The sequence below is a fragment of the Paenibacillus sp. EB106-04-04-XG159 genome, from assembly GCF_058791835.1.
On sequence record NZ_JBYTDY010000008.1, the window covers coordinates 57,672 to 255,446 of the forward strand.

156 protein-coding genes and 4 pseudogenes (1 of these 160 cut by a window edge) are annotated in these 197,775 nt (G+C 45.4%); 111 read left to right on the forward strand and 49 right to left on the reverse strand.

Annotated elements, in window-relative coordinates; genetic code table 11:
• The 3 genes from lplA to AC3WTP_RS11620 all read left to right on the forward strand — a co-directional run.
• Positions 1-259: the final stretch of a lipoate--protein ligase gene (lplA, locus tag AC3WTP_RS11610; RefSeq protein ID WP_492394769.1), read on the forward strand. Its footprint begins 659 nt before the window's first position; only the last 259 of its 918 coding nucleotides appear in the window; its start codon lies beyond the left edge, outside the window; its stop codon occupies positions 257-259.
• 301 nt (positions 260-560) lie between these two features.
• Complete coding sequence (locus AC3WTP_RS11615; RefSeq protein ID WP_492394770.1) at positions 561-1,415, forward strand: restriction endonuclease; 855 nt, start codon at positions 561-563, stop codon at positions 1,413-1,415.
• A 232-nt stretch (positions 1,416-1,647) separates the two neighbouring features.
• Positions 1,648-2,541, forward strand: a complete 894-nt coding sequence (locus tag AC3WTP_RS11620) for an AraC family transcriptional regulator (protein WP_492394771.1) — start codon at positions 1,648-1,650, stop codon at positions 2,539-2,541.
• Between the two features lie 317 nt (positions 2,542-2,858).
• Here AC3WTP_RS11620 and AC3WTP_RS11625 read toward each other — a convergent pair whose 3' ends face one another.
• Positions 2,859-6,206 carry an nSTAND3 domain-containing NTPase gene (locus AC3WTP_RS11625; RefSeq protein ID WP_492394772.1) on the reverse strand — a complete coding sequence of 1,116 codons (3,348 nt, stop codon included), beginning with the start codon at positions 6,204-6,206 and terminating at the stop codon, positions 2,859-2,861.
• 317 nt (positions 6,207-6,523) lie between these two features.
• Here AC3WTP_RS11625 and AC3WTP_RS11630 point away from each other — a divergent pair.
• From AC3WTP_RS11630 to AC3WTP_RS11650, 5 genes and pseudogenes are all read left to right on the forward strand, one after another.
• Positions 6,524-6,994, forward strand: a pseudogene (locus tag AC3WTP_RS11630) (transposase); the annotation flags it as partial.
• Between the two features lie 333 nt (positions 6,995-7,327).
• Positions 7,328-10,498, forward strand: coding sequence for an AAA domain-containing protein (locus AC3WTP_RS11635; RefSeq protein ID WP_492394773.1), 3,171 nt, complete (start codon positions 7,328-7,330; stop codon positions 10,496-10,498).
• Positions 10,499-10,525: 27 nt separating this feature from the next.
• Positions 10,526-10,684 (forward strand): hypothetical protein, encoded by a 159-nt coding sequence (locus tag AC3WTP_RS11640; protein WP_492394774.1) that lies wholly within the window; start codon positions 10,526-10,528, stop codon positions 10,682-10,684.
• 45 nt (positions 10,685-10,729) lie between these two features.
• Complete coding sequence (locus AC3WTP_RS11645) at positions 10,730-10,921, forward strand: hypothetical protein (protein ID WP_492394775.1); 192 nt, start codon at positions 10,730-10,732, stop codon at positions 10,919-10,921.
• Positions 10,922-11,185: 264 nt separating this feature from the next.
• Positions 11,186-11,821, forward strand: a complete 636-nt coding sequence (locus AC3WTP_RS11650) for a hypothetical protein (RefSeq protein WP_492394776.1) — start codon at positions 11,186-11,188, stop codon at positions 11,819-11,821.
• A gap of 181 nt (positions 11,822-12,002) precedes the next feature.
• On the opposite strand, the gene AC3WTP_RS11655 is transcribed toward AC3WTP_RS11650, so the two are convergent.
• From AC3WTP_RS11655 to AC3WTP_RS11665, 3 genes are all read right to left on the reverse strand, one after another.
• Entirely contained in the window at positions 12,003-12,455 is a 453-nt protein-coding gene (locus tag AC3WTP_RS11655) for an NTF2 fold immunity protein (RefSeq protein WP_492394777.1), read from the reverse strand.
• 130 nt (positions 12,456-12,585) lie between these two features.
• Positions 12,586-13,215, reverse strand: coding sequence for a cupin domain-containing protein (locus tag AC3WTP_RS11660; RefSeq protein WP_492394778.1), 630 nt, complete (start codon positions 13,213-13,215; stop codon positions 12,586-12,588).
• A 108-nt stretch (positions 13,216-13,323) separates the two neighbouring features.
• Positions 13,324-13,533 (reverse strand): DUF6199 family natural product biosynthesis protein, encoded by a 210-nt coding sequence (locus tag AC3WTP_RS11665; protein WP_492394779.1) that lies wholly within the window; start codon positions 13,531-13,533, stop codon positions 13,324-13,326.
• A 134-nt stretch (positions 13,534-13,667) separates the two neighbouring features.
• Here AC3WTP_RS11665 and AC3WTP_RS11670 point away from each other — a divergent pair, with 134 nt between their 5' ends.
• Entirely contained in the window at positions 13,668-14,099 is a 432-nt protein-coding gene (locus AC3WTP_RS11670; protein ID WP_492394780.1) for an NUDIX hydrolase, read from the forward strand.
• A gap of 108 nt (positions 14,100-14,207) precedes the next feature.
• On the opposite strand, the gene AC3WTP_RS11675 is transcribed toward AC3WTP_RS11670, so the two are convergent.
• Positions 14,208-15,560, reverse strand: coding sequence for a uracil-xanthine permease family protein (locus tag AC3WTP_RS11675; protein WP_492394781.1), 1,353 nt, complete (start codon positions 15,558-15,560; stop codon positions 14,208-14,210).
• Between the two features lie 42 nt (positions 15,561-15,602).
• On the reverse strand, positions 15,603-16,967 hold the full coding sequence (gene guaD / locus AC3WTP_RS11680) for a guanine deaminase (RefSeq protein ID WP_492394782.1): 1,365 nt from the start codon (positions 16,965-16,967) through the stop codon (positions 15,603-15,605).
• 348 nt (positions 16,968-17,315) lie between these two features.
• Here guaD and AC3WTP_RS11685 point away from each other — a divergent pair, with 348 nt between their 5' ends.
• The 6 genes from AC3WTP_RS11685 to AC3WTP_RS11710 all read left to right on the forward strand — a co-directional run bounded on the left by AC3WTP_RS11685 (position 17,316) and on the right by AC3WTP_RS11710 (position 29,917).
• On the forward strand, positions 17,316-19,112 hold the full coding sequence (locus AC3WTP_RS11685; RefSeq protein WP_492394783.1) for a cache domain-containing sensor histidine kinase: 1,797 nt from the start codon (positions 17,316-17,318) through the stop codon (positions 19,110-19,112).
• Positions 19,109-20,725, forward strand: a complete 1,617-nt coding sequence (locus AC3WTP_RS11690) for a response regulator (protein WP_492394784.1) — start codon at positions 19,109-19,111, stop codon at positions 20,723-20,725. Before AC3WTP_RS11685 ends, AC3WTP_RS11690 begins: the two co-directional genes overlap by 4 nt.
• Positions 20,726-20,842: 117 nt before the next feature.
• Entirely contained in the window at positions 20,843-22,204 is a 1,362-nt protein-coding gene (locus AC3WTP_RS11695) for an ABC transporter substrate-binding protein (RefSeq protein ID WP_492394785.1), read from the forward strand.
• A gap of 94 nt (positions 22,205-22,298) precedes the next feature.
• On the forward strand, positions 22,299-23,189 hold the full coding sequence (locus AC3WTP_RS11700) for a carbohydrate ABC transporter permease (RefSeq protein WP_492394786.1): 891 nt from the start codon (positions 22,299-22,301) through the stop codon (positions 23,187-23,189).
• Positions 23,186-24,022, forward strand: coding sequence for a carbohydrate ABC transporter permease (locus tag AC3WTP_RS11705; RefSeq protein ID WP_492394787.1), 837 nt, complete (start codon positions 23,186-23,188; stop codon positions 24,020-24,022). The genes AC3WTP_RS11700 and AC3WTP_RS11705 overlap by 4 nt, the downstream gene beginning before the upstream one ends.
• A gap of 423 nt (positions 24,023-24,445) precedes the next feature.
• Positions 24,446-29,917, forward strand: a complete 5,472-nt coding sequence (locus AC3WTP_RS11710) for an endo-alpha-N-acetylgalactosaminidase family protein (RefSeq protein WP_492394788.1) — start codon at positions 24,446-24,448, stop codon at positions 29,915-29,917.
• A gap of 73 nt (positions 29,918-29,990) precedes the next feature.
• Here the strand turns inward: AC3WTP_RS11710 and AC3WTP_RS11715 are convergent, their stop codons facing one another.
• The 6 genes from AC3WTP_RS11715 to AC3WTP_RS11740 all read right to left on the reverse strand — a co-directional run bounded on the left by AC3WTP_RS11715 (position 29,991) and on the right by AC3WTP_RS11740 (position 40,135).
• Entirely contained in the window at positions 29,991-32,966 is a 2,976-nt protein-coding gene (locus tag AC3WTP_RS11715; RefSeq protein ID WP_492394789.1) for a glycoside hydrolase family 2 TIM barrel-domain containing protein, read from the reverse strand.
• 24 nt (positions 32,967-32,990) lie between these two features.
• Complete coding sequence (locus AC3WTP_RS11720; RefSeq protein ID WP_492394790.1) at positions 32,991-34,205, reverse strand: Gfo/Idh/MocA family protein; 1,215 nt, start codon at positions 34,203-34,205, stop codon at positions 32,991-32,993.
• Positions 34,206-34,220: 15 nt separating this feature from the next.
• Positions 34,221-36,443, reverse strand: a complete 2,223-nt coding sequence (locus AC3WTP_RS11725; protein ID WP_492394791.1) for a hypothetical protein — start codon at positions 36,441-36,443, stop codon at positions 34,221-34,223.
• Positions 36,444-36,531: 88 nt separating this feature from the next.
• Positions 36,532-38,130 carry an ABC transporter substrate-binding protein gene (locus AC3WTP_RS11730; RefSeq protein ID WP_492394792.1) on the reverse strand — a complete coding sequence of 533 codons (1,599 nt, stop codon included), beginning with the start codon at positions 38,128-38,130 and terminating at the stop codon, positions 36,532-36,534.
• Between the two features lie 49 nt (positions 38,131-38,179).
• Positions 38,180-39,067, reverse strand: a complete 888-nt coding sequence (locus tag AC3WTP_RS11735) for a carbohydrate ABC transporter permease (protein ID WP_492394793.1) — start codon at positions 39,065-39,067, stop codon at positions 38,180-38,182.
• Between the two features lie 102 nt (positions 39,068-39,169).
• Positions 39,170-40,135 carry an ABC transporter permease gene (locus AC3WTP_RS11740; RefSeq protein WP_492394794.1) on the reverse strand — a complete coding sequence of 322 codons (966 nt, stop codon included), beginning with the start codon at positions 40,133-40,135 and terminating at the stop codon, positions 39,170-39,172.
• Positions 40,136-40,376: 241 nt separating this feature from the next.
• Between AC3WTP_RS11740 and AC3WTP_RS11745 the strand changes: the two genes are divergently transcribed.
• Positions 40,377-42,743: an AraC family transcriptional regulator gene (locus AC3WTP_RS11745; protein WP_492394795.1), complete on the forward strand. Its 2,367-nt coding sequence runs from the start codon at positions 40,377-40,379 to the stop codon at positions 42,741-42,743.
• Positions 42,744-42,854: 111 nt separating this feature from the next.
• Here the strand turns inward: AC3WTP_RS11745 and AC3WTP_RS11750 are convergent, their stop codons facing one another.
• The gene (locus tag AC3WTP_RS11750; RefSeq protein WP_492394796.1) at positions 42,855-44,654 is read right to left on the reverse strand and encodes an ABC transporter ATP-binding protein; all 1,800 of its coding nucleotides are present in this window, start codon (positions 44,652-44,654) and stop codon (positions 42,855-42,857) included.
• Positions 44,651-46,381, reverse strand: a complete 1,731-nt coding sequence (locus AC3WTP_RS11755; RefSeq protein ID WP_492394797.1) for an ABC transporter ATP-binding protein — start codon at positions 46,379-46,381, stop codon at positions 44,651-44,653. Before AC3WTP_RS11755 ends, AC3WTP_RS11750 begins: the two co-directional genes overlap by 4 nt.
• 96 nt (positions 46,382-46,477) lie before the next feature.
• Between AC3WTP_RS11755 and AC3WTP_RS11760 the strand changes: the two genes are divergently transcribed.
• The 7 genes from AC3WTP_RS11760 (at position 46,478) to AC3WTP_RS11790 (ending at position 53,180) form a co-directional block, all read left to right on the forward strand.
• Entirely contained in the window at positions 46,478-47,302 is an 825-nt protein-coding gene (locus AC3WTP_RS11760; RefSeq protein WP_492394798.1) for a MerR family transcriptional regulator, read from the forward strand.
• A gap of 18 nt (positions 47,303-47,320) precedes the next feature.
• Positions 47,321-47,779, forward strand: coding sequence for a GNAT family N-acetyltransferase (locus AC3WTP_RS11765; protein ID WP_492394799.1), 459 nt, complete (start codon positions 47,321-47,323; stop codon positions 47,777-47,779).
• Positions 47,780-47,784: 5 nt separating this feature from the next.
• Complete coding sequence (locus AC3WTP_RS11770) at positions 47,785-48,666, forward strand: aminoglycoside 6-adenylyltransferase (protein WP_492394800.1); 882 nt, start codon at positions 47,785-47,787, stop codon at positions 48,664-48,666.
• 67 nt (positions 48,667-48,733) lie between these two features.
• Positions 48,734-49,564 carry a GNAT family N-acetyltransferase gene (locus tag AC3WTP_RS11775; RefSeq protein WP_492394801.1) on the forward strand — a complete coding sequence of 277 codons (831 nt, stop codon included), beginning with the start codon at positions 48,734-48,736 and terminating at the stop codon, positions 49,562-49,564.
• A 73-nt stretch (positions 49,565-49,637) separates the two neighbouring features.
• On the forward strand, positions 49,638-50,486 hold the full coding sequence (locus AC3WTP_RS11780; protein ID WP_492394802.1) for a helix-turn-helix domain-containing protein: 849 nt from the start codon (positions 49,638-49,640) through the stop codon (positions 50,484-50,486).
• Positions 50,487-50,605: 119 nt separating this feature from the next.
• Positions 50,606-51,349, forward strand: a complete 744-nt coding sequence (locus tag AC3WTP_RS11785) for a phytanoyl-CoA dioxygenase family protein (RefSeq protein WP_492394803.1) — start codon at positions 50,606-50,608, stop codon at positions 51,347-51,349.
• A 34-nt stretch (positions 51,350-51,383) separates the two neighbouring features.
• On the forward strand, positions 51,384-53,180 hold the full coding sequence (locus AC3WTP_RS11790; RefSeq protein ID WP_492394804.1) for a right-handed parallel beta-helix repeat-containing protein: 1,797 nt from the start codon (positions 51,384-51,386) through the stop codon (positions 53,178-53,180).
• Positions 53,181-53,312: 132 nt separating this feature from the next.
• On the opposite strand, the gene AC3WTP_RS11795 is transcribed toward AC3WTP_RS11790, so the two are convergent.
• Both AC3WTP_RS11795 and AC3WTP_RS11800 read right to left on the reverse strand, forming a co-directional pair.
• A complete protein-coding gene (locus AC3WTP_RS11795; RefSeq protein ID WP_492394805.1) occupies positions 53,313-55,133 on the reverse strand; it encodes a PAS domain S-box protein in 1,821 nt (606 codons plus the stop codon).
• A gap of 223 nt (positions 55,134-55,356) precedes the next feature.
• Positions 55,357-56,883: a flavocytochrome c gene (locus AC3WTP_RS11800; protein ID WP_492394806.1), complete on the reverse strand. Its 1,527-nt coding sequence runs from the start codon at positions 56,881-56,883 to the stop codon at positions 55,357-55,359.
• Between the two features lie 459 nt (positions 56,884-57,342).
• Here AC3WTP_RS11800 and AC3WTP_RS11805 point away from each other — a divergent pair, with 459 nt between their 5' ends.
• The 3 genes from AC3WTP_RS11805 to AC3WTP_RS11815 all read left to right on the forward strand — a co-directional run bounded on the left by AC3WTP_RS11805 (position 57,343) and on the right by AC3WTP_RS11815 (position 59,555).
• On the forward strand, positions 57,343-58,083 hold the full coding sequence (locus AC3WTP_RS11805; protein WP_492394807.1) for a class I SAM-dependent methyltransferase: 741 nt from the start codon (positions 57,343-57,345) through the stop codon (positions 58,081-58,083).
• A gap of 176 nt (positions 58,084-58,259) precedes the next feature.
• The gene (locus tag AC3WTP_RS11810; protein WP_492394808.1) at positions 58,260-58,607 is read left to right on the forward strand and encodes a VOC family protein; all 348 of its coding nucleotides are present in this window, start codon (positions 58,260-58,262) and stop codon (positions 58,605-58,607) included.
• A 312-nt stretch (positions 58,608-58,919) separates the two neighbouring features.
• Complete coding sequence (locus tag AC3WTP_RS11815; protein ID WP_492394809.1) at positions 58,920-59,555, forward strand: copper amine oxidase N-terminal domain-containing protein; 636 nt, start codon at positions 58,920-58,922, stop codon at positions 59,553-59,555.
• A 160-nt stretch (positions 59,556-59,715) separates the two neighbouring features.
• Here AC3WTP_RS11815 and AC3WTP_RS11820 read toward each other — a convergent pair whose 3' ends face one another.
• From AC3WTP_RS11820 to AC3WTP_RS11835, 4 genes are all read right to left on the reverse strand, one after another.
• Complete coding sequence (locus AC3WTP_RS11820; RefSeq protein ID WP_492394810.1) at positions 59,716-60,375, reverse strand: ABC transporter ATP-binding protein; 660 nt, start codon at positions 60,373-60,375, stop codon at positions 59,716-59,718.
• Positions 60,372-62,018, reverse strand: a complete 1,647-nt coding sequence (locus AC3WTP_RS11825) for an ABC transporter permease (protein WP_492394811.1) — start codon at positions 62,016-62,018, stop codon at positions 60,372-60,374. Before AC3WTP_RS11825 ends, AC3WTP_RS11820 begins: the two co-directional genes overlap by 4 nt.
• 1 nt (position 62,019) lies before the next feature.
• The gene (locus AC3WTP_RS11830) at positions 62,020-63,102 is read right to left on the reverse strand and encodes a Fe(3+) ABC transporter substrate-binding protein (RefSeq protein WP_492394812.1); all 1,083 of its coding nucleotides are present in this window, start codon (positions 63,100-63,102) and stop codon (positions 62,020-62,022) included.
• Positions 63,103-63,296: 194 nt separating this feature from the next.
• A complete protein-coding gene (locus AC3WTP_RS11835) occupies positions 63,297-64,181 on the reverse strand; it encodes a helix-turn-helix domain-containing protein (RefSeq protein WP_492394813.1) in 885 nt (294 codons plus the stop codon).
• A gap of 120 nt (positions 64,182-64,301) precedes the next feature.
• On the opposite strand from AC3WTP_RS11835, the gene AC3WTP_RS11840 reads away from it, so the two are divergent.
• Positions 64,302-67,097, forward strand: coding sequence for a glycoside hydrolase family 38 N-terminal domain-containing protein (locus AC3WTP_RS11840; RefSeq protein ID WP_492394814.1), 2,796 nt, complete (start codon positions 64,302-64,304; stop codon positions 67,095-67,097).
• Between the two features lie 108 nt (positions 67,098-67,205).
• Here the strand turns inward: AC3WTP_RS11840 and AC3WTP_RS11845 are convergent, their stop codons facing one another.
• Positions 67,206-67,958: a suppressor of fused domain protein gene (locus AC3WTP_RS11845; RefSeq protein WP_492394815.1), complete on the reverse strand. Its 753-nt coding sequence runs from the start codon at positions 67,956-67,958 to the stop codon at positions 67,206-67,208.
• Between the two features lie 179 nt (positions 67,959-68,137).
• Between AC3WTP_RS11845 and AC3WTP_RS11850 the strand changes: the two genes are divergently transcribed.
• Entirely contained in the window at positions 68,138-68,989 is an 852-nt protein-coding gene (locus tag AC3WTP_RS11850) for an SDR family NAD(P)-dependent oxidoreductase (protein ID WP_492394816.1), read from the forward strand.
• Positions 68,947-70,530 (forward strand): AMP-binding protein, encoded by a 1,584-nt coding sequence (locus AC3WTP_RS11855; RefSeq protein ID WP_492394817.1) that lies wholly within the window; start codon positions 68,947-68,949, stop codon positions 70,528-70,530. The genes AC3WTP_RS11850 and AC3WTP_RS11855 overlap by 43 nt, the downstream gene beginning before the upstream one ends.
• 99 nt (positions 70,531-70,629) lie before the next feature.
• On the opposite strand, the gene AC3WTP_RS11860 is transcribed toward AC3WTP_RS11855, so the two are convergent.
• The gene (locus AC3WTP_RS11860; RefSeq protein WP_492394818.1) at positions 70,630-71,433 is read right to left on the reverse strand and encodes a DUF2935 domain-containing protein; all 804 of its coding nucleotides are present in this window, start codon (positions 71,431-71,433) and stop codon (positions 70,630-70,632) included.
• A 302-nt stretch (positions 71,434-71,735) separates the two neighbouring features.
• On the opposite strand from AC3WTP_RS11860, the gene AC3WTP_RS11865 reads away from it, so the two are divergent.
• The 7 genes from AC3WTP_RS11865 (at position 71,736) to AC3WTP_RS11895 (ending at position 79,047) form a co-directional block, all read left to right on the forward strand.
• Positions 71,736-73,013, forward strand: coding sequence for a DEAD/DEAH box helicase (locus AC3WTP_RS11865; protein ID WP_492394819.1), 1,278 nt, complete (start codon positions 71,736-71,738; stop codon positions 73,011-73,013).
• 236 nt (positions 73,014-73,249) lie between these two features.
• Positions 73,250-74,380 (forward strand): ROK family protein, encoded by a 1,131-nt coding sequence (locus tag AC3WTP_RS11870; protein ID WP_492394820.1) that lies wholly within the window; start codon positions 73,250-73,252, stop codon positions 74,378-74,380.
• 20 nt (positions 74,381-74,400) lie between these two features.
• A complete protein-coding gene (locus AC3WTP_RS11875; RefSeq protein WP_492394821.1) occupies positions 74,401-75,114 on the forward strand; it encodes a 6-phosphogluconolactonase in 714 nt (237 codons plus the stop codon).
• Positions 75,115-75,138: 24 nt separating this feature from the next.
• Positions 75,139-76,050, forward strand: a complete 912-nt coding sequence (locus AC3WTP_RS11880) for an ROK family protein (protein ID WP_492394822.1) — start codon at positions 75,139-75,141, stop codon at positions 76,048-76,050.
• A 2-nt stretch (positions 76,051-76,052) separates the two neighbouring features.
• A complete protein-coding gene (locus AC3WTP_RS11885; RefSeq protein ID WP_492394823.1) occupies positions 76,053-77,441 on the forward strand; it encodes a family 4 glycosyl hydrolase in 1,389 nt (462 codons plus the stop codon).
• 563 nt (positions 77,442-78,004) lie between these two features.
• Positions 78,005-78,442, forward strand: a complete 438-nt coding sequence (locus AC3WTP_RS11890; protein WP_492394824.1) for a very short patch repair endonuclease — start codon at positions 78,005-78,007, stop codon at positions 78,440-78,442.
• A 74-nt stretch (positions 78,443-78,516) separates the two neighbouring features.
• Positions 78,517-79,047 carry a family 4 glycosyl hydrolase gene (locus tag AC3WTP_RS11895; RefSeq protein ID WP_492394825.1) on the forward strand — a complete coding sequence of 177 codons (531 nt, stop codon included), beginning with the start codon at positions 78,517-78,519 and terminating at the stop codon, positions 79,045-79,047.
• A 464-nt stretch (positions 79,048-79,511) separates the two neighbouring features.
• Here the strand turns inward: AC3WTP_RS11895 and AC3WTP_RS11900 are convergent, their stop codons facing one another.
• Positions 79,512-81,251, reverse strand: a complete 1,740-nt coding sequence (locus tag AC3WTP_RS11900; protein ID WP_492394826.1) for a hypothetical protein — start codon at positions 81,249-81,251, stop codon at positions 79,512-79,514.
• A 516-nt stretch (positions 81,252-81,767) separates the two neighbouring features.
• Here AC3WTP_RS11900 and AC3WTP_RS11905 point away from each other — a divergent pair.
• The 15 genes from AC3WTP_RS11905 to AC3WTP_RS11975 all read left to right on the forward strand — a co-directional run bounded on the left by AC3WTP_RS11905 (position 81,768) and on the right by AC3WTP_RS11975 (position 102,636).
• Positions 81,768-83,048 (forward strand): DNA cytosine methyltransferase, encoded by a 1,281-nt coding sequence (locus tag AC3WTP_RS11905; protein ID WP_492394827.1) that lies wholly within the window; start codon positions 81,768-81,770, stop codon positions 83,046-83,048.
• A gap of 703 nt (positions 83,049-83,751) precedes the next feature.
• Positions 83,752-84,081, forward strand: coding sequence for a phage integrase SAM-like domain-containing protein (locus tag AC3WTP_RS11910; protein WP_492394924.1), 330 nt, complete (start codon positions 83,752-83,754; stop codon positions 84,079-84,081).
• A 208-nt stretch (positions 84,082-84,289) separates the two neighbouring features.
• Positions 84,290-84,439: a hypothetical protein gene (locus AC3WTP_RS11915; RefSeq protein ID WP_492394828.1), complete on the forward strand. Its 150-nt coding sequence runs from the start codon at positions 84,290-84,292 to the stop codon at positions 84,437-84,439.
• 252 nt (positions 84,440-84,691) lie between these two features.
• The gene (locus AC3WTP_RS11920) at positions 84,692-86,548 is read left to right on the forward strand and encodes an ABC transporter ATP-binding protein (protein WP_492394829.1); all 1,857 of its coding nucleotides are present in this window, start codon (positions 84,692-84,694) and stop codon (positions 86,546-86,548) included.
• Entirely contained in the window at positions 86,532-88,343 is a 1,812-nt protein-coding gene (locus AC3WTP_RS11925) for an ABC transporter ATP-binding protein (RefSeq protein ID WP_492394830.1), read from the forward strand. The genes AC3WTP_RS11920 and AC3WTP_RS11925 overlap by 17 nt, the downstream gene beginning before the upstream one ends.
• A 128-nt stretch (positions 88,344-88,471) precedes the next feature.
• Positions 88,472-91,057, forward strand: coding sequence for a glycoside hydrolase family 84 protein (locus AC3WTP_RS11930; protein WP_492394831.1), 2,586 nt, complete (start codon positions 88,472-88,474; stop codon positions 91,055-91,057).
• 110 nt (positions 91,058-91,167) lie between these two features.
• Positions 91,168-91,857, forward strand: a complete 690-nt coding sequence (locus AC3WTP_RS11935; protein ID WP_492394832.1) for a Crp/Fnr family transcriptional regulator — start codon at positions 91,168-91,170, stop codon at positions 91,855-91,857.
• Between the two features lie 276 nt (positions 91,858-92,133).
• Positions 92,134-92,787 carry a nicotinamide riboside transporter PnuC gene (pnuC, locus tag AC3WTP_RS11940; RefSeq protein ID WP_492394833.1) on the forward strand — a complete coding sequence of 218 codons (654 nt, stop codon included), beginning with the start codon at positions 92,134-92,136 and terminating at the stop codon, positions 92,785-92,787.
• Between the two features lie 12 nt (positions 92,788-92,799).
• Positions 92,800-93,507 (forward strand): purine-nucleoside phosphorylase, encoded by a 708-nt coding sequence (deoD, locus tag AC3WTP_RS11945; protein WP_492394834.1) that lies wholly within the window; start codon positions 92,800-92,802, stop codon positions 93,505-93,507.
• A gap of 424 nt (positions 93,508-93,931) precedes the next feature.
• Positions 93,932-95,530: an extracellular solute-binding protein gene (locus tag AC3WTP_RS11950; RefSeq protein ID WP_492394835.1), complete on the forward strand. Its 1,599-nt coding sequence runs from the start codon at positions 93,932-93,934 to the stop codon at positions 95,528-95,530.
• A complete protein-coding gene (locus AC3WTP_RS11955) occupies positions 95,523-97,364 on the forward strand; it encodes a cache domain-containing sensor histidine kinase (RefSeq protein WP_492394836.1) in 1,842 nt (613 codons plus the stop codon). The genes AC3WTP_RS11950 and AC3WTP_RS11955 overlap by 8 nt, the downstream gene beginning before the upstream one ends.
• The gene (locus AC3WTP_RS11960) at positions 97,361-98,971 is read left to right on the forward strand and encodes a response regulator transcription factor (protein WP_492394837.1); all 1,611 of its coding nucleotides are present in this window, start codon (positions 97,361-97,363) and stop codon (positions 98,969-98,971) included. The genes AC3WTP_RS11955 and AC3WTP_RS11960 overlap by 4 nt, the downstream gene beginning before the upstream one ends.
• Before the next feature lie 192 nt (positions 98,972-99,163).
• Positions 99,164-100,120 carry an ABC transporter permease gene (locus tag AC3WTP_RS11965; protein WP_492394838.1) on the forward strand — a complete coding sequence of 319 codons (957 nt, stop codon included), beginning with the start codon at positions 99,164-99,166 and terminating at the stop codon, positions 100,118-100,120.
• 17 nt (positions 100,121-100,137) lie between these two features.
• Positions 100,138-101,061: a carbohydrate ABC transporter permease gene (locus AC3WTP_RS11970; protein WP_492394839.1), complete on the forward strand. Its 924-nt coding sequence runs from the start codon at positions 100,138-100,140 to the stop codon at positions 101,059-101,061.
• A 96-nt stretch (positions 101,062-101,157) separates the two neighbouring features.
• Entirely contained in the window at positions 101,158-102,636 is a 1,479-nt protein-coding gene (locus tag AC3WTP_RS11975; protein ID WP_492394840.1) for an extracellular solute-binding protein, read from the forward strand.
• A gap of 933 nt (positions 102,637-103,569) precedes the next feature.
• Here AC3WTP_RS11975 and AC3WTP_RS11980 read toward each other — a convergent pair.
• Positions 103,570-105,147: an FAD-dependent oxidoreductase gene (locus tag AC3WTP_RS11980; RefSeq protein ID WP_492394841.1), complete on the reverse strand. Its 1,578-nt coding sequence runs from the start codon at positions 105,145-105,147 to the stop codon at positions 103,570-103,572.
• A gap of 302 nt (positions 105,148-105,449) precedes the next feature.
• Here AC3WTP_RS11980 and AC3WTP_RS11985 point away from each other — a divergent pair, with 302 nt between their 5' ends.
• A complete protein-coding gene (locus tag AC3WTP_RS11985; protein ID WP_492394925.1) occupies positions 105,450-106,205 on the forward strand; it encodes a class I SAM-dependent methyltransferase in 756 nt (251 codons plus the stop codon).
• Positions 106,206-106,222: 17 nt separating this feature from the next.
• On the opposite strand, the gene AC3WTP_RS11990 is transcribed toward AC3WTP_RS11985, so the two are convergent.
• Together AC3WTP_RS11990 and AC3WTP_RS11995 are read right to left on the reverse strand one after the other, a co-directional pair.
• Entirely contained in the window at positions 106,223-106,669 is a 447-nt protein-coding gene (locus tag AC3WTP_RS11990; protein ID WP_492394842.1) for an NUDIX domain-containing protein, read from the reverse strand.
• 38 nt (positions 106,670-106,707) lie between these two features.
• A complete protein-coding gene (locus tag AC3WTP_RS11995; RefSeq protein ID WP_492394843.1) occupies positions 106,708-107,304 on the reverse strand; it encodes an HD domain-containing protein in 597 nt (198 codons plus the stop codon).
• A 166-nt stretch (positions 107,305-107,470) separates the two neighbouring features.
• Between AC3WTP_RS11995 and AC3WTP_RS12000 the strand changes: the two genes are divergently transcribed.
• A complete protein-coding gene (locus AC3WTP_RS12000; protein WP_492394844.1) occupies positions 107,471-108,448 on the forward strand; it encodes an aldo/keto reductase in 978 nt (325 codons plus the stop codon).
• Positions 108,449-108,490: 42 nt separating this feature from the next.
• Here AC3WTP_RS12000 and AC3WTP_RS12005 read toward each other — a convergent pair whose 3' ends face one another.
• Positions 108,491-109,672 carry an acyltransferase family protein gene (locus tag AC3WTP_RS12005; RefSeq protein ID WP_492394845.1) on the reverse strand — a complete coding sequence of 394 codons (1,182 nt, stop codon included), beginning with the start codon at positions 109,670-109,672 and terminating at the stop codon, positions 108,491-108,493.
• Between the two features lie 278 nt (positions 109,673-109,950).
• On the opposite strand from AC3WTP_RS12005, the gene AC3WTP_RS12010 reads away from it, so the two are divergent.
• From AC3WTP_RS12010 to AC3WTP_RS12075, 14 genes and pseudogenes are all read left to right on the forward strand, one after another.
• Positions 109,951-111,216, forward strand: coding sequence for an ABC transporter substrate-binding protein (locus AC3WTP_RS12010; RefSeq protein WP_492394846.1), 1,266 nt, complete (start codon positions 109,951-109,953; stop codon positions 111,214-111,216).
• A gap of 80 nt (positions 111,217-111,296) precedes the next feature.
• Positions 111,297-112,250, forward strand: a complete 954-nt coding sequence (locus AC3WTP_RS12015) for a carbohydrate ABC transporter permease (protein WP_492394847.1) — start codon at positions 111,297-111,299, stop codon at positions 112,248-112,250.
• Between the two features lie 10 nt (positions 112,251-112,260).
• Positions 112,261-113,142 carry a carbohydrate ABC transporter permease gene (locus AC3WTP_RS12020; RefSeq protein ID WP_492394926.1) on the forward strand — a complete coding sequence of 294 codons (882 nt, stop codon included), beginning with the start codon at positions 112,261-112,263 and terminating at the stop codon, positions 113,140-113,142.
• 83 nt (positions 113,143-113,225) lie between these two features.
• Positions 113,226-114,290, forward strand: a complete 1,065-nt coding sequence (locus AC3WTP_RS12025; protein ID WP_492394848.1) for a Gfo/Idh/MocA family protein — start codon at positions 113,226-113,228, stop codon at positions 114,288-114,290.
• A gap of 11 nt (positions 114,291-114,301) precedes the next feature.
• Positions 114,302-115,141, forward strand: coding sequence for a Gfo/Idh/MocA family oxidoreductase (locus tag AC3WTP_RS12030; RefSeq protein WP_492394849.1), 840 nt, complete (start codon positions 114,302-114,304; stop codon positions 115,139-115,141).
• A gap of 626 nt (positions 115,142-115,767) precedes the next feature.
• Complete coding sequence (locus tag AC3WTP_RS12035) at positions 115,768-115,995, forward strand: hypothetical protein (protein WP_492394850.1); 228 nt, start codon at positions 115,768-115,770, stop codon at positions 115,993-115,995.
• Positions 115,996-116,149: 154 nt separating this feature from the next.
• Positions 116,150-117,001: pseudogene (gene rpoD, locus AC3WTP_RS12040) on the forward strand (RNA polymerase sigma factor RpoD); the annotation flags it as partial.
• Between the two features lie 333 nt (positions 117,002-117,334).
• On the forward strand, positions 117,335-118,123 hold the full coding sequence (locus AC3WTP_RS12045) for a phosphotransferase family protein (protein WP_492394927.1): 789 nt from the start codon (positions 117,335-117,337) through the stop codon (positions 118,121-118,123).
• A pseudogene (locus tag AC3WTP_RS12050) lies at positions 118,107-118,226 on the forward strand (GNAT family N-acetyltransferase); the annotation flags it as partial. The gene AC3WTP_RS12045 and the pseudogene AC3WTP_RS12050, both read left to right, overlap by 17 nt.
• A gap of 176 nt (positions 118,227-118,402) precedes the next feature.
• The gene (locus tag AC3WTP_RS12055; RefSeq protein ID WP_492394851.1) at positions 118,403-119,068 is read left to right on the forward strand and encodes a class D sortase; all 666 of its coding nucleotides are present in this window, start codon (positions 118,403-118,405) and stop codon (positions 119,066-119,068) included.
• Between the two features lie 258 nt (positions 119,069-119,326).
• Entirely contained in the window at positions 119,327-123,946 is a 4,620-nt protein-coding gene (locus AC3WTP_RS12060; protein WP_492394928.1) for a SpaA isopeptide-forming pilin-related protein, read from the forward strand.
• 184 nt (positions 123,947-124,130) lie between these two features.
• Entirely contained in the window at positions 124,131-125,231 is a 1,101-nt protein-coding gene (locus tag AC3WTP_RS12065) for a threonine aldolase family protein (protein WP_492394852.1), read from the forward strand.
• Between the two features lie 43 nt (positions 125,232-125,274).
• The gene (locus AC3WTP_RS12070) at positions 125,275-125,907 is read left to right on the forward strand and encodes a methyltransferase (RefSeq protein ID WP_492394853.1); all 633 of its coding nucleotides are present in this window, start codon (positions 125,275-125,277) and stop codon (positions 125,905-125,907) included.
• Positions 125,908-126,028: 121 nt separating this feature from the next.
• Positions 126,029-126,511: a hypothetical protein gene (locus tag AC3WTP_RS12075; protein WP_492394854.1), complete on the forward strand. Its 483-nt coding sequence runs from the start codon at positions 126,029-126,031 to the stop codon at positions 126,509-126,511.
• A gap of 55 nt (positions 126,512-126,566) precedes the next feature.
• Here the strand turns inward: AC3WTP_RS12075 and AC3WTP_RS12080 are convergent, their stop codons facing one another.
• Together AC3WTP_RS12080 and AC3WTP_RS12085 are read right to left on the reverse strand one after the other, a co-directional pair.
• The gene (locus tag AC3WTP_RS12080; protein WP_492394855.1) at positions 126,567-127,106 is read right to left on the reverse strand and encodes a hypothetical protein; all 540 of its coding nucleotides are present in this window, start codon (positions 127,104-127,106) and stop codon (positions 126,567-126,569) included.
• A 431-nt stretch (positions 127,107-127,537) separates the two neighbouring features.
• The gene (locus AC3WTP_RS12085; protein ID WP_492394856.1) at positions 127,538-129,007 is read right to left on the reverse strand and encodes a GGDEF domain-containing protein; all 1,470 of its coding nucleotides are present in this window, start codon (positions 129,005-129,007) and stop codon (positions 127,538-127,540) included.
• Positions 129,008-129,351: 344 nt separating this feature from the next.
• Here AC3WTP_RS12085 and htpG point away from each other — a divergent pair, with 344 nt between their 5' ends.
• Positions 129,352-131,232, forward strand: coding sequence for a molecular chaperone HtpG (htpG, locus tag AC3WTP_RS12090; protein ID WP_492394857.1), 1,881 nt, complete (start codon positions 129,352-129,354; stop codon positions 131,230-131,232).
• Between the two features lie 72 nt (positions 131,233-131,304).
• Here the strand turns inward: htpG and AC3WTP_RS12095 are convergent, their stop codons facing one another.
• The gene (locus AC3WTP_RS12095; protein ID WP_492394858.1) at positions 131,305-133,359 is read right to left on the reverse strand and encodes a choice-of-anchor I family protein; all 2,055 of its coding nucleotides are present in this window, start codon (positions 133,357-133,359) and stop codon (positions 131,305-131,307) included.
• Between the two features lie 387 nt (positions 133,360-133,746).
• Between AC3WTP_RS12095 and AC3WTP_RS12100 the strand changes: the two genes are divergently transcribed.
• From AC3WTP_RS12100 to AC3WTP_RS12145, 10 genes and pseudogenes are all read left to right on the forward strand, one after another.
• A complete protein-coding gene (locus tag AC3WTP_RS12100; RefSeq protein WP_492394859.1) occupies positions 133,747-133,941 on the forward strand; it encodes a DUF6199 family natural product biosynthesis protein in 195 nt (64 codons plus the stop codon).
• 22 nt (positions 133,942-133,963) lie between these two features.
• A pseudogene (locus AC3WTP_RS12105) lies at positions 133,964-134,215 on the forward strand (RNA 2'-phosphotransferase); the annotation flags it as partial.
• Between the two features lie 225 nt (positions 134,216-134,440).
• Positions 134,441-134,851 (forward strand): hypothetical protein, encoded by a 411-nt coding sequence (locus AC3WTP_RS12110; RefSeq protein WP_492394860.1) that lies wholly within the window; start codon positions 134,441-134,443, stop codon positions 134,849-134,851.
• 48 nt (positions 134,852-134,899) lie between these two features.
• Complete coding sequence (locus AC3WTP_RS12115) at positions 134,900-136,024, forward strand: slipin family protein (protein WP_492394861.1); 1,125 nt, start codon at positions 134,900-134,902, stop codon at positions 136,022-136,024.
• 274 nt (positions 136,025-136,298) lie between these two features.
• The gene (locus AC3WTP_RS12120; protein WP_492394862.1) at positions 136,299-137,300 is read left to right on the forward strand and encodes a tetratricopeptide repeat protein; all 1,002 of its coding nucleotides are present in this window, start codon (positions 136,299-136,301) and stop codon (positions 137,298-137,300) included.
• A gap of 36 nt (positions 137,301-137,336) precedes the next feature.
• Entirely contained in the window at positions 137,337-138,212 is an 876-nt protein-coding gene (locus tag AC3WTP_RS12125; protein ID WP_492394863.1) for a radical SAM/SPASM domain-containing protein, read from the forward strand.
• Positions 138,213-138,236: 24 nt separating this feature from the next.
• Complete coding sequence (locus AC3WTP_RS12130; protein ID WP_492394864.1) at positions 138,237-138,965, forward strand: DUF6904 family protein; 729 nt, start codon at positions 138,237-138,239, stop codon at positions 138,963-138,965.
• Between the two features lie 64 nt (positions 138,966-139,029).
• Positions 139,030-140,385 carry a dipeptidase gene (locus AC3WTP_RS12135; RefSeq protein WP_492394865.1) on the forward strand — a complete coding sequence of 452 codons (1,356 nt, stop codon included), beginning with the start codon at positions 139,030-139,032 and terminating at the stop codon, positions 140,383-140,385.
• A gap of 207 nt (positions 140,386-140,592) precedes the next feature.
• Positions 140,593-142,872, forward strand: a complete 2,280-nt coding sequence (locus AC3WTP_RS12140) for an outer membrane protein assembly factor BamB family protein (RefSeq protein ID WP_492394866.1) — start codon at positions 140,593-140,595, stop codon at positions 142,870-142,872.
• 142 nt (positions 142,873-143,014) lie between these two features.
• Positions 143,015-143,542 carry an ankyrin repeat domain-containing protein gene (locus AC3WTP_RS12145; RefSeq protein WP_492394867.1) on the forward strand — a complete coding sequence of 176 codons (528 nt, stop codon included), beginning with the start codon at positions 143,015-143,017 and terminating at the stop codon, positions 143,540-143,542.
• Positions 143,543-144,817: 1,275 nt separating this feature from the next.
• Here AC3WTP_RS12145 and AC3WTP_RS12150 read toward each other — a convergent pair.
• From AC3WTP_RS12150 to AC3WTP_RS12165, 4 genes are all read right to left on the reverse strand, one after another.
• On the reverse strand, positions 144,818-146,443 hold the full coding sequence (locus AC3WTP_RS12150) for an ABC1 kinase family protein (RefSeq protein WP_492394868.1): 1,626 nt from the start codon (positions 146,441-146,443) through the stop codon (positions 144,818-144,820).
• A complete protein-coding gene (locus AC3WTP_RS12155) occupies positions 146,400-146,720 on the reverse strand; it encodes a phasin family protein (RefSeq protein ID WP_492394869.1) in 321 nt (106 codons plus the stop codon). Before AC3WTP_RS12155 ends, AC3WTP_RS12150 begins: the two co-directional genes overlap by 44 nt.
• A 262-nt stretch (positions 146,721-146,982) precedes the next feature.
• A complete protein-coding gene (locus AC3WTP_RS12160) occupies positions 146,983-147,816 on the reverse strand; it encodes a WYL domain-containing protein (RefSeq protein WP_492394870.1) in 834 nt (277 codons plus the stop codon).
• The gene (locus AC3WTP_RS12165) at positions 147,791-149,116 is read right to left on the reverse strand and encodes a helix-turn-helix transcriptional regulator (protein WP_492394871.1); all 1,326 of its coding nucleotides are present in this window, start codon (positions 149,114-149,116) and stop codon (positions 147,791-147,793) included. Before AC3WTP_RS12165 ends, AC3WTP_RS12160 begins: the two co-directional genes overlap by 26 nt.
• A 132-nt stretch (positions 149,117-149,248) precedes the next feature.
• Here AC3WTP_RS12165 and AC3WTP_RS12170 point away from each other — a divergent pair, with 132 nt between their 5' ends.
• The 4 genes from AC3WTP_RS12170 (at position 149,249) to AC3WTP_RS12185 (ending at position 155,920) form a co-directional block, all read left to right on the forward strand.
• Positions 149,249-150,043, forward strand: coding sequence for a nucleotidyltransferase domain-containing protein (locus tag AC3WTP_RS12170; RefSeq protein WP_492394872.1), 795 nt, complete (start codon positions 149,249-149,251; stop codon positions 150,041-150,043).
• A 618-nt stretch (positions 150,044-150,661) separates the two neighbouring features.
• On the forward strand, positions 150,662-152,404 hold the full coding sequence (locus tag AC3WTP_RS12175) for a TerB N-terminal domain-containing protein (RefSeq protein ID WP_492394873.1): 1,743 nt from the start codon (positions 150,662-150,664) through the stop codon (positions 152,402-152,404).
• A gap of 7 nt (positions 152,405-152,411) precedes the next feature.
• Positions 152,412-153,731: an ATP-binding protein gene (locus AC3WTP_RS12180; RefSeq protein ID WP_492394874.1), complete on the forward strand. Its 1,320-nt coding sequence runs from the start codon at positions 152,412-152,414 to the stop codon at positions 153,729-153,731.
• Positions 153,728-155,920, forward strand: a complete 2,193-nt coding sequence (locus AC3WTP_RS12185) for a DEAD/DEAH box helicase (protein WP_492394875.1) — start codon at positions 153,728-153,730, stop codon at positions 155,918-155,920. The genes AC3WTP_RS12180 and AC3WTP_RS12185 overlap by 4 nt, the downstream gene beginning before the upstream one ends.
• An 812-nt stretch (positions 155,921-156,732) precedes the next feature.
• On the opposite strand, the gene AC3WTP_RS12190 is transcribed toward AC3WTP_RS12185, so the two are convergent.
• On the reverse strand, positions 156,733-157,332 hold the full coding sequence (locus tag AC3WTP_RS12190) for an undecaprenyl-diphosphatase (protein WP_492394876.1): 600 nt from the start codon (positions 157,330-157,332) through the stop codon (positions 156,733-156,735).
• A 291-nt stretch (positions 157,333-157,623) separates the two neighbouring features.
• On the opposite strand from AC3WTP_RS12190, the gene AC3WTP_RS12195 reads away from it, so the two are divergent.
• Positions 157,624-158,673: an S-layer homology domain-containing protein gene (locus AC3WTP_RS12195; protein ID WP_492394877.1), complete on the forward strand. Its 1,050-nt coding sequence runs from the start codon at positions 157,624-157,626 to the stop codon at positions 158,671-158,673.
• 197 nt (positions 158,674-158,870) lie between these two features.
• Positions 158,871-159,764 (forward strand): endonuclease/exonuclease/phosphatase family protein, encoded by an 894-nt coding sequence (locus AC3WTP_RS12200; RefSeq protein ID WP_492394878.1) that lies wholly within the window; start codon positions 158,871-158,873, stop codon positions 159,762-159,764.
• A 69-nt stretch (positions 159,765-159,833) separates the two neighbouring features.
• Here the strand turns inward: AC3WTP_RS12200 and AC3WTP_RS12205 are convergent, their stop codons facing one another.
• The 3 genes from AC3WTP_RS12205 to AC3WTP_RS12215 form a co-directional block, all read right to left on the reverse strand.
• On the reverse strand, positions 159,834-161,033 hold the full coding sequence (locus tag AC3WTP_RS12205; RefSeq protein WP_492394879.1) for an MFS transporter: 1,200 nt from the start codon (positions 161,031-161,033) through the stop codon (positions 159,834-159,836).
• Between the two features lie 266 nt (positions 161,034-161,299).
• The gene (locus AC3WTP_RS12210) at positions 161,300-161,809 is read right to left on the reverse strand and encodes a DoxX family protein (RefSeq protein WP_492394880.1); all 510 of its coding nucleotides are present in this window, start codon (positions 161,807-161,809) and stop codon (positions 161,300-161,302) included.
• 199 nt (positions 161,810-162,008) lie between these two features.
• On the reverse strand, positions 162,009-162,716 hold the full coding sequence (locus AC3WTP_RS12215) for a phosphatase PAP2 family protein (protein WP_492394881.1): 708 nt from the start codon (positions 162,714-162,716) through the stop codon (positions 162,009-162,011).
• A 113-nt stretch (positions 162,717-162,829) separates the two neighbouring features.
• On the opposite strand from AC3WTP_RS12215, the gene AC3WTP_RS12220 reads away from it, so the two are divergent.
• Together AC3WTP_RS12220 and AC3WTP_RS12225 are read left to right on the forward strand one after the other, a co-directional pair.
• On the forward strand, positions 162,830-163,825 hold the full coding sequence (locus AC3WTP_RS12220) for an asparaginase (protein ID WP_492394882.1): 996 nt from the start codon (positions 162,830-162,832) through the stop codon (positions 163,823-163,825).
• 16 nt (positions 163,826-163,841) lie between these two features.
• Entirely contained in the window at positions 163,842-164,567 is a 726-nt protein-coding gene (locus AC3WTP_RS12225) for a copper homeostasis protein CutC (protein ID WP_492394883.1), read from the forward strand.
• Positions 164,568-164,673: 106 nt separating this feature from the next.
• Here the strand turns inward: AC3WTP_RS12225 and AC3WTP_RS12230 are convergent, their stop codons facing one another.
• Complete coding sequence (locus AC3WTP_RS12230; RefSeq protein WP_492394884.1) at positions 164,674-164,898, reverse strand: DUF1128 domain-containing protein; 225 nt, start codon at positions 164,896-164,898, stop codon at positions 164,674-164,676.
• Between the two features lie 142 nt (positions 164,899-165,040).
• Between AC3WTP_RS12230 and yyaC the strand changes: the two genes are divergently transcribed.
• The 5 genes from yyaC (at position 165,041) to AC3WTP_RS12255 (ending at position 169,304) form a co-directional block, all read left to right on the forward strand.
• On the forward strand, positions 165,041-165,589 hold the full coding sequence (gene yyaC / locus AC3WTP_RS12235) for a spore protease YyaC (RefSeq protein WP_492394885.1): 549 nt from the start codon (positions 165,041-165,043) through the stop codon (positions 165,587-165,589).
• Positions 165,590-165,649: 60 nt separating this feature from the next.
• Positions 165,650-166,450, forward strand: a complete 801-nt coding sequence (locus AC3WTP_RS12240; RefSeq protein ID WP_492394886.1) for an alpha/beta fold hydrolase — start codon at positions 165,650-165,652, stop codon at positions 166,448-166,450.
• 461 nt (positions 166,451-166,911) lie between these two features.
• The gene (locus AC3WTP_RS12245; RefSeq protein ID WP_492394887.1) at positions 166,912-167,112 is read left to right on the forward strand and encodes a hypothetical protein; all 201 of its coding nucleotides are present in this window, start codon (positions 166,912-166,914) and stop codon (positions 167,110-167,112) included.
• A 272-nt stretch (positions 167,113-167,384) separates the two neighbouring features.
• Positions 167,385-168,092: a DUF6483 family protein gene (locus tag AC3WTP_RS12250; protein WP_492394888.1), complete on the forward strand. Its 708-nt coding sequence runs from the start codon at positions 167,385-167,387 to the stop codon at positions 168,090-168,092.
• Between the two features lie 27 nt (positions 168,093-168,119).
• A complete protein-coding gene (locus AC3WTP_RS12255; RefSeq protein WP_492394889.1) occupies positions 168,120-169,304 on the forward strand; it encodes a class I SAM-dependent methyltransferase in 1,185 nt (394 codons plus the stop codon).
• A gap of 55 nt (positions 169,305-169,359) precedes the next feature.
• Here the strand turns inward: AC3WTP_RS12255 and AC3WTP_RS12260 are convergent, their stop codons facing one another.
• A complete protein-coding gene (locus AC3WTP_RS12260) occupies positions 169,360-169,851 on the reverse strand; it encodes a GNAT family N-acetyltransferase (RefSeq protein ID WP_492394890.1) in 492 nt (163 codons plus the stop codon).
• Positions 169,852-170,088: 237 nt separating this feature from the next.
• On the opposite strand from AC3WTP_RS12260, the gene AC3WTP_RS12265 reads away from it, so the two are divergent.
• The 3 genes from AC3WTP_RS12265 to AC3WTP_RS12275 all read left to right on the forward strand — a co-directional run bounded on the left by AC3WTP_RS12265 (position 170,089) and on the right by AC3WTP_RS12275 (position 174,825).
• Positions 170,089-171,816, forward strand: a complete 1,728-nt coding sequence (locus AC3WTP_RS12265) for a histidine kinase N-terminal 7TM domain-containing diguanylate cyclase (protein WP_492394929.1) — start codon at positions 170,089-170,091, stop codon at positions 171,814-171,816.
• A gap of 127 nt (positions 171,817-171,943) precedes the next feature.
• Entirely contained in the window at positions 171,944-172,609 is a 666-nt protein-coding gene (locus AC3WTP_RS12270) for a PilZ domain-containing protein (RefSeq protein WP_492394891.1), read from the forward strand.
• A 152-nt stretch (positions 172,610-172,761) separates the two neighbouring features.
• A complete protein-coding gene (locus AC3WTP_RS12275) occupies positions 172,762-174,825 on the forward strand; it encodes an O-antigen ligase family protein (RefSeq protein ID WP_492394892.1) in 2,064 nt (687 codons plus the stop codon).
• A 29-nt stretch (positions 174,826-174,854) separates the two neighbouring features.
• On the opposite strand, the gene AC3WTP_RS12280 is transcribed toward AC3WTP_RS12275, so the two are convergent.
• Positions 174,855-175,163 carry a dehydrogenase gene (locus tag AC3WTP_RS12280; protein WP_492394893.1) on the reverse strand — a complete coding sequence of 103 codons (309 nt, stop codon included), beginning with the start codon at positions 175,161-175,163 and terminating at the stop codon, positions 174,855-174,857.
• A 65-nt stretch (positions 175,164-175,228) separates the two neighbouring features.
• A complete protein-coding gene (locus AC3WTP_RS12285) occupies positions 175,229-175,684 on the reverse strand; it encodes a cupredoxin domain-containing protein (protein ID WP_492394894.1) in 456 nt (151 codons plus the stop codon).
• Positions 175,685-175,915: 231 nt separating this feature from the next.
• Here AC3WTP_RS12285 and AC3WTP_RS12290 point away from each other — a divergent pair, with 231 nt between their 5' ends.
• On the forward strand, positions 175,916-176,482 hold the full coding sequence (locus AC3WTP_RS12290; RefSeq protein ID WP_492394895.1) for a thioredoxin family protein: 567 nt from the start codon (positions 175,916-175,918) through the stop codon (positions 176,480-176,482).
• 39 nt (positions 176,483-176,521) lie between these two features.
• Positions 176,522-177,145: an MBL fold metallo-hydrolase gene (locus AC3WTP_RS12295; protein ID WP_492394896.1), complete on the forward strand. Its 624-nt coding sequence runs from the start codon at positions 176,522-176,524 to the stop codon at positions 177,143-177,145.
• Between the two features lie 522 nt (positions 177,146-177,667).
• Here the strand turns inward: AC3WTP_RS12295 and AC3WTP_RS12300 are convergent.
• From AC3WTP_RS12300 to AC3WTP_RS12320, 5 genes are read right to left on the reverse strand one after another with little or no spacing between them, the layout of a single operon-like run.
• The gene (locus tag AC3WTP_RS12300) at positions 177,668-178,399 is read right to left on the reverse strand and encodes an ABC transporter permease (RefSeq protein ID WP_492394897.1); all 732 of its coding nucleotides are present in this window, start codon (positions 178,397-178,399) and stop codon (positions 177,668-177,670) included.
• Position 178,400: 1 nt separating this feature from the next.
• Entirely contained in the window at positions 178,401-179,120 is a 720-nt protein-coding gene (locus AC3WTP_RS12305) for an ABC transporter permease (RefSeq protein WP_492394898.1), read from the reverse strand.
• Positions 179,117-180,028 (reverse strand): ABC transporter ATP-binding protein, encoded by a 912-nt coding sequence (locus AC3WTP_RS12310; RefSeq protein WP_492394899.1) that lies wholly within the window; start codon positions 180,026-180,028, stop codon positions 179,117-179,119. The genes AC3WTP_RS12305 and AC3WTP_RS12310 overlap by 4 nt, the downstream gene beginning before the upstream one ends.
• A 59-nt stretch (positions 180,029-180,087) precedes the next feature.
• The gene (locus AC3WTP_RS12315) at positions 180,088-181,476 is read right to left on the reverse strand and encodes a sensor histidine kinase (protein WP_492394900.1); all 1,389 of its coding nucleotides are present in this window, start codon (positions 181,474-181,476) and stop codon (positions 180,088-180,090) included.
• Positions 181,473-182,147 (reverse strand): response regulator transcription factor, encoded by a 675-nt coding sequence (locus AC3WTP_RS12320; protein WP_492394901.1) that lies wholly within the window; start codon positions 182,145-182,147, stop codon positions 181,473-181,475. The genes AC3WTP_RS12315 and AC3WTP_RS12320 overlap by 4 nt, the downstream gene beginning before the upstream one ends.
• 333 nt (positions 182,148-182,480) lie before the next feature.
• Here AC3WTP_RS12320 and AC3WTP_RS12325 point away from each other — a divergent pair, with 333 nt between their 5' ends.
• From AC3WTP_RS12325 to AC3WTP_RS12340, 4 genes are all read left to right on the forward strand, one after another.
• The gene (locus AC3WTP_RS12325) at positions 182,481-183,704 is read left to right on the forward strand and encodes a M24 family metallopeptidase (RefSeq protein ID WP_492394902.1); all 1,224 of its coding nucleotides are present in this window, start codon (positions 182,481-182,483) and stop codon (positions 183,702-183,704) included.
• Positions 183,705-183,801: 97 nt separating this feature from the next.
• The gene (locus tag AC3WTP_RS12330) at positions 183,802-184,182 is read left to right on the forward strand and encodes an ATPase (protein WP_492394903.1); all 381 of its coding nucleotides are present in this window, start codon (positions 183,802-183,804) and stop codon (positions 184,180-184,182) included.
• Positions 184,183-184,354: 172 nt separating this feature from the next.
• The gene (locus AC3WTP_RS12335; protein ID WP_492394904.1) at positions 184,355-185,128 is read left to right on the forward strand and encodes a threonine/serine exporter family protein; all 774 of its coding nucleotides are present in this window, start codon (positions 184,355-184,357) and stop codon (positions 185,126-185,128) included.
• On the forward strand, positions 185,104-185,574 hold the full coding sequence (locus tag AC3WTP_RS12340; protein ID WP_492394905.1) for a threonine/serine exporter family protein: 471 nt from the start codon (positions 185,104-185,106) through the stop codon (positions 185,572-185,574). The genes AC3WTP_RS12335 and AC3WTP_RS12340 overlap by 25 nt, the downstream gene beginning before the upstream one ends.
• 55 nt (positions 185,575-185,629) lie before the next feature.
• On the opposite strand, the gene AC3WTP_RS12345 is transcribed toward AC3WTP_RS12340, so the two are convergent.
• Positions 185,630-185,866: a DUF3949 domain-containing protein gene (locus AC3WTP_RS12345; RefSeq protein WP_492394906.1), complete on the reverse strand. Its 237-nt coding sequence runs from the start codon at positions 185,864-185,866 to the stop codon at positions 185,630-185,632.
• 189 nt (positions 185,867-186,055) lie between these two features.
• On the opposite strand from AC3WTP_RS12345, the gene gatC reads away from it, so the two are divergent.
• The 10 genes from gatC to AC3WTP_RS12395 all read left to right on the forward strand — a co-directional run bounded on the left by gatC (position 186,056) and on the right by AC3WTP_RS12395 (position 195,852).
• Entirely contained in the window at positions 186,056-186,343 is a 288-nt protein-coding gene (gene gatC, locus AC3WTP_RS12350) for an Asp-tRNA(Asn)/Glu-tRNA(Gln) amidotransferase subunit GatC (protein WP_492394907.1), read from the forward strand.
• Positions 186,344-186,364: 21 nt separating this feature from the next.
• On the forward strand, positions 186,365-187,822 hold the full coding sequence (gene gatA / locus AC3WTP_RS12355) for an Asp-tRNA(Asn)/Glu-tRNA(Gln) amidotransferase subunit GatA (RefSeq protein ID WP_492394908.1): 1,458 nt from the start codon (positions 186,365-186,367) through the stop codon (positions 187,820-187,822).
• Between the two features lie 18 nt (positions 187,823-187,840).
• A complete protein-coding gene (gatB, locus tag AC3WTP_RS12360) occupies positions 187,841-189,283 on the forward strand; it encodes an Asp-tRNA(Asn)/Glu-tRNA(Gln) amidotransferase subunit GatB (RefSeq protein ID WP_492394909.1) in 1,443 nt (480 codons plus the stop codon).
• Positions 189,284-189,461: 178 nt separating this feature from the next.
• Positions 189,462-189,938: a GNAT family N-acetyltransferase gene (locus tag AC3WTP_RS12365; RefSeq protein WP_492394910.1), complete on the forward strand. Its 477-nt coding sequence runs from the start codon at positions 189,462-189,464 to the stop codon at positions 189,936-189,938.
• Between the two features lie 56 nt (positions 189,939-189,994).
• The gene (locus tag AC3WTP_RS12370; RefSeq protein WP_492394911.1) at positions 189,995-190,717 is read left to right on the forward strand and encodes an MgtC/SapB family protein; all 723 of its coding nucleotides are present in this window, start codon (positions 189,995-189,997) and stop codon (positions 190,715-190,717) included.
• Positions 190,718-190,866: 149 nt separating this feature from the next.
• The gene (locus AC3WTP_RS12375; protein ID WP_492394912.1) at positions 190,867-191,469 is read left to right on the forward strand and encodes an RNA polymerase sigma factor; all 603 of its coding nucleotides are present in this window, start codon (positions 190,867-190,869) and stop codon (positions 191,467-191,469) included.
• A gap of 91 nt (positions 191,470-191,560) precedes the next feature.
• A complete protein-coding gene (locus AC3WTP_RS12380) occupies positions 191,561-192,199 on the forward strand; it encodes a hypothetical protein (RefSeq protein WP_492394913.1) in 639 nt (212 codons plus the stop codon).
• 23 nt (positions 192,200-192,222) lie between these two features.
• Positions 192,223-193,407, forward strand: coding sequence for a DUF4097 family beta strand repeat-containing protein (locus AC3WTP_RS12385; protein WP_492394914.1), 1,185 nt, complete (start codon positions 192,223-192,225; stop codon positions 193,405-193,407).
• A gap of 151 nt (positions 193,408-193,558) precedes the next feature.
• A complete protein-coding gene (gene perR / locus AC3WTP_RS12390) occupies positions 193,559-193,981 on the forward strand; it encodes a peroxide-responsive transcriptional repressor PerR (RefSeq protein WP_492394915.1) in 423 nt (140 codons plus the stop codon).
• Positions 193,982-194,118: 137 nt separating this feature from the next.
• Positions 194,119-195,852 (forward strand): glycosyl hydrolase family 18 protein, encoded by a 1,734-nt coding sequence (locus AC3WTP_RS12395; protein WP_492394916.1) that lies wholly within the window; start codon positions 194,119-194,121, stop codon positions 195,850-195,852.
• A gap of 65 nt (positions 195,853-195,917) precedes the next feature.
• Here the strand turns inward: AC3WTP_RS12395 and AC3WTP_RS12400 are convergent, their stop codons facing one another.
• Positions 195,918-196,373, reverse strand: coding sequence for a YgzB family protein (locus tag AC3WTP_RS12400; RefSeq protein ID WP_492394917.1), 456 nt, complete (start codon positions 196,371-196,373; stop codon positions 195,918-195,920).
• Between the two features lie 123 nt (positions 196,374-196,496).
• Here AC3WTP_RS12400 and AC3WTP_RS12405 point away from each other — a divergent pair, with 123 nt between their 5' ends.
• Positions 196,497-197,405, forward strand: a complete 909-nt coding sequence (locus AC3WTP_RS12405; protein ID WP_492394918.1) for a hypothetical protein — start codon at positions 196,497-196,499, stop codon at positions 197,403-197,405.
• Positions 197,406-197,775 lie beyond the last annotated feature (370 nt).

Below are 197,775 nucleotides of genomic sequence, written 5' to 3' on the forward strand. Positions count from 1 at the left end.
ATCGCCTGACTTTATTCAGAGATATATGGATGATAGATGGATTTATGGAGAGAGTCCTGTATATAATGCGACTCTTGAGAAGAGGACTTCAATAGGCAACATTCAGGCTTTTTTCCAAGTTGAACATGGGCGTGTAAAAGAATTGAAGATTTTTTCCGATAGCGTCTCTATTTTGGATTTCCGAGCAATTGAAAGCCGCTTTGTGGGAATGGACTTTAATGAGGTAATGGAAAAAGACTTGCTGGCTCTTGCTCTGTGAGAGCAGTGGCTGAATCGATATCGACGATTAGATAGATCGTGACCTTCCTGGGGGCGGTCTATTTTTTTGTTTGGGGAAGGCTTGTCTGTTATGGTAATGGATTTTCTACCGTCAGGACTCATCTTGTGACGAATGAGTCGGATTTCAACATGGCTACCATGACAAGCAAGGAAAAGCACCGTTGTAGCGCTTTTCCTTGCTTAATGCAGGACATACGTCAACCCATGTCGAATAATAGGTCAAAAGTAGGAATAGTCGGCGGTAGACTAATTACAAGAGTCAAAGACAAAGGAGACATAAAATGGCTAGAACTTACTACGCTGAAGGAAGGCAAATTGCATTCATCCTGAGAGGTGTATTTATAATAGGCGGACTTGCTCTGTACTTCAATATACCAGGACTGCACTGGGGCTTCTTCTTTGGAATCTTAATAGGTTCTGTACTCATAGCTGAAATCATTGGAGCTATGTGGACAAAGAAAAGGCGTAAGGAGAAGAAAAATAGGAGACCAGTTGCAAGCAAATCAGGACAAACGCAATCGAGACGATCATCAAAAGGATGCAGATCAGATGAAATCATCTTATCAAGCAGATTAAGTGATTTGTCTGGAGCTGAGTTCGAACGGCTACTCGCCTTATATTTCCGTGATCAAGGATATGTTGTTAATGAAGTTGGAGTTGGAGGCAATGACGGCGGCGTTGATTTGGTCATTATCGATAAACGTGGAGAGAAAACAGCAGTTCAAGCCAAGTGCTACGCCAACCACAATATGGTCCCGGTTCAGACAGTTCGAGAGCTGGTAGCTGCGAAAAGGAACCATGAATGTATCCTATCTTTACTTATAACGACTTCAGACCTAACTGCTCCAGCTAAGAAGGAAGCTGAGCAGTTCAAGGTGGAATACTGGCATGGAGGACTCATTGAGCTGAAGCTAAAGGCGTGGAGTAAGTGGCAACCAAGTAAGAAACCACGTCCTAGTGAAAAGAGTGATGCCGCAGCTAAGTCTGTGGTTGTAAAAGCCAAAAAGGAAGTCGCAGCTACAAGGACAGTGGCATGCAAGTGTGGTGCTCCTATGGTACGAAGAAAGAATAAGCAAGGTGATGAATTCCTTGGTTGCAGTAATTTTCCGAAATGTCGTGATACAAGAGCCTTATAAATATGAAAAAAAGAAAATAGATCTTGATTATTTCTCGGAGGAATAACCAAAACTATTGAACGGTGATATCCTAAACACTTTTTTGAAAATACGGTATCTTAGCATTCAAACTATAGAATGGTCGAGTCTCGAAACCGTGGAACTAATGGTGGACTTGCATTTTTTGATTATAATCTGCAAGGATTATTATCTTCATATCTGATTAACTGTTATCAGAGGGGAGGGAAACGGGATGACATGGTTTGAAAGAATGAATAAAGCGCTCGACTATATCGAGGATAACCTCTGTGCGGATATTGATATGACACAAGCCGCAAGGATTGCTTGCTGTTCCAACTCCAATTTTCAGAGAATGTTTTCAATAGTAGCGGATGTTTCCTTGTCTGAGTATATCAGACGAAGAAAGATGACTCTTGCTGCATTTGAGTTGAAGAATAGTAATATTAAGATTATTGACCTAGCGCTAAAGTGTGGTTATGATTCACCGGAAGCTTTTACACGAGCCTTTAACAATATTAATGGGACAACGCCGTCGTCAGCGCGCGATAATGGCGTAGTTCTCACAGCCTACCCTCGAATCTCTTTCCTACTAACAGTTAGAGGAGCTGTTCCAATGAATTACAGAATTGAATCAATAGAAGCATTTATTGTTTATGGTATCGAAAATATCATGACCGCTGATAACGGCGAACATTTCCGTTCCATACCGCAATTTTGGCAAGAGGCACATCGTGACGGCAGAGTCGACAAACTTATCAAATCAACGAATATGCTTACAGAGGCACCGAACAATTTGTGTTTAGTCAATGCTATTTGTGATTACCGTTCGGTTGAAGGGGATAATACGTTCCCTTATATGCTGTTCGCCTACAAAACAAGTAAAAGCCAAGCGGAGGGATATAAGGAAGTGACTGTTCCAGCCGCAACATGGGCGATCTTCAGAACTGAGAATCATACAGTGGAAGGAACAAGCAATGCTATTCAAAGTCATATCAAACGAGTATACACTGAATGGCTGCCGACTGCTGATTATGAAAAGATTGACGGCTATGAATTGGAACTGTCTTATGGCTGCGGCAGCATATGCTGGAGCGAAATATGGATCAGGGTCAAACCAAAGAAATAGTTAACGAATAACGAACATGATAAGAATGTTCCACATTAAAATTAGCAACACATACATGTAGAGAGTGTGGCACTACGTACACTGAAATGACAAATAGAAGATCCCTTGATCTGCAAGGGATCTTCTATTTGTATCTTGTTAATGAGGTTTTTTATAAAGTTGACTTGTAGAGAATTTACAAATTTTCTGGTGTAGAAAGTTTCAGTAATGTGAACTGATTGTTTAGTTGCTGTTAAGCTCATTTGGATTAATGATAACTATCTTAAAGAATGAACAGATATTAAATTTGTAGTAGCAGCTCCCATTTTGCATAAGTGCTATGTACTGCGTGCAGCCCTTTCTAAGCTCCAATAATCACCACTTGATAATCTTGAGTGCGTCTTCTCTAGCTGCTTAATAAAGTTCAATACCTCAGAGTAAACCCCAATTTCTTTTAAGATTTCAATGTCCTTTATTTTATATAAGTATAAAGTCCATTTATCATTTTCTTTTTGGCATATCTCTTTGTCTTTTTGCAGGCTCTTAAATTTACTTTTCGTTAATTGCTTTGGAAATACATCCAAATCTGCAATTTCCAGATGGTCAATCATACTAAGTTCATCACTCAGTTCGTAACCACAAGAATGTGAAATTCCTGATAAATCATATTCGACATGTAATCTACAAAGTGATATCTGTTCCAGAACTTTACTATCTATATCACCAGTTCCTAACTTATCTAGATGGTTTTTGATCATGGGTTCCACATATTGCTGATTAAAATGATAGGGGTTTAACTCTTCCCACATCCTATACATGTATCCCTCCCAATCAAATTGCTTGAAATGATAGATTCCAAAATCTAGGCGATACATGTTAGTGCTAAAGCCTCGATCATTTCTAAATATATACTTGAATTTATTGAAATTATTACCCCATAAATCCTTATAATATGAATCTAATTCTTTCTCAGTAGCATCCATACGTATTAAAAAGGCATGACTGAAAATGAAAAGGGGAATATGGATAAAACGTACCCACTGTTCATCTTTTATGATCAAATTCTCAAAGACAATCTCGCATAGTTGAGTATCATTCTTCAATAAATTAGTATAGATCTTACTTGTTATGAAATGGTTGATTCGAAGTACAGGGTCATCCTGATGCATAAATAATATAAAGGCTTCTGCACAGAAGTGTATTAGCTTCGAAATGATTTCTGGCTCCCTACGGCCTATATTATACAAGATAATCATACAAAGTGTACTAGCTTGCTCTGGTACTGTACTAGTTTCAGTTTCGTTCAGAGCTGTAATGAGCAGTTTGATGGATTCTTTCGTCTGCAAGAAATCATTAACGTATCGTGGAGAACAAGTGTCTAGTGTTTGCATTAATTCTTCTTTTAATGTCGGACTAAGGTTACTTGTTGATATTAATTCTGCAATTTGATCATAGTCCAAATAGATTTCACAGCGTCCAAATATCCAATTTCCTGCATCTTCTATAACGTCTTCAAGTGCTAATTTTTCATGATCTACATATTGGTTAAGTTGTTCCTTATGTGTTACATTTTCATTGTATTCAATGAAGGGGTTTCTGTCACATAAGGAGTATATCTTTTGACCGAATTGCTTTGTATAACGCAAGCCAAACTCTATAAGTATATCTGGTATGTTATCAATTAACATATCTAATTCAATATCCATACATAATCCATCAAGTAATTCTATCTCAGATAGTATAGTGTTCTTTACTTCTCTAACGATCTTTTGATAGTTAGTGTTATAGAATGTACTGTACTCTTCAGGAAATACTTTTTCGAATGTTTTAATTGCCATTAAATGGTAAATGCTATATGCTTCCTCATAATACTTGGTGATGATGTCTACACCATTAAAAGTCATTCCTTTATCGACGCAGCGGATGATAATATCTGGAAGATTGTGCAAATCTGAATATTGCGCGATTAAATCTCCTTTGCCCATTGTTATACAATAATCCTTTATAGTCGTTTCTAAAAAATAAAATAGCTCTAAATGTTTATTAGGTTCATAACAACGGAGTAGATGAAAGAATCTATGGAGCCGATCATGTTGAAGTAGAATATCCCGACCTGAATCCCAGTTCCAATTTCCATCGTACTCCATGTGACAATCACCGTAGTCATAATAGTGTAAGATACATTGTTGGATTATTAGATGATTTACTCTGTCACTACATTTTGTTGATTGATGCTCAAATAAAAATTGTAACTGATTATAGAAAGAGCAACATCCAAGTACTATTGGAATAAGTTGATCGCTGTTTTCTTCCATATAGGAATATAGGAAATCCTGAACGGCTGGCATGATGAATCTTAAGATAATAGAATCCTCTTCTTCATCGTAGAATGTCTTTATCATCGTTCTTTCTAGTTCAGCTATGCATTCCCCTAAGTTCTTAACTGTAGTTTGATGGGAACAGTTATGAATATATTTCTGATAACAAATCTCCATATCAGTCATACGCATAGGAGTTGATGAAATCAATAATAGCATTGCAACAATCTTCGCTTCTTCGGAGAGAGCCAAAAAGATGTCATGCCAGAATGCACTGGGATTATCAAAATAGTTGCATAATTCATCATAATATGTTTCAGGTGAACAATCCTTATCTAGTTCTTTATGCAGAAATAACGCTAGAACGCGTGGGTTGTAATTTTCATGATATACAATCCGATTGCACTTGTTGTATAAGTAATTAACATACTCATACTCAAGATCTGATGCGTAGAGATGGTGGAATAAGATACTAGCTTTTTCATCAGGTCCGAATTCCTCCATCGAACAGATCAAGGCATATCTCTCCAATGTTTCTTTTAGAACAGGGTGCTTTTGTAACCCTTGTTGCAGTACATACTCTCTAGTTGTCAAGATCAATCGCTTCGTTCCAATAGACTCTATGATAAGTTTCAAGAGTCTATTTAGTCGATTTTCATCATTTCTACGAGTATGTTCGTTATGAAAGATACTTCCCCAAAAATCATCCAAAATAATGACCTGCTTCTGATCATCTTCTAGCATATTATATACATCTTCGATTGAATTGGCCCATACAAAGCCATTCAGATGATCTGGTTGTAAATAAGCTAATGCTAATAGGTAAGCCATGGTCGTCTTACCTACACCAGGCTCTCCTGAGAGTACAATCACATGTTTCTGAGACCATTTGAGCAAGGCATTACGATATACTCTGGTTGGAACAAAAACTTTTGATGTTTTTAGAGCATCTTTGAGTTCCTCGGCTGATTCCCTGTAGGCAGCACGATGCACAGTTTCGTTTAGTGTTTTATAAAATACATTTATGCTAGGTAACCAAAGTTTTGGAGTTGCAAGTTCAATCCACTTATAGCTTGGATCTTCTAAAAGACGATTCATATCATTTCGAGTAAGAATATCTCTAGAGTCTTTAATGTAATCTTTGAATAAATTCATAATCTCAACTTTCTGATCCCGTTGAAGATCCATCGATACGCCTAAGATATACCTATCAGGGTTTAGTTTAATAACCTTAGGTAATTCATTGTTCTTTAATGTACTATATAATTTAGAATAGTCTTGTTTGTATCGTTTAGCTTGAATGATGGTCGTTTTATTGTTAATAGTAAAAGAGCCATCAATCCCCGCATCACGCCCTTCCTTATACATTTCTACAAAAAGACCTTCTCGTTGCTGAGTGATGTCACAAACTAACTTTTCATACTATAAAGGTTCTAGCAATGCATGAAAATCATAATTCGGCATGTCTTTCCTCCAAATGAATAGTGTAGTAGCGTCTTTATTGTACTGTTTATTAGAGATGTAAGTATGTTTAGGAGAAACATATTTGGAAGAATCATATACACAACAACAGAATATTCGAAGATTTGTTATTTTTAGCGAAATGTGAGGTGTATTTGAAATGGTTCAATATCAGATTAATTACAAACGCAGGTGACCGAACAATGGATACAGAACGCTATTAAAGAGCAGATGAGCGTATGGGATACCGTAACGGATCTTATCCACATATGATCACAACACGTGTAGGCACACTTACCCTTCACATTCCACGTATTTGGGATGGTAAATCCTCTACGGATTTATTTGCTCGATATCAACGAAGCGAGCAAGCTTTTGTATTAGCTCTGGTGGAAATGGTTGTGAACGGTGACACAGTGAGTTAGATGACTCAAATCACGGAGGAATTGTGTGGTGTGGAGTTCTCTAAGTCTACCGTAAGTTAGTTATGCAAGAGGCTTGATCCCATCGTACTTGCTTAGAGCGAGCACCCACTAGGCAATAGCCAGTTACCGTTTGTATTGGTAGATGCTATGTACTTGAAGGTGCGTGAAGACGGTCGTGTGCGTTCTCGTAGGCTCTTAATCGCGACCGGAGTAAATACCAATGGCACACATGAAGCCCTTGATCATATGCTCAGCGACTACGAATCGGAGGAGACTTGAGGGAATTTACACACAATTATGGACTTGACTGGGTCCACAGCAAGTAGATGCGCAGCATAAAGCTGGGGTACCCTTTCCTTCAAAATCATAAATAAATTTTTCCCTTTTTGTAAATTTTTCGAATACGCATGTATTCAAGGTTTTCAAACAGAGAAGAAATATTTCTGATATATCCTATATTAACAATGCTTAACAACTTTGATATATACCATCGATTAGCCTATTTCTTTTGCCCCATGAAAGACTCCTAAGCAATGATAATGGGAAATGGAATAGGTCGATGGTATAATATTACAAAAGAGAATATCGAAGGGAATGCTACCATTGAATTTGCAGATATTAAATAAAATCGAGGCATGGCACAAGGTTGAATTTCTAACACCTTATCCAATCCAATGGGATAAGAATATAGATTATCTGATAATTGAAGAAAGACAAATTCCTTGGATGGAACATGAAAAATATCGTCTCCTAGAGACGGAAAATGATACTTTCCGTTTTACAGTATATATAGGGGTTATGGACACTGAAGTAGTTATGCAATCAGTGCGTAAATATTTACATGATGAAGAACAAATCGTGGAGGATATGAATTATAAGACAAATACAGCAATTGCAGAAGTTTCATTAGATTTTAACGGGAATTATATAGCTGGAAGTTTTAAATTATCAACGTTACCTTTTGCACTTGGTAAATTAAAAAAAGGGGACTTTTATAAGGATTGGTACCATGAGTTCAATAAACTTTACGTTCAGATAAATGAGATGATTGAAAGAGAACTTGAAAGTACGGTTACTTTAGACAGGATGAAATTTATTCAGCATGAAATTAGTGATTTTGTCGGATGGTCATCAAACTATACTTATTTTATTGCAAAATGTAGTAAAGTTCCAAAACCTAGGAAGGAAGATAAAGAACAAAGTTCTTTTGCTAAAGAGCCGGGGATTCTAAATAGTTTCTATATTAAAGATCTTGAGTTGGTTCGAAATAGTCTTAAATCGGAAGGATTAATAAGCGACGGACTGATTCAGTTTTTAAGTGGTGAAGATATACCTTTCGAAAATCGGCAAGATATTCATCGTGATAAGGAAAAACTTTTCGAGATCCTTTCACCTGAAAACATCCCTCTCGGGAAATGGCCAGGTAACCCGGAACATGCTCTCAACTTAATGCAGCAAGCAGCAGTAAATCTGATATTCAAACAATTGCATAATACAACTGGAGTCTTCTCCGTTAATGGCCCACCGGGGACTGGAAAAACCACGCTTTTAAGGGATGTCATCGCAGAAATCATGGTTCAACGGGCTGAACGTTTAGTAGCATATGATGTTCCTAAAGATGCATTTTCTTTCATTAAAGAAGCGGACGGTTCTATTAAAAAAGTTCAAAAGTCCATTGTCAGTATACTCTCTCCCGAATTATGTGGGTTTGGCATAGTTGTGGCATCTTCGAATAATGGAGCCGTAGAAAACATATCAAAAGAATTGCCAGATATTAAAGCGTTACATGAATCATTTTTAGATACTGAAGGGGCAGATTATTTTAGGGATATTGCAAAGAGAATGCATGGAGGAAATTCATGGGGGCTTATCTCTGCTGTTCTTGGCAAAAGTGATAATCGGTATACTTTCAATAAAAAATTCCTTGACCGAGAAAAGGATAAAGATAATTTAGGGAAATCCTATTTTCAAATCCATGATGAATGTAAGGCCATACCGGACCATGTACATTTAGAGAAATGGAAGGCAGCTAGAGAATCATTTGAGCAGGCCCTAAGAAATGTTCAAGATTTAAAGAGAGAAGCAGTAGAGTTATATGAACTTTGCAATAGAATTAATAAACTCGAAACGGAGATAAAGAAGGGGCAGTATGAAATACAATGCCTTAATTTGAAAGTGGAAGAACTGAAAGAAAAGAACCTAGAAATAAACAGAGAATGCTGTGAACTGGATGAGAAAATTTGTTATTTGAAAGAAGCATTAGATTATCATAATAGGCTAAAAATTGGTTTTTTTATCAGGTTATTTAGATGTAAACCTTACAGAGATCACATGTCACGCGCAAATTTATTAAATAAAGATATATCTGAACAACTTCATTTGATAAGTCAAAAGAAATCTGATCTAAAAGCCATAGAAGATAAACTTACACTTGCATCTGATAAATATAATAAATTAATTGAAAAGCTTACTCAACTCAGGGAAGAATTTACTTCCACAGAATCGCGTATCAAGCACTCTTTAAAGGAAAAACCACGTTTCGTTGTTAGCTTGAAGGATTTAATTCATGGGGATAATGATAAAATTCAAAAATCTTCTCCATGGATTACCCAGGAGTTTTCAGAAGCAAGAAGCAAACTATTTTTAGCGGCTATGCATGTCCATGAATGCTTTGTTCGGGCCTCTGTTTCGAGAATTATTGGTAATGTAATACTGTTTAGCAAACTAAATTCACTTGATACTTTTGCGGAGAAAGAAGTTTTTAAACCTATATGGGATGTTATAAGCTTGATCATTCCTGTGGTTTCAACTTCATTTGCTTCTGTGTCTAGCATGTTTAGAGGTGTTGGTAGTGAAAGATTAGGCTGGCTTATAGTCGATGAAGCAGGACAAGCAGTGCCCCAAGCTGCTGTTGGTGCCATATGGAGATCACAAAAAACAGTGGTTGTTGGAGATCCAATACAAATTGAGCCTGTAGTAACGTTACCAAAATCCGTATTTAATGACATTGGGAAATATTACGAAATAAATCCACACTATTTGTCGGATAAAAGTTCTGTTCAGACACTTATGGATCTTGCAAATAAGTATGGCACATTTCTTAAAAATCGATGGATAGGGTCACCACTATGGGTACATCGAAGATGTATCAATCCTATGTTTAAGATCTGTAACGAAATTGCATATGATGGCAACATGGTACTTGCTACTGAGAATCCCGCGGATAAACAAGCTCCCCTTAAGGCTGAGGAAGAGAGTCTAGTAAAATTTCTTGAATATATGGGGCCAAGTTCATGGTATCAAGTTGAGGGAGAGACGGAAGTCAGACAATACGTACCTGCTCAAGGTAAACTGGTTTTTGAGTTAGTTCAGAAAGCATTTCAACACTTTAATGGACAAGTTCCGAGCTTATTTATTATTACACCGTTTACGGCTGTAAAAGAAGAAATCAAGTCTTTATTGAGGGATATGTATAAAGAGTTAACTTCATTAAAGATTGATAAAAAGCAGTTTCATAGATGGATTAATGAAGCTGTAGGAACAGTTCATACTTTCCAAGGCAAAGAAGCATCGGTTGTAATTTTTTGTTTGGGGGTTGATTATAAAAATCTGGGCTCGGCATTATGGGCCACTAACGAACCTAATCTTATTAATGTTGCAGTTTCCAGAGCTAAATATCGATTTTACGTCGTAGGAGATATGAATGTTTGGGGTGAAATGGAAAATATGAAGGTCATTAAGCGAGAGTTAATTTATGAACAACCAAGATATTAGAAAATTAATCTTGGAGGGAAAAGATAGGTGGAAAGAATTTTATATTATCCATATATAGCTGTTCCCAACACGAAGTGGCTTACTCATGCATTATTATATTGGGACGAAGTGGCATCTATAGTACCATCGGATTATTTTAACCGTCCAGAGCTCCATGATCCGTACATGTTGGAGCTTGGAAAGTGAGTTAATGACAATTTAATTTGAATGAAACTAATGGAGGTTATCAATATGAAGGTAAAAGAGCTAGTGCAGATACTAGAAAAACTTGATCAGGATCTAGTCATAAGGGTTGTTGTTCCTATAGAGGGTAGACCATATGGTGGGGGATTATTAAAGGAAGTAAGCAAGGTATCCGAAATATTTGATCAGGATTCAAATAAACCTTCATATACAATACAAATTTCGGAGTTTAATGAATAGAACTAGTAGAACTATGCCCACCTCCCTATAAAGTTCGACTGTTGATGACCTGATACCGGCGTTTGTCCTTCGTTTACACCTTAGGAAAGGTCTTCATGAAAGGGGATAATTCTAAAATAGAGATGTTGGAGTACTATTCCGGCATCTTTTTTTATTGATAATCGATACCAGTCGAAGTATAAAGGAAAATGGACTGGTTTGCCGAAGTATGTAAATAGAATTCATATCATCTGTTTAAAGGAACGACATTGGAGGCAGAGGGATTTGAGTGTATTTAATTACAGTAGTGCTAGTAGATATCTCATGAAAAGATACAATTTAAACGGTAGAATAAACGGGTTGGGACGTATTGATCTTCGCTTAATTGAGAAGGTTAAAACAAGTGTGGTTATTGATCATTCAATAGAAAACATCGGACTATTAAAATCAACATTAAATGCCCAGTTGGATTTTTGGAAACAGATTAATTTAATCATTGTTGTAATAACATTTGTGTTAACGTCAATATTTTCTCTCTCGACATTCTATCTCCAATATCAATTGAAACCTATAGATTGGACTCATGAAATAATAACAATACTAAATAAGGATTATATAGAATCCATGTCCAGCATAGAAGAGAAAGCAAAATATCTAGGTGATAATTATAACCTTGAAAAGAGTAGTTATAGCGATTCATTACTTGAATTACAAAAGTATCATGATAAGGTCATAATAAGCATAATAAGCATAATAAGTCCTTTATTATTGCTCTTTGCAATCGCACTTTTACGATTTAGATGGATATCTGATGCGGTTTCTTGTTTGACTGGAGCATTTGAGGAAAAAATGAGGACAATTGAAGAAAATGATGAGGATGATAATGAACTCAGCAATATTAGAAAAATGATATTATCATAGTGCGTCTTGTGCATGCTATGCATCGAGGTTCACGATGTGGAAAGCGGGTATCTTGGATATTCTAATACATACAATATCCAAGACCGTTCTCCTCCGTGTCTTTTTGCACTTTAATAATGGATCCCCCGTTCCACTTTACGTTTGGCAAAGGCTTATTGCTTGCACAGCTTTTAAATGCATTTCAGAGTATACAATTATTCCACTTCTCATTTCCATAGCGCCTATTTTTATAATTATCAACTTTCAATGTATCGGCTTTTCTCAATAACACAAACAAGTATTCATCACTAAAATTAGTTTCCGTCTTGATATAAACTTCTGCACGGTTTTTATTCTTTAATTCAACATTTGAATCAATAGGGTGTTCTATTCCATTGTATTTCACCGGAAAACCAAAGCTCTGCCCGCTTTTGCAGGTACAGTATTCATCGAAAATAGGACTGATCAGCCCCGAGAATTCTTCGTGCCAGTCTGTTCGTTTGGCATAATGATATTCATCACCTGTATATTTTTCTTTTAATTCGGCTTCTTCTTGTTCATGCTGCTTATAGATGCGATCTTCAATGCTGTTCCATTTTGAGCCGTATTCTTGGACGATGTTAACTAAATGCTTGTTCAACTCTTGTTCATCCATGGGGTTACACCTCTACCGATATGTATTATGAAATCATAGCCTGAATTTCAAACATATACAATCCTTCTTTGACTCAAACCCCTCAAAAAAGAGAGATGAAAGACTTCATCTCCCCTTAAGCATGTTGTCTTTAATATTGGTAATACGGAGGTGGATAATTGCTCTGAGGTTGCTGCATCTGTTGATACTGGTTATACGCATGATGATGCGGCATATATTGCTCCATCTTGTTGCAGTAACTATACGGACCTATATAGGTTGTGGGTTGAACAGGTGCAATGACTTGCTTCCATAGATGTTCATCCATACAATAGGTATGCGCCATGATATGGGGAGGAGTAAATTTCAATATGTCTGAACCTAGAATCACCTCTGGAGTCGGAGCGTTGAATATGGCCAAGAGATGAGTATTGTCAACGGTAGCGACCTCATAGTGCCACCAGCCTTGCGGAATGTTTGCCACCTGTCCAGGTGTGATCGGGTAATCTTGAATTTGTTTGGTAAAAGGGTTCAGCAGCGACACAACCGCCGCACCAGAGATACAGTACACAAGCTCAGCGGCATTCTGGTGATAGTGCGGCTCAACGACATTATTAGTACTTAGGAAAATGTCCAGGAGAGACACGTTATCGAGTGTATTCAGCTGTTCCACACCTAATACGTTAATATAGTTTTGATTATCTTTCCTGAACAAGGGACTTGTATTTACGTCAAATGTGAATTGAGTTGATGGGGAGGTATAATCAATATTTGAAACCATTGGTATCAGCTCACCTCTTTATCTGGTCACAAGGCTACAATTAACCTTTATAGGCAGGTTATGCACATACAGTGAGCTGGGTGTTCGTTTATTTTAACAGAGGGAAATTTACACGAAAAGATGTTGTGTACCTAACAAAATAATGAATAAGCCGAATACTATGATTAATTTCCCTTTAAACCTTACAGATGATAAATACTCATCGCTTGGTTCAGAATCATCACCGATTTTCTTGAACCACCAAGATTCAGGAGTTCTAATAGCGTACAAGCCGATAGCGATGATAGCAACTCCAAACAGAAAAATGGAAATAAACATGAGATCAGCTCCTTCAGAGAAATGTACGATGTTAATTACAAAATGTTCCTAACAAATCCATGAAAAAGCGTTATAATGCAGCATATAGGTTTTCAACATAATATACATTTCTCTTGATTGGACTGGTGCATAACATGACTAATAAATTGGTTGTTGTCGTTAAAGGTGTTATTTTAAATGAGGACAAGATATTGATTGCACAACGAGCTGCTGATGATGAAATTGGCGGTGGGACTTGGGAGTGTGTTGGGGGAAAAGTAGAGTTCGGAGAAGATCTAGAACCGGCATTAGTACGAGAAATTAAGGAGGAAGCTGGTTTAGACGTTACGGTGGAGAAGCTGTTATATGCCACTACATTCCTAATAGGTGCAACAAGACAGGTCGTCATTCTCACCTATTTATGCCACAGTACGCATCAAGATGTAGTTCTCTCAGAAGAACACACGGATTACCAATGGTCATCACAAGACCAGCTAAAGTTACTTTTGCCTTCGGATATCATTCGTGATTTCGAGAGAAATAATGTATTTTCCTTGTTAGATATTGATTCTATTAAGGTAAACTAACTCAAAAGCTTAAAAGGATATAAACGACGAAAACCCTTGGTATACAAGGGTTTTCGTCGTTTGTATATGAAGTTTTGATTACTTGCAACATTTTTTATAAAAGCCTACTTATTTACCGCTTGGCAATATTTTATTCAATGCTATGGCTGCAATGGCAGACGGTAAGATAGGCGAACCGAGCAAATATTGTACGAAAGTTGGTAAAGAGTTTAAGTAATCTTTAGGAATGAGTACTAACGCTAAGGTTATGATCATCGGTATAGCAATAATATACATCTCTTTTTCGCCAATGGTTTCATTTTTCATCACTTGTATACCGTTAATTGCGATGATGCCGCATATGATAGCGAATACGCCACCGATTACAGCGGTTGGAATCGAAGATATTAAAGCAGCTAATTTGCCTGAGAAACCGAAGATGATAAACCATGCTCCTACAGAAAGAAAGACTCGGCGGCTGGCAATGCCTGTGATAGAAATAATACCTGCATTTGTGGAATAGCCTGTTACAGGAGTTGAACCGAGAAGAGAAGAAATAAGACAGCTAATTCCTTCTCCAATAACACCTTGGTTAATATTTTTATCGGTTAACGGTTTATCGATTACGTTACTAACGGCAAACCACGTACCTGTTGTTTCAGCTAGCAGTACGAGATAAATAATGACCATTGTGATAATTGCAGAAAAGTTAAAAGAAAAGCCGAAATCAGCAAAAGGAATCTTAGGCATACTAAACCACTTTGCGCTTTCTACAGCCGTGAAATCTAAGATACCCATAAATTTTGCAGCAACACATCCGGTAATTAACGCGACCATCACAGACATAATTCGGAATAGAGATCCTTTATTACGGAACAAAGAACCCAGGATCACGAAAAGAATGAGCACAGAACCGGAAATAAGAGCTAATAATACGTTCTGATTAATAGTAGCGTCGGTGGCTGCATAAATATTGTCTCTTATCGCAACCGGCAATAAAGAAAGACCTACAATGAAAATAATCGTACCACCTACAATGGGTGGGATAAACGATTTAACAATTTTATTGAAAATTCCCGTATAGCCCAAAATAATCATTAAGATCGCACCAATTAAGCTGGCCCCGAGCACGGAACTCCAACCTGCTTCCCCGCCGCCGCTTGCTGCATAAATCGTGATGATGGCGCCCAGCGGAACATAAGAAGGACCTTGTGCGATGGGCAGTTTCATACAGAAATAAGTTTGCACAATCGTTGCAAGCCCAGCAGCAATAAAAGTAGCTTGAATCAAAGCGTTTGATTGATCGGCTTGTAAACCGATTAACATCGCTATGAGGAAAGGCACCACATAGACGTCCATGGCCAATACATGTTGTAAACCTAGAATCGCGGACTTACCGAATGAAATTTTTTCATCGGGTAAGACCGTTAAATGTTGCGACTTCATTTGAGCTTGATCTTGCTTGTCTGCTTGTGTTTTCATTCTAAGATGCGCACCTCGAAGTTTTTGTAGTTATTTCTATTCCTAACGTGAATGAACTTTATTACCCTGTACCCAGACTTCGCGGATATGCTCAGGCCTTACAAGGTACATGATTTTTTGGAAAACATCATTTAGATCTTCATTCTCATTAAAAATTGGCAACTTGGCGGATGGACATTTCGTATCGATGATTTGCACATCCCATGCATAGTTCTCTTGAATACGACCGATAGGCAAGCTTAAACTTTCTCCGCCGCCAGCAGTAGCAAGATAGAATGCTTCATGAATCGTAAGGCGTGATCCGGGTACGCCACGGTCTTTGGCAGGAAGGGAGGCATTAACACCATCTTCTAGCATTCTGGAGGATATTACAGCTTGTCTGATGTTATCGAAAAGACTAGGTGAAAAACCACCAGAAATATCAGACCCTAAACCGATCTCGACACCTTTGGAATGAAAATGAGCGATAGGGATGACGCTATTGGCAAAATACGCGTTTGATATCGGACAATGAGCAATGGCTGTTCCTGTTTCAGCAAACAAACTCACATCATGATCATCTAGGAAATTACAATGTGCCATTACAGATTTATCACGCAATAGACCGAAATCATGCAAGGCAAAGGCATCGTTCTTATGGAATCGATCTTTTACATAACCGTGTGCCCAGTCACTTTCGCTGCAGTGGGATTGAATATATGTATCATATTTAGCTGCTAGCTCTCCTAAACCTTTTAAAGCATCGTCTGTACAGCTTGGAATGAATCTCGGTGTCACTACTGGATAAACGCCTTGTTTAGTGGATTTGGCTAATTCTCGTACAGCTAGAATGAATTCTTCCGTATCCGCTAGTGCCGTAGGTGTGTCCGTGTCGCGATAGTATTCTGGATTTTGCTGTAGATCATCCATGACAACTTTCCCAACTAATCCACGTTGGCCTTTATCAGCACATATTTCAGCTAATAATAAACTTGCTTCTTTATGTACGGTTGCAAAATAAAGTGCTGTCGTTGTCCCGTTTGCGAGTAGGGTGCTTACTAAATCGTCGTAGACCTTTTGTGCAAAATTCAGATCCGAGAATTTAGACTCAAGTGGGAAGGTATAAGTATTCAACCAATCATAAAGTGGAATGTCTAATGCGGTTCCAGATTGAGCCCATTGCGGCGCGTGAACATGCAAGTCGATATAACCAGGCAAGAAATACTGACCTTCAGCTAATGGATGAAAGTTGTGTTTACCTTGATAAGTATCTAGCAAAGGTTGATATCCAGGATCTTCTGGTGCAACGATTTTTTCAATCATCCCGTCACTATTGATACAAAAAAGATGGTCTTTTAATATTTGGATTTCTTTAGGGGATTTGCTTGAAAAAGTAGTGCCCAGGAAAATTTCTTTATATTTATGCATTCGTACCACCCTAATGTTCGTCTTTTAAACCATATTTGTTATTATAGTCTCGATGAAAATTGATGTCTATACCAAAAAAGACGAAGGATTGTGAGTTTTTGTCATAGCGATAGGATATGTCTTCATTTTATTATGAATTAATCTAGCTTTTGGAAGGAATATTTGTGTTAATAGAGAAGAAATATCATATAACAACAAGAAATATCATTAAATTTATCTTTTTCAATCTTTAAACTGTTAGTTAACGAAGTAGATCGCCTGCTCTAGTATGCTATTGAAGGTGATCTTTTTTTATATTATCGCTAGTTAGTACATCTCATATGCCATATCCAAGTATGGAGGGTATCCATGTTTAGACAGAGAGAATTAGGGATTACGAAGCATTTTATTGGAGCCTTTGTGCTGATTATTATTATTCCATTCATGTTGTTTATCACCATATTCTATAAATACTATTCAACCTCGTTGATTCAAAGGTCAATGGATCAGATTGACCAACAGCTCGATATAGCATCTAACAGTATGAACGCGGAGCTGAAACGAGCCTCACTTACAATTGCTACGATCGCGAATGTGAGCGACCATGTGATATTGGATGCCGTCTCAGAGTGGAGCAACAGCGCGACTTCAGTAGAGAAGATTCAAATTGCGCGTGATATCGATGCCTACTTAAATATTATTTCGAATTACAGCAATGAAATTGTAAGCGTTATCTTTACATTGAAGGACGGGGGTTACTATTATTTTAAGAATCCGCCTGCTATTTCTGATTCCTCCATTCGCGATCTGCCATGGTATCAAGAGGCATTAAGGAGCAGCAATGGAACAACAGTTATTGTCGACAGCTTGAACGGCATTACTTCTGATCAACAGGACATGTTTACCTTTTTGCTTCATCCGGATCGATCTTTGGAAACAGAGGTTGAGATGGTCTATTTGACGACCCACGCCTCCCTTCCAGATTTCATTCAATCTAATCCTGAAATTAAGCAATTCATCATTGATCGAAACGGTAATCGAATCGTGAATCAGAACAATCATGATAAGGTAGATCCTGAAATTATGATGGAGCTATCCAAGATGGTACAGAAGCCATCTCATGATCGAGATGATGATTATTCCTATGTTCAGATAAACGGTGAGAATAAGCTTCTTAAGCTGTATTCGTTTGAGAAGACCGATTGGAGTATCGTCAATATATTAGATGAGAGCATGGTTACGAGGGATGCGGATCAATTCTTAAAGATGTCCGTCATGTTCCTGTTCGGCAGCTTCGCTTTTTTCATCCTATTTCTACTATGGTTTTTTCAAGACATCCTTAGGCCGCTGCAGAATCTCATTGTAGCGATGAGAAAGGTGGAGAAAGGGGATTTTCTAACTGAGGTGAAGGCAGACGGAAGAGGCGAGGTTAAGCGACTGGGCTATTCCTTCAATCGCATGGTTTCTCAGATCCGAGATCTGATTGCAGAGCGTGATTCGAAGGAACGAGCGCGCAGCCAGGCTGAGATCGAAGCTTTGCAGTCACAGATTAATCCTCATTTCTTATCGAATACATTGAATTCCGTTCGCCTGATGGCCATGATCGCCAAGACAGACAATATACGCAAAATTATTGACAGCCTATCCGCCCTGCTGATTCATGTATTCCGTGAACCGAACTCGCTGGCACCGATCGGCCAAGAAATTAAAGTACTAGAGTCATACGTACATATTATGCAGGTTCGTTATGGAGGCAAGCTTAATATCCAGTTTACTATCGATGACACGCTCTTGGATTACAGCATGCCTAAGATGCTGCTGCAGCCGATTCTAGAGAATGCGATATTTCATGGATTGGATCAGCAAGATATGAACGAGCTCATTGAGGTAAAGGCGATTCGCCATGAGCTTGGCGTATGTTTTACCATCACGGATTATGGTAAAGGAATGACAGAAGAACAAGTCAGGGGATTGCTGCAGCAGGGTGAGAAGCTCCAGCGCGGCAATTTCAGTGGGTTAGGTGTACATAATGTGTTGAAACGATTGGAGCTTAATTATGGTCATCCGTACGGTTTGGAGATTGATAGCAAGCTAGGTAGAGGTACTATCGTTACGATTCTGCTTCCACTTGAACATGAACTTTCATTGAAAGGACGAGCCGTATGATGAATGTAATGATAGTCGAAGATGAGACGATTATGAGATTGGCATTATCTACTCTGATTGACTGGGAATCGAACGGATATCGGATTGTGTATGAAGCGAGCAATGGTTATCAAGCACTTCAGTATATAAAGGAACATCAAGAGATTGACATTGTGATTACGGATCTGAAGATGCCTGTGATGGATGGCTTAGAGCTTATTGATGAGCTTAATCAGTTGAATGGAGCCGCTCCGCATGTCGTCATTTTAAGTGCGTACGATGATTATGAATTTGTCAGGAAGGCATTCAAAAAGGGTGTGCATGACTATATTCTGAAATCGGAGATGGATCCGAATGTTGTACTGGATCTCTTGAATCGGATCAAGCATAACTGTGAAGTTGAACAGACGATGTCAGAACAGTCGAGGGAAATCCATAAGGGCGAACGGATCCGGCTGAAACAGCAAACGATTCGGGAATGGCTTGAGATTGGCGTGAATCCTCAGTTGGAACCTTCAATGCTGGAGGATCTGAACATGCGGTTGGAATGGTCTAATATTACAGTCTCCATGATTCGAGTAGAGGGCTTTGCTCAGGTGCAGGAGCGGTATGGTTCGTCTATTGGGGAGTTTGTAGGTTCCGTTCTAAAGTCTATTGATCAGGTGCTAACAGAGGCGGGAACGGGTGAAGTCATCAGCTGCAATCCGTATGAATACGCGGTGCTGTTATCGTTTCGAACGAGCAGTTTAATGTATGTTCGGCAGTGTATCTCGCAGATCCTGGATCAGATCATATTTGTATTGAAGGAATACATCAATATTCAAGTCACGATAGGAGTTAGTGAGCTTTGCGAGGAGTTGAAGCAGCTCCCGGCGTGTTATCTTCAAGCACGAAAACATGCTGATCTGCGCTTTGTCATTAATAAACATCGGATCATTTACCCTGAGGATGCTAAACAATTCTTGACGCAGTCGGGAGAGACCTTGATTGGAAAAGAGAAAGCCTTGCTGGATGCATTGAAGGAGGGCGAAGAGCAAACGGTGCTGCAAGAACTAGACCATATGTTTGCGCTGATTAAGCGTTCTGCTTCTATGGGAAATGAGGTGCTGCGTGCCCGATATATGGAGCTCCTCATGATATTAGTGAAGTTCATGAATGATAACGGTTATGTACATAACCAGGATATAAATCAGATAGAGGACGTCTATCAAATGGCTTGGCAGATGGACTCCGCAGATAGCTTGCAGGCCAGAATCTCAACCTTGGTTCAACAGCTGCTTCATGAGGCAGTTAAGAGGGCAAGTCAGATGAATCGGGTTGTATCCATTGCTCAGGCTTATATTAAGGAGCATTATCGTGAGGAAATTACACTTGGGAAAGTAAGCGAAATCGTACATTTAAGTGAAAGTCATTTCAGTACGTTGTTCTCCAGAGCGGTAGGAGAGACTTTTAAAGAGTATGTAACCAAGGTACGCATGGAAAAGGCAATGGATAACATGAAGAAAGAGCCTTATCTAAAGATCTATGAGATTGCAGAGCGTACAGGGTATGCAAGTACGGAGCACTTTAGCCGGGTGTTTAAGAAGATAACGGGCATGAGTCCGTATACGTACATGAGATCGGTGTCTAAATAGCCCAAAACTATATCATGATTTCGAATGTTTTATCATTCTGGCCTCTTATCGTAAAGGCTATGATAGAAGCAGCAGATGAACATAGCCTGCATCCAATAAGTATAGGGGGAATGTTAGATGCATCAAGCTCGACCACGTGTAACACGTATATTGTGCATGATCATGATCGCAGCTTTAATGGTACCATTTTTTTCTGGTTGTTCATCATCTAAGGGAAACTCAAACAATGAAGGACAGTCTGCTCAGACAGATACCAAGCAGGAAGCAAAGCAAGAAACCAAACAGCCAGAACCCAAAAAGGAAGAGCCTGTTACTTTGAAATTTCCAATCTGGTCAACGATTACGGAGGATTTGCTTACTAAGCTGGATCTTGTAAACGAATACAAAAAGGTTAATCCCAATGTCACCATCGAATTGGAGCTGTTAAAGGATACGGAGTATGAAAATACGATGAAAATCCGGAACGCAGCCAATGAACTGCCGGATATTATGCCGCTGAAATCGTCATGGCTGATTAATTTCAAGGATAATATCTTGCCTCTTGATGACTTAGACGCAGCTCAGAAAAATATGTTCGCAGCTGACTTCAAGGTGGACGATCATATTCTCGGCGTGCCGGAGAGCCAATTCAATGAGTTTGTCTGGTATCGCAAGAGTATATTCCAGGAATACGGAATTGAGATTCCGAAGACTTGGGGCGAGTTTGTAGCTGCTGCTAAAACGATTAAAGACGGCGGCAAATACATTCCGATTGCAATGGGTGGCAAAGACGCTTGGCCGAACTATCCTTTCAACGAATTTATGCCTGCACTTGCAGCAAACGATGGGGATTACTGGTCAACGATGGCGACGATGGATGAGCCGTTTACGAAAGGCCAGGGTTTCTATGATGCATATGTGAAAATTCAGGAACTGTACGATGCAAAGGTAATGGGTCCTGATCCACTCGGAGTTGGCTTTGATCAATCCAAGCTGATGTTTGGTTCCAAGCAGGCGGCGATGATCGCTCTTGGCCAATGGTTCGGCAGTGACCTGAAATCGATGACGGATCTGGATATGAATGATATTGGCGCCTTTTTGTTGCCGGTTCGTGACTCAGTAGATCAGCCATTTAATACGATTTCGATGGTAGATACGTTCTATACGATTCCGAAAACGTCGAAGCATCCTGAGGAAGCGAAAGAATTCCTGAACTGGTTCTTCAGTGATGCCTGGTATCCAAAATATATGACCGAAGCTCAACTTCAATCGACGGTGAAGGATGTTAAGATCGATCTAGGCTCAACGTTCGCTGGTGCTTTTGACATCCCTAATCTGAATTATGTGACTTATAAAGGCGGCAGTGAGGAGTACAAGAAGATTGAATCGGCGATTAAGTTTGATGTGAAGAAGATGGGGCAGGACATGATGGCAGGCAAGGATTTCAATAAGATGATGGAGGAAATGAATAACAGCTGGAAAAAAGCCCGTTCCAAATAAACTAATTCTCAATTGAATGTTGAGCAATGAATGGAAGGTGGCTACCGTTTAGACTAGCCACTTTCCTTGTATATAAAGGAATGGAGGGGCAGACATGAAGACGATTTCTATGCAAAAAAACATACTGTTATTCAGTTTTTTATTTATTCCTGTATTGCTGCTGTTGCTGTTTGTACTTTACCCGCTATTCGAGCTTGTTAGAATGAGCTTTACCGATTGGAATGGGGTGGCTGCCGAACAAGTTTATATCGGTTTCGACAATTACATTAAGATGTTTACCGATTCGTCAGATGTATGGCTGTCGCTTCGCAATAACGGGATCTACTTCATCTTTCATTTAATCATGATCCCGCTGGAATTAATGATTGCGGTTGTGTTGGACAGTAAGATTCGTGCCAGCAAGTTCTTTAAGGCTGTTATATTCATGCCTTACATTATCAATGGGGTCGCGATTTCGTATATGTTTGCCTTCTTCTACAGTCCCATTAATGGCGGTTTGAATGGTATTCTTGAAGTGCTTGGGCTTGAATCGCTCATACAGAATTGGCTGACGGATGAAGCCGTCGTGAATCTCAGCTTAGTGTTTGTATCGATATGGCGATTCTCAGGCTTCCATATCATCTTATTCCTGGCAGGCTTGCAATCCATTCCTCAGGACCAATTCGAGGCAGCTAAGATGGATGGTGCGAACAGCATCCAGAATTTTTGGTATATTATCGTTCCTGGTGTGAAAAAGGTGCTGGAGGTTATCCTATTCTTAAATGTCGTTGGAGCTCTACAGGTGTTCGATATTCCGTATATCATGACTCAGGGCGGACCGGGTCATGCGAGCAGCACATTCACCTTATATACCTTGGAGACGGCCTTCAAATTTAGCAGCTTCGGTATGGCTTCAGCGATGGGCGTCACCATGTTGGTTCTCATTATTGTCCTGAATGGTGTACAGAACAAGCTGTTCAACCTGAAGGGAGTTGGTGAGGAATGACGCTTCGATTAGCAAGCTCAGTTAAGAAGCTCGCCGTGTATTTCATTCTAAGTATGATTTGCTTGATTATTTTCATACCCTTGCTCATTACGTTGTTCGCTTCATTTAAGTCTGCGATGGAGATTGGCTCTGAATTTGCTCTGAAGCTGCCTGATAGCTTTGATTTCGATAACTATCAAGTTGTACTGGACAAGGGAAAGTTTTTGTTGGGGTTTGGCAACTCTATGTTCCTGGTTACAATCAGTGTCGTCATTAATGCAATATTGGGAACAACGACTGCTTATGCTATTAATCGCTTCGATTTTCGTTCGAAGAAGATCATTCTCGGTCTCTTTGTAGCGGGTATGATTATGCCTGGTATGATTACTGAGATTTCACGTTTTACGATCATTAGTAATCTTGGACTTTATAATACGATTTGGGCTCCGGTCGTGATCTATGCAGCAACGAATCTGGTCCAGCTCTATATTTATACACAGTTTATCAATGGAATTCCGAAAGAATTGGATGAGAGTGCGATGCTTGATGGATGCTCGTACTTTGGAGTCTTCTTTAAGATGATCTTCCCACTTCTGCTGCCGGCAACTGCAACATTAGCTATTATTAAAGCGGTTGATGTGATGAACGATATGTATGTTCCATATCTTTATATGCCTGCAATCGAACTAAGAACGTTAACTACGACCTTGATGTATTTTAGTAGTTCGAAGTTTGGAAGCTGGGATTATCTAAGCGCTGCGATTATTTTGGTCATGCTGCCGACACTTGTGATTTACCTTCTATTTTCAAAGTACATTTTCAAAGGTATTGTAGCGGGTGCGGTGAAGAGCTAACTGATTTGTACATGACACCTATTTCTCATAGAAACGGATACCGTCTATAGGATGGTATCCGTTTCTACTTTGACGTCAACCGTAAAATTGATCAAGAAATCTAAATTATCATCATTAACCTATCCATGGCGGGAGAGTATGATATACACAGAAATCATTCGATTTATTAATCTGCCTTCACTAAAAAGCTCATTTACCTCACTTATTAATCTAGTCTCCTACAATACACTTTCCTATGAATATTTCCATTAATGTATGTCTACTCAGTTTCTCTAGAAAATAAGCAACTCTCTTGTTCCACGATTAGTTTGAAGGAGAAGGTCTAAAAGTAAGTGAATGACCAAAGGAGGTGATGCTGACTTAATGGTAATTGCACTTATGATTTATGGAAAGTGATGGATTGAACCCAAAGGAGGTAAAAGAATGTCACTATCAAAGGTAATGAAAAACGTAGCAATCGCGGTAGCCTCTGTACAACTGATTAGCATTACAATTCCTGCATTTTCAGGAAATGTAGATGCTGCAGCTAATGATGGAATCATTGAATCAAATATAATGTCCGTTCAGCTAGATCAGAAATTTCCCAGGGTAATCAAGTATGAGTTAAATAACAAAGTGTTAAATGGCTCAGAAGATGTATTAAACACAATAAGAATTAACGGAACAGACTACGTACCAACAGTAGAGTATATTGAAAGCGATAACAAAGCTGAGTATGCACTAACGATTGACGAATTAGATGTAGTTATTACGTTGTCAATGACTGTTAAAGACAATACACTTGACTTCTTAGTAACGGATGTGCAAGAAAATGGTACAGCAAGAATACATACCATTGAAGTTCCAAACCACAGCTTGGTATCGGTGAGAAGTACGGAAGCGGGTGCCAAATTCGCCGGTTCCAGAATGGAAAACGCTGTTTATAAAAAAGGTGATGTGTATCAAGATGTATCAGGAACTCCTGCGGTAGATACTACTCCAAGAAACTATATGTATGCGTTTATTAACAATGATCAACTGGCAGCAGGGATTTGGTCAAACGCATATGGCGATACAAATGCTGACGGAGACAATGATAACCACCGTATTGTGAAGCAGACGACGAAGAAAACAGATTACTCCCGTACGGCTTTATGGAGTGCTTCATGGGTATACCGTGGGAATAGTATGCCTGATGATATAACTGAACCATTACCACATACAAAAGTAGTTATTACAGAGGACGCCAATGGTGATCATCAAATGGATTGGCAGGATGGAGCTGTTGCATTCCGTGATATCATGAACACTCCTGTAGGCAGCGACAGAATGTCTGAACTTGTTGTTCACCGTATACCAATGAACTTTGGCAGTCAGGCTACAAACCCATTCTTAAAGACATTAGATGAAACAAAGAGAATCTATCTATCAACGGACGGGCTTGGACAGTGGGTGGAATTAAAGGGTTACCAAGCTGAAGGTCATGACTCGTCACATCCCGATTACGGTGGACATATCGGTGTACGTCAGGGTGGACAGAAGGATATGGATACACTTGTAAGAGAAGCGCAGAGCTATAATGCTTTCATGGGTGTACACATTAGTGGTACAGGTGCTCATCCGGAAGCAAAGGCGTTCGATGATCAATTAGTTAATCTCAACAAACCCGGCTGGGACTGGCTTGACCAATCCTATGACTTTGATGATCCCACATACCGTAGAGAAGTCTATACTGGCAACAGATTAAACCGCTTACAGATGTTAAAGAACGATGCGCCAACTCTTGACTTTATTTATGCGGATGCTTGGTATGAACAGGGCTTTAACGGAAGAAAATTTGCAAGAGAAGTGAATTCTTTGGGATGGACGCTTACTACGGAGTTTCCAAATGTATTAGAAGATGAAGCCGTGTGGAATCACTGGTCCGTTGACTATGATTACGGCGGTAAAAACATCAAGGGCTACAGTAGTGATATCGCAAGATTTGTGCGAAATCACCAGAAAGATACTTGGATCGCTCGTCACCCCATCCTCGGTGGTACGGAGGCAAATGATGCAGAAGGATGGCAGGGTAGAGTAGATTATGATGACATGATCGATGTTGCATTCAAAACAAATCTACCTACGAAATATCTGCAAAGCTTCCCAATGACGAAGTACGATGTAACCAATAATGTAGGAAGAGTTGAGTTTGAAGGCAATGTCGTTGCCGAAAGGACATCAGACGGAAAGAGAACATTTACGAAAGATGGTAAAAAGCTTCTTGAAGAAGATGTAACAATACTACAAGGCACAAGTAACGGTAACGTTTATGATGATGTAAGATTCAATAACCTCAAATATTTGTTGCCATGGTCGCCAAATTCCGATAAGACAGCTAACGAATTGGCAGGCGCTGAAGAAAAACTCTATCACTATAATGAAGTAGGCGGATCATCAATTTGGGAGCTTCCAAATAGCTGGGGAAATGTATCAACGGTGAAGTTATACACATTAACAGATACCGGTAAGAAAGATGAAAAAGTATTAAACGTAGTTGATGGCAAAATCACGATTGATGCTGATCCAAAACAAGCTTACGTTGTATACAAAGGTGATGTTTCTGTAACTGCTGAAGTTATGGAGTGGGGATTTGGAATGCCTGCAAAGGATCCAAGCTTCAACAGTGGAACATTAGACAACTGGGAAGTAAAAAGCGGTGCTGCAACTGTTGAACGTAACCATCGTGGACAATATGAACTCGTAGTAAATGAAAATAGTGAAGAAACGGTATTAGAAACTCAATTATCTGGATTGAAGCCAGGAACATACTCTGCATCCATGTATGTTCAGGTTGGCAATACACCGGATCGTACAAATGCTAGTGATCCAAACACTGCAGGAAATGCAAAACGTAAAACAACGATTGGTGTTAAAGATTATGGTGGAGCCGACATTACTAACTATACTGAAAGCTCACCGCTTAAAAACTATATCTCAGCTGATTCAAAGCACAGCACCAATATGCAGAGAATGAGAGTCGTATTTGATGTAGTAGAAGGACAGGAAACAGCAACATTGTACTTGAAGGTAGCTCCAGGAACAGCGACTGTAACATTTGACGATGTTCGCTGCGTACCTACAAAGAGAGTTGTACCTCAATCTCCAGATGTAATATTAGCTGAAGATTTTGAACATGTTGACCAAGGGTTGACTCCATTTGTTATAGCAGATGCTGACGGAGTAAGTGATCCACGTACTCATTTATCAGAATTACACGCTCCATACACGCAAAAAGGCTGGAATGGAAAAACAGTTGATGACGTATTGAATGGCGAATGGTCCATTAAGTCACATAAAACGGGTAGCGGTCTCATCATGAGAACATTACCGCAGACTTTAAGATTTGATAAAGGAACAACTTACGAAGTTTCATTTAAATATGAAAGTCAATTCGATAAGAAGATTAATTTCGTTGTTGGTAACGGTACTAAGGAAGTGATAAATGTACCAATGCCACAGGCAACCGTTCCTACACAGTTTACTGTTAAATTTACAGCAAGCACAGAAGATTTCTGGATAGGAACAAGAAATACCGCTGGAAGTTCAGCAGGGGACTTTATTCTTGATGATTTAGTGGTTAAGGAAGCTAAGGATGCAACAATTGAACCATTACCAATTACACCTGTTGACTTATCAGTTATACCTGTAGAAGGTATCCAAGCAAGTGCAACTGGTTATCAAGAAGGCGATAACCCTGAAAATGTTCTGGATGGAAACACAGGTTCATTGTGGCATACAGCTTGGGATGGAAGTGATCGATTACCACAATCCCTTACACTTGATTTAGGTAAAGCTTACAATGTAAACAGAGTAGATGTAACTCCAAGACAGGAAACGAATAGTAAAGGAGAAGCAAGTGGTAATGGCTTCATCACAAAATATGACTTATATGTTAAGTATGCAGATCCAGCAAATAACGAAGGTAAAGAAGTAGATGCTGAAGGTTTTGTTAAAGTCGTTTTAAATGGAACATGGGATAGAACTGTTGCTACAAAACAAGTAGCAATTGATAGTTCAAAGCCAATAACTCATGTTAAGTTAACAGCGTTAGAAGGTATTAATGGTTGGGCGAGTGTAGCTGAGATGAGAGTTGCTCAAGAAGCTCCATCCATAACTGGACCAGATACCGTTGAAGTTAGCACTATAGCTGGCATGCACCCGGAAATGCCTGCAACAGTAAAAGCAACACTGAGCAATGGCACAGAATTGGATTTGCCAGTTCAATGGCCAGCAATTGAGCCTTCAAAATATGCAGAAGAAGGATCATTTGAAGTGGTAGGACACATTAATGGCGTTGAAGCTGCAGCTATTACAGCTACTGTAACAGTAACAGTTAGCGGAGAAGTAGATATTGTAGCTGCAAAAGTGATGAATGTTTACACTACAGTAGGAACTGCACCTGCAATGCCAGGAACTGCGAAGATGATCACTTCAAATGGCGCAGTTATCAATGTACCTGTCACTTGGGATATCATATCTGAAGATAGCTACAAGAATGTTGGATCATTTAAAGTGGAGGGTACAGTAGAAGGTACTAATATCAAAGCGCAGGCTATTGTTATCGTTATAGAAACTCAAGCTACAATTATTGAAATTCCTGAAGTAAAAGTAAGTACAGTCATTGGTAAAACACCAATACTTCCAAGCATGCTCGAAGTAACATTAAGTGATAATACAAAGACATTTGTATCTGTTACATGGGACAGCATTTCTGATGAACAGATCAGCAAAGAAGGCGTGTTTACTGTTAATGGTACGATAGCAGGTACTGAAAAGAAAGCTGTTGCAGAAATTACAGTAAAAGAAGATCCAAACATTGCTTTGAAGAAAACTGCAACTGCAAGCAGTCAACAGTCAAGTAATACAGCAGCTATGGGTAATGATGGTCAAACATCAACTCGTTGGTGCGTAAGTGATCCAAGTACGGAACATTGGTGGCAGGTTGACCTGGGAGCAGAGTACGATGTTACGGGTTCAAAGATTACTTGGGAATCTGCTTCTAGTACGATGAAGTATAAAATAGAAGTATCTTCTGATGGTGAAAACTGGCAAAAAACTGCAGATAAGTGGGATACCCCAGTTACTGAAAGTGTTACAGAAGATACTTGGTCAGCTAACAATGTTAAATTTATAAAAGTGACTGCTTTGGGTGTTGACCCAGCATGGGCAGGTTTCCGTGAGTTTGAAGCCTACGGTGCTAAATCAACTGTAGACCCAGGAACCGTTATTAAATCAATTCATCCAGTTATCGTTTCCACAACGGTTGGAATAGCTCCAACATTACCGGCTAATGTAACTGTAGTATATGAAGATAACACAACTGGTGAAGTAGCGGTAACCTGGGATACTATAGATGAAAGCAAGTACGCACAGCCAGGTACGTTTGCAGTAAATGGTACAGTAGCTGAAACAGATATTAAAGCTACTGCAGAAGTAACAGTAACAAAGAGAAATGGAGGGGGCCAAGACCCAGGAACGCCTCCTACGAAAGCACACGAAATTGTAATTGATAACGATGGAACAGTAAGAATAATCCCTGATGAAACTGTAGATGGAAATACAGTAAAAGTGGTATTGGATAATTCAACAATGAATAAGGCATTTGCAAAAGCACATAAAGATCAGGCGGGGATTACCAATATTGTTATCGATCTGACGAAGAATGCTGATGCAAAAACATGGGTTATACAATTGCCATCACAGCAGGTGACCTCCAATAAAATGAATAAAACCATTCAATTCAGAACAAATACTGATGTCATTACCATTCAGAATAATATGTTTAAACCAAATGAGCTAAAAGGTTATGAAACAGTTGAGTTTATGATTGAGAATGGAGAAATCACAAGCACCAGTAAGGTAGAGCCACGATAACAATTTGAACTTTGCTAAGGAAACAACAAACGCTTGGGCTATTATGAGCCCAAGCGTTTGTTGTTTGTTTTAATCATAATTTCTTCTGAGGCAAGAAGGCATAGTCGAACACGAATTCTTTCTCCGTCAAACGATATTGCGGCAGTGTATAGGGACCGCAACTTCCGGAACCGACTCCCGTCATCGCATAGTCAATGTTCCATACGGTACAGCCGCTCTTCTGCAGCTCGAAATGGTGCTTCTTAGCAGCCAGTTCTTCACGAGTATACTCCGAAGCGCAGAAGCTAAAAGGCTGTGTGCTGCATACCTTGATCGTCGCAGCTGCACTCGACAATGTGCATTCTTCGGTGTTGTAGTGCGAACCGTTCTCCTGCGGATAAATATAGTTCTCAAAGAGATCCGGCACTTTAGCATCAAATCTGCTCTTATAGCTGTTGGCATGCTTATCGGCATAGCTCTCATGCGGACCATAGCCGAAATAGTCGCAATGCTGAAAATCTTCCGTCAGGAAATAGCGCATGCCAAAGCGCGGCAGATAGGCAAGATCTTTGCGCACCGATACCTGCAAACTCACTTCGACGGCGCCGCTGCCATGCACTTTGTAGATGGCCTTGATTGTACAGAAAGGCGCTGCGCGATCTGCTACAAGCGACAGCGGGCAGGTAATGGTAACACATGTATCCGATTGTTCTAGCGATGCTTCGTACGTGTAGGCATAAGCCGCATCCAGCCGCAAGCTTTTCCAGGAACGTTTGCTGTGGCTGGCAACCCCAGACTCTATCATATCGTTATCGGTAGGGGCGCGGTAAATATCAAATTCAGCCGGTTTAACAAAACACTCCTTGCCGTCTACCACACATGAATCAAAGGTACCGAGTGCCGCATTAAAATGATAGGAAAATGCTTCGCCGCTTACCAGCCATCCGGTCTCGGTCTGCTTAGCCGATACGGGGTGATGCGACACCGGCAAGATCACGCTTGATGTCTCTGTGGACAGATCAAATTGATCAAACCCAAGAGATGTCCCAGCAGGGATTAGCGGATGTTCGGCCTTTTGCAAATACTCCAATTTCAGATACACACGCGAGCCGTCAATTTGTGGCAGTGAAAGCGGCAATTGAGCTTTCATATGCGGAGCAAGGTTGAAATCGGCAACGCTGCCTTCGGCTACCTTTGTACCGTTTTGCTCTAGCGTCCAGACGATGGTAAGAGCCTCGGAAAGGTCGGCAAAGTCCAGTTTATTTTCAGCCACAAACGTGTTTCCTTCCCTTGTCACATGAACAGGTCGCGCACAGTTCTTCAGCTCCAGCAGACCGGTGTGCGGCGTGCGGTCGGGATAAACGAGTCCGTCTACACAGAAGTTCCCATCGTGCAGCACTTCGCCAAAGTCCCCGCCATATAGATACTGCGCGTTGCCATCAGCATCGTGCTGTAACACAGCGTGATCGCACCATTCCCACACAAAGCCGCCGGCAAAACCATCATAACGATAGAATAAATCATAGTATTCTGTTAAGCTGCCTGGACCGTTGCCCATGGCATGAGCGAACTCGCATAAAATCAATGGCTTTTTGCATTCCTTAGCAAGTTGTTCAGCGAATTCAATTTCCGGGTACATATAGCTTTCTACATCTAGAATATCAAAGCTGAATTTTCCCTGATCCTCAGGTACAAGCAGCTTCGATTCATAGTGAAGAAGGCGTTTGTTGTCCAGATTCCGCATGACGTCAATCGCGGCTAATGTATTGACACCAAAGCCGCTCTCGTTGCCAAGTGACCAGATCAGCACGCACGGACGGTTGATGTCGCGAGTGACAAGACGCTGCACACGATCCACAACAGCCGTTTCAAACCGCGGATCGTGATGCATAAGCGCATACCAGTGATCCTCACGTTCGCCGTGGCTCGACCATGCACCATGCGTTTCCATATCACCCTCGTCAATCACATAGAAGCCGTATTCGTCACACAGATGATAGAATTCCGGTGCATTCGGATAATGCGATGTGCGGATGGCGTTGATGTTGTGCTGCTTCATCAACTGCAAATCTCGCACCATCTGCTCACGTGAAGCCACATATCCGGTGTCGGGATAGCTGTCGTGACGGTTTACACCTTTTAGCTTGATAGGCTGTCCGTTGACGAGCAGCACATTGCCCTGTGCAGAGATCGTGCGAATCCCAATCGTGTCTACTATTCGCTCCTGCAAGGTGTCGAGCACGACCTGATACAAGTAAGGTTGCTCCGCATTCCAAAGCACAGGGTGATCTAGGGTCAGGCACAGTGTGTCATCGCAAGTTTCTCCCTGCGCTACAAGAGTGCCTGCTGCGTCCAGTATTTTAATAGATTTGCAAAGTGCCGTACCGCAGTCATCAAAACGGAAAGACAAGGTGGCACTTTCTTGTTGTATCGATGTTTGCACCACATAATGGCGTACATGATGCTGCGGGCGTTTCAGCAGATATACATCGCGGAATATGCCTGACATGCGGAACTTATCCTGCGCTTCCAGATAGGTTCCATCGCACCATTTCAGAACGACGACGGCGATCTCGTTCTCCCCATCTCGCAAGAACGGGGTAACATCATATTCAGCAGTGGAGTGGGATACTTGGCTGTATCCTACTAATACACCGTTGAGATATACATAATGACAGGAATCCACACCTTCAAAGTTCAAATAAAATCGCATTTCCTCCGTAAGCTCCACCGAGAAGGTGCGCTTATAAATACCGCACGGGTTTTCTTTGGGCACATAAGGCGGATTATACGGAATCGGATAATCAAAATTCACATACTGATGCTTGTCGTACCCGTGCATTTGCCAGTTGGACGGAACGGGAAGGACGCCGTCCGAAACACCAACCAGAGAAGCTTCAGCATAGGAAGGGTAATATGCAAACTGCCAGCTGCCGTTTAAGAGCAATACACGCTCATTGTTTTGTTTCGATGAGGTGGTTGTGCCCAGTGCACAGGGAATATAATAGGCCCGGTCAGGCATTGTGTTTACCCTAACGATCTGCAAATCCTGGTGATAGTTGTAATTCATATGATCTCTCCATTACCGTGTGATTTATAGAGTGACAGGATAGAATTGATCACTTTCGGAAGACGCTTTAGCTTGCAGACACACAAGCGCACTGCGGATGCCGTCTTTCAGCGGAGCTACAGACTCGGTGGTTCTGCCTTGCATCAGATGTACAAAATTGCGCATGAGTACAATATCACCGCCGCCATGACGCGAACCTTGATCACCAAGCCGCACAATAGATACTTTGTCGCTCATATGGTCAAATACTTTGATTTCATTTGTGGTGAAATCGAATTCCACGGTGCCTTTGTAACCGTACAGCCTTGCGCCGCGTCGGCCAGCACCTTTACGGGCAAAGAGGTTCTGCGAGTACATCACGTGCATGCCGCTCGCGTATTTCACAATCATGCTGCCGGAGTCTTCGTTTCCGGTATCTACCGCAAAGCCGCAATAATCGCTGCGCGGAGTGTCATTGCGCAGATTGATGATATTGTAAGTGCTGTCCATACAAGTTTCCCATTTGTCGCATTCACTGCAGCGCAGGCCGGCTGGCATGTCGCCTTTGTAAATCTGCTTGGACTTCATCGCGCAGACGTTCACCGGCTCTTCACCCAACAGATAGTTGAGGACGTCGATATCATGCGTTGCCTTCTGCAGGAAGAGTCCCTTCGAAACGGACTCATCGCGGTACCAGTCATGGAAATACACATAGCCATAGGTTACATCGTTGAACGCTTGCACATGCTCCACCTTGCCGATCGTGCCGGCATCCAGAATACGCTTTACTTCCTGCACCACAGGTGTGACGCGCAGCGGGAAAGAAACAACCGTAGGAGCCGTTGCTTTCGCTTCGCACTCCGCTAGCGTTCTCAGATCCTCCATCGTAGTAGCTACCGGCTTTTCCAAGAACAGCGGCAGATTGCGATCCAGCACTCTCTGAGCGAAATAAGTATGCGTGTTGCAGTTCGTGCCCACGATCACGCCGTCCAGCTTCTCGTTGTCCAGCATGTCGTCAGCATCCGTATAAAAGGTAATGGTATCTGGATTCATCTCGCAGCTGCGCATAAGTCCGTCGATTTTATCGATTTCCATGTGATGCATCGTTTCTATCGAGCCGTCTTTCTTCATTAAAGCCCGCACGCGCTCGTGGTTGGGATCTGCTACTGCCTTGATGCGAACTTCATCAGGCAGCGCGAATAAATCATCCATCAGCATGTCGATCCGCACGCCGTATCCAATAACACCAATATTCAACATGAGGAAAACCTCCCGTTATTTAATGAGTTCAATCTGTACACGCTCTCCGGCTGAAAGGGGGACAGTTTTCATACTTCCAAAGTAGTTATGCGTTACGCGCTGAGCATCCGTGCGTTCGTCCGCAAGCAGCGTAACCACCGTACTGTATGCTGTAGGATTGTACATTTCCAGGCATACAGAGTCCGGATTCCACTGTGTAACCAAGCATTCCACATGATCAAATACCTGCAAGGTGCGGCTTGCGAAATCCACATATACACCGGGTACTTCCACATATGTAAGCAGCATAGAAACTTCCGGCCAGTTGGAGCCATAGAGGAATTCTCCAACCGTTTCTTTGCCTTCCCAGTCGCTTGTTTGCACACGCTCGTTCATATAGCCCACAGGCAAATATTTCTTTTCGAGCGTAAGCTCCGGATCTTCCGCCAGCGATACATATTGCGGCAAGCTGTGTGCAATAGCATGCAGCTCATGCAGGTATTTTGCATTGCCTGTAAAGCGGTACAGCTTGAGAAGACTATTGCCTGAAAGTGTACAAATACCAGGCGCAGAGTGTTTGTTCTGTGCGTTGGCAAACACCGTGCCGCTGCTGTGCACACCGCGCTGTGCTGCTGTACTGTGAGCAGGGAACACAAAGTCGTAGCTCATGACCCACGTCATGGCAATCTCGCAGGTATATTCCGCATAAGACAGCCAGATGCTCTTCTGGGTCGTTTCATACAGCTGAACATAGCTTTCCAGCATGGCGAAAGCCGCTTCGCTATCCGGTGCTTGACAGATCTCCCCAGGGCAGCCGTTCAGCATCCCTTTTTTCACATAGTTGTGGTAATAATACTCCCCGAGCTGCTCTGCAACATCGCGATATTCCGAACTCTGGAAATAGTCGCTTGCCAGTGCCAGCGCGCCTACAGCCATACATGCTCCAGCTGAATTGCCTACGACTATTTCTTCTGTGGCCATATCAATAAACTGTCCGATCTGACCGTATTGTTGGAACAGCCGTACGAATGCATCGCATAGGGCCTTTACGGGCTGCTCGAACTCTATCGTAGAATGGTGGTTATCCGAAAGCCAAAATAGCTGCTTCAGCACGAAATAAAGCAAATCGGCATCTTTTCGAACCAACAAAATGGTTTCAGGATTACTGTCGCCACCGTCACCATAAAATTTTCCGTTTCCATACATGCCGAACACCCATCCGCTTGGATGCTGCAAGCGTGAAAATATAAAGCGGAGCGTAGACAGCGCGCGCTGCCGTGCTTCAGTTGAATCTTCTATCAACAGCGGGTAGCTGTTGATGCCTCCGCCAATCCAGCCGGCCTGCCAACATTGCTGATGAATATTCCGGTCGGTTCCTACGGAGTAATAGCCTTCTTTCGTGAAGTTTTCCTTTTGGTACTTATCCTTGATGCTTGTATATGCCTTATAGAACGGAACGTTATAAAAATGCTTTGAAGCTTCCAATGTTGTCTTGGTGCTGTTTACTAGCTTGAAAAAGTCCGGCAAAGATATGTGCTGCCAGTGAAAGACACAGACAGTTAGGGTTAGGGATTCACCTTGTTTAAAAAAGGCGCCGGTATCTTGTGAAGGAGCTGAGACGTCTGGACGCCAGCCTCGTCCGTCGTTCTGATCCCCGAAAAAATATTGTGTAGTCTCGCGCACGCCTGGAACCGAAAGCACAAAAGAAGCTTGGCCATCGGATTGATTTTCATCGACGGTAAAGCCTGTATAATAACCACCGCATTGGTGCTCTCCCAATAGAACAGAACCGGATTGGCGGTTATAATCATAGAACCCGCTTAAAGGCGATGCCATATCACCAGAAAGCAAAGAGATTTGCGATTGCATGTTCTCTATATCCAGATGAGGAATGCTGGTAATAACTTCGGCATCGGAAAATCGGCTGTTGTGGGGAGGCTCATAATAAGGCGGGTACGGAAGAGGTAAGCTTACAAAACGATTGCCATTATAAACCGCACCGGGCATCAGCACATAATTGTCTTTTTCCCATTGCTCCGTTTCCATCGAAAATGAAAAATTCATCGGATCGGTAGTATCTTCATGAAATGACAAGGTAATATCCAGCCGTTGTCCATGCTTCAGTGTTTGTGTGGTCATCGAAGCACTGCATGGATACTGCGAAAAAGTATATTGCTTGTCTTCCAGATTCACATAGACTTTCTCACAGTCGATTACTTCACTGCCTGTAAAAGATTTACACATAAGAGAATAGCGCATATCGGGTTCCTCTCTTTTTGGCTTATTAAAATAGAAATCCGGTGTACGCTATAAAGAAATACACCGGATTTCACAAAGGAGCGCGAGATTATTTTTTTGCTTTCCAGGCGTCATATTGAGCCTGTTTTTCTTTGATGATGTCGTCTACGCCAGCAGTTTTCAGGCGCTTCTGTAATTCAGGCAATGCTTTAGCAGGATCTACAGAACCGGAGCTGAGCGCCGGAATCAATTCCGTAGTAACCGAAGAGCAGTTCGCAATCTGAGTCTTCACAGGAGTCGGGTCGAATACGAAGCCCGTTACTGGTGAAATCTCTGCTGTTTTGTCAGCTTCCAAGACAATTTTTTGGGTCTCTTTTTGAGTTTCACCATCTTTGTTCTTGTCATAGTTAGCACGGTTGAAGTCAGGGCTGTAAGATTGACCCATTTGCCATTCGTTAAAGTTGAAATTGTATTTGCCTTCAATCATAGTGAACTTGCCATTTTCGTCGTACTTGTAGTCAACGCCTTCTTCACCAAGCGTAATCAGCTTGTACAGTTCATCGTTGGTGTTGAGCAGTTCAACTAACTGCAACGCTTTTTCAATGTGTTTGGATTCGGAATTGATTGCAATAGCTGCAGTAGAAGCAGCACCTGCAGGAATCATCGTGCGAGTCGTGGAAACGGTTACTGCAGGAGCATTGCCTGCGCTCTTCGTCATAGACATATTGCTAGCGTCAGAATTACCAGGATGATCAATGCTGTCAGGCCAGCTTCCCGTTTTCTCAGCGACAAATTTGGCTGCTTTACGGTCAGGAGAAGTATCTTTTACCGTTGCGCCATCCTTGCGCACATAACCTTTGTTGAACCAGTCGCGCATAATTTCAGTGTACTTCGCAAATTCTTCTGTCTCAAACTGGTTGATAACGGTGTCTGGATGATCAAGGTTAATCCAGCCAGGGATGCTCATATCACCTACGGCTTCCATGTTCCATATCAATGGATTGCCGGCATATAAGCTTGAGCTTTCAAGGGAGCTGGTTTCAAACCCGATCATATCTTTGTGTTTTGCCAGAGAATCGCCAAGGAAAGGTCCCATCTTTTCGAGTACCTCGATTGTAGGCTTACCTTTCAAGGATTTCCAGTCAAAGCCAGTTTCCTCTACAAGATCTGAACGGAATTTAAAGCCCTCTCGTTTGGCAGTGCCCCACTGTTGATAGTTCACGAGTGCATAGATCTTGTCATCTACTTTAACTCCTTCCCACAGTCCTTCAGGAATACGAGCATAAGTTTGCGGTGCATATTTAGGAATGAGATCAGTCAGGTCGGCATAAGCGCCTTTGGCGGCGTTTTCAAAGAAGTTAATGCCACCCCAGTTTGCAGTGAGGCTGAGATCCCAGTCGTCGCCGGAATTGATCATCAGATTCATCTTGTCAGCATATGTACTGGCGTCTACAAGAATCAGATTCAGCTTTGCATTGATTTCTTTGCCGATGATTTCGTTAGCTTTCTGCATGACGCGGTCGAATTCATTCACAGGGCTGTTCATCATGTAGAATTTGAGCTCAACCATCTCTTCTTTAGTCGAAGCAGAATCGCCAGTCGGAGCAGGATCGCCGCCGGTAGAGCCTGCGTCTTTCTCTCCGCAGCCGGTCAACATCATAGTAGACAGCATCATTACGGATAACAGAATCGCAAACATTCTTTTCATCATTGTTCCTCCTGAAATTTATTTAATTTCCCAGTGGTTTCTGGGGAAATTACTCTTTTACAGCGCCTATGGTCAAGCCTTTTTCAAAGTACTTCTGCAGCAAAGGATACAGCAGAATAATCGGACCGATGGCGAGTACGCAGGTTGCCATGCGCGCGCCTTCACTAGGCAGCATACCAAGAGCGGCCTCCATCGACTGTGAAGCCTTTGCGTTTGCCTGCAAATATCCAATATTGTTCATTAAAGATTGGAGCAGATATTGCAGGGTGCGCAGTTTCGGTGATTCGATGTACAAGGAGGCGGTCATCCAGTCATTCCAGTATGCAATGGCTACAAACAAACCGATGGTCGCCAGCGCTGGTTTAGAAAGCGGAAGTGCAATCTTGAAAAAAGTACGGATTTCACCCGAGCCATCTATGCGCGCAGACTCAATTAATGAATTCGGAATCGTGCGGAAGAAGTTTTTCATAATCAGCACGTTAACCGTCGACACCAGAAAGACGATAATCAGCACCCAGATTGTATCCTTCAGATGCAGGACGCGTGTCAGCAAGATGTACTGCGGAACAAGACCGCCGTTGAATAGAACCGGAAGATACACAAAGAAAGTGAGCGCTTTGCGGTGAGTCACTTCGGGACGTGTCAACGAATACGACAGCATGGAAGTAATCAACAAATGCAAGAATGTACCCACAACAGTCACAAAAATCGTAACTGCATATGCATTTAGAATAGAGCCTGCTCCGCTGAATACATACTGGTAAGCTGCTGTGCTGAACTCTTGGGGCCAGAAATGATATCCGTCGAGCATCAGCGATTTCTCGCCAGTAAATGATATAGATACAACCAATAGCAGCGGAACGATGCAGGCTAAGCTCATGGCAATAAAGATGAGATGAATAACTGTTTTTGAAAGATGAAGCTTTCTTAGAAGCATGTATTTCCCTCCCAAGTAGAAACGGCTTTAAGTCTTTTTTCAGTGACAGCATCCGTTTCTGCAGATCGATCAGAAGGTGCACATTCTATCCTTTCTGTTCGATTAGAATAGTGCACTGTCGGGATCCTTCTTTTTAATGATATAGTTAGAGATCAACACAAGGAAGAAACCAACTACCGCTTGATATAAACCAACTGCCGACGCCATTCCGTAGTCATTTACCTTTTTCAGCGAGCGGTATACAAGTGTGTCGATAACGTCTGTTGCCGGGTAAAGAGCACCCGCATCATTAGGAAGCGTGTAGAATCCGTTCCAGTCGCCTAGACCGCCATTGAACAATTTACCAACCCATAGCAGTGAAAGAACAATGATCGTCGGCTTCAAAAGCGGCAATGTGATATGCTTAATTCGTTGCCAATTCGAAGCACCGTCCAGTTGGGCAGCTTCATAGTAATCGGGGTTAATCCCGGCAATCGCCGCTACATACAGCACCGAATAGTAACCGACATTCTTCCATAGATAGGCGAGTGGCATGATGTAGCGCCAGTAATCCGGTTCACTGTACCAGTAAATGGCTTCTCCGCCGTTTGCGGTCATGATATTATTGACAATACCACGGTCAACACTCAACATGCTGAAGAGAATGTACTGGATGACAACCCATGAGAGAAAGGTTGGCAGCAGAATTGTACCTTTATAGGTAGCAGAAACCACTTTGTTTTTTACTTCAGTTAATAGAATAGCCAGTGCCAATGCGCAAAGCGTAACGCTAACAGCTTCTAATACGTTGTAAAAGAGTGTATTGAAGGTAACCGTTCTCGCAGCATCGGACTTAAAGAAAAACTCAAAGTTTTTGAACAGCGGATCCATCCATGGACTTCCGAATATACCATCGCGTGGATTGTAATCCTTGAAGGCAATGATAACGCCGGACATCGGAATGTAAAATAAGATTGTAATAAAAATCAATCCAGGTGCCATCATCAAGTAGAAAGGTGCCTGACGACGCGCGCTGTTCAATTTTCTATGAGACTTTCTTTTTTGAGATGGTTGTGTAATCGCCTTCATTTCGTTCACCCCTTTCTGTACTTCGTTTGTACGTCTGCTCTCAGTGTAGTTAGGGGGATTTCTTTGCTCAACAACCAAATATGTTGTTCTGTTTGTTTTTCAACACAAGGGTATCTCTAAAAACTAACGATTTCTACAAAGTGTTATAAATCGTTGAGGCATAATTCAATTCACATTATAATAAAAATTGGAATATTGCTTGGAATATAATTCTAGGAAGTCGCATTGCTAGGAGGTCGCAATGAAGCTCTCAAATCAAAAAAATCATCGTACGAGCTTTCTGCGTAAATCATTTATTTCTTTTTTAATTATCACGATCATTATTACGGTTTTACTTACGTTTTTCCTGACTTTTACTTTCTTGCGGACTACGATTATGATGACGAATCGGTATAACGACAAATTGATTGCGCAATCAAATTACAGTATTACCTATCTTGACGAAACCGCCAAAAAATTAGGTAATGCTCTTTATAGCGATAATCGGATCATCGAATTTTTAAACATGAAAGAAAATAATGAACGTGCGGCTCTGTTAGCAAGTAAGGTAATTGACAAGCACTTTCTGACATTGAACAACATCGACAGTGTGTATCTTTACAATGCAGGGTTGGATGTGTTCTATTCCTCAAAGAGCGGTGAACAGCGATCAGCATCTGCATTTTCAGATCAAGCGATTGCCAAGTTGTTAACTGACAAACATTTTGTAGCTGAGTATCGTGGTCGCCCCATTGTGGCATCTGTAGATGAAGCAACACAATCGGCAAATGTATGCTCCTATATATTATTTGAACCTGGCGCTACAGCAGATGGTTTGAAAAATGCCGTTGTTGTTAACATTCGAACGAAAGCGCTTACGGATTCTATCCAGGCAATCAATGGTCATGATCCTGTGCCGGATACGTCTTTTTTAGTGGTTGACACAAACGGTTCTATATTAAGTATGGCACTCTCACCGGAGTTCGGTCATGACATGAGTGAAGTGCACGCATTAAGCCAGAAAGCACAGGAACTGGACGGCAACACCAATCAGATTCATAAAATTGACGGGATCAGTTACCTTGTTTCAAGCAGTAAAAGTAATGCAAATAACTGGTATATCATGGGCGTTACACCTGTTAAAAAAATCTTCAAAGATGTCATTACGGCATCGATCGTGGCTACAGGTATAGTAATAGTCGTATTCATTTTCTGTGCGGTAATCTGTCTGTTCCTAGCGCGCAGGCTGAACAGCCCTATTCAAGCGATGACGAAAATTATAAACGGGGAAGCTACCGATAGAAGCGATCCACTTGTATCTGAAACGAAAGAATTTCAAGTTATTCTGTCTGTATTTGAATCCATGAAGGAGCAAAATTTGCAGCTCGATCAAATCATGCGTGAAACAGGCTATGCCGCCAAACAAGACTTTCTAAATGCTCTGTTAAGCGAAAGTACAACATACTCAACGAAAACCATACAGGACAAACTGCATGACTTGCATCTCGATTATATCGTCTCCAATCAGCTGTGTATGTGCCTGTTTAAGATTGATAATTACAGCCAGTTTACGTCCCAGAATAGTCAGAAGGAACGTTGGGCATTGCGTTATGCGATTGTGAATATCGCAACTGAGATTGCTGAGAACTATGGAAAATGCGAAATCTTCAGCTGTGACTCCGATAAATTTGTGCTGCTTATGGACTGTGACTCGGTATCGCAATATAAAGTGCTGCAGGATAAAGTAGAACGTTTCTTACGTGAAATACAATGGAATACGCAAAAGTATCTTCATATTTCGCTGTCTATGGCGTATAGCACGATGTTCCAGGGGCTGGAACATTTGCCTAGCATGTATAACAATATGAAGGGCTCGATTCTTTTGAAAATGCGTTACGGCCATGGTTGCATTATCACTCCCTACATGATGGATGAAATCAATACCGATGAATTCCACGTTTCAGTCAAAAAGGAGGAACGGTTGATCGAAAAAGTGCTGGAGGGTGACTATGAAGAAGCCAGTGCGATCTATCAGTCTATTAGTAAACTCCTGTATCAATATACTTACAATGAGATTTTGTTCTGCATTGTGCATTTGACTTACAGAATCTATTCTGGTGTGCTCAGTAAGATGCCTGCCGTAAAGGACAATCAGAATCTAACGCTGCAGGCGTTTTTGCAGGATATACAACATGCAGAAGTGGGTGCAGATATTGATATTTTGATGAATGCATTTTTACATAAGCTCAGCCATGAGGTCACAGCGATCAAGAACACATCCAATAGTAACGACCTTCTGATGCAGCGCATTATCGGAATAGTGGAACAGGAATTTTCCAATACCGAACTGTGCCTCAGTTCCATTGCCGAAAAATTACAAATGTCACCGAACTATGTTGGCCATTTGTTCAAAGCAGCACACGGGCAGTCGATTGCGCAATACATTTTTGACTTCCGGATGCACAAGCTGGACGAATATATGCGCACCAGCAAACTGTCTTTGTCGACCATAATCGATATGGTTGGTCTTGAAAAAAATAATTATTTTTACACGCGATTTAAGAAGCATTTTGGCATGTCCCTCAGTGAGTACAAGCTGCAGCTTGGACAAGACATCGATGGTGATTAATAGCAAGAGACAGTCCTAAACGATCATATGGATTACTAGAAAAGAGGCTCAGCGATTCATCATAATGATAGAATCTGCCAAGCCTTTTCATGTTACATTGAACGAGATCTATTACGAAGCCGCATTGCCTTCTTGATGCGCAAACTGACTGTTGTAGAGCTTCTCGTAGAAGCCGCCCAGCTCCATCAGTTCTTCATGCGTTCCTTGCTCCGCAATGGTACCGTTGTTCATGACTAAGATGAGGTCAGCGCTGCGGATGGTGGATAAGCGATGAGCAATGACAAAGCTCGTGCGACCTTTCATAATGTTCTGCATCGCCTTCTGCAGCATCAGCTCAAGACGCGTATCAATGGAGCTGGTGGCCTCATCCAGAATGAGGATAGCTGGATCAGACAGCACAGCTCTCGCAATTGTCAGCAGCTGCTTCTCACCTTGAGAGATATTAGAAGCCTCTTCGTTCAGCTTCATATTATAGCCGTCGGGCAGCGTCTTAATAAAATGATGCACATTCGCCACTTTAGCCGCGGCTATAATCTCTTCTTGAGTCGCTCCATCGCGTCCGTATCGGAGATTCTCACTAATGGTGCCGCTGAATAGCCAAGTATCCTGAAGCACCATAGCGAACATACTCCGCAGATCCTCGCGCTTCATATCGCGAATATCCACCCCATCAATCTTGATCGAGCCATCCGTTACATCATAGAAACGCATGAGCAGATTAATGAGGGTTGTCTTGCCGACGCCTGTCGGACCGACAATGGCCACCATTTGTCCACTCTTCACTTCAGCATTTAGTTGATCGATAAGGATCTTATCCTCACTGTAGCCAAACTTCACATTTTCAAAAGAGACATTCCCTCGAACCTGCTCAACCTTCTCACTATCCGCCGCATCTGGAATCTCTTCAGCCTCATCGAGAAATTCAAATACCCGAGTAATGGCCGCATAGGCGGATTGTATGGCTGAGGACAATTGAGACACTTGAGATAGCGGTTGATTCACCTGCCAGACATAACGGATGAAGGCCTGTAAGTTACCTACCGTAATGACGCCGCTGATCGCATTGATCGCTCCCACGACGGCGATGACGCCGATTCCGAGATAAGTGACGAATGCAATAAGCGGAGACATCAGACCCGACATGAACTGCGCTTTGAAGCCATTTTCACATAAATCCTGGTTCGCAGCCCCGAATTCTTCAATGGAATCTTCTTGCTTGCCATACAGCTTGATTTCATTAAAGCCTGTATATTTCTCCTGCACGGTAGCGTTAAGCTTGCCAAGCGCATTCTGCTGATTCTGGAACAGGTTCTGCGATTTCTTCACTATGAATTGTGAGATCAAGATGCTGATTGGAATGATGATTACAGCTATAACCGCCATCAACGGATTAATGATAAACATCATCGTAACGGCAAATGACAGCATCAGAACCGCATTAATGATCTGAGCTAAGCTCTGCTGAAGCGCATTGGATATCGTATCCACATCATTGGATATGCGGCTCAGAATATCGCCAACCGGATGTTTATCAAAGTAGCTGATCGGCAGCTTGCTGATCTTCTTCTCTACTGCATTTCTCAGATCATACATGGCATTCTGGATCGCATTGGTCAGGAAAAAGTTGTAGGCAACTGTTCCGCCAGCGTTAGATACGTAGATGATGGCTAATACCCCAATAATTCCGATAATGAATGTAAAATCTACACCTGCGCCCTGAATTCCATCAGCCATTGCTGCAACATCTTTCAGGAGCTGAGTTGTAATCTTACCTTCAATGATTGGAGCAAGCGCAGTTAGAACAGCTACGATAACGATGAGCAATAGTGCAGCAAGGAGTGGCAGCCAGTAAGGCTTCAAATAGCGAGCTAGTCGTTTGATGTATGCATTCTGCTTCTTGTTAGCTCTCATATGCTCAACTCCTCCTTGGTCAATTGGGATGAAGCAATCTCATAATAGATGCTGCAGCTCTTGAGAAGCTCCTGGTGAGTGCCGCTGCCCACAATCTCGCCTTCATTTAAGACAATGATACGGGTTGCATCCAGAATGGAACTTACTCGTTGCGCGACGATCAGCGTGATGGCGTCTCTCGTCTCATCCTTAAGCTGCTCTCGCAGCAGTGCATCTGTCTTGAAATCAAGTGCCGAGAAGCTGTCATCGAAGATATAGAGCTCAGGCTTTCGCACCACAGCTCGTGCAATAGAAAGTCGCTGCTTCTGCCCGCCAGATACGTTGGCTCCTCCTTCGCTAATCGATTCATCAAATTGATGAGGCTTCTTAGCAATAAATTCATAGGCCTGCGCGACTTTGGCTGAATGTTCAAGCTCATTCATGTTCGCGTCATGCTTGCCATACTTGATATTTTCACCGATGCTGCCTGAGAACAAAAAGGTCTTTTGTGGAATGAAGCCTATTTTTTCTCGTAATGCTTTGAGATCATACTCCTTGATATCTACTCCATTAATTCTGATGGAGCCTGTCGTTACATCATAGAAGCGTGGAATTAAGTTAATCAGCGTACTCTTGCCGCTTCCTGTACTTCCGATAAATGCAATCGTTTCACCTGTTCTAGCCGTAAATGAGATATCCTTCAAGACTGGAACTTCACCATTCGGATAATGAAAGCTTACTTGATCGAATTCAATGAGACCGTGTTCGTTTGTATCTTGAATGCCGTTCTCTGGATTTACAATCGATGAAGGTTCCTCTAATACCTCATGAATTCGGTTCGCAGACACTTGTGCACGAGGGTACATCACAAATACAAGCGAGAACAGCATGAGGGAGAACATCGCATGAAATTGATACTCCAGGAATGCCACGAGCTGACCGACCTTCAAATCACCCATATCGATCAAGTTGCTGGAGATCCAGAATACAAACAGTACGGCAATGTTCAGTAGTAAAAAGAATAAAGGCTGTGTGACGGACATCAGCTTGAACAGCTTCTTGGAGTTGCTAGCAAACTGAGCATTGGTGTCCTCAAAGCGCTGCTCTTCATAACGTTCCTTGCGGAAAGCACGAATGACGCGTATACCTGTCAGATTCTCGCGTGAGATTCGGTTAAGCTTATCCATTCCCTTCTGCTGGCGCTCGGAGATCGGGTTGGACAGCTTGACGATGACCACTACGCCAATGATGATGAACGGGATCGACAAGCCGATAACCGCTGACAGCTCCAGACTGGTACGAACCGTTAAGATAATACTGATGACGAGCATAACGGGTGTAAGCAAGGCCATCCGCAGCAGCATATTTACGAATTGCTGAAGCTGAAATACATCGTTGGTTGTTCGTGTAATCAGTGAGGATATCCCAAACTTGTTGTACTCCGCATGTGAAAAATTCTGTGATTTGACAAAAATATCGTTACGTATGTCCCGGGTAATATTCGTCGATACCTTGGATGAGCAATAGGAGATGATGATGCTGCCTACGCCTCCGAGAATGGCCACGAAGATAATCCAGAGTCCCATTTGATAAATGTAGGATGTATCCTCTTGTACAATGCCGTAATCAATCATGTCCGCTACGATCGTTGGAATGCCCAGCTCTGCTGCCGCAAAGCCAAATACCCCGAGGAAATTGAGCAGAACCAACCATTTGTAGGGTCTTAAATACTTTAGAATCAATTTCATGATGGCGTAATCCTTTCTTAAACTGTGAACTACTAGTCGCAATTTAACTATGATAAACTATAAGGTAACCTTATAGTCAAGCGAAGGAGTACGATCATGCCAGATATTTATGAAAAATACTTAACTGCAGGGGAATTTGCCAAAGTGTGCCGAGTGCCCAAGCATGTACTGTTTCATTACGATGAAATAGGCTTGTTCTCACCTATCTTGGTTAAAGATAACGGCTATCGTTACTACTCCTACCGTCAATACGATACTTTTGCGGTGATTATGGTACTGAAGAAGCTCGGCATGCCGCTCAAAGAGATCAAGATCTATCTGGATCAGCGAACACCTGAACTGCTGCTTGAGCTGTTAACACAGAAGTCCATCGAGGTCGAATGTGAAATTGCCAACCTGCGGAGCATTCAGGAGTTCATACACGCGATTAAATCGACCACAAGCCGAGCACTCGAGGCTCCGTTAGAACTTATTGAAGTGAGGTATTTTCCAGAGGAATATGCTCTTCGAAGTGATCGAATCGAGTACGAGAATTCCAAAGGCTTTGCGTCCTTTATGGAGAATTATATTTCGTTCTATAGGCAGAACAACTTAACGGCGATGGATTATGTCGGAGCCATGTTCTCCATCGATCACATTCGGAATGGAATATGCAATCAGCTCACATACCTGTATACCAAAATGAATAAACACGCCTCTACTGAGATAGAGATTGTACGCAAAGAAGGCATGTATCTAGTCGGCTATCATCATGGAAGCTATGAGACTACCAACCTTACTTATCAACGTATGCTGCAATACGCGGAGGATCATCGACTGAAGCTGGGGACTTATGCATATGAGGAGTATATGATATCGGATATTTCTTCTAAGCGAGAGTCGGAATATGTAACGATGATTCTATTTGAACTGGCTGATTAGAAGGAAAGGTGAAAAGTAATGAATATTGAAATTAAAGCAGTAACCGAAGAAAACATCAATGAGATCCTGGCTCTGCATGTCGGCACAACCCAAGAATCCTTTATAGAATCGACCAGTCAGTGTTTGAAAGACGCAGAGGAGTGCCATTATTACCAACCAGCAGGCTTATATCGAGATGGGGAGCTCGTTGGATTTGCAATGTATGGCTTATTTCCCGATGAAGGAAAGGACGGGAGGGTGTGGCTGGATCGATACTTAATCGATGAGCGCTATCAAGGGCAAGGGCTTGGCCGTGCCATGTTAGAAGCGTTGATTGAACATCTTGTCGATTTATATCATTGCCCTAGAATTTATTTAAGTCTGTATGAAGATAATCAGCAGGCATTGCGTCTATACCAGAAGTTCGGATTTCACTTTAACGGCGAGTTGGATTTCAATGGAGAGAAGGTCATGGTGAAAGAATTAAATGGAGGGTAACGTGAATGAGAACTGAGAAAGAAATGTTTGATTTGATACTGGGAGTTGCTCAAAAGGATGAACGAATTCGTGCGGTATATATGAACGGTTCGCGTACCAATCCTAATGCTCCCAAAGATATTTTTCAGGATTATGATATTGTTTATGTAGTAACCGAAACTTCTTCCTTTATAAAGGATGTAACATGGATAAATATCTTTGGTGATTTGATTATGATGCAAGAGCCTGATAAAAATGACCAATCTATAGGTATAAATATGGATTTTACGCGGTCATACGGATATTTAATGCTATTCGCAGATGGAAATCGTATAGACCTTAACATTGAAACTATAGAATCTATGCTTGAAGGATATATTAGTGATAGATTGACAGTCCCACTATTAGATAAAGACAACTGCCTGCCAATCATTCCTGCACCCACAGATATCGACTATCATGTAAAAAAACCTTCAGAGCCATTATATTTGGGTTGTTGTAATGATTTTTGGTGGTGTCTGCAAAATGTTGCTAAAGGTATATGGCGTGACGAATTACCGTATGCGAAACAAATGTTTGAGCACGTTATCAGACCTCGATTGGATGAGATGATTTCCTGGTGGGTAGGCACCCAAAATGGCTTTCAAGTTTCCATAGGAAAAATGGGGAAGTACATGAAGAAGTACCTTCCTGAATCATATTGGGAAATGTACAGGGAAACCTATTCGGATTCTAGTTATGATCATATGTGGAATTCAGTTTTTATAGCTTGTGAATTGTTTAGGATTCTAGCCAAAGATGTTGCTTTGTATTTTCAGTTTAATTACGAAGATAAAGATGATCTCAATATGACTAAGTATCTAAAGCATGTCAGGGAATTGCCTGTAAATGCAAAAGGTATCTATTGAATCTTATTAAGCAAATGTCAATCCTTCGAATGCTTAAAAATAGCCTCTAGAAATAGGAGTGATCTACATGATACGCATTAACGAAAGAAACGAATGGTTGGCCGATCAATTAGTTCATGTTAATAGTGATATGATGTTTGCGGGAGTTGTTGTTGGTCATAATCCAGGAGAAATGTGGGTAGATAACAATTCGAATCCGTCATCCGCATTAGTATGGTCTAGTGGGTTGGAGAGCTTCAATTTCATGGGAAATGCTAACAACACAAGTTTCAATCAATCTCTCGAAATGTTCATTGATCATGAAATTATTCCTTTCTTGAAAAGTAGGGAGTTAAACTATTTTGAGTTCTCGGTAGATTCGGAGGACTGGTATCCTACCATACAACAAGTCTTCGGCAGCAGAAAGATCGATGAAAGCTTTCAATTTGTCTATAAATCGAATATAAATACCAGTGAAGTTCTCTGCAAAGATAACCTAGAACCATATCGGGCTGTGGAGATTAATGAAGCATTATTTCATGAACTGAATAAGGGTGAAATGAAAAATGCAGACTTTTTGATCCATTATATTGAACAATATTGGGGTACTATCAACAATTATTTAGGTAAGGGCTACGGTTACGCTGCACTCACGGAACAAAATGAAATTGTAAGTATAGCCGTTTCTACATTTAAGTTTCGTTCCACACACAACATTGGAGTAGAGACTCTTGAACATTATCAAAGACAAGGATTGTCTAGTTCACTTGTGAAATTATTACTGAAAAAATTCAATGAAAACCATATTGCTGCTTGGTGGGATTGCATGGAGAGCAATATGGCTTCTCAAAAAACAGCCGAGAAGGCAGGCTTATATAAAGCACACCGTTACAAAGTAAATTGGTTTAATTTTGAATAGCCCTCTCGCCAATGAGAGGTTTATTTATTCAAAAGCGGGAATAGGGTGCTTATAGTTAGTTGGGGGTGATCTGATGACAGAGCCTAACGGGGGCATTCATTCGGCAGTGCCATTTACATATGATCAAGCATTGTTTCCTTTGGATCGCGTTGCCTACACAGGGGCAGGAAGCGTGATCTACCCGCCCGGAGGTGTATTCGGACCTCGTATTCAGAAGGATATACAACTGGTTCTGCTGGATTCGGGCCATATGGAAGTCAATATTGCGGGGCAAACCCGGAGTGTGAAACCCGGGCATGCTACGCTGCTGATGCCGGGATACGAGGAGTATTTCGTATTTTCCGAAAGACAGGAGACACGGCATCGCTGGATATCGGTTCATTTCAGCTGTTTAGGGCGCGAGGAGGAACGAATTCTTTCGGATCTGCCTTTCAGTGTCCCCATCAGCAGCCATCTAAACCGGATCACGGAAATGATTCTATCCTTGAAAATGGAGTTTCCAGAGGACAGCCGTATGATGACCAGCCTGGGGCACCTCGGTTTGCAAATCTATTATGCCAGCGTCACCTCGACAGCAGTGAAACCGCCTGATCATGCTTCAGTCATTCTCGTCAAGCAGCTGATTCAAGAACGCTTTGGCGATGAGTTGACTCTAAATGATCTTGCCGCGCATGCGGGTGTTACCGCTGAACATCTAATCCGGTTATTCCGTAAAAGTGAGGGGACCACTCCAATCCGCTACTTGTGGAATTACCGCTGCATTCGGGCGGTTGAGCTGCTCAAGCAGACCGGGCTTTCCATTTCAGAAATCACCTATAGATGCGGATTCAAATCGACATTTCATTTTGCCAGAAGCATCAAAAGACAGGTTGGCCTCACACCGACAGAAATCCGGCAATCCTCATGGCTTGGCGGGGGCTGAACAGTTCAGGGCCGCGATATCAATTACAGACACATTCCTGCAAATCTCAGCCATTGTTCTCAAGGCATGATCCAAGTATTCTTGGGGTGTAATCGAAAACCATGCAGAGGAGAATGGTGATGATCAAGACATATTCCTTGCCGAGTACCCCTTTATCACAGGAGCAGATTGAATTTTTCAGAGAGAACGGATATTTGCTGTGGAAAAAAGGGATGGGCAGCGACTTGATCGATGCCTTTAACGGTCACATTTACGATATTCGTAATCAGGATCCGATGCCGGAATGGGCTGCTTGCCAGGAATCCAAGAAGTTCTCGTTGCGTCTGTTTAATCCCCATAAGCATGACAGCTTCTCGCGGCAGGTGATGAAGCATGTCTTGGTCAGAGGGGCATTGGCCCAATTGATGGGAAAGGAAGCCGTTTGCGTACAGAGTATGTATTTTTATAAGGAACCAGGATCACCAGGTCAAGCCTCCCATCAAGATTATTACTATATCAAGAACGATCCGATGACCATGATCGCCGCATGGACGGCAATGGAGGACATCGTCGACGAGGAAAACGGCTGTCTATGGGTGATGCCAGGGACACATAAGCTGGGGCTGCTGCCTCACGGCGCCGTTAAAAATGTGGAAGAGCACGAGCACTGGACCGAGGAAACCGAAGGAGTGGATATGAGCCGTCAAATTCCTGTGATCATGGAAAAGGGGGATATCCTGTTCTTCAGTGAACTGTTGATTCACTCTTCCAACAAGAACCGAAGCAAGGACCGTTGGCGCCGATCCTATGTCTGCCACTATATCCGCGAAGATTCGAATGTTCTCCATAGGGAAGATCTTCGTCAGAAGTATTGGTTGTACTAATTTTCGAAAACACTAATTGAGGAAGTGACTTCATTTGTCAGGAAAAGAATATCATGTATCGCTGACAGGAAACGACGCATGGGAAGGCTCACTTACATCTCCATTCAGAACCATTTCCGCAGCAGCAGCCAAGGCGCAGCCTGGGGATGTCATCACCGTGCATGAAGGTATTTATCGTGAGAGGATTAATCCGCTGCGCGGCGGTGAATCGGATGCCAATAGAATTGTATATCAAGCTGCAGCTGGCGAAAGGGTCGAGATTAAGGGCTCCGAAATCATCAAGGATTGGGAAAAGGTTCAAGGAGATGTGTGGAAGGCAATCATACCCAACTCCTTTTTTCAGGGGTTTAATCCATTCGATGACCTTATTCAAGGGGATTGGTTTGACCCCAAGGAGCGGGATCATCATACTGGAGCGGTGTACTTAAACGGAGAGTGGCTGATAGAAGCGGCCGAATGGCATGATGTTATCCATAATGAAGGGAAGACCCTGCTTTGGTTTGCATGTGTTGACGAACAGAATACGACGATATGGGCGAACTTTGGCAGCTCGAACCCGAATGTGGAAATGGTCGAGGTTAATGCTAGACAATCCGTGTTCTATCCGGAGCAGCCAGGCATCAACTATATTACCGTCAGAGGCTTTACGATGCGTCATGCGGCAACGCCTTGGGCTCCGCCGACCGCCGAACAGATTGCTTTGATCGGGACCCATTGGAGCAAAGGGTGGATTATTGAAAACAATGTCATTAGCCATTCGAGATGCACGGGGATTTCCCTCGGCAAATACGGCGATGAGTGGGATAATGTGGCGTCAACCGCCGATGCTTACAACAAAACCATTGAACGTGCATTAGAATATGGTTGGAATCGCGAGCAAGTCGGCCATCATATTGTTAGAGGAAATACCATTTCCCACTGCGAAATGGCCGGCATTGTCGGCAGCTTGGGGGCTTGCTTCAGCGTCATAACAGAAAATGTGGTTCACGATATTCACGTGCAGCGTTCCTTTTCTGGAGCTGAGATGGCCGCTATCAAGTTTCACGGCGCTATTGATACCCTGGTTAGTAAAAACCATATCTTCCGAACGGTAGTGGGGCTGTGGTTTGATTGGATGTCCCAGGGAACACGTGTATCCAGGAACTTGTTGCATGACAACGTCGCGAACGATTTATTCGTTGAGGTCAATCACGGTCCGTTTATGGTAGATCATAATCTGTTTCTCTCGGCGAATTCTGCAGATATGGTGTTCAACGTTTCTCAAGGAGGCGCCTATGTTCATAATCTGTTTATGGGTGGAGTCTGTACGCTTCCCGAATTAAATCGATCTACGCCATATCATCGTGCACATTCCACCGATATTGCTGGGCATCATGCGATTGAAGGCGGGGATGACCGCCTGTATAACAATCTATTTGTTGCTCATGAGAATCGGAATGGATTAAGCATGTACGATACAGCGGCTTATCCAGTATTCATGGAGGGCAACGTGTTTCTTAATGGGGCGAAACCTTCGATACACGAAGTTGCACCGCTCATAGCGGAACAGTGTGATCCTGATATACAGCTTGTTATCGAAGAAGATGCTGTTTATCTTCACCTGACTTGCGATATGGATTGGAAAAACCAAAGGAGCCGCAAGCTTGTTACGACAACGCTTCTTGATCAAGCCCGGATATCGGGGTTGCCCTATGAAGATATGGACGGCAAGCCGATTAGGTTGAACACTGATTATTTCGGACATATTAGAGATGAAGAAAATCCTTACCCTGGTCCTTTTGAAATGATCGAAGATGGTCGTCAGGTTATTAAAGTTTGGTCTAATACATAAAGGACAAGAAGTTAACTTGTCTATGTCATAAAAGGCACCCCCTATAGAGTACATTGGTCATTAACACTAGAAGTGTTTATCCAATGTCTACTATAAGGGGTGTATTTCATATTGGAGAGATCTAGGGCTGTTTCATAAAGAGATGGGTAATGTGATATCTACGTTTGTGCCTTTGTTGATTTCACTCGTGATGTGGATATGGCCTTGGTGGTCTTTAATAATTTTGTTGCTGACAAGCAAGCCTAGTCCTGTGCCCTTTTCTTTTGTCGTGTAAAATGGTTCTCCCAGTCTAGAAAGCAGTTCATGTGGAATGCCACAACCGTTATCTGAAATACGAATTAGGACTTGGTTGTCACTTAGAAGTTTGGTTTGAATACGGATCTCGCCATTTGCCGTAATGGCTTCTAGGGAATTTTTCATGATATTGATAAATGCTTGTTTTAATTGATTTTCTTCACAGGTGATGGTAACAGGGGAGTCAATAAAGCAGGTGTGAAGCATAATATTTTTGAAGTTAGCTTCAGATTCAAGAAACGTAATGATGTTCTCCATGATCTTGTGCAGAGGAACTGGTTTTACATCTAGATTCTGCGGTCTTGCCAAGACAAGCAGCTCACTTACGATAAAATTGATTCGCTCCAGCTCAGTCAGCATAATGTCACTAATATCGGAATTAGGTGGGAACGAAGGTCGCAAATACTGAATAAAGCCTTTCAGCGAGGTAAGCGGGTTTCTAATCTCGTGCGCTATACTTGCAGCCATTTCGCCGATGACCGTAAGCTTTTCCGCTCTCAGGAGAAGCTCTTCATTGCGTTTCTTCTCCGTGATATCGCGCGTAACGTTGAAGAAGTAGAGGCATTCGCCATCCGGGCTGAAGAAGGGAACCCCTCTTGACTCTAGATGAATCCAATCTCCATTCTGAAGCTTGTACCGATATTCGCAGATAATAGGAGCTTTGGTCTGAAGCATATATGTAAAGCGTTCACAGACGAGAGGAGCATCGTCAGGATGGATATCTTGATAGGAAATTTGATCCCTGCCCAGCTTTTTCATATGCGAAGGTGAACTGTACGATACATCGCCCTGCCTATCAATGACAGATATGAAGTCCACTGTATTTTCAGCAATGAATCTGTATTGTTCCTCGCTGTTTCGCAATGCTTCCTCAGATCGTTTTCGTTCTGTGATATTCCGTGAAACGACTAGATAGCTCTCGACCTCGCCATCCTCAGATAAGATCGGTACACACCGCGACTCCATGTACACCCAAGATCCATTCTTATGTCTCAATCGGACCACGATTTGAACAATTTGTTTATGGGTAGAGAGGGACTGATGCAGGTCCAATACTGACTGTACATCATCATGGTGAATATATTCGAATTCATTCGCCTGAAGATATTCAGACTGGGTGTATCCCAAGTGGAGTTCTATAGAAGGAGACACGAATAATCGTTTCATGTCCACACTATATGTGCTTAAGATATCGTTCGTATTTTCCACCAGTACCCGATATTTAGCCTCGCTTCTAAGCAGTGCCTCTTCAGCCTTTTTCCGGTCCGTGATATCTCTGGAGATAACCGAAGTGCCAACGATAATACCTTCACCATTCCGTATGGGGGAAGCTGTTAGGGATACATGAACCTTCGTCCCATCCTTTCGTTGACGTACGGTCTCGTACTGCGAAATCTTCTTTTCAGAGGATTTTATCGGATGAAATATTTCATCCGTCTCGTGTATTAAATGTTCAGGCACCAGGCAATAAGGGTCATTGACCACTTCTTCATATGTCCAGCCGTAGATTTGTTCAAATGCACGATTTACGAAAAGAATATTCCCCTGCATGTCTCGAATCGAAATAGCGTCATTTGTGGATTCAACAAGAGACTGTAGCAGTTCTTCCAGGTAGATCGGTTCTTTAATCGGATTAGTGTTAAGCGTCTCTTTATCCATTGGGGCATATCCTCCTCATAACAAAGATAGCAAAAAGGAAGATCTTTTCTTGTCGAATTATGTCACAACAACCAATTCACAGAAAAGAAGTCTTCCCGTATGAGCTATTTTACATTAGATTTGGTTTAAGCTCTAGTCCCAAATAAACAAACAGACGCTTGGACTTTGATAAGCCCAAGCGTCTGTATTTAGAGTGAATGGAGGAAGCTGATATCTTGATATCTTATTGTGCTTTTACGTATTCAGCCGATTTTACACCTGCTTGGCGACCGAATACAATGATATCACCAACGGAGTTACCGCCGATTCGGTTTTCACCGTGCAAGCCGCCTGTAACTTCGCCTGCTGCAAACAGTCCCGGAATTGGTTTACCGTCTTTAGTTAGAACTTCTGTGTTCGGGTTGATCTTCACGCCACCCATAGTGTAGTGAATCCCTGGTGCGATTTTGATTGCATAGTATGGTGCGCCGGACAAGTCGTTGTCCATACCTGTTTTTCTGCCGAATTCGGCATCATTTTTATTCTTCACCGCGCCGTTCCATGTATCCACAGTAGTTTTAAGCTGATCTGCTGGAACACTCATTTCTTTAGCTAAAGCTTCGAGCGATTCCCCTTGAAGGACAAAGCCCATTTTTTCATATTGCTCGATCGCTTTGACACGGGATTTTACGCCGGAATCAAATACGAGGTAAGCTGATTTTTCAGGCAGTTTATTGATTGCTGCTGTGACATTGTCACGAGTATCAAGCTCGTTCGTGAAACGTTTGCCTTCACTGGAAACAAGGATTCCTCCTTCACCGCGAACAGCTTCTCCGATGAGATAGGATTTGTCTTGCTGCACTGTTGGGTGAACTTGGATTTGATCCATATCGACAGTTGCACCGCCGAGTTTTTCAACCATCTTAATGCCGTCACCTGTGCTGCCTTCTTGGTTGGTTGTTACTAACCCTTTGAGATCAGGTCTAACTTCAGTAATCATGTCCATACTAGCGCCGAAACCGCCGGTTGCCACAACGACAGCATTGGATTCTATAACTTTCTCATCTTTCTGGTTGAAGATGACTTTAACGCCATTGACTTTGCCATCTTTTTCTGTGATCTCTGTTACGTTTGCATTTACAAACAGTGGGATTTGTTGTTCTTGAACATTTTTCACTAAGCCGCTAACCAGGTATTGTCCTACTGCTGATCCGTCTTCAGGACGGTGTGTGCGCTTTTCGCTCATACCACCTGTAATCGTGAGATTGTTCAATGTAATTCCCTTGGAATCCAGCCATTCGATCGAACTTGCCGAATTGTCAACGAAGTAACGAAGCAAGTCTTTGTCGTTAGTACCGTGACCGCCTTTTAAAGTCTCTTCATAGAATGCATCATTGCTGTCTTGAATGCCTTGCTCTTTTTGGAACTTGGTTTCAGAAGCATTCATACCTGAAGATGATTTTGATGTATTACCGCCGGCAACCGGCATTTTTTCGAAAATAACCGGGTTCATGCCGTTTTCTTTTGCCTCGAGTGCAGCAGTCATACCGGCACCGCCAGCACCGATAATGATGACATCATATTTATTTTGTAGTTGATCGATTGGTGTATAGCTGATTTTAGACGCTCCCGAAACTGCTTCCGGATCTTTGGCCTCTTCTTTTTTCGCATTGTCCTGATTCTGGCCTTGGTTGCTCTGGCTGCCGCATCCAGCCAACACGAGCATGATAGAGAGAACTAGAATAAGCGTTGATGCAACTTTCTTTTTCATGTTTAACCCCTCAACTTTACGATTTTTTCGTGATGAACATAAAGAGCCAACCGACATCTTTAGGTGAACTTTATTGTGAAGTATCATCGGCTCCTTACTTAGTGAATTGTATCACAAAACGATAGAAAGCGACAGACATAAATCGACAAAATATCAGATTAAATTAGATATACTAAAAAATGAGCTTGTATTAATGATTATTTCCATGAGCAACTCATTTATGTGACGGTAAAATATTGTAGGGCTATTGGCAATCATGATTATAATTATTTTTTACATTGTAAATTTGAAAACGATAAATATACTAAAGGTATCTTAGACGAGGGAGAGATGCAGTATGAAAAGTCTATTCGAATATCTTCAAGAGGGAATAAAATCGAACTGAACTGCAGAAGTTACATTTATACGATGACTAATTAATGTGCTTCCGTGGTTCTCATCACATGGAGGTATGACGAATTGAGTAAAAATAATTGGGAATCCTTTTTTGATGCACATGCTCCTCAATACATGAATAATGGTTTTACCAAGAACACGGTTTCGGAAGTTGACTTTGTGATTGAGGAACTGAAGCTTGCTGAAGAAGACAGCATCCTCGATATAGGGTGCGGCACAGGAAGACACTCCATCGAACTGGCGAAGCGTGGATACCAAGTCACAGGTGTCGATATTTCATCAGGTATGCTTATAGAAGCCAATAAAATGGCAACAGAAGCGAACGTGAATATAGAATGGGTTCATTGTGATGCGGTGAAATACATCCCAACCAAAACATTTGACGCGGTTATCTGCCTTTGTGAAGGGGCATTTGGTTTAGTAGGTAGAGATGAGGAGCCAATTGAGCATGATATGGCGATTCTTAAAAATATCTCTGACGCATTGAAGCCAAAGGGACGATTTATTCTTACAACCTTGAATGCCTACTCGAAAATTCGCAACCTTACACAAGAGGATGTGGAATCCGGCAGGTTCAACCCTGTAACCATGGTGGAGCATTATGTGGATGAATGGGACTTGCCTGAGGGGAAGAAGCAGGTTGAGGTTAAGGAACGCAGATATTTCCCGTTTGAACTAAAGCAAATGTTTTCTGAGGCAGGACTGAAGGTTGAGAACATCTGGGGCGGCACGGCAGGGAACTGGAAGCGTGAAAATATTAGCTTAGATGAAATTGAAGTCATGGTTGTAGCTGTAAAAGAATAAGTAGGAAAGGATTGCTCTTAAGTGGGCAATCCCTTTATTTTGTTTCAAGGTTGTGTTAAAGGTAAATCTTGCAGTGAGACTTTTACAGACACAACAAAAGGAACTCAAATTTATATCTCGAATATCTAATGTAATCGGATGGCTGAAAATTTGATGACAGACAGGAGTTAGATACAATGATAAAAGGTTTCGGAGGAATATTCTGGAGAACTAAGAATCTTGAAGTTATAAAGAAATGGTACAGTGAAGTGTTGAAGCTTGAAATAGAAAATTGGAATGGGACTGTGATAAAACCCCAATTAGGAAATGAGACTATCTTTTCTTTCTTTACCGAGGATGACAGTTATTTTCCAACAGAACAACAAGTGATGTTAAATTTCCAAGTACATAATCTAGACGAGACTATTAAGCATCTTGAACATATTGGTGTACCTTTTGCAAAGAAAAAAGAGATTAGTGAATATGGAAAGTTTATTTGGATTGAAGATCCTGAAGGTCGACTGATCGAGCTTTGGGAGAAATAACGAGTTGTAATTCATTTGCCATTGAGCTAGCGAGGTGTTAGTTGAACAAGAATGGGGAACCTCGACAATTGAAGGTTCCCTATTTACTATATAAAAATCCTCATTTAAAAGTCCTACCTATAGCCAAGATATATTTCAATCGTTCCGTATAATTCGGAGCATAAAATGTCAATTTACTTTTAAATTGTAATTCATTGCCGCACATAAATATCACATGCCCTTGCCAACTAGTCTCTTTACTATAGTTCATATATTCTAATATTTCCTTTTGAGGTAATATTAGATTATTACATTTACTAGGAGGAGATAGATTTGAAAAAGCTAGCGTTCCTTGTACTAATCGTATTAGTAGCCGTTTCAGTTATGCCAGTTTCAGCTTCAGCCTTTTTAGATAAACGTGATGTTGTGGTTGACGGTAAACCACTATTAGTAAGCGCAAAGGTCAAAAATAACGTTACCTTCGTTCCTTTCCGTGAATTATTCGAAGAGTTCGGCTTGTCGATCAATTATGATGCGAAGAAGAAACAAGTGTCTGGAGAAAAGAAAGATCTGAAGGTGTCGTTTACGATCGGGAGCAAAACGGCTTACATCAATGGGGAGAAGAAGTCACTTCAAGCTGCGCCGTTTACCGTAAATGGAGTTACATATGTTCCATTACGAGTAGTAGCAGAGTCAACAGGGAGCTTGGTCGTTTACTTACAGGATGTTGATATCGTGCTTGTTAACAGTCCTTCATTTGAGGGATTTGTCTATGATTCCCCGAGTGGTTCGTTAAGTATCACAACGGATGGAGAGTTGTATGTAGATAATCTGTTAGTGTTGAACGATTTTCTTAATTTCCTGCAAGAAGAAGAGATCATATTCGAGAAAGACATCTCAAATGGCGAGTACGACTCTACATTCGAAAAATTATCTCCAGAGGATTTTTTAACTATACCTTACGAGTAAATGAGATACGAACAGAATAATGAGATAACAAGTCACTCTAATCGAGTGGCTTGTTATTTTTTTGCCCAGCAAGGATAATGCAGCAGCAGGTAGAACGGAACGGAGCTGTATCGTCGAAAATAGCAAAGAGGGGCGGCGAACCCCTCTTCTACAGGCCTATCTAGACGGTCGTAACCATCGGTTGCCCGAGCTCAACACTGCGATCGCATATCGCATCAACATCATTGCGGTCATGTGTGACCATGATACAGGTCATGTTGGCTTTTTTCAATATAACCCCAAGTTCCTCACGAATCGACTCTTTTAAATAAGCATCCAAGTTGCTAAATGGTTCATCCAATAACAACACATTCGGCTTAGGGGCAAGCGCTCTAGAAAGAGCTATCCTTTGCTGCTGTCCACCACTTAACTCATGTGGATAGCGATTAGCGAAATTCTCCATGTGGACAAGCTCCAACATTTCTTTGACACGCGATAAACGCTGTTTTCTAGGCAGACGTGATAGACCAAACAGAATATTATCCTTCACTGTCATATGAGGAAATAGGGCATAGTCTTGAAACACCATTCCCACGCCTCTGTTCTCTGGCTGAATATATAAACCTTCACTTACAACGGTAGTACCCGCGATGTTAATGGTTCCTTTGCGCGGCATTTCCAAGCCTGATATCAAACGAAGCATTGTGCTTTTTCCGCTGCCGCTCGGTCCCAATATACCGACAATTTCACCCTTCTCCATCGAAAATGAAAAATCATCAATAACCGGATCCTCTTTGCGAGCAAAGGAGAACGTAAGACCTTGAATCTCCACAAAACTCATTGTTTCACCCTCTTACCTATCATCTGTAATAGGACTACAGATAAAATACTGATTGCAATGATGAGAAGCGATGGAATAGCTGCCTCATAGATTTGCTCATCATTGGCATATTGATAAGTCTTAGTTGCTAACGTTTCAAAGTTAAAGGGTCTCAACAACAGGGCCAACGGCAATTCCTTGCAGATCTCCACAAACGTTAATATAAATCCACTAGCTAAAGCTCCTTTAATTAAAGGGAGATCCACTTTAAAGAACGTTTTGGTCACACCTAGTCCCAGCATTCTGGACGCTTCCGTATATTTCGTGCCTACTTTCTCAAAGCCCACTTCAATCGCATTAAACCCAGTAGCCATATAACGAATAATATAGCCAACGATCAACATGACTAAAGATAAACTCAAGATGAGAGGCGCTTTACCCAGCCCCATAGCCGAATACATCGGCGCCAACCATTTATCAAACGCGATGAACATAGCCAGTACACCAATTGCAATAATTGGACCAGGAATCGAGTAACCTGAGGTTACGCACTTTGATAGGATGAACGAAAATGATGTATGAGCTCGGCTCACGTTAGCGACAATCACAGAAAGAACAAGAATAAGGATGGTAGCTATCACTGCAACATAGACAGTTTGGTAAATCAATTCAACAAATGAAGCATCCCAAACTTTATCGAACGTCATGTTTGCCCAAGCAATCAACTGGATGAACGGAATGAGAAACCCTAATAGAAACACGATTCCGCAATACATAGTGGCGCTGATCCCAGCAATCCCAGTCAATTTCACAGGCACAAGCGGTCTCGACTTATTGCTAATATGATAACGCCGCCGCTGTCTAAGCAGCCGTTCGACAAAGAACATGCCAATGAGGATAACCATCAGCCAAGCGGCAAGCTTCATAGCCGAATCTACATCATACATCCCGAACCATGTTTGAAAAATAGCTGTTGAAATGGTGTGAATGCCATAATAGCTAGTTACTCCATAGTCACCCAGCACTTCATAGACGACTAGTACGACCCCTCCAACAATAGCAGGCCTTGAAAGGGGAAGTACGACTTTGAAAAATACAGCCAGCGGTTTTTGCCCCAACAGTCTTGCATTTTCGATATAGGACGTGCTTTGACTTTCAAGAAACGCTCTTGTAATCATGTACACATACGGATATAGGAATAGCGTAAAGATAAAGACGGCTCCGCTTATTCCGGTAACTGTGAATAGCTCCGAATTCACCTGGTAATCAAAATGATTCCGTAACGTTGTTTGAACCACACCCGTATAGCCCAGCATGGTTCGATAAGTATAAGCGGCTATAAAAGTTGGGATCGATAGCGGGAGCATTAACCCCCAACGAAAAAACCGTTTAAACGGAAAATCATACGCGGCAACCAGCCACGCCAAGGTTACACCTAGAAAGGCTGTCAGAATGCCGGTCAGGACCACAAGAATAACGGTGTTTGCAACATAATTTGTCAGCAAGTACTGACGGATGTGAAGCCAGTTCTCATTGGGCTCATGGAATAGGGAAGAGAATACAAAAAGGATAGGCAGTAGTATAACTACTGCCCCAACCAAACTAATAATCCACCAACCGTTAAGCTCCTTTTTAAGAGTACGTTTCATTAACTCGGGCTTCATATTACTTCCAACCTGTTTTGTTAAAGATTTCGATCGCCGTTTTATTATGCTCCCCTAAAGTATCGAAGTTAATATCTTGCATCTTGAATTCTCCCCAGCTCTCAAGCAATTCTGGCTTCTTGGCATTCGGGTTTACTGGGAATTCATAATTCGTTGCGGACAAGAGCTCTTGAGATTCAACGCTTGTCATATATTCAATCAGTTTAATTGCATTTTCTTTATTCTTGCTGTGCTTCGTCAGGCCAATTCCGCTGATATTCACATGAGTACCTGTTGTTTCTTGGTTCGGGAAGAAGACACCGATCTGATCCGCAACTTTTACTTCTTCAGGATCTTTCGAATTCGCAAGCAGCCCAACATAATAAGTATTCATAAGGGCTACATCACCAGTGCCTGCAGCAATAGCTTTCGCTTGATCACGGTCACCGCCATCCGGCTGACGAGCAAAGTTGTTTACGATTCCTTTAGCCCATTCTTCTGCTTGTTGTTCACCGTTTAATTCAATGAAGGAAGCAAGCAGCGATTGGTTATATAAGCTTGTGGAGGAACGAGCCAACACTTTGCCTTTCCATTTCTCAGTTGCCAAGTCCTCATAAGTAGACAATTGCTCAGGTGAAACGCGGTCTTTGGAATAGGCGATGATACGTGCTCTTGTCGCCAATCCAACCCAGTAATTATCAACATCGCGAAGGTTTTTGGGTACGTTTTCATCTATGACAGCTGAAGTAACGGGTTGCAGAACATCATTTTTCTTAGCGTTAGCGAGGACTCCGCCATCTACTGTAATAAATAAATCAGCTTGTGTGCTTTCCCCTTCACGCTTCAATCTTTCGATAAGCTCTTCCGCTTCTCCCTTGACGACATTAACTTTAATGCCAGTCTCTTCTGTGAAGTTCTTATAAATCTCTTCATCAACTTCATAGTGTCTTGCCGTATAGACATTGACTTCTTGACTTTCCGATGTGTTAGGCTTAGTAGCCGCGGGTTCACTATCTGAGTTGGATTGATTGGTACCACAACCAGTTAGACCAACAGTCAACATCGTACCTGCCAATATCGTTTTAAATAACTTTGACAACTTCATGTAATGTGTCCACCTTTACAGCATATTCATCAAATGATAGTGATAATTATTATCAATTACGTCTTCATTTTAGGTATCATCATGGGTATTGTCAATAGTTAATTTTAAATTTGAAATGATATCGATAGAATCTGTCTCATCTTCCCAATACAAAAAGCCACAGATCAAAGGTGATCCATGGCCGTATTGTCTTGTCATTTGGAGTTTATTCTAAAATGAGCTGGCGGCGGGAGATTGAAGCGTTTAAAGACTTGATACATATAGTAGTGGCTGGAAAAACCGCAAGCATCGGCAACAGCTTGAGTGCTTAGATCAGAATGATTCAGCAAGTGTTTCGCTTGAGAGACCTTGTAAAGTAATAACTGTTCATTAAAGGTACAGCCAACATTTTTTTTCATGATCCGATTAATCTGTTTAGGGCTGAGGAAGATCAGCTTAGACAAATCATCGATCGTAGGGGAAAGGTGATAGTTGTTTTCGATAAAATTCATCATACGTGACACACGGACATCACTTTGCGGCTGAGGCAAATGAGTATGATCAAGTGTGGTGATCACCGAGCGAAATAAGCTTATCACTAACAGGAATAATAGGGGTTGAATCTGCAAGGAATATCCCGGGAGTTTAAGGGATGTCTCGTTGATAATGGACTCAAATAACCCAATGGCGCCATAGTTGTCTTGGAAGGTGCGAGGGTAAGTAGTAGATAGAATATTGATGAAAAATTCGGTATCTTCTGCTGAATTAAAGTAGGTGGAATCTGGTGTATCAGCCAGGCTAATCTCACATTGTAGACAGTATTCAACCATAGGATCCATAGGATCGGACACTTGACGGTGTGTCACATAAGGTCCCGTGATATAGAAGTCTCCTTCTTGAACAGAGAGCGTCGAGCCCTCGATCGATACGATGCCTTTCCCAGATTTGATCATATGGAATTCAAAGTAAGTATGAAAGTGATCTTCTTTTTCCCAATGTGGTCCAGCATCTAATACAGCAGCATCTAGTACCTTTATCTGAAGTCCACTAAGGCTAATGGTGAAATTTTTAGCAGTTAGATAACTAATGATGTTAGCCATAATAGACCCTCCCCATGTCGTTATTTCTCAATCTGATGTCCAGCAGACTTAAAGATTCCCGTACCTAGATATTGTACACTATATTTTACGATACAGGATAAAGGATAGGAGGAACGAGCTATGCTAGAGAAATTGACCAATAGATTAAGAAATAGAAAGCTAACCTACCAAGAAGACCGTGTCATGACACAACTGAAGTATGCAACCCTTTTGTCAGCCAGAAAAGAGGGGGCATTTGATGATCTTATTATAGAAGTAGAGAAGGATCTGATAGAAGGGTATGACGCACAAGGTGCCATCACCAATGAGCTAGTAAGTGAGATGGAGCATAAGCTCATGCCGCTTCAACAAGAAGCCAAGCAGTTTGAAATGCTATGTGTGGCTCATGCACATATAGATATGAATTGGCAGTGGGGTTGGGATGAAACCGTAGGCGTTACTTTAGATACTTTTCGCACGATGCTTCAGATCATGAGGGAGTATGAAGATTTCAATTTTTCGCAATCTCAAGCTTCACTGTATCAGATTGTAGAGACTTATGATCCGGAAATGTTAGAAGAGATTAAGCAACGAGTGGCAGAAGGCAGATGGGAGATTACGGCTTCTACATGGGTTGAGGCAGACAAAAACATGCCAAATGGCGAGAGCCAAGCAAGACAATTGTTATATACGAAAAAATACTTATCTCAACTGTTTAATCAGCCATTAGATTCCTTCAATATCGACTTTGAACCTGATACATTTGGACACAGTATCCATACACCGGAGATTCTCACTAAGGCAGGCGTGAAGTATTACTATCATTGCAGAGGGCGAAAAGAAGGACCATCACTTTATCGATGGAAAAGTCCTTCAGGAGCTGAGATCATCGTCAACTGGGAACCCCAATTCTATAATTCGTTTATTCATTCAGACATGTGTCTCTATGTACCCGAAATGGCGGAACGAACACATATGCCTTATGTATTAAAAGTCTATGGAGTAGGAGACCATGGGGGCGGACCAACAAGAAGAGACATTGAACGAATCATAGATGTTTCCAAGTGGCCGATCTATCCGAAAGTGAGATTCTCTACCTATCGAGAGTATTTTGAAATCGTTGAAAAGTATAAAGAGCAGCTGCCGATTGAATATCAAGAGCAGAATTTCATCTGTGATGGGTGCTACAGTTCTCAGAGCCGGATTAAGAAGGGCAATAAAGCTTCTGAAAATGGGTTGTACGAGGCAGAGCACTTTAGTACATGGGCGGCTATGACACAAGGGGCGCGTTATCCGAAGCAAAGCTTTGAAAAAGCTTGGAGAGATGTGTTATTTAATCAGTTCCATGATATCTTGACAGGTTCAGGGGTAGATGCCACTAGAGATTATGCTTTAGGCCTGTATCAAGAGGTATCGGCAACAGTAAACACCACTAAGAAAATAGCCCTTCAAAAGATAACTCAGCAGATTCATACGGCTGATCTTGTCGTCAGTGAGGGTGATGATGAGCAGTGCTTGGCTTACGGCGCAGGTGCAGGGTCTGAACAGTATGAAAATGGTACAGGGAAAACCCGAATCTATCATGTGTTCAATCCAACGATGCAGGCCCGCCAAGAAGTGATTGAATTGATGATCTGGGAATGGCAATATGACCAAGAGCGTATGTTGTTTACCAATGATAAAGGTATAGTTGCAGCACATCAGGTGCTGGAAAAAGACTTTAATCACTATTGGGGACATCATTATGTAAAAGTGGCATTAGAAGTGGACGTTCCCGCATGCGGCTATGCAACCTACGTGTTAACGGAACAAGCGATTGAACAGTTTAAGATCAGTTATTGGCATGAAAAGCGCACCCAAAATGAACCGTGCTATACGCTGGAAAATGAGAAGCTTAAAGTTGTGTTTAACAGCTTAGACGGATCGATTGACTCGATGATCGATAAAGCAACTGGGAAAGAAATGATAGATCCTTCGAGAAAGTCAGGGATATTCAGATTAGTGGATGAGGCAGACCATAAGGAGATTACAGATGAGGGTACCGGAATGTCTTCATGGTTTGTTGGACGCTACAAACATATCCAATGGATTCATCAAGATCTAGAGATCACAAGTGCAGCAGGTACATTGAGAAGCCACATTGCGTATGAGCTAAGTTTTAGAAATTCAAAGCTTAAAGTGATTGTTTCGTTAGATAAAGGCAGCAGTCATCTAGACTATAAAGTAGAGTGTGATTGGCAAGAGGTTGGGCGTCTTGGAAAAGGCGTGCCGCAGCTGCAGTTCTATATGCCGCTTCATGATTCATGTGCGATGTATCATTATGATGTTCCATTTGGCAGGGTTACGCGACAAGCGCTAGGCATCGATCTTCCGGGGAACAACTATATCTATGGAGAAGGTAAGGACGGATCAGCAGGTGTAATGCTTATGTCCAAGGTAGGCTATGGATTCAGAGGAGTAGATAATAGTCTTACCCTTACCTTGCTCAGGGGCTCTTACGATCCAGATCCATGTCCAGAGTACGGAATCAATCATCTGGAATTCGGATTAGGTGTTATGCCATCTAGCCAACCTAAAGCACTGAATGACTATGTCCAAACATATAACCACTCCATGACCGTAGTAACCGGGTTAAGACAACAAGGCAAGCTTAATCCGAGAGATACCTTTGCAGCATTTGAGTCTCAGACGTCAGTCGTTTCTTGTGTAAAAGGTGCTGAAGAAGGAGACAGAAGCTTCATCGTGCGTGTTAACGAGATGGAAGGGAAGATGGATACCATCACCTTGACCTGCCCAGAACCAATCAAGCATGCCTATTGGACAGATATCAATGAGCAACAGGCTGCATGTGAAGATGAGCTAAAGGTAGAAGGTACCATACTCAAGATGGTCATCCAGCCTTATCAGATCGGCACCGTAAAAATAGTGCTTGAATAAACAGTGAAATGCATCTGCACATCCGGCATTGTTGTTGGTTCTAGCAAACAACAAGATGGGATCATACAGATGCATTTCTTTTATTTCTTATTCGACGGGATCTATTGACTATTTGCAGGAATTTATTCTGTTCGGATTTAGCACGAGCACATCATCTTCCAACTCTGATAATTTATCAAGTAGCGTATCCATGCCATGCTCTAACTTATAATCCATCTCCTCTTTATACAGAGGAATCAAGAAATAGGTATGAATCTTATTACCGTCCTTAGTTGGGATCTCGCTGATCTCCTCTTTTAACTGATAGAGAACAACCCCATTCAAGCCAGTTCCGTCGGCATAAGGTTCATATTCCTGATAATTCGGGATCGTATGTCCATATCCCAACCAAGTATTATACATATGGGGAAAACGAGCCATCTGCTTCATCAGTCGGATCGGCCAGTAATTATTATCATCCTTAAAGGCCTCTTCTGTTAATTTCCAGGAAGCCGGAAGAAACATCATCACTTCCGCTCGGTCGATGTTCTCATCGAGCTGAGCACGTATCTCATCTGGAATCGTCATAGGCAAGTCACTCATACCATTGGTATATAACACATAGAATGGCTCATCTTCTGTAGGCTCCATCATATTCACATCAATATGTATTGTATCGGATACTAATTCATGAAATACACTGCTTGTTCTTCCGGGAAATACCGTATCGAAATGGGCAACGATTTCTTCCACGTATTCCATGGGAGCGGGCGGCTCATAACCAGCTCTTTCTTCACTTTCTTCGTATTTGTAAATCGTAGTGCCGTCATTCGCCTTTTCTCCGTCGTTCTTACCACCGAATATTTTTTTAAGAAAACCCATCTAATTCCTCTCCTTTTTATCAGTAAATGACAAATGTTGATAATCTTAGTCTACCATATGTTGCATTAGAAGTATTGGATTAAGAGGCAAATTCTGAGTGTAAACTAGAGGACTGCCACTGTCCATGGAGAATATGTAGACATAACCGACCGCTACCGCTAGATAGGAAGGAGTTGTGCATGGAGACTTATCGTTTTCTGGAGAAGTTATTATTTCCGCCTACTAGGATCCATGAGCAGAAGCTCAGAAGGCAGTTAGAGGGCAAGACCGTTCTCATCACAGGAGCTAGCTCTGGGATTGGGGAACAGTTGGCATTTCGGCTGGCGGACCTGAATACGCATCTGATATTAGTCGCTCGAACAGAGGATAAGCTGATCGCGATGAAGCGTGAGATTGAGCAGCATGCTGCCCGAGTCAGTATCGTACGAGCGGATCTTAGAAATCAAGAAGAGATGGACAAGGTAATCGCCTATATTCAACAGCTGCCTGACGGCTTGGATTATGTCGTAAGCAATGCGGGGATCTCGATCAGACGCTCCATCCATGATTCCTTGGACCGATATCACGACTTTACGCGGACGATGGCGATTAATTATTTGGCGCCTGTACAATTATTGCTCGCAGCCATCCCTATTCTTGAAAAAAATCAAGGACATGTCATCAACATTTCTACCGTTAATGTTCTGTTATTGCCCATTCCTTATTGGGCAGCCTATCAGGCCTCGAAGTCCGCATTTGACACCTGGTTTCGTTCCACGGCTCCAGAGTTGAATGTGATGGGGATCTCTACCACTTCGATCTATCTTCCATTAGTTAAGACGCCTATGATCCTGCCGACAGCAGCTTATCAAGACCTGCCGGCGATGAGCTCGAGGCATGTCGCCAACATCATCTGCAAAGCCATGTACACGCGCAAGCGAACATATAAGCCGTGGTGGATCATCTTTGGACAGTGGGCTTCGATCATGTGCAGAGGGATCTGGGAGGTATGGACTCCGGCACGTTTGCGAAAAAGGAGGAAACAGCGATAAACTTCATAAATTTGGTGTATGTAGGCTACAAGATCAGATTGCTGACTCCTGTCGGACTCGTGCGATTCATCGCCGCGATATGGACATACGGCATCAATATTATGGCTCTGCTAGGCTTCGCGGCCAAAACCTATGGCAATCAAACAGCGATCGTGGATGAGCATGAGACGTTAAGCTATCGCGAATTACTGTCGCAATCTGATAAGCTGGCCTACCTCCTGCAGCAGCAATACCAACTTCGCAGCGGTCATAAAGTTGGGGTGATATGCAGAAATCATGCTTGCCTGGTGAAATCCCTATTTGCCGTATCGCGGCTCGGAGCGGATGTCTACTTGCTGAATGCGGAGATGAGCAGGGGCCAATTGGAAAGTTTGTTGCATGAGTATGATCTTCAGCTCATCATTTATGATCGTGAATTACATTCGTTGATCGAGCAGTCCCATTATACGAAGAATAAGATACTTAGCTATGATGATCATTTACCGGCCATAAGCAGCTTGCTGGCCACGAATCTGAATGGAATACCGAAGCTGAAGCGGACCTCCCGAAGTAAGCTGATTCTATTGACGGGAGGGACTACGGGAAAGTCCAAGTCAGCCGCGCATCAACCATCGATGTTCAATTATGTAAACCCGTTTATCGCGCTCATCACTCGACTGAATCTTCTTCATTATCGTACGGCATATATTGCGACGCCTATATATCATGGCTACGGTGTGGGAGTATGTTTGCTATTTATCGCTATGGGCCACAAAATAGTTATTCAGCACAGGTTCAATGCAGAAAAAGCATGCGAGCTCATTCGGGAGCATCAAGTCGAGATCATAACGGTAGTTCCATCCATGATCCATAAATTGCTGAGGCAGGATACGAGTCAATTAACCTCTCTGGCCTGCATCGCTTCTGGAAGTGCAGAGCTGAGTCCGAAGCTTGTAGCGGAGACGCGCGGTAAGTTAGGCGATGTCGTGTACAATCTGTACGGCACCTCGGAAGCGGGTCTGAACATAATCGCAACACCGCAGGACTTGTCCATTGCGGGAGCTACGATCGGTAGGACCATACATGGCGTTCAATTGAAGATCGTCGATGATCATCACCATGAGGTCGAGATCGGCAAGGTGGGTCAATTGATCATTAAAAATAAATGGTCCAAAACAAACGGCCATGATGCATGGATCGCGACAGGCGATCTGGGTTATCGAGATCATAAGGGGTACTATTATTTATGCGGCAGAGTAGACGATATGGTTATCTCAGGCGGTGTCAATGTGTATCCGATTGAAGTGGAGCAGATCCTCATCCAGCACCCGCAAGTAGAGGAAGCGGCGATTGTCGGGATACCTGATGAGCTGTATGGGCAACGATTGAAGGCATTTGTACTCCTGAAAATGAATTGCGGCGTGACACAAGAACAGCTTCTGGAATGGCTGCGTCCTAGAGTCGCGAGATTCCAGATGCCGAAAGAAATCACCTTCGTTGAACAATTGCCCTATACGCCGGTGGGGAAATTAGATAAAAAGCATCTGAAGAGCTTAGTGTGAGAGGCGCTGGATTTTACTTGCAAATCTGATTCGTCATGTTGGAGTGGGGGGAGCCCACTCCTTTTTCTATAATACGTTCCAGTTGCTTCGGGGTGGTGGTCACTGCTGCTTTGCAGCTGTTAAGCTCTGTTCGAACATGTCAATGATCGCCAGGAATCTCTCCGCTTCACGGAATACATGATCAGCCAATAAAGGGTGAATGATGCTTTTGATTCGGCAAGCTTCAATCAAGTCCTTCGCCGTCTTCTTGAAGTCTGCCAGCGACTTTACGGATACGCGATTCTGATCCAGGAACTGGTCAAGCAGTGGCATCGTTTGCGACTGTGGCCGCATGGAATCCAGATCTCTTGCCTGGAATAGCAGCTGGTCAAAGTCATGGCTGAAGTTGCGCGCTTGTTCAACTAACTGCCGCTCGGAAGGGTCGAGCAGATGTCCGATGAATTTCGCATGATCGGCCATAATCCGCAGGAAGAACACATTTTCATCAATAATCGCATCCGGCAGTGGCTCTAATCTTCCGCTGTTCAGCTCTTCCAAGCGGTTTCTGAAATAGTTGGCCTCTCTGCTTGTATGATCGATGAGTAAGGGGAAGTTATTAGCCCCCGGCATCTGGCAGCTGAGCACCAAGCCCAATACTTTCCGCTTGAACGCCCATATGTGAGATGCGGCATTATGTACCTCGACATTGAAGCGGCGAATCTGTTCCGGATCTGTTGCGACTGTGAACATATGCGATTGCCTCTCGATCCCTTCAAACAAAGCATAGAATTGATTGGCTTCATTAATTAACTGCGTGTCCTCGCACCGAAATCCCAATTTAAGAAATAGCGAATGCTCCTTCATAATGCGTGACCAAAAACGCACTTCATCCAATGAACGTGCGACGAACATATTCGACACCATGATCACCTCCATAAAGATATACACGAAGCCCATAGTACATCGTATTCTATTCGTTAATTTGATATGTGAAAGAATGTTCATAGCTAGTCCGTAGATATCTATAAGAACTTGAAACAGGAGCGGGTCAAGGTGTACTTGATGATTCGGTGTTCATGGAACAAGTAATAACGCCCTGAGGCGGTTGAATATACCGCTTCATATTGTATACCTATGTGTGGTATCTTTATATATTGCGATATGAAGTGGGATTCCGTGGTCACTCGTACCAATAAAATAGATGAAATTGACATGAAGGAGAAAAAATGATATTTAAAGACTTGAATATAATACCTGAAGTATTAAAAGCTTTAACCAAAGAGAATTACACAACGCCGACGCCCATACAAGAACAGGCGATTCCAGCTGTATTAGCTGGCCGAGATTTACTTGGATGCGCTCAAACGGGAACAGGAAAGACGGCAGCATTTGCGGTGCCGATGATCCAATTGTTAAGTGAACAGCACAGTAAGGCTAGTGCAGTGCGCCGTATCCGTGCATTGATCCTATCACCGACAAGAGAGCTTGCTCTGCAAATTGCCGACAACATTCAAGCGTATAGTCAGTTCACTGATTTACGTTGTTCTGCGATCGTTGGCGGTGTTTCGCAAAAGGTACAGGAGCGGGCGCTAAGTCGAGGAGCGGATATTATTATTGCAACTCCGGGCAGACTTATTGATCTAATCAATCAAAAACGTATTGATTTACAATATGTCAACATACTGGTATTGGATGAAGCCGACAGGATGTTAGACATGGGCTTTATTCACGATGTGAAGAGAATTATTACGAAAATGCCTCGTAAAAGACAAACCCTCTTCTTCTCAGCAACCATGCCGCCAGAGATATCCCAATTGGTAAAATCGCTGCTCGTAAATCCCGTGAAAGTCGAAATCACGCCTGTGTCTTCTACGGTAGATCGCATACAACAATCGGTATATTTGATAGATAAGGGGAACAAGCAGAAACAATTGAATCATCTATTACAGGATAAATCTATTGCTACTGCTCTCGTATTTACTCGTACCAAACACGGCGCAGACCGCGTAGTGCGTGAATTAACCAAAGTAAAAATAACAGCTCAAGCTATTCATGGCAACAAATCTCAGAATGCTCGTCAGCTAGCCTTAAGTAATTTCAAGAGCGGGGTAACGAGAGTGTTGGTAGCTACGGATATCGCTGCAAGAGGAATCGATATCGAGGAACTTTCGCATGTAATCAATTTTAACCTTCCTAATATTCCAGAAACGTATGTTCATCGTATTGGGCGTACAGGGAGAGCAGGATTGAGTGGGACTGCCATTTCGTTTTGCGATAAGGAGGAAATTCCGTATCTTAAAGATATCGAGAAATTGATTGGAAAGACCATTCCGAGAGTCGAAGACCACGCCTATAAGATGCAGTTAACATCGACGCCTGCGCAGGTAGAGATAGCATCACAATCAGCAGCCTTCAAACCTGAGAAATCCAAGGCTAATCCGAAGCGTAAGCCAAAGTCCGAATGGTTTACCAAAAGAAACAAAAGCAAGCAGGTAAAAGCATAGGATCTGGAGTTATATGAAGCGGGAATAATCCCGCTTCTTTTTTGTGTGCGACAGGCAGTTAATTGCTCTTCAACATGTATTATCCGCCTCATTCTGTAAACGTAAACTAATTTATGGTGTGAAACGGCACTTGAGAGCTTGACATGAACGCAAGTGAGTATATAATAGCTCTTAAGACATCAATTATTTAAGTTTATTTATTAATTTAATTAAATAGATTATAGGTGGGTGGACTTATGAAGTCGTTTCTACCAAATGACATTAAAGATGAGAATAGAAAGATCATATTTGACATTCTGCTGCAGCATCCTGAGCTGGCAAAAGTCGAGATCACAGAGAAGACAGCGATGAGCTTCGTTACGGTAAGCAAGATCGTTAGCTTTTTTGAAGAGGTCGGGATCTTGACTGTCACGGGTGAGAGTCGAGAAGGGTCTGGCGGCTTGGGAAGAAAGCGTACGGTGTACCGATTTAATGAAAATAGCTATACAACAATCGGGATCCAGATTATCGGCAACACGATTACAGCTGTACTGATCAATTTATATAGCAAGATTATCGATTCCTATTCGATTGAAACGGACATCCCGTTCTATAGCGAAGAGTTCACATCGATCTTTACAGAGATCGTTACTCACTTGAAGGATAAGGCGAAGGAAACGAACAGCGTTGTCTTGGGAATAGGCATTGGCGTTGACGGGGCGATCAATACAAGGAAGAAAACGATCCGCATGAGAACCCAGCATAACCAGGAGAACGATTTTCATTACGAAGCGATTATCGAGAATCTGAAAGATGCCGTGAACCTGCCTATTCTTCTGGAGAACGATGTGAATGCTGCGACAGTGGCGGAATTTCGCAATCTGGAAAATGGAGATCAAGCGCCGGCGAATCTCGTTCATATCGCGGCTGGTGATGGAGTTGGGGGCGGCCTAATCCTTAATAAGGAGCTGCACCGAGGCGTTAATGCAAGTGCAGGTGAGCTGGAGTACATGTGCTTCGATTCCGAGTATAAGCGAACTCCGTCGTCAGTCGGTTGGTTGGAGAGCAGATTAGGTATCAAGTATCTGTTAAGCACGTATGATCTGAATGCTGCTGAAGATATCGAAGCTTGCATTGATTACATCGCGAAGAATCTAGCCTTAACCATTACGAATGTGATCAGCATATTGGATATCGATCGGATCATGATTAGCGGCAAGACCATAGCGCTGTTCCCGGAACGTATATTGAATCGCACCAGAAGCTATGTTGAGCAATACACGGAGTGGACCCCTACGATTACAGTAAGTGATTGCCACGAATCAACAGCAATCGGAGCAGCTGTACTCATTCTTCAGCAAGAGATGATTCATGTCATCTCGGGATAATCAATTAAGGAGTGAACAACATGATCAGGATCTTTGATACTGAAGAGGAAGTAGCATACGAGATTGCTAGCGAAATGAAAGATCGTCTATTAAACGATGGACAACCCGTCTTTTGTCTAGCTTCGGGAAGCACCCCGCAGAAGAGCTATCAGAAATTCGCCGGTGATGCGGATATTCATCAACATATAAAGAAGCTCAATATTGTGAGCTTAGATGAATGGGGTGGAATTGATAGAAGCTCTGAAGGAAGCTGCTTTCAGATGCTGAATCAGGATTTATTTTCACTAGTATCGCTTGATGACAGTCAGATTGAGTTCTTTGATGGAACGTCGGCGGATCTGAAGCAGGAGTGCTTGCGAATTGATCGTTGTATCGAGCAGCATCCTATTACATTCAGTTTAATGGGTGTAGGGATGAATGGGCATATCGGACTTAACGAACCAGGCTCTCCAGTATTGCAGCATAGCAGTGTAGTAGAGTTGTCGAACACAACGAAGGAAGTTGCTCAGAAATATTTTAATGAACAGACGGTATTAACCGATGGAATCACATTGGGATTGGGCCAGATTATCAATAGTAAGAGAGTGGTTGTAGCCATCACGGGAGCGCATAAAGCTGACATCGTGAAAGAAATATTCTCGAATTCGGATGCGAAGCTGCCTGCTCAGGAATTGCTAGGCTATGAACATATCGATTTCTATCTGGACGCGGAAGCTGCGAAACACATTAGATAGTCATCAAAGTTTAGGAGCACAAACATGGGGAATTACGTAATTGGTGTAGACATTGGAGGCACGAATGTTCGAGTTGGACTGGTTAATGAGAATCTAGAGCTTGTTCGGAAGGAAACAGCGTTAACGAGCAGCTTTCGACATGCCGAGGAGATCTTTGCAGCTGTTAAAGCAATGATCGAGACAGTGGATCCTGAGCGGCAAGCCAGCAAGATAGGCGTTGTGCTGCCGGTTCCTTGGAATGATCAAACGGAAGTTATCTGTGATGCAACCAACATCCCTTGTCTGGAGAATGTTCATATTGGAATGATCAGAGCTTATTTTCCGGAGTATGAAGTTTTCTTCGAGAATGATGTAAATGTGATCACACTGCTTGAATCGGATCATGGGGCAGCGAAAGCCTATAATCAATCGATCTATATAACGGTTAGCTCCGGAATTGGGAGCGGGATTATCCTAGATAATAAACTTATCCATGGCGCCCACGGTTATGCCGGTGAGATTGGAAGCATGATTATATCCGACAGCAAGAAGAATCACTCCACGTTATACGATGGTACTCTGGAATCTCTATGCAGCGGCATAGCCTTGGAAGAGGAAAGCAAGCTTCTGTATGGCAGCCATGCAACGGCGAGCTTACTGTTTGAACAGTACCATCTGAAAGATAGACAAGCGATAGCAGTCATCGAATCCTGGATCGAATACTTTTCTAATGCCATTGTTTCGTTGATGCAAACGATAGATCCCGATATTTTTGTTGTCGGTGGAGCTGTCATTCATCATAATCAGTGGCTGATCGATAGAGTAGTCGAAAGCGCAAAGAAGAAGGTACTCCCGCGCTTAAGTGACAATGTCAAAGTAGTGGTATCACAATTTGGTCCTGATGCTGGAATTATTGGGGCTGGATACAACGTATATACAAAGGCTAAAGGAGAATGAGAATGATGAAGAAGTTGAAAGTTGCTTTGATTGGAGCAGGCAGTGTTTCCTTTGCACTAGGTGCGCTTAACGATCTGGTATTGTCTGAGCGTTTGAAGAATCATGCGGATCTCGAGATCGCGTTGATGGATATTGTAGAAGAGAATGTGAAGAGAACCCACAAGTATGCAACCGATATGTTCAATGAATATTCGCACCCTGCGAAGATCTGGCATACTCTTAATCTGGAAGATGCAGTAAGAGAAGCGGACTTTGTCATCGTAGCTATTGAGGTAGAGAGATACTTGTACTGGTCTCAGGATTTCCACATTCCACGTCGTTACGGCAGCAAACAGATCTATGGCGAGAATGGCGGCCCAGGATCTATGTTCCATACGCTGAGAAACCTAGGTCCAATGCTCGAAATTGCGAAGACAATGGAGAACGTATGTCCAGATGCTTGGCTCATCAACTACACGAATCCGGAAGCTAAGCTGGTAGAAGCTATCTCCAAGTTGACTTCTATTAAAGTCGTAGGCTTGTGCCACGGTCTGGAAATGGGGATTCATCAACTGGCTGAATTCTTGGAGATGGATATTAAGGATATCGGCGTTGAAGGCGGCGGCTTGAATCACTTCGGCTTCTTCACGAAGATCTGGGACAAGAATACAGGAGAAGATCTGTACCCGCTGTTCGATGAGAAAGAGAAAAAGGCGAACCGTCTAGCGAAATTTGAGCATATGGCGTTGTCCAGAACGATGTACCGCACTTACGGCTATTATCCTTATCCAGGAACGAACCATATTGGAGAGTATATTTCCTATGCGGATGATTTCTATGCAGGACTGTCTCTGCAATATCGCTACGATCCAATCCGAGAAACGATGTGGGAGAAAGATTCAAGAGTGCCTGAATTCGTGTACTGCGCTGGCGGCTACAATATAGATCAAGATCTATTCTCGCCAATCATGACACAAGAGCTCTGGACAGAACAAGCATATGTATTCGATAAGGAAAAGGTTAGATGCAGCGGTGAATACGCGATTCCAATTATCGAAGCGATGTTCTTCGGGGAAGAGCTTCATCTGAATGCTGTTAATATGCAAAATAAAGGCGCTATTAAGGGACTTCCAGATGATATGGTCGTTGAAACGCAAGCTGTTGTGAGAGGCAACAACATTGAATTCGTACCAATGACGGTTGAACTCCCAACTGCTCTTATCGGTACGATTCATATTCAAGGCACGATCCACAAGCTGTTGTTGGAAGCTTATGTAGAGAATTCGAAGACGAAGCTTCTGCAAGCGATTCTGCTTGATCCTCAAGCACCAACTTATTATCAAGCATGCGCGATGATCGATGAGATGTGCGAGCTGCAGAAAGATATCTTGCCGATGCTTGAGTGGAAGTAAGGAGTTTTTGATGCTTCAACAATGGTGAGGCTATGTGAGAAAAGACAGATAGTAAAATGGTAGACACGGGACCTGGTTGCTGAGACTAGGTTGAGGGTGATATGGGACAAGCTTCCGATCTTGTTTATTGTCGGCATGGTATTGGTGTATTTCTACGTTTTCATTAAGTTGAACTACAAGGTGTTGTTGAAGCTCGTTGCACGTATGATAGCTAATGTGAATTAAATGCGTTGTGAACGATGATAGCGAGGGACTGTATGACGGGTTGAATTCAACTGTCGTAGAGTCCTTTTTCTGTTGAATGAAAGTTTTATTGTAAATGTATACATGTGAAAGATTCTAAAGAGATTATGTGGGTTATACTAATTTCGATGGAATCCCAATTATTGATGCGGAAATTTAACTTTCGTAATACTGTGTAAAAAAATTCAAAAAAAATTATGCATATACTGGATATTACTTACATCGAAACACCTAAGCTCTAATTTTTAATTTCAATTACATGAGATGCCAAGGTCGATATTATTGTTGGGGATAATTTGGTACATACTTAAAATTAGGTGATGTGTGTGGCTGATAAAGTTTCAAAAGAAATAAGAAGTAAAATGATGAGAGCAGTTAAATCTACAGAAACAAAAGTTGAGTTAAAAGTAAGAAAGTTGCTTTGGGAGAAGGGAGTCAGATACAGAAAAAATGTAAAGACACTATTAGGTAAACCTGATATTGCGATAAAAAAACATAAAATTGTTATATTTATCGATTCATGCTTTTGGCATTTTTGCCCTATTCACGGTCATATGCCTAAGAGTAATCTTGATTATTGGACAAAAAAATTAAATCGAAATATTGAACGTGACAAAAGAATTAATGAGTACTATAAAGAACTTGGTTGGACGATTCTTCGGTTTTGGGAACATGAAGTAAATGCTGATACAAATGCTGTAGTAGATAAAATCCTCTTGTGTATTAAACCCAAAGTACCAAAACAGCCATACCAGTAATTCTACTGGTATGGCTGTCTTAACCCATTTTAATCCCAAGGTTCAATATGCCTGTAAAGGGTAGGAGGAACACCTTGCAGTGGGAGAAGGATTCCCGAGTTCCAGAATTCGTGTACTGCGATGGCGGATACAATCTAGATCAAGATCTGTTCTCGCCAATCATGGCCCAAGAGCTCTGGACCGAACAGGCTTATGTATTCGAGAAGGAAAAGGTGAAGTGCAGCGGTGAATATGTGATTCCAATTATCGAAGCGATGTTCTTCGGAGAAGAGCTTCATCTGAAAGCTGTTAATATGCAAAATAAAGGCGCTATTAAGGGACTTCCGGATGATATGGTCGTTGAAACGCAAGCTGTGGCTAACAAGAACGGTATTGAATTCATACCAATGACGGTTGAACTGCCAACTGCCCTTATTGGAACGATTCATATCCAAGGCACGATCCACAAGCTGTTGCTGGAAGCTTATGTAGAGAATTCGAAGACGAAGCTTCTGCAAGCGATTCTGCTTGATCCCCAAGCACCTACTTATTATCAAGCGTGCGCGATGATCGATGAGATGTGTGAGCTGCAAAAAGATATCCTGCCGAAGTTGGAGTGGAAGTAAGGAATGAGGAGTTTAATGAGGGCTTCTCATTGTTAAAGACTTGTCAGGTAAATTAATGTGAATGAAGAACTGTGTCGAATGGATTGCCAAATGGTCAAGACCCATTTCAGTATACTGTAAAAACATCCTATACTAAGCTATATGTTTCAAACTACTGATCCTTCTTAGCCATGAAAATGCCCCCCTGTAAATATTCATCGGATTAAAACACCAGGGTGCTTATCCAATGTCTACTATAAGGGGGGCACTTCAAATTGTTCAGGTTTTTTCTTGTAGTAATAATGAAATGAATAATACAATTAAATATTCTGCTGGTTTCTTTACCTATTTTATGCAGTTGCTTAGCTTTTTGTAATAATGGCAATAACAATTTTGGTTTCAAACCATGGACTTATTTCAGCTAGTTGACTAATGATTATTCATCAGGATATTACCAGAATGTTTTTTGAACAATTAGATCGTTTCTAGATATTTGGCTTATATGTATACTCTGAGGTTAATTTTATCGAAGACCAACCATGTGATTGACCACTACTAAATTTTACCCTCAATGAGATTTGTTCCTCCCTTTCGTTCCAGAATAAGGTGTTCTGTAATTGACTTGGAACGTTCCGAAGAACCTCTACATTGCTATTTACATTGGAGTGTTCAATGTAAAACGATTTATTTTGTTCATATGCAGTAATTACCATGAGTGCTTTCCCAAGAAGATTTTGAATACCTTTTCTCAAATTTTCTTGAGAGGCATGCTCCAATGCAGATCCAATTTCATTGGAAAGCTGTCTTAAGCACTCTTGCCTTTCCAAACCATTATCATATTCTGCTTTAACTTCAGCTACTTTACTGCTTAAATCCGTTTTAATATTAAAATAAGTGCTACTGAGTATTGTACCAATACCGGGGTTTTTAGTTGTGATTTTTTGTCCTATTTTCTGAATTGCCTTTAATGATATAAATAATTCTTCTACTTGGTTATTTTGTAGACGTAACGAGATTTTTAAGTCACCTGTATTTAATCTATCTTTTGTATAGATGTCAGCAACTAACTGTATCCCTTCAATTTTCAAAGCTCCTTTTTTTTGATATACGTACTCACTGATTATCTCCGCTGTTCTTTCTGAACTTAGTTGGATTGAAGCAGCAGTGTTGCTATCAATCTTAGATAAATAACTTTGCAAATAATTAGAGCATTCATTATCGTCTGCTTGAATAATAGAGGGATTTTTTTTTACGATCCAATAATATGAAAAGGCCTCATGACATTTCCCAACGGCATTACTTGTGTTTTTATCTCGAGAAAAATTAGTCTTTGCTACTATATCATCGATTTTATTTAGTGTTGAATAGTTATGATTGATATTCTGACTTTGGAAATCTTCCATTCTTTTGAATACTTCGAAGCTTGTGGCTAATTTTATAGATGAGTGAGGCTTATTTTCGAATTTAAATCGAAGGGTTAATGCCACATTTCCGTAGTGTATGCCAATTGTATTCCTTCCCTTTTTATAAACAATGATGTCAAAATATTCTGACATCTTTGGATTGAACTCCTCAATATTAATCTTCTTATTTTTTACTCTTGTAATAATGTTAGTTTGTTTTGCCATTAATAAGACATCGAATGCATTTTTAAAGCCTTCTCGATTGGTGTTGTAACTACGTTGTAATAGTGAGTAACAGTAGTCACGAATACTATATAAAAATTGGTCTCTACTTATATTACTTGCTTCATCGAATTGTGAATAAAGCGTTCTTACCTTCGCTTTTAATTCCCTTGTATTCGATAATGCTTCTGTATATACTCCTTTTAATTCAAGTAGATTATTTAGATACTGATTATATTCAATTTCCATGAATGAGTTGAATTCATTTTGTGTTATTTCATCCAAAAAATATTTTGATAAAAAGCTTTTTGATCCCAAGTTTTTTGGTTGTATAATACCGGAACCTTGAACAAAGAACAAGTTTATAGGGTATTCAATATTATCTTTAACAATAATTAAGTCATTGTGATGGTCTGAATTCTTTTGATAAAGTTTACATTCAATCTTAGAAGTAGTTGGGAATTTATCCCATATATATTGTGCCGTTTGGCGAGATTGATTATTTATGTTCTCAGGCCAAGTTCCTATCTTCAATTTATGTTGTAGTGCAGCGAATGTATCTTCTAAATGTTGATTCCCGATTGACTTTGATGTACTCATCTTTAATCCTCGTTTCTCCATTGTTCTTGGTTGTTTGAGATTATTATCTGATACTGAGATGAATGACTAGAATCTAATGTAATTATTTATTTTACAATAAAAGTGTTAGAAAATGATGTTACAGAGAACGTACAATATCTTTATAAGCAGATAAATGGAAAGCCGCAGAGATGGTTTCACGTTTAATTGCAAGTAAGCAGCATGAATATAAACACTGCACGTAATATACAATGTTTGGAATTATTTGGTGTCACGAATGCTTCGTCTCTTAAGAACTTGTTGTAGATAAATACATGACATGTAAGACTCGATTAATCACAGATATAAGATATTTAGTGTGTTTTCGATTAGAACGCTTGAAAAGTTATGATAATTGTCGTAATATTAATTGATGGGAACAAGTGTTCTTATCAAGTGGTTGTTATATATATTTGGACATTGACGAAAAATCGGTCCATTGTTTACAATGATGTTTATTGCGAATTTATGCAAGAACGTGTCGAAGGAGCGGTGAATGTGATTAAACTAGATCAAAGAGGTCGAGGTAAATATAAACCTGCTCCGGATTTAGCGCCTGAAGAAGTAAAGAAGGTATTGCTAGAAAAAATCAAGCAGGAAAAAGAGACGAAAGCCATAATAGATTTAGATGGGGAAATATTCTATAGAGACGATAAATTTAATGTGATTTCCTTATTTTGTGGAGCAGGTGGATTGGATCTTGGTTTTGAACTTGCAGGGCTTGAGGCAGTAATCGGTGAGAACGATGCGCTCCGTGCATTCGAGGATAAGGAACAATTCAATAAAGTTCGTGATAAAAGTTTGTTCCATACGGTTCTTGCTAATGATTTTTTTAAAGAAGCACTTGAGACCTATTCCTTGAATCTTAAGGACTCTGAACATACTAAAGTATTAAATGGGGATGTTCGGAAGGTGAAGCATTTTCCGAAGGCCAACCTTGTTATAGGGGGATTCCCATGTCCTGGATTTTCTGAAGCAGGTCCGCGTCTTATAGATGATGAACGTAACTTTCTCTATTTACAATTCATCCGATGCTTAACACAGTCAAAACCAGAAATTTTTGTTGCTGAGAATGTAAAAGGTATGTTGACATTAGGAAAAGGGGAAGTCTTTAAACAAATAGTTGAAGATTTCTCATCGGTTGGTTATAAAGTTCACTATCAAGATAAACCTCTTAATTCAAGAGACTATGGTGTTCCTCAACTGCGTGAGCGAGTTTTTTTAGTTGGAGTTCGTAAAGATATAGATTTTAAATATAAGTTTCCAGATCCAAGCCATGGTCCCGATTTAAGTAATCCATACAAAAATTTAGAGGATGCTATTGGTGATTTGAGAGATGACTGTGGGCTTTATTATGAGGGCTCATTCTCATCAATATATATGTCTCGAAATAGAAGGAAGAATTGGGATGAGCAGAGTTTTACGATTCAAGCCTCTGGTAGACAAGCGCCACTTCACCCAGGCGTTCCACCAATGGAATTTGTCGAGAAAGATAAATGGAAATTCAGTGATAGTATTGAAAATTACCGAAGACTTTCAATTAAAGAAATAAAACGAATACAAACATTTCCTGATTGGTATGAGTTTTCACCTCAAATTCCGACTAATAATAGCCATGTAGATAAAATCTATAAACAAATCGGAAATGCCGTTCCTGTGATGCTAGCAAGAGCGGTGGCACTTCCTATAGCTAAATGGGTTAAGGAATATATGAATTTAAATAATACTAATATTAAGACATATACAAGAACAAAGAGTGAGGATGAAAAGGTACTATAGGGTTTCTAATTATTTGAGAAAAGTTCTGATTTCAGTTTTTTGAATTATAAGTGATTGAAATACTATATCTATTCACGAGCTTTGAACAAATTACTGTTCAAGGCTCGTGTTGTTTCTACAAAAAATCTTTGGGTATTTTTATGATTTAGCTCAAGAGTTTTTATGAACATTTATTTTTATCATGTATACCAGTATTAGTGGATATTTTCTATGTGACAAGTATAGTTATCGAAAATTGTTAGTGGACCTATAGTTTATGCCTAAAAAAGGATCCGATATAGAAATGGGCAGGAGAAGCTATAATTATGTCGAACTTAGTCTTTAAGAACTTGTTAGAATTAGATTTCTAGGAGAGAGCTGGTAATACAGCTTATGTTCATAATTTTGGGGATGCCTGTACAAGCACAAACTCATCCAATTTGAGGCGTGGGCTGAATTCTGCTTTTTGACTTTTATCCTTAGAAAAAAGATAAACCTATGTGAATCAGTTTATAAAATGTTATGTCTTACTGATAGTCAAGAAATTCAGTGTAGAGTCAAACAGAGATCTAGCTAAGTTATTATATTATTCGCTATAAACAATAATCAAATGAATAAAAAACTACTTGGAATCGAGAAATCAGAGCTGGATGAATCAGTGGTTACAAATGAGCTAAATGAAAGTCGATGCTTATTATTGAGCTTAGCGTAAAGGGAAATTACAATAAAGCAACTGAATTGGGGATTCTTCATGACAATAACAAAAGAGTTTGAAATATGGCTAGTTAGTAATCAGAGAAAAAGAAATGGAGATACATTAAGTGCAAGCTCTGCCTATAAATATGCTCGTGCGATAAAAACGATTTCGGAGGAAATGATCAAGATAGGTATTCTTAAGAATGATCTCTACACTTTCATTTCATTAAATGATTTATTAAGGAATATTGAGCTTATAAAAGAAAATGAATTATTTATAGCCAAAAACAGTATCGGTCATAATATGTACAGTGTAGCCCTCGATCATTATATTAACTTTTTAAAAGATACAATATAGAATGAATTGTCATTCTATATTGTATCTTTTTTTGGATTGTTAACTTTAAACTGTACATATATTTTGAGGTGAAATATTTGAAAATCAGTTGGACTGGAATACACTTATGTTTTGTGTATTAGTTTTAGAGAGAGGTTCTTCGAGTGCGAATTCAGTTTAAATCCTTTGAACATAATTTCGGCTACGCATTATCTTAAGGTATCCTACCATGATTTTAGAAATCTCCGAGTTGAAGCTAGAGACTGAAGAAGATCTAGTAAAGTGGCGGGAACAACGGCGTGCCGGACATGTTAAAGTTGATTTGGACCATCAGCAAGTGGATCTAGCACAAAAGGTTCTTGGCATTCATGTGGAGTGATTTTATTTTCTATCCGAATCTGGTGCTCTAGCGATTACTTGAAATAGTAGAAATGGGACCTGGTTGCTTAGACCAGGTTCTTTATTGTGTAAGAAACAACATCCGACATATAAGATTGTGTTTTTTCAAAGGATACTAGAGGATTCTGTCGAAGTGATGTAGAAGGATGTCGATACAATATACAAAAAACAAATATAAGAAACCAAAAGTGAAGATACTATTGGGGAACCATGGAATCCTAGGAGATGCAAAATGCTGAAATTGAGACAATCATTAAGGACTAAGTTTCAAACTATAGTTTGGGCATTTAAAATTGCATGGAAAATAGATGGAAGAGTGCTGTCGCTTTGGTTAATTTTAAGTTTAGGTCTATCCATTCTTCCAGCAGTGGCCTTGTATTTTAACCAAGAAATTGTAACAGTTCTTTCTAATTTTCTTTCAGATGGAAGTGGAAACTTTAGTGAAACGATTTCAATCATCATTGTATTTGGAATTATTATTACATTGATGGGCTTATCTGCACGAGTAAATGGAGATTTAATTTATATGATGATGTATGACTCATACTACATTGGTATGCAAGAAATACTTATGGACAGCCTACAAAAAGTAGAGATAACAGATTTATTAAAAAGTGAAATTAATGATGAATACCGTTTTGTTGTCGGACGTGCTGGTTCTTTAACGGATTTAATGAGTAGTTTCTGTTCTATATCAGGTAAGATAGTCTCCATCGTTTCTTTATTAATTGTAAGCTTTAACACGTCAAAGATAGTCTTTATCATAACTCTTATATATGTTTTATTTGTGCTTGTCCTTAATTTTTCTTTTACAGAAAAAATAAGATGGGATGCACAAAAGGTAAGGAAAGATGAAAGAGCTGCTGCCTATTTCGAAAAGTTACCGTTAAATCCTGGAACAGCTAAGGAGATTCGCATATTTGGTAATACGGAAGAAGTAGTTAGACAGTGGAGGAAAGCTTTTAATAAGGTCAAGGCAAATAAAAATCAGCGTACATTTGATATAGAGCTTAGGAATTTTGTAAGTGGGATTGGTTTTTACATATTTCTAATAATAATGGTGACCTATTCTCTCTTCAGAGTAGCAAAAGGGGAAATGACTACAAGTGTTCTCGTCATGCTTTATATCTTATGTATGAATATATACTCAGCTTTGTCTGGATTGGCTAGAAATATAATGGTTTTTGATCATGGTTTGTTTGCTTTGGAAAGACAATATAACTTTTTTAAAATCGCACCAGTTCAAGAGGAAATAGTTAGGGATAAAGCAATTCCTAAAGCAAGCGATGAGATTCCTGTTTTTGATATTAAGAATTTGTCATTTGGTTATAAAAAATCAGAACCTATTATTAAAGATCTTTCCTTTAAGATAAGGGAAGGTGAGATTGTAGCACTTGTCGGAAAAAACGGAAGTGGCAAAACCACACTTACGAAACTATTACTAGGTATGTACAAGCCTGATTCTGGTTCTATGAAATTTTACGGGGTGAATTATTCAGCTTACTCTCCAGAGGAGATCCGTAATCAAATAGGTGTATTTTTTCAGGATTTTTATTTGTTTCATGCACCTCTTTTGGAAAACGTGGCCTATGGTGACATTGAAAGTATAAATGAGGAGGAAAAAATATTAGACGCCCTTAGGATGGGAGGCGCGGACAAAGTTCTTCAGAAACTACCCAATGGAATGAATACTTTGCTAGGGAAAAGTGTAGATAATAGAGGCGTAGAACTATCAGGTGGTGAAAAGCAACGAATTGGTGTTTCCAGAGCACACTTAAATAATAAGAAAATACTAATATTTGATGAGCCTTCCGCTGCTCTTGACCCAATTGCCGAAACAGAGCAATTTATGAACATTCGAAATAAACTCAACGGTCGGACAGCTATATTGGTCAGCCACCGAATAGGCTTTGCACGATTAGCAAATAAAATTATCATGATGAATGACGGGGAAATCGTTGAAATAGGAACACATGACGAATTGATCTTGAAAAATGGATACTACGCTAATTTTTTTCATCAGCAGGCTCAATGGTATGAAAATGAAAAATTAACAGAGGAGGGTTTGTCGTATGAAACAAATCAATAGTAGAGACAAAATAACCTTCCTTGAAACTATTGAAATAATCGGGAAAGCATTGAAGATAAGTATTCAGACACAAACTCGAATATCATTGCTTGTAAAGATATTAGGATTTGCAATGGCTTTTCTCCCGATGTTGATTTCAATTTCATTAAGGCATTTTACCGATCAAGTTCAAATGTTATACGGAAAGGGTATTGAGCAGATCAGTATTGTTTTAGGAACATTTGTTATTCTTGCAACATTGTACATTCTCCAGACATTATATACAGGTATTCAGAATTATTATTCAAGTGTAGATACAATGAATGTTCAAGAGTATATAAAAGAAACTATTATCCGCTGTACTTGCCAAGTCAAATATAAATACATTGATAACTACGATGATTTCAAGGAGAAACTTGTGTTTGCAGACACTGTTGCGGGGTACCGTGTAGCAGAAAGCATGCAAAGTATCATAATATGGATTCAGAATCTAATTACATTTTTTAGTATACTTTATGTTCTATTTGAAGTTAATGGTTGGATAGTAGTTACCTTAATTGTGACAGCTATACCAGCCGTTATATTGGCGTCAAAACAAAAAGATGAAGATTATCGTTTAAAAGCAAAATGGATGAAAGAAGGGGCATTCGTTATACACTATTTTCATGAATGTTGTGGTCAGTATACTTTAAATGAAGTCCGTTTTTTTGGAATATTTAACTTTCTGAAAGATAAATGGCGCCAATCTGCAGTAAGTTATATAAATGAAAAAAATAAGATGACAAAGGTGCATGTCCTATATAATTCTATTGCTGATATATTAAGAAACGGTGTTTTTATTGCGATTTTGTTGATTGTAGTATATGAAATATTTAATGACCCCGCTGTGGGTTTGGGAGCCTTTATGCTTGTACTGACATTGGCAGGACAGTTTCAAGAGGTAACGGCTAAATTGTTTATTGGAGCGGCGCAATTTATAGGCGATGTGAAGTATATGAAAGATTTTTTTGATTTCGAAAACATGGAGAAAGAAAATCTTAATGATGCAGCCCTCCCTTTTTCGACGGCAGATATCTGTTTTAATAACGTGAGTTTTACATATCCGGGATCAAAAAATCAAATATTGAAAAATTTAAATATTTCTATTAAACAAGGAGAAAAAGTTGCTATTGTAGGAGAAAATGGATCAGGAAAAACTACTTTTGTTAACTTACTAAGTGGTATGTATGAACCGGATAGTGGGACGATTACGATAAATGGGCAGCCTATTTCAAAGCATCTTTCCGAAGTAAGGCGTAGTTTATCGGCAGTTTTTCAAGATTTCGGAAAGTACGAGGCTACAATTCGTGAAAATATTGTTGTATCAGACAGTGGTAAACAGACTACTGATAGGGAATTATCGAAACTTTCAGAACATACAGGAGCATTAGAGTTTATTGAAAGTCAGCCTCACGGTTTTGATGAGGTTATTGGCACCTTTAATGAAGAAGGTAATAATCTTTCTGGCGGACAATGGCAGAAAATAGCAATTACACGTGCGGCTTATCGAGATAAAGTAAGGCTCATGATTCTTGATGAACCAACAGCGGCACTTGATCCCATAGCGGAAGCTGAATTATACCGTAATTTCTCCAGATTGACTGATGACAAGACGACAATTCTGATCTCTCACAGACTAGGAATTGCAAGTATTGTAGATAGAATATTAGTTTTTGATAATGGTCAAATAGTAGAAGACGGAGACCACTCGTCTTTGATGTCGATGGATGGTATATATGCGGATATGTACAGGAGTCAATCCATGTATTACGTGTAATACATGGATGGCTGCCATTTGCCTACAATCGAGATAGTACATCTACTAGAAAAGATCCCCAGAGAAAGCTATACTTACAGGAAGGAATAATCATATAAACACATCATGAGGAGAAGAGGACAACAGTGATGAACAACTTCATGGAAACGACGAAGGTGCAATACGACATATTTCCCACCCCTCAAGAACTGACTTATCTCGCAGGACAGTCTAAGATGACAGACCACGTTCATGTTATCGTGTCAGCAGATCTGAAAGCGGCTACATTGCCGCTGCTGCTTGATACGCTGACAACGCACGGATTCACATATACGGTGTCGGAACATGGGGTGCCGAGCCAGAGCAACATATACCTATGCGATGAGCAGAGTTCGGAGCTTGAAGCGATTGCTGCTGCGCATCCTGAACTCGCAACGAAGCTGAATCGGACTGAGGGCTATCGCCTCCTTATAAATGATAACGATATAACGATCGTCGGGCATGATCGCGAGGGCATTCATTATGGTGTTGTGACTCTCCGCAGCATTCTGCAGCAGTCTGTCGACTACGTACTCCAGAACTGCGCGATTACGGATTATCCCGAGATTCTATATCGCGGATACATCGAGGGCTTCTATGGATACCCTTGGAGCCATGAGGATCGCATCGATCTTATGCACTTCGGCGGTGAGCAGAAACTGAACACCTATATCTATGCGCCTAAGGACGACCCTTATCATCGCAAAGACTGGCGAGAGCTGTATCCAGCGGATAAGGCGCGGGAGATCGCTGAGCTCGCAGCAGCAGGCCACCAGACCAATATGAACTTCGTGTGGACGATCCATCCGGGCGATTCGATTGATTTGTCCTCTGAGGAAGATGCAAAGTCATTGATCGTGAAGCTGGAGCAGGTATATAGCTTGGGTGTGCGGCAGTTTGGCATTCTGTTCGACGATCTCGTTGGCGTGCCGAACGGAGTCGAGCAGGCTCAATTCATTAACCGCATCGATACAGAGTTCATCAAGGCTAAGGGAGATATTCGACCGCTCATCACGGTAGGAACACGCTACTGCGAAGCTTGGGGACCGTCGATGCAGCAGTATTTCAAGCCGTTTGTGGACACGCTGCATGAAGATGTCGAGGTCATGTGGACAGGCGCTGCGACGATGTCGAACATTGCGAAGGAGCAATTCGAAGCGCCTAGACGCGAGATCCATTCAACGAAGCAATTGTCCGTATGGTGGAACTATCCGGTGAACGATTATTGCGATGCGAAGCTGCTGATGGGCAAGATTCGCAATCTGAGCTCCGATCTGGATAACGTGAACGGATTCTTCGCGAATCCGATGAATCAGTCGCAAGCCTCTAAGCAGGCGCTGTTCTGCATTGCGGACCATAACTGGAACACGGATGCATACGACACCGATAAGAGCTACTCCGCCTCCTTCAAGGCACTGGCGCCAGAAGTGGCCGAGGATCTGGAGATCTTCGCCTCGAACTGCTGTTACGTTCGAGATAATGGCGGTGCGAGCGGTGAGTTCTTGTTCGATGAATCCTGGTATTTGAAGGATGACATAGCCGCCTTAACCAATGCCATGAAGCAGGGGCATGATGTGACAGCGTACGCGGATCGACTTCAAGCGCACTTTATTCGCATGGAGACAGCAGCCGATCATATCGAACAGCAATGTACGAACCAGAACTTATTGCACGAGTTGGCGCCGTTCTTGAAGGCGTTCCGACTCATGGCGCAGGCGGCACAGCGTGTGATTCATGCTGTTCACGCGCAGCGTGCAGGCGATTTGGCTGCTATGGACATGAACAATGAAGCAGCCTTCGAACTTCTAACCTTGATGCAGGAATGTAAGGTTCATCGTCTAAAGGAGGAGACTCCGCAAGATTTTACCGTCGATGTGGGGACCCTGATCTTGAAGCCGTTTATCTCGGACATGATCGTACTGACGGCTGTAGCAGCAGGAACGGAGCAGGCGCTCGCTGTGCCAAACTATGAGATGAAGAACATCGCTCTGCAATCATTGGGCGTGACCGCAACGGCTTCCCAGTCGATAAGTAAGGATATGGATGCGGATCAAGTCATTTCAGGCAAGATTAGCAGCGGCAAATGGTGTTCATCCGACCACAGACCGTATCTTACGGTCGATCTCCAGCAGCCTGTCACGGTGAAGCAGTATCGGATCGTGAATTGCGGTCATCCGGAGGCGAGCGAGAGCTGGATGTGGAGTACGAAGCATGTGCAGATCTTGGCTAGTATGGACGGCGAGAACTTCAGCATCGTGGATGAAGTCACGGATAATCAAGATGATGTGATCAACCGCATAATGTACGACGAGGTAACGGCGCGTTACTTCCGTTTGCAAGTGATGGAGCCTTCACAGATGAGTATGAATGGCGGCGGACATACGCGGATCTATGCATTTGAGTTATTTGATGATGCTTATCCTGATCATTCCGCTAAGGTGCTGACCTCCGACATGGTGATTAGTGCTTCAGGTGATGTCACGATCCGCAATGTGAAGAAGGGAGATGTCATTTCCCTATTCCACACGCTGGATGACCAGATACCATATGCGACAATCGAAGCAGCAGAAGATCATATAAACGAGGTTACGATAGAAGGGGCGGCGCTTCGAGCCAACAATGGCCGAATATTTGTGGAGAGAACGTCTCGCCATTATTTGCCGAGTGTGAGAACGTCTAAGAGCATAGCGAGATAACCTCGAAACTGCATTATATTTTATAGTAGAATCACTATGTGTTCATGCGAATGAATCGTAGTGATTCTTTTGTGAGCACTAGGGTACAATATCAGCTTGAGGTGAGCCGCATGAATATTCAGCAGATAGCCGATTACATGGAGAACAGCCCTGAACTCTATCGCATACTGAAGCACTGCCCTTATGAGATATTGCGGCAATGGAAGCTTATGCGGTACAAGAAGGGATCGATGATATTTCAGCAGGATGAGGTGTATGATCGATTCGGCATCTTGGTAGAGGGTCTCGCGGACATTAACGTGATCGGGGAAAATGGCAAGAAATACTCGCAAGCTACATATGCGGCAGGGGATATGATCGGCGAGATCGAGATTCATGATCTTATTCCATTTATCAGCAACGTTGAGGCTATCACTGATGTCGTGATGCTGAGCCTGCATCGTGATGATTTCTTAAAGTGGATCCAGCTGGACAGCAACTTTAATCAATATTTTATTCGCCGCGTGTTGTATTACAATTACACGATCTCGAAACGTGAGGGGACTAACATTCTGTATCCCCTTCACCACCGGGTATGTACTTATCTGCTGCGCTGCGCCCAACACGGGGTCCGGCATTCCGACGGAATAGCCATTGAGATCAATAAGCAGGAGTGGAGCCAACAATTTGCCGTTACACAGCGGAGCATTAACCGAATCCTCTTCAAGCTAAGAGAAGAAGGGATCATTGATATCCAGAAGCAGCAATTGCTGATTCGAGACCTGGGCAGATTGCAGCAGGAAGCTAAGCTGGAGGGTTAGCGGGGATTGGTGAAATACGATGCACGGAGGAGGGCGGGACAATTGTCCCGCTCGGTTTATGAAAACGCTATCAAACTATGTGGAATTCGTGTCGTTATCGGACTTTCGTCCTGTAAATCTCTCAGCCTGCTCCGCTATACTTAGAGTATGAAAGGCGAGGGCATCAGCGCTGGAAAAGGTAAAATGTAAGCCCTATCATCTCTAGTACAACTCGGATCATCCCAAGCCATCACAATGATATCATTTACTCAACACGAAAAAGGGGTGCTGCTTCTTATGATCAAACATCCGCTATTTGTCATCATCGCCAGCGTCATCTGTCTTGTAGCTGGTCTCTATCTCGACTCATCTTACATTGAGATTTTCGCATCGGTCGTCGGTGTTATTAACGTCTGGCTAATCGCGCGGCAAAAGGTTATTAATTTCTTATTCGGAGCAATCGCTGTTATCTGCTTCATGTACATTTACTTCACGACCGGGCTATACGCCATGACGATTCTGGCTGTGCTGCAGCTGTGGTTTAATATCTACGGTTGGTACTTCTGGAACAAAACGAAAGGCGCAGATGACAATACGCCGATTACGCGCTTAACACCAAAGCTTGTATTGATCTGGTCGATTGTGATCCTTGCGGCTACTGCGGTATGGTCGATCGTGCAGATTCAATTCACGGATGCGAGCAGCCCGTATCTTGATGCATTCATCGCGGTCGTCGGACTTGTGGCACAGTACTTCTTGAGCAAGAAAATATTGGAAAACTGGCACATGTGGATACTCATGAACGTCATTATGGTTGTCGTGTACTTCATATCAGGTCTATACGTTATGATCCTGCTGACGCTCATTAACACCTTTATCTGCTTCGACGGTCTATTCGAATGGAAGCGCGATTACAATACTGCTAGAAATAACAAAACGATCACAGAATAAGGAGGAGATCCTATGAGTTTTCATATCGAAGCTGCACCAGGGGCCATTGCCGACACAGTACTCCTGCCGGGAGATCCGCGACGCGCGAAGTATATCGCGGAAACGTATCTTGAAGATGCGGTGTGTTATAATCAGATCCGCAACATCTGGGGATACACCGGAACTTACAAAGGCAAACGCATCTCTGTACAGGGTACCGGAATGGGAATGCCGTCCATGTCCATTTATGCGACAGAGCTGATTCAAGATTACGGAGCGAAGCACGTCATCCGTGTAGGCTCCAGCGGGTCGTTGCACCCGGACGTGAAGCAGATGGACATCGTACTCGCTATGGGGGCGTGCACGAACTCGAGCTTGTACTCGCATATTTTCCGTCAATATGCGTACGCGCCGCTCGCGGACTTCAACTTGCTCAAGACCGCATATGATCTTGGCGTTAAGCTAGACAAGCCTGTGCGTGCGGGACTGGTATGCACGGACGACCATTTCTACGACAGCGATGAAGAGATGCAGCATGTGCTGGCGAAGCATCAGGTGCTTGCACAGGATAACGAGACAGCCGCCTTATATACGGTTGCTGCGCGTTATAATGCGAAGGCGCTGTCCATTCTGACGGTGACCGATCAGATGCTGACGAACGAAACGATCACGCCGGAAGAACGTGAGACGACGTTGAACGATATGATTGAACTCGCGCTAGAAACAGCGCTGCTGTTATAAGATCGCGCTAGCTGATCGCGAGTGAATAGATTACACCTCATGAGGGGCTGCTGAAGATAGCAGTCTCTTTTTTTGCCCATTCGCTCAATCGCCCATTCGCATTGCAACGGACACAGAAGCCGCTATTTGTGAACTTTATGGGGTTTGTTGGAGTTTAGCGGACACAGAAGCCGTTATTTGCTGCAAAATGGGCGATATGCTGCTGATTTCGCCCAAATAGCGGAACCACGGTCCGCTAGATTGGAGAAACTGCGGTTTTGGAGGCAAATAGCGGATCGTGTGTCCGCTTCCGCCTGTAAAGTGGGAACTCACAACGCCGCACCTCGCTTCCTCCCCTCACTATTTTCTCACATAAAGTCCTCTACTATATTTCTTGTCTTCTAAATTATGGTATCATCTGCTTACGAGCTGAAGGGGGGACAGTATGCAGGATAATAGCGTTCACGATGAATTCTCGTCTAAACAAGCACAAGGAGTATCAAAGAAATCTGTTCGATGGGGGTTTCTATTGCTTGGTGCTATGGTTGCAGGTGCATTTATTATGGTCCTAACAGGAACGATTCCCGGGATTGCCGGAATAGGCGGATCAACAGAAACTAGCAAGAATCTACCTTCGATAAGCATCGTAATCAATAGTCTGGGCATGAGCTTTCCGTACGGTATGGATGAGAACAACAATCCGTATCTGAAATACATAGAGGAAAGTAGCGGAACCAATATTCAGGTTGCCATCCCTCCTCCAGAAGTATATAAGGAGAAGCTTGATGTCATTATGTCATCTGGCAAGCTCCCTGATATGCTTCATACCTATGAATCGGTATGGTTCGACAACTATGCGAAGCAAGGGGCGCTCATGCCGCTTGATGATTGGATCGATCGGTACGGTCCACATCTGAAGGAGAAGATTCCGGAGGAGGCGTGGGATCGCGTACGTTACGGTGGCAAAATATATGCGGTACCGAGTTTGAATGAGGTTAGCGGTATTGAGCTCATGTATGCGAGAAAGGATTGGCTCGATCGGCTGGGGTTGAAGCCCCCCGTTACGATTGAGGAGTACTATGAGGTCATAAAGGCCTTCACGCTGGACGATCCCGACGGCAATGGCTTGAACGATACGATCGGACTTACGATTACATCGGAGATGGGGCGCTCCGCGCCGTTCTTCGGCGCTTTCGGAACGCAACTGGAAAGCTGGTTTGAGCGAGATGGACAGCTGGTTAACGGCAGCATTATGCCGGAGACGAAGCAAGCCTTAGACTATCTGGCCCGTTTATATCAGGAGGGGCTGCTGGATCGCGAGTTCCCCTTGAATCTGCACAATAATCTGAATGAGAAGATTGAGAATGGAACGGTAGGGCTGTTCTCCGCCACCTGGTACGATACGCGCGGTCCGATCGCCGCGAATATGAAGAAGGATCCGAACGCGGAATGGATAGCGCTTGCATACCCGACTGGACCTAACGGGCAGAAGGGCGTTTACAATCAGGATATCATTCGCGGCTATAATGTGATTCCGGTTGAATCGAAGCACCCCGAGCAAGTCATTCGAATGCTGGACTTTATAGCTCAGGATTACAAGAACTTGAAGCTAGGCTTTGAACATGAGATCTGGTCCATGCAGGACGGTCGCATGGTGACAAACTTTGAGATGCATGACAAGCATTTATATAGAGGAATCTATCAATCTCTCGTTGATGTGCCCGACACGGAACTGTTTAAGCAGAGGCTTGATTCGCTCGGGGACTTCAACCTATACGACAATCTGCAGAAGATTAACAGCAATCTCTACACGAACCAATTCTACGGCGTCCCGACTCCTGCGATGAGCAAATACGACAAGCAGCTGCGGGATCTGGAGCACGATACGCTGATTCGAATCATTATGGGACTCGAGCCGCTCGATTCTTTTGACAGCTATGTCGAGGAGTGGAAGCTGAAGGGCGGGGGCAAGATCACGAAGGAAGTAAACGAATGGTACCGGAATCGAGCCAGCAGCGGATCGGCAGGTGTACCAAGTGAGTAATCTATTCTATTGGATGAAGGAACGGTATGCACGCAATATCCAGACCAAGCTCACCAGTTACTTCTTGCTCATATTGCTGCCGCTTGTGGTCGTCAGTTTATTTGCGATCGAGCGCTCTCGAGATATCTTGTATGAGCAGGCGGTTGAACGGACGGAGGTAGCGTTGTCTTCAGCCATGAACTACATTGATCTGGCATTGCAAAATGTGGAGGAGATCTCAACGCTGATCGCAGCCGATACGGGTATCCTGAAGCTGTTGGAAGGGAACAGCGCTGATCTGGGTCCGGAAACGATCGTCAACTTCTCGCTCATACTCGATCAGTTATCCAACATGAAGGCTGTAAACCGTTTCGTATCGCAGATCGCCATCTATCATCAGGCCTCCAACATGGTCATCTCAACTAATTTCGGAGGACGGAGATTAAAGTCGGAGCCGCTGCAGGAATGGATGGTCGAGACCGCCCGTGCAAATGGGACGGGGATCAGCTATATCCTGCCAGATGCGCTAGTTGCCAAAGATATAACATTCGGCAGCATGGTAGGCACCGATAGCGTGTCGCTGGTTCGTTCGATGGACTTATATAACACGGAGCGAGCATCGAATCTGCTCATCATTACCTTCAACAAGAGCAAGCTGCTGAACGTGATCCGCACGCTTCTGCCCTCCGAAACAGCAAGCATATCCTTATATAATGAAAAAGGAGAGCTTGTGGTCGGCACCGGCAGCATAGATGAGACAGCTGAACCGCCGCCTATATCGGATAAGGAGATGGAGGTTTCAGTCGACTCCCAGTACTCCACCTGGCGGCTGACGTTGATCCAGCCGAAGAAGGAACTGTACGTAGAGACCGATCTATTGCGAATGTTCACGTTTACGATTATCGTGATCAGCATTCTGTTGGCGATCGGGATCTCCTGGATCGTGTACAGCGGAATCGCCTCGCCGGTTCATAAGCTAACGCGCGGGATGAAGCGGCTCCGTAGCGGGCAACTGGACTTCCAACTGGAAAATAATCGAAGAGATGAGTTTGGGTATCTGCTCGAATCGTTTAATCAGATGGTGCTGCATCAGAAGCACTTGATCGAGGATCATTATGAGCAGCAGCTACGGTTAACGACGACCGAGCTGAAGTTTCTTCAGTCGCAGATCAATCCGCATTTTCTATACAACACATTGGACTCTATCTATTGGACCGCCAAAAACTATGAAGCGGAAGAAATCAGCGAAATGGTCATGAACCTGTCGAAGTTCTTCCGACTCAGCTTAAACAAAGGCAAGGAAGTGTTCACCATCGAAGAAAGCCTCGTTCATCTTCACTATTACATTCGCATCCAGCAGCTTCGCTTCTTAGACAGCTTTACGGTCGAATATCGAATAGCGGATGAAACGAAGCAGATCCCGATTCTTAAGCTGCTGCTGCAGCCCTTGGTCGAGAACGCAATTCTGCACGGCATGGAGGGCAGAACTTCCGACGGTCGTCTCATCATTTCCAGTTGGATTGAGCATGAGAACATGGTGTGCATCAGCGTGCAGGACAATGGGCAGGGATTGGAAGAAGACAGACTCCATTATATACAGGGCGAGCTGATGAAGATCGGCTCGCACAGCGTTCCATCTCTAACGCAGGATGAGGGGCATGTGAAGGATTTATTTGGGCTGCGCAACGTATTTATCCGAATGAAGCTGTATTACGGCAAGGAATCTCATATCGAGATCGACAGCTCGCTGGGCATAGGTACAACGGTAACCGTCAAGATTCCGCTGGATCGATGCCGCGAGAGCAATCCGCATGTAATAGATCAAGAAGTGACGGAAGGGGAACGGCAGCTATGAACCTGATGATTGTAGAAGATGAGCCGCGGCAGCGCAATGCGCTGGCTCATAACATTCCCTGGGACAAGCATGGAATCGAAGTTGTGGGGCTCGCATCGAACGGACTTGAAGCCTTGCGGCTGGTCGAGTGGAAGAAGCCGGATATTATGCTGATCGACGTGCAGATGCCGGATATGGACGGACTCACTTTGATTCGCAAGCTCAGTGAACAGAAGGACGTAAGGGCTTCCATGAAGATCGTCATTCTAAGCGGTCATGACAACTTTGCCTTTGCGCAGGAAGCGATGAAGCACGGAGTATCCAAGTACCTGCTTAAGCCGGCTGGAGAAGAGGAAGTGCTGGAAGCGATTCTGGATGCGAGACAGCAGCTTCGAGAAGAGCTCGACCAGTGGCAGTCCAAGGCGGCGCTTGAACAGAAGTGGAAGGAGCATCTGCCTCATTTGCAGCATAGCTTCTTCTACAATTGGGTGAACGATAAGTATACGATCTGGGAAGTATTGAAGAAGAGCAAGGACCTATTTATCGACCTGAAGGAAGACGATCAGTTCGGAATAACGGTCGTCGATCTTGATCCGATTCCGGATCACGAGACCCGATTCGGCGCCAATGATAGAGCCCTCTTGCAATTCACGATCCAATGCATCGCGAACGAGCTCTTAACTCCGCCTTCCTGCTGGGTATGTGCTGATTCGAAGAACGACCTGCTGCTTGTGTTCCAAGTACAGGAGGGGCAAGATCCGAATGACGCCATGCTCCATATCAATGCTTCCACTGTTAAGCTGCTCTCTCATATACGAGAGGTGCTGAAGCTAACGGCGAGCGCGGGAATCTGCGCAGCGGTCGGCGGCATCGAAGAGATCAGTCAGCTGTACTCGCAGGCGTGCAGCGCTCTGCAGGAGCGGATCCTATACGGGCATGATATCGCTATTCCTTATCGCAAAGAGCCCAAGCGAGGCAAGCAAGGACTGCTCACTCAGTCGCATATGGAGAAGACGCTGGAGATCGCTCTGGAGACTGCGGATGAGAGCAAGGCGCTGCAAGCATTATTTGAGATATGGGAGGAAGGCGCCAGCAGATCGGAATCGGCAGATGAAGTGCATGAAGCCGTTCTGTACTTGAGCAGCCTGTTCGTTCGTATCATTCAGAAGCAGGGGTGGAGGGTCAGCAGCGTCGTAGCGGATGACATCGTTTATTTTCAAAATGTGAAGCTGTTGAACTCGAAGGAGCAGACGCGGTCTTGGCTGACGCGAACGGTCAAGCACATTATCGGCTTCATGCAGAACCAACGAAGAACCGCCAGCAACCAGCTGGTAAAGGAGATTCTGACGATATTGGATCAGGAAATGGATCAAGAGATCACGCTCCATAACGTCGCGGATCGCTTGTATGTGAACTCCTCGTATCTGAGCCGATTGTTCAAGCAGGAGATGGGAGTTGCCTTCTCCGCCTATGTCCTTGAACGCAAGATGGAGCGGGCGAAGGAGATCCTTCAGGAAGGACTGAAGGTGTATGATGCGGCTCGGTTGGTCGGGTATCGCGATGTCAGCTATTTTACAAAAGTATTTCGAAAATATTGGGGAGTCAATCCCGGCGAAGTTAAACCTTAAAAGATAGAAGATGGGCCTGAATGTCGTCTGATTAGACGCGTTCAGGCTTTTTTGCGCTTGCTGCAGGATGATTGCCGCAAAGAGAACATCAAACTACCAAAAATAGTAATGAGTCTCTCCTACTCAGCAATAGGTGTTGATTTTACAATTAATTGTAACGGAAATGTAAATCATGCCTAGAGGGGGAAGCCTATGAGACCAATGCTCGATAAGCTGCCAGTGCCCAATACACGACGAAGTTATCTGGGTCGGCTATGGTCGGATATATGGAAAGAGTGGGAGCTATATGCGCTGCTCGTCCCGGGATTATTGTTTTTGCTGCTCTTTAAGTACACTCCGATGTACGGCATTATTATCGCGTTCAAGGATTTTAATATATTTACAGGCTTTGCTGACAGTCCATGGGTTGGGCTGAAGCACTTCGAGAGGCTGTTCACCTCCCCTGATTTCTCGGTAGTACTTATGAATACGATCATTATCAGCTTGCTGAAGATATGCATTCTGTTTCCGCTACCGATCGTTATCGCGATCATGCTGAATGAGATGAAGAATATGATCTTCAAACGGTCGATCCAGACGATCATCTATCTTCCGCACTTTCTGTCATGGGTTATTGTCAGCGGACTGTTCATAGACCTCCTGTCTACTAACGGCGGTCTCGTGAACAAGCTGCTCATCTCGTTGAATATGGAGCCGATCGCGTTCTTTCTCGACAACAGTGTGTTCCGCAGCGTCCTCGTGACTTCTGCGGGTTGGAAAGAGACAGGCTGGAGCACCATCGTATACTTGGCCGCCTTCACGACGATCGATCCGCAGCTGTATGAAGCCGCTAAGATCGACGGCGCGGGCAAGATGAAGCAGCTGTTACATGTGACGCTGCCTGGTATCGCGCCGATTATCGTCCTGATGTTCATATTAAGGCTCGGCAGCATTATGGAGGCCGGCACTGAACAGATTCTGGTCATGTATAATCCCGTTGTGTATAAGACATCCGACGTTATCGGCTCCTATGTCTATCGAATGGGGTTAGGCAATCAAGACTACAGCTTTACTACAGCGGTGGGGCTCTTTGAATCTGTCATATCGTTCGCGCTTATTATTACGGGCAATGCGTTAAGCCGCAAGTATCTGCAGCGGGGAATCTGGTGATGAAAGGGGAGCAGACAATGGCGGAACAACATGCTATTAGCAGCAATCGATCAGATCGCTCAAAGCGAGGTATCAAGACTTCATTTGGCGAGAAATGCTTTGCAGTAATTAACTATGTGTTTTTTACGCTGATGGGAATTACCACCTTGCTGCCCTTCGTCAATCTCATCGCTAAGTCCTTCAGCAGTGAGGAGGCGGTTATCTCTGGGAGTGTTGGTTTGCTGCCCGTAGGATTCCAATGGGGGACTTACGAGTACGTGCTGCAGAATTCGATGTTCTTGAACTCATTCAAGACATCGGTGCTGTTAACGGTCGTCGGTACGTCGCTAAGCTTGTTTATGACGACAATCTCGGCTTATCCTTTGTCGAAGATCAGGCTTTGCGGGAGGAAATGGCTGCTGCTTATCTTCATGTTCACGATGGTGTTCAGCGGCGGTTTGATTCCTACCTATCTGCTTATGCACAATTTGAATCTCATCAATACGTTACCGGTACTGTTCCTGCCCGCGATGGTCAATGTATTCAACATGCTGATCATCAAGAATTACTTTGAAGGCTTGCCGGATGCGCTTGAGGAATCTGCGAAGCTGGATGGCGCGGGGAACATCCGGATATTGATCTATATCGTACTACCGCTTTCACTGCCGGTGCTCGCTACGATCGCATTATTCTTCGCGGTGGCGTTTTGGAACGACTATTTTGCCGCGATGATCTATATTACCTCTCCTGAATTGAAGCCGCTACAGTTGTACTTAAAGGAGCTATTCGTGTCTTCCAGCGGGGAATTCCTGAAGGACAATGTGGATGCAGCACTGAATGTTACACCGCAATCCATACAGGCATCCTCTATTCTGCTCGCTACCATTCCAATCCTGCTGGTATACCCGTTTCTGCAAAAGTATTTTGTAAAGGGTGTGCTGGTTGGGTCGGTTAAAGGTTAATTCTGTTCGCGCAAAGGATGGTGATGCTGCCGACTAAGGCCAATGTGAATGTGTATGTGCAGGTATAGAAGACTATCATTCCAAGGAGGTCAGATCATGAAGAAGAAATATGCATGGATTTCCGCTATTCTCGTATTTACCTTAGCTGTCTCTGGCTGCGGCGGTTCGACACAAGGCTCGGGAGGCGGCGGCTCCGGTAAGGGCGGAGATTCCAAGTCAGAGCTCACGATGCTCATGCAGTATAGCTTGTTTGATCCAAACACAGAATTTCCGGGGAAATATATAAGCGAGAAGACCGGGTACCAAGTTAAATATGAGATGCTACCAGCGGAAAATCCGGATGAGAAGCTGAACCTGCTCGTAGCGAATAAAGAGAAAATTGACATTATGAAGCTGAATGCCGCGCAATTCTACAGTCTCGCGACAGCGGGGGCTCTGGAGCCTTTGGATGATCTGCTTGCGGCAAACGGCAACTATATTAATCAAGCGATTAAACCGGAATCCTGGGGAAGTGCGACTATTAACGGTAAGAAGTATGGGATTCCTGAAACGGGAGCAGGCGTTAGCATCGGTGAAGAGCTGGTTGTGCGACAAGACTGGATGGACGAGCTGGGCTTGCAGCTACCGACGAATACGGATGAGCTGTATAACGTGCTGAAGACGATCAAAGAGAAGAAAAATGTGATCCCTCTTACGGGCGGTAAGGAGGCCCTGTACGGTGATATTGCGACAACGTTCGGCGTCTTAACGGAATGGAAAGAGGTAGACGGTAAACTCGTGCATAAGGCTGAGCTGCCGGAAATGAAAGAATATCTCGCATACATGAATAAGCTGTATAGCGAGGGATTGCTCGATTCGGAAATGCCGATCAACACCGGCGCTAAGGCGATTGAGAAGTTTACAAGCGGCAACGCGGCTATGTTTAAGCTCGCTTGGTGGAGTTCAGGGAGCGCGATCGCTGCGCTGAACAAGAACTTCCCGGATAATAAGGTAACAATCATACCTTATCTGAAGAACAAAGAAGGGAAAGCGACTGTAGGCGCAGTTGCCAATACTTCTTGGTTCATCGCGATTCCGAAAGCCTCGAAGAATAAAGAAGAAGCGATGAAATTCTTGAACGCGAAGCTGGAGCCGGAAACGTTCAAGGGAATCGCGATCGGGCAGGAAGGCGTTCATCATGAAGTGAAGGATGGCAAGTACTATCCGATTCTGCCTAAATTCAATGATGAGCTGAACAATGCGAGTGCCTTCATAACGGGCGTAGATGAGACGAATTATCCAATTTACTGGCAGGCGCGTGTTCGGAAGGATCCTATTCTGCAATCGTACTTTGAGAATTTTCAGAAGAACGCAGAGGGACTCGTTGTGGTCGATCCGATGTCATTAGCACCGCCGATTGAAGCAGTCTCAAAGAACACGCTGAAATTGACGAAGCTGCTTGAAGATAACATGCTGACGTTCGTTACCGGATCAGAGCCGCTCTCGAATTATGATAAATTCCTGGAGCAGTGGAGAGCGGAAGGCGGAGCCGATATGGTTAAGGCGGCTAATGAGTGGTACCAATCGACGAAGTAGGGAATTAGGCTGCCGTAGTAGTGATGTAGATAACATGGGCACAGCTGTTGGAGGGGACTCCGGCAGCTGTGCTTTGTTTGTTGAGCCGGAGGGATGCTAGATGGGTGGGTTTAGTGTAAATGATTGAATCTAAATGTACAGTATTGAACAAGAAAAAGTGTACATCTTTAAGTTAGCATTTATAGTTTTTCCCCGTTACAGCGAGCGAAACTTGCTGGTTAGGTGAGATAACGGGGAAAAACCGTGTTACAGAGACGAGGCTGTGTGCTGATAGGAAGGGCTGAGACGTCGAAAGCTAGTTTTGGGTCCGAGACGTCGATATTGACGTCTCGGGTGTGGAATCGAGCTCGTCAGGAGGGTTTAGAGGGCTGAGACGTCGAAAAAGTGCATCTCAGCCCGCAAACGAGCTGATTTTGGGTCTGAGACGTCGATATTCGACGTCTCGGGCAGTGAATCGAGCTCGTCGGTAGGGTTTAGAGGGCTGAGACGTCGAGAAAGTGCATCTCAGCCCCCGAACGAGCTGATTTTGGGTCCGAGACGTCGATATTCGACGTCTCGGGTATGGAATCGAGATCGTCAGGAGGGTTTAGAGGGCTGAGACGTCGAAAAAGTGCATCTCAGCCCGCGAACGAGCTGATTTTAGGTTTGAGACGTCGATTTTCGACGTCTCGGGTATGGAATCGAGCTTGTCAGGAGGGTTTAGGGGCCTGAGACGTCGAAAATGTGCACCTCAGCCCGCAAACGAGCTGATTTTGGGTCTGAGACGTCGATATTCGACGTCTCGGGTGGTAAATCGAGCTCGTCAGAAGGGTTTAGGGGTCTGAGACGTCGAGAAAGTGCATCTCAGCCCCCGAACGAGCTGATTTTGGGTCTGAGACGTCAATATTTGACGTCTCGGGAAGTAAATCGAGCTCGTCAGGAGAAAAATGGCGCCTATACGGAGTGAATCGAAGGCCATTTCAGCTCAAAGCCCTCTTGAACCAACCGCTTCTGGAAGCTGTCGAGCTCTGTCTCATTGTTGCGGACTGCAGTTGGATTAATCCCGTGATCCAAGCAATAGCTCGCGCAATAGCCTGCTGCCTCTCCGATGTTCCATTCCACAGGGTGAAGACGGTAGCAGCCGTTCGTAATATGTGTTACACCCAGATTCTTGCAAGCCGCAAGCACATTGGTAACTCGCTGCGGGATTAGGCTGCCGAGCGGAATCTGAAACGGAAGTGAAGAGATATCAATGTACGGCCGATTACATGTACTCGGATGCAGATCGATCCGGTAGCAGCCGATACCGACGGAATCGTGAAACTCCTCGGCTTGCCCGCTTGGTCGGCAGGCTGTTGCGACGTGCTGCTCAAGGACCGTGAACTCGGCTTGAATCCTTCTGGACTCTCGGATGTAAGGATACATCGCCAAGCCATCTTCGGTACCGACGACATCTGGACGCAATCGCAATCCTGGATATCCTTGCTTGTCATCCGATCGCGGCGCTTCCGTCTGCAGCCAGTACAGCAGCGAGAGCGACAGCTGCTTAGCCTGATGCAAGTGCAAAGCGCGCTCCTCCTCGCTTACATCTATGATCGAGCCCAGCCAGTAATCATTCTGCGGCCAATTCACCAGAGAGATGGAGCTGCGATAAGTTCCCTCTTGAAAATGCTGATGGTTCAGAATCTGCCTATAATGAAACAAGGAGAATCCAACGGTTGCCGTAAGCAGCTCATATTGGACTGGCTCCATCGTCGATGGTATAACGCCCTTCAGACTGAGCAGACGATCAGGCCAGAAATCCGGCTTATAGCTGCGCCAGAAATCATAAAGCTCCGGCTTGGCTATCGTATGATCCTCGCCTTCTAGATAATCTACCGCGAAGCAATAGGTGAAGCCCTGCATATCCATCGGCAGCGGATCCCCATCTACCGCGTGCGGCTCTCCGGTCTGCTTCATCGATTCTGCTCCCGTGACATATTCGATGCCAGCGAGAGGCAATAGATCTCCGCATTCCGTCGCGTCCAGATAGAACGGGGCGAGCAGAACAGTCCGTTCCTCTGTCGCAAGATCCCTTACGGTTACGGCGCTTACCTTATCGCCAGATGTCTCAGCATGATCAAGGACATGGCCATACAGAATACGCAATCGCCCACTATGTATGTAAGGGGCAAGCATCTGCTGCAAAACAGCGAGCGCAGCGCGAGGCTCGTGGCATAGCCGGCTGACGACACCGCTGCCGGGGTTCAAGTGCTGGATCGCTCTGGCTTCAGCCGTCATAGGGAAGTGCTGTCGGTAATAGCTGCGCACCCCTTCGCGAAATTGCCGATAGCTTCTCGTGCAGCCAAAGGATTCGATCCAACGATGCTCGTCAGGCGGCACGGCCTGACTAGTCAGCTGCCCGCCGATCCATGAGGTTTCCTCCGTCATGATCACGGTCTTGCCGGATCTTGCAGCCGCAAGAGCGGCGGCAGTACCGCCCGTTCCTCCGCCGATGATGACGATATCGGCTTGCATTTCTCGTCGATTCATACTGCAACTCTCCTTAATGAACGTATGATAAAGCTGAAATCGTTAAAGCATATGCACATCCTTAAAGATAAAATCATGCTGTCAGTCTCGTGGCAGTCATAGAATTCATGTATGAGCTACTTTCATTGTAGAAACTCCCTTAGGGGAATAGAAGGGTATAGGGATGACCATTTATGGTAATCTGATGCGTTCTTGCACCGAAGCGTCATCACAAGCCTTTACAAGTATGAAATGGATTCCATATAGTTGAGATAGCATCTATGATCGTAACCGGAACGTTAAATAGGAGAGGATGGATGAGATTGCAGCCGACTCATAGATTCACAGGTAAAGCAGATGTTTACTCCCAATACCGCCCAGGATACCCAATGGGATATATCGACTACTTGATCACATCGAATGGGCTGACTCCTGATCGTATCATTGCGGATATTGGCGCGGGAACGGGCATATTAACGCGGCAGCTGCTTGATAAAGGGTTGAAGGTCATAGCTGTTGAGCCCAATGACGACATGCGAGCGATTGCGGAGGAGGCGTTACATCGCTATCCGAACTTCAGCTCTGTCAAAGGAACTGCTGAACATTCAGGACTCGCCGATCACAGCGTCGATCTGGTCACAGCAGCGCAAGCGTTTCATTGGTTCGATCAGGAGCAATTCAAGGAGGAATGCAAGAGAATCTTAAAGCCAGATGCGCCTGTAGCCTTGGTGTGGAACAGCCGAGATTCCTCCAGTGAGCTGGTAATAGAGAATGCTAGAATCTGTAAGGCATATTGCCCTGCCTTCCAGGGCTTTAGCGGCGGAATAGAAGAGACGCCCGAGATATACGAGCGGTTCTTTAGAAATGGAGAATACGATTATCATATAGTGGAGCATCCGATAGCATTCGATAAAGACAGCTTTATCGGTCGCAATCTTTCCGCTTCTTATGCGCCCAAGTCCTCAGATGCACTGTACGAGCCGTTTGTTGAAGCAATCACCGCTTTATTTGACAGCTACTCTACTGAGAACCAATTAATTATGCGCAATCTGACTAGAAGCTACATAGGAAGAGTATAAGTGAATCCATACAAGTATTAGTATTTCTTTTGAATTACAAGATGGGTCACCTGGCTTGATGTGGAAGCTGCAACATCTAAAATACCTTCAGGATAGACTGGTTTATGCACGAGTTGGTCGATCGTACGCCAAGTCAGCTTTACTTCTAGGTGTTCATTATGTATGAGATCATCCTGGGTATCCTTCAGTTCAACAGAACACCAATGGATTAAGGTACACTGGTGCACTTCCTTCCCTTCATACTCAATAATATTCTCATTCACACAAGCAAGCTCACCGATCGTTGCCCGCAAGTCGAATTCTTCTATTAATTCTCTCTGAATCGCAGCGGCTGCTGTCTCACCGAATTCGACACTTCCACCTGGTAGACGATAGAAGCTTTCCTCTAAGTCGCACTGAACAAGAATTCTCGTTCTATCTTCATTTGTAATTAGTCCTTCTGCTCTCAATAAAGGCTTATTCACATAACCACTCCCCACATAGAATATAGAAGGCTGGTGTTCTAGCTAAGACGAACGCCGCCTTCTGCAAATACCTGCTGATACAGCGCAACGAATTCCCGATACATATCATAATCATGGAGACGCTTGAGCGCTTCGGTTAGTCCGCTGTAATACCATTTTTGAGCGTCCTTTCCTTGATTGAACCGATCCCACAGCGCATCACCAACGATGCTATAGTCTTCAGCAATAGAGCGCATGTTAGACAATTTATCAGCACAAGCAAGCACCAGCTCTCGGACAGAGGCTTCAGTTGAGAGATAATCGAGGGTATGCTGCTTCCGCTCATGCCATGTCTTGCTCTTATCCTCAGAAGCGCCTTCTACAAGCGAAGCGACGTCCTCGCCAAACTCTAGTGTTATATTTTCAATCGTAATCAGAGTATCTTCCACCGTATCATGCAGCAGTCCTGCACATATGACTTGAGTTTCAGCGCCAGCAGCAGTTAAGATCTGTGCCACCTCAAAGGGATGAACGATATAAGGGGTGGTTGTGCCTTTCCGAAACTGCCCAGCATGAGCAATGGCCGCAAATTGAATTGCTGTGTGAAGCATCATATTTGGCTGAAATGATGGATCTGTATTAGGGGATGATACCATATGAGACTCACATCCTTTTTTTAAAATGGCTGCTGGTTATCAAGTTCATTGTCCCATAAACAGGTCAATGAAAGGAAGAGCTAACGTCAGATAATGTCTCTTTATCTGCACACGTTAAACTTGTATACTGATGAAGTGAAAATACATATCTACTGGAGGGTTAGACATGAAAATGATGCCGTTAGAGCAAAGAGGAATTCATACCAATCGGCTTATACTAGGATGTATGCCGTTTGGCGGAGGGTGGAACAGCGACCCTATCACGCAAGAAGATGTATTGAAGGCGGAGAAAGCAGTTGATGCTGCTCTATCCATCGGAATCACCATGTTTGACCACGCCAATATATATACAAGAGGGAAGGCGGAGGAAGCATTCAGCCGCATCTTAAAGAGCAGACCTGGAATGCGGGATCAAGTGATCATTCAATCCAAATGCGGGATTAAGCTGGCTGAGGGCGACACACCAGGAATGTTCGACTTCTCTAAGGAAAGCATTCTAGCAACCGTAGATGGATCCTTGAAACGGCTCGGCGTAGATTACCTGGATACGCTGCTTCTGCATCGCCCAGATCCGTTGATGGAGCCTGAAGAGGTCGCTGAGGCGTTCGGTCATCTTAAAGCTTCGGGCAAAGTTCGTTACTTCGGCGTATCCAACATGAACGCGGCTCAGATCAGCTTCCTGCAGCAGGCGATTCCAGATCAGCTTGCTGTGAATCAGCTGGAGATGAGTCTGGCTCGCGTGGATTGGCTCGATCAGGGAATACATGTGAATCAGAAAGCGGGCACATCCGTGAACTTCGCTGAAGGATTGATGGAATACTGCCAGATGAATAAGATTCAGATTCAAGCGTGGGGTCCTCTGGCACAGGGGCTGTTCTCTGGAAGATCTGTTGAGAATGAGTCGAAGTCGGTGCAGGATACGGCGAAGCTGGTGAGCCAGTTGGCGGCGGAGAAGGAAACGACTCCAGAAGCTATCGTGCTTGGCTGGCTGATGAAGCATCCAGCGATGATCCAGCCTGTGATCGGCTCAGCGAATGCGGAGCGTATCCTGGCTTGTCAGGATGCGGAGCGTCAATCGAAGCTGATGACGAGAGAAGAATGGTATCGTCTATATATTGCTTCGCGTGGAGTACCGATGCCATAAGCGGAATCATGATGCGTTAAAGACAAAGGCGTTCAGAGCGGACTATGCTCTGAACGCCTTGTTCGTTTCTTCGCGCGAAGTTACATGCTGCTTATCGCGCTTGCGCCATCTGCCCAGAAACGCGAGCGTCTTGGCATCGATGAAACGATAGAATAGATGCGCAGCAACGAAGATAAGTACAAGCGAGATGATCGTAGTCAGCAGTACATTGACTCCATACGGAAGCGCGGGGTTCATTTTCAGAAACAGGTAACTAGAGAAGGAGCAGATGATCGTAAAATGAACGAGATATAAGGAAAAGGACACTTTACCTAGATAAGCGAAAGGCTTCAGGCTGAACAAGGTCTGCATGCGAGATGAATTCAATAAGGCGGTCAGGATCAAGAAGGAGCCGATGATGTGATAGAACACGAAGAGTGAGATGCTGCCTGCCCCCCATACGAGTACGGAATATACCGTCCCCTCAGGACTTACATAAGGAAATGACCCCAAATAAATGCCTATGATGACAAGCGCCGCATTCACCCAGCTATAACGAATATACCCGAGCCAATCCCTACCGCTGTTCTTCAAGTCACTTAGGAGCATCCCGAGAACAAAGCCTAAATAATAGGAATCTATGAAGAACCAAGCAAGTACCGCATATCCGATAAAGCGAACCCGTCGTGCTCCCAGAGCTATCAAGAAAATAAATATGATAAAGGAGCCGAACAGCTCGTAAGTCATGGTCCATAGCACGGGATTGTATTGCGAGCCATGCGTGAAGAAGGTGTTGAATAGCCCTTCCCGCACCATCGTCAGAATGCTTGGATCTGCTTGATACGGATCAGGCATCGATGCTCTCGTCAATCCGTTGATGTCATCATAGTATCCGAGACCGATAACCATAATCAGATAAGCGATGAGTACAGAGGCGAAGGCGGGAACGGCCAGCCGAACATATCTTTTGAGTGCTGAGAAGTAGACGATTGAGCGGTCTTTCGATTGAAAATAGCGATGGCTCAGCACGTATCCGCTTAATACGAAGAATAAGCACACCGCAAAGTTCCCGTTAAACAGCAGATTAATAGGCGTCTGCGCTGCGAATTGTTCAAAGCCGAAGTGGATAATCTCGCGGTTCCCTTCAAACACGTATGGTGCAAACACCTGAAAGAAGTGGGTTATGACGACGATGAAAGCCGCTGTCCCTCTCAATCCATCCAAATATATGATCTTCTTGTTCATAGCTTCATCACCCGCTCAGCAATAAGAATTAGAGATAAATCATAAATATGGTAAACAAGTAATAAATATACTTGGTATAGAATGTCATGTCAATCGATACAGCTTAGGCATATGTGGAGGGAATATCCTTCATTGATAAGTTGGACCGGAGAAAATAACTGAACATTTCTGCACCTGAGCCGTCCTGCTCTGGAGGTGATGCGAGGCTCACAGGTAAGCATGGCAATGGATAGTCTGTATGGATGATCAGCACTAACACATGACTAGGAGGGAAGAGCATGAAACGACAATCGATGCTATGGAGCCTTATTCTCGTTCTATTGCTCTCATTCGTAGCTGCTGGATGCTCAGGCGGCAAGGGTGGAGATAAGGTGGAGCTGAGCTTCTGGTACGGCTGGACGGGACCAGAGGCGGCAGCGCTTGAAAAGCTCATCACGAAGTGGAATGAAGCGAATCCGGACATTAAGGTTAAAGGGTTGTCCCAGAGCGATTATCAGAAGCAGCTCACCGCGATTACCGGCGGCAATCCCCCGGATATAGCTTCTCAGTTCGGACAGAACGTCGTTCCTTGGGGAGAACGCGGGGCGATGATGGCGCTCGATGATTATATTAAGAAAGACAGTGTCGATCTGAAGGACTTCGTGCCGGCGGCATTAAGCTCCTCACAGTCCAAAGGCAAGACCTATGCGATACCGATCGCAATGCACGTCTCGATGCTGTTCTACAATAAAGACATATTGAAGGAAGCCGGATTCGACGGTCCGCCGGAAACGATCGCTCAGCTGAAAGATTACATTAAAGCGTTGAGTATCGTGGAGGGCGATGGCCGCCTGCAGCGGCTGGGACTGTGGCCAGGAATGGATGCGTATACATTCGCATACGCCTACGGCGCTTCTTTCTATGATGAAGCGTCCAAGCAAATCACGGTAGATCATGCCGGCGTGAAGGCTGCGATCGAGCTGTCCAAGGGCATCTGGGATCAGTATGGCTCTGAGAATCTGGATCGGTTCTCTTCAGCGCTTGGGCAGTATATGTCCGCGCAGAATCCATTCTTCTCCGGCAAGTATGCCATGACGATCGATGGCGAATGGCTGCCAACCTTCATTAAGCAGTTCGCGCCTAATCTGAATTACGGCATCGCGCCGATCCCGTATGATGAGAACAACCCGAATATGAAGAACCCGGGCAACGTTGCAACAAGCGTATTCTATATTCCCGACGGAGTGAAGAACCCGGATGCATCATGGAAATTCCTGAAATGGATCACGGAACCGCAGCAAATGGCGGAATTTACAGCGGCTCTCGGCAACCTGCCAACGAGAACATCCGCCTTCGAGAATACGCTGTACGCTGACGTTCCTGGATTCAAGGAGTTCCTGGCGTATTCCTCGAGCCCGAACTTGAAGTCGTTTCCGGCGACATCCTTTGCTAACGAATATATGACAGAGTTCGGCGTGCAGTATGACGCAATTTTACGAGGGAAAATCAGTATGGAAGAGGGCTTGAAGAAAGTGAAAGAGAAGATTCAGCCGCTAGTGAAATAAGTGGACCATAGTTGGATCTGATTCTGAGCAGCGATGCCCAGGATTAGATCCAGCTTAGCGATGAAAGGAGGAATGAGCTGATGAGAGCCTCCGCAGCAATGAATCCATCTGTGAAAAGAGCAGGGAAGTCGAGACAGGAACGGCACTATTTTTGGCAGGGCTTGGCCTTTGCTTCTCCGTGGATTATTGGATTCATCTTATTTACGGTATATCCGTTTCTTAGCTCGTTGTACTTTAGCTTAACGGAGTACGACTTGTTTAACCCGCCTAGGTGGGTTGGCGTGCAGAACTACAAGGATATTCTTGTAGATGACGCATTCTATAAGTCGCTCGGCAATACGTTCTATATGGCGTTCATCGCTGTTCCCATTACACTCTCGAGCTCGTTGCTGATGGCGATGCTGCTCAATTATAAAGTGAAGGGTATTCGATTCTATCGAACGATCTTCTACTTGCCTTCGGTTATCCCGATCGTAGCGAGCGCGCTGCTGTGGACTTGGATGCTGAATCCTGACTTCGGATTAATCAACATCATGCTGCGCTCCGTTGGACTGCCGGATCCCGCATGGCTGCTTGACCCGAGTTATACGAAGCCCTCCCTCATCTTGATGAGCTTGTGGGGCTCAGGGGCTGGCGCACTGATCTTCTTGGCCGCGCTTCAAGGCATACCGCAGCAGTTCTATGAAGCGGCGCAGGTCGATGGCGCGAACTGGTGGCATCGATTCTGGAGGATTACGGTTCCCGCCTTGTCGCCCATCATCTTATTCCAGCTCATCATGGGATTGATCGGCGCGTTTCAGATCTTTACGGAATCCTACATCTTGTCGGGAGGCAAAGTGGCTGGAGGCAGCCCGTTGGGCGGACCGGGCCAGTCGATGCTGTTCTATGCGGTTAATCTGTATCAAGAAGCGTTCGTCTTCTTGAAAATGGGCTATGCCTCAGCGCTCGCATGGATATTGTTTCTGATCGTATTGGTCATTACGTTCGTGCTCTTAAAAACTTCTGGCCGCTGGGTCTATTACGGAGGTGAGTAGGGTGAATGAGATGAGTGCACAAGTCTCGAGAAAAGTTGTTGCCAGACCGAAGCGCAGCAGCAGCTTTGCCTACAAGCTGCGTACTTCCATATTGCCGCATACTGCGCTCCTGTTCTTCTCGATCATTTTTCTGTTCCCGTTTGCCTGGCTCTTCTTCACTTCGCTCAAATCGCCGGAGGAGATCTTCGCGCTTCCGCCTAGTATTCTCCCGACAAAGTTTCAATGGTCCAATTATGCGGCTGCCATCGAAGCGATCCCCTTCTTCCGCTATATGGGCAATACGCTGTTGATCTGCTTCATTAATATCGTGGGCCAACTGTTCGCTGCTCCGCTTGTGGCGTATTCGATCGCCAAGATTCCTTGGAGCGGGCGGAAGATTATATTCCCGATCGTCTTAGCCACGATGATTCTGCCGTCGCAGGTGCAATTGATTCCGCAATATATTATCTTCACGGAGCTGGGCTGGGTGAATACGATACTGCCGCTCACGATCGGTGCATTCTTCGGCGCTCCCTTCTTTATCTTTCTGCTTCGCCAGTTTCTATTAGGCATTCCTAATGAGCTGTCAGAAGCGGCGAAGATTGACGGTGCCTCTGAGTTTCGAATCTATGTGCAGATTATTATCCCGCTGTTGAAGCCGGCGCTGGCCACGATCGTGCTGTTCTCCTTTGTATGGTCTTATGTCGACTTTATGGGACCGCTCATCTATCTGAACGACTCTGAGAAATGGACCATTACCATCGGCTTGCAAGGCTTCCAACAGGATCACGGCGCTCAGTGGGAGCAATTAATGGCCGCAGCGACAATTATGACAATTCCGATGATCGTCTTGTATTTCTTTGGACAAAAATATTTCATAAATTCTGGATCGGCATTGACAGGTTTTAAATAGTCTAAAAGAAGATTTAAGTGTAAAATATAGGTAGCCGTCATCGGCTGCAGTGCGATATCCACATATAATCGGAGGGACAATTCATGAGTAAAATGAAAGTAGCTGTCATCGGTTGCGGCACGATTGCCAACAGTGCGCACATCCCAGCTTATCTCGCAAATCCGAATGCAGAGATCAAATATTTCTGCGATATCAGAAAGGAGCGAGCAGAGCAAGCCGTCGAGAAGTACGGCTGCGGCATAGCGATTGAGGATTACCATGAGATTCTAGCTGATCCGGAGATTGAGGCTATATCGGTATGTACACCGAACAATTGCCATGCTTCGATCGCGATCGACTGCTTGCGTGCAGGCAAGAACGTGCTCTGCGAGAAGCCTGCGGCAAGAACTTATCAAGAAGCGCTCGAGATGCAGAAGGTGCAGCATGAAACCGGCAAGATTCTGAACATTGGGGTTGTCAATCGATTCAACACCGGTGTGAACATCATTAAGAAATTGATCGACGACGGTGAGCTGGGGGAACTGTATCACGTATATGTGAGCTTCCGTGCACAGCGCTCGATTCCAGGGCTCGGTGGAGACTTCACTAACAAGGCTGTAGCTGGAGGCGGCGCGTTAATTGACTGGGGTGTGCATTTCCTCGATATCGTGATGTACTGCACAGGAGACCCAGAGCCGAGAACGGTGACTGGTCAAGCCTATTCCAAGCTGGGCAAGGACATGAAGAATTATTCGTATATCGGCATGTGGGCGGGACCGCCTAATTATGAGGGTACATACGATGTGGACGATTTCGTAACAGCTATGATTCGAACACAAGGTCCTTCTATCACGGTAAATGGTGCCTGGGCGCAAAATATTGGCGTCGATGAGATGTACATTGACTTCTTGGGGGACAAGGCAGGGATTAGGCTGCAGTATGGTTCGGATTTCAAGATGTACAGCGCGAAGCACGGTACTCTTCTTGAAACGACACCGAAATACAATGCGACTGATATGTTCAAGAACGAAATCAACGAATTCCTGGATTGCATCAAGTCTGGCGAGAAATTGTCGTCACATATCGATACCGTCATTATGTCGTCCAAGATCATTCAAGCGATCTATGACTCATCGGAAACAGGTGAGGAAATCTCTTTCGTGAAGTAAGGAGCGTTCAGATGAAGAAGATAGGATTCATCGATTATTATCTCGACGAATGGCACGCGAATAATTATCCTGAATGGATTCGAGCCGCCAGCAACGGGAATATGATTGTATCTTACGCGTACGGAGTGAAGTCTGCTGAACAGGGTTTAAGCAACGAGGCGTGGTGCGAGAAGCATGGTGTCGAGCTGCTGAACACGATTGAAGAGGTAGTAGAGAAGAGCGATTATCTGATCGTGCTGTCTCCAGATCACCCAGAGCAGCATGAGGCGCTCGCGCAGATCCCGCTGCAATCAGGCAAGCCGACTTACATCGATAAGACGTTCGCGCCGGATCGAGCGACAGCGCTGCGCTTATTCGAACGCGCGGAGCAGTATGGAACGCCGCTCTACTCATCGTCAGCCCTGCGATTCGCTTCCGAGTACGTCGCGACAGAGCGCGAAGGAATCGAGAGCATTGCCAGCTGGGGACCAGGAAAGCTCGAGAACTACTCCATCCATCAGATCGAGCCGATCATCTCGTTAATGGGCCCTGATGCGACGCGAGTCATGAGTATCGGTACGCCGCAATCACCAGCGCTGCTGATCGGATTCGCGGATGGGCGGCAAGCGACGATTCACCACTTTGGATGGGAGTGCCCGTTCAGCATGGCGCTCAATTATGAAGCGGGCGACTGCAAGCTGGTGAAGCCGGAATCGAACTTCTTCCAGCTGTTTATGCAAGATCTCATTACCTTCTTCGAAACAGGTCGGATCACGGTGCCTGCTTCCGAGACGATCGCTATTATTACAATTATTGAATACGGATTAAAAGCAGCGGAGCAGCCTTATCAATGGTTGGAGCTTCCGCGCTAGGCGTAAATGATTAATCAACGAACAAGGGGCTGTCCCAAAAGTAGATTTTTTCTACCTGGGAAAGCCCCTTGTTTTTCGGCACGCCGATGCGGTTGTGGCGTCAGCTATTCGATAAAATCGATAGCTATCTACAAGGGCCGGGAGCGGACACACGAGCCGCTATTTGCCGCATACACCACTGATTCGCCATACTAGCGGACCGTAGAGCCGTTATTTGACCTGAATTAGCCGTTTAGTGCTAGTTTTGAAGAAAATAGCGTCATCTGAGTCCGCAAGCCCTCAAAAAATACCCCGAAATCATGAAATAGTGGCCCCTGTGTCCGTTCAAGCGTGGGTCATACGGCTTTGCTGTCACCGTATGTGCTATCGGATAAAAAGACAGCTGATCCAGTCTCATCGACTAGTTAAGCAGTTTCTTATTGGTGTAGAAACAAAGAAGGGTTGTCCCAAAAGACATGAGAAAAATGACTTTTAGGACAGCCCCTTTATTATTTTCTAGGCAAAGAGATTGTTTATTTTGCAAATAGAGAGTATAATATAGTGACTAAATTATGTATAAATAAATAATATAGCATACTTCGGTTGAAATGTCAATAACTTTATCAAAGAATATAAGGGAGGCTTTCATGATGCAAGCAGGCTTTGTCATTGAATGCTTAAACTGCGGGCGAGCTTATCGTGTCATTCCTGGGTTCCGCGACTACCGCAATGAGGCGATAACCTTCGGTACAGACAATTACGGAGCCGATCATATGGCTTGCGAATGCGGCAATGCGGTAGAGGAACACAGCCAGTTTAAGGGAAAACAGTTCGAAAGCGAGTTTGAAGTGGAGTGGCGCAGCATATCCCGTTAATCGCCAGAGCATATGCCAACATACAGGCTTATACAATGATTAACCGTTTGCGTCAACCGAGGGGGGCTAGAGCAAGATGGTAAATGAATATCGAGAAGAGCTCGAGACCGGAATAACAGATCAAGCAAGTGCAGCTGATCTGAACAACTTCCATGATTACGAGCTTCCTCCAGGTCTGAAGGTGGACGATCCTGTTCGCTTATATCTGAAAGAGATCGGTCGCTTCCATCTTCTGACGGGAGAGGAAGAGGTCATGCTTGCACAGCGTATTCTGGCAGGCGATGAGCAGGCAAAGCAAAGATTGACAGAAGCCAATCTGCGCCTTGTCGTCAGTATTGCCCGCAAATATAACGGCCGTGGTATGCTGTTCCTTGATATGATTCAAGAAGGTAATATGGGGCTGATGAAAGCTGTTGAGAAGTTTGATTATACGAAGGGATTCAAATTCAGCACATATGCGACTTGGTGGATCCGACAAGCGATAACGAGAGCAATAGCGGATCAAGGTCGAACGATCCGTGTTCCCGTTCATATGGTGGAGACGATCAATCGGTACACACGGATATCAAGACAGCTGCATCAGGATAATGGAAGAGAGCCCACATTGCAAGATATTGCAGATGCAATGGAATTATCGGTCGAGAAGGTGCAGGAGATTGCGAAGATCGCTCAAGAACCAGTATCGCTTGAAACACCGATCGGAGACGAGAACGATTCTAACCTGAAGGACTTTATTGAAGACCGTGAAGTGATGACTCCCGCTGATTCAGTGGCCTTTACGCTGTTGAAAGAACAGATGGATAACATATTAGATACGCTGACCGAGCGGGAGGAGAATGTGCTCCGACTTCGCTTTGGATTGGATGATGGACGCCCAAGAACGCTTGAAGAAGTAGGTAAGGTGTTCAGTGTCACCCGTGAACGTATTCGTCAGATCGAAGCCAAGGCGCTGCGCAAGCTGAGACATCCTAGCAGAAGTAAGCAGCTAAAGGATTATATGTTTTAATGTACACAGCCACAGACCAGACGGCATCATCGCCTCTGTCTGCGGCTGTTTATTTTATGTTCACATGTAGCTGTTCAGCTTGATGGCCTTCCAGCCTGTACTGATCACTTCGATCAGAGTTATTATGGAATTTATATCCTTTATAGCTATTTTTCGATATAATATGCAGGATAGAGGTATTTTCGACATGTTCGCCATTTACAATCTGGTAGGATGAATTCTTATAGGAGAGAAGGAACATACATGGCCAACCTGTTAAGAGATATGAACTGGGTGGAGAAGAGTGCTATAGTGGACGAGCTGCTGCAGCGAGAGAATCTTATCATTCATCCTATGAAGCAAGGGTTCGAAGCCGAAGTCATGAAGATCAGCTCTGATCAGGAGAGCTATGTATTGAAGCTGTGGAACAGGGGTTCTAGTGCGGATGTCCGTATGCAGTATCATATGTTGAGGACTCTCTCTGAGCGAGGACTGCCAGTTTCTATGCCATTGGGCTGGGGAACGCATGCTGACGGTGGATATAAAGTGTTGTTAACCTTATTTGATGGAACGCCCGTCCAGAAAGTTAAAGAACCTATCATGAAGGAACTTGCTCATACTCTATCGAGCATTCATCAGATTCCTGCTGCTGAGATTGAGGATGTGCAGCTGCCTGTCTATAAGTTTGTTGATTATTTTTTCCCGGGAATAAAGGATCATCCCGATTTATCTCAAGCGGTGAACAGCCTGGTCCGTATAGCTGGCCTTCGACAAGACTGCGTTATTCATGGTGATTATCATTTGAATAATATAGTAGAGGATGAAGGACGTTACTCGGTGATTGATTGGACGAATGTTCAATTAGGAGATTCGAGATATGACTTTGCATGGTCTCTTATTCTGATGAAAATGTACATCGGTGAGAAATATGCCACGGCGTTTCGTAAAGCGTATGTATCGGAACATCCTCTTCCGGAGAAAGAGATCGAACTATTCGAGGCCATCGCTTGTATGAGGGTGCTGCTGTTGAATCGAAGAGGAGGTATACCTCTAGATTCAGGAACGATAAATAAGGTTAAGAGATTGATCAGTAATAATCCTTATTTAAGCGAGCTGGAGCTTGGTGATCTTGCCAGCGAATGAGGTATCGAAGAAGGTGCTGCTGAAGAACGGCTTCCAGCCGGAGGGGACGTTAAGAGAAGCCTCATTATGGTCGGGCAAGGGAATTGTTGATCTGGAGATGTAGTTGATTTTTATCACATTGTGAACATTGAATTGTGACAATCTTCGTCACAATTGCATAATTTTCTCTCTAATTTAATTATAATTATTGTTTTATTAGTATTATTATTGTAGTGTTAATATTTAGGAATATTTTGAGAGCCATTAAGCATGGAAGCAAGATGTGGAAAGGATGACTCGATGAAAATTAAAATATTGTCCGTACTGCTGATTGTTGCGGGGATCGTTGTTCTTAGCTTTCCAAAGCTGTCTGAAATGTATTATTCGGATCAGCAGGAGCAGCTTGTGCAGGAGTGGCAGGAAAGCTTCAACAACATTCAGAGTGTGTCTTCTCAGACGGAGGAGACTACAGATCAGAAGGAACAATCTGAGGTTGCGAAAAATCAGCAGCCCATATCTAAACATGACTTTGAAGTCAATCCAGATATGGAAGGAATCTTGAAGATCGATAAGATTGATCTCCAGTTGCCGATCCTGCATGGCGCGACGCAGAGCAATATGAAAACGACGGCAGCCAGTATCGAAAATACAGGTAAAGCAGGAGAAGTAGGGAACTACGCTATTGCGGGTCATCGCAACTACACCTTCGGAAGGAACTTTAACCGGCTCGATGAACTGGAAGAAGGCGATGCGATACAGGTTGATACCGGGGATCAACAGTATAAATATATCGTAACAGAGAAGCTAGTTGTGAAGCCGGAGGAAGTATGGGTGCTGGAGGGAAATGACAAGGACAAAGAGATAACCTTGGTCACTTGTGAGCCTATGATAGACCCCACACATCGGTTAATTATCAAAGGTAAGATAACTGAAAAAGATGCTGTTACAGTTGCAAGTGAAAAATAGCTGGTATATGAATATTTATGCAAATTTCTGAAAATACGATATTTGTTTCTGAATATTAACAAATTATTTACTTTTATCCTGTTTTTATCCTGTATAGTAGGTTAGCACCCTTGTTATACACAATTTATATACATATTTTCATATTTTAAGGTGGTGTTGTCTGGAATCGTCGATAGACGCAGTATAAGATGCAACAAGTATAGAGAGAAGAGATTCATTGACAATTAGTTTCAGAAGGGAGAGAGAAAGTTGTCAATTATGAGGAAACTAAGGAAACCCTTATCGATTGTGCTAACTATCGGGTTATTGTTTAATCTCTTGCTGCCGGCTTCATTCGTTAGCGCAAGTGATAAGGGGAATTCAGGAGCTTCAGCACAGGAAAGTGTTACGCAAAATGTATATTCCGGCTCCGATCAGGATGGTGTTACCCAAGCTGTTTATGGAAGCATCAAGGAAAATATTATTACTAAAGTGGTCATAACAGATCAGAAAGGTAACTTAATTCAAAATGTCCGACCGGATCAACATGAATACGTGAAGATATCATTTGATTGGAAGCTGCCTGCAGGTCACCCGTATCATGCAGGAGATACCTTTATGTTCGAACTGCCTGACCAGTTTGAGATCTTTGTAGAGCAGAGTGATGAACTGGATGGTGGTGTGGGGACATACCATGTGACACCGGAAGGGCTAGTTACTTTCACTTTTAATAAGGAGATCAACGACGGCGACGAGTTGGATGGCTACTTCTATGTCTGGAGATATTTTGACAAGGACAATATGTCTGGAAGCACGCAGCAAAAGATCCCGTTTAACTTCGCAGGCAATCAAGTGACCATTCCTGTTCATTTCAAAAGCACAGATACCACAGAAATGAATAAATCAGGAGTGAAGAACAAGCCTACGAATCCAAGCAAGATCGACTGGAGCGTTGATATAAACAAAGGCGAAAAGTCGATTAAGAATGCGGTATTTAAGGATAACTTTTCTATAGAAGGTCAGCCAAATGCAACAGCAGGACTGGATATGGTTATGAATTCAATTCAAGTATATCGATTAAATGTGATGCTGAATGGAGATTTAGTTCAAGAAGCGACGCCGATTCCAGAAACGAGTTATAAGAAGCAGCAGACCGCTGACGGATTCGAGCTTCAACTAGGCGACATCACGAGCGCTTACAGAATCGTATACACAACTGATATTACGAAGACAGAGGATGTAACGTTCAAGAACAATGCGGTGCTGACAGGAGACGATCCTTCCACTTCGATGTCAAAGTCTGCTACAGTTTCAGTAAGCTTCAATAAACCGCTGACGAAAAAGGCGGCTGGGTATGATGCTACTAAGCAAGAAATCGCCTGGGAGATAGAATACAATTATAGCAAGCGTGATATTGATGCAGCAGATGCATGGATCAAAGATACATTCGATACGACTCTTGTTCAATTGGTTCCAGGTTCTCTTAAAGTGTATGAGACGACGTTTAATGATAATGGTAGTGCAGTAACAGGAAAAGAGCTTACAGTTGGAACGGATTATACTCTTACTGAGACTTCCGATGGTTTCGAAATCAAGTTTAATCAAGTCGGTAGCTCAAACGCAGCGTACAAAGTCGACTATACAACAATAGCGAAAGATCGAGTGTATGATGATAAGGTGACGGTTACCAATACGGCTGAGATTCCGAACACTGATTCGCAAACTATCTCACGAGATATGAATCAAGTAATCTTCCATAAATATCCTGGCAATATTGAATACAAGGAAAAAACATTAGAGTGGATTCTTACGCTAAATGAAGACAAGAAAGTTATGGAGAATGTCGTTATCACGGACAGCTTCGCTGGTCAAGGATTGACAATGATTCCTGATTCCTTGGTCATTTCAGGCTTAGATCCTAAAACGGATTATAAGTTAGAAGTGAATCCGAATGAAGATGGATTCAAGATTACATTCCTACGTAATATCGATACTTACCATGTGATCAGGTATAAGACTAAGTTTGATCCGACCTTCTACAATATGGATGACATCAAGAAGATTACATATAAAAATGGTGCCACATTGAATTGGAAAGAAGGCGGCATACCTCAGAAAGAGATCAATAAGTACGCTGAGCATACTCTAGATAATTTCACGAAGGACAATGGTCAGAAAACCGGCAGCTACAATGCAAAGACGAAGGAAATCACATGGACCATTGATGTGAACTACAATCTTCACAATGTTAGTAAAGCGATAGTCCGAGACTTCTATTCAACCGGTCAGAATTGGGTAGAGAATTCATTAACTATACATCAGCTTAATCTGACAGGCGGCAGCGATGGAGTAACAGTTGGAGACAAGCTTGATGAGAGCCTCTATACATTTGATAAGAAAAATGAGAATGGCATGGACGGCTTTGAAGTTAAGTTTGTTAATCCTATTAACTCTGCATATCGCATCACGTATAAGACGAGCCTTGATGGCTTGTTCGTACACGACACATACAGCAACAATGCGACTATGTATGATACGGATCCATCCAAGACGCTATTCAACAAGTCTACCACTGTTGAACCTACACATGGCGGAGAATACGTCTCGAAGACAGGCGGTCAGGGTACTGGAGCTGAATCCGAGCTTGCTAACTGGAAGATCGAGATCAACCAGAGTCAATCGCATATAGAAGATGCAATTCTCACGGATGAGCTGTCAGCGAATCAAATTCTGCTGCCAGATTCATTCCAGCTGTATCATGCGGTTTCAGATGAGAACGGCAATCTGACTCAGGGAAGCCTTGTTAAGGCTGATGAGTACAGCTTGGACATCCAAGGCAACACCTATACACTTGAGTTTAAGCAGCCGATCGAAACGGCATATACCCTGAAGTACAAGTCATTTATCAATGCTGGCAACGGCGAGAAAATAACCAACAATGCTAGTTTCAAAGGAAAGTCCTCCGCAACAGTTGATAATTCAGAGGACGTGGAAATAACTGTTGTGTTCGCTGGAGCTGGCGGCGGAGCAACCGCTGGCAGAGGAGACCTTCAAGTTGTTAAAGTCGATGCGGGTACGGGTAAACCGTTAGCAGGAGCCAAGTTCGGACTTTATGACAAGACTGGGAATGTGCTGCTGCAAGAGCTTGTGACGGATGAAAATGGTGTAGCTGTATTCAAGGATTATAAATACAAAGAATACATGCTGAAGGAGCTTGCTTCTCCAGCTGGCTATCTGCTTGATGAAGAGTATAAGGTCGGCAAGAAGATCACATTTAATGCGTCTTTACCAAGCATCACCGTGTCGAACGTAAAAGGCAATTGGAACTTCGAATTAACGAAGGTGGATCAGGACGATGATACCCTCACATTAGAAGGAGCTGTATTCAAGCTCCAGAAGGAAGATGATGGTAAAACATACAGCGATGTTCTTGGGAAGACTGAACTCAAGACGAATGCTGATGGCAAACTGTATCTGACTGATCTGACTCCTGGCAAATATCAGTTAATCGAGGTTCAAGCTCCACACGGTTATAAGTTGGATGCTAAGCCGATACCATTTACGATTGAAGAGAAGCAAGTGACTCCTAAGACAGAGACCATGAAGAACGAAGCGCTTCTCGGCGCTATCGAACTGTTGAAGGTCGATGCAGATAACCATTCGCCTCTTGCAGGCGCTCAATTCGAGCTGTGGAATGAGAAAGGCGTGGTGCTGCAGAGCGGACTGACAACGAACCAAGATGGAGTGTTGACCATACCTAATCTGAAGTATGGCGACTATCAACTCGTTGAAACGAAAGCTCCAGAAGGATATAAGCTGTCGAGCCAACCATTACCGATCAAGATCAATGAAGTAAGCACGCTGAAGAAGGAATTCAGTAATGAACTGCTCGTAGGGTCAGTCAAGCTGACCAAGACGGAGAAGGGTCTTCCGAGCAAGAAGCTCGCAGGAGCCAAGTTCCGTATTCTAGATGCCAACAAAGAACCGCTCAAAGATAAGGCGGGTCAAGAGATGGCAGAACTCGTAACGGATAAGAACGGAGTACTGCTTGTAACGGGTCTTGTGCCGGGCATGTATTACATGCAAGAAACAGCAGCACCGAATGGTTACTACTTGAGTAAGGATTTAACACCGTTTGAGGTTGTGGCTGATTCTGAGGCAACTGTAACGGTAGAGAACACTCGTGTTCCATTTGTTCCGAATCCAGATCCAAAGCCGGATCCAGTAGGGTCAGTCAAGCTGACCAAGACGGAAAAAGGTCTTCCGAGCAAGAAGCTCGCAGGAGCCAAGTTCCGAATTCTGGATGCCAACAAAGAACCGCTCAAAGATAAGACGGGTCAAGAGATGGCAGAATTGGTAACGGGCGATAACGGAGAACTGCTTGTAACGGGTCTTGTGCCGGGCATGTACTACATGCAAGAAACTGCAGCACCGCACGGTTACTACTTGAGTAAGGATCTAACGCCGTTTAAGGTTGTAGCTGATTCAGAGGCAGCTGTAACGGTAGAGAACACTCGTGTTCCAGTTGATCCGGTAGATCCGGATCCAGAAAAACCAGTAGATCCGGTAGATCCGGTAGATCCGACACCGGACCCTGAAAAGCCTGTAGATCCGGGAAAACCAGTAGATCCTGTTGAGCCTCAAGAACCGACTACGCCGGATAAAGGAACGAATACCGGTGATCTGACAGGGGAAACTGGAGATAACGGTAAGACTGATCCTGATAAATCTCAGAAGGAGCCAACGAGCAAGCCGGACTCTAATAAGGATTCATCAGGCAACGTATTGCCGAAGACAGGAGAAGAGAGTCACCTGCCTCTTCAACTGCTCGGATTCGGTCTTATCGCAGCAGGGATCGCACTGTTTGTCATTCGCAAGAGATTGGTATCTAACCAATAGTGTTATAACTTGAGAAATAATAGAACAGCCGTCCACGGAGAGATCCAGTGGGCGGCTGTTTTTATCTCAGGAGCTGCTAGTGTAGGGGATAAGCTCTATTCCTGTTGAGATATGGTTAAATCGGGAATATACTCTTCTTATTATTCATAGATGAGGGGATCATCTGAAGGGAGCGGGAAGTATCATGAGCGCTAGCACATCATTATCGGAAATGTATCAGCAGACAGAGTATAAGGTACCCGGTCATGGAGCACGAAATATCGAGGTATTGAAAGAAGCATTTTACAATGCAGATGGACTTATGGACAGCGATATGTACGGCAATGGGAAAGTGATTGAAGACTTTCAAGCGAAGATGGCGGCATGTCTGGGTAAAGAATCGGCCGTATTCTTTCCAAGCGGCACCATGGCACAACAGATTGCATTGCGAATATGGTGTGATCGGAAGGGGCTTAAGAAAGTTGCCTATCACCCATTATGTCATCTGGAGATCCATGAACAGGATGGTTTGAAGGAGCTGCATCATATCGAGCCTGTCCTGCTCGCGGATCAGAACAGATGCGTTCAACTCGAAGATGTTCTCCATATGAAGGAAGAGGTCGCGTGTCTATTGTTAGAATTGCCTCAGCGTGAGATAGGCGGGCAATTGCCGTCATATGAAGAGCTTGAAGCCATCTCCGCTTATTGTCGAGAGCATGGGGTAAAGTTACATCTGGACGGAGCAAGGCTCTTCGAGACGCTCCCCTATTATCAGAAGTCAGCTGCAGAGATATGTCAGCTCTTCGACAGCGTCTATATTTCTTTCTACAAAGGGTTTGGCGGAATCGCCGGCGCAATACTGGCGGGCAGTGAAAGCTTTACGAGCGAATCGAAGATATGGAAGAGACGTCATGGCGGAGACTTGATCAGCCTTTATCCGTATATCATCAGTGCTGACCATTATTTTGATCAGCGAGTGCATAAGATGGAGCAGTATTATGCGGGGGCCAAAGAGCTTGCGAGCTATTTGAACCAATGCGAGGGTATCTCGACAAGACCGATCGAGCCTGTGTCTAACATGTTTCATGTACATTTTACAGCTGCAAAAGAGAAGGTTGAAGAGATTCTTGTCTCTATTTATAAGGAATGCGGCATTGGATTAACCCGTTACCTAAAGGAAACAAGTGAGGCATCCTGCTGCTATGAATGCAACATCGGCGATTCCTATGCGAATATTCCGCAAGAAAGATTGCATCATATGATTCGTATGCTTGGTGAGCGTATGAAGACATTGAACATCGGATAATGGATGGCGTTATTGGTCTTTGGAATGGAACAGGAGTGAGTAAATGAAGGAGCAATATTATGATTCGCTGATGCACATCAAGACAGTCGGCGATCAGAAGGAACTCAATAAGCGGATCTATTATCATCCCTATGAGCCTACACCTTATGCAGCGTTGGAGGAACTATTCAATCATTATGCATTGTGCAGTACCGATCATCTCGTTGACTTTGGTTGCGGCAAAGGGCGGCTGAATTTCTACATTCATTATCGTTTTCAGGCAAATGTTGCTGGGATTGAGATGAATGAGACGTTCTACCAGGAAGCCATCGATAACCGCAATAGCTATATGGCTGCAGCCCCGAACAGCACAGATTCCATTCAGTTCCATAACTGCTTGGCGGAAGAATACGATGTGGATCCGAGAGATAATAAGTTTTATTTCTTTAACCCATTTTCGGTACAAATATTCATTAAGGTCATCAACAATATCTTGTATTCTGCGGCAGAGGCGGAGCGGGAGATCGATGTCATTCTCTATTATCCGTCAGAGGATTATCTCTATTATTTAGAGAACCGCACACCGTTCGAAATGGTGGATGAAGTGAGATTGCCCGGCTGGTATGAGAAGGATCCTTCTGAAAGGTTTGTCATCTATCGCTACGCAAATGGTGGAATCGGAGGGCTGAGTGCATAACGTGCTTAAGGTCGCATATGAGCAGAGCATGAATATTTTATAATAGATATACTAAAATTAAGGAAACACGGACTGAAGCTGCATGGAGCCGTATTCGGATACTCAATAGGAGGCAAGCGGAATGAGCGACCTGCTGTACTATTTAGATGGAGGAACGGGAGATCGGCTGGAGGTTTATGAGAACTATTTGATCGTGCGCCACATCGGGTTATTTCGTTTTCTAATGAAGCCGGAGATGCTGGGAGATCGATTAATCTATATCTGCAACATTGAGGAGGTGCACCTGAAGCGGGCAGGATGGACGGCAGGACACTTGAGATTTGTGCTAAATATATGCGATAACAGTGTCATCAGTCTGCTTTCTTCAGGGAACACTGCGCTCACCATTACATTTGTTAATGGCGACTGTGTCAATGAAACCGCTGAGGCGATTAAAGCCTATATTGAAGAGAAGATCAGTAAGCCCAAGGGACCTCCTATGCAAAATGTAATCCGAGACGAAGATGAGCTTCAGAAGCTAAAAAAACTGCTGGATGGCGGCTTGGTATCGCAGGCTGATACTTGCGCATCGAACACAGGAGATCATGGAGCAGCGCGAGAATGATGGCCTCTTGAACTCGTGAAATACCCCACAGTTATTCGACCTACTACGGGTTCATTTAATTGGTTACGTAACCATCTAATTTCCATGATCCATCTTCCATTATAAATTGCATATAAATTTCAACAGTATATTCGTTCTTAATATCTGCGTTAGCGAATGCGAGTTCTACTTCGTTTTCATTTGAAATTGTAAGGCCTCTAAATTCGAGTGTCTGTAAATTTATATTCTTTGGTATGGTTGAGCTGTTGGGTTTGTCGCCGTATACAAAATCAATTGTATTAGACTCTCGATTAATCGTAACATTCTTGGAAGAGACGGACTGGAGGTAATCATAGTTAGGTGCCTCCATAGCAGCGAATATTTTAAATGAAAGATTTAATGTGTTTCGTAAATTTTCATTATCTTGAGACATTCTCTTTTGGAATTCTCTAAATTCTTTTTTTAGTTTGTCGTGTTCTACCATAATTGGAGCAGCTGCATTAATGTTGTTGTCCATTTTCACTGGTGATACTTCTTGGTCCTGATCATTTGAAATACTGCAAGCTGGCAATATGAGTAAAGTGGAAGCCAATAAACATATCATTAATTTTTTCAAATCATCTCCCCCTTTGAAACAATAATAACATAAACTGGAACTTTGTGGTTCCCTCACAGGTTAGGTGGAGTAACGGGGGGGAGAACCGTGTTACAGGGACGAGGTACTGCACGGATGGGTAGGCTCGAGCAAGATAACAGGCTTTTTCCCTGTTACAGCGGGCAGAACTCGCAAGTCAGGTGAGATAACGGGGGAAAACCGTGTTACAGAGTCGAGCTACTGCACGGATGGAGAGGCTCGAGCGAGATAACAGGCTTTTTCCCCGTTACAGCGGATGAAACCCACAGGTCAGGTGAGATAACGGGGAAATACCGTGTTACAGAGACGAGGCTATGCAAGGATAGGGAGGCTCGCGCCGGAGAGCTGAGACGCAGAAAAATGACGTCTCAGCCGCACAACTAGCCGCGCGCAGCGCTCGGCCGCTTCCCATGCTAATGGTAGAAGCGATATTGGTCCTTGCCTCGCTCTTTCGACACATACAAGGCTTGATCCGCTCGTTTGCATAAGACGCTGGGATCCACTCCATGCTCAGGAGATAGAGAAATACCGATGCTGACTGTAACCCTATTCCGCTGCTGCTCCACCTCTTGTTCGACTATCTCCTTTACCTTGGCGATAATCCGCAAAGCTGTGTGCTCCACTTCGCCCTTGCTCGTGGACGGCATAATGATGACGAATTCATCACCGCCAAGTCGGATCGTGACGTCCTCCTTGCGAGCGATCGAGCAGATACCTTGGGCAACGCACTTCAGCAGATGATCACCCCTGTCATGTCCAAGATCATCATTCACAAGCTTGAAATTGTCCAGATCAATCATCAGCAGCGCGGTCGTGCCTTTATTGTTCAATAATACCGTCCCTAGTATCTCGTCAAATGCAGCCCTGTTCATTAACCCGGTAAGGCTGTCGTGAAAGGCTAGATACATCGGTTTAGCAAACCATCTGGAAATGATCAGTGCCAACATGATCGCCGCAATTATAGCGGTAAGCAGTTGGATAATAAACGTGCGCTGATTAGCCTTCAATATGGCCTCGAGATCGTGCTCATTATAGATGATCTCCAGCACTTTATTCCGAGTAGGTCCTATATCAACGGTTGAAATATAAGGCACATAAAGGTAGACGGCAGGCTCGCCATTCCATTTGTCCCGATATGATGTTGTTTCGCCTGTCGTTAAAGCTTCCTCAAATGCTCTCCTTCTATCCACCGTCAGTATGTGGTCAACAGGATTAGTACCTAATGATAAGCCTCCCTCATTCAGAACGTAGATCTCATCAAGAGAGGGGTTCTTCTGCACGATCTCATCGATCGTGTTCAAGAAATTAAACTGTTGAAAGATAGCGCCTTCCGAAAGCGAGTATCCCAACTCAATGATATATTGTTTATCGCTTGTAGCCATGTAGCTATACTTCATCAATTGACCGCTCCGCTGCTCGATGTCAATTCCATCATGATAGAAGCCGCCGGCATTTCGTCTTTCGTCGAGAGTCGGGGCAAACTTCTGACAGCATGAGGAGAAATCTAGTCCGATGTCAGAGATAACGCTGCTGTAGGTGACGATGTTGTTGTTATTAATGATATATACATCGAATGAAACTTGCTGCTTCAAAGCTTCAAAGTCCCATTCATCAAAGTCGGGATTCTTATCGTACAGCTCCGACAGAAATTGTGAGCCTTCTCTCATCTGCACAGCAAGATCCTCACCGAATATAAAGAACACTTTCTCCACCATCTCAATCGTGTCCTTGACCATCTCCACGTTCTGCTGCATTTGGTCTTGCTTATTGTTGATTGCCTGTTCCTTCAGTCTGAACTGGTTAGTTATTGCAAGTGCAACCGATATGAGCAAAGCAAATATAACAAGAGTTATCGTTAATTTAAGCCTGAAGTTTGATTTCACTTGTTACACCTCCTAGCTAGCTGCATCCCGATGATGGTTACTTCATGATCAATACGACAAGCGAAATAAATAATGTTAAGCCTAAATAGGAAATATGAACTACTAATAACAGACGCGTATAGGTATTAATATTCAGCTCATAGACTAGAAAACCTCTTTATTTCTATATATTTTCAACAATTTCTCATTTTAAGAATTTGTAAATTGGCCTACGCTTCAGTTATAGGCACAACGTATTGACATGGAAAATTAATATGTGATATATAAGAGAAAGAATTAGCACTCATGTTAGTTGAGTGCTAATCACAATAGTTCGTTCATGGAAACAGAAGGGAGATCTATTTGTGGCAAAGAAACAATTTAAAGCTGAATCCAAACGATTGCTGGAAATGATGATTAACTCCATTTACACGCAGAAGGAAATCTTTCTAAGAGAATTAATCTCGAATGCCAGCGATGCGATCGACAAGATTTATTACAAGGCGTTAGCTGATGAGCATATGGTGTTCAATAAAGATGAATATTTCATCAAGGTGGCAGCCGATAAGACGAACCGAACCTTAACCATCACGGATACAGGTATCGGGATGACGAAGGATGATCTCGAGAATAACCTCGGTATCATTGCGAAGAGCGGTTCATTGGCATTTAAGAATGAAAATGAGCTGAAAGACGGTTACAATATCATCGGCCAATTCGGTGTCGGCTTCTATTCTGCGTTCATGGTGGCGGATGTCGTGACGGTAACTAGCCGAGCTCTAGGCAGTGATGAAGCCTATAAGTGGGAATCCACTGGAGCAGATGGGTACACTATTGAGCCGTGCGAGAAAGCAACGCTGGGTACGGAAATCATTTTACAGATCAAGGAAAACACCGAAGATGATCAGTACGATGAATACTTAGAAGAGTATCGCCTAAGAGCGATCGTTAAGAAATACTCCGACTTCATTCGCTATCCGATCAAGATGGACGTGAAGGGTCAAAGACCTAAGGAAGGCAGCGAAGATGAGCTAGAGGAGTACGAAGAGGAACAAACCGTTAACAGCATGGTTCCGATCTGGCGGAAAAATAAAAGCGAGCTGACGACAGAGGACTATGACCGTTTCTACATGGAGAAGCGTTACGGCTTCGACAAGCCTGTATCCCACATCCATGTTAAAGCGGATGGCGCGGTTGTATACAATGCAATTCTGTATATTCCAGGTAATACACCGTTTGACTATTATACGAAGGAATATGAAAAGGGGCTGGAGCTTTACTCTAACGGCGTGCTCATTATGAATAAATGCGCTGAACTGCTTCCTGATTACTTCAGCTTCGTCAAGGGTATGGTTGACTCGGAAGATCTGTCGCTCAACATTTCCCGCGAGATGCTGCAGCATGACCGTCAATTGAGCCTGATTGCGAAAAATATCAAGAACAAGATCAAGAGCCAACTGCAAAGCCTGCTGAAGGATGAGCGTGAGAAGTACGAGCAATTCTATAATGCATTCGGCAGACAGCTCAAGTTCGGCGTGTACAATGAATATGGCATGCATAAGGATGTACTGCAGGATCTGCTGATGTTCTCTTCCTCTAAGGAGAAGAAGCTGGTTACACTTGATGAGTACGTATCGAGAATGCCGGAAGATCAGAAGTATATCTACTATGCGGCTGGAGAATCGATCGATCGACTCGAGAAGCTGCCGCAGACGGAAATGGTGCTGGATAAAGGCTACGAGATCCTGTACTTCACAGACGATATCGACGAATTCGCGATCAAGATGCTCATGTCCTACAAGGATAAGGAGTTTAGATCCGTATCGAGCGGCGACCTCGGGCTTGAGCCGGATGCTGCTGACAAGGAATCTGATGCGGAGCAAACGGAGAGCAAGGAGCTCTTCGACGAGATGAAGAGCATTCTGAGCGACAAGGTGAAGCAGGTTCGAGCTTCCAAGCGATTGAAGACGCATCCGGTATGTCTGACAACTGAGGGTGAAGTGACGATCGAGATGGAGAAGATCTTGAAGGCGATGCCGAACGGTCAAGATGTGAAGGCTGACAAGGTGCTGGAGATCAACGTGAACCATGAGGTGTACAAGTCCTTGAAAGAGGCTGCCCAAGGAGATAAGGAGAAGCTTAGTCTGTATACGAATCTCCTGTACCATCAAGCGCTTCTGATTGAAGGCTTGCCGATTGAAGATCCAGTGCAATTCACGAATGATATCTGCAAAATTATGAAGTAGGGCATTGCCCCGCTGCATAGCACGGAAAACACCCCGTCCCTGGCGTGATCAGGACGGGGTGTTTGCTATTTATTACTGGAGTTTGAGCAGCGAGGCAATCATGGATTCCGCTTCAGCGCGAGTCAACTTTTCATGTGGAGCAAATGTATTGTCGTCCTTCACGATATCAAAGCCTGCTTGCTGCAATCCTGCGACTGCCTCTGCAGCATATGAAGATATCGAATCGCTGTCTAGTGGAGGAGTCGCCTCTGTGATCTTCGTCAGAGGGATGCCCATTGTATCGGTGAAACGCACGATCATAGCTGCCATCTGCTCGCGGGTCAGCTTCTCATCAGGCGCAAAGCTTGAAGAGCCGACTCCGCTCGTAATTTTCTTCTCGCTTGCCCATGCAGCATATGGCGCATACCAGGAATCAGCATGGACGTCCTTGAAGCTGCTCGTCGTGAAAGCCGATACGTCTGCGTTCGCATGCTTGGCGAGCAATGTGACGAACTCGCCTCTTGTGACCGTATTGGCTGGTGCAAGATCATCTACCTTCATCACGGACACCGTGCCGCTAACTTCGTTGCCGACAAGCAGCAGAGGTGCTTCGATCGGACTGTGTGAGGCTGGGACAAAGGCCATGCCCTCTGGGGCAACATCTCCAGCAATCTTATCGCTGAAGTCGCGGGTGTTGTTGTAGTCCTCGAAGATCGGTGCGGCAGGATTGGTGATGTCATACATCATGACGCCGCCGATTCTTTCAAGACCTACGAATGCATAGGTCTTGCCATCGATTACGCCAACCTTAACATCTTCTGGCTCCGGGCCTTTCTTCGCACTGCGCTTCTCGAATACATCATCATCGTTCGACCAGTTGAAGTATTCCGGTAACATTCCGCCGGATATCGTCTCTAAGTCGCTGCCGCTGTCATAGACGAGGCTCATGTCAGCCGTATCCCAGATCGAGAAGCTGCGCGCGCCGAACAGATAGGTTGCACCTTCGATAAAGCCGCCTTCGTAATCAGACGTGTCGAATGTGGTGAGCTCAATCGCTTTGTCCTTCTTGCCGTCTCTGCCGGAAGGCGCGATCTCAACATCCTTCTCATTCGTGTACTCGCCCCAGCTGCGCGAATCCCCCTCATTGGCAGTTACTACATAGGTCTTGCCGCCAACCGAATAGGTCGTGATGCCATCCGGCATATACATACCGAAGGTGTTGGCTTCGGCTTTGATGTTGATCTTTCCGTCGCGGTAGATATCGATTTCATTGCCTGCCTTACCGTGATCTTTGAAGCCAAGGCCGTTCACAGCGAGCACTTTGCCGCCAGCGATATCTATCGTCGCGATCGCGTTAGCCTCCTGCAGGGAAAAGTAAGCTTTGCCATCCTCTGCGACCGCAATATACTCCGGCTCGAGATCGACCGATGGCGGCGCGTTTTTCTTCAGGATCACGCCATCAGCTATAAGTTCTGCGCGCTTATCGTCATATGCAGTGAAATCTACGGTAGTCACAGCCGCTTGATCTGTGCCATGAGCGAGATTCACAATTGTAACCGTACCCTTAGGGTCAGCAGTACCTTCAGCGTAGCCTTCTCTAGGCTCTCCCTCGTTAGCGGATAAGATATACTTTCCGTCTGCACTGAAGGTAACCATATCCGGCTGAACGCCGGCTTCATAATGAGCGACATAGCTGCCGTCATAGTCTAACAAGATAATAACGCCGTTCGTTTTATAATCGGCTGCTTGTACGGCGACCGCGATCAGATCTTGCTCTGTGTTCACATCTACGCTAGTTACATCACCAGCGACGAATCCTTTGATCATGCCGCTGATATCTATCTTCTTCTCGCTGGTTAAGGCTGTATGGCCATCTGATTGCAGCGATGCAAGGCTAACGATGTCTATTCTTTGGCTCTGACCATTTACTAGATAGAATTGATTATTATCGCTGTTGAACTTCACGATCTCCGCAACGCCGCCGTCCTTGTTCGGCTCGCCCGCTTGATAGGAAGCGATGCTGGAGAGCGCGCCGCTTGGAATAGCTGAGGCTTGATCCGCCGCGAATGCTTGCGCAGCACCGAGGCTTGAACCGATCGTCATGGCTGTAAGAAGGCAGATTGCTTTTCTTGCCGTACCTTGAAACATAATACTCCTCCTCGTAACGTCATTACTTCGATCTTAGTCCAAGTATGTAAACGCTGGATTGAATTTATGTAAAATGCAGGTCTGCATAATATGAATATTCTGTAAATGAAATAAGGGACATGCCCCGCAAGTAGAAGTTGGATATACTTCAAGTTTGGCATAGTCATATTTCCAACAGTTGGGGTATGATTGATAGAGTTGCGGATTGCGTTGCTGGATAATCGGAGAGTACATACGTAAGGAGCAGCATGATGGTAGTTTCATCTGGGTTACCTTTTTGGATCGGCTTAGTATTGCATTTTGCAATACAGATGAAGTGTTTGCTGTCGCAAGCGTACAGAAGGGTGATGTCAAACTACCGTATTAATTTCAATGGAGGCGATTAAAATGTTTATCTTTATTGGACTTATTGCGATAGCTATCGGTTTACTTAACCTGTTAAACCCTAAGTTTGCGTGGCACATAAAAGAAGGCTGGAAAGTTGATGGTGACTCTGAACCTAGCGGCTTTTATGTTTTTATGACAAGATTAAGCGGTGTGTTTGCTTTAGTCATTGGCATGATATTGTTTTTCTCGAACTGAATGTGTTCCACCGCACTTCTTATACCATGGCACCGCAGTTCGATTCCTGGACTGCATTATGCGCGACGGCCTGCAGAAGCAGAGCAGGCTGCATGTTCATCTATCGAGCGATCGTGAAACAGCCGTTAAAGTCGGAAAGCGTCATGGCAAACCGGTGGTGTTGACGGTCAATGCGGGACGAATGCATGAGGATGGAATTTCATTTTACCTATCGAAAAATGGTGTGTGGTTGTGCGACCAAGTACCTGTGAAGTATCTAGAAGTCAGGCAATAGCACTTGTTCCGAATGCAAGCGGGGGCTGGTGCGGCATATTCAGAAGCAGAATGGCTATGTTAGAGCGGGGATTCCTGCGAGGCATAATCGTTCTGTTTTTTTATTTTTCCGAAAATAAATACGTTCGTAATACTTTCGCCATGTTCGCGGCTGCAAAAATAAGCGATGATAGGTCATGTCATCAGCGGTCGACGTCGTGTGACGCTCGATGGATGACTCGAATATGTGCGGTTGAAGTACCCAGGCAGGGATATCAGCTATCCCGCAGTGCACACGCATCATATGCGCGGTGTATGCTGTACGGTCAATTCGGCATATTCTCCGTTATTAGGGGTTCGATTCCCCGATCGTATGGACGATCAGCTCATGGTAGAGCACTCGACTTCCACTCGAGCATTAGTAAGAAAGAAGCCTTTAACAGGAATCCGCTGTGGCTCCCATAGCACACTGTGGTCGGGCTCAGCAATCCGCGGATACCGCTGTGAATCAACTCAGCTTATCCGCTGTCCGATGAAGGGAGTGACTGTCGGTTGCAAGTTAGCCGAGCATTCATTCTCGGACTCAGCGGCAGAGAGCTGGATGGCTCCATGGCTAAAGCGCGATTCCGCCTCGACTGCAGGCGGATTCCTCCACTAAAGGCGAACTGCGAACAGAAGTACATATCTATCCCAAGGGGGAGTTTACATGTTTAAGAAGACGATCATTCAATTCGATGAGCGCGGCTTGCTGTTCCAAGATGGCAGCTATAAGCAGGTGCTGCAGCCAGGAACTTACCGTTTTGCGCCATGGTCTAATGTAAGAGTTATAGCTCTGAATGTCGCGAAGCCGTTTGCGGTTCAGGGCAAAGAACTGCAGTTGTTTATGCATGATCATGAGCTGCTGCGGGAGCTTGAGGTGGTGCATGTTCAGGATCATGAATATGTGCTGCATTATGAGGATGGACAATTCGCCGCGATGCTGACGGCTGGAACATACGGATACTGGAAAGTGATGAAAAAGCATACCTTCGTACGAGTCGATAGCCGGAATCCGGCGATCCCGGCAGAGGTCGATACTGCGATAATGCCTAAGCTTGTGGGCTTCTGCCAAGCATATGATGTCGCGAACCATGAGGTAGGCCTGCTGTTCTACAACAATGTGCTGCAGCGGGAGCTGAAGCCTGGCAGGTATTACTTCTGGAAAGGCTCGACATCTGTCGTGGTCAAGACCGTTGATCTGCGCCAGCAGCAGATGGATATGACCGGTCAAGAGATGATGACCGAGGATAAAGTTACCTTGCGCTTGAACTTTGTATGCCAGTATAAGCTGCTGAATCCGCAGCGAATGCTTGCGATTAAGTCGTTCGAGGAGCAGATTTACATTCAGTTGCAGCTCATTCTGCGCGAGTACGTCGGCACCTTGAAGCTTGATGAGCTGCTGAAGATGAAGCAGGAGATCGGCGCGTTCGTCTTGAGTCGGCTAAGCGAGAAGAATGAGGAGTTCGGCGTGCAGTTCCTATCCGCAGGGGTGAAGGACATTATTCTCCCTGGAGAGATCAAGGATATACTGAACACGGTGCTGTATGCGGAGAAGAAAGCGCAAGCGAACATTATCACGCGCAGAGAGGAAACGGCTTCGACCCGCAGCCTGCTGAACACCGCGAAGCTGATGGACGAGAACACGACCTTGTATCGACTGAAGGAGCTCGAGTTTCTCGAGAAGATCTGTGAGAAGATCGGCACGATCTCGCTCACAGGAGGCGGCAACCTGCTGGAGCAGCTGAATTCGCTGCTTAGCGTAAAGAGTGCCGACAAGGCGCAGTCATCCTAGCTGCGAGCTCGGAGCGGGAGTATCTTGTGCAGCAGTTGATGTCAACTATCAGCGAGGTGCGATAACTCCGCAATCTCGTACGTGAGCCATCCCCTGTTCTATTCGTTGACTTGATGAGTCTGCGAAATGAATAGGGGATATTGGTGCGTTTATGAAGACAGGTTGAGTTGAGATTGTGTAAATTCGGGACAAGCTATACAATTATAGCTATAGAGGAAGTTGAGGCCTGCTTAGTGTGGCGGGCGAGGGATTAACATTACATGAGGTGAACGATTTGGAATATAAACAGATTATAGAGAAGATTCATAACGGCTTAACGGGTAATAGCGAAGCTGATATCCAATACTTGCAAGAGCAAGCGGAGGAGTACAAGCATCATGGACAATCGCGTGAAATCATTAGAGCGATCGGCAAAATGATCTATGATTGTCTCCCAGCGGATAAGAGAGCAGCGTTCGCGCAGGCGGTATCCCAAGATGAGCAGAATGTTCAAGCTCAGCTGGAGCAGGCTGTATCACTCGTTGCGCAAGGGGAGCTGGAGCAGGCTAAAGGCTTGATCGAGACAATGATTAACAGTATCGGAACTCTGAATCAGAAGGACGAAGATAGCGAGTATTTTAGCTTTCATTCTGCCCTAGAGATCTATTTATATAAGGAAATATTCCAGCCCAAGAAGGCGATTAGACAAACCCAGCACGATAACAGCTTAATATACAGAGTGTATGGTCTTATTCTCATGGAGCTCAATCAGCTGGATAAAGCAGTTGCCGCATTCGAGCATTCATTAACATGGAATCCGCTTGATGTTGAGACGATGTTCGAGCTGGTTGAGGTGTATAAACAGACAGAGGATCTGGACAGAATTCTCGAGATTACGAAGCGGTCCATGGAGTATGTCTCGACCAGCGGCAATTTAGCGCGCTGTTATCGAAACCTGGGGTATTACTATACCGAGATGGAGGATTATGAGGCTGCGGTATGCTTCTACTTCTTGAGCAATTCTTATGAAGCGAATCAGCAGGCTACCTCCGAGCTTCAATATTTAGCGCAGAAGCTGGATAAGCCGATGGAGCGGCCTGATATGAAGCAGGTTGCCGAGATGCTGGCGGACAAGGGAGTACAGCTTGGAGCGAATGATATGGTGATCGGACTGGCAATGGGACTCGCGAAGCAAGCGGAAGCCCATCATGATAAGAGCGCCGTCAAGCATTACTATGGCATCGCTTATGATCTGACCGGCGATAAGCGAATAAAGGACATGATCGACGGACTGTGATTATGGATATCTATATTGAAATGAGGGCAGCAAGTCTTGAAAACATTTAAGAAAGTATATATCGAGATTACGAGCGTATGTAATCTGGCTTGCAGCTTCTGTCCGCCAACTCATCGGCAGAACAGCTTCATCAAGCTGGATGATTTCAATCGTGTACTGGATCAGATCAAGCCGCATACGAATCATATCTACCTGCACGTTAAAGGCGAGCCGCTGCTCCATCCGAAGCTCGATCAGCTTCTCGATGCTGCTCATGACAAAGGCTTCAAAGTGAATATTACGACAAACGGTACGCTGATTAATAAAGCAAAGCACAGAATACTTGGCAAGCCGGCTCTTCGGCAGATGAACTTCTCTCTGCACAGCTTTGATGGTCATGAGGGGTCAACGGATCGAGATAAGTATTTAACTGATATTCTGACTTTTGTTCGTGAAGCGGCCGAGCATAATGTCATCTTCTCCTTCAGACTTTGGAACTTGACGCAGGATAATGCTACGAATCTGGAACGAAGCCGAAATCGAGAAACGCTGTCCATCTTGGAGAAAGAGTTTAACCTGGATTATCGAATTGAAGAGAAAGTAGAGCCAGGCAGCGGTATCAAGATTGCCGATCGAATCTATATTAATCAGGATCACGAATTCGAATGGCCGAGCCTGCAGGCGCCGGAAGATGACGGCAAGGGCTTCTGTCACGCGCTGCGCAGTCAAGCTGCGGTGCTGGTTGATGGAACGGTTGTGCCGTGTTGTCTAGACGGAGAAGGTGTCATCAATCTGGGCAACATCAACAACACGTCATTCTCGGAGATTGTGGAGAGCGAACGGGCGAACAATCTGTTCTACGGTTTTTCCAGAAGAGAAGCTGTTGAGGAGCTGTGCCGAAAGTGCGGGTATCGGAAGCGGTTTGGAACGTAAATCTTTATTCTAAAGGAGCTACCCATGATAAGTGTAGTGAGTACGCCACATTATGCAGGGGTCACGATTAGCGGCGACTATAACGATTTAGATCAATTGTACTCTGTACTCCACCTTTTAGTAGACGAGGAGAACTTGCATCAGAGCTACAACTCAATAAGAATCCGAATATTAGCGTTGTGTTATGAAGTGAGACATGCCTTGATGGGAGACCGCAGTATCGAGCTGGTCGACAACGGTCTGCATGAAGAGGCGATGAAATATCATGCTGTTATAGCCCCTAAGAATAACGTATATTACAGCTTTCGTGTCTATTGGCCGGAGCTGCTGTTTATCTGCAAAGCGTTGGATATAATGGCAGACCGCCTCGACAAGCATAAAAAGAAACCGCTGGAGTGGAATCTCCCAATCGCGGTGGCTCGGCAGCTTCAAGCGAATATCGTGAACTGCCTGACACAGATTATGCCTGCTCCAAAAGCAGCTAGAGTAATGAATCAAATGAACGGCTATTTCGTCGATCTGAGTTATTATACGACTCAATATCTGGATTCCCTGAACTGTAAGTTTGTCGCGATGGATCCAGAGAAGCGATTGAAGAACATATCGGTGATGGCGAAGCGGATATTCGAGGAAGGCGACGACTACGAGAAATGCAGACAAGCGGTACTCGAGGCGGCAAAGGAATATAATTGTCCAGTAGAACAGATCGAGCTTGATCTAGAATATCCGGATCCAGATCAATTGGATTGGTAATAGAGATTGGTTTCTCATAATTAGTGGTATAATCAATAAACAACACCTTTCAAGGAGGATTCCGATGGATTACGCAGCATATTTCAAAGAGAAAAGAGAACAACAGCTGAATGAGCTCAAAGAATGGATCTCGATCCCGAGTATTTCCGCATTGTCTGCTCATAAGGAAGATATGAATAAGGCGGCAAGCTGGTTAGCTGATAACCTGAAGAAGGCTGGATTGGAAAATGTAGAAATCTTTCAAACCAATGGCCATCCAATCGTATATGCGGATCATCTGCATGCGCCGGACAAGCCGACTGTATTAGTGTACGGTCATTACGATGTACAGCCGGTCGATCCGCTTCACCTTTGGGAGACACCGCCCTTTGAGCCGACTATTCGAGATAATAAGCTGTTTGCTCGCGGAGCGACTGACGATAAGGGACAGCTGTTCTTACATATTAAGGCGATTGAAGCTATTCTGAACCAAGAGAAGTCTCTTCCCGTAAATGTGAAGATCTGCATCGAGGGTGAAGAGGAGATTAGCAGCATGAACCTGTATCCTTTCCTTGATGAGCATCAAGATAAGTTGGCTTGCGATGCCGTGCTGATCTCGGATACGGAGCTGCTTGGAACAGGCAAGCCGAGCATCTGCACGGGGCTGCGCGGATTGTGCTCGCTGGATGTATCCTTGACTACAGCGAATACCGACCTTCATTCCGGCACCTATGGCGGCGGAGTTCCGAATGCGCTTCATGCGCTCGTGTCCTTGCTGAACTCCCTGCATGACGAGCAGGGAAAGGTCATGGTTGAAGGCTTCTACGATGACGTTCCTGAGCTCACGGACGAGCTGAGAGCGGAATTCGCGAAGAAGGGCTTTGATGAAGAGCAATTGAAGCAAAGATTAGGCCTGGATGCGCTGTTCGGCGAAGACGGCTACTCTTATGTGGAGCGTACTGGCGCTAGACCGACACTGGAGCTAAATGGCGTATACGGCGGCTTCCAGGGTGAAGGCACGAAGACGGTCATTCCTTGCGAGGCGCATGCGAAGATCACATGCCGTCTGGTAGGCAATCAGGATCCGCAGGACATTCTAAACAAGATCGAGCGCCATATCCGCAAGCATACTCCGGTCGGAGCGAAAGTGAATGTACTCCAGCGCGAGAAAGGCAATCCGTTTACGATCGACCCATCCATTCCTATGCTGCAAACCGCTGCTGACGCGTATGAGCAGGTGTATGGAACACGTCCAATCTTTACTCGTGACGGCGGTTCTATTCCAATTGTTGAGGCGTTCTCTCGCGTGTTGTCCGCGCCGGTCGTGCTGATGGGCTTCGGTCTTCCTGGAGAGAATCTTCACGCTCCTAACGAACATTTTCATCTGGAGAACTTTGATAAGGGCTTGCTGACGATTGTTGAGTTCTTGAAGCGAGTGTAAAGTTAAACCGAATATATAAGAAGAGGAATACGGATACGAGATTATCGTTAACCGTGTTCCTCTTTTTTTTGGCTGTTTTTATGCCTGCTCTGGCATATATTAAACGATGCTGCAATTTTAGTTCATGAACCGGATTATTTTCTGCAACTTTTTACCAGTTATATGTGTCTAATGGATATAGATAGAAGGTTTGAAGGGGGAAGGACTGTGAACCGGCGTTCACTCGTTCAATATTTGTTATATGCGGGGTTAGTTGTTGTCAGTGTATACCTCTTGGTTTCATCTATTAAAATGAGTCATTTTCAAAAGAATCCCACACTGGTGCCGGATGCTGCGACTTTTGTGAATCAAAGTAAAAAGGAAAAAGCAGTTCTTCCCGTGCCGCTAGAGCTCAAAGTTGGTGAGAAGTACGAGGTTAAGCAGAACGGGCCTTATTTTACGGAACCCGTGTCTATGAACAGCAGCTTGGATAAGTTAACCGTTCGATCCAGTGTCAAAACAGGTGATGTCATCAATATTCATTCGACAGATACAGAACTAGTCTCGGTTAATACGAGTGAGCAGGGGATGCTATGGCTCCCATCATGGTATTTATCCGATGCGGCTGGTGAGGTCAATATGACTTCGCCCATTTATGTATCGATACAACCTAAGGCAGAGCTTCATCTGGCACCTGAAAGTGAGATGCTGTGGTTAGAAGCTGAGAACGTCAAGCAGCGGGTATCAATCGCTAGATGGAAGGATTGGTACGGCGTCATTGTTAGTCAGCCCGACTGGCATGAGGGATATAGCGTGCAGCAGCCCTTTCTATTGTGGGTTCATAAGCGGGATATTACGGGCCATAAGGTCATTCAGGGGGGACTCCTGGACCATAATTCTGAGGTGCCAACAGACGTTGTTCGCAATATTGCGGGGATACAGCTAGCTGCTGGTGTTGACGATCTGTTCGTCAAGCAGCTGTTGGGTAAACCCCATTTCATCGAAACATCTATGAATCTAGAAATGACGGGCACTCCTATGCGTCTTGGCGTGACCTGGAGATATGAGCGCGAGGATTCCCAATTACTTGTCACGTTCTCTTCCGCCGGCAAGCTGGAGCGATACAATTGGCAGCTGCCTGCATATGGGGAGAAAGCAGTAAGCACCCATCTCGGTGACAACAACTATTTCACATATGATATAAAGAATACACCGCTTGCTTCTACCTTGATGTGGAGTCCGGTATGGAGGCAGCAGGGGGATCTGAATTATACCTTTTTATTAGGCGGAAATGAAGATGTGCTGCTCCTTAGAGGAAATGACGGCGGGTACAGCGGCATGCATTATGATTCTTGTCTATATGCCATTAACCGGCATACTGGCGAGAAGCTGTGGCAGGTTGACGCTGGTTTCGGCTGGTTCTTCGCGAAGATGGAACAATCCCGTCAATATGTAACGGTCTATACGCCATATAATCCTGAGCTCAAGAAATATGATAACCGAATTCAACATATCAGGATGTCAGACGGACATGTGATGTGGGAGGTTAAGCTGGCTGAGGATGCGGGATGGAGAAGTATGCTTGCTGCACGCGATGCGATTCTGATTTACTATCCTTGGGATCAAGATAAGAAGGAAGGCTCCATTGCGGTATATGACAGTGCCACAGGCAAGGAACGCTGGAAGAAGACATTTGCAGATGAGTACAGAGTGTTAAATGAAGGGGCGGAAGATGCCCATATTCTGATTCAGCAGAAGCAGCAGTTGGAGGCTTATGATCCACGTACAGGACAGCTGAAGTGGACCTTGAAATTGAAAGACGCTAGTGCTCAACCGATTGATCCATACAGCATATATGACAATGGCTATCGAGCTCAACCATTTGTACCAGCAAGCTCTAAGCGTTGGCTGTTGGCAGGCAGTGAGTGGCTGCTGCTGGATACGGAGACGGGGGATGTTTCCGTAAAATATCCTGTTGCCCGTGGTGAAAGGGTGGATATTATCGATGAACGGTATATGCTGGTTCAGCGAGGGCTGGATACCGATATTAACGGAAATGTCACTCGTTATGAAACCTCATTGCAGGATCTGAAGGAAGAGCGAACGCTGTGGACGATAAAGGGAAGGGTATTCAGAGGGGCTATTGAATGCGATGTGTTGTATGCGGCTGTGGAAGGAATTCCTACAGCGATTGATATGGAGAGCGGCAGCTTCTTATGGCAAATGAAGACTACAGCTAATGATGAGGATCATCTCATCTATCTATCCGGCAGCAGCTATGTAGTAACGGATGAGCATCTCATACTCTATTACGGCTCAGACCTCTTGGTTCTCGGCAAGAATGACGGCAAAGTGATAGGCCGAGTACATGATATGCTGGGGGGAATGGCTGAGCTTCGTGAAAGTGATGCTAGGACTGGGCTTATGAATATCGTTGGTGATGAACTGTATGTCGGGACTTCAAATGGCGCATTTGCTCGTTTCAGTCTGGAGAGCTTGAAGCCGTAATTTGTAAGGTGTCAGCGTGATTGCTATTCATATGGCATGATGGTATGCCCCTATTATGATCAAGCAGCAGGAAAATATAGGATCCCGAGCGAAGAAGAGAAAGGGTTATTCTATAGCGTTGAATCTAATAGGAGGCATGTTGATGGAAATGGTGGATATGAAGCAATTAATAGATGACTTGTTTGTGGCCGCGCAGACAGACGACGTCGTGCGACTTCGCGATATGTTGGAATCGCAGCCGCAATTAGCCAATGCGGAGAACAGCGATGGGCTTACGCCATTGGGGTATGCGGCACACTTTGGCCATGTAGATGCAGTACGGGTACTGCTCGAATATGGAGCGGAAGTGAATGCGATATCTCAATCTAAGGTCCCGTACATTCCTTCAAATACAGCGCTGCATGCAGCGATTGCAGGAAGCCGAAGCGTGGAAGTCGTCAAGCTGCTATTATCGCATCAGGCGAAGACGACGCTGTTCGATAGTAACGGTCATACTTGCCTGCACACTGCTGCATTTCATGATGATAACGTAGATCTCATTCGCATGCTGATTGTGCATGGCGCTGATGTAAATGCGACGGTTGAAGGCGGAGAAACAGCATTATCGCTTGCTGTTCAACAGGGCAATGAGCGTGTCGCCGCATTGCTGCGTGAATACGGAGCTATGTAAGGAAAGGGTCGCAGCTTATGAGGCTGCGACCTTTTTTGTGCTGCGCGGGGGCTGAGACGCCGGAAAAGAGCGTCTCAGCCCCACGCCCACGCGCGCCCCCGTGGCGAGGCAAAATGAGCCCGAGACGTAAAAAAGCGACGTCTCAGGCTCGAAATCGCACCGCAAAAGGGCTGAGACGCCGAAAAACGACGTCTCAGCCCTTCGCGGGCCCCCGCGGCGGGGCAAACCGAGCCCGAGACGTAAAAAATCGACGTCTCAGGCTCGAAATCGCGCCGCAAAAGGGCCGAGACGTCGGAAATTTACGTCTCAGCCCCTCGCGCGCGCCCGCGACGGGGGCAAAATGAGCCCGAGACGTCTAAAATTGACGTCTCAGGCTCGAAATCGCGCTGCAAAAGGGCTGAGACGTCGAAAATTAACGTCTCAGCCCTTCGCGCGCCCCCGCGGCGGGGCAAAATGAGCCCGAGACGTAAAAAAGCGACGTCTCAGGCTCAAAACCGCGTCGCAAAAGGGCTGAGACGTCGAAAAGCGACGTCTCAGCCTCTCGCGCCCCCGCCGCGGGGCAAACCGAGCCTGAGACGTAAAAAAGCGACGTCTCAGGCTCGAAATCGCGCTGCAAATAGGCTGAGACGTCGAAAAACGACGTCTCAGCCCCACGCGCGCCCCCGCGGCGGGCAAAATGAGCCCGAGACGTCGAAAACCGACGTCTCAGGCTCGGAATCACGCCGCAAAAGGGCTGAGACGTCGAAAATTTACGTCTCAGCCACCTGCGCGCCCCCTCGGCGGGGCAAAATAAGCCCGAGACGTAAAAAATCGACGTCTCAGGCTCGAAATCGCGCCGCAAAAGGGCTGAGACGCAGAAAACCGACGTCTCAGCCCCTCGCGCGCCCCCGATGCGGGGCAAAATGAGCCTGAGACGTCCAAAATTAACGTCTCAGCCCCACGCGCACCCCCGCGGCGGTGCAAAATGAGCCCAAGACGTAAAAAATCGACGTCTCAGTCTCGAAATCGCGCTGCAAAAGGGCCGAGACGTCGAAAACCGACGTCTCAGCTCCTCTCGCGCCCTCGCGGCAGGGCAAAATGAGCCCGAGACGTAAAAAAGCGACGTCTCATCCCCTCGCGCGCCCCCGCTGCGGGGCAAAATGAGCCCGAGACGTCGAAAAACGACGTCTCAGGCTCAAAATCGCGCTGCAAAAGGGCCGAGACGTCGAAAATTAACGTCTCAGCCCCACGCGCGCCCCCGCGGCGCGTCGTATATGTAAAAGTCGATTGAAGCGGTCACTTTTTACGCTTCTTATTTTTGAACATGACTTGATACAGCAGCCAGCCTCCTGGGAAGAAGGCATTCACAAAGCCGATAATGCCAAGCAGCGGTATGCCGAGAACCTTCGGCTTCATATCGGTTAAACAGATTAAGCTGGAACTCACAAGCAAGGCTGCGGTTATCATGCAGACGGCCAGCTTGTCGACCATGCTGTTGATTTGCTTGAGGGGCTCCTCAGAGCCTACCAACTCTATATTTACTTTAGATTGACCTTTGATGACGATCTTCAACAGCTCTGACAGCTGTGAAGGCAGTTCAACTGTTTTCTTTGAAAAGTTGTAAAAGGCTTTACCGCCTTGACGCAATTCTTCCTTGAGATCGAAATTAGAAAAAGCTTCGCCGGACAGATGGTTGGCCATGATCTGAACAAAGTTAACTTCTGGACAGCATGCGCGCAGCAAGCCTTCAATCGTCATAATACCGCGGCCGAGCATCGTTATTCCCTGCGGCATGGTGATACCGTGTTGCTTGGACAACTCTATCATATCCTGCAGCATCTTCCCCAGATTGAGGCTGGATAGATCCAAGCTGCCATACTTCGTGAGCATAACGTCGATATCCGTGTATAGTCTGGAATGATCAATGCGCCCCTTGACGACGCCTAGCGTGATCACCACATTTTTCAGCTCATAGATGTCATTGTTAGCAATTGCAACAACTGCGTTTCGCAGCAGCGTACGATCGCGATTGGACAGTCTGCCCATCATCCCAAGATCGAGCCATACGATCTTCCCTTCACTGATCCAGATGTTCCCTGGATGGGGATCCGCATGAAAGAAGGCATCGTCAACAATCTGCTTCACGTAGTTGTCTGCGAGCTTCATACCGATGTCATTAATGTCGTAGCCGAGTTCTCTCAGACGGTCGAGCTGATCAATCTGGATACCGTTAATGTACTCCATCACAAGAATACGTGATGTTGTCAGGTTCTTCTCAATCTTTGGGCATCTGACATATTGAATATCCTCATTCAGCTTGGAGAACTCTCGGTTATTGCTGGCCTCGAGCAGAAAGTTCATCTCCTCCTGCGCTACCAACCACATTTCTTCCAACACCGTATTGAAATCAATCGCATCGCCAGTGTTGCCAATAAACTTTAACAACCTGGTGGTCCGTTTCATAAGGGCAATATCTTGTGCCATTGTCTCACGAATGTCGGGACGCTGCACCTTGATGACGACCTTGGATCCATTTTTCAGAGTAGCAGGATGAACTTGTGCTATAGAAGCAGAACCAAGAGGCTCTTGCTCAATATGAGCAAAAACCTCTCGGATCGGCGCGCCGTATTCTTGCTGTATGATCGATAGCACATCTGAATAGCTCATTGGCGATACGTCCGCGCGCAGTCGAGCGAGTTCGTCGCAGTAGCTGGGCGGGAGCAGGTCGTGACGCATAGACACCATCTGGCCAAGCTTGATAAAGGTCGGACCGAGTTCCTCCAAGATCATCCGCAGCTTCACTGGAGTTAAACCATGAACGATATCGTGCGCCCTTAACACTCTGAGCATTTCTTTCACTCTCGAAACAGAAGAATCTTTATTCTGTCTCGTACTGCTTCTGTTCAGACGCCTCAGCTTCATGTTCCTTGTTCTCCATTTCAGCAAGCATTGCTTTGAGAGCTGCTAATTCATCCTTGCTCATTGTGTTCAGCTTATCCAGTACATTGACAGAGCTGTCAGCAGCAGTCTTAGTGCCAGCCGTTCTCTTCAGCTCTTCGTTCAGAACTTTCGCTTGATCCAGCGTGATTTGCCCCTTTTTCAAAAAGGTATCAACCAGCTCCTTGGATTTTTCCGCCGTGGTGGCGACTGCTCCGATACCTACCAGCAATACTTTCTTCATGTCGTCTTGGATACTCATCGTGTCTCCTCCTCATGAATACTTAAAGTAATCGTGCATATCAAGAAGTTCTCACTATCTATTGTAGGGAATATGATTATAAATTGCTGTGATTATAGTAATCATGACCTTATCTTCTATAATGATTACCCAAGCTTAAAGCTTTATTAATGCGCAGTTAATTCTAGTTAATTATTCCTTTCAAATGTCTAAATGATACGCATTCGCAAAATTCGGGTTACCATTGGCTCCTGTGTATCGAACTTGCGGGGAGACGCTCTTCCTAATGTGTGGGCTGCTCTGCCTTTGCTGCAGCGGCAGCGGCTTCGTAGCGCGCTAGGGATTTCGTCGCGGCCTCAAGCATGCGCTTCTTGAGATAATCGCCCTCGATCACACGAACACGCAGGCCGAGAAAGCGAATCTTGGACAGCAGATATTCCGCCTCGTCAGCCATATAACATATCCGAATGCGGTAAATATCTTGTTCTTCGAGGTAGGTCACATCCTTCTCGAAGCAGGCAAATGCGTATAGAATGCGTGACAGCTCGACATTGTACGCGGGAACAATCTCGATGACGGCGTCGGTTCTTCTCGAATCGAGAATACGGTCAATTCGTTTCAGGATATGGTCGGCGCGATTCAAAGGGATCGATTTCTCCGTTACGGATTCGATCTGCTTGAGCTTAATGCTCATAAATGAATGCCGCTTGAGATGGTACCACAGCAGATACCACTCTCGTTTCACCATCGAGTATTCCAGCTTATAGGGATATCCATATTGAAAGGCATTCAGCTCTCCTGACTTGTTGCGATAGGACAGGTGGAAGGCGCTCTTGTTCATAATAAGGCGACGCAGTGTGCGCAGCAGCGGATGGTAGACCTGATGCTCTACGCTGCGCGCTTTTTCGATCAAATGCTCAGCGGTGTCCATGCTATCCTCTTCTTCAAGCAGGACGCTCAGCTTATCGAGCGTCGCAGGTGTGAACGCTGCAGCGGCGGCTGGGTGCTGCAGCACATTCTTCAGCCAAGCCCGTTCGTGAGCGGTTACGATGAAGGTGCCGCTTCCTTCGAGCCGGGATATGATCTGATAGTTAAATATCTTCTCGAACAGATTCATAGTAGGCTTGAATCTCCTTCCACTCCTCGATAAATTGTTGGCGCAGGCGTTTCGGCTCCAGCACCTCGCAGCTCGATCCGAAGCTGCGCAGCCATGGCTTGATCTCCGTCATTCCATTCACCGTGATCTCGTAGACGAAGTATTCTTCATTTTCCTCGATAATGCGTCCCCATGGCCCCTGCTGAAGTACACGCTCTTTCACGAAATTATGATTAGAGACGTTCGGGTTGTAGAAGCGGGCGCGAATTGTCACGGGCTCCCCTGTGTCAATAAGCCAGCTCTGCTGGAGCTTCTTCTCCAGCGTTTGCTTTCGCTCCGTCCAAGCCTGCTCGGAAACAGCTTCAGTCTGTTCCAGCTGGGTGATGCCTTCCATGCGAAATTTGTGAATTCCGCCCATTCGGTTGTGAGCGAGCACATACCAACGTCCATACTGGTGGTCATAGACTACCTGAAGCGGCAGCATATGATGCTCTTTGCCCTCTGCATCGCGCTCGAACAATGGATTCGTATTTCTGGAGGAGTAGCTCTTATCCGCCTTCGGAGAGTAATACACAAACTTAATCTTGCGTCGATTGCGGATCGCGTCGAGCAGCGTGTATAGATGCGCTTCATCTAGAATCCGAGAATAGTAGTGATATTTATATAAAAAAGGTTCTGTAGCATCCGTCTCCATATCGCCGCGCAGCAGCAGCTTCTTGAGTCCGTCTCGCAGCAAATAGCCCTGAACAGAAGGGACCTGTGTGTTGGCCATAACATCCACGTAGTCGTACAGATCGAGCAATTCGTCTTCTGTCAGATCTGCCACCAAGTCATTATGAAGTCGGTAGCGATAGGGACGCGTTGAAGCTTCCTTCTTGATGACGCCAACCTCTTCGAGGTATTTCAGATCAGCGCGAATCGTTTTCTCGTCCGGAACGGCTACATCCACAGGCATGCTGCTAATGCAGAAGTCCAATAGCTCCATTGCTGTCATGGCTTGCTCGTTCATCCCCGCGATCAGAAGCGAGATACGGATACTTTCTGACTCTTTGACCGATTTCGCGCGAAATAAAAACAAGAGCATCGGATCACTCGAGTCGTAGTAGCTGAATCGCAAGGATTCCGCTAATTGCCGTCCTTGTTCCTCAGGAATAGGGGGCGCAATCGTATTGGCAATGTCTTTAAGACGACGGATCGTCTTGTCAAAGGTATGTACGGAAATGCCTAACCTTTCGGCAAATTGCTGCCGGTTATACGCTCCGCTTGTCAGCACAAGCATACGCAGGAATTGAATTTCCTTATCGAAGCTTTCTTTAGCCACGCAGCAGCCCCCGTTTCTTTTCTAGTAATCGAACTATTCTCTTATTGTAGCAGGTACTCGTAATACTTTCGCCATGTTCGTTCTCGATCACAATGAAGATAATAAGGGTGTGAACTTAAAGGAGTGATATTTATGCCGGTTTATACGCACATGATTAAGAGTGAGTTGGAACGAATAGAGCAGGAGGAACAGGTTCGAATCCTATATGCCTGCGAATCCGGAAGCCGGGCATGGGGATTCCCTTCTCGCAACAGTGACTATGATGTTCGATTTATATATGTTCGTCCTGTGGAGTGGTATCTGTCGATATTCGATAAACGGGACGTCATCGAACGTCCGATCAACAACATGCTCGACTTGAGCGGCTGGGATCTGAGAAAAGCGCTTCAGCTATTCCGCAAATCAAACCCGCCGCTTATGGAATGGCTGCAATCGCCCATCCAGTACCTCGAGCGGTACTCGGTCACGGAGCAGATCCGACGGATATCTCCGCTAACCTTCTCGCCGAAGTCCTGTATGTATCATTATCTCAACATGGCCAGAGGCAACTACCGCGACTATTTGCAGGGGGAGCAGGTCCGGATTAAAAAGTATTTTTATGTGCTGCGGCCGATACTGGCTTGCGGCTGGATCGAGAAGTATAACAGCATGCCGCCCATGGAGTTCGATCGACTCGTTGATGCGCTTATTCCCGCTGACAGCATGTTGAATGAGGTCATAGGACTTCTGCTTGCTCGTAAAATGGCCGGCGAGGAGCTCGATATAGAGCCGAGGTTGAATCCTATCAACGAATACTTGGAGGAACGGATCGCCTATTTCGAGCAGACAGCCGGAACATTGACGAGTGCTGCGGGAGTGCAAGATCAGGATAAGCTTGATCACTTGTTCCGCTGTGCGCTGCAGGAAGTGTGGGGCAACGTCGAGTGATGCGTGCGTAGGATGAGCTAGGTTCGCTCATCGCGAGGAAAGCGAAAAAGGTTTTTACCCCGTTAAAGGTGGTCCGAGCGAAGGTTATGCACGCTCTAACGGGTAAAAACCCTGTTAGCGTGTTCACAGTGTTAAACACGCTAGTCACGGTAGGCTCGTAAGCGGTTTTTACCCCGTTACAGGTGGTCCATGCATGGGTTACGCACACTGTAACGGGTAAAAACCCCGTTATCGCGCATGGGATACGCACGCCTGTCATGTCCGCCATTTGGCTATTATCCCATGAACTCAGCAGCTGCCGCACTGAGCGGAAGGGATAATGGTGAGACACTCACTGAGAGGGACATACGATGTGATCTATATCCGAACAAGATATTGAGGATAGATAATAGGAAGAAAAGTGTTCATCGTGAGAAATAATCAATATGAGAAGAACAGCAACGGGGATCCAATATCCCGCAGAATGGCTGTTCTTTTTGATGTGTGCGATGTTTGTGACGATAGGTGCTCATTGCTTCAATAGATGAATCAACACAAGCGGCATATCCCCATCATGAGGATGAACAACGCAATCCAATATACCCGGTAAATAAACTTGTTTTTTGAGCGAACTTATGTTTGGATAAAGATATCGAAATGGATCATGATGCGGTACGAATAGCAGGAAGTCAGCAGCAGGCTTCTGAATGTGAGGTGAACAAGCACAGGATGATGGGCAACGACAAGGAACATTTTCATTATGCAGAAATTGAAATGAACGGCAGCGAGGACAAAGGGATGGTCATCCCGCCGAGGGATCCGTCGCGGCCAGCGCCTGTATCTGTAGGGAGAGATGCCAAGCAGTTTATCGAGTCTCTCAACATTAGTATTGGTGAGCAGTCATTTGTGAAGCAGGCGCGCAAATGGGAGCATCATGTGGATCGTGATGCGAATTTTGTGCCTTTTACGGCCTATTGGCCTACATACGAGAGTATGTCGGAGGCGCAGCGCGGGTGGTATTTTTACTGGCGGAACGAAGTGCGTTATGAGAGGTATCTGCGGACGGACTTGTCGTACATCTTCCTGTATGTGTATGAATTGATCAATGGCATCGGATGGAAGGACCCGCAGGATGGATACTACATGCTGATGGAGGTATGGGGGGCTTACCGCAGTGAGTTTCCACGATTGGATCGCTACCTGGGCAACTGGGTGGCGGACTTTGTGCTTGTTCACCAGCTGGAAGCTGCTTTCGCAGACATTGCGGAACGGGTGCCGCATGCGATATCGGGCGATCTTTTTGAGCTGGAGCTCATGCATCGCTTTAAGACTGATCCAGTGGACCTCTCGATTGATACTGTAGACCTGCTGGCGGATTACAACGTGATGGGAAGCAAGTTCTACGCCCAAGGCGGGAGAGCGGATCTTGAGAAGTATATCCCGAAGGTCATTGCTCTGGTAGATCGGTATATTGTGAAAAAATACGATATGCGCTTAGTCGAAATGTTCCATCCGGGTGAGGTAGAGCAGCGAGAAAGATATTTGTTTCGCGGTGCGCTGTATGATGCTTCACAGTTTGGACGCAGCGTCACGATCGGTGTGATTGCATTGAGTCATTACGCCCCACTGCGCGCGATGATAACGCAGCTTGTTCGGTTAACGGAGAATACACTGCGGCGCCTGCGCGGATTCAAAGGTCAACTGCGGGGAATTAAGGTGGAGGATGGGATCAACACATTGGTCGTGCGGTATTTAGAGCGGGAGCTGGGACATGGGGATGATGCTGCTGCACAGGCCGTACCTAGTGTGAGCATAGACGCAGAGAAGTTAGCGAAGTTAAAGAGCGATTCGGATCGTGTGCGCGAGCTGTTGACGGTGGAAGAGGAAATGTTTGGGCAAGATCAAACGCGAGAGCAAGCGCAAGAGTGTAGTCCAAGTAATGAGCTAGAGCATGTAACTGTGGGAGGACAAAAGGCGGAGCAACCGCAAGGACAGGATCGAAGCGAAGACCTAGGATTGGTGCGAGAGCTTGAGATAGATGAGGGGCTGGTGGAAGATTGTGAACCAAGTCGAGATCAAGGTCAAGAGCGCCAAGAGGAGACGTGTACAGGCGAGCAAGCTTGGAGTTCAGAGCAAATGGACGCGGAATGGGCTGAGTTGGCAGAAATGCTTGAGCCTATGCATCGCCGTGTGCTGGCTGCGCTGTATGAAGGAGCGGGCTCACAGCAATTGATGCAATTGGCGGCTGAATACGGCTCGATGCCGGAGCTGATCGTTGAAGAAATCAATAATGCCGCTATGGATACAATCGGTGATCTGTTGATTGATGGCGAAGCGATAGCGGATGAATATATACCGATGATTAAACATTGGATGGGGTGAATGTGGCATGAATGAAGTGAAGATTCCGAAGCGCATGACGACAGCGCTTGTGAATTCGTTAACCGCGGGCGTTGTGCCGCGAATCGGACTAGAGCATATCGCGGTGGGGCGCAAGCCGGAGATAGAGGCGATATTAAAAGACTTGGACAACATCGCTGAAGGCGGAGCGGCGTTCAAGCTGATCACAGGGCGGTATGGAAGCGGCAAGAGCTTTCTCTTGCAGATGATTCGCAACTATGCGATGGACCGCGGTTTCGCGGTAGCGGACGGCGATCTATCTCCGGAACGGAGGTTGGTCGGGACCAAGGGACAGGGCTTAGCGACTTATCGTGAGCTGATGACGAATCTGTCCACACGGACTAGGCCGGATGGGGGATCTTTGGAAACCATTTTACAAAAGTGGATCATGGTTATTCAACAAGGGGCTATGTCGGAGCTTGGGATTGGTCCAAACGATCCTGCCTTGAACGTGGAAGTTGAGCAGCGGATTGTGGCTGTGACGGGCGAGATGCAGAGCATGGTGCATGGGTTTGACTTTGCGAAGGTGCTGGCTGCGTATTGGAATGGTTATCGGACAATGGATGATGAAATGAAGCAAAATGCGCTGCGCTGGCTGCGGGGTGAATATGCGACGAAGACAGAGGCCAAGAAGGCGCTGGGCGTCGGTGTTATCATCGATGATGACAACTGGTACGACTACATGAAGCTATGGGCTGAATTTACGGCGAAGATCGGATATAAAGGACTGCTGCTCTTTATTGATGAAGGGGTCAATCTGTACAAGATCACGAACAGCATATCCCGGCACAGCAACTATGAGAAGCTGCTGACGATGTTCAACGACACGATGCAGGGCAAGGCGGAGTATTTGGGCATATTCTTGGGGGGAACTCCACAGTTTGTGGAAGATGAACGCCGCGGCTTGTACTCGTATGAGGCGCTGCGGTCGCGGTTAGTCGCTGGACGCTATACGGGTGAAGGTCTGCGTAACTATACGGGACCGATCATCAAGCTGGACATGCTGTCGCATGAGGAAATCCTGATCTTGCTGCAGCGTTTGCGTCATGTGCATGCGTTGCATTATGGATATGAGGCGAAGCTGACAGATGAGCAGCTGATCACGTTTATGGAGCAGGCAGTCGGCAGACTTGGAGCGGATGAGCTGTTAACGACACGGGAGATCATCCGTGACTTTATGGATCTGCTGCATACGCTGCATCAGTATCCAGATCGATCCTTCGCTGAATTGGTCGGGGAGCGCAGTGTGAAGCCTGCGGAAAAAGACCCTGACGAGGTTGGCGACTTCCTGGCGGAGTTTGAGTTATGAGCGGAGTGGGGAGCAGCGGGGGTAACCCGTTTCATCGGCTGGCACCGTTCATCCAGGAGTATATTTATAAGAAGCGTTGGGATACGCTGCGTGACGCCCAATTAGGCGCATGCCGAGTATTGTTTGAGACGCAGAATCATTTGCTGATCGCATCGGGAACGGCATCGGGCAAGACTGAAGCGGCGTTTTTTCCAGCGTTGACCGAGTTATACGAGAATCCGGCTAAATCAGTAGGTATCTTGTATATTGGGCCGTTGAAGGCGTTGATTAACGATCAATTTGAACGTTTGAATGATCTGCTGCGCGAGGCACATATCCCGGTGTGGCATTGGCATGGGGATGTGGCACAGGCGGAGAAGACGAAGCTGGTGCGCAATCCGTCCGGCGTGCTGCAGATCACGCCGGAATCGCTGGAAGGCTTGCTGATGAATAAGCCGAATGCGATTCCAGCGATGTTCTCCGATCTGCGCTATGTCGTGGTGGATGAAGTCCACGCCTTTATGGGCGCGGATCGCGGGACGCAGGTGCTGAGCTTGCTGGCGCGGATTGAACGGATGGCGGGGTGTCATCCGCGACGAGTCGGATTATCAGCGACGCTCAGCGATTATGATACAGCCTGCGCATGGCTTGGAGCCGGCACCTCCAGCGCGGTGGAGGTGGTCGCGCCGCAAGGCGGGCGCAAGCTGCGGTTGAGTGTGGAGCATTTTTCGTTCCCGGATGCGAAGAACGAGGAAGAAGCCGAGCAGCTGGCGAATGCGCGCAAGGCTTATTATGACTATATTTATGACCACACGCGCTTGAAGAAGGCGCTGGTGTTCACGAACAGCCGCACCGATGCGGAGGTGACGACGCTGGAGATGCGGCGAGTCGCGGCTCGTCGGCAGGAGCCGGACGTGTTCTATGTGCACCACGGCAGCATATCCGCGATGCTGCGCGAGGAAGCGGAAGCCGCGCTGCGATCGGGGCATGGCCCCGCTGTCGCGGCGGCGACTCTGACGCTCGAGCTCGGCATCGACTTAGGCGAGCTCGAGCGTGTGGTGCAGCTGGGCGCGCCGTACAGCTGCTCCAGCTTTGTACAGCGCCTCGGCCGTTCGGGACGGCGGGGCGAGGCGGTGTCGGAGATGCTCTTCGTCGTCCCGGAAGAGGAGGACGAAGAGGCGCAGCTGCCCGCGCGCATGCCGTGGACGCTGCTGCGGGCGATCGCGGTCACGGAGCTGTACGTGCGCGACAAGTGGGTTGAGCCGATCCAGCTGCGCAAGAAGCCCATCGGTCTGTTATATCATCAGACGATGAGCATCTTGAAAGGGATGGGCGAAGCGACACCCGCGGAGCTTGCGCGCGAGGTACTGACTTTGCCTCCGTTTCAGACGATTGAAACGGAAGAGTATCGAATGTTCTTGAATTATCTGCTGCAGACCGATCATCTGCAGCTGACAGAAGAGGGCTCGCTCATCATCGGCCTGACGGGTGAGAAGATCGTGAACAATTTCCGTTTCCTAGCCGTCTTCAAGGACGATGAGGAGCATGTCGTATATAACGGCTCGGAGGAGATCGGCTCGATCACGACTGTCCCGCCGCCCGGCTATTGCTTCTCGCTGGCCGGCAAGCTGTGGAAGGTGGTCGAGATCGACACCAAGCATAAAGCCGTCTACGTCAAGGCGACGCGCGGCAAGGTGGACACGCTCTGGCTCGGTGGAGGCGGCGACATGCACACGCTCGTCATGCGCAAGATGCGCGACGTGCTGGCGGACAGCACGATCTACCCATATCTCGCGCCGCGTGCGGTCAACCGCCTGGAGCGCGCCCGCCGGCTCGCGCGCGAGAGCGGCCTGCTGACGCAGAGCGTCATCCCAGCAGGCGGGGACTCGCACTTCGTGCTGCCATGGGTTGGCTCGAAGCCGTTCCGCACGCTGGAACGCGTGCTGAAGCACCGTCTCGCCGAGCGGCTCGCACTTCGCTCCATCGTGCCGATGGAGCCTTACTACATGGTCGTCTCCGGCCGCGCCGACGCCGACACACTGCTGCGCGAGATCCAGCACGAGCTAGCGAACTGCGAGGATCCGATCACGCTGCTTGCGCCGGAGGAGGCGCCGTACATAGGGAAGTACGACGAGTTTGTGGCGCCCGAGCTGGTGCGGCGAGCCTTCGCGGTAGACGGACTGGAGATTGAAGGGGTTACTCTGCGATAGTGGATTAAAGAGGACCTATTCCCGAATTCAAAAAAGACGCACAAGATGAAACTCATCTGTGCGTCTTTTTTGCGCAACTTAGCCTTAGCGCGGCCAGTTGGCGGCGTCCGCGGACACACAAGCCGTTATTTAGCCTCAAACCCAACATTTTGTGTATCTAACGGACCGTAGTTCCACTATTCCTCATCATTTCGCCTCAAATTGCTCTTTTCAAGGCAAATAGCGTCTCCTGTGTCCGCAAAACTCGTGAAACCCCCCTGTTTCGGAGAAATAATAGCTTCTGTGTCCGTTTCATCTCTATGGGCATAGGGGCAGGGCAGCCATGCCAATTGCTAAACGATTGCATGTTCAGAGCGTTGCTGCCTCTCAACTCTCATGCATCCTGCTTCTAGATCGATCGTATCACGAACCCGCTCTGCACTTTAGCAAGCACCTCGCCAAGCACTTCGCCGCTAAGCTTGTTCTTTGGTCGACAATTAGCCAATGCTAGCGCTGCTGGCGGCGCCCGCGGACACACAGGCCGTTATTTAGCCTCAAACCCAACATTTCGTGGATCAAACGGACCGTAGTTCCGCTATTCCTCAACATTTCGCCCCAAATTGCTCATTTCAAGGCAAATAGCGTCTCCTGTGTCCGCGAAACTCGTGAAATCCCCCTCTTTCGGAGAAATAACGGCTCTACGGTCCGCTGCCCCGTAGATTCCCTTGCAAATAGGCACTAATCATATGAAGCTCACCGCTCCAATGAAACAAAAATAGCACCCAGAAGGATGCTATTTTCTAGAGTATGATCGCTTTTTACAGAACTCGGGTTTAATATCTACCTTTTGCAGGGAGAATTCGTTGTTCACCTCTCTCGTACATGGCGAGCAATGACTGGATGAACCGCAACTGAGGCACGATCCAATAGACTAGAACCGCCGACGCAATTGCCAACAGAGCACCCACAATGACATCTGCGGGGTAATGCACACCTACGCCGATGCGCGAGATTGCGCCACAGCCTGCAACCAAAAGCCATAGGCAGCTTAGAACGTTCTTTTTTCTACGAACCAGCCAGAAGGAAACGCAAACTGACACAAACAAGATCGTATGGTCGCTCGGAAACGAATTGCCCACCGTCTTCTCGATCAGTTTATTGACATCAGGCAGCGCCGCAAATGGCTGCGGATTCGAATATAACAGCCCAACGGCCTTCCCAAGCGCTTCAGCAAGCAGAAACGCCAATCCAGCCTGAATAACCATCATCCGATTCGAACATATTCTCGTAAACCAATAGATCACCATAGCAGCAGCCAAGATATATACCAAATCTTCAGCAAAGAACACAAACACAGGATTCAGAAATGTATGTTCAATCCCTAAGTTATTGATCGCGCGAAACCACTCCACATTAATGTCCATCAATGACACAAGGATCGCCTCCCTCTTACATTATTAATAGCATCAATATACTAGGTGAGTGCTTGATGAGAAATCGATGAACATGACATTCATATTTCATTTCTGTAAGGTAGGAAGTTGTCTATGCGCTAAACGGATGAGAGTATGGTCAGCAGGTTCTAGTCCTTAGGTCTATAAGGAATGAACGCCATCTAGTCGTAATATCCCATCTTTCGACTTATAGCGCCGCAAATGCTTGACCACCTGAAATGAGCGCCTATAGAATGTGTTTGATAGGTAAAATATACTGGGGGTAAATTGATGTTTAAGCTAAGAGCACTATGTGTACCGCTGCTTCTAGCGATTTCGCTGACGATTGGTGTGGGAAGCGCTTCCGCGGAGCAGATGTTTCGCGACATTGACAATCACTGGGCGAAGACGACTATTGAATGGGGCGTATCCAAGGGAATTGTTAAGGGTTATGAAAATGGCACATTTAAGCCAAATCAAAATGTGACGGAAGCCGAGTTTATTCGCATGCTGGTTGTTGGAATTACAGGTAAGGACTTGGAGGATTCGTACCTGACAGATCGCTGGTCAGATAAGTATTATAACTTCCTCTACTTTAAGAACTATCCGGTCGATGGTTACGCTGATCTGCAGCTTAGAAATAAATATATAACGCGCGAGCATGTGGCGGAGATCGTGTCCAGTGCGGACGGTGTGAACTTTGAAGGCGATCGGGCGATTCAATACGTCTTGGGGAAAAAGTATGCGTTAGGTCGCATTCCTGGAGAAAATACGATCAAAGGGTACATGGGGCATGAGACGATTACACGCGCCGAAGTGCTGCAGCTGATTAAGAACTTGACGGATCATGGCATGTCTAATCTATATGACCGTCCATTGGAGCCGACTTCGGAAGCCAGATTGCCAAGACTGCCGACAGATTGGGATCTATACCGGGATGAGATGTATTTGGTGATTAGACAGAAGGTATTTTCCAAATATGAAGGATATCGAATCTACGACGATGGCAGCAGCAAGATTGTGATGTCGAAGACGAAGCAGCAGGGGCAAGCTGAAGATGCGGTCGCGGTAGAATTCGAACAGCAGATTCAATCCTTCAGCGGGGTGTCGGTATCGGATATAACGGACAGTACCCAGCGCAAGATGCTGGTTGACGTGCTGAACTTATACGGATTCAAGGCTGACGATGCTTTTATGAAGAAGGTCGATGAGGTAGAGAAGAATAAGAAGGAAACATCGCTTCTTGTGAGCGGCAAGATGCTAGTGATCGATCCACAGATTACGAGCCCGGCAGGGAATGTCACGATTTATTATAAATGGTGGGATGAAGCTCGTTCATAGTATGATGGATGGAAAAGGAGACTGTTCTCGCATTAGCGGGGACGGTCTTCTTTACTTGATACATTTATCGACTGGAATGTCATAAATTTAATTTGCATATAAGCTGTTATCTTCCTCGTGAGGGGATTATGATAGAAGAATGAAATAGGTAAGTTCTGTATTATATGTAGAGGTAATATGAAATGGAGTGATCACAGTTGAAGCAAGAAGTGAGTTCGTACCCGCATGAATTACGCTGCATGTCCTTTAATATCAAGAACGCTTATGATCTAGAGGGTCCGAACGTTTGGAATCATCGCAAAGAGATGGTAGCAGGCTTGATCAAGTTTCATCGCCCTGATATGGTAGGACTTCAAGAGGTACTCTATCAGCAGCTTACCGATCTGGAACAGGCGCTTCCGGAATACGGCTGGATCGGTGTTGGGCGTGAAGATGGTGATAAGGAAGGGGAATTTTCTTGCATCTTCTATCGCAAGAAGCGGTTAAAGCTACTCGAAGAGGGAACGTTCTGGCTGTCTGAGCAGCCGGATACTCCGGGATCTATGGGATGGGATGCAGCCTGCACCCGCGTCGTGTCTTGGGCACGCTTCCATGATGTGCTTAACGACCAGATCTTCTATCACTTCAACACCCACTTTGATCATGTTGGCGTTGTGGCGGTAGAGCAGAGTGCGTACCTCATCCTGAATCGTGTGAACACTCTTGCTGCTGGATATCCTGTCGTGTTGACTGGAGACTTTAATGTAACGTCGAATTCGAATACGTATCGGATCTTGTGCCAGCAAGAATCCGCGTCGCAAACTGCTGAACAGCCTAATGTCTCTTTTCGTGATGCGAGCCTAGCAGCGGAGTACAAGCATTTTGGACCAACGTTTACATTCCAGGATTTTGATTCTGTGGCTGTTGCGGCACGTACATATCCGATGATACAAGCTGCAATTGAAAGCAAGCCAATCGAGTTTGAAACACCGATTGACTTCATCTTTGTAAGCGATCCTATTAAAGTTGATAGCTACGGAATAATTGCCGATCATAACTCGGGTAAGATGCCTTCGGATCATTTTCCGATTATTGCGGATATCCGATTGTAGCCTATATACATAGCAGAACCGCTGGAGCAATTCCTCCAGCGGTTCTGCTATGTTATGCGTTTGCGTTGACTACGCGCCTGCTGACGTTGAGTGAGAGCTCGGCTTGCGCTGAATCCAGTATCCGAAGCACATCGTGCCGAGCAACAGCAGGCCTGTTACCAAGAATACGGCATGTACGTTGAACATGCCGCTGAGCATGCCGCCTGCGAGCGGTCCCAGCATACCGCCAATCTGGCTTGCCGTCTGGTTCAAGCTGAATGCCCGACCGCGGAATTCCGGTGCTGTCGAGCGAACGACCATCCCGTTCAACGCAGGGAAGACTGCGCAGAAGAAGGCGCCGTACACGAAGCGGATGATGGAGAAGCTGTATATATTCTCGAACAGAATCTGAGCGAGCGATCCCAGTCCGCCTGCCAGCAATCCGATCAGCAGCACCTTGTGGAAGCCGATCCTGTCGGCTAGCTTGCCCCAGCGGGCTGCGAACAGGATGCTTGCGATACCGACGAGGGAGAAGACGAAGCCGGAGAGCAGCGATGCATTCTCGCTCGATCCGCCGATCTCTATGACATACAGCGGGAGTACAGGCTCGATCGTCATGACTGAGAATTGGGTCAACAGCGTCAATATTAGTACGAACATGAGCGCCTTGTTACCGCGTGCAACCTTGATCGTATTCACAACCGAAATTTTGTCCTTGCTCGGTACGAATTTCTCCTCTTTGACCCAGAAGATGACCAGTATCGTCGCGATGAAGCATAATATGCCTGCAATGGCGAACGCCAATCGATTGCTGAATAGATGGGATAGCAAACCGCCGATCAATGGCCCCATAATGCTGCCGGTCGCGGTTGCGGTGGACATCATGGACAGCGCGTAACCGACTTTTTTCTCAGGAGTATTCGTACCGACGATTGCAATTGAGCCTGGTATAAATCCCGAGAGCAAGCCTTGAAGAAGTCGAATCGCAAGCAATTGATATTGATTCGTGACGAATGCCATCAAGATGTACAAGATGAATAGGACGAGTCCAGCGCGAATGATCATCGGCTTGCGGCCGTACTTGTCGCCAACTGCTCCCCAGAATGGAGATGAAATGGCCCCCGCCAGAAAGGCGGCGCTGAATAGGAGGCCCGACCATAATTCAAGATGCTCAGTAACGCCTAGATCAATGAGAAACAGCGGTAGAAACGGGATTACCATTGAGAAGCTTGATGATACGATAAAAGATCCGAACCACAGTATGACTAGGTTCTTTTTCCAGCTTTCCATGACTATTTCACTCCAGAATGACTATTTGTTTAGTATGTGCAAAGTATGTCGCCGAACATTTCTCTATCGCTTATGTTAACAGATGTTGGATGGACTAAACAATCATAGAAATGACCCTTTGAATGAAATAACCGACACCGTTACTTATAAATAGACAAAAAACAACCTCTACCACGCATTATTCGGCGGGGTAAAGGCGTTAATAGAAATGACTAGCAATTTGTGGAATGTGAATTGTAATTCGCAATATAGATGATTAGAAGTCGTTACACGGTAGGTTTATGATGAGGGGTGCTGTTGTTGGCTGTGCGTTTGTTGAACCATTTGCTGAATACATAGTGATCAAGACCAAAGCGGGCTGCATTATTGCCTGCGATTAGAATGAGAATGCCAAGGATGAGCAGGATTGGGTTCGTGCTGACTGTTCCGCTCAAGAGGAAGGCCATGTTCATAACAACTCCAAAGAAAGCGGCCGTCTTCGTTAATCCTCCAAGGATCAAGCCCACACCTACTAACACTTCGCCCCAAGATACCAGGAAGGTGAATAGATCGGCATTCGGCAGTGCGACATGTTCTAGGAACCAAGCCCACCAGGCTGTAACAGCGGGGTGTTCACCTGTAGCTTTCCCAATCGCTCCTTTCAGAAATCCACTTGCATCAAAGGTTCCAAACACTTTGCCAATACCTGCGGTCAGCCAAGCATACCCGAGGTAGAGGCGAACGATTAACAACAGTCCTGCAGCCCATTTGTTGGTTCGCATAAATTGGATGAACATAAAATATTCCTCCTTATACATGAACGCTTATTTTGTGAAGAATCTTACTTTGTTATAATTCAATTTTAAACATCTCGAGCATGAAATACAATGGAAAATTAGTGAACATAATCACATAATCAAAAAAGGGCGTTCGCCTCCCTCGAGATGACTGGGAAGCAATCGCACCTTCTTAGCATTAGGTTGTCTAATCTATCTATTACCGAACACTATTCTTCTGGCTGGATCTGCTGCAAAGCCAGCTAAGCGTATACATACAAGCAAGCAGCCATACGCCACCGGCTATAAAGCCTGCCAATACATCTGTAAAGTAATGCACACCTAGATAAACACGGCTCATTCCGATTGCGGCGATCATGATAACGGCTGAGGGCAGAATGTACCAGGTAGGGCGATCATACGCTCTCATGATTCGGAAGAGAAGATAAGCGAGCATGCCGTAGAAGGCCGTGGACACCATCGCGTGGCCGCTCGGAAAGCTGTAGCCGGTGGCATGTACCCAATGCTCCCATTCAGGACGAACACGATGAAATATGGATTTTAGGCCTTCATTGAGTAGATAGGAGCCGCCTAGTGAGACTAACAGCATCACGGCATGTGCTTTCAACTGCTTTCCATACGCCAACCAAGCCGCTATGACAAGGGACAAGGGAATAATGATATAGCTGTTGGCCAAATGAGTGATCCAAGAGACGATAGTAGTTAACGGAGGTGAAGCGACTTGTCTCAGCGACTCTGTGACTTGATAGTCCAGCGCGGTAAACTTATCTGCAAACACTCCCTTGGAAACATAGGCAAACAAGAGAAGAAGCACCGGGACAAGAACGACACCCCAAGCGATGTGAAGTGTAACATTAACCACCTCATTCTTTGTGATGGGTGATTGTTGACGTATATCATCAGACATAATTTGATAGCCCCTTTAAGATAAAATTAGCTGTACAAGTTTACGTTAGGAAAAAGAGGTTGGTTTCGTTATAATTGATAATAGATATGCCATATAATCAAGGAGTCTTTAATATGAACGAACGCTTAATTATAGAGATAAGAAACGGAATCTTAGAGTGTGAGCATGATGGCGCACTCTGCGCTGTAGACGAACATGGAGCACTGAAGCACGCCATCGGTGATATGGAGGCTCCCCGCTTCCTGCGATCAGCAGGCAAGCCGCTGCAGATTATTCCTGCCGTGAAGCACGGTGTCTTGGAGCGATACAACTTATCCGAGCAAGATCTCGCCCTTATGTTGTCCTCCCATCGAGGAGAACATGTGCACATGGACACAATGAAACATATTATGCTCCAGAGCGGATTGTCCGAGTCAGCGCTGCAATGCGCGGCTTCTTATCCGCTGCACGAGCCTTCCAAAGAACAGTGGATCAGAAGCGGTGGACAACCAGCAAGACGATTCCATAATTGCTCAGGCAAGCACTTCGGCATTCTAGCCTGGTGCAAGCTTGCAGGCTATGACCTTGAGTCTTACTTGGAGCCGGAGCATCCTGCCCAGCAAGAGATGACATCTGCTATTATCGAGATGTCAGAAGTTAAGCCGGAGCATATGGGCAGCGGGACAGATGGCTGTGGATTTCCAGTATATGCATTGCCGATGCCAGCGATAGCTAAGGCTTATCTGAAGCTTGCATGTCCTGATTTAATAGCAGATGCTTCTACCCGAGCTGCAGTAGAACGCATAGGCAGAGCTATGACCTCCTATCCGCTGCACGTAGGAGGGACTGGACGACTGGACTCGGTTATGATGGAGGATCCGAACATCGTTGCCAAGGGCGGGTTCAAAGGGATATTCGGATTCGCTTTGCGCGAGGAACGGTTAGGATTCGCCGTTAAGATTGCGGATGGCGCTGATGAAGAATGCGCTTATGTGATACTTTCGATATTGAAACAGCTTGGATATAAACGAGCGGAGACGATTCAACGTCTTGAAACGATGTTCCCTTCAGAGATACTGAATGATCAGGGTCACATTGTGGGTGAATCTCGGACTGTATTTCAACTATGAGAAAAGGTGATGAACGATGGATCATATAGACAAGAAGAGTGCGACAGTGCCCGTGATGCTAGAAGTTATTGCGACCACGCTCAGCGATGTTAGAGCCGCGCAAGCAGGCGGCGCGGATCGTATCGAGCTTATAACAGCGTTCGCTGAAGGCGGCTTGACTCCTAGCTTGGGGCTGATCGAGCAGACTGCTGCAGAAGCTACAATTCCCTTTCGCGTGATGGTCCGCCCGCATGCGCGCTCCTTTGTGTACGATCGAGATGATATGATGACGATCGTAAGAGATGTCGAGCTGGCGCGTTCAGCAGGAGCTAAAGCGATCGTATTCGGAGCGCTGACTGCTGAGGGGCAGATCGATGAAGAAGCGCTGCGCCGCGTATTGGATGCAGCGGGGACGATGGAAATGACCTTCCATCGCGCGATTGACGAATCTGCCGATATTATGAAGGCTCTAGAAACGATCCTCTCTTATAAAGGCATCACCGATATATTGACTTCTGGTGGAGCAGACCATGCCGTTCAAGCGGCGAGTACGATACGCCGCATGGTCGAAACAGCCAAGCCGCAGGGTGTTCATATTCTGGCAGGCAGTGGACTCAACGCGGATAATGTTGTGCCATTCCTGCGTGAAACAGGTGTAGAACGCGTTCATTTTGGTTCTGCTGTCAGAATAGACGGCAAAGCGCTTAATCCAATTGAAGCAGCGCGCATTCAGACACTTCGAGCCAGCTTAGCTGCACGGTAATCATCATAATGCCATCATAGTCCTAATACCTAAAATGCCCTATCCATACCTGATGCGTCAGGTGCAGATAGGGCATTCTATTTAGCAGGGTGTTCATGATACGGACTTAGCCGCGGCGTAATTTGCCTAGTTCGGAAACGAGCGCCTCCATCTCACTGATGCTGAAATTCGTCTTTTCTATAACGATGTCATAGATGTCCTTAATATCATCATACTGCTCTACTGAGAATGCAGAAGCCTGCATCGCTTGCGCAGTAGCCATCTTTAAGCGGCCCTTTATTTCCTCGATCATGATCTCCACTTGGGCTTGTGTCTTCTCTTGTGCCATCATAATCCATCCTTTCTTCCGAATCTTCAGCGTGACTGAACGTATTGTACCATGAGCAAAGAGGTTGAACAATCCGTAGACTTGGCAAGCATACACAACTTCAGTACAATAAGGCATCATAACAGGATATAGAGGAGGATCGGTTATGCACGATATGTTGAGATCTGATTCAGATAGTCACGGTAAGCCCCGGAAGTGCAATGCCGATCAACTGCTCAAATATTTATATGAATTGGCTGGACATCTTCCTTTGGACAAGCTTGTGTTTGTATGTATAGGTACAGACCGCTCTACGGGTGACGCGCTCGGTCCTCTAGTTGGCTCAGCCTTGGTTAGAAGAGGGATCACGGAAGTGATTGGCACCTTAGAAGCTCCTTGTGACGCATCCAATCTAGAGCGCCGAATCGCAGATATCCCGGAAGACCGGATTATTATCGCAGTTGATGCTTGTTTAGGACATCCTTCTACAGTCGGTCATTATTTGGTTCATGATCAGCCGATTATTCCTGCGCAATCTGTCGGCACAGAGCTGCCTGCGGTCGGCCATTACAGCATTGCGGCTGTCGTTAACATGAACAGTCCCAAGCCGTATTGGACGCTGCAAACCACTTCACTTCACGCTGTGATGCGCCAAGCTGATGAGGTCGCTGAGGCTATTGTTCGCTGCTTTATGGACACTGGCAGTCATATATAGACAATCGATAACATAGATGAAGAAGACGCCACAAAACCTATATGGAACCGAGGGAACACGATGACGAAGATAAATGTTAACGAGCAATTCGCATTAGAAGTAAAGGATATCGGTGAGGGCATACCTATCATCTTACTGCATGGCTTCTGCGGCAGCTCCGACTATTGGAAGTCTACAGCTGCTAGACTCAGCAAGCGGTTCCGCGTCCTCATGCCCGATCTGCGCGGTCATGGCAATTCGGATGCCCCGACGGGAGCTTATACGATCGAGCAGATGGCTGATGATATCGCTGATCTAGCTGAGAAGCTGTCAATAGAACGCTTCGTGCTGTTAGGGCATTCGCTGGGCGGATACATAACCTTGTCATTCGCAGAGCGATACAGCGATCGTCTTCTAGGCTTTGGCCTCGTTCACTCCACAGGCTATCCTGATTCGGAAGAGGCACGAGCCAATCGCTTGAAGGCGGTTGAGGCCATTCAGGATGGGGGAATGGAAGCGTTCGTGGACGGACTTGTGCCGAAGCTGTTTCATCCTGCATTGCTGTCTCAGCATAGCCAGCTGATCGAGCAGGCCCTAGAGATCGGCTATGGCACGCCGCCGCAAGGCGCAATCGGCGCAGCATTAGCTATGCGCGAGCGCGTAGACCGCACAGCGGTTATGTCCGAGACGAAGCTGCCTCTACTGCTCGTAGCGGGTGAAGGCGATGCTGTCGTCTCGCAGGAGCGGTTATTCACAGCTTCAGGAGAGAATGTGATGCAGGAAGTGATCCCGGGTGCGGGCCACATGGGGATGATGGAAACGCCGGATCTAATGGCGGCTGCAATCGAAAGATTTATGAACGAGTTTGTTGCAGCACAGTAAGGAATTGATTTAAGGGGTTGTCCTAAAAAGTCATTTTTCTCATGTCTTTTGGGACAGCCCTTCTCTGTTTCTACACCAATAAGAAACCGCTTACCTAGTCGATGATACTGAACTAGCGGTTTTTTCATCCGATAGCACATACGGTGACAGCAAGGCCGTATGACCCACGCTTGAGCGGACACAGGAGCCGCTATTTCATGATTTCGGGGTGTTTTTTGAGAGCTAGCGGACACAGATGACGCTATTTGCTTCAAAACTAGCACTAAACTGCTTATTTAGGTCAAATAACGTCTCTACGGTCCGCTAGCATGGCGAATTAGTGGTGTTTGTTGCAAATAGCGGCTCGTGTGTCCGCTCCCGGCTAATAAGCATCCTTTCGGATCGGTTAGGGAATGATAGCCTTTGGGACTGCGCAGGCACGAAGCGGTGTTCCCCATCAGAAGAACGAGGGAGTGAGATGGATGGCTAAAGAAACCGATTCTAATCATAACGTTGGTCTTGATCCCAAAACGCCCTTTATGGCTGGCGTTAACTCCTTGGATTTAGGGACCATTAGCGGTGCGAGCGCTGCTATGGGTATCTTCATTAATCCCTTAGGCACTGTCAGGGATAAAACGGATGAAGAGGACGAAGGAAAGACGGATGACAAACGTTCAGAATAGCCAACGCTAGCACTATCTACTGGTGAGGTACAAACAGGGTGCAGGGGAAACCCTGCGCCCTTAATCTTGGGCAGATTGCCTTAAACCCCGACAACTCCTATTGTAGGAGTTGTTCTTATTCGTTATACTGCAACTATATTTGCATTGAACGATCTCATCTTGGTGTAGCAGCATCCAAGACTAGTAAAGTTATAGATGAGCGTCGAACTCCGCATCGAGCCCGCCGATCTCAAATAAATGTGTGAAATCTGAATATATCGGGGAGGAATAACATGTATCAACGTGATTATTTGGTTCGCCTGATTCAGGAGATGACGACCTTAATCGGCCGCACGCTGGGCTTGCAGCAGAAGGAGCAGAAGGAGAAGAAGGATCTGCTTCAAGAATGGGACGAGCTGCTTGATCGGCGCTTTCGATTAACGGGACCGCTTGCGGATTCCTTGAGCGTGGACGATCTGATTCGCTTGTTTGATCGGCATGGACGTATACAAGCGGACGAGCTCCAAGCCTTTGCCTATATTCTGCTGGAAAGAGCGGATCTGCTGCGAGATGTTGAGCTGATAGAGCTAGGGCGAGAAGCAAGCGAGGCCTCCTACATTCGACGTGTTATGAAAAGCTATGAACTGCTCCTGGAAGCGATGCTTCATGACAGCGACCGCCGTATGTTGAAGGTTATGGAGAAGGTGGAGCATGCGGCAAAGCTGCTGCGTCCGTATTCCCTCCATTCTTCGTTATTGGAGCGGGTGTGGCGTTGGCATGATAGGGATGGTCGATATGCGGAAGCAGAGAATGCGTGTTATGATGGAATGAACAACGAACTGGATCCGATAAGCCGTTCCGCTGTTCTAGCGTGGTACCAGAAGCTGCTCAAGCTGACGGATGACGAGCTTGAACAAGGCGGACTATCTCGAGAAGAGGTAGAGGAGGCGATAGCCGATATGGGCGAGCTTCCGCAACAGCCGGCTTCGGATCTATCATGATCGAGAGCGAAAGGTTGAAGCTTTAAGATGGAACAACTCAAATCATTGCTAGAATCAATCATTGGAGAAGGAGTACTGCACTCCGCTATACTAAGCCAAGTCCGCACTGCGCCAGCAGAAGGGTGCACCAAGGTTAGCGTGAAGCCTGTTCAGCTGCGCGGCGAGATAATGATTCAATTCGAGTACCATTTCTCGAATAAGGTGACTCACGTCAATGCGGAACAATCTGATGCGGCGGACAAGCTGTTCGAGCTGCTCGAATTGCATTTTCGACAAGCGCTTATCCGTACGGCGGATGCAGAGTATCATATCCTGATCAGCAAGAAGCACAAAGTGAATATAAAGAAGCAGGCGAAGCAGTTTGCGCCAGCCGATCTATCCCATAATCGGAAGAAGCGCTATTTACTTGAGGAAGGCGTTCCGGCTGCATTCCTGGTGGAGCTGGGCATTATGAACGATTCAGGCAAGGTGCTGGCGTCGAAGTATGATAAGTTTAAGCAGATCAATCGTTTTCTGGAAATGGTGGCCGATACACTTCCGTATCTCCCAAGCGACCGTCCGATTCGAGTCATTGATTTCGGCTGCGGCAAATCCTATCTTACCTTTGCGCTGTATCATTATTTGCACGTCCTGTGCGAGCGAGAGGTACGCATTAATGGACTGGATCTGAAGAAGGATGTCATCGAGCATTGTGAAGCGCTGGCCCGCAAGCTGGAATATGACGGGTTATCTTTCTCCGTAGGAGATATCGCTGAATACGATAATGTCACAGCAGTGGACATGGTAGTCACGCTTCATGCGTGCGATACCGCGACAGATGCTGCTCTAGACAAGGCGGTTCGCTGGGGAGCGGGCGTCATCTTGTCCGTGCCATGCTGTCAGCACGAGCTCTTCCGTCAGGTGGAGCAGCCAGTGCTGGAGCCGCTGCTTAGCCACGGCATCTTAAAAGAGCGTTTCTCAGCGCTCGCGACGGATGCTGTTCGTTCCAATCTTTTAGATTGTGTCGGATACAAGACTCAACTGCTGGAATTCATCGATATGGAGCATACGCCGAAAAACATTTTAATCCGTGCCGTTCGCTCTGAAGAAGGAGATGCGGCGGCATCCTGGGCTAAGTACGAAGCCTTCCGCAATTTCATGCACCTTGATCCTTATCTCGAAAGGGCGCTTCAAGATGTGCTGAAAGAGCGAGGCTTATCGAGATCTGTATAAATACATGGGAAATACAAAAGGCGCTGGACTGCTGGGAAAGCAGTTCGGCGCCTATTTACATTGGAAAGATACCGTCACCTTCATACACCATACAATGAAAAGTGCCCATCCCAGCAGCGGTACGACGCTCGTAAGTATCGGTAATGTGGAACCCGCAGCGTTCATATACGGCAATAGCGCGTTTGTTCCAGGTGAGTACCTCCAGATCGATCTCATGGTACGGATTTCTGCGCACAGCTTCCTTCACAATTGCATCTACAAACCATACGCCTAACCCCTTCCCAGTCAGATCCGGACGCATGCCAAGTCCAAGGCGAGTTACACCCTCCATCGGAAAATATTGCGCAAACCCGTTCAGTTCTCCCTTCTCATCCCGAACAACAACATATTGCTGCCGGCGAAGCGCCGGGTCGCCGAATTCGATCTCAAGCGCCTTCATCTCCGCCCAAGGCAAAAACTGATATAAATTATATGGCGGCGTATACACCCAACCGCAAATTGCCTGACCATCTGCTTCAGTCATTGGATAAACCACGAAAGTTGTCATGCTGGCACCTCATTTCTAAGCCAATAAGAAGGAATACTAACTCCTAATCCTATTTTGACACGAATGAGGCATGTATACAATGTTTATAGGGATTTATACCTAATCCCAAAGGTTTACATTCGTTGTAATATGATGGAAAATGAGATAGAATGATTTGATAATGAGGCTATCGGCCTAGTTTTCAGCTTCCGCTGCATGCCTCCCGACATGTCTTTCGATAGAGGATGTGATGTGTTTATGGTATTTGGACTTCCTTGGGTCGATTTCTTCCTATTTGCCATAATGTTCGGAATTTTGATTTACGTACTCGTTGTGAATCAGATATCGAATTTGCATAAATCATACTTAGCCTTTCATTTTATGATGATGCTCTGGCCATTAAGCCAGTTTATTTATCATATTTCAAGTGATCCATTCGTTCGTCAAGCAGCCATGGCGACGGGTCTATGCTCGCTGTTGTCTCTAGGGCCTGGCTGGCTCCTGTTCACTCGCTTGTTTACTCAGCAATCATTTCATATGAAGGCTTCTACGGTATGGTTGGCCATCGCTCCGGTAGCGGGTGCCGCGCTTTCGATGGTCTTTTTGCCACAGCTATGGTTCAGTGATTGGAGTCAGGATAAAGTGGCAGCGCCATTCGGTCCCATGTTTATACCTTATGTCCTCTTGATCGGGATCTATTTCATAACGACTTCTGTTATCATGCTGCGTGCTATGCACAGGAACAATCAGACTTCCGTTGCTCACTTGAAGCAGCTAATCCTGTTGTCGCTGGGAATGCTGATCTTCATTGCCGGAGCAGTGACTGATTTGATCGTAAACGTCATTCTTTTCGACCCTGATCGGGGGTTGTTTGGAATGACTTCGCTCGGCATATTGTTGTCCGATATCGTATTTGTAGTCGTCATTCAACGCTATCGCGTATTCGAAATCTCTTCGATTGCTCGACGTGAAGTCATAGACACGATGGACTCCGGAATTATTGTAGTGGACGAGCAGGATGTTGTATTGGATATGAACCGCGGCATTCAGACGTTCTTTCACGTGGAGAAGGGTTCTAGAATGGACATGAAATCCCTCATCGCCCTTATCCCCGATAGAAAGGAAGCAGAACGTATCGAGACTGCTTATAACCGGGAGCGGCATCGACCATTTGCCGCCGAAATCGTAGTTAACCATGAAAATGACGGGCGAAGTAAGTATGTATCTCTTCATATTTCCCCCATTTATGACGATAAAAAATCATGGGTAGGTAGATTGTTGACGTTCCATGATATTTCACGGCTGCGATATTTAGTTGATGAGATGAACAATAAGAACATAGCGCTCCTTGAACGCAATCAGGAATTGATACGCACACAAGAAGAGCTCTATATCGCTAACCGCAAGCTGGAGCATCTTGCCGTAACGGATCCGCTGACTGGCTGCTACAATCGCAGATATCTGATGGAGCAGATGGAGCGATACTTTGAACATTATCCGGGCAAAGATCATTCATTTAGCTTGGTCATGTTCGATATTGATCATTTCAAAGCCATTAATGATACTTATGGACATCTTGTCGGTGATGAGGCGCTCCGATGGACGTCAGCATGTGTTCGATCACTTCTGCATGACTCCGATCTGCTCGCTCGCTATGGCGGTGAAGAGTTTGCGGTATTCATGCCAGGTGTGAATGGAGAGGAAGCGCATGAGTTTGCGAGCCAGTTAACCGCGTTATTGGGTCGATCCGAGACGCATGCAGCCTTTGAATATCCAATCCTGGTCACGATCAGTGTCGGAATACTGTCTTCTGATGATATGGATGAGCCGGATCTTAATGAACCGCTGCTGCCGTGGATGTTGGGGCTATTTGATGAAGCGGATCGATTGATGTATCAAGCTAAGGAAAATGGACGCAACTGTATTATGCCAGTAAGAGCAAAGAACGATCATCCGTACAGCAGCACCTCACGTCATATGACTTGATAATGGCTCTGTTAGCTTGTTAATATTATGGACAGGCATTGCTTCATGTAGTTACTGATGCATCCAATGTACCCGAACGGGAACGATCGCGAGATGCATCAGCATATTAGGAAAGGGGCCGTTCAGGTTGCAAGAGACTTATACTAACGAATCTCAACAACATCAGTTGCGAGTACTGCTACACAGCCGTACGGTGTTAGAAGGAGAAGAATGTATTGCAACAGGTGTTATCTCCTTCATCGAAGGTGAGCTTATGGATGTACAGCTGCCTGAATACGATCAGTTCCAACTCGGTGAGCGAGTGAAGGTAACTGTGTATTCGCCAATCGGTATTCTTACGTTCACAACTGTCATTATCGCGCGTCATCAAGGCTCTCTATTGTTTATTTATCCTCCTAACCAACAATCTCGATTCTCGGAACGACGCGAGCATCCGCGGATTGAAATTCGCAAGCACGGCTTTATTACCGCACTTAAGCAGGACGGCTCGGTTATCCAGCTTAATTCACCGATGCCGATGCATCTGCACGATATCAGCTTGAATGGCGTTGGGTTCACCTTGTTATCCGATCAGCCGTTGGAAGAATCAAGCAGAGTATTGGCTGAGCTTCATATTGGCTTTACGCTGACTTGCGAGCTCAGGATCATTAGATCCGCGCTGCGAGACGGCAAGAGCTTCTGCGGTGCCGCTATGGGAGGATTGGATGATGAAGGATTGCGGGGATTGCAAGCTTTCATCTTGCGTGAACAGATCGAAGCATATGTCGAGTCAAAGAAAAAAGTACATCGCTGATGTAGCTTGATATACACTCAGAATCAGAACAGCCAGCAGGCGGATGCCTTATGCGTGGCTGTTTTTTGTTGATACAGCTAAGAGTCTATTGAGGGTTTATTACGGTAAATAGAAAGGATATGATGTAGAGAAGGAAAGGAGTAGGTTGCGGCTTGAAAGGATCTATTTCGAATGAATTAGCCTATTGCCCTGTCGTTGAGCGGCGACCCTATGCAACTACTGCTGGGATGGCGGGGTTGGCTGTAGTGTTATTCATAAGCTTATGGAGACAGGGAGGCTTCTATGATGATGGCTTTCTGTCCGCTGAAATACTGATTATTACTGCGTCGATCGTCAAGCTGCTGCATCATGCTATGGGAAGCCGAAGCGGCATGGTCGTTGAGGACAGGCTCTCCTTACTGTTTCCATGGATGGCGGCACTGGGTTATGCGGCAGCACTGCTGTTAGACCCGGCTTCGACTCATGGTACATGGATGTTATGCTTGAGATGGACCGCTTATGGTGCGTGGGGGTATTTGCTCGTTGGCTTGGTGCGCGATATTCCGCGTACCGGAAAGCAATGGTGGGATGCGGTGATGACAGCGATAGGATGGTTCATATCGTTTGGATCGCTCGTCATGCTGTACGGTTGGTTTACATATGACGGTGGTGTAATGCTAAGCTCGAATGCGGAAATATCTGCTGTGGGCTTTCGATTAGGCGGCTGGTTTCAGTATCCTAATGCATTAGGCGCGGTTGCAGGAGCATATGTGCTGTATCATTTGCACCGTGTGGCAATAGCGAAGACCATATATAGTTGGGCGATATCAGGAACCTCTATTCTGCTTCATACGACGGTGCTTATGTTAACGGAATCCCGCGGATCCGGGTTAGTAGTGCTCGTTGCTGTCGCCATCTGGCTCCTAACCAGCCGCTATAGCAGCTTCTACGTCAAGGGATGGGGACTCTGGTTTATCGTGTGGGGAGTGCTGGCTTCAGTCGGAAGCGCGCAAGCTTGGCTTGCAGAGGGATGGTGGATTAGTTTGCCGTTCTTCACTGCCTGCGTTGGCAGTGTAATGCTGCCATGCGTTCTGCGATTGCGGAGGACAAGTCAGGATGCTCTCGTCTTATCAAAGAGAAGTACGATAGTGATCGTGTTATGTGCGGTTTTGGTGTCAGGTGCCGCGTGGCTCCTTCAGCCAGAGCAATCCGGGAGTCGATTGAGCGGGCATTATGATACGGCGTCAGCACGAGGGCAGTTCTACAAAGACGCATTCGCGTTGTGGAAGGAAAGCCCTTGGATGGGGAGCGGAGGGGATGCGTGGAGACAGCAGTTCGCCAGCATCCAGTCTGAGCCGTATGTCGGGAAGGAAGTACATAGCAGTCTAGCCGACTTGCTGCTCGATATCGGGTTAATCGGGACACTGTTGACGGCTTCGCTTGCCGTCGTCGCTCTCGTGCGCGCATGGCAGCGTGATCCTGGAGCGGGATTGGCGGCAGGAGTTGTTATAGGGCACAGCCTAATCGACTTTGACTTGTCCTATGGCGCGATCGCGTTATTGGCGATGTCTTGGTTGGCATACGGATGGTTCCCTGTTATGGGGGAGCAGGGAGCAGAAGAGCGGCGCGGGCTGCCCCGCCGCGGAGGAAGGCTGGCGGCGGCTGTGCTGGCCGCCGCGCTGTTGGTGCCAGCGGCGATGGGGCTCCGCATGGTCGGAGCCAACGCCTTGTACGCCGCTGGCGCGAGCGAAGCGAATGCCGCCGCGCAGCAGGCAGCGCTCAGCCTTGCGCCTGCGGACACGGCGCTGCGCATCGCCGTGTCGCACCAGCTGCCGCCGCAGGAGGCGCTTGCGCTCCTGCAGGCGGGCGAGCGCTACGAGCGCGCGGGCACGGCGCTGCACCGCGAGCTCGCGCTTGCCGCGGAGCGCGCACGGCAGCTCCGCGAAGCCGCCGCCTATTGGGAGGCGGCGGTGAAGGACGACCGCTTCGACAAGGAGCTGCGCACCGAAGCGGTCGTCAGGTTGGCTGGCATGGCCGATATGGCGGCCAGCCGGGGGGACGCCGCCCTGGCAAGCGAGCTTGCTCAGGCGGCGCAGGCGCACTTCCAGCGCTACGTGGCTGACGTGCGCCGGATCGCGGCTATGCCGCATGTCGCGAACGATAAACAGTTCGCGCTGACGCCGGAAGCCGAGCGCGCTGCGGCTTCCGCCTACATCATAGGTTTGGGCGGCGAGTAGTATTCACTCGCCGCCCAACGCACCGCAGCTTAGCCCCCAAAGGTATGGCGAAAATGTCCGCTCAGCTGCCCGCGATCGACCTGCCACAGCTCAGCTAGATCGCCGCTTACCGCTTCGTCGAACCAGTCGGCCAGCAGCTTGCGGTTTTTGCTGTTCTCGTGAATCCACACGAGATTCTCTATCACTTTTTTCGTATACAAGTGCTCTCCTTGCTTCAACAGATCCTCAGGGATGTACACCTTCATTCGTTTAACTGCACGGTACAGCTCGTTCTGGCATGAGCGGCGAATCTTGCGTGCGGAGGGAAGCGGGGAGGTATGACGTTCTATGGGCTTCAAAAGGCAGGCTCCTCTCTAGATGAATGATCGCTATAACATATGCGGAAGAACGCTGCCTGTCACTCTTAATCGACTACAATGTATCCGATCATCGGTCCATTGTGAGCGGCATCGGCATGGGTGTAGCAGACGATCCGATAAGTGCCCTCTTTTGCCTTGAACGTGACAACTGTTTCTTTATTTTTAAAGACCGAGCCCTTCACATCCAAGCCTTCTATGTAAAAATCATGCTGCTTGCCGTTGATCCCGCGTATCCGCAGCTCTACCATCTCGCCGTCGTTGGCAAATACGGTTCCAGGACTGAACACGTAACCCTCAATTTCTTGACCGTCATCAAGCTTGGACTTGAATTCGCCTGTTACCATATGAAGCACATTCGTTTTTGCTGGAAGCGCGAGCGCTTCTTCCTCATCCACCTTCATCGACTCGAACCGCCAGAAGGCAGCGAGAATGAGAATACCTAAGAGTACGGCCAAGCCCAATCGCCATTGCTTGCGTGACACAACCCAGAAACTCGACATGCATAACCCTCCTTCACCATTTTAAATGTGCGTATCATGCATCTTTCCTCTAATCCTTCAGCTAGTCCATCTATATGCAACTGCTTGTACGCTCATTCCTCTAGTAGAGACATGATCTTCCATATGGTAGAATAAGCTTACTGAAGCATCTTCTACTTATTGTGCAGGCGGCACCCAAGAGGTGTGGTGTCTTCATATGGCTATTTATAAATAGAAAGTGAGGCGTGTATAATGAGTAAATCATTAGCGAATGTCATGGGTCAGGGAATTAGCCCTCAAGCATTTATGGATGGGATGACCAAGAACCAAGATGCTTTCCAAGACTGGTATGACCGTTTTGAGTGGTCAAGCGATGAAGAACGAGAGTTCTTTGAATCACTGCAGTATCGTGACGATCTGCGCTGTATGATCTTGGCGGCTGACTGGTGCGGGGATGTCGTTCGCAATGTGCCAGTGGTGTTTCAGGCGATGAAGACGGCGGGCATACCGACGGAAGTGCTCATTATGGAACAGTTTCTTGAGGTAATGGATCAATTTCTGACGATGGGTGGAAGATCCGTCCCAGTTGTACTCATTACGGATACAGGCGGACATGTGTTGGGTCAGTGGGGTCCCCGTCCAAGCGATGTACAGGCTCACATGATCAAGTTCAAGCAAGAGAACACCAATCGTGATGCTGAGGATTACCAGTCGAACTTAAAGGCTGCGTACGTGAAAATAATGGAGTCCTACGGTGAAGGCACAGGTTATCATGCACGCATCACACGTGAATTGCGAGATACTCTGTCATCCATCTAATGACAAATTATGAAGAGATAAAGGCGGTGTCAGTCACCTATGTATCGTATATCAAGTTACCCGCTGGGAGCATTAGAAACTAATGCATATGTGCTTGAAAATGAAGAAACGAAAGAAGCAATCGTTATTGATCCGGGCTCAGAGCCAGAGTCGCTGCTGTTCGGATTAGGAGATCTGAAGGTTAAGGCGGTGCTGTTGACGCACGCTCACTTTGACCATATCGGCGGGCTGCAGGAAGTGCGGGATCGCTACAGCTGTCCGGTCTATATGCATCGCAACGAGGAGCAATGGCTTGTGAAGCCGGAGCTGAATGGATCATTGATGTGGCCGCAGGTTACGCGTCCGATCTCGACTCAGCTTGCGGAGCATTTTGTGAGACAAGGGGATAAGCTGGAATTAATCGGCTTGACCTTTGATGTGCTGCATACGCCTGGTCATTCGCCGGGAAGTGTGAGCTACCTGATCGATGATCATCTGTTCTCTGGCGATGTGCTGTTCAAGAATTCTGTGGGCCGCACGGATCTGCGCGGCGGCAACCATCAAGAGCTAATGGACTCGATTCATAAGAAGCTGCTGCCGCTTGGAGACGATGTGAACGTCTATCCAGGTCACGGCCCAGCAACCACGATCGGCCACGAGCGAAAATACAACCGCATGATCTAACGCATAGCTGCCGGAGCGCCCTCGCAGCGGCGCCACCCAAGCCCGAGACGTCGAAAATCTACGTCTCAGGCTCAAATCGGCCCCTCTCAGAGGCTAAGACGTCGAAAACCGACGTCTCAGCCACCCGAGCGCCCTCGCATCGGCGCCAACCAGACCTGAGACGTCGAAAATCTACGTCTCAGGCTCAAATCGGCGCCTTTCAGCGGCTAAGACGTCGAAAACCGACGTCTCAGCCACCTGACCGCCCGCGCGGCGGCGCCAACCAAGCCCGAGACGTCGAAAATCTACGTCTCAGGCTCAGATCGGCGCCTTTCAGCGGCTAAGACGTCGAAAACCGACGTCTCAGCCTCCCAAGCACTCGCGCGGCGGCGCCAACCAGGCCCGAGACGTCGAAAATCTGCGTCTCAGGCCCAAATCCGCGCCTTTTAGAGGCCGAGACGTCGAGAACCGACGTCTCAGCCGCTCGCACACAAAAGGGTCCGTACCGTCAATGTATCTTAGACGGTACGGACCCTTTTCATCTCAGCGTATATCCTTCTTGTTGAAGTACACTAAGCCAAGCACGAAGAATACGATAAAGCTGCTGCCTGAAACCATAAGAAGCATGTCCAGCGGGATATTCAAGCCGAATTCGTTGGTGCCCTGTGGCAGCATGGCTAGAGCAGGCTGGCTCCAAGGATAATACGGAGCATACTTGGATTGAATGACAAGCAGGTTAGGCAGCGTCAAGATGACATTGATCGTCATCGGCGCCGCGAAGTTCGCCCAAACGGTCGAGACGAACAGCTGGAGCATAGCCAGCGATAATGTTGTCACAAACCCTCCCAATACACTTCTCAGAAGCAGATCCCACGGCGTACCAGGAAACCCTTTATACCAGCCCACACTGAGCACTGCCGCAAGAAATAGCAGCTGTATCACAAGCAGCAATCCTGCAACAAGGAGCAGCTTCACCACATAAACATGCGTTCGAGAAACAGGCAAAGCCAGCGTTTGTTTCCAGCCTCCGTTCGCATGCTCATAACGGCATAGTGACGATGCGATAATACCCGATAACAGCGGCAGGAACAGGATGGAGTGGGCAGCGGCCATCATCGAGAGCATCATGCCCCAAGCATGTGGATTATTGGCATCCACCGGAAACATGTATCCAATGCCTAAAGCTAGCAGCGGGCTGACGAGAAGCAGCGACAATAGTCGAGTTCGCTTAAGCTTGATAAGCTCGGAACGCATTACACGAATCAATCTAGTCATCTTAAGCCACATCCTTTCGTACAAAATGGACGAGGCTCATGCACACGATGACAAATCCGGTAATCAACCCTGCGGCAACCGATACTCCGGCTCCGCCGATTTCCTCAGGCAGCAGCGGCCACTTGAGCGGCATCCAATTCGGCAACTGCATGGCATACAGGCTCATAACGGTAAGCAGTATCCCCAGCGTGAGCGCTGTCGCTTGATTCTTGATCAGCAAGGATACCCAGAGCTGAACAGCGATGACAGGCATCGCGGCTAGCCAAGGTAGGTAACATAGTACGAAAAGATCTGCCCACGGAATCTCTTCCGCTCGAAATCCGAGCAAGGTGCCGAGAAGCAGAGTCCCAGCAGTTAGCAGTGTACATGCTAGCAACAGCAGGATCTGAATCCAAATGAACTTCGATAGAAATACGGTTGTTCGCCGTACAGGCAGTGACAGCAGCTGCTTCCAGGACTGTTCCCGATGCTCGACGCTGCAGAGAATGCTCGCGACCAACGTAATGCCGAGGAGCAGAGCAGGCAGAGCTAAATAGCTGACATCCTGCAGCAGCGTTCCCCATAGGTCATCCTTGTACTTATTTATTAAATAATCATAACGAAGGCCCCAGTTGACTGCTTGCAGGCCGATTACGCCGCTAGGCCCAAGAAAAACGAGGGCAAAGATCCACGTTCTTCGCAGCTTCAGCCTGTCCGAGGATAGCATTCGCAGCAACATCATACGCTCACCCCGCCGGTAAACTGCAGGAAGATATCTTCAAGCGATTGGTGCTTATCGGTAATCCGATAGATACTCTGTCCGTCCTGGGAGAGCAGATGAACGATGGCGGCTACCTGCTCGTTCGAGAGAGCGTCTACGAGCACAGAGCTGTTGCCCAACTCGCCCTTATGCCCCATTTTCTCCAGCGTACGGATCGCCTGCAGCGGCTCAGACAGATGAAATTGAATCTGATGCGAAGCCTGATCCTTCAAGGTAGCGAGCGAATCCTGGAATACGAGCTTGCCTTGATGAATGATGCCGACGTGTGAAGCCATCTGTTCCACTTCGCTCAAGAGATGGCTGGACAGCAGTACGGTCATCCCATACTCCTTCGGCAAGCTCTTGATCAATTCGCGTATTTCAAGGATACCTGCCGGATCTAGACCGTTAGTAGGTTCATCGAGAATGAGCAGCTCTGGAGAACCAAGCAGCGTCGCGGCGAGTCCGAGCCGCTGCTTCATCCCTAGAGAATAGCCTTTGACTGGACGCTTAGCGTCCGCGGTCAACCTAACGATAGATAGAACTTCATCGATACGGCTTCGCGGTACGTTCAGAATGCGGCGTATCGTTTCCAGATTCTCGATCGCATTCAAGTGACCATAATACGAAGGATACTCCACGAGAGCGCCTACTTTGCCTAGTATGCTAAGGCGTTCACGCCGTAGATCCTTCCCGAATATGTGAATACGCCCCTGTGTTGGTCGAATTAAGCCCAGCAGCATCCGTATCGTAGTCGTCTTGCCGGCTCCATTCGGACCGAGAAAGCCATAGATATCTCCTTGCTTTACTTCAAGCTGTAAAGAATCAACTGCTAATCTGTGGCCATATGCTTTGGTTAAGCCTTCTGTTTGTACAATAGTTTGACTCACTATCTATCACCTCTGCCTTTACGATACTGGAGCAAGGTTAAGGCGAGGGTGTATCAAGTTTAATTCTGGTTTAAATTTGACCGTATCTGGATCAAGGTTCCTTTATTATCACTGTTGATGGTCATCGTCATGTGCATTTCTTCCAGCATCATACGAACGATCGTTAAGCCGATGCCTGTGCCATGAGTAGCTGACGATCCGTCGAGACCAGGTCCGCGATCCATAATCTCAAGCAGGAAGGCGTGTTCTTTAGCTCGCAATGATACGCCGATATATTGACCGCTGCCTGCATGTCGGACCACGTTGTGAATGAGGTTGTCCAACACGCGCTTCATCCATTGCGGGTCAAGCGTCCAATTAACGGCATGCTCCGGCAAACTAATATCAGGCGTGATCCCTTCCTTTTCCCATACAGGATACCAGGTTGCTGCGCTTTGGCGAACTAGCCGCGTCAGATCAACCTGCTGAGGCGAATGCTCGTACCGCTTGGCGGATAGGAGGGTGTAGGACAACAGATTGTCGACAAGCTGACCTAGATCCTCGATCTTGTGATCAATAAGCTTAAGTGATGTCGCTCCTTGGGCGGATAGATGCTCATGATGCAAGGAATGAGTATGCGCTCTGATCGTGGTCAGCGGAGTTCGGATATCGTGCGACAGATTGGCAATTAGGTCTTTGCGCAGCCTCTCTTCTTCCTGTTCTCGCACACGGCTCGCCGTCAACTGCTGTACCATCTGATTGAAGGCATGCTCCACTCGGCCGATCTCATCTTCACGCTGTACTAGCGTAGGCTGCGGCAAACCGTCCGAGGAGGTTGCTGTCATCGCCTGTTCAAGTTGAACCAGCCGCTTACGAATTCTTAAGAAGAATAAGAGCGACAGCAGTACGAATCCGACACATATCGTGATTTGCAAGGTGACCGCTGCTCTGTAATCGAACTTAGGCTGCCCGTCTACTACTTTCATTAGCTCGCGCGGCACTTGAATGACCATGAAGCCTTGCTGCTGATCCTGACCGATAAAGGCAACGACCGTGAACGGGTCGCTGTCATAGCTGCTTTTCATAAAGGCAATCGTGTCTGAAACGTCCCATGTCTTGGGAAGGGAAGATTGTTCGGGCAGCATGAGCTGAGTGCTTCCGGTATTATCCACCCAGAATAGACTTGCTTGATCATATTCGCTATACAGCGAACGAAGCGCGGCGTCTATTTGCTCGGGCTTGGCGCCATCCAGTTTCTTCGCTTCCGCATGCCAACGAGCTTCGATATCAGCCCCAACTGTGTAGGGATTATGCTCTCTTTCCGCTTCAACACTAAGACTGTAAGGGATCATCATAAGCACTGATATCATAGGGTAAATGATAATCCATAGTACGAGTGCGATGAACACGATGAGAACATAACGAATAAGCAGTGACTGACGCCAACGGATACGCAGCTCCTGCCTCATCGCTTCACCCGATATCCGATGCCGCGAATGGTCTCAATCATCTCGGGCTGACTTGGATCTCGCTCCAACTTTTCACGCAGATGTCTAATATGTACCATTAAGGTCTTGTCTCCCTCGATATAAGGATCTCCCCAAACGCTCTCGTAGATCTGCTCTTTCGTCAGAATCTGATTGGCATTGCGAAATAAGTACATAAAGATATGAAACTGCTTGCCGGTAAGGGATATTTCTTCACTCGTTTGGTGATCAACGATTCGATTTTGCTGCGGATATATAGATAAATGCTTAAGTTCAATACGTTCAGGATCATTGCGCATAGAGCGTCGAAGCTGTACCTCGATACGCGCGGCCAGCTCATCGGGATGAAACGGCTTCGTCACGTAATCATCAGCAAACTGTAAGCCCTGAAGCTTATCATCAATCGCTGTTCGAGCAGACAGCATTAACACAGGGAGCTCTGAATATTCCTTCTTTAGCCGCCGCGCGAGCGAGAATCCATCCAGCCCAGGCAGCATCACATCTAGAATGATCAGATCAGCTTCAGCAGCCGCTTCGATAAGCATCTCTCCCGAAGTCAGCCATTCAACCGTGTACTGTTTATCGTTTAAGAAGTTATGAAGCCAACTTCCGATTTCGCGGTCATCCTCTACTAACACAATTCGTTGTTTCAATCTTCTCGCTCCTATCTTTGGTAGCTAATCGTATTTATTATATCAGACGTCCATGAGCTCAGAAGCGCCTTCATGACATCTCGGAGTTAACATTCAGGTAATAGGCCGATCGATGGCGCTGATTCAAGGTTCGTGCTATCATTAACCTATATACAATAGTGTTGGTTATGAGGCGGTCGCTTGGTGTTCCGCTTAAGCTTCACATATATGTTGACGAATACTAGGATACAAGGCTGTTCCTGTTCACTGCAGGACGGCCTTTTCACACATAACGAAGGCAATTGCTGCGTCCTCTCGGCAGAGGGGATCATCATTAAAGGAGATGGAACTGACATGAGTACAGGACATAACCGCAATGAAATAGAGTCAAGAGAGCATCTCGAGCGAATTCAACGATTGCAAACAAGAATGCAGCAAGTCGGCGTGGATCTGTTCTTTGTGACGCATAATGTGGATATTTATTATTTAACAGGTTCGATGCAAACAGGATATGTCGTAGTCCCTCGCGAAGGGGAGCCCGTGTACTTTGTTAAACGGAGCTTGCAGCGTGCGCAGGCAGAATCGACGGTGAAGGTGGAACCGCTCGGCTCTTTCCGAGAGTTCGGTGACACGGTGCGAGCTCACTTTGCGAAGCTGTCTGAACCTGAAGTGACGCTCACGGCGATGACCGAGTGCGATGTTCTGCCCGTGCAGCAGTTTGAGCGGCTGCAGGCAGTGCTGCCCGCAATGACATGGAAGGATGGCTCAGCTATGCTCCGCGAGCTTCGTATGGTGAAGTCGCCGTTTGAAGTGAGCCGTATTCGCATAGCAGCCGTTGCTGCGCATCGCGTGCTGGAGCAGGCCGCACAGTATGTACGTGAGGGAATGATGGAGCTTGAGCTGATCGCTCACATTGAGCACATGTTTCGCATGCAGGGTCATATCGGGATGATGCGTATGCGCGGTTATAATCAAGAGATTATTACCGGCATGGTAGCATCAGGCGATGCGGCGGCAGAGCCGACTTATTTTGACGGTCCTGCTGGAGGACGCGGATTAACCCCTGCTAGTCCTCAAGGCTCAAGCCGCAAGGTGATTAAGCGGAATGAACCGATTCTCGTGGACATCGGCTGCTGCATTGACGGGTATGTCATCGATCAGACGCGCACGCTTGTAATTGGCCGATTGGAAGAGGATTTGCAGAATGCTTATGATGCGGCTGAAGCCATTATTCGCGCGGCCGAGCAGAAGCTGAAGCCGGGAACGATCTGTGAAGCGCTCTATGCGGATGCGCTGGCAATGGCGGATTCACTTGGTTTAGCCGATCATTTTATGGGCTATGGGGAGGATCAAGTGAAGTTTCTAGGTCACGGCATCGGTATGGAGATCGATGAATGGCCAGTATTGGCAAGAGGTTTCAAGCAGCAGCTTCAACCGGGCATGATTGTTGCCGTGGAGCCGAAGTTTACGTTCCCTGGACGCGGTGTTGTCGGAATCGAGAATACGTATCTCATTACGGAATCCGGCTTCGTCCAACTGACAACCGCCCCTGAAGGTGTCATACATTGTGAACCTTAAATGTATGCATAGAGTACAAATCGTTTACAGCGCCAACGTTTTCTAGTACGATAGTGTTTACCTAAACTATAACTATAGCGACTGGGAGGTTAGGACAATGCCACAATTGGGAGATAAGATCGTCATTGTCGCCGACCGTTTCGAACAGCAATTGCCTATCGGGGAATATGGCTATATCATTGCATATGACCGCAATGCGGATAACGCATTTGACTTTGTTATTCGTATTCCGAGTGCTGGGCGCAATTTCTTCGTACCTGCATCTGATATAGAGAGCGAAGAGCTGCTGCTTCAGCAGGAGGCGGAACGCGTGGAACGAGAAGCGCTCATCGATTATGCGCTCGCCACTCACAATGAGAAGTTATTTCGACGCTTGATGAGTGGAGATGAGCCGTTGGAGGAAACGGATGAGACAGCTCCGGAAACTCTATCAGCTGAGGATTTTATTAAACAAGTTAATTTACGTGCGTGGATATAAGGCTATACGTATTGAAGCGGGAACGGACGTGTAAGGGATATTTTTGCTGCAATTGCAGTGTCCTTGCACGTCCTTCTTTTGCTTCATTATAGTATGTATGGAGAATAAGCCAATCGGTTCATCCTATACAGTAGGAATCCTACATCATCTGTGCTCAAAGGAGAGGGTGGACGTGGACTTGAATCGCGTCGTATACGTAGCGACGTATGCGGGCAAGATTCTGCTGGAAAGCGGAGGAGAAACGTACCGAGTCGAGGACACGATCGGGCGAATATGCCAAGCATATGGATTCGATGAAGTAGAAAGCTTCGTAGTGCCTACCGCGATCATCACATCAGCTGTTCGCGACGACTTTAGCGCGGAATCCGTCATTAAGCGGGTAAGAAACCGTAGCTTTAATCTGCAGAAGATTGTTCGTGTCAACGAGCTCTCCCGCAAATTGTATTCAGAGCATATCTCGGTAGAAGAACTGTACGCGCGGCTGCAGGAGATCGATAGGGACAAGCCGTATCCTCTCTGGTTATCGAGCTTGTTCTACGCACTTATTGCGGCGGGATATACCGTTTTCTTCGGAGAAGGCTTCTTGAACATCCTGAATGCTTTCATCAGCGCAGTGATCATGAGGCTGGTCATGTACATGTTTGAACGGGGCAAGTATAATGTCGTATTTGTTCATGTTATCGGCGGAGCTGTAGCCGCGTTGTCTACTTTACTGCTTGCGTCCAGCGGTCTAGGGCCGCATTCGCACACGGTATTGATTTCGGTATTGATGAACTTGTTCCCAGGACTTATATTAGCGAATGCCTCGCGTGATATTATGGCCGGAGATATTATGTCTGGGATATCGCGGACGACAGAAGCGCTCCTTATTGCGATCGCAATCGCGGTTGGTTCAGGAACTATAATCGCGCTTAGTATGAATTGGGCGGGAGGTGGGCTGCTATAATTACGAAAGTACTTTCATCCTTCGTCATCAGCATGTGTTTTGGCGGGGTATTCCAGCTTCGCTTAAAGGGAATGCTCTTGTCTGGCTTAGCTGGCGCGCTTAGCTGGTTAACTTTTGATGTAGCTAAACTACTGCAAGGCAGTGAGTACGTAGCCTACTTTATAGCGTCCTGCGTGTTGAACATATTTGCTGAAGGGACAGCACGCAAAGCGAAGATGCCGGCGATCTGCTTTATCGTTCCTGGCCTTGTCCCTCTCGTACCTGGAGCAGCGCTCTATTCTACCATGTATGACTTTGTGTTGGGCAACCCGGAAGGGGCATGGAGTAACGCGATATACGCCTTCTCTACGGCTATCAGTATCGCGCTTGGCTTCATCCTGACGTTAGGACTAGCGCGTATAAGGCTGCCGATTCGCATTGTCCCCAAGAAAAAACGAAAATTGTAAACCACGAACGCAGCACCAGCGAAACAGGTTCATGCCTGCTCCTGGTGTTTTTCATTTACTGTTTTCCCTGAGTTACTCGAATAATCCAGCTGGCGATTAGATTAGCGGGTTTAAAGAACCGGTTGCTCGGTATCGGATCATGAGCTTTCTGTTGAGGTACGGAGGATTGATCATTGCACTCATTTTGCCGAGTCTGCTGCTTCTTTAATTCTATGAGGGCAGAGTATTGAATCGGAACCATAATAACGAGATAAATGAACACAACAGTAAACGCAAGGGCTAATAGAGACATACGATTTCATCCTTTCTGTGAGAGTGTTCAAATGTCAATTCGGACATATCTTTACTCCTTAATACGATGCTCTGCATGGAACGTTCCCACAAGCAGCACTATTCAATCGCGCCGTTGAGATGAATTTTGTTCTGCGCTATAATAAAGGGATACATTTTGTCGATAGGAGCAAGGAGGTTCCCCATAACGATGAGCATCAGTCTGGATAATGTTGAACATGTCGCTAAACTAGCGCGCCTTCAACTAAGTGAAGAAGAGAAAGAACGATTTTTAGGTCAGCTAAACGCCATCCTTGAATATGCGGACAAATTAAATGAATTGAATACAGATGAGGTGCCCCCAACATCGCATGTTCTGCCTATTCGCAACGTAATGCGAGATGATACGGTGCAGGAGTCTCTAGCAATTGAGCAAGTCATGGCAAATGCTCCAGAAGAAGAAGACGGCCATTTCCGTGTGCCTGCCGTATTGGAATAGAAGAGAAGGAGGCTGTCCGAATTGACACCGATGCAATTATCGCTAGCTGAACTGAAACAGCAACTGCAATCGCGTTCACTCTCTGCGTTGGAGCTGGTGAATGCGTCTTATACACGTATTGCCGAGACTGAATCGAAGGTCCAAGCGTTCTTAACATTGGATGAGGAACGTGCCCGCCAAGCGGCTCGCGCGTTGGACGAACTATTGGCTAAAGGAGAAGCTTCCGGCATTCTGGCTGGTATCCCAGTTGGAGTGAAGGACAACATCGTAACGGATGGTCTGCGTACGACCTGCGCGAGCAAGTTCTTGGAGAACTTTGTACCGGTATACGATGCGACGGTTTCCCGCAAATTGAAGCAAGCCGGCGCGATCACGGTCGGCAAATTGAACATGGATGAGTTCGCAATGGGCGGCTCCAATGAGAACTCCGCTTATCAGGTGACACGCAATCCTTGGGATCTGGAGCGCGTTCCCGGCGGATCAAGCGGCGGTTCGGCTGCTGCTGTAGCAGCAGGCCAAGTGCCGTTCGCACTTGGATCTGACACTGGCGGATCGATTCGCCAGCCGGCCTCTTACTGCGGCATTGTCGGATTGAAGCCTACATACGGCCTTGTTTCACGTTATGGCCTAGTGGCGTTTGCTTCTTCCCTTGACCAGATCGGGCCGCTTACCCGAACAGTTGAGGATTCCGCGTTTGCACTGCAGGCAATCGCTGGCTACGATGCGATGGACAGCACATCCGCACAGGTGGATGTCCCAAATTATAGTGAAGCGTTAACGGGTGATATCAAAGGCCTCCGCATTGGTGTGCCTAAGGAATACATGGGTGAAGGCGTAGACCCTAAAGTCAAGGAAGCGATCCTTGAGGCTCTAAGAGTATATGAATCTCAAGGCGCGACGTGGGAAGAGGTATCCATGCCGCATACGGAGTACGCCGTAGCAGCTTATTATCTTCTCGCTTCCTCGGAAGCGAGCTCTAACCTAGCGCGCTTTGACGGCGTTCGTTATGGGGTTCGCACCGCTGACCCTGATAACCTGCTGGATCTCTACATTCGCTCACGCAGCGAAGCCTTCGGCCAAGAAGTGAAGCGCCGCATTATGCTTGGTACTTATGCGCTCAGCTCCGGTTACTACGATGCGTTCTATCTGAAAGCACAGAAGGTTCGTACCTTGATTAAACGCGACTTCGATGAAGCGTTCCAGAAGTACGATCTGTTGATGGCGCCAACAGCGCCGACGACAGCCTTCAAGATCGGAGAACAAGTAGATAATCCGCTCCAAATGTACATGAACGATATTCTAACGATTCCGGTCAGCTTAGCAGGCGTTCCTGCGATCAGTGTGCCTTGCGGCTTCGCGGATGGGCTGCCGGTCGGCTTGCAAATTATCGGCAAGCCGTTCGATGAGTCGACGGTACTCCGGGCGGCGCACGTCTATGAACAGCACACTGAACATCATAAGCTGCGCCCGCAGTTGTAAGAGGAGGAGAACCTAGACATGTCGCATGCAAAATATGAAACGGTCATCGGCTTGGAAGTCCATGTGGAATTACACACGAAATCCAAGATCTTCTGCGGTTGCTCCACCGCATTCGGTGCGCCGGCGAACTCGCAAACCTGCCCGATCTGCCTTGGTCATCCGGGTGTACTTCCCGTATTGAACCGCCAAGCGGTTGAATATGCGATGAAGGCAGCAATGGCACTGAATTGCGAGATTGGATCCGTGAGCAAGTTTGACCGCAAGAACTATTTCTACCCGGATTCGCCGGATGCCTATCAGATCTCGCAATACGATCAACCGATCGGTCAGAACGGCTGGATCGATATTGAAGTGAACGGCGAAACGAAGCGTATTCGCATCAACCGCCTTCATCTAGAGGAAGATGCGGGCAAATTAACGCATATCGATGGCGGCCTCGGGTCCTTGGTAGACTTGAACCGCTGTGGGATGCCGCTTGTCGAGATCGTCTCGGAAGCGGATATGCGCTCTCCTGAAGAAGCGAAAGCGTATCTGGAGAAGCTGAAAGCAATCATGCAATACTGTGATGTATCCGATGTGAAGATGGAGGAAGGATCGCTTCGCTGTGATGCCAACATCAGTATTCGTCCGTTTGGGCAGAAGGAATTCGGAACGAGAGCGGAATTGAAGAACATGAACTCTTTCCGCGGTGTCCAGCGCGGCTTGGAATATGAAGAAGATCGTCAAGCGGACATTCTGGAGGATGGCGGCGAAGTCGTTCAAGAAACGCGGAGATGGGATGACGCCCAAGGGCGCACGATTACGATGCGCGGCAAGGAAGAAGCGCACGATTATCGTTATTTCCCAGATCCAGACCTTGTGCCGCTGTATATCGATGACGCTTGGAAAGAGCGCGTACGCGCTTCTATTCCAGAGCTTCCGGATGCACGCAAGGCGCGTTATACATCTGAGTATGGCCTACCGAGCTATGATGCGGAAGTGATCACTTCTTCCAAGAAGTTGGCAGATCTATTCGAAGAGAGTCTAGCTCATACTTCTGATGCGAAAGCTGTTGCCAACTGGGTGATGGGCGACCTTCTCGGCTACTTGAACCAGAATGGCAAAGAAATAGAGGATGTTGCGCTTACGGGTCACGGCTTGGGTGAGATGATCGGCTTGATCGAGAAAGGCACGATCAGCAATAAGATTGCCAAGACGGTGTTCAAGGCGATGATCGAGAGCGGCAAGTCTCCGCAAACGATCGTTGAAGAGCAAGGTCTTGTTCAGATTAGCGATGAAGGCGCGATTCGCGCGATCGTTGAGAAGATCGTTGCCGCGAACCCTCAGTCAGTAGAGGATTATCGCGCAGGCAAAGAGAAAGCTATCGGCTTCCTGGTTGGACAGGTTATGCGAGAGACGAAGGGGAAAGCAAACCCTACACTCGTCAATGAGCTTCTCATAGAAGTATTGAAACAAGCTTAATAATCATGAACGGGGTTAACGTCGAGGAACAGACCAGATGATGGTTCCACGGCCTAGCTCCGTTTTTTGATATGGATAATCGCTGTTGCTCTCTGTATATTGAATCTACTACTGAATTATTATATTTACACACATTAGGACTAAGACGATAGGCAAGTTCAAGCGAGAGGTGAATACAATGATTGAACAGCTATGTATACAGGATGAAGATATCGCGCTGAGCGTATGGCAGATCCAACAGACAGCATACCGAGCGGAAGCGGAATTGATGCAGTACTATGATATCCCCCCGCTATTGGAGACGATAGAACAGCTAAGAGAGAGTACGGAGACCTTCTATGGCTGGTATAATTCCTCCCATGAACTGGTTGGGGTTGTAGCTGTGGAAATGGAAGCGCCGCGAGAATTGTGCATTTGCCGCTTGATGGTTAGGCAGGATCATTACAGACAGGGGATTGCGCGCTCATTGATGAAGAGTGTATTGAACGAGTCGGGTATTGATCGATTCGTCATAAGCACAGGCGAGCGCAACGAGCCGGCGCTTAGGCTGTATCTAAGCTTGGGCTTTCAGACGCTGCATGATGTAGAAATAGCACCAGGGGTATATTTGCGCACGCTGGAAATGAAGGTCAACATAGAGGATGCTAGCGAATAACTATATAGAACTATAAATTGAGGTTACTATTTCTAGGGGGAGGTTCCGGAAGTGCTATGGTTTCAGAGGCTGCAGTAAATCCATGGGTTATTGACAACGTTACTCTTACGCTTAGACTTTTATTAGCCATGCTGCTGGGAGGTCTTGTTGGCTTGGAGCGGGAACAGGCGAATCATCCCGCGGGTCTCCGTACGCATATTCTGGTTTGCCTGGGATCAGCCTTAATCATGCTGCTATCCATATACGGCTTTTCTCAATTCGTATTCGAAGGCAACGTACGAGTGGATCCGGCGCGACTTGCTACCGCGGTTATTACAGGCATCGGCTTTCTGGGTGCGGGAACGATCATTTTCACAGGTAAATCTATCGCTGGCTTGACTACCGCGGCTTCATTATGGGTAGTTGCTGCAATCGGGCTCGCAGTCGGCGCAGGATTCTATTACGCTGCTATCGTTACGAATGTATTGGTGCTTGTTAACTTGTTTGTGTTCAGTAAGCTGGAGAAGCGGTACTTTAACGGGAAGAAACTGAAGATGTTGACGCTGGAAACGGACGACTCCTCTTACGTTATACAGAACATCAATTCCTGCATGCAAGTAAATGGGATAGCAGTCAAGAAGATGACGATGTTCCATAAGATTGTTGAACATGACTATGATGATCCTCATACAATCAGAGAAGTCAAAATGACGATTATACTGCCGAAACATATGGAAGTGTTTACATTAGTGGATGAGCTGGAACGATTGAAGGGAATCAGCATGGTCATTATTGAATAAGGTCCAGCGATACCTAGACTAAAGTCGGTGAAACCTTCCTAGACTCAGGAAGGTTTCTTTGCATCTCCTTTCCGCCGTACAATAAGACTATCCAATAAGAAAGCGCGGATTAGACACCAGAGATAGGTCATGGAAAGGATGCAATGAATGTGAGACACAATAGTGTATATATAAGTTCTAGGAAAACGGATCAAAGCTTGGTAATCGATTTTCAACAAGGAAATGAAGATGCTTTTCACGAATTGGTGGAAAGACACCGACATTTTGTGTTAACTTGTATTTGTCGCTCTGTGACAGACAAGTATCTAGCGGAAGATATCGCACAGGATGTGTGGCTGAAAGTATATCGTTCCTTGCATACGTATCGTGGAGAAGCCAAATTTACGACTTGGCTGTACCGATTGACTCGGAATCAACTCATTGACTCTATTCGAAAATGGAAGCCCAATCTCCAGGTTGACCTGAGCAATCGCGAAGTAACAGACTTTATGCCTGAGACAAGTGTTTCTCAATGGTGCGAGCTGCCTGAAGAATGCGCGATTCAGCATGAACAGTGCAAGCAAGTGCAGGATACGTTGAATCAATTGCCGCTCAAATATCGTTCGATTATGGTGATGTACCATATGCGAGAGCGTTCGTACGCGGAGATTGCGGAACAAATGGCTATGCCGGTTCGTACGGTTGAAACTCGTTTGTATCGCGCGAAATCATTGTTTAAGCGAGCTTGGATGCAGACTGCGGATCTGAGCTGAGTCGGAACGGCTGCTTGGCATATGGACAGGAACACTTGACGCGGCTATATATTGTGCGGAATTTTACTATTTGTGGAGGGGACGAACTCATATGAACGATTATCGATCATTCTCCAGTTCAGACGATAAGAACGATCCATTTATGGATGAGCGGCTTAGAGAATTAGAGCGCATGCAGCGCGATTCACGACGCAATCCGAATTGGCAAGGTGATCCGAATGCACCGTATTATCACGTTCAGGAACCGCCTTTTATGAATCAGAAGCCTCCGCGCAAGAGGAAGTTCGTTGCGGTTATGCTGTCTGCGCTATTTCCAGGCCTCGGTCATTTTTATCTTGGTTTAATGCAGCGCGGTCTGTTGATGATGATGCTCGTAGCGCTGGATATCGTTGCAATTGTATATTTCACTTCTAATATGGGGGCTAATGTACCTTTGATCGTCCTGCTCTCCTTATTGATGCCGGTCATTTATTTCTTCAACTTATTCGATACGATGCAGCATACAGATAAAGTAAACACGCAGACGCTGTACGGAACGACGGGCACGGTTAGACAAGGACCTTGGCTCGGTGTGCTCCTTGTCATAATCGGCATTATGCTGCTCCTGTTTGCTTTTGATCCGAGTTGGCTGCGTTGGTTGTTTAATGATGCGGGCTCATTTCTAGGAGCGCTGCTGCTCATCATTGGAGGGCTGTTCGTTCTCTTTAAAGAGTCGCGAAAGAAATCGTGATAGAGAAGAAGGGGCGTGTGCCTATGATAAAGGTAGGGCGTATCACTGCATCGTTGCTTCTAGTATGTGTAGGAGTGCTGTTGCTGATTGATCAGCTGCTGCACACGAATTATATAACCCTTCTATTGACTTGGTGGCCTCTTGTTCTCATCGGCTGGGGACTCGAGGCCATTTGGTTTAGCTTGATTAAGTCTGGACGCAAATGGAAGCTTGATGTAATCGGTATGTTTGCGGCTGTGTTTATTTCGGCATTTGTGTTTACAGCAGCTCAACCCAATTTGTTTAATGACTGGCTGCGCAGTATTCAATTTGATTTCTCGATGATGAAACAGATGGTTCTGCTGGATGGAGTTCAGTATGAACGTCCGCTTGTGACTGAACCGATGACTTCGGATGTATCGGCTCTGAGCATAAGCCATTCTCAAGGAGATATATATGTCAAGAGCGGTAATGTACAGCAGTTGGAGCTTTCCAGCCTTGTTACAGTGTATGATAGATCCAAGGACAGTGGCCAACAGTTAGCAGATCAGATTGAGCTTCGTGTAGTTAAGAATGCCGAGTCGAAGCAGTGGACGGTGAAAGTTGAAGGGCCGGATCAACTGCTTAAGCAAAATGAGAAGATAAGAGTTGATATTCAAGCTGTGGTGCCTGCTCACTTATCTATTCCAATCAACATTAAGGTGAGTGATGGGGATATCTACATTCAGGAGCTATATGGCGACGTTACAGCGCTGACTTCGAATGGCGACATCCGGGGAGCCGATGTTAAAGGTTCAACGAAGCTCGAAACATATGATGGCGATATCGAGATGAAGCGAATTCAAGGCGACGGCGTATTCACAACTTCAGACGGAGACATTGCAGCTTTAGAGATCAATGGTGCAGTTCAGATGACGACGAAGAGCGGAGATCTGACACTCCATGAAGCTTATGGCGAAGTAGCGATGGAGACGTTAAATGGTGACATTGATTGTGATTCAACGCTGATGGCAGGCAACTGGAACGTATCCGCCCTAGCGGGTGATGTTACAATTCAGCTTCCAGATGACATCAACGCTCGTGTTCACGCTCGCAACTCTTTTGGGGATGTCACCAGCACGTTCCCATTGGAAATAGACGATTATGCGATGAACGGCGTACTCGGCTCTGGTCTTTATGAATTGAATCTTGATGCCAATGGGGATATAACGCTCAATTCTCGTTCCTGATGAGTTAAAAATACAAATATTGAAGTTTACATTGACAAAATTTAAAAAACAGACGTACAATGGACGTATAGAAATTATTTCTTGAGAATTGTTATAATGTAATGACGTTACCCGACGTTAAGAAATAATAATAATGAAGGTGGTGGTCAGGATGACGACTCGGGTACAGCATGCATTGGAACATTTGAAGATGTCCGGCGTACGTATCACACCGCAGCGTCATGCTATATTAGCATACCTGATGGAATCCATGACCCATCCGACTGCAGATGAGATATATCGAGCATTGGAGCCTAAGTTTCCAAGCATGAGTGTGGCTACTGTGTACAACAACCTGAAGATGTTTATCGAAGCAGGTTTAGTTCATGAGTTGACATATGGAGACAGTTCCAGCCGTTTTGATGCGAATGTGTCGGATCATTACCATGCGATATGTGAAAGATGCGGGAAGATTGCTGACTTCTTAATGCCTGCTCTAGGCGAGATTGAGCAAAAGGCAGCTGAACGCACGGGCTATCATATTCATGGTCATCGAATGGAAGTCTATGGAGTATGTCAGGAGTGTGCTGAGTAAGCACAGCATGCAGGTCAATTGATAATGAACCTGAACGCGCGGCGGTGAGCTGCGCGTTTTTTCGTGTAGGGCGCCTGATATGCATGGATACTATAAATAAACGAAAGTAGATAGGACTTGACTATAAGGAGGATGACATGAAATACGGGAGAGATCAGAAACGCAGGTCGAAGTCGAACAAGGGTAAGAAGCGTTCACGGCAACGCGGCTGTCTATTCATTCTCTTGGGTGTATGCCTACTGACGGTTGCGGCATGGCAAGGTTGGAAAGAGTGGATGCCAAACTACGAATATGCAGCACCGGATACTACGGTTAAACAACCGATTACTTGGAACGGTGAAATGACCACGCATAGCGCTTATGGAGGAGGCAAATCACTGTTAATACCATTATCCGCAGTACAAGAGCGAATTATGCCGCAAGCTATATATGAATCAGAATCCAGCCTTGTCATATTGACAGATGAAACTCATGTCGCGACTGTGCCGCTGAACAGTTCCGAAGGAACGCTTAATGGGAAAGTGAAAGATTGGAAGCTGCCAGCTCAGAAGGTGAATGAAAATATTTATGTGCCTAGTGTTGTGCTCGAGGAGCTTGGCGTCGTTAAGACAATCGAATACCCAGTAAGCGGAGTCGTTCAGCTCGTACTTCCGGGAGAGGAATTGCAATACGGACAGGTAGTGTCATCCGATGAAGCGGATAAACAGTATGCGATGAGGCAGGAGCCTAATAAGAAGTCGCCTATTGTGAAAAAAGTTGCAGCAGGTACGAAGGTAACGCTGTGGGGAGAACATGAAGGATGGTATCGAATCCAGGATGACGAAGGGTTGATCGGATATATTCCTTCATCTGAGATAGAAGTAACGACAACCTGGAGCATGCCGCAAGCTGAGAAGCTGGAGAAGCCTGCATTTGTCCAAGAGAATATACCTGTAACTTTAGCGTGGGAAGCAGTATATAGTAAGAATCCGAACACAGAGGATCTTCCGGATATGCCTGGGGTAAATGTCATCAGCCCTACTTGGTTTAGTCTAGCGGATGATGAAGGCAATGTTAGTTCTAAAGCTGACGAGAAGCTGGTGAAATGGGCGCATAAGCAAGACAAGTTTGTATGGGCGCTGTACAGCAATAGCTTTGAGCCTGAGCGAACGACAGCGGCTTTATCAACCTATGAACGACGCAGCAGGACGATTAATCAGTTGATTCAGTATATGAAGCAGTATGATCTCGACGGAATTAATATTGATTATGAAAATGTAAACGTTGAGGACAAAGACAAGCTTACACAGTTTGTGCGTGAGCTGACGCCGCAGTTCCATCGTGAAGGTCTTGTCGTCTCGATTGATGTCACAGCTAAATCCAGCAGCGGGAAATGGTCCATGTTCTTGGATCGTGAAGCGCTTGGCCGTTCTGTCGATTATATGATGGTTATGGCTTATGATGAGCACTGGGCAACTAGTCCAGAGGCGGGTTCGGTTTCCTCGTTGCCGTGGGCTGAGCAGGCCGTGAGACGAATAATGGAAGAAGACGCTGTGCCTGCGAACAAGCTGGTGCTTGGTATGCCGACCTATACTCGTATCTGGACCGAAACAGAGGAAAATGGCGAAACGAAAGTAAGCTCCAAGACTATCGGCATGGAGTCGACTAAAAAGTGGATCGCTGAGAATAAGGTCACGCCGGTGATGTCGGAAGAGACAGGACAGCATTATGCTGAAGTTTCCGGAAATGGTCAGAAGCAGCGGGTATGGATCGAAGATACAACATCGATTAATTCACGTATTCAGATGGCTAAGGATATGGAGTTGGCTGGAGTTGCCGTGTGGGCGCGTTCGTTCGGCGATGAAGAATTGTGGAAGATGCTGAAATATTAATAATAGATAAAGTGATCCCTCCAACTGCCTTATATGGCGGCTGGAGGGATTTTTCGTTACGGGCGTCATGCTGTTGTATCAGATGATGGTTTAGAATGGACAACTTGAACGGTAGGCTGATTAGGTATCAGGTTTCCGTCGCTGTCGAAGTTGGGATTCTCGGTAGCTTGATTAGGGTCGAGTGTCAACACGGTACGACAAAACATGCAGCGGTCTGTTCTTCCCAGGATCTTCGTCTGGCGTCCGCATTCCGGACATTGGAGCATGACCGCGCTGGTTGAGAGCATGCCCGCCCAGAAGTAGATGCCAACGCTGCCGAGAAGAACGATCATACCAATTGCCATGAAGATGGCTGCGATTGGCCGAGCTGATATCCCCCACATGACAATTCCCGATGTTCCTAGAATCATAAGTCCCATGCCTGCCATCGTAAGAACAAGTCCCCACAAGCGAAACTCGTTGATCTTGCTTGATCTAAAGATGCGATGCAGGCGGATCGATGGCTCCGATTGTTTGTTCATCATTAGTTTCTCCTATCTAGTATGGAATGTTTATCGAAATAGAAGGAAAGAAACGATCTATGTAGAATTATAAACTATGAGTAGTTGTAAAAGAAAGCCAAAAAGCGTGGGGTAATTGTGAAAATGGGAAATAAAGGGCCGGAATTGCTGTTTAAGCAGTTAACTGATGATGTATTGATCACAGGTATAATTTCGGTGGCTCGAGAATCCGTGGATGTGAACTTGAAGTCGTTTATTGATTGGCATCTTTACATTATCGTTCTTACAGATGACGTCGAAGCTGATGGCAGCGTTCCGATGATTATTGAGAATGATAAAGAGATGCGCATTGTCATCGATCGCGTTCCAATTTGCAAGCTTTTGGAGGTGACTGGTGTGGAATTCTACGACATTAAACGCTTAATTTCATTAGGGAGAATTGAATTCGACCGAGACGGTAGAGTGTCTCATTTGCAGCAGACACTTCCTGAGAACAACAAGATGCAGGTTGAACAGCTATTATTCCGATCATTCGCTGCATACATTGATGCTTACATGAAAGCGAAGCGAAGCCTGATGGATGGACAGGAACTAGATGCCTATCAATACGTCACGGCTGCTCTCACGGAATGGGCGCGTGTATCGGTGCTGGAGAACGGCGGATTCGGGCATGACTTAATATGGCATCAAGTCAGACTTGCTAATCCAGGTGTTTATAAGCTGTATGAAGAGCTTATTAGCAGCCGTGAGACCATATCGCAGCGGGTGGAGCTTGCGCTTCTCGCGTGTGAGTTCTCTATGACGAATAAGCTGAATTCCAGATTGGCCCCGCTGATTCGTGTGCTTCGTGAATCCGCGGATGGATTTGCGATCCATGAGCTTCAGCGTCATGAGGAGCTGCATGCGGTCGCGGCTCACCTGCCGATGGTTATGGAGAAGCTGCTTCTAAGAGGATTTGTCCAGAGCTCCTTCACGCTGCCGGAACCGCCATGGGACGCATTCGGGTTAGTCCCTGTGTATCGATGGAATGACGAACGAGAGGTTGTTCTCTAAAGATAGATGAGAAGAATACGTAATAGGAGCCGTATCATTTAAGATACGGTTTTATTTTTGTAATTAAGTGTTGACTTAGGTGCAAAGCATATGATAAATTAAAGTTCGCCCTTCAAAAAGGGTGAATGATTGAGACAGAGCAAGCGGTCGATCACAAACATGATTCGACAAAAGAAGATAAAAACTTCGAAAAAAACGCTTGACTCAAAACGATCGAATATGATATATTATAAAAGTCGCCGCTGAACGAAACGGCGCAAGAGAGCGAAGATAACTTAAGGGTTATCGAGCTGGAATTGTTCTTTGAAAACTGAACAACGAGCGAATGTTGAGTGAGGATGACGATCTTGATCGTTTGAATCATTCAGCG

What these genes read in the sequence shown, in the direction of transcription:
- AC3WTP_RS11615 (WP_492394770.1), top strand. Translation starts at nt 561, where the DNA reads ATGGCTAGAACTTACTACGCTGAAGGAAGGCAAATTGCATTCATCCTG.
- AC3WTP_RS11620 (WP_492394771.1), top strand. Translation starts at nt 1,648, where the DNA reads ATGACATGGTTTGAAAGAATGAATAAAGCGCTCGACTATATCGAGGAT.
- AC3WTP_RS11625 (WP_492394772.1), bottom strand. Translation starts at nt 6,206, where the DNA reads ATGTATAAGGAAGGGCGTGATGCGGGGATTGATGGCTCTTTTACTATT.
- AC3WTP_RS11645 (WP_492394775.1), top strand. Translation starts at nt 10,730, where the DNA reads ATGAAGGTAAAAGAGCTAGTGCAGATACTAGAAAAACTTGATCAGGAT.
- AC3WTP_RS11655 (WP_492394777.1), bottom strand. Translation starts at nt 12,455, where the DNA reads ATGGATGAACAAGAGTTGAACAAGCATTTAGTTAACATCGTCCAAGAA.
- AC3WTP_RS11660 (WP_492394778.1), bottom strand. Translation starts at nt 13,215, where the DNA reads ATGGTTTCAAATATTGATTATACCTCCCCATCAACTCAATTCACATTT.
- AC3WTP_RS11665 (WP_492394779.1), bottom strand. Translation starts at nt 13,533, where the DNA reads ATGTTTATTTCCATTTTTCTGTTTGGAGTTGCTATCATCGCTATCGGC.
- AC3WTP_RS11670 (WP_492394780.1), top strand. Translation starts at nt 13,668, where the DNA reads ATGACTAATAAATTGGTTGTTGTCGTTAAAGGTGTTATTTTAAATGAG.
- AC3WTP_RS11675 (WP_492394781.1), bottom strand. Translation starts at nt 15,560, where the DNA reads ATGAAAACACAAGCAGACAAGCAAGATCAAGCTCAAATGAAGTCGCAA.
- guaD (WP_492394782.1), bottom strand. Translation starts at nt 16,967, where the DNA reads ATGCATAAATATAAAGAAATTTTCCTGGGCACTACTTTTTCAAGCAAA.
- AC3WTP_RS11685 (WP_492394783.1), top strand. Translation starts at nt 17,316, where the DNA reads ATGTTTAGACAGAGAGAATTAGGGATTACGAAGCATTTTATTGGAGCC.
- AC3WTP_RS11690 (WP_492394784.1), top strand. Translation starts at nt 19,109, where the DNA reads ATGATGAATGTAATGATAGTCGAAGATGAGACGATTATGAGATTGGCA.
- AC3WTP_RS11695 (WP_492394785.1), top strand. Translation starts at nt 20,843, where the DNA reads ATGCATCAAGCTCGACCACGTGTAACACGTATATTGTGCATGATCATG.
- AC3WTP_RS11700 (WP_492394786.1), top strand. Translation starts at nt 22,299, where the DNA reads ATGAAGACGATTTCTATGCAAAAAAACATACTGTTATTCAGTTTTTTA.
- AC3WTP_RS11705 (WP_492394787.1), top strand. Translation starts at nt 23,186, where the DNA reads ATGACGCTTCGATTAGCAAGCTCAGTTAAGAAGCTCGCCGTGTATTTC.
- AC3WTP_RS11710 (WP_492394788.1), top strand. Translation starts at nt 24,446, where the DNA reads ATGTCACTATCAAAGGTAATGAAAAACGTAGCAATCGCGGTAGCCTCT.
- AC3WTP_RS11715 (WP_492394789.1), bottom strand. Translation starts at nt 32,966, where the DNA reads ATGAATTACAACTATCACCAGGATTTGCAGATCGTTAGGGTAAACACA.
- AC3WTP_RS11720 (WP_492394790.1), bottom strand. Translation starts at nt 34,205, where the DNA reads ATGTTGAATATTGGTGTTATTGGATACGGCGTGCGGATCGACATGCTG.
- AC3WTP_RS11725 (WP_492394791.1), bottom strand. Translation starts at nt 36,443, where the DNA reads ATGCGCTATTCTCTTATGTGTAAATCTTTTACAGGCAGTGAAGTAATC.
- AC3WTP_RS11730 (WP_492394792.1), bottom strand. Translation starts at nt 38,130, where the DNA reads ATGAAAAGAATGTTTGCGATTCTGTTATCCGTAATGATGCTGTCTACT.
- AC3WTP_RS11735 (WP_492394793.1), bottom strand. Translation starts at nt 39,067, where the DNA reads ATGCTTCTAAGAAAGCTTCATCTTTCAAAAACAGTTATTCATCTCATC.
- AC3WTP_RS11740 (WP_492394794.1), bottom strand. Translation starts at nt 40,135, where the DNA reads ATGAAGGCGATTACACAACCATCTCAAAAAAGAAAGTCTCATAGAAAA.
- AC3WTP_RS11745 (WP_492394795.1), top strand. Translation starts at nt 40,377, where the DNA reads ATGAAGCTCTCAAATCAAAAAAATCATCGTACGAGCTTTCTGCGTAAA.
- AC3WTP_RS11750 (WP_492394796.1), bottom strand. Translation starts at nt 44,654, where the DNA reads ATGAGAGCTAACAAGAAGCAGAATGCATACATCAAACGACTAGCTCGC.
- AC3WTP_RS11755 (WP_492394797.1), bottom strand. Translation starts at nt 46,381, where the DNA reads ATGAAATTGATTCTAAAGTATTTAAGACCCTACAAATGGTTGGTTCTG.
- AC3WTP_RS11760 (WP_492394798.1), top strand. Translation starts at nt 46,478, where the DNA reads ATGCCAGATATTTATGAAAAATACTTAACTGCAGGGGAATTTGCCAAA.
- AC3WTP_RS11765 (WP_492394799.1), top strand. Translation starts at nt 47,321, where the DNA reads ATGAATATTGAAATTAAAGCAGTAACCGAAGAAAACATCAATGAGATC.
- AC3WTP_RS11770 (WP_492394800.1), top strand. Translation starts at nt 47,785, where the DNA reads ATGAGAACTGAGAAAGAAATGTTTGATTTGATACTGGGAGTTGCTCAA.
- AC3WTP_RS11775 (WP_492394801.1), top strand. Translation starts at nt 48,734, where the DNA reads ATGATACGCATTAACGAAAGAAACGAATGGTTGGCCGATCAATTAGTT.
- AC3WTP_RS11780 (WP_492394802.1), top strand. Translation starts at nt 49,638, where the DNA reads ATGACAGAGCCTAACGGGGGCATTCATTCGGCAGTGCCATTTACATAT.
- AC3WTP_RS11785 (WP_492394803.1), top strand. Translation starts at nt 50,606, where the DNA reads ATGATCAAGACATATTCCTTGCCGAGTACCCCTTTATCACAGGAGCAG.
- AC3WTP_RS11795 (WP_492394805.1), bottom strand. Translation starts at nt 55,133, where the DNA reads ATGGATAAAGAGACGCTTAACACTAATCCGATTAAAGAACCGATCTAC.
- AC3WTP_RS11800 (WP_492394806.1), bottom strand. Translation starts at nt 56,883, where the DNA reads ATGAAAAAGAAAGTTGCATCAACGCTTATTCTAGTTCTCTCTATCATG.
- AC3WTP_RS11810 (WP_492394808.1), top strand. Translation starts at nt 58,260, where the DNA reads ATGATAAAAGGTTTCGGAGGAATATTCTGGAGAACTAAGAATCTTGAA.
- AC3WTP_RS11820 (WP_492394810.1), bottom strand. Translation starts at nt 60,375, where the DNA reads ATGAGTTTTGTGGAGATTCAAGGTCTTACGTTCTCCTTTGCTCGCAAA.
- AC3WTP_RS11825 (WP_492394811.1), bottom strand. Translation starts at nt 62,018, where the DNA reads ATGAAGCCCGAGTTAATGAAACGTACTCTTAAAAAGGAGCTTAACGGT.
- AC3WTP_RS11830 (WP_492394812.1), bottom strand. Translation starts at nt 63,102, where the DNA reads ATGAAGTTGTCAAAGTTATTTAAAACGATATTGGCAGGTACGATGTTG.
- AC3WTP_RS11835 (WP_492394813.1), bottom strand. Translation starts at nt 64,181, where the DNA reads ATGGCTAACATCATTAGTTATCTAACTGCTAAAAATTTCACCATTAGC.
- AC3WTP_RS11840 (WP_492394814.1), top strand. Translation starts at nt 64,302, where the DNA reads ATGCTAGAGAAATTGACCAATAGATTAAGAAATAGAAAGCTAACCTAC.
- AC3WTP_RS11845 (WP_492394815.1), bottom strand. Translation starts at nt 67,958, where the DNA reads ATGGGTTTTCTTAAAAAAATATTCGGTGGTAAGAACGACGGAGAAAAG.
- AC3WTP_RS11850 (WP_492394816.1), top strand. Translation starts at nt 68,138, where the DNA reads ATGGAGACTTATCGTTTTCTGGAGAAGTTATTATTTCCGCCTACTAGG.
- AC3WTP_RS11855 (WP_492394817.1), top strand. Translation starts at nt 68,947, where the DNA reads ATGGACTCCGGCACGTTTGCGAAAAAGGAGGAAACAGCGATAAACTTC.
- AC3WTP_RS11860 (WP_492394818.1), bottom strand. Translation starts at nt 71,433, where the DNA reads ATGGTGTCGAATATGTTCGTCGCACGTTCATTGGATGAAGTGCGTTTT.
- AC3WTP_RS11865 (WP_492394819.1), top strand. Translation starts at nt 71,736, where the DNA reads ATGATATTTAAAGACTTGAATATAATACCTGAAGTATTAAAAGCTTTA.
- AC3WTP_RS11870 (WP_492394820.1), top strand. Translation starts at nt 73,250, where the DNA reads ATGAAGTCGTTTCTACCAAATGACATTAAAGATGAGAATAGAAAGATC.
- AC3WTP_RS11875 (WP_492394821.1), top strand. Translation starts at nt 74,401, where the DNA reads ATGATCAGGATCTTTGATACTGAAGAGGAAGTAGCATACGAGATTGCT.
- AC3WTP_RS11880 (WP_492394822.1), top strand. Translation starts at nt 75,139, where the DNA reads ATGGGGAATTACGTAATTGGTGTAGACATTGGAGGCACGAATGTTCGA.
- AC3WTP_RS11885 (WP_492394823.1), top strand. Translation starts at nt 76,053, where the DNA reads ATGATGAAGAAGTTGAAAGTTGCTTTGATTGGAGCAGGCAGTGTTTCC.
- AC3WTP_RS11890 (WP_492394824.1), top strand. Translation starts at nt 78,005, where the DNA reads ATGTGTGTGGCTGATAAAGTTTCAAAAGAAATAAGAAGTAAAATGATG.
- AC3WTP_RS11900 (WP_492394826.1), bottom strand. Translation starts at nt 81,251, where the DNA reads ATGAGTACATCAAAGTCAATCGGGAATCAACATTTAGAAGATACATTC.
- AC3WTP_RS11915 (WP_492394828.1), top strand. Translation starts at nt 84,290, where the DNA reads ATGATTTTAGAAATCTCCGAGTTGAAGCTAGAGACTGAAGAAGATCTA.
- AC3WTP_RS11920 (WP_492394829.1), top strand. Translation starts at nt 84,692, where the DNA reads ATGCTGAAATTGAGACAATCATTAAGGACTAAGTTTCAAACTATAGTT.
- AC3WTP_RS11925 (WP_492394830.1), top strand. Translation starts at nt 86,532, where the DNA reads ATGAAACAAATCAATAGTAGAGACAAAATAACCTTCCTTGAAACTATT.
- AC3WTP_RS11930 (WP_492394831.1), top strand. Translation starts at nt 88,472, where the DNA reads ATGAACAACTTCATGGAAACGACGAAGGTGCAATACGACATATTTCCC.
- AC3WTP_RS11935 (WP_492394832.1), top strand. Translation starts at nt 91,168, where the DNA reads ATGAATATTCAGCAGATAGCCGATTACATGGAGAACAGCCCTGAACTC.
- pnuC (WP_492394833.1), top strand. Translation starts at nt 92,134, where the DNA reads ATGATCAAACATCCGCTATTTGTCATCATCGCCAGCGTCATCTGTCTT.
- deoD (WP_492394834.1), top strand. Translation starts at nt 92,800, where the DNA reads ATGAGTTTTCATATCGAAGCTGCACCAGGGGCCATTGCCGACACAGTA.
- AC3WTP_RS11950 (WP_492394835.1), top strand. Translation starts at nt 93,932, where the DNA reads ATGCAGGATAATAGCGTTCACGATGAATTCTCGTCTAAACAAGCACAA.
- AC3WTP_RS11960 (WP_492394837.1), top strand. Translation starts at nt 97,361, where the DNA reads ATGAACCTGATGATTGTAGAAGATGAGCCGCGGCAGCGCAATGCGCTG.
- AC3WTP_RS11965 (WP_492394838.1), top strand. Translation starts at nt 99,164, where the DNA reads ATGAGACCAATGCTCGATAAGCTGCCAGTGCCCAATACACGACGAAGT.
- AC3WTP_RS11970 (WP_492394839.1), top strand. Translation starts at nt 100,138, where the DNA reads ATGGCGGAACAACATGCTATTAGCAGCAATCGATCAGATCGCTCAAAG.
- AC3WTP_RS11975 (WP_492394840.1), top strand. Translation starts at nt 101,158, where the DNA reads ATGAAGAAGAAATATGCATGGATTTCCGCTATTCTCGTATTTACCTTA.
- AC3WTP_RS11980 (WP_492394841.1), bottom strand. Translation starts at nt 105,147, where the DNA reads ATGAATCGACGAGAAATGCAAGCCGATATCGTCATCATCGGCGGAGGA.
- AC3WTP_RS11995 (WP_492394843.1), bottom strand. Translation starts at nt 107,304, where the DNA reads ATGGTATCATCCCCTAATACAGATCCATCATTTCAGCCAAATATGATG.
- AC3WTP_RS12000 (WP_492394844.1), top strand. Translation starts at nt 107,471, where the DNA reads ATGAAAATGATGCCGTTAGAGCAAAGAGGAATTCATACCAATCGGCTT.
- AC3WTP_RS12005 (WP_492394845.1), bottom strand. Translation starts at nt 109,672, where the DNA reads ATGAACAAGAAGATCATATATTTGGATGGATTGAGAGGGACAGCGGCT.
- AC3WTP_RS12010 (WP_492394846.1), top strand. Translation starts at nt 109,951, where the DNA reads ATGAAACGACAATCGATGCTATGGAGCCTTATTCTCGTTCTATTGCTC.
- AC3WTP_RS12015 (WP_492394847.1), top strand. Translation starts at nt 111,297, where the DNA reads ATGAGAGCCTCCGCAGCAATGAATCCATCTGTGAAAAGAGCAGGGAAG.
- AC3WTP_RS12020 (WP_492394926.1), top strand. Translation starts at nt 112,261, where the DNA reads ATGAGTGCACAAGTCTCGAGAAAAGTTGTTGCCAGACCGAAGCGCAGC.
- AC3WTP_RS12025 (WP_492394848.1), top strand. Translation starts at nt 113,226, where the DNA reads ATGAGTAAAATGAAAGTAGCTGTCATCGGTTGCGGCACGATTGCCAAC.
- AC3WTP_RS12030 (WP_492394849.1), top strand. Translation starts at nt 114,302, where the DNA reads ATGAAGAAGATAGGATTCATCGATTATTATCTCGACGAATGGCACGCG.
- AC3WTP_RS12035 (WP_492394850.1), top strand. Translation starts at nt 115,768, where the DNA reads ATGATGCAAGCAGGCTTTGTCATTGAATGCTTAAACTGCGGGCGAGCT.
- AC3WTP_RS12045 (WP_492394927.1), top strand. Translation starts at nt 117,335, where the DNA reads ATGAAGCAAGGGTTCGAAGCCGAAGTCATGAAGATCAGCTCTGATCAG.
- AC3WTP_RS12055 (WP_492394851.1), top strand. Translation starts at nt 118,403, where the DNA reads ATGAAAATTAAAATATTGTCCGTACTGCTGATTGTTGCGGGGATCGTT.
- AC3WTP_RS12060 (WP_492394928.1), top strand. Translation starts at nt 119,327, where the DNA reads ATGAGGAAACTAAGGAAACCCTTATCGATTGTGCTAACTATCGGGTTA.
- AC3WTP_RS12065 (WP_492394852.1), top strand. Translation starts at nt 124,131, where the DNA reads ATGAGCGCTAGCACATCATTATCGGAAATGTATCAGCAGACAGAGTAT.
- AC3WTP_RS12070 (WP_492394853.1), top strand. Translation starts at nt 125,275, where the DNA reads ATGAAGGAGCAATATTATGATTCGCTGATGCACATCAAGACAGTCGGC.
- AC3WTP_RS12075 (WP_492394854.1), top strand. Translation starts at nt 126,029, where the DNA reads ATGAGCGACCTGCTGTACTATTTAGATGGAGGAACGGGAGATCGGCTG.
- AC3WTP_RS12095 (WP_492394858.1), bottom strand. Translation starts at nt 133,359, where the DNA reads ATGTTTCAAGGTACGGCAAGAAAAGCAATCTGCCTTCTTACAGCCATG.
- AC3WTP_RS12100 (WP_492394859.1), top strand. Translation starts at nt 133,747, where the DNA reads ATGTTTATCTTTATTGGACTTATTGCGATAGCTATCGGTTTACTTAAC.
- AC3WTP_RS12115 (WP_492394861.1), top strand. Translation starts at nt 134,900, where the DNA reads ATGTTTAAGAAGACGATCATTCAATTCGATGAGCGCGGCTTGCTGTTC.
- AC3WTP_RS12130 (WP_492394864.1), top strand. Translation starts at nt 138,237, where the DNA reads ATGATAAGTGTAGTGAGTACGCCACATTATGCAGGGGTCACGATTAGC.
- AC3WTP_RS12135 (WP_492394865.1), top strand. Translation starts at nt 139,030, where the DNA reads ATGGATTACGCAGCATATTTCAAAGAGAAAAGAGAACAACAGCTGAAT.
- AC3WTP_RS12145 (WP_492394867.1), top strand. Translation starts at nt 143,015, where the DNA reads ATGGAAATGGTGGATATGAAGCAATTAATAGATGACTTGTTTGTGGCC.
- AC3WTP_RS12150 (WP_492394868.1), bottom strand. Translation starts at nt 146,443, where the DNA reads ATGAAGCTGAGGCGTCTGAACAGAAGCAGTACGAGACAGAATAAAGAT.
- AC3WTP_RS12155 (WP_492394869.1), bottom strand. Translation starts at nt 146,720, where the DNA reads ATGAGTATCCAAGACGACATGAAGAAAGTATTGCTGGTAGGTATCGGA.
- AC3WTP_RS12160 (WP_492394870.1), bottom strand. Translation starts at nt 147,816, where the DNA reads ATGAATCTGTTCGAGAAGATATTTAACTATCAGATCATATCCCGGCTC.
- AC3WTP_RS12170 (WP_492394872.1), top strand. Translation starts at nt 149,249, where the DNA reads ATGCCGGTTTATACGCACATGATTAAGAGTGAGTTGGAACGAATAGAG.
- AC3WTP_RS12180 (WP_492394874.1), top strand. Translation starts at nt 152,412, where the DNA reads ATGAATGAAGTGAAGATTCCGAAGCGCATGACGACAGCGCTTGTGAAT.
- AC3WTP_RS12185 (WP_492394875.1), top strand. Translation starts at nt 153,728, where the DNA reads ATGAGCGGAGTGGGGAGCAGCGGGGGTAACCCGTTTCATCGGCTGGCA.
- AC3WTP_RS12195 (WP_492394877.1), top strand. Translation starts at nt 157,624, where the DNA reads ATGTTTAAGCTAAGAGCACTATGTGTACCGCTGCTTCTAGCGATTTCG.
- AC3WTP_RS12205 (WP_492394879.1), bottom strand. Translation starts at nt 161,033, where the DNA reads ATGGAAAGCTGGAAAAAGAACCTAGTCATACTGTGGTTCGGATCTTTT.
- AC3WTP_RS12210 (WP_492394880.1), bottom strand. Translation starts at nt 161,809, where the DNA reads ATGTTCATCCAATTTATGCGAACCAACAAATGGGCTGCAGGACTGTTG.
- AC3WTP_RS12215 (WP_492394881.1), bottom strand. Translation starts at nt 162,716, where the DNA reads ATGTCTGATGATATACGTCAACAATCACCCATCACAAAGAATGAGGTG.
- AC3WTP_RS12220 (WP_492394882.1), top strand. Translation starts at nt 162,830, where the DNA reads ATGAACGAACGCTTAATTATAGAGATAAGAAACGGAATCTTAGAGTGT.
- AC3WTP_RS12225 (WP_492394883.1), top strand. Translation starts at nt 163,842, where the DNA reads ATGGATCATATAGACAAGAAGAGTGCGACAGTGCCCGTGATGCTAGAA.
- AC3WTP_RS12230 (WP_492394884.1), bottom strand. Translation starts at nt 164,898, where the DNA reads ATGATGGCACAAGAGAAGACACAAGCCCAAGTGGAGATCATGATCGAG.
- yyaC (WP_492394885.1), top strand. Translation starts at nt 165,041, where the DNA reads ATGCACGATATGTTGAGATCTGATTCAGATAGTCACGGTAAGCCCCGG.
- AC3WTP_RS12240 (WP_492394886.1), top strand. Translation starts at nt 165,650, where the DNA reads ATGACGAAGATAAATGTTAACGAGCAATTCGCATTAGAAGTAAAGGAT.
- AC3WTP_RS12245 (WP_492394887.1), top strand. Translation starts at nt 166,912, where the DNA reads ATGGCTAAAGAAACCGATTCTAATCATAACGTTGGTCTTGATCCCAAA.
- AC3WTP_RS12250 (WP_492394888.1), top strand. Translation starts at nt 167,385, where the DNA reads ATGTATCAACGTGATTATTTGGTTCGCCTGATTCAGGAGATGACGACC.
- AC3WTP_RS12255 (WP_492394889.1), top strand. Translation starts at nt 168,120, where the DNA reads ATGGAACAACTCAAATCATTGCTAGAATCAATCATTGGAGAAGGAGTA.
- AC3WTP_RS12260 (WP_492394890.1), bottom strand. Translation starts at nt 169,851, where the DNA reads ATGACAACTTTCGTGGTTTATCCAATGACTGAAGCAGATGGTCAGGCA.
- AC3WTP_RS12265 (WP_492394929.1), top strand. Translation starts at nt 170,089, where the DNA reads ATGGTATTTGGACTTCCTTGGGTCGATTTCTTCCTATTTGCCATAATG.
- AC3WTP_RS12285 (WP_492394894.1), bottom strand. Translation starts at nt 175,684, where the DNA reads ATGTCGAGTTTCTGGGTTGTGTCACGCAAGCAATGGCGATTGGGCTTG.
- AC3WTP_RS12290 (WP_492394895.1), top strand. Translation starts at nt 175,916, where the DNA reads ATGAGTAAATCATTAGCGAATGTCATGGGTCAGGGAATTAGCCCTCAA.
- AC3WTP_RS12295 (WP_492394896.1), top strand. Translation starts at nt 176,522, where the DNA reads ATGTATCGTATATCAAGTTACCCGCTGGGAGCATTAGAAACTAATGCA.
- AC3WTP_RS12300 (WP_492394897.1), bottom strand. Translation starts at nt 178,399, where the DNA reads ATGACTAGATTGATTCGTGTAATGCGTTCCGAGCTTATCAAGCTTAAG.
- AC3WTP_RS12305 (WP_492394898.1), bottom strand. Translation starts at nt 179,120, where the DNA reads ATGATGTTGCTGCGAATGCTATCCTCGGACAGGCTGAAGCTGCGAAGA.
- AC3WTP_RS12315 (WP_492394900.1), bottom strand. Translation starts at nt 181,476, where the DNA reads ATGAGGCAGGAGCTGCGTATCCGTTGGCGTCAGTCACTGCTTATTCGT.
- AC3WTP_RS12325 (WP_492394902.1), top strand. Translation starts at nt 182,481, where the DNA reads ATGAGTACAGGACATAACCGCAATGAAATAGAGTCAAGAGAGCATCTC.
- AC3WTP_RS12330 (WP_492394903.1), top strand. Translation starts at nt 183,802, where the DNA reads ATGCCACAATTGGGAGATAAGATCGTCATTGTCGCCGACCGTTTCGAA.
- AC3WTP_RS12345 (WP_492394906.1), bottom strand. Translation starts at nt 185,866, where the DNA reads ATGTCTCTATTAGCCCTTGCGTTTACTGTTGTGTTCATTTATCTCGTT.
- gatC (WP_492394907.1), top strand. Translation starts at nt 186,056, where the DNA reads ATGAGCATCAGTCTGGATAATGTTGAACATGTCGCTAAACTAGCGCGC.
- gatB (WP_492394909.1), top strand. Translation starts at nt 187,841, where the DNA reads ATGTCGCATGCAAAATATGAAACGGTCATCGGCTTGGAAGTCCATGTG.
- AC3WTP_RS12365 (WP_492394910.1), top strand. Translation starts at nt 189,462, where the DNA reads ATGATTGAACAGCTATGTATACAGGATGAAGATATCGCGCTGAGCGTA.
- AC3WTP_RS12370 (WP_492394911.1), top strand. Translation starts at nt 189,995, where the DNA reads ATGGTTTCAGAGGCTGCAGTAAATCCATGGGTTATTGACAACGTTACT.
- AC3WTP_RS12380 (WP_492394913.1), top strand. Translation starts at nt 191,561, where the DNA reads ATGAACGATTATCGATCATTCTCCAGTTCAGACGATAAGAACGATCCA.
- AC3WTP_RS12385 (WP_492394914.1), top strand. Translation starts at nt 192,223, where the DNA reads ATGATAAAGGTAGGGCGTATCACTGCATCGTTGCTTCTAGTATGTGTA.
- perR (WP_492394915.1), top strand. Translation starts at nt 193,559, where the DNA reads ATGACGACTCGGGTACAGCATGCATTGGAACATTTGAAGATGTCCGGC.
- AC3WTP_RS12395 (WP_492394916.1), top strand. Translation starts at nt 194,119, where the DNA reads ATGAAATACGGGAGAGATCAGAAACGCAGGTCGAAGTCGAACAAGGGT.
- AC3WTP_RS12400 (WP_492394917.1), bottom strand. Translation starts at nt 196,373, where the DNA reads ATGAACAAACAATCGGAGCCATCGATCCGCCTGCATCGCATCTTTAGA.
- AC3WTP_RS12405 (WP_492394918.1), top strand. Translation starts at nt 196,497, where the DNA reads ATGGGAAATAAAGGGCCGGAATTGCTGTTTAAGCAGTTAACTGATGAT.